At 55.5% G+C, this 189,934-nt stretch carries 167 protein-coding genes, 5 tRNA genes, 6 rRNA genes and 1 riboswitch; of the genes, 78 read left to right on the plus strand and 100 right to left on the minus strand.

What is annotated here, in order from left to right:
- Positions 1-3: 3 nt before the first annotated feature.
- The 13 genes from thrP to trxA all read right to left on the minus strand — a co-directional run bounded on the left by thrP (position 4) and on the right by trxA (position 14,612).
- A complete protein-coding gene (gene thrP / locus NI40_RS21410; protein WP_039264257.1) occupies positions 4-1,389 on the minus strand; it encodes a bifunctional threonine/serine APC transporter ThrP in 1,386 nt (461 codons plus the stop codon).
- Positions 1,390-1,586: 197 nt separating this feature from the next.
- Positions 1,587-2,327 (minus strand): lipopolysaccharide N-acetylmannosaminouronosyltransferase, encoded by a 741-nt coding sequence (gene wecG, locus NI40_RS21415; RefSeq protein WP_039264258.1) that lies wholly within the window; start codon positions 2,325-2,327, stop codon positions 1,587-1,589.
- A gap of 12 nt (positions 2,328-2,339) precedes the next feature.
- Positions 2,340-3,692, minus strand: a complete 1,353-nt coding sequence (gene wzyE, locus NI40_RS21420; RefSeq protein ID WP_033146908.1) for an ECA oligosaccharide polymerase — start codon at positions 3,690-3,692, stop codon at positions 2,340-2,342.
- The gene (locus NI40_RS21425) at positions 3,689-4,768 is read right to left on the minus strand and encodes a TDP-N-acetylfucosamine:lipid II N-acetylfucosaminyltransferase (protein WP_033146909.1); all 1,080 of its coding nucleotides are present in this window, start codon (positions 4,766-4,768) and stop codon (positions 3,689-3,691) included. Before NI40_RS21425 ends, wzyE begins: the two co-directional genes overlap by 4 nt.
- On the minus strand, positions 4,765-6,015 hold the full coding sequence (gene wzxE / locus NI40_RS21430; protein WP_033146910.1) for a lipid III flippase WzxE: 1,251 nt from the start codon (positions 6,013-6,015) through the stop codon (positions 4,765-4,767). Before wzxE ends, NI40_RS21425 begins: the two co-directional genes overlap by 4 nt.
- A gap of 1 nt (position 6,016) precedes the next feature.
- A complete protein-coding gene (rffA, locus tag NI40_RS21435; protein WP_023309640.1) occupies positions 6,017-7,147 on the minus strand; it encodes a dTDP-4-amino-4,6-dideoxygalactose transaminase in 1,131 nt (376 codons plus the stop codon).
- Positions 7,148-7,151: 4 nt separating this feature from the next.
- The gene (gene rffC / locus NI40_RS21440) at positions 7,152-7,829 is read right to left on the minus strand and encodes a dTDP-4-amino-4,6-dideoxy-D-galactose acyltransferase (protein ID WP_039264260.1); all 678 of its coding nucleotides are present in this window, start codon (positions 7,827-7,829) and stop codon (positions 7,152-7,154) included.
- Positions 7,826-9,088 carry a UDP-N-acetyl-D-mannosamine dehydrogenase gene (wecC, locus tag NI40_RS21445; RefSeq protein ID WP_033146912.1) on the minus strand — a complete coding sequence of 421 codons (1,263 nt, stop codon included), beginning with the start codon at positions 9,086-9,088 and terminating at the stop codon, positions 7,826-7,828. Before wecC ends, rffC begins: the two co-directional genes overlap by 4 nt.
- Positions 9,085-10,215, minus strand: a complete 1,131-nt coding sequence (wecB, locus tag NI40_RS21450; RefSeq protein ID WP_039264262.1) for a non-hydrolyzing UDP-N-acetylglucosamine 2-epimerase — start codon at positions 10,213-10,215, stop codon at positions 9,085-9,087. Before wecB ends, wecC begins: the two co-directional genes overlap by 4 nt.
- A 56-nt stretch (positions 10,216-10,271) precedes the next feature.
- A complete protein-coding gene (gene wzzE, locus NI40_RS21455) occupies positions 10,272-11,318 on the minus strand; it encodes an ECA polysaccharide chain length modulation protein (RefSeq protein WP_033146914.1) in 1,047 nt (348 codons plus the stop codon).
- A 13-nt stretch (positions 11,319-11,331) separates the two neighbouring features.
- Positions 11,332-12,435 carry a UDP-N-acetylglucosamine--undecaprenyl-phosphate N-acetylglucosaminephosphotransferase gene (gene wecA / locus NI40_RS21460; RefSeq protein WP_023309645.1) on the minus strand — a complete coding sequence of 368 codons (1,104 nt, stop codon included), beginning with the start codon at positions 12,433-12,435 and terminating at the stop codon, positions 11,332-11,334.
- Between the two features lie 242 nt (positions 12,436-12,677).
- On the minus strand, positions 12,678-13,937 hold the full coding sequence (gene rho, locus NI40_RS21465; RefSeq protein ID WP_008501566.1) for a transcription termination factor Rho: 1,260 nt from the start codon (positions 13,935-13,937) through the stop codon (positions 12,678-12,680).
- A gap of 345 nt (positions 13,938-14,282) precedes the next feature.
- Positions 14,283-14,612 carry a thioredoxin TrxA gene (gene trxA / locus NI40_RS21470; protein ID WP_006179218.1) on the minus strand — a complete coding sequence of 110 codons (330 nt, stop codon included), beginning with the start codon at positions 14,610-14,612 and terminating at the stop codon, positions 14,283-14,285.
- A 144-nt stretch (positions 14,613-14,756) separates the two neighbouring features.
- Between trxA and rhlB the strand changes: the two genes are divergently transcribed.
- Together rhlB and gppA are read left to right on the plus strand one after the other, a co-directional pair.
- Positions 14,757-16,025, plus strand: a complete 1,269-nt coding sequence (gene rhlB / locus NI40_RS21475) for an ATP-dependent RNA helicase RhlB (protein ID WP_023309646.1) — start codon at positions 14,757-14,759, stop codon at positions 16,023-16,025.
- Between the two features lie 6 nt (positions 16,026-16,031).
- Positions 16,032-17,516, plus strand: coding sequence for a guanosine-5'-triphosphate,3'-diphosphate diphosphatase (gene gppA / locus NI40_RS21480; RefSeq protein WP_039264265.1), 1,485 nt, complete (start codon positions 16,032-16,034; stop codon positions 17,514-17,516).
- A gap of 59 nt (positions 17,517-17,575) precedes the next feature.
- Here gppA and rep read toward each other — a convergent pair whose 3' ends face one another.
- Positions 17,576-19,600 carry a DNA helicase Rep gene (gene rep / locus NI40_RS21485; RefSeq protein WP_023309648.1) on the minus strand — a complete coding sequence of 675 codons (2,025 nt, stop codon included), beginning with the start codon at positions 19,598-19,600 and terminating at the stop codon, positions 17,576-17,578.
- 112 nt (positions 19,601-19,712) lie between these two features.
- On the opposite strand from rep, the gene ppiC (NI40_RS21490) reads away from it, so the two are divergent.
- Together ppiC (NI40_RS21490) and ppiC (NI40_RS21495) are read left to right on the plus strand one after the other, a co-directional pair.
- Positions 19,713-19,994: a peptidylprolyl isomerase PpiC gene (gene ppiC / locus NI40_RS21490; protein ID WP_023309649.1), complete on the plus strand. Its 282-nt coding sequence runs from the start codon at positions 19,713-19,715 to the stop codon at positions 19,992-19,994.
- A 50-nt stretch (positions 19,995-20,044) separates the two neighbouring features.
- A complete protein-coding gene (ppiC, locus tag NI40_RS21495; RefSeq protein WP_023309650.1) occupies positions 20,045-20,326 on the plus strand; it encodes a peptidylprolyl isomerase PpiC in 282 nt (93 codons plus the stop codon).
- A 93-nt stretch (positions 20,327-20,419) separates the two neighbouring features.
- On the opposite strand, the gene ilvC is transcribed toward ppiC (NI40_RS21495), so the two are convergent.
- Complete coding sequence (ilvC, locus tag NI40_RS21500; RefSeq protein WP_023333828.1) at positions 20,420-21,895, minus strand: ketol-acid reductoisomerase; 1,476 nt, start codon at positions 21,893-21,895, stop codon at positions 20,420-20,422.
- Positions 21,896-22,047: 152 nt separating this feature from the next.
- Here ilvC and ilvY point away from each other — a divergent pair, with 152 nt between their 5' ends.
- Entirely contained in the window at positions 22,048-22,938 is an 891-nt protein-coding gene (ilvY, locus tag NI40_RS21505) for an HTH-type transcriptional activator IlvY (protein ID WP_023333829.1), read from the plus strand.
- On the opposite strand, the gene ilvA is transcribed toward ilvY, so the two are convergent.
- From ilvA to ilvL, 7 genes are all read right to left on the minus strand, one after another.
- Positions 22,935-24,479: a threonine ammonia-lyase, biosynthetic gene (gene ilvA, locus NI40_RS21510; protein WP_024907958.1), complete on the minus strand. Its 1,545-nt coding sequence runs from the start codon at positions 24,477-24,479 to the stop codon at positions 22,935-22,937. The two genes, ilvY and ilvA, sit on opposite strands and share 4 nt — an antisense overlap.
- 2 nt (positions 24,480-24,481) lie before the next feature.
- The gene (gene ilvD / locus NI40_RS21515; protein WP_033146918.1) at positions 24,482-26,332 is read right to left on the minus strand and encodes a dihydroxy-acid dehydratase; all 1,851 of its coding nucleotides are present in this window, start codon (positions 26,330-26,332) and stop codon (positions 24,482-24,484) included.
- A 60-nt stretch (positions 26,333-26,392) separates the two neighbouring features.
- A complete protein-coding gene (ilvE, locus tag NI40_RS21520; RefSeq protein WP_039264266.1) occupies positions 26,393-27,322 on the minus strand; it encodes a branched-chain-amino-acid transaminase in 930 nt (309 codons plus the stop codon).
- An 18-nt stretch (positions 27,323-27,340) separates the two neighbouring features.
- On the minus strand, positions 27,341-27,604 hold the full coding sequence (gene ilvM / locus NI40_RS21525; RefSeq protein ID WP_024907956.1) for an acetolactate synthase 2 small subunit: 264 nt from the start codon (positions 27,602-27,604) through the stop codon (positions 27,341-27,343).
- Entirely contained in the window at positions 27,601-29,247 is a 1,647-nt protein-coding gene (gene ilvG / locus NI40_RS21530; protein ID WP_039264267.1) for an acetolactate synthase 2 catalytic subunit, read from the minus strand. Before ilvG ends, ilvM begins: the two co-directional genes overlap by 4 nt.
- Positions 29,248-29,249: 2 nt before the next feature.
- Positions 29,250-29,300 carry a peptide IlvX gene (gene ilvX, locus NI40_RS24240; RefSeq protein WP_166792073.1) on the minus strand — a complete coding sequence of 17 codons (51 nt, stop codon included), beginning with the start codon at positions 29,298-29,300 and terminating at the stop codon, positions 29,250-29,252.
- An 86-nt stretch (positions 29,301-29,386) separates the two neighbouring features.
- Complete coding sequence (ilvL, locus tag NI40_RS23495; protein WP_001311244.1) at positions 29,387-29,485, minus strand: ilv operon leader peptide; 99 nt, start codon at positions 29,483-29,485, stop codon at positions 29,387-29,389.
- A 341-nt stretch (positions 29,486-29,826) separates the two neighbouring features.
- Between ilvL and NI40_RS21535 the strand changes: the two genes are divergently transcribed.
- Positions 29,827-31,347: a YifB family Mg chelatase-like AAA ATPase gene (locus NI40_RS21535; protein WP_039264268.1), complete on the plus strand. Its 1,521-nt coding sequence runs from the start codon at positions 29,827-29,829 to the stop codon at positions 31,345-31,347.
- 30 nt (positions 31,348-31,377) lie between these two features.
- Here the strand turns inward: NI40_RS21535 and NI40_RS21540 are convergent, their stop codons facing one another.
- Positions 31,378-31,716 (minus strand): DUF413 domain-containing protein, encoded by a 339-nt coding sequence (locus tag NI40_RS21540; RefSeq protein WP_023309658.1) that lies wholly within the window; start codon positions 31,714-31,716, stop codon positions 31,378-31,380.
- Positions 31,717-31,834: 118 nt separating this feature from the next.
- On the opposite strand from NI40_RS21540, the gene hdfR reads away from it, so the two are divergent.
- Positions 31,835-32,656 (plus strand): HTH-type transcriptional regulator HdfR, encoded by an 822-nt coding sequence (gene hdfR, locus NI40_RS21545; RefSeq protein ID WP_023309659.1) that lies wholly within the window; start codon positions 31,835-31,837, stop codon positions 32,654-32,656.
- Positions 32,657-32,753: 97 nt separating this feature from the next.
- On the opposite strand, the gene NI40_RS21550 is transcribed toward hdfR, so the two are convergent.
- The 9 genes from NI40_RS21550 to btuB form a co-directional block, all read right to left on the minus strand.
- A tRNA-Trp gene (locus tag NI40_RS21550) sits at positions 32,754-32,829 on the minus strand.
- Positions 32,830-32,882: 53 nt separating this feature from the next.
- Positions 32,883-32,959, minus strand: a tRNA-Asp gene (locus tag NI40_RS21555).
- A 55-nt stretch (positions 32,960-33,014) separates the two neighbouring features.
- A 5S ribosomal RNA gene (gene rrf, locus NI40_RS21560) occupies positions 33,015-33,130 on the minus strand.
- A 69-nt stretch (positions 33,131-33,199) separates the two neighbouring features.
- Positions 33,200-36,104: ribosomal RNA gene (locus NI40_RS21565) — 23S ribosomal RNA — on the minus strand.
- Between the two features lie 170 nt (positions 36,105-36,274).
- Positions 36,275-36,350: transfer RNA gene (locus NI40_RS21570), tRNA-Ala, on the minus strand.
- 42 nt (positions 36,351-36,392) lie between these two features.
- Positions 36,393-36,469, minus strand: a tRNA-Ile gene (locus tag NI40_RS21575).
- Positions 36,470-36,539: 70 nt separating this feature from the next.
- Positions 36,540-38,079 (minus strand): 16S ribosomal RNA (locus tag NI40_RS21580).
- Together the 16S, 23S and 5S rRNA genes with 4 tRNA genes alongside form the textbook arrangement of a ribosomal RNA operon.
- A 381-nt stretch (positions 38,080-38,460) precedes the next feature.
- Entirely contained in the window at positions 38,461-39,312 is an 852-nt protein-coding gene (gene murI / locus NI40_RS21585) for a glutamate racemase (RefSeq protein ID WP_023309660.1), read from the minus strand.
- Positions 39,257-41,104 (minus strand): TonB-dependent vitamin B12 receptor BtuB, encoded by a 1,848-nt coding sequence (gene btuB, locus NI40_RS21590; RefSeq protein WP_039264233.1) that lies wholly within the window; start codon positions 41,102-41,104, stop codon positions 39,257-39,259. The genes murI and btuB overlap by 56 nt, the downstream gene beginning before the upstream one ends.
- A 66-nt stretch (positions 41,105-41,170) precedes the next feature.
- Positions 41,171-41,346, minus strand: a riboswitch (cobalamin riboswitch).
- Between the two features lie 104 nt (positions 41,347-41,450).
- On the opposite strand from btuB, the gene trmA reads away from it, so the two are divergent.
- Positions 41,451-42,551, plus strand: coding sequence for a tRNA (uridine(54)-C5)-methyltransferase TrmA (gene trmA / locus NI40_RS21595; RefSeq protein WP_039264231.1), 1,101 nt, complete (start codon positions 41,451-41,453; stop codon positions 42,549-42,551).
- Between the two features lie 79 nt (positions 42,552-42,630).
- Here trmA and NI40_RS21600 read toward each other — a convergent pair whose 3' ends face one another.
- Complete coding sequence (locus NI40_RS21600; protein WP_008501783.1) at positions 42,631-42,990, minus strand: YijD family membrane protein; 360 nt, start codon at positions 42,988-42,990, stop codon at positions 42,631-42,633.
- Between the two features lie 9 nt (positions 42,991-42,999).
- Positions 43,000-43,638 carry an HTH-type transcriptional repressor FabR gene (gene fabR, locus NI40_RS21605; RefSeq protein ID WP_008501784.1) on the minus strand — a complete coding sequence of 213 codons (639 nt, stop codon included), beginning with the start codon at positions 43,636-43,638 and terminating at the stop codon, positions 43,000-43,002.
- Positions 43,639-43,834: 196 nt separating this feature from the next.
- On the opposite strand from fabR, the gene sthA reads away from it, so the two are divergent.
- Positions 43,835-45,235, plus strand: a complete 1,401-nt coding sequence (gene sthA, locus NI40_RS21610) for a Si-specific NAD(P)(+) transhydrogenase (RefSeq protein WP_008501785.1) — start codon at positions 43,835-43,837, stop codon at positions 45,233-45,235.
- Here the strand turns inward: sthA and oxyR are convergent.
- From oxyR to argC, 4 genes are all read right to left on the minus strand, one after another.
- Positions 45,218-46,135, minus strand: coding sequence for a DNA-binding transcriptional regulator OxyR (oxyR, locus tag NI40_RS21615; protein WP_023309664.1), 918 nt, complete (start codon positions 46,133-46,135; stop codon positions 45,218-45,220). The genes sthA and oxyR overlap by 18 nt on opposite strands.
- Positions 46,136-46,460: 325 nt before the next feature.
- A complete protein-coding gene (gene argH, locus NI40_RS21620) occupies positions 46,461-47,834 on the minus strand; it encodes an argininosuccinate lyase (RefSeq protein WP_039264229.1) in 1,374 nt (457 codons plus the stop codon).
- A 78-nt stretch (positions 47,835-47,912) separates the two neighbouring features.
- On the minus strand, positions 47,913-48,689 hold the full coding sequence (argB, locus tag NI40_RS21625; RefSeq protein ID WP_090420882.1) for an acetylglutamate kinase: 777 nt from the start codon (positions 48,687-48,689) through the stop codon (positions 47,913-47,915).
- Between the two features lie 6 nt (positions 48,690-48,695).
- Positions 48,696-49,700 (minus strand): N-acetyl-gamma-glutamyl-phosphate reductase, encoded by a 1,005-nt coding sequence (gene argC, locus NI40_RS21630; protein WP_039264228.1) that lies wholly within the window; start codon positions 49,698-49,700, stop codon positions 48,696-48,698.
- Between the two features lie 88 nt (positions 49,701-49,788).
- On the opposite strand from argC, the gene argE reads away from it, so the two are divergent.
- The 5 genes from argE to gldA all read left to right on the plus strand — a co-directional run bounded on the left by argE (position 49,789) and on the right by gldA (position 56,629).
- Complete coding sequence (gene argE / locus NI40_RS21635; RefSeq protein WP_023309677.1) at positions 49,789-50,940, plus strand: acetylornithine deacetylase; 1,152 nt, start codon at positions 49,789-49,791, stop codon at positions 50,938-50,940.
- A 271-nt stretch (positions 50,941-51,211) separates the two neighbouring features.
- Positions 51,212-53,863, plus strand: a complete 2,652-nt coding sequence (gene ppc, locus NI40_RS21640; protein WP_023309665.1) for a phosphoenolpyruvate carboxylase — start codon at positions 51,212-51,214, stop codon at positions 53,861-53,863.
- A gap of 94 nt (positions 53,864-53,957) precedes the next feature.
- Positions 53,958-54,722, plus strand: coding sequence for a helix-turn-helix transcriptional regulator (locus NI40_RS21645; protein ID WP_039264226.1), 765 nt, complete (start codon positions 53,958-53,960; stop codon positions 54,720-54,722).
- A gap of 128 nt (positions 54,723-54,850) precedes the next feature.
- Positions 54,851-55,513, plus strand: a complete 663-nt coding sequence (fsa, locus tag NI40_RS21650; RefSeq protein WP_039264225.1) for a fructose-6-phosphate aldolase — start codon at positions 54,851-54,853, stop codon at positions 55,511-55,513.
- A 12-nt stretch (positions 55,514-55,525) separates the two neighbouring features.
- Positions 55,526-56,629, plus strand: a complete 1,104-nt coding sequence (gene gldA, locus NI40_RS21655; RefSeq protein WP_039264224.1) for a bifunctional L-1,2-propanediol dehydrogenase/glycerol dehydrogenase — start codon at positions 55,526-55,528, stop codon at positions 56,627-56,629.
- A gap of 82 nt (positions 56,630-56,711) precedes the next feature.
- On the opposite strand, the gene katG is transcribed toward gldA, so the two are convergent.
- The 4 genes from katG to metB form a co-directional block, all read right to left on the minus strand.
- Positions 56,712-58,892 (minus strand): catalase/peroxidase HPI, encoded by a 2,181-nt coding sequence (gene katG, locus NI40_RS21660; RefSeq protein ID WP_039264223.1) that lies wholly within the window; start codon positions 58,890-58,892, stop codon positions 56,712-56,714.
- A 147-nt stretch (positions 58,893-59,039) separates the two neighbouring features.
- Positions 59,040-59,927, minus strand: a complete 888-nt coding sequence (metF, locus tag NI40_RS21665; protein ID WP_033146931.1) for a methylenetetrahydrofolate reductase — start codon at positions 59,925-59,927, stop codon at positions 59,040-59,042.
- 226 nt (positions 59,928-60,153) lie between these two features.
- The gene (locus tag NI40_RS21670) at positions 60,154-62,586 is read right to left on the minus strand and encodes a bifunctional aspartate kinase/homoserine dehydrogenase II (protein ID WP_033146932.1); all 2,433 of its coding nucleotides are present in this window, start codon (positions 62,584-62,586) and stop codon (positions 60,154-60,156) included.
- 2 nt (positions 62,587-62,588) lie between these two features.
- Entirely contained in the window at positions 62,589-63,749 is a 1,161-nt protein-coding gene (metB, locus tag NI40_RS21675) for a cystathionine gamma-synthase (RefSeq protein ID WP_039264222.1), read from the minus strand.
- 276 nt (positions 63,750-64,025) lie between these two features.
- Here metB and metJ point away from each other — a divergent pair, with 276 nt between their 5' ends.
- A complete protein-coding gene (gene metJ / locus NI40_RS21680) occupies positions 64,026-64,343 on the plus strand; it encodes a met regulon transcriptional regulator MetJ (RefSeq protein WP_007369220.1) in 318 nt (105 codons plus the stop codon).
- 48 nt (positions 64,344-64,391) lie between these two features.
- Here the strand turns inward: metJ and rpmE are convergent, their stop codons facing one another.
- Positions 64,392-64,604: a 50S ribosomal protein L31 gene (gene rpmE / locus NI40_RS21685; RefSeq protein ID WP_003862040.1), complete on the minus strand. Its 213-nt coding sequence runs from the start codon at positions 64,602-64,604 to the stop codon at positions 64,392-64,394.
- A gap of 200 nt (positions 64,605-64,804) precedes the next feature.
- Between rpmE and priA the strand changes: the two genes are divergently transcribed.
- The 7 genes from priA (at position 64,805) to rraA (ending at position 72,770) form a co-directional block, all read left to right on the plus strand.
- Positions 64,805-67,000 carry a primosomal protein N' gene (gene priA / locus NI40_RS21690; protein ID WP_039264218.1) on the plus strand — a complete coding sequence of 732 codons (2,196 nt, stop codon included), beginning with the start codon at positions 64,805-64,807 and terminating at the stop codon, positions 66,998-67,000.
- Positions 67,001-67,119: 119 nt separating this feature from the next.
- Positions 67,120-68,145, plus strand: a complete 1,026-nt coding sequence (cytR, locus tag NI40_RS21695; RefSeq protein WP_023309683.1) for a DNA-binding transcriptional regulator CytR — start codon at positions 67,120-67,122, stop codon at positions 68,143-68,145.
- Positions 68,146-68,238: 93 nt separating this feature from the next.
- Positions 68,239-69,234, plus strand: a complete 996-nt coding sequence (gene ftsN, locus NI40_RS21700; protein WP_039264217.1) for a cell division protein FtsN — start codon at positions 68,239-68,241, stop codon at positions 69,232-69,234.
- A 94-nt stretch (positions 69,235-69,328) separates the two neighbouring features.
- A complete protein-coding gene (gene hslV, locus NI40_RS21705) occupies positions 69,329-69,859 on the plus strand; it encodes an ATP-dependent protease subunit HslV (RefSeq protein ID WP_008501802.1) in 531 nt (176 codons plus the stop codon).
- Between the two features lie 9 nt (positions 69,860-69,868).
- On the plus strand, positions 69,869-71,203 hold the full coding sequence (hslU, locus tag NI40_RS21710) for an HslU--HslV peptidase ATPase subunit (protein WP_023309685.1): 1,335 nt from the start codon (positions 69,869-69,871) through the stop codon (positions 71,201-71,203).
- A gap of 68 nt (positions 71,204-71,271) precedes the next feature.
- Positions 71,272-72,192 (plus strand): 1,4-dihydroxy-2-naphthoate polyprenyltransferase, encoded by a 921-nt coding sequence (gene menA, locus NI40_RS21715; protein WP_023309686.1) that lies wholly within the window; start codon positions 71,272-71,274, stop codon positions 72,190-72,192.
- Positions 72,193-72,284: 92 nt separating this feature from the next.
- Positions 72,285-72,770, plus strand: coding sequence for a ribonuclease E activity regulator RraA (gene rraA / locus NI40_RS21720; RefSeq protein ID WP_023309687.1), 486 nt, complete (start codon positions 72,285-72,287; stop codon positions 72,768-72,770).
- A 586-nt stretch (positions 72,771-73,356) separates the two neighbouring features.
- Here rraA and zapB read toward each other — a convergent pair.
- Entirely contained in the window at positions 73,357-73,596 is a 240-nt protein-coding gene (gene zapB, locus NI40_RS21730; RefSeq protein WP_010436935.1) for a septal ring assembly protein ZapB, read from the minus strand.
- Between the two features lie 410 nt (positions 73,597-74,006).
- Here zapB and NI40_RS21735 point away from each other — a divergent pair, with 410 nt between their 5' ends.
- From NI40_RS21735 to fpr, 4 genes are all read left to right on the plus strand, one after another.
- Positions 74,007-74,852, plus strand: coding sequence for an MIP/aquaporin family protein (locus NI40_RS21735; protein WP_014885705.1), 846 nt, complete (start codon positions 74,007-74,009; stop codon positions 74,850-74,852).
- 21 nt (positions 74,853-74,873) lie between these two features.
- Positions 74,874-76,382, plus strand: a complete 1,509-nt coding sequence (gene glpK, locus NI40_RS21740; protein ID WP_023309688.1) for a glycerol kinase GlpK — start codon at positions 74,874-74,876, stop codon at positions 76,380-76,382.
- Positions 76,383-76,536: 154 nt separating this feature from the next.
- Positions 76,537-77,547, plus strand: coding sequence for a class II fructose-bisphosphatase (glpX, locus tag NI40_RS21745; RefSeq protein ID WP_032662725.1), 1,011 nt, complete (start codon positions 76,537-76,539; stop codon positions 77,545-77,547).
- A gap of 96 nt (positions 77,548-77,643) precedes the next feature.
- On the plus strand, positions 77,644-78,390 hold the full coding sequence (gene fpr, locus NI40_RS21750; protein WP_029739198.1) for a ferredoxin--NADP(+) reductase: 747 nt from the start codon (positions 77,644-77,646) through the stop codon (positions 78,388-78,390).
- On the opposite strand, the gene NI40_RS21755 is transcribed toward fpr, so the two are convergent.
- Positions 78,391-78,810, minus strand: a complete 420-nt coding sequence (locus NI40_RS21755) for a DUF805 domain-containing protein (protein WP_023293600.1) — start codon at positions 78,808-78,810, stop codon at positions 78,391-78,393.
- Between the two features lie 112 nt (positions 78,811-78,922).
- Here NI40_RS21755 and NI40_RS21760 point away from each other — a divergent pair, with 112 nt between their 5' ends.
- Together NI40_RS21760 and tpiA are read left to right on the plus strand one after the other, a co-directional pair.
- Positions 78,923-79,519 (plus strand): DUF1454 family protein, encoded by a 597-nt coding sequence (locus NI40_RS21760; RefSeq protein ID WP_039264215.1) that lies wholly within the window; start codon positions 78,923-78,925, stop codon positions 79,517-79,519.
- A gap of 111 nt (positions 79,520-79,630) precedes the next feature.
- Positions 79,631-80,398 carry a triose-phosphate isomerase gene (gene tpiA, locus NI40_RS21765; RefSeq protein WP_014172206.1) on the plus strand — a complete coding sequence of 256 codons (768 nt, stop codon included), beginning with the start codon at positions 79,631-79,633 and terminating at the stop codon, positions 80,396-80,398.
- Positions 80,399-80,496: 98 nt separating this feature from the next.
- Here the strand turns inward: tpiA and NI40_RS21770 are convergent, their stop codons facing one another.
- The 6 genes from NI40_RS21770 to cpxP form a co-directional block, all read right to left on the minus strand.
- Positions 80,497-81,801, minus strand: a complete 1,305-nt coding sequence (locus tag NI40_RS21770) for an SLC13 family permease (RefSeq protein WP_039264211.1) — start codon at positions 81,799-81,801, stop codon at positions 80,497-80,499.
- 73 nt (positions 81,802-81,874) lie between these two features.
- Positions 81,875-82,618: a CDP-diacylglycerol diphosphatase gene (locus NI40_RS21775; protein ID WP_039264210.1), complete on the minus strand. Its 744-nt coding sequence runs from the start codon at positions 82,616-82,618 to the stop codon at positions 81,875-81,877.
- A 107-nt stretch (positions 82,619-82,725) separates the two neighbouring features.
- Positions 82,726-83,715, minus strand: coding sequence for a sulfate ABC transporter substrate-binding protein (locus NI40_RS21780; RefSeq protein ID WP_023309695.1), 990 nt, complete (start codon positions 83,713-83,715; stop codon positions 82,726-82,728).
- Positions 83,716-83,951: 236 nt separating this feature from the next.
- The gene (gene pfkA, locus NI40_RS21785; protein WP_039264208.1) at positions 83,952-84,914 is read right to left on the minus strand and encodes a 6-phosphofructokinase; all 963 of its coding nucleotides are present in this window, start codon (positions 84,912-84,914) and stop codon (positions 83,952-83,954) included.
- Positions 84,915-85,088: 174 nt separating this feature from the next.
- Positions 85,089-85,982, minus strand: coding sequence for a CDF family cation-efflux transporter FieF (fieF, locus tag NI40_RS21790; protein WP_023309697.1), 894 nt, complete (start codon positions 85,980-85,982; stop codon positions 85,089-85,091).
- Positions 85,983-86,134: 152 nt separating this feature from the next.
- Positions 86,135-86,641, minus strand: coding sequence for a cell-envelope stress modulator CpxP (gene cpxP, locus NI40_RS21795; protein WP_032662714.1), 507 nt, complete (start codon positions 86,639-86,641; stop codon positions 86,135-86,137).
- Positions 86,642-86,791: 150 nt separating this feature from the next.
- Between cpxP and cpxR the strand changes: the two genes are divergently transcribed.
- The gene (gene cpxR, locus NI40_RS21800) at positions 86,792-87,490 is read left to right on the plus strand and encodes an envelope stress response regulator transcription factor CpxR (protein ID WP_006179159.1); all 699 of its coding nucleotides are present in this window, start codon (positions 86,792-86,794) and stop codon (positions 87,488-87,490) included.
- Complete coding sequence (cpxA, locus tag NI40_RS21805) at positions 87,487-88,860, plus strand: envelope stress sensor histidine kinase CpxA (RefSeq protein WP_023309731.1); 1,374 nt, start codon at positions 87,487-87,489, stop codon at positions 88,858-88,860. The genes cpxR and cpxA overlap by 4 nt, the downstream gene beginning before the upstream one ends.
- 53 nt (positions 88,861-88,913) lie before the next feature.
- On the opposite strand, the gene yiiM is transcribed toward cpxA, so the two are convergent.
- On the minus strand, positions 88,914-89,588 hold the full coding sequence (yiiM, locus tag NI40_RS21810; protein ID WP_032662712.1) for a 6-hydroxyaminopurine reductase: 675 nt from the start codon (positions 89,586-89,588) through the stop codon (positions 88,914-88,916).
- A 71-nt stretch (positions 89,589-89,659) separates the two neighbouring features.
- Entirely contained in the window at positions 89,660-90,280 is a 621-nt protein-coding gene (sodA, locus tag NI40_RS21815; protein ID WP_004203668.1) for a superoxide dismutase [Mn], read from the minus strand.
- A gap of 288 nt (positions 90,281-90,568) precedes the next feature.
- Here sodA and rhaT point away from each other — a divergent pair, with 288 nt between their 5' ends.
- On the plus strand, positions 90,569-91,603 hold the full coding sequence (gene rhaT / locus NI40_RS21820) for an L-rhamnose/proton symporter RhaT (RefSeq protein WP_039264206.1): 1,035 nt from the start codon (positions 90,569-90,571) through the stop codon (positions 91,601-91,603).
- Here rhaT and rhaR read toward each other — a convergent pair whose 3' ends face one another.
- Positions 91,604-92,452, minus strand: coding sequence for an HTH-type transcriptional activator RhaR (gene rhaR, locus NI40_RS21825; RefSeq protein ID WP_039264205.1), 849 nt, complete (start codon positions 92,450-92,452; stop codon positions 91,604-91,606).
- 73 nt (positions 92,453-92,525) lie between these two features.
- A complete protein-coding gene (rhaS, locus tag NI40_RS21830) occupies positions 92,526-93,362 on the minus strand; it encodes an HTH-type transcriptional activator RhaS (RefSeq protein ID WP_039264204.1) in 837 nt (278 codons plus the stop codon).
- A 301-nt stretch (positions 93,363-93,663) separates the two neighbouring features.
- On the opposite strand from rhaS, the gene rhaB reads away from it, so the two are divergent.
- From rhaB to rhaM, 5 genes are all read left to right on the plus strand, one after another.
- The gene (gene rhaB / locus NI40_RS21835) at positions 93,664-95,133 is read left to right on the plus strand and encodes a rhamnulokinase (RefSeq protein WP_039264202.1); all 1,470 of its coding nucleotides are present in this window, start codon (positions 93,664-93,666) and stop codon (positions 95,131-95,133) included.
- Positions 95,130-96,389, plus strand: a complete 1,260-nt coding sequence (gene rhaA, locus NI40_RS21840; protein ID WP_039264201.1) for an L-rhamnose isomerase — start codon at positions 95,130-95,132, stop codon at positions 96,387-96,389. The genes rhaB and rhaA overlap by 4 nt, the downstream gene beginning before the upstream one ends.
- 116 nt (positions 96,390-96,505) lie before the next feature.
- Entirely contained in the window at positions 96,506-97,336 is an 831-nt protein-coding gene (gene rhaD, locus NI40_RS21845) for a rhamnulose-1-phosphate aldolase (protein WP_039264200.1), read from the plus strand.
- Positions 97,337-97,377: 41 nt separating this feature from the next.
- On the plus strand, positions 97,378-98,526 hold the full coding sequence (gene fucO / locus NI40_RS21850) for a lactaldehyde reductase (protein WP_039264199.1): 1,149 nt from the start codon (positions 97,378-97,380) through the stop codon (positions 98,524-98,526).
- Positions 98,523-98,837, plus strand: coding sequence for an L-rhamnose mutarotase (gene rhaM / locus NI40_RS21855; protein WP_039264198.1), 315 nt, complete (start codon positions 98,523-98,525; stop codon positions 98,835-98,837). The genes fucO and rhaM overlap by 4 nt, the downstream gene beginning before the upstream one ends.
- On the opposite strand, the gene NI40_RS21860 is transcribed toward rhaM, so the two are convergent.
- From NI40_RS21860 to NI40_RS21875, 4 genes are all read right to left on the minus strand, one after another.
- Positions 98,825-100,102, minus strand: coding sequence for an MFS transporter (locus NI40_RS21860; RefSeq protein WP_055703389.1), 1,278 nt, complete (start codon positions 100,100-100,102; stop codon positions 98,825-98,827). The two genes, rhaM and NI40_RS21860, sit on opposite strands and share 13 nt — an antisense overlap.
- A gap of 44 nt (positions 100,103-100,146) precedes the next feature.
- Positions 100,147-102,270 (minus strand): alpha-galactosidase, encoded by a 2,124-nt coding sequence (locus NI40_RS21865; RefSeq protein WP_045143069.1) that lies wholly within the window; start codon positions 102,268-102,270, stop codon positions 100,147-100,149.
- Positions 102,271-102,373: 103 nt separating this feature from the next.
- Complete coding sequence (locus NI40_RS21870; protein ID WP_039264197.1) at positions 102,374-103,369, minus strand: LacI family DNA-binding transcriptional regulator; 996 nt, start codon at positions 103,367-103,369, stop codon at positions 102,374-102,376.
- Positions 103,370-103,386: 17 nt separating this feature from the next.
- Positions 103,387-103,935: a helix-turn-helix domain-containing protein gene (locus tag NI40_RS21875; RefSeq protein WP_033146956.1), complete on the minus strand. Its 549-nt coding sequence runs from the start codon at positions 103,933-103,935 to the stop codon at positions 103,387-103,389.
- A 103-nt stretch (positions 103,936-104,038) separates the two neighbouring features.
- Between NI40_RS21875 and NI40_RS21880 the strand changes: the two genes are divergently transcribed.
- Both NI40_RS21880 and NI40_RS21885 read left to right on the plus strand, forming a co-directional pair.
- Positions 104,039-104,698: an AzlC family ABC transporter permease gene (locus NI40_RS21880; protein ID WP_023309745.1), complete on the plus strand. Its 660-nt coding sequence runs from the start codon at positions 104,039-104,041 to the stop codon at positions 104,696-104,698.
- Positions 104,698-105,021 carry an AzlD domain-containing protein gene (locus tag NI40_RS21885; protein WP_033146957.1) on the plus strand — a complete coding sequence of 108 codons (324 nt, stop codon included), beginning with the start codon at positions 104,698-104,700 and terminating at the stop codon, positions 105,019-105,021. The genes NI40_RS21880 and NI40_RS21885 overlap by 1 nt, the downstream gene beginning before the upstream one ends.
- A gap of 39 nt (positions 105,022-105,060) precedes the next feature.
- Here NI40_RS21885 and NI40_RS21890 read toward each other — a convergent pair whose 3' ends face one another.
- Together NI40_RS21890 and fdhD are read right to left on the minus strand one after the other, a co-directional pair.
- The gene (locus NI40_RS21890) at positions 105,061-105,273 is read right to left on the minus strand and encodes a DUF1471 domain-containing protein (RefSeq protein WP_039264236.1); all 213 of its coding nucleotides are present in this window, start codon (positions 105,271-105,273) and stop codon (positions 105,061-105,063) included.
- Positions 105,274-105,388: 115 nt separating this feature from the next.
- On the minus strand, positions 105,389-106,225 hold the full coding sequence (fdhD, locus tag NI40_RS21895; RefSeq protein ID WP_039264196.1) for a formate dehydrogenase accessory sulfurtransferase FdhD: 837 nt from the start codon (positions 106,223-106,225) through the stop codon (positions 105,389-105,391).
- Between the two features lie 373 nt (positions 106,226-106,598).
- Here fdhD and fdnG point away from each other — a divergent pair, with 373 nt between their 5' ends.
- Genes fdnG through fdhE form a run of 4 tightly spaced genes read left to right on the plus strand, consistent with a single transcriptional unit; the run spans position 106,599 to position 112,122 of the window.
- Positions 106,599-109,649: a formate dehydrogenase-N subunit alpha gene (gene fdnG, locus NI40_RS21905; RefSeq protein WP_087822910.1), complete on the plus strand. Its 3,051-nt coding sequence runs from the start codon at positions 106,599-106,601 to the stop codon at positions 109,647-109,649.
- A 12-nt stretch (positions 109,650-109,661) separates the two neighbouring features.
- Positions 109,662-110,564, plus strand: a complete 903-nt coding sequence (fdxH, locus tag NI40_RS21910) for a formate dehydrogenase subunit beta (RefSeq protein ID WP_008501831.1) — start codon at positions 109,662-109,664, stop codon at positions 110,562-110,564.
- Complete coding sequence (gene fdoI, locus NI40_RS21915) at positions 110,561-111,196, plus strand: formate dehydrogenase cytochrome b556 subunit (RefSeq protein WP_010436852.1); 636 nt, start codon at positions 110,561-110,563, stop codon at positions 111,194-111,196. Before fdxH ends, fdoI begins: the two co-directional genes overlap by 4 nt.
- Positions 111,193-112,122 (plus strand): formate dehydrogenase accessory protein FdhE, encoded by a 930-nt coding sequence (fdhE, locus tag NI40_RS21920; RefSeq protein ID WP_029741588.1) that lies wholly within the window; start codon positions 111,193-111,195, stop codon positions 112,120-112,122. Before fdoI ends, fdhE begins: the two co-directional genes overlap by 4 nt.
- 39 nt (positions 112,123-112,161) lie before the next feature.
- Here fdhE and NI40_RS21925 read toward each other — a convergent pair whose 3' ends face one another.
- Together NI40_RS21925 and NI40_RS21930 are read right to left on the minus strand one after the other, a co-directional pair.
- Positions 112,162-112,533: a type II toxin-antitoxin system VapC family toxin gene (locus NI40_RS21925; RefSeq protein WP_080298642.1), complete on the minus strand. Its 372-nt coding sequence runs from the start codon at positions 112,531-112,533 to the stop codon at positions 112,162-112,164.
- A 2-nt stretch (positions 112,534-112,535) separates the two neighbouring features.
- Entirely contained in the window at positions 112,536-112,778 is a 243-nt protein-coding gene (locus NI40_RS21930; RefSeq protein WP_023309753.1) for a ribbon-helix-helix protein, CopG family, read from the minus strand.
- Between the two features lie 199 nt (positions 112,779-112,977).
- Between NI40_RS21930 and NI40_RS21935 the strand changes: the two genes are divergently transcribed.
- The gene (locus NI40_RS21935; protein WP_039264193.1) at positions 112,978-113,898 is read left to right on the plus strand and encodes an alpha/beta hydrolase; all 921 of its coding nucleotides are present in this window, start codon (positions 112,978-112,980) and stop codon (positions 113,896-113,898) included.
- An 8-nt stretch (positions 113,899-113,906) separates the two neighbouring features.
- Here NI40_RS21935 and fabY read toward each other — a convergent pair whose 3' ends face one another.
- From fabY to NI40_RS21965, 6 genes are all read right to left on the minus strand, one after another.
- The gene (gene fabY, locus NI40_RS21940; protein WP_039264191.1) at positions 113,907-114,848 is read right to left on the minus strand and encodes a fatty acid biosynthesis protein FabY; all 942 of its coding nucleotides are present in this window, start codon (positions 114,846-114,848) and stop codon (positions 113,907-113,909) included.
- 44 nt (positions 114,849-114,892) lie between these two features.
- Positions 114,893-115,330 (minus strand): D-aminoacyl-tRNA deacylase, encoded by a 438-nt coding sequence (gene dtd / locus NI40_RS21945; RefSeq protein WP_039264190.1) that lies wholly within the window; start codon positions 115,328-115,330, stop codon positions 114,893-114,895.
- Complete coding sequence (locus NI40_RS21950) at positions 115,327-116,208, minus strand: virulence factor BrkB family protein (RefSeq protein ID WP_033146965.1); 882 nt, start codon at positions 116,206-116,208, stop codon at positions 115,327-115,329. Before NI40_RS21950 ends, dtd begins: the two co-directional genes overlap by 4 nt.
- Positions 116,202-116,801 (minus strand): glucose-1-phosphatase, encoded by a 600-nt coding sequence (gene yihX / locus NI40_RS21955; RefSeq protein ID WP_039264189.1) that lies wholly within the window; start codon positions 116,799-116,801, stop codon positions 116,202-116,204. Before yihX ends, NI40_RS21950 begins: the two co-directional genes overlap by 7 nt.
- 88 nt (positions 116,802-116,889) lie before the next feature.
- On the minus strand, positions 116,890-117,360 hold the full coding sequence (locus NI40_RS21960; protein WP_033146967.1) for a hypothetical protein: 471 nt from the start codon (positions 117,358-117,360) through the stop codon (positions 116,890-116,892).
- Positions 117,357-118,100 (minus strand): winged helix-turn-helix domain-containing protein, encoded by a 744-nt coding sequence (locus NI40_RS21965; RefSeq protein ID WP_039264188.1) that lies wholly within the window; start codon positions 118,098-118,100, stop codon positions 117,357-117,359. The genes NI40_RS21960 and NI40_RS21965 overlap by 4 nt, the downstream gene beginning before the upstream one ends.
- Positions 118,101-118,645: 545 nt before the next feature.
- Here NI40_RS21965 and NI40_RS21970 point away from each other — a divergent pair.
- Both NI40_RS21970 and NI40_RS21975 read left to right on the plus strand, forming a co-directional pair.
- Positions 118,646-119,263: a transcriptional regulator gene (locus NI40_RS21970; RefSeq protein ID WP_033146969.1), complete on the plus strand. Its 618-nt coding sequence runs from the start codon at positions 118,646-118,648 to the stop codon at positions 119,261-119,263.
- A 71-nt stretch (positions 119,264-119,334) separates the two neighbouring features.
- A complete protein-coding gene (locus NI40_RS21975) occupies positions 119,335-122,181 on the plus strand; it encodes an autotransporter outer membrane beta-barrel domain-containing protein (protein WP_039264186.1) in 2,847 nt (948 codons plus the stop codon).
- Positions 122,182-122,235: 54 nt separating this feature from the next.
- On the opposite strand, the gene typA is transcribed toward NI40_RS21975, so the two are convergent.
- Positions 122,236-124,059, minus strand: coding sequence for a ribosome-dependent GTPase TypA (typA, locus tag NI40_RS21980; RefSeq protein WP_023333895.1), 1,824 nt, complete (start codon positions 124,057-124,059; stop codon positions 122,236-122,238).
- A 378-nt stretch (positions 124,060-124,437) separates the two neighbouring features.
- On the opposite strand from typA, the gene glnA reads away from it, so the two are divergent.
- The 4 genes from glnA (at position 124,438) to NI40_RS24050 (ending at position 128,714) form a co-directional block, all read left to right on the plus strand.
- Positions 124,438-125,847: a glutamate--ammonia ligase gene (glnA, locus tag NI40_RS21985; RefSeq protein WP_039264185.1), complete on the plus strand. Its 1,410-nt coding sequence runs from the start codon at positions 124,438-124,440 to the stop codon at positions 125,845-125,847.
- Between the two features lie 171 nt (positions 125,848-126,018).
- Positions 126,019-127,068: a nitrogen regulation protein NR(II) gene (gene glnL, locus NI40_RS21990; protein WP_008501857.1), complete on the plus strand. Its 1,050-nt coding sequence runs from the start codon at positions 126,019-126,021 to the stop codon at positions 127,066-127,068.
- Positions 127,069-127,079: 11 nt separating this feature from the next.
- Complete coding sequence (gene glnG, locus NI40_RS21995) at positions 127,080-128,492, plus strand: nitrogen regulation protein NR(I) (RefSeq protein WP_039264184.1); 1,413 nt, start codon at positions 127,080-127,082, stop codon at positions 128,490-128,492.
- A 111-nt stretch (positions 128,493-128,603) separates the two neighbouring features.
- On the plus strand, positions 128,604-128,714 hold the full coding sequence (locus NI40_RS24050) for a YshB family small membrane protein (protein ID WP_023333898.1): 111 nt from the start codon (positions 128,604-128,606) through the stop codon (positions 128,712-128,714).
- 72 nt (positions 128,715-128,786) lie between these two features.
- On the opposite strand, the gene hemN is transcribed toward NI40_RS24050, so the two are convergent.
- A complete protein-coding gene (gene hemN / locus NI40_RS22000) occupies positions 128,787-130,160 on the minus strand; it encodes an oxygen-independent coproporphyrinogen III oxidase (protein ID WP_039264183.1) in 1,374 nt (457 codons plus the stop codon).
- A 188-nt stretch (positions 130,161-130,348) separates the two neighbouring features.
- The gene (gene yihI / locus NI40_RS22005) at positions 130,349-130,864 is read right to left on the minus strand and encodes a Der GTPase-activating protein YihI (RefSeq protein ID WP_039264182.1); all 516 of its coding nucleotides are present in this window, start codon (positions 130,862-130,864) and stop codon (positions 130,349-130,351) included.
- 577 nt (positions 130,865-131,441) lie between these two features.
- Here yihI and yihA point away from each other — a divergent pair.
- The gene (yihA, locus tag NI40_RS22010) at positions 131,442-132,071 is read left to right on the plus strand and encodes a ribosome biogenesis GTP-binding protein YihA/YsxC (protein ID WP_029741470.1); all 630 of its coding nucleotides are present in this window, start codon (positions 131,442-131,444) and stop codon (positions 132,069-132,071) included.
- Positions 132,072-132,168: 97 nt separating this feature from the next.
- Here the strand turns inward: yihA and NI40_RS24540 are convergent, their stop codons facing one another.
- The 3 genes from NI40_RS24540 to NI40_RS24380 form a co-directional block, all read right to left on the minus strand.
- Complete coding sequence (locus NI40_RS24540; RefSeq protein ID WP_071892919.1) at positions 132,169-132,216, minus strand: spot 42 RNA, inhibition of DNA synthesis; 48 nt, start codon at positions 132,214-132,216, stop codon at positions 132,169-132,171.
- A 166-nt stretch (positions 132,217-132,382) separates the two neighbouring features.
- Positions 132,383-135,175: a DNA polymerase I gene (gene polA / locus NI40_RS22015; protein WP_039264180.1), complete on the minus strand. Its 2,793-nt coding sequence runs from the start codon at positions 135,173-135,175 to the stop codon at positions 132,383-132,385.
- A gap of 337 nt (positions 135,176-135,512) precedes the next feature.
- On the minus strand, positions 135,513-135,776 hold the full coding sequence (locus tag NI40_RS24380) for a hypothetical protein (protein WP_230621151.1): 264 nt from the start codon (positions 135,774-135,776) through the stop codon (positions 135,513-135,515).
- Between NI40_RS24380 and NI40_RS22020 the strand changes: the two genes are divergently transcribed.
- Positions 135,673-136,524 (plus strand): acyltransferase, encoded by an 852-nt coding sequence (locus tag NI40_RS22020; protein ID WP_233422283.1) that lies wholly within the window; start codon positions 135,673-135,675, stop codon positions 136,522-136,524. The two genes, NI40_RS24380 and NI40_RS22020, sit on opposite strands and share 104 nt — an antisense overlap.
- A gap of 23 nt (positions 136,525-136,547) precedes the next feature.
- On the opposite strand, the gene dsbA is transcribed toward NI40_RS22020, so the two are convergent.
- The 3 genes from dsbA to NI40_RS22035 form a co-directional block, all read right to left on the minus strand.
- On the minus strand, positions 136,548-137,171 hold the full coding sequence (dsbA, locus tag NI40_RS22025; RefSeq protein ID WP_033146975.1) for a thiol:disulfide interchange protein DsbA: 624 nt from the start codon (positions 137,169-137,171) through the stop codon (positions 136,548-136,550).
- 27 nt (positions 137,172-137,198) lie between these two features.
- Positions 137,199-138,185, minus strand: a complete 987-nt coding sequence (locus tag NI40_RS22030) for a serine/threonine protein kinase (protein WP_039264179.1) — start codon at positions 138,183-138,185, stop codon at positions 137,199-137,201.
- A 75-nt stretch (positions 138,186-138,260) separates the two neighbouring features.
- Entirely contained in the window at positions 138,261-138,530 is a 270-nt protein-coding gene (locus NI40_RS22035) for a YihD family protein (RefSeq protein WP_008501866.1), read from the minus strand.
- Between the two features lie 68 nt (positions 138,531-138,598).
- On the opposite strand from NI40_RS22035, the gene mobA reads away from it, so the two are divergent.
- Both mobA and mobB read left to right on the plus strand, forming a co-directional pair.
- Positions 138,599-139,183 (plus strand): molybdenum cofactor guanylyltransferase MobA, encoded by a 585-nt coding sequence (gene mobA / locus NI40_RS22040; protein ID WP_039264178.1) that lies wholly within the window; start codon positions 138,599-138,601, stop codon positions 139,181-139,183.
- Positions 139,180-139,683 (plus strand): molybdopterin-guanine dinucleotide biosynthesis protein MobB, encoded by a 504-nt coding sequence (mobB, locus tag NI40_RS22045; RefSeq protein ID WP_033146978.1) that lies wholly within the window; start codon positions 139,180-139,182, stop codon positions 139,681-139,683. Before mobA ends, mobB begins: the two co-directional genes overlap by 4 nt.
- Before the next feature lie 98 nt (positions 139,684-139,781).
- Here mobB and rrf (NI40_RS22050) read toward each other — a convergent pair.
- The 4 genes from rrf (NI40_RS22050) to NI40_RS22065 form a co-directional block, all read right to left on the minus strand.
- Positions 139,782-139,897: ribosomal RNA gene (gene rrf, locus NI40_RS22050) — 5S ribosomal RNA — on the minus strand.
- 69 nt (positions 139,898-139,966) lie between these two features.
- A 23S ribosomal RNA gene (locus NI40_RS22055) occupies positions 139,967-142,871 on the minus strand.
- A gap of 182 nt (positions 142,872-143,053) precedes the next feature.
- Positions 143,054-143,129, minus strand: a tRNA-Glu gene (locus tag NI40_RS22060).
- An 84-nt stretch (positions 143,130-143,213) separates the two neighbouring features.
- Positions 143,214-144,755, minus strand: a 16S ribosomal RNA gene (locus tag NI40_RS22065).
- 454 nt (positions 144,756-145,209) lie between these two features.
- On the opposite strand from NI40_RS22065, the gene NI40_RS22075 reads away from it, so the two are divergent.
- Positions 145,210-145,917, plus strand: a complete 708-nt coding sequence (locus NI40_RS22075; RefSeq protein ID WP_023309775.1) for a FadR/GntR family transcriptional regulator — start codon at positions 145,210-145,212, stop codon at positions 145,915-145,917.
- The gene (gene mdtD / locus NI40_RS22080; RefSeq protein ID WP_039263279.1) at positions 145,914-147,347 is read left to right on the plus strand and encodes a multidrug transporter subunit MdtD; all 1,434 of its coding nucleotides are present in this window, start codon (positions 145,914-145,916) and stop codon (positions 147,345-147,347) included. The genes NI40_RS22075 and mdtD overlap by 4 nt, the downstream gene beginning before the upstream one ends.
- Here the strand turns inward: mdtD and rbsR are convergent.
- From rbsR to kup, 7 genes are all read right to left on the minus strand, one after another.
- Entirely contained in the window at positions 147,313-148,305 is a 993-nt protein-coding gene (rbsR, locus tag NI40_RS22085; protein ID WP_073001901.1) for a ribose operon transcriptional repressor RbsR, read from the minus strand. The two genes, mdtD and rbsR, sit on opposite strands and share 35 nt — an antisense overlap.
- Positions 148,306-148,308: 3 nt before the next feature.
- Entirely contained in the window at positions 148,309-149,238 is a 930-nt protein-coding gene (rbsK, locus tag NI40_RS22090; protein WP_039263291.1) for a ribokinase, read from the minus strand.
- Positions 149,239-149,344: 106 nt separating this feature from the next.
- Positions 149,345-150,235: a ribose ABC transporter substrate-binding protein RbsB gene (rbsB, locus tag NI40_RS22095; protein ID WP_010426610.1), complete on the minus strand. Its 891-nt coding sequence runs from the start codon at positions 150,233-150,235 to the stop codon at positions 149,345-149,347.
- 27 nt (positions 150,236-150,262) lie between these two features.
- Positions 150,263-151,228: a ribose ABC transporter permease gene (gene rbsC, locus NI40_RS22100; RefSeq protein ID WP_006808742.1), complete on the minus strand. Its 966-nt coding sequence runs from the start codon at positions 151,226-151,228 to the stop codon at positions 150,263-150,265.
- Between the two features lie 4 nt (positions 151,229-151,232).
- On the minus strand, positions 151,233-152,738 hold the full coding sequence (gene rbsA / locus NI40_RS22105; protein WP_023309779.1) for a ribose ABC transporter ATP-binding protein RbsA: 1,506 nt from the start codon (positions 152,736-152,738) through the stop codon (positions 151,233-151,235).
- A 7-nt stretch (positions 152,739-152,745) separates the two neighbouring features.
- A complete protein-coding gene (gene rbsD / locus NI40_RS22110) occupies positions 152,746-153,165 on the minus strand; it encodes a D-ribose pyranase (protein WP_003862392.1) in 420 nt (139 codons plus the stop codon).
- 197 nt (positions 153,166-153,362) lie between these two features.
- Positions 153,363-155,231 (minus strand): low affinity potassium transporter Kup, encoded by a 1,869-nt coding sequence (gene kup, locus NI40_RS22115; protein ID WP_023309781.1) that lies wholly within the window; start codon positions 155,229-155,231, stop codon positions 153,363-153,365.
- A gap of 222 nt (positions 155,232-155,453) precedes the next feature.
- Here kup and ravA point away from each other — a divergent pair, with 222 nt between their 5' ends.
- Entirely contained in the window at positions 155,454-156,950 is a 1,497-nt protein-coding gene (gene ravA, locus NI40_RS22120) for an ATPase RavA (RefSeq protein WP_023309782.1), read from the plus strand.
- Positions 156,944-158,395, plus strand: coding sequence for an ATPase RavA stimulator ViaA (viaA, locus tag NI40_RS22125; protein WP_039263287.1), 1,452 nt, complete (start codon positions 156,944-156,946; stop codon positions 158,393-158,395). The genes ravA and viaA overlap by 7 nt, the downstream gene beginning before the upstream one ends.
- On the opposite strand, the gene asnA is transcribed toward viaA, so the two are convergent.
- A complete protein-coding gene (gene asnA, locus NI40_RS22130) occupies positions 158,396-159,388 on the minus strand; it encodes an aspartate--ammonia ligase (RefSeq protein WP_039263289.1) in 993 nt (330 codons plus the stop codon). It abuts the gene before it with no gap.
- A 151-nt stretch (positions 159,389-159,539) separates the two neighbouring features.
- Here asnA and asnC point away from each other — a divergent pair, with 151 nt between their 5' ends.
- From asnC to phoU, 20 genes are all read left to right on the plus strand, one after another.
- A complete protein-coding gene (asnC, locus tag NI40_RS22135; RefSeq protein ID WP_023333916.1) occupies positions 159,540-159,998 on the plus strand; it encodes a transcriptional regulator AsnC in 459 nt (152 codons plus the stop codon).
- 90 nt (positions 159,999-160,088) lie between these two features.
- A complete protein-coding gene (gene mioC, locus NI40_RS22140) occupies positions 160,089-160,538 on the plus strand; it encodes an FMN-binding protein MioC (protein ID WP_023309786.1) in 450 nt (149 codons plus the stop codon).
- Between the two features lie 374 nt (positions 160,539-160,912).
- A complete protein-coding gene (gene mnmG, locus NI40_RS22145) occupies positions 160,913-162,802 on the plus strand; it encodes a tRNA uridine-5-carboxymethylaminomethyl(34) synthesis enzyme MnmG (protein WP_039263290.1) in 1,890 nt (629 codons plus the stop codon).
- Positions 162,803-162,909: 107 nt separating this feature from the next.
- On the plus strand, positions 162,910-163,533 hold the full coding sequence (rsmG, locus tag NI40_RS22150) for a 16S rRNA (guanine(527)-N(7))-methyltransferase RsmG (RefSeq protein ID WP_023309787.1): 624 nt from the start codon (positions 162,910-162,912) through the stop codon (positions 163,531-163,533).
- A gap of 616 nt (positions 163,534-164,149) precedes the next feature.
- Positions 164,150-164,530, plus strand: a complete 381-nt coding sequence (gene atpI, locus NI40_RS22155) for a F0F1 ATP synthase subunit I (protein ID WP_008500194.1) — start codon at positions 164,150-164,152, stop codon at positions 164,528-164,530.
- A gap of 8 nt (positions 164,531-164,538) precedes the next feature.
- Positions 164,539-165,354, plus strand: coding sequence for a F0F1 ATP synthase subunit A (atpB, locus tag NI40_RS22160; protein ID WP_023309789.1), 816 nt, complete (start codon positions 164,539-164,541; stop codon positions 165,352-165,354).
- Between the two features lie 49 nt (positions 165,355-165,403).
- Positions 165,404-165,643: a F0F1 ATP synthase subunit C gene (gene atpE / locus NI40_RS22165; protein WP_000429386.1), complete on the plus strand. Its 240-nt coding sequence runs from the start codon at positions 165,404-165,406 to the stop codon at positions 165,641-165,643.
- Positions 165,644-165,691: 48 nt separating this feature from the next.
- Positions 165,692-166,162 carry a F0F1 ATP synthase subunit B gene (gene atpF / locus NI40_RS22170; RefSeq protein WP_014072436.1) on the plus strand — a complete coding sequence of 157 codons (471 nt, stop codon included), beginning with the start codon at positions 165,692-165,694 and terminating at the stop codon, positions 166,160-166,162.
- Between the two features lie 14 nt (positions 166,163-166,176).
- The gene (gene atpH, locus NI40_RS22175; protein WP_023309790.1) at positions 166,177-166,710 is read left to right on the plus strand and encodes a F0F1 ATP synthase subunit delta; all 534 of its coding nucleotides are present in this window, start codon (positions 166,177-166,179) and stop codon (positions 166,708-166,710) included.
- A gap of 12 nt (positions 166,711-166,722) precedes the next feature.
- On the plus strand, positions 166,723-168,264 hold the full coding sequence (atpA, locus tag NI40_RS22180) for a F0F1 ATP synthase subunit alpha (protein WP_006808751.1): 1,542 nt from the start codon (positions 166,723-166,725) through the stop codon (positions 168,262-168,264).
- A gap of 51 nt (positions 168,265-168,315) precedes the next feature.
- Positions 168,316-169,179, plus strand: coding sequence for a F0F1 ATP synthase subunit gamma (gene atpG / locus NI40_RS22185; RefSeq protein ID WP_008500191.1), 864 nt, complete (start codon positions 168,316-168,318; stop codon positions 169,177-169,179).
- A gap of 31 nt (positions 169,180-169,210) precedes the next feature.
- On the plus strand, positions 169,211-170,593 hold the full coding sequence (gene atpD / locus NI40_RS22190; RefSeq protein ID WP_006177559.1) for a F0F1 ATP synthase subunit beta: 1,383 nt from the start codon (positions 169,211-169,213) through the stop codon (positions 170,591-170,593).
- A gap of 20 nt (positions 170,594-170,613) precedes the next feature.
- Positions 170,614-171,033: a F0F1 ATP synthase subunit epsilon gene (locus tag NI40_RS22195; protein WP_006177560.1), complete on the plus strand. Its 420-nt coding sequence runs from the start codon at positions 170,614-170,616 to the stop codon at positions 171,031-171,033.
- A 138-nt stretch (positions 171,034-171,171) separates the two neighbouring features.
- On the plus strand, positions 171,172-172,542 hold the full coding sequence (gene glmU / locus NI40_RS22200; protein WP_039260355.1) for a bifunctional UDP-N-acetylglucosamine diphosphorylase/glucosamine-1-phosphate N-acetyltransferase GlmU: 1,371 nt from the start codon (positions 171,172-171,174) through the stop codon (positions 172,540-172,542).
- A 362-nt stretch (positions 172,543-172,904) separates the two neighbouring features.
- Positions 172,905-174,734: a glutamine--fructose-6-phosphate transaminase (isomerizing) gene (gene glmS, locus NI40_RS22205; RefSeq protein ID WP_023309792.1), complete on the plus strand. Its 1,830-nt coding sequence runs from the start codon at positions 172,905-172,907 to the stop codon at positions 174,732-174,734.
- 321 nt (positions 174,735-175,055) lie between these two features.
- Complete coding sequence (pstS, locus tag NI40_RS22210; protein WP_008500186.1) at positions 175,056-176,096, plus strand: phosphate ABC transporter substrate-binding protein PstS; 1,041 nt, start codon at positions 175,056-175,058, stop codon at positions 176,094-176,096.
- 128 nt (positions 176,097-176,224) lie between these two features.
- A complete protein-coding gene (gene pstC, locus NI40_RS22215) occupies positions 176,225-177,184 on the plus strand; it encodes a phosphate ABC transporter permease PstC (protein WP_024907883.1) in 960 nt (319 codons plus the stop codon).
- On the plus strand, positions 177,184-178,074 hold the full coding sequence (gene pstA / locus NI40_RS22220; RefSeq protein ID WP_023309794.1) for a phosphate ABC transporter permease PstA: 891 nt from the start codon (positions 177,184-177,186) through the stop codon (positions 178,072-178,074). The genes pstC and pstA overlap by 1 nt, the downstream gene beginning before the upstream one ends.
- Positions 178,075-178,121: 47 nt before the next feature.
- The gene (pstB, locus tag NI40_RS22225; RefSeq protein WP_010426574.1) at positions 178,122-178,895 is read left to right on the plus strand and encodes a phosphate ABC transporter ATP-binding protein PstB; all 774 of its coding nucleotides are present in this window, start codon (positions 178,122-178,124) and stop codon (positions 178,893-178,895) included.
- 26 nt (positions 178,896-178,921) lie between these two features.
- On the plus strand, positions 178,922-179,647 hold the full coding sequence (phoU, locus tag NI40_RS22230; protein WP_008500182.1) for a phosphate signaling complex protein PhoU: 726 nt from the start codon (positions 178,922-178,924) through the stop codon (positions 179,645-179,647).
- A gap of 94 nt (positions 179,648-179,741) precedes the next feature.
- Here phoU and yieH read toward each other — a convergent pair whose 3' ends face one another.
- A complete protein-coding gene (gene yieH, locus NI40_RS22235; RefSeq protein ID WP_039260356.1) occupies positions 179,742-180,407 on the minus strand; it encodes a 6-phosphogluconate phosphatase in 666 nt (221 codons plus the stop codon).
- A 164-nt stretch (positions 180,408-180,571) separates the two neighbouring features.
- Here yieH and adeP point away from each other — a divergent pair, with 164 nt between their 5' ends.
- The gene (gene adeP, locus NI40_RS22240) at positions 180,572-181,909 is read left to right on the plus strand and encodes an adenine permease AdeP (RefSeq protein WP_023309797.1); all 1,338 of its coding nucleotides are present in this window, start codon (positions 180,572-180,574) and stop codon (positions 181,907-181,909) included.
- A gap of 92 nt (positions 181,910-182,001) precedes the next feature.
- On the opposite strand, the gene NI40_RS22245 is transcribed toward adeP, so the two are convergent.
- The 9 genes from NI40_RS22245 to rpmH form a co-directional block, all read right to left on the minus strand.
- A complete protein-coding gene (locus NI40_RS22245) occupies positions 182,002-182,568 on the minus strand; it encodes an NADPH-dependent FMN reductase (RefSeq protein WP_023309798.1) in 567 nt (188 codons plus the stop codon).
- A 36-nt stretch (positions 182,569-182,604) separates the two neighbouring features.
- Positions 182,605-183,351: a 4'-phosphopantetheinyl transferase family protein gene (locus tag NI40_RS22250; RefSeq protein ID WP_039260357.1), complete on the minus strand. Its 747-nt coding sequence runs from the start codon at positions 183,349-183,351 to the stop codon at positions 182,605-182,607.
- Between the two features lie 122 nt (positions 183,352-183,473).
- Positions 183,474-184,445 carry an HTH-type transcriptional regulator YidZ gene (gene yidZ, locus NI40_RS22255; RefSeq protein ID WP_039260358.1) on the minus strand — a complete coding sequence of 324 codons (972 nt, stop codon included), beginning with the start codon at positions 184,443-184,445 and terminating at the stop codon, positions 183,474-183,476.
- Positions 184,414-185,589: an MFS transporter gene (locus NI40_RS22260; RefSeq protein ID WP_039260359.1), complete on the minus strand. Its 1,176-nt coding sequence runs from the start codon at positions 185,587-185,589 to the stop codon at positions 184,414-184,416. Before NI40_RS22260 ends, yidZ begins: the two co-directional genes overlap by 32 nt.
- Positions 185,590-185,700: 111 nt before the next feature.
- Positions 185,701-187,065, minus strand: a complete 1,365-nt coding sequence (gene mnmE, locus NI40_RS22265) for a tRNA uridine-5-carboxymethylaminomethyl(34) synthesis GTPase MnmE (RefSeq protein WP_021242672.1) — start codon at positions 187,063-187,065, stop codon at positions 185,701-185,703.
- 72 nt (positions 187,066-187,137) lie between these two features.
- On the minus strand, positions 187,138-188,781 hold the full coding sequence (gene yidC, locus NI40_RS22270; RefSeq protein WP_033144356.1) for a membrane protein insertase YidC: 1,644 nt from the start codon (positions 188,779-188,781) through the stop codon (positions 187,138-187,140).
- Between the two features lie 2 nt (positions 188,782-188,783).
- Positions 188,784-189,041, minus strand: coding sequence for a membrane protein insertion efficiency factor YidD (yidD, locus tag NI40_RS23535; protein WP_001307474.1), 258 nt, complete (start codon positions 189,039-189,041; stop codon positions 188,784-188,786).
- Positions 189,005-189,364 (minus strand): ribonuclease P protein component, encoded by a 360-nt coding sequence (gene rnpA / locus NI40_RS22275; protein WP_032640303.1) that lies wholly within the window; start codon positions 189,362-189,364, stop codon positions 189,005-189,007. Before rnpA ends, yidD begins: the two co-directional genes overlap by 37 nt.
- A gap of 16 nt (positions 189,365-189,380) precedes the next feature.
- Complete coding sequence (rpmH, locus tag NI40_RS23540) at positions 189,381-189,521, minus strand: 50S ribosomal protein L34 (RefSeq protein ID WP_000831330.1); 141 nt, start codon at positions 189,519-189,521, stop codon at positions 189,381-189,383.
- Positions 189,522-189,934: the final 413 nt, after the last annotated feature.

Consider the following 189,934-nt stretch of genomic DNA (forward strand, 5'->3'; position numbering starts at 1 on the left):
CGCTTATTCCTCCACTTTCTGCGTGGTGGCGCGGCGACCCAGACCAAAAAGCTTATATGCAGCCGTTACAGCCGCCAGGAAGATCATCCCGACAAACAGCGACATGCGGGTATCTTCATTAAAGTACATGCCGATTAATACGCAAATCAGGAACGCCATCGTCAAATAGTTCGCATAGGGGAACAGAATTGAGCGGAACGGATGGCTTTCGATCGCTTTTTTATGCGCATGGCGGAAACGCAGCTGGCTGATGAGGATAACAAACCACGGCACCATGCCCGGCAGTACGCTGGCGCTGTAGACGTAAACGAACACGCGCTGCGGGTTAGGAATGATGTAATTCAGGCAAGAGCCAATCAGCAGGATTACAATGGAGACCGCCACACCCGCCACCGGTACGCCGGCACGTGAAACTTTACTCATCGCCGCAGGCAGCTGGTTATTCTTCGAAAGCGCATAGAGCATACGCCCGCAGCTGTACATCCCGCTGTTACAGCCTGACAGCGCTGCCGTCAGGACCACAAAGTTGATGATACCCGCCGCCGCCGTGATACCAATTTTGGCGAAGGTTAATACAAACGGGCTACCCGTCGTGCCAATTTCGTTCCACGGGAAGATGGTCACGATGACGAAGATCGCGCCCACATAGAAAATCAGGATGCGCCACAGCACTTTGCCCACCGCGCTACGCAGCGTGACCTGCGGGTTTTTCGCTTCACCGGCGGTAATACCGATCAGCTCCACGCCCTGATACGAGGCCACAACGATACACAGCGCCGTCAGGAAGCCCTTCCAGCCGCCGGCGAAGAAGCCGCCGTTTTCGGTCAGGTTGCCAAAGCCGATAGCGTGTCCACCGTTGCCAAAGCCGAAGAAAATCACGCCCAGGCCGACGACAATCATCACGATAATCGTGGTGACTTTGATCATTGCGAACCAGAACTCAATTTCACCGTAAAGACGCACGGCGGCCAGGTTTGCCAGCGCCACCAGCCCCACGGCAATGAGCGCGGGTATCCACTGGACCATGTCCGGGAACCAGAACTGGACGTAGACCCCTATCGCGGTGATCTCTGAGATGCCCACCGCCATCCACATAAACCAGTATGACCAGGCCGTCAGGTAGCCGAAGAACGGGCTCATATAGCGATGCGCGTAAACGGCGAAAGAGCCGGTTACCGGCTCCAGGAAGAGCATTTCGCCCATAGAACGCATAATGAAGAAAACAAACAGCCCGGCGATAATGTACGCCAGTAATACGGAAGGGCCTGCCCATTTGAGCGTGCTTGCGGAGCCCATAAACAGGCCCACGCCGATAGTGCCGCCCAGCGCTATCAGTTCAATATGACGAGCTTCCAGCCCACGCTGTAGCTCCGGTTGTTTCTCTGCCATAGATCCTCGATTGTGTTTGCTGTTTCCCGGCTTAATACCGGGTATTGTTTTTTAGGGGTACTAAAATACGGAGCGAATGGTTTCCTAAAATCTGCCAAATGGCAAACGATGCATTAAAAAAATGAATGCATTGCACAGATTATCAGCAGTTTTGCAGGCGAGTTGCAGCGCGAATAGCATATCGCGCTACATTTTGATTACATTTTCCCGGTGTAATGCCAGGCGAGGTAGCGAAGCAGACGGATCTGTCGTTTAATGCGCGTCGGTTGCGATAGCAGGCGGTACAGCCACTCCAGCCCCAGATTTTGCCAGACCTTTGGCGCACGCTTAACGTGGCCGGTAAAGACGTCGTACGTGCCGCCGACGCCCATGTAGAGGGCATCAGGACAGACCAGACGGCAGTCGCGCATCAGGATCTCCTGGCGCGGGGAGCCCATCGCCACGGTGACAATTTTCGCCCCGCTGTCACGAACGCGCTCAAACAGAGCCTGCCGATCTTCCGGTTTGAAGTAACCATCCTGGCTGCCGACAATATTAACACTCCATTGACGACGCAGTTTCTCCTCCGTCTGGGCCAGTATCTCCGGCTTTCCGCCAATCAGGAACACGGGCGTACCCTGCGCACCTGCGCGGGCCATAAGCTGCTCCCAGAGATCGGCCCCCGCCACGCGGGATACATTAGCGTCAGGATACTTTTTACGGATAGAGCGGACCACGCTGATCCCGTCCGCGTATTTAAATTCAGCCGCTTCAATCAGGCTTTTGACTTCCGCATTATCCTCAACCGCCAGCATTTTTTCCGCGTTGATGGCCACCAGCGTACCGGATTTCATCTGGCCGTCGGCGAACAGAAAGTCCAGCGCGTGCTGCATGTCGCGCCAGCCAATAAGCTGCAGGCCACGTAGCGCGTAGCGCGGTGCAGAAATTTTATCAGTCATTACTATCCTTACTCAGACTTGCGACAGCGTTGTGCTGCCCTGCCGTTCGCGCTTGTGCACAAGACCTGCGCTGTCAAACAGCCAGTACAACAGTTTGGCCAGCAACAGGCAGAGGCCGAAAACGACCATGAAGAACACCACGCGCGAAACGAACGAGTCCAGCCCTTCGCGCGCCAGAACGATCATATTGAAAATGGCACCAAAGCAGAAACTGTGCAAAATGGCGGCTTTATAGCGGTTGGTCTCTTCGTTGCCGCGCAGGTAAAGCCAGTCGAACCACTTGATAATCAGCCCCACGGCAACCGCCCCGGGCAGAATGAACCACGCCCCCCCCATCACCACCAGGGAACCAATCAGCGTTGGCGAGATTGCCAGACCGGAATGGTTGTTCAGCACTTCCCAGGTAAAGTAATTCGCCGTGTTAAGCACCACGCCGGGCCGGTCCGGCCATAGCCAGGAAGGGATAAAGACGTAGAAGTCTCGAACAATCGGCGCCAGCCCCTGGAAATCAATCTTGTCGTAGTTTTGCAGCAGCAATGCCAGGTTTTCCCACGGCGAGAACGTATCGCGCGTCAGGTAGAGGAACGTGTAAAACGCCTCATCGCCCGCCACGTTCATCCCGTAGCGCTTCAGCGCCAGCCAGAACATCCCGACAATGCCAAACACGCCTGCTGCAACCAGCATCCACAGCGAGATCCAGCCGCGGATGATGCCGATAAACAGGAAGATGGCGAAGGCGATGATGATGTTCGCGCGCGTGCCGCCAACAATCATGTAGGTCAGAATGCCAAACGCGACGGTGCTGACCAGAAAGAACAGCCACGCTTTGCTGTCCTGACGCAGGAAAAAGACCACCAGCATCGCCGGGATGAAGAAATAGAAGAAACGCTTAAGCGCCACGCCCGAGACTTCGGCCGAAAAAATCTGGCTGTAGGAGTGGAGCTTAAACAGCAGAAAGCCGTTATGCATGAAGAAGATACCGACGCTGACCAGGGCGATGGTCATCAGCATCACCCACGTCAGGTGGGTTTCCACCCGATTCATGGTAAAAAGCGGCCGACGCGGGACTGCAGCCTGCGCTGAACGCAGACGCGTTTTATAGGTGACGTAGTAGACGGCATAGAAGCAGGTCGCCGCCAGAAGCGCCTGGAGCAGGATTTCCGGCGGTGCGACGCTCACGTCAAAACGGAAGACCAGAATGCTGGTCAGCGGGAAGCCGAAAAAGAAGGTCAGCAGAAACAGTAACGAGAAGAATACGTTAAAGTTGAACCGCACCCGGCGGAATTCAAACCAGGTAAGCGTGGCGATAAACAGGGCGCTCAGAAGCCAGACAACCAGTAAGCCGCTGAATTGCAACTGACTCATGCTTTGTCTCCTGAAGCGATACGCAGCGCGCGATGCCACGGCGTGAGGTAATTCGGGCTGAAAAAATCGATGCTATTTTTATCCACCAGCGTGAGCTGGCGTTGGGCTTCCCGTACCACCTCGACATTCAGCGTGTCTGAGGTAAACAGCACCGGAATATGCTGCTCGGCCATGTCCTGCCAGAACGGGTTGTCGCGGTTGAGCACGCACGGTACACCCGCCTGAATCAGCAGACACAGCGTGCCGATTCCCTGCTGTCGGGCGAAGATGAAATAGCCAAGATCGCATTTTCTCAGCAGCGCAAGATACTCATCAAATTCCAGCCTATCGCTGAGGATGTGCAAATTTTCTGCGCTAAACAGCGCAAGTCCCTGCTGGCGAACCTCAGCAATATAGGCATCGTTGTTGGCGGGATAGCCCATCGGCACCACCACGTTCACCGTGTCGCCGAACTGCTGATGCACCGCCCTGAGCGCTGCGACGTGTTCGTTACTGCGATCGCCGGAATTCCCCACCAGGATCGTTAGCTTGCCTTCACGCACCGCGTCATTCGCCATGGCGTTCAGCGCCGGATCCATGCGGGTTGGGAAATAGAGCAGTTCTCCGCGCACGTTCGGGTGCTGTTTAGCAAAATAGTTGAGATCGCCACGGGTGGCAAACACACAGCCCACGCGCCCCTGCGCCATGCGGCGCAGCGGATAGAAAAGACGGAATTTCCAGCCGCGGGAGACTTCGTAGAGATCGGCTCCCCAGATATGCCAGCTGCACTGGGAGGGTTTAATCCCCCCGCTGAGCAGTGCCAGCCACAGGCCGGTATTGAACTGCCCGTGGAAAAAGAAACGTTGCTTACGATCCGCCTTGGCTCTGGCAACGACCGCCTTCGCCAGCGCGGCCTTATCCGGCCAGAAGCGAATCGTCAGCGCCGGAAACGCCTCGCTCAGGCCCTTATCCTGACCTGCAACCATAAACTCACGCGCATCAGGATTACCCGATGCGAGCTCGTCGTTGAAGAACCGCAAAACGGTCTGGTTATGGTGTGGGATATCCGATCCCAGGATGTGAATCAGTGCAGTCATGCGCGTTTACGCCACAATAAAAATACGCCGCAACAGGCGGCGAAATAAACGATATAGGTTGCCATGTAGGCCTGAGCCGCCCCCAGCGCACCGTGCGCGGGTATCAGCCAGTGTGAAAATGCTGTCAGTAACGCAAACTGGCTAATTTCCGCCAGGATATACATCCGCAGGGACGCTTTTGCAATCACCAGATAGCCAAAAACGTAAGCACCCACTTTCAGCACATCACCCACCAGCTGCCAGGCAAAGAGATCGCGCATGGCGGTGAACTTCGCCGAGAACAGCAGCCAGATGGCGACATCGCGCAGTAACCAGACGGTAAAGCTGGCCGCCGCGACGGCTGGCAGCACAAAGCGCAGCGATCGGAAAATCTCACGGGTAATATCCTGTCTGGACGTCAGACGCGATAAGGTTGGCAGCAGGTAAACGCTAAAGGAAGCCGTAATAAACTGGAGATAGGCGTCGGAAATACTGCTTACGCCCTGCCAGATCCCCACTTCATCCCAGCTATAATGCGCCGCCAGCAAATTTCGCATCATCACGTAGGCTACCGGCAGCGTAACGGAGGTGATGAGCGCCATCAGGGTAAATTTACCCAGCTGGCTGGCAAGCATCGTGTCCCATTGCGGTTTCAGGAAGCTCAGAGGGATGACGCCCCGACGCATCAGCATAAATGCCGCAGGCACAACAACCAGTGCCGGGACCAGGGCCAGCCCCAGCAGTGCGCCCTCATAGCCGCCCAGGCGATAGCAAAAGTAATAGGCAATCACGCCGATGACGCTGCCCAGGATTAAGGCAAGCGCGTTCCCGGCGGCATCACGAAAACCTTTCATCAGCGCCAGCAGCAGGTTAGCCCAGGCAATACCCATCTGAACCAACGCGACCAGACGCACCAGCCCCTGATAATGGGTATGACCGAACAATCCCTGGCTGATGGGCGCCGCCGCCAGCAGAAAGACAATCGCCATCAGGGTCGAAAAACCCGTGACCATCGCCGAAGAGGTACCCACCACTCTGCGCAGCTGAGCCGCATCATCGTGATACTGCGCAACGTATTTGGTGACGCCGTTGAAGATACCGGCACCGGCCAGCACGCCAAGGACGGTGACAAGCTGGCGGAAATTACCCGCCAGCCCCACACCAGAGGGGCCAAATGAGACGGCCAACAGCTTGACGACCAGCAGCCCGGCGCCAATTTTTACAAGCGTGGACGCGGCGGTCCACACCGATGCTTTTGCCAGAGACATATCAGCCGAAATAACTCAGAAGGGTATTAATTACCGTACGCTGGTTAACAGGCGCGAGGTTGTAGAACAGTGGCAGGCGAAGCAAACGCTCACTTTCTTTGGTGGTGTAACGATCTTCACCCGCGAACGTGCCAAACGCTTCGCCGGCCGGGCTGGAGTGCAGCGGGATGTAGTGGAACACCGCCATAATTTCGGCCTCTTTCAGCCAGGCGATGAGCTCGCTGCGGTCGTCGTTATCGCGCAGCTTGATGTAGAACATATGCGCGTTGTGGACGCAATCTGCCGGGATGGTCGGCAGCTCAATACGCCCGGCTTTGGCCAGAGGCTCAAGCGCATCGTAATACGTTTGCCACAGGGAAAGACGCTGAAGGTTGATACGTTCCGCCGCTTCCAGCTGCGCCCACAGATACGCCGCCTGCAGATCCGCCATCAGATAGCTGGAGCCGATATCGCGCCAGGTGTATTTATCTACCTGTCCCCGGAAGAACTGGCTGCGGTTGGTGCCTTTTTCGCGGATCACTTCCGCACGCTCCACGAGAGCCCGGTCGTTAATCAGCGTCGCGCCACCTTCTCCACCCGCCGTGTAGTTTTTGGTTTCGTGGAAGCTAAAGCAGCCAATGTGGCCGATCGTGCCCAGCGCGCGTCCCTTGTAGGTGGACATCACGCCCTGCGCGGCATCTTCCACCACGAAAAGATTATGTTTTTTGGCGATGGCCATGATGGTGTCCATTTCACAGGCCACGCCCGCGTAGTGAACCGGCACGATCGCGCGCGTTTTGTCAGTGATCGCCGCTTCAATCAGCGTCTCATCAATGTTCATGGTATCCGGACGGATATCCACAAAGACGATTTTTGCTCCGCGCAGCACAAAGGCGTTCGCGGTGGAAACGAAGGTATAGCTCGGCATAATCACTTCATCACCGGGCTGGATATCCAGCAACAGTGCCGCCATTTCCAGCGATGCCGTACAGGACGGGGTCAGCAGCACTTTGGCGCTGCGAAAACGCTGTTCCATCCACTGCTGACAGCGACGGGTAAAACCGCCGTCACCACAGAGTTTGCCGCTGCCCATGGCAGACTGCATATAGTCGAGTTCAGTTCCGACAACGGGTGGTGCGTTAAATGGAATCATCTTGTCACCTGTATAACCAGTAGGCGGTGGCGTCGATGTTGGCACCACTCGCAATATAACGTTTAAGCGCGGCGGTGTTGCCCAGTTGGGTCGCGACCCGCAGCGTCACAAGCTGTTGCTGCTGCGCCCAGTGCAGCGCCGCCTGCATGAGTTTCTCACCCATGCCGCGCCCGGCTAATAAGCCGATACGCGCCTCGCGCTCGTTGAGCTTACGCAGCGAGACGAACCCCTGGATTTGACCGTCCCCTGCACGGAAAACCAGGCAGACGTGGTCAAAGGTGCCTTTGACCGCATTTTCTATCCACTGGGCATAGAAACGTCCGCTATCGTCAGATGCATACCAGGGCGCACGAAAGCGGCTCTGTGCAAATGCCTTGGCGGCCATCTGACGCAGCACGGGGATGTCCTGTTCGGTTGCAATTTCCGCGCCGGACGCATCGTGCCGGGTAAGGGTAATGGAAAGGTCTACCTCACTTTCAACCAGCTGAAAGCCGTGTTGCTGGAGCGCGTCAAGCAGATCGGCACGCTCCGCCGGGATCTTAGCCTGCACCCGTTGCCAGGCGATAAAATCTGATTCAGCCAGTACCGGCGCGCCATCGCGCAGACGCACGATAGCCGACGGCAGGCCGAAAAAGGCACTCTCCCACTGCAGGGACTCGAGCACCCCATTCAGGCTGTTCAACGCCAGACACCTTTGGTATCCACAATATACTGCTGACGAACGGCATCGCCGGACGTCGCTTTAAACTCTTTATGATCTACCAGCAGCACCAGCACGTCCGCCGTCGCCAGCGCGTCGTCCAGCGCCGTCAGCGTGCAGTGCCCCGCCAGTTTTGCCGGTAATTCATGGATATTCGGCTCAACCACCAGCGTTTCACCCTTGTGCCATTCGGCAATCATCTCGGCAATTTCCATCGCCGGGCTTTCACGCAGATCGTCAATATTGGGTTTGAATGCCAGACCAAAGCAGGCAATTTTCAGCTCGCTGGCGCGCTTGCCGCTCTCTGCCAGACAATCCGCTACCGTCGCTTTAACCTGATTGAGCACCCAGTGAGGCTTGCTGTCGTTCACTTCACGCGCGGTGCGAATCAGACGCGCCTGCGCCGGATTTTGCGCCACGATAAACCACGGGTCGACGGCGATACAGTGTCCGCCCACGCCCGGACCTGGCTGGAGAATGTTCACGCGCGGATGGCGATTCGCCAGACTAATCAGCTCCCAGACGTTAATCCCCTGATCGGCACAGATCAGCGACAGTTCGTTCGCAAAGGCGATATTGACGTCGCGGAAGCTGTTTTCCGTCAGCTTGCACATCTCGGCAGTGCGGGAGTTGGTCACCACGCACTCACCTTCCAGGAAAATCTTGTACAGCGCGCTGGCACGTTCGGAACAGACGGGCGTCATACCGCCAATGACGCGGTCGTTTTTAATCAGTTCGACCATCACCTGGCCCGGCAGCACGCGCTCCGGACAGTAGGCGATGTTAATATCCGCCTGCTCCCCCGCCTGCTGCGGGAAGCTTAAATCAGGGCGCGCGTCGGCCAGCCACTGTGCCATCTGCTCGGTAGCGCCGACCGGAGAGGTTGATTCCAGGATCACCAGCGCCCCTTTCTTCAGCACAGGCGCTATGGATTTTGCCGCCGCCTCGACGAACGCCATGTCGGGCTCGTGATCGCCTTTAAACGGGGTAGGGACGGCAATCAGGTAGGCATCCGCTTCAACTGGCGTCGTGCTGGCACGCAGGAAGCCTCCCTCCACCGCCTCTTTCACCACACGGTCAAGATCGGGCTCCACAATATGAATCTCGCCACGGTTAATGGTTTCTACCGCCCGTGCGTTGATATCCACACCGACAACCTGTTTCTGACGAGAGGCGAACGCGGCCGCAGTAGGCAAGCCAATGTAGCCAAGACCGATGACAGAGATGGTAGTAAAACTCATAGCGATACCCGATTGTGTTTAAGTGCTTGCAAAATACGGCCACAAGCCTGCCCGTCTCCGTACGGATTATGGGCCCGGCTCATCGCCTGATACGCTTCATCGTCATGCAGCAGGCGCGTGACCTCTTCGACGATGAGCTGCGCGTTGGTGCCGACCAGCCTCACCGTACCGGCTTTGACGGCTTCCGGACGTTCGGTCGTTTCACGCATCACCAGCACCGGTTTGCCGAGGGATGGCGCTTCTTCCTGAATTCCGCCGGAATCGGTGAGGATCAGCCAGGCGTGGTTCATCAGCCAGACAAACGGCATGTAGTCCTGAGGTTCAATCAGAAGGACATTGTCGACATGGCCCAGGATCCGGTTAACCGGCTCGCTGACGTTAGGGTTAAGGTGTACTGGATAGACAATTTGCACATCGTCGTTCTGCGCGGCGATTTCAGCCAGCGCGTGACAGATTTGCTCGAAACCCCGGCCAAAGCTTTCGCGACGGTGGCCAGTAACCAGAATGGTTTTTTTACCGTTGTGAAGGAACGGATAGCGGGCAGCGAGCTCTTTCTGAAGATCGCTATTTGCCAGGACGCGGTCACGTACCCAAATTAACGCGTCAATGACCGTATTGCCGGTCACAAAGATTTTGTTATCGGCGATATTTTCACGCAGCAGGTTCTGACGCGAGTTTTCCGTTGGCGCAAAGTGGTACATCGCCAGATGACCCGTTAACGTGCGGTTGGCCTCCTCCGGCCACGGCGAATAAAGATTGCCGGTACGCAGACCCGCCTCAACATGCCCCACGGGAATTCGCTGGTAAAACGCGGCCAGGCTTGTCGCCACGGTTGTGGTGGTGTCACCGTGAACCAGCACCACGTCAGGCTTGAATGACTCCAGGATCGGCTTTAGCTCTTGCAGAATGCGACAGGTTATCTCCGTTAATCCTTGCCCCGGTTTCATAATATTAAGGTCGTAATCCGGGACGATGGAGAAGAGCGTTAACACCTGATCGAGCATCTCACGGTGTTGGGCAGTGACGCACACTTTCGCTTCAATATCAGGATCGCAGGCCAGCGCATGAACCAGAGGTGCCATCTTAATGGCCTCCGGCCTGGTGCCAAATACGGTTAGTACTTTCACATCGATTCTCTTCGATTAGGCGATGAAGGCCGCAGCCTTCATCGTAGACGGCGTTCTTAGTTTTTGCGACGACGCGTTAACGCCACGCCAGCGCCCGTCAGTGCGCCTACAATCCCCCACATAATCATCAGGAATGCACGACGCGGACTATCGCGTTTTACAGGTTCTTCAGGCGTTCGCAAATAACGATAGGTCTGAAAACGCGGGTCCAGAGATGGACCTACATTAAGCGTATTGAGCATCGCGCGATTTTGATCGTAATCGAGGTCAAAATCAGGACCGACGGCCTGGAGGTTTTCCAGACGCGCCTGCAACATAGGGCGACCAAGGAGGAACATCTCTGAATCAGGCAGCTCATCGGCCGGCACGTCAGTCTCAGTACGGGAAATATTGCGCTGTTCCGCAATTTTCAGCGCCTGCTCAATGTTATGCACGCGGCGACCGAAAATGGTATTCGCCACCTCTTCCTGACGTTTCACCTGGGCTTTCATCTGGATGGTACGAGCCGCCCAGGCACCTTTAAGCTCTTCGTTAAGATGGCTTGCGGCACGCTGGCTGGCAAACGCGACGTACTGACGCAACAGGTTGTTGGCATCCGGCGCGGTTTCTGCAATCAGCTTGACGCTGTCATTCACGTTACGCAGCGCGTCGCCCGGCATAAACTGAATATTGTTAATCAGATCGTCCAGCAGGGCGGCGTCGGCTTTTGTATTATCAACCCGGCGCTGCTTGTAGTAATCCGTCTGGGACCAGAAATCGCGTCGGGTATCCCACGAAGCCAGCTGCATTACAAACTCTTTATAGGCTTCATCCATAACGGAAGCCTGGTCTGGCGTTGCAAGACTGGCTTTGATATCCAGGTTTCGCAGAAATTGCTGCTGGGAATAATATCCCCCGAGCATGTTAACCGTTGGCTTGTCTGTGATTGCCGTGGCGCTCCACTCTTGTTTTGCAAAGAACGTATAGGCCAGCGCTAACAGTGCAAACCCCAGCGCGATCCCCGCAATCCAAAGTTTGCCTGCCCATAACACGCGAAACAAACCCCGAATATCCAGTTCATTCTCAGTTACCACTGATTTCGCTCCCGCCAACGGTTGAGTCATCATAGTCCCGGTTTTACTTAGTTAATGTTGTGTTTTTGCCACTGTTACGACGCATCCTGCGTTTAAGACGTTTAATAAATCGCGCCACTTTCCATGCGCGTTTAATGCAGTAGCCGTACAGGAAAAATGCCAGCAAGAATAATGCCAACATAACCCACTCAGGAATAATATGAGAATATTCTGCAGCTACACCAATCGCGGCCAAAATAGCGGCGGCCAGAGTAATCAGCACAAACGCCTGACGAGAAGTAAAACCCGCACGCATGATGAGATGATGAATATGTTGGCGGTCAGGAGAGAAAGGACTCATCCCTTTGCGCAGGCGGCGATACATAATCGCAACCATATCCATTAATGGAATGGCAATAATCCACAGCGCGGTTACGGGACTTATCGGATGGGTTTGACCCTGTGTGGTTTCAAGCAGGATCCAGATAACCGTAAAACCAATCAGCGTACTGCCCGCGTCACCCATAAAGACTTTATAACGACGGCCCAGCACACCGAGGTTTAGGAGGATATAAGGCAGAATGGCGGCAATCATGGCAAAACACCACATTGCCAGACTGTACTGACCATCAAACCATAAAATAATGCCGATTGCGGCGAACGAGACGGACGACAACCCACCGAGCAGGCCGTCAATGCCATCCACCATGTTGAAAGCATTGATTGCCGCCCAGACGGCAAAGAGTGTCAGGAAGAAGCCAAATGGACCCAGGACTAACTCCCAGGGGCCAAATACATAGCCTAGGCTTCGCAGATACAGTCCGCCCACTACCATCATCACCACGCCAATCGCCGCCTGAACGGTAGCGCGTATTTTCACCGCAATATCGAACCGGTCATCAAGGGCCCCGACTAACACCAGAACACCGGCGCAGGCGATGTAGAGGGCGGCATGCGGGATATAATAATCGGCAATACCAAACGTGAAGCAAATCCCTGCGTAAACAGAAATCCCGCCGACTAAAGGAATAAGTCCCTGATGGCGTTTACGAAAATTTGGCTTATCCACCAACCCTATTCGTTTTGCCACCTTGCGCGCAATGAACAAAAAACAGGTTGTGAATAAAAAAATACTGATCAGTTCAGTAACGGCGGTGAATAGATTCACAATGGATTGCTCTCAACAAATGTTAGTCCCGGAAGTATAACCATGAAGCCACAGCCTCAGAAGTAATAAAGATGGCTTCTGACTACTCCCTTTGTATATTTTTCAATCAATTATTTCTTTAGCTGCACAAACGACCCTATTGTCGCACCGACCGGTCAAAATTGGGAGTAGATGGTACTAGCGTATAGTCCATAAAAGAAAAACGCCACGTAAAAACGTGGCGTTCGCTGGCTTTATTTGCGTTACGAGCGTTTCATCATGTCGAAGAAATCGTCGTTGGTTTTGGTCATCGCCAGTTTGTTAATGAGGAACTCCATCGCGTCAATTTCACCCATTGGATGGATGATTTTGCGCAGGATCCACATTTTCTGCAGCTCTTCCTGCGTGGTGAGCAGCTCTTCTTTACGGGTACCGGAACGGTTGTAGTCGATAGCCGGGAAGACGCGTTTCTCAGCGATTTTACGAGAAAGGTGCAGTTCCATGTTACCTGTACCTTTAAATTCTTCGTAAATTACTTCGTCCATTTTAGAACCGGTATCGATCAGCGCCGTGGCGATGATGGTCAGGCTGCCGCCCTCTTCCACGTTACGTGCGGCACCGAAGAAGCGTTTCGGGCGATGCAGGGCGTTAGCATCCACACCACCGGTCAGTACTTTACCTGACGCCGGAACGACGGTGTTGTAGGCACGCGCCAGACGGGTGATGGAGTCAAGCAGGATGATCACGTCTTTCTTGTGCTCAACCAGGCGTTTCGCCTTCTCGATAACCATTTCCGCAACCTGAACGTGGCGAGATGCCGGTTCGTCGAAGGTAGAAGCAACCACTTCACCTTTAACCAGACGCTGCATCTCGGTCACTTCTTCCGGACGTTCGTCGATCAGCAGCACCATCAGCACGCAGTCTGGGTGGTTATAAGCGATGCTCTGCGCGATGTTCTGCAGCAGCATGGTTTTACCCGCCTTCGGCGGTGCCACAATCAGACCACGCTGGCCGCGACCAATTGGTGATGCCAGATCCAGAACACGCGCGGTTAAGTCTTCAGTTGAACCGTTACCACGCTCCATGCGCAGGCGAGAGTTCGCGTGCAGCGGCGTTAAGTTCTCAAAGAGGATCTTATTACGCGAGTTTTCCGGTTTGTCGAAGTTAACTTCATTGACTTTCAACAGCGCAAAGTAGCGTTCACCCTCTTTAGGAGGACGAATCTTACCTGAAATGGTGTCACCAGTGCGGAGGTTGAAACGGCGGATTTGGCTGGGGGATACGTAGATGTCGTCAGGGCCGGCGAGGTAGGAGCTGTCTGCAGAGCGGAGGAAACCAAATCCGTCTTGCAATATCTCCAGCACACCGTCGCCAAAGATATCTTCGCCACTCTTAGCGTGCTGCTTCAGGATGGCGAAAATGATGTCCTGCTTGCGCATACGGGCCTGGTTTTCCAGTCCCATATTTTCGCCGAGAGTGATCAGCTCAGAAACCGGCGTATTCTTTAATTCGGTAAGATTCATAATGGTGTGGGTTCTTAAACTCGGGGTGATTCTCGAACTTAATGTTGTGAATGGTATGGCAGGGTCATCCATGCCTGTTTAGCGGCCATCAACTCATGTCTGTTCGCTGTCTGGTCACAGGGAAAGAACGCAGAACTGAAACGACAAGACGGATTGAGTGACAAGCCCGGAATTTAGCCACTTCACGCACTGTTCATGTTAACAACGGGAAGTATCGGGTAAAACAAGATTCAAACAACAAGATATGTTTAAAACGAAGTCATAGCTAACTTAGCACGACTTCAGCCGGGCGTCCAGAGTTCCACATCATTTAGCCGGGAGCCCTGAACGCACAGCGGAGAAACCTTACGCCAGGTTAGCGTCCAGGAACTCTTTCAGTTGACCTTTGGACAGTGCGCCCACTTTGGTCGCTGCCACTTCGCCGTTTTTGAACAGCAGAAGGGTTGGGATGCCACGGATACCGTATTTTGGTGCGGTGCCCGGGTTCTGGTCGATGTTCAGCTTGGCAACGGTCAGTTTGCCCTGATATTCGTCAGCGATCTCATCCAGAATCGGGGCGATCATTTTGCAAGGACCACACCATTCAGCCCAGAAATCGACGAGGATCAGCCCGTCAGCCTTAAGTACGTCCGTGTCAAAACTGTCGTCAGTCAGGTGAATAATTTTATCGCTCATATATAACTCCACAGGAATAAGCCTGGTACGTTGGTTTTGTCTCCACCAACGACGTGTTGATGTCGCATTAACCAACTAAAGGTTGACTTTATTTCACCGGATACGCTTTCGTAAAGCAATAGTAAGCTGATATTCTACCACACTATGAGCAAAACACATTTAACAGAACAGAAGTTTTCCGACTTCGCGCTGCACCCGAAGGTGATTGAAGCCCTTGAAAATAAAGGGTTTCATAACTGCACGCCCATTCAGGCCCTCGCGCTGCCGCTGACGCTGGCCGGTCGCGATGTTGCCGGGCAGGCGCAAACCGGTACCGGCAAAACGATGGCGTTTTTAACGTCAACGTTTCATTATTTACTTTCTCACCCAGCGATTGCAGACCGCAAAGTTAACCAGCCGCGCGCGCTAATTATGGCACCGACGCGAGAACTGGCGGTACAGATCCACGCAGACGCTGAACCCCTGGCGCAGTCTACCGGACTGAAGCTTGGCCTGGCCTATGGCGGCGACGGCTACGATAAACAGCTGAAAGTGCTGGAAAGCGGTGTGGATATCCTGATCGGTACCACCGGCCGTCTTATCGATTACGCCAAACAGAACCACATTAACCTCGGCGCAATCCAGGTTGTGGTGCTCGATGAAGCTGACCGCATGTACGATCTGGGCTTCATTAAAGACATTCGCTGGCTGTTCCGCCGCATGCCGCCGGCCAATCAGCGTCTGAACATGCTGTTCTCCGCTACCCTTTCTTATCGCGTACGCGAGCTGGCGTTCGAACAGATGAACAACGCCGAATATGTCGAAGTGGAACCGGAGCAGAAAACGGGTCACCGCATTAAAGAAGAGCTCTTCTACCCTTCAAATGAAGAGAAAATGCGTCTGCTGCAAACGCTGATCGAAGAAGAGTGGCCAGATCGCGCCATTATCTTCGCGAACACCAAACACCGTTGTGAAGACATCTGGGGCCATCTGGCTGCAGACGGTCACCGTGTTGGCCTGTTGACCGGCGACGTGGCGCAGAAAAAACGCCTGCGTATTCTGGAAGAGTTTACCCGTGGCGATCTCGATATTCTGGTCGCAACCGACGTTGCCGCTCGTGGTCTGCACATTCCGGCCGTGACGCACGTCTTTAACTACGATCTGCCAGACGACTGCGAAGACTACGTACACCGTATCGGTCGTACCGGTCGTGCGGGCGCAAGCGGTCACTCGATTAGCCTGGCGTGTGAAGAGTATGCGCTGAATCTCCCGGCCATTGAGACGTATATCGGTCACTCTATCCCGCAGAGCAAATACAATCCGGAAGCGTTGTTAAGCGAACTGCCGCCGCCTAAGCGTCTAACCCGCCCACGCTCCGGCAATGGTCCGCGTCGTTCAGGTGGCGCGCCGCGTAATCGTCGTCGTTCAGGTTAAGAAAATATGCTCAGCTCCACCTCGCTTTATGCGGCAATTGATCTCGGTTCGAATAGTTTTCATATGCTGGTTGTGCGCGAGGTGGCGGGAAGCATACAAACGCTGACGCGCATCAAGCGCAAGGTCCGCCTCGCGGCGGGCCTGAGCAGCGATAATCACCTCTCCCCTGAAGCCATGGAACGTGGCTGGCAGTGTCTGCGGCTCTTTGCCGAACGTCTGCAGGATATCCCGCACGCCCAAATCACCGTGGTCGCCACTGCGACACTCCGCCTGGCGGTCAACGCCGTGGATTTCATTGCCAGAGCGCAGGAAATTCTGGGTTGTCCGGTACAGGTTATCAGCGGTGAAGAAGAGGCTCGCCTGATTTACCAGGGCGTTGCGCACACCACGGGAGGTGACGATCGCCGTCTGGTGGTGGATATCGGTGGTGCCAGTACCGAGCTTGTGACCGGCACCGGCGCGCAGGCAACGTCGCTGTTCAGCCTGTCGATGGGCTGCGTGACCTGGCTTGAGCGCTACTTTACCGATCGGAACCTGGCGAAAGAGAACTTCGACGAGGCAGAAAACGCCGCGCGCGAGGTGTTACGCCCTGTGATGGACGAGCTGCGCTATCACGGCTGGAAAGTCTGCGTGGGTGCCTCGGGTACCGTGCAGGCTCTGCAGGAAATCATGATGGCGCAGGGAATGGACGAGCGGATTACGCTTGCCAAACTTCAGCAGCTGAAACAGCGCGCCATTCAGTGCGGACGCCTGGAAGAACTGGAAATTGAAGGCCTGACGCTGGAACGCGCGCTGGTCTTCCCAAGCGGGCTGGCTATTCTTATCGCCATTTTCACCGAGCTGAACATCCAGTGTATGACCCTGGCCGGCGGCGCGCTGCGCGAAGGTCTGGTCTACGGGATGTTACATCTGTCGGTCGATCAGGATATCCGCAGCCGTACCCTGCGCAACGTTCAGCGTCGGTTTCTGGTTGATATCGATCAGGCAGGACGCGTATCGCAGCTGGCGTCACGCTTCGCCGATCGGGTTGCTAACGTCTGGGATCTTGACCATCTGAGCCGGGATTTACTGCTGAGCGCCTGCGCGCTACATGAAGTGGGGCTGAGCATTGATTTTAAGCAGGCACCGGCTCACGCAGCGTATCTGGTGCGAAACCTGGATTTACCGGGCTATACGCCTGCGCAGAAAAAATTGCTGGCCACGCTGCTGCTGAACCAGACCAACGCCGTCGATCTCTCCTCTTTGCATCAGCAAAACGCCGTACCGCCGCGCGTGGCCGAGCATCTGTGCCGCCTGCTGCGTCTGGCGATCCTGTTTGCCAGCCGCCGCCGCGATGATTTGCTGCCGGCCATTAATCTGGTGGCCGATGACGAGAAGCTTTCGCTGACGCTGCCGGAGAACTGGATTGATCGTCACCCATTAGGGGCAGAGATGATCGAGCAGGAGTGCCAGTGGCAGAGCTATGTGCACTGGGTGCTGGAAGTAAAGTAATACGCTGAACAGTGCCGGGTGGCGGCTTCGCCTTACCCGGCCAACAGGTCCCTCCGGACTCATCCTTTTTCTTTGGCTTTTGCCAGCATAGCGCGTATGTTCGCCACGTTAGCCTGTCCCTTGTGCATCCGCTCTTCTGCGGTAATCACTTTGCGCTCCTGTTCCCAGATCAGGTCATCCTGCGGCAGTTCCAGCAGGAAACGACTCGGCTCCGGGCGAACCAGTTCACCGTACTGGCGGCGCTCTTTACACAGCGTAAACGTCAGCTCTTTCTGCGCGCGGGTGATCCCCACGTAGGCCAGACGGCGCTCCTCGTCGACGTTGTCTTCATCAATGCTGCTCTGGTGCGGCAACAATCCCTCTTCCATGCCGACCAGATACACATACGGGAACTCCAGCCCCTTTGACGCATGCAGCGTCATCAGCTGAACCTGATCGGCCTCTTCTTCGCTCTCGCCGCGCTCCATCATGTCGCGCAGGGTAAAGCGGGTGACCACCTGCGTCAGGGTCATCGGCTCGTCGATTTCAGAGCCCTCCAGCATTTCGGTCATCCAGCTGAAGAGCTGGTTAACGTTTTTCATGCGCATCTCAGCCGCCTTCGGGCTGGCTGAGGTTTCATACAGCCAGGACTCATAGTCGATGCCGTGAATGAGATCGCGCACTGCCGCCACCGGCTCCCGCTCCGCGAGACGCTGCACTTCGCCGAGCCAGTGGGTGAAGCGAGTTAACGAGTCATACCCGCGTCCGGTTAACGTCTGGCTCAGCCCCATGTCGAAGCTGGCGGTAAACATACTTTTGTTGCGGGTCATCGCCCACTCGCCGAGCTTTTGCAGCGTCGCCGGGCCAATCTCGCGTTTAGGCGTATTCACGATGCGCAGAAACGCGCTGTCGTCATCCGGGTTAGTGAGCACGCGCAGATAGGCCAGCAGATCTTTGATTTCTGGTCGCGAGAAGAACGACGTGCCGCCCGAGATTTTGTACGGAATGCGGTTCTGCATCAGCATCTTTTCAAAGACGCGCGACTGGTGATTGCCGCGATAGAGGATCGCGTAATCCTTATATTCGGTTTTGTTGACGAAGTGGTGAGCGATGAGTTCGCCCGTCACGCGCTCCGCTTCATGGTCCTCATTGTTGGCGCTGAGTACTTTCAGCTCCGTGCCGTAGCCCAGTTCGGAGAAGAGACGCTTCTCAAATACGTGCGGGTTATTGGCAATCAGGATGTTTGCCGCCTTCAGGATACGCCCGGAGGAGCGGTAGTTCTGCTCCAGCTTAATCACCTGCAGGGCAGGGAAATCTTTGCTCAGCAGCACCAGGTTTTGTGGGCGTGCACCGCGCCAGGAGTAAATTGACTGGTCGTCATCGCCTACCACGGTGAAACGCGCGCGCTGCCCCACCAGCAGCTTCACCAGCTCGTACTGGCTGGTGTTGGTGTCCTGATATTCATCCACCAGCAGGTAGCGGATTTTATTCTGCCAGCGCTCGCGCACCTCTTCATTGCGCTGCAGCAGCAGCGTGGGCAGCAGGATCAGGTCGTCAAAGTCCAGTACGTTGCACGCTTTCATATGCGCATCGTACAGACCGTAGCAGTGGGCGAAAATCCGATCCCGTTCGCCTTTGGCGATCGCCGCAGCCTGGGCTGGCGTCATCAGATCGTTTTTCCAGTTCGAGATCGTCGAGATCAGCTGCTGCAACAGCACCTTGTCATCTTCGATCAGCCCCTCGGTGAGCTCTTTGAGCAGCGCCACCTGATCGGTATCGTCAAAAAGCGAGAAGTTGGACTTCATTCCCAGCGCCGCATACTCGCGTTTGATGATATCCAGCCCCAGGGTGTGGAAGGTGGAGATCATCAGGCCGCGCGCCTCTTTACGGCCCAGCGTCTGACCGACGCGCTCTTTCATCTCGCGCGCCGCTTTATTGGTAAAGGTGACCGCCGCAATGTGTCGCGCCTGATATCCGCAGTTGTGGATCAAATGGGCGATTTTGTTGGTGATCACGCGGGTTTTACCCGAACCGGCCCCTGCCAGCACCAGGCATGGTCCAGTAACGAATTCGACCGCTTGTTGTTGTCCAGGGTTTAAACGCATGGGAGTGTTGCTCAATCTTCGAACGGGGTGTGGATTGTAGCAGAAAGCCGGGCGCAGATTTACCGGCTAATGATAAAGTGGAGAAATCGCGTTTAACCCGTAGAGCAGAACCATGAAAAAGACCGCAGCAGCCCTGCATATTCTGGTAAAAGAGGAGAAACTGGCTCAGGAGATCCTGGCCAAGCTGGAGCGCGGCATCAGCTTTGATCATCTGGCAAAGCGCTACTCTAAATGCCCGTCCGGGCGCAATGGCGGGGATCTCGGCGAGTTTCAACAAGGTGCGATGGTCGGCCCGTTCGATCGGGCGGTCTTTAGCTGCCCGCTTCTGAAGCCCTACGGCCCGGTAAAAACCAAATTTGGCTACCATATCATTAAGGTGCTTTATCGCCGCTGACGCGTGGTATATTGCGCCCCGATTTATTTCAACCTATTCAAGGCACGATCATGGCAAAAACAGCAGCAGCAGTGCACATCCTTGTTAAAGAAGAGAAACTGGCTTTAGACCTTCTGGAGCAGATTAAAAACGGTGCCGACTTCGGCAAGCTGGCGAAGAAGCACTCCATCTGCCCGTCAGGCAAACGCGGCGGCGATCTGGGTGAGTTCCGCCAGGGCCAGATGGTTCCGGCGTTCGATAAAGTGGTGTTCTCCTGCCCGGTGCTGGAGCCAACCGGCCCGCTGCACACGCAGTTCGGCTACCACATTATTAAAGTACTGTATCGGAAATAAACAGCAAGGCCTTCTCTTAGAGAAGGCCTTGAATGTTTGCACCCTCTCCCCGTGGGAGAGGGGCGGGGTGAGGGCATCAGCCCGCACCAGGTGTTAACCCGCTACCGCGATACGCTTCATATCGGTCATGTAGCCACGCAGTTTGTGACCCACTTTCTCGATCTGGTGGCTGCGAATCGCTTCGTTCACATCACGCAGCTGCGCGTTATCCACGGCACCTTCCGCAATCGCTTTACCCAGATCGCCCGTCTGCAGAGTGGTCATAAACTCTTTCAGCAGCGGTACGCAGGCGTAAGAGAACAGGTAGTTACCGTATTCTGCGGTATCAGAAATAACCACGTTCATTTCGTACAGACGCTTACGGGCGATGGTATTCGCGATCAGCGGCAGCTCGTGCAGAGATTCGTAGTACGCGGACTCTTCGATGATGCCGGAATCCACCATGGTTTCGAACGCCAGCTCAACGCCTGCTTTCACCATGGCGATCATCAGTACGCCTTTATCGAAGTACTCCTGCTCGCCGATTTTACCTTCATACTGTGGCGCGGTTTCGAACGCGGTTTTACCGGTCTCTTCACGCCAGGTCAGCAGGTTTTTATCGTCGTTCGCCCAGTCCGCCATCATGCCGGAAGAGAATTCGCCGGAGATGATGTCGTCCATATGTTTCTGGAACAGCGGTGCCATGATGGTTTTCAGCTGTTCAGACAGCGCGTAAGCACGCAGTTTTGCCGGGTTGGACAGACGATCCATCATCAGCGTAATACCGCCCTGCTTCAGCGCTTCGGTGATGGTTTCCCAGCCGAACTGGATCAGTTTTTCCGCGTAGGCCGGGTCGGTGCCTTCTTCCACCAGCTTGTCAAAGCACAGCAGAGAACCGGCCTGCAGCATGCCGCACAGAATGGTCTGCTCGCCCATCAGGTCAGATTTCACTTCGGCAACGAAGGAAGATTCCAGCACGCCCGCACGGTGGCCGCCGGTCGCCGCTGCCCACGCTTTGGCAATCGCCATGCCTTCGCCTTTCGGATCGTTTTCCGGGTGAACTGCGATCAGGGTCGGCACGCCGAAGCCACGTTTGTATTCTTCGCGTACTTCTGTACCCGGACATTTCGGTGCCACCATCACCACGGTGATGTCTTTACGGATCTGCTCGCCCACTTCAACGATGTTGAAGCCGTGGGAGTAACCCAGCGCGGCGCCGTCTTTCATCAGCGGCTGTACGGAACGCACTACGTCAGAGTGCTGTTTGTCCGGGGTCAGGTTAACCACCAGATCCGCCTGCGGGATCAGCTCTTCGTAGGTGCCCACTTTGAAGCCGTTTTCGGTCGCTTTACGCCAGGAAGCACGCTTCTCGGCAATCGCTTCTTTACGCAGGGCATAGGAGATATCCAGACCGGAGTCACGCATGTTCAGGCCCTGGTTCAGACCCTGTGCGCCACAGCCGACGATGACCACTTTTTTACCCTGAAGGTAGCTCGCGCCATCGGCAAATTCGTCGCGCGCCATGAAGCGGCATTTGCCCAGCTGCGCCAGCTGCTGGCGCAAGTTCAGTGTATTAAAGTAGTTAGCCATGGGTGATACCTCGTGATGTTGTGTGTCTTATTGTTCGGTTCGCGTTTCAGCGAGAATGTACCCACATTACAACAGGAAATTTATTGCGGAAATTGATATATTCACAACGTCATGTTGCAATTTTTGCAATATAAAAAGAGGGAGTGGAATCGGTGGATTTACGCGATCTGAAAATGTTCCTGCACCTGGCGGAAAGCCGCCATTTTGGCCGCAGCGCCCGGGCGATGCACGTTAGCCCCTCCACGCTTTCACGCCAGATCCAGCGGCTTGAGGAAGACCTCGGCCAGCCGCTGTTCGTGCGCGACAACCGCACCGTCACCCTCACGGAAGCGGGTGAAGAACTGCGCATTTTTGCCCAGCAGACGCTGTTGCAGTACCAGCAGCTGCGGCACTCAATTGACCAGCAGGGGCCGTCGCTTTCCGGCGAGCTGCATATTTTCTGCTCCGTGACCGCCGCCTACAGCCATCTGCCGCCCATCCTTGACCGCTTCCGCGCGGCGCATCCGTCGGTTGAAATTAAGCTCACCACCGGCGACGCCTCCGACGCAATGGAAAAAGTGGTGACGGGCGAAGCGGATCTCGCCATAGCAGGGAAACCCGAAACCCTGCCGGGCGCGGTGGCATTCTCAATGCTGGAGAATCTGGCGGTGGTGCTGATTGCCCCGGCGCTGCCCTGCCCGGTGCGTAACCAGGTGTCGGTGGAAAAACCGGACTGGTCCACGGTGCCGTTTATCATGGCCGATCAGGGACCGGTGCGCCGCCGCATTGAGCTGTGGTTCCGTCGTCAGAAGATCAGCAACCCGTCGATTTACGCCACGGTTAGCGGCCATGAGGCGATGGTGTCGATGGTAGCGCTGGGCTGCGGCGTGGCGCTTCTGCCGGAAGTGGTGCTGGAGAACAGCCCGGAACCGGTGCGCAATCGCGTGATGATTCTGGAGCGCAGCGACGAGAAGACGCCGTTTGAGCTTGGCGTGTGCGCACAAAAAAAGCGGCTGCATGAGCCGCTTATTGATGCGTTCTGGACGATATTGCCGAACCACTAGCCTGCCAGGAAGAAGCGGAAGGCCGGGTTATGGGTTTCGTCGTGACACTCATAGCCCAGCTCGTTCAGCCGCGTTTCGAAATCCGGCTCGTGCTCGCCCAGTTCAAACGCCGCCAGCACGCGGCCATAGTCGGTGCCGTGGCTGCGGTAGTGGAACAGGGAAATGTTCCAGTGCGTGCCAAGCGTGTGAAGGAACTTTAGCAGCGCGCCCGGTGATTCCGGAAACTCGAAGCTGAACAGACGTTCCCTGAGCGGCTTCGATGGACGCCCGCCGACCATGTAGCGCACGTGCAGCTTCGCCATCTCATCGTCAGAAAGATCGACCACGCTATAGCCGCCCTCATGCAGCAGGTTGAGGATCTCTTTGCGCTCCTCCACGCCGCGGCTCAGACGCACGCCGACAAAAATGCAGGCGTCTTTGGCATCGGCAAAACGGTAGTTAAATTCCGTCACCGAACGGCCGCCCAGCAGCTGGCAGAACTTCAGGAAGCTGCCCTTCTCTTCAGGAATCGTCACCGCCAGCAGCGCTTCCCGCTGTTCACCCAGCTCGCAGCGCTCGGAAACGTAGCGCAGACCGTGGAAGTTCACGTTAGCGCCAGACAGCACGTGCGCCAGGCGCTCGCCGCGAATGTTGTGCTGCGCGATGTATTTTTTCATCCCCGCCAGCGCCAGCGCGCCTGACGGTTCCGCCACCGCGCGCACATCTTCGAACAGATCCTTCATCGCCGCGCAGATGGCGTCGCTATCAACCGTGACGATATCGTCGAGATACTCCTGGCACAGGCGGAAGGTTTCATCCCCAATGCGCTTCACCGCCACGCCCTCGGCAAACAGCCCGACGCGCGGCAGGTCCACAGGATGCCCGGCATCCAGCGCCGCTTTCAGGCAGGCAGAGTCTTCCGCTTCAACGGCAATGACTTTGATCTGCGGCATCAGCTGTTTGATCAGCACCGCCACGCCTGCGGCCAGGCCACCGCCGCCTACCGGGACGAAGACGCGGTCGAGATGGGCATCCTGCTGCAGCAGTTCCAGCGCCAGCGTGCCCTGCCCGGCAATCACCATCGGATGATCGAACGGCGGCACCCAGGTAAAGCCCTGCTGCTGCGCCAGTTCAATCGCTTTGGCTTTGGCTTCGTCAAAGTTGGCGCCGTGGAGCAGCACTTCGCCGCCGAAACCGCGCACCGCGTCGACTTTGATATCTGCGGTCGCAACCGGCATCACGATCAGCGCTTTCAGCCCCAGACGGGCAGACGAGAACGCCACGCCCTGGGCGTGGTTGCCCGCAGACGCGGTAATCACACCGCGTGCTTTCTGCTCGTCGGTCAGCCCGGCCATCATCGCGTAGGCGCCGCGCAGCTTAAAGCTGTGCACCGGCTGACGATCTTCGCGCTTCACCAGAATGACGTTGTCGAGGCGCGAAGAGAGTTTTTCCATTTTCTGCAGGGGCGTAACCTGCACGGCTTCATAGACCGGCGCGCGTAGCACCGCTCTCAGGTATTCCGCCCCCTCAGGGGCGGCGGATAAGGGTTGTGACTCGGCCATCATTAGCCCCCAAGTTTAGATTTATCGCGCACCGCGCCTTTATCTGCACTGGTGGCAAGGCTCGCGTAGGCGCGCAGGGCGAAGGAGACTTCACGCTGGCGGTCTTTCGGCGTCCAGGCTTTGTCGCCGCGGGCTTCCTGCGCTTCACGACGGGCCGCAATTTCCTGGTCGCTCAGCTTCAGCTGAATGCCGCGATTCGGAATGTCGATTTCGATCAGGTCGCCGTCTTCGATGATGGCGATGTTGCCGCCGCTTGCCGCTTCCGGCGAAACGTGGCCGATAGAGAGGCCGGAAGTACCGCCGGAGAAACGCCCGTCGGTGATCAGCGCACACGCTTTACCGAGTCCCATAGATTTCAGGAAGGTGGTTGGGTAGAGCATCTCCTGCATGCCGGGACCGCCTTTCGGTCCTTCGTAGCGAATAACAACCACGTCGCCTTCCACCACTTTGCCGCCGAGGATGGCGTCTACCGCTTCATCCTGGCTTTCGTATACCTTCGCCGGACCGGTGAATTTCAGGATGCTGTCGTCCACGCCTGCGGTTTTCACGATGCAGCCGTTTTCCGCGAAGTTACCGTACAGCACGGCCAGACCGCCGTCTTTGCTGTAGGCATGTTCCAGCGAGCGGATGCAGCCTTCGGCACGGTCATCGTCCAGAGTGTCCCAGCGGCAATCCTGCGAGAACGCCTGGGTGGTACGAATCCCGGCAGGACCGGCGCGGAACATCTTTTTCACCGCGTCGTCTTTGGTCAGCATGACGTCGTACTGGTCCAGCGACTCAGGCAGCGTCAGGCCAAGCACGTTTTTCACGTCACGGTTCAGCAGCCCGGCGCGATCCAGCTCGCCCAAAATGCCCAGCACGCCGCCCGCGCGGTGTACGTCTTCCATATGGTACTTCTGGGTACTCGGCGCGACTTTACACAACTGCGGGACTTTGCGGGAGAGCTTATCGATGTCGCTCATGGTGAAGTCGATTTCGGCTTCCTGCGCGGCGGCCAGCAGGTGCAGAACGGTGTTGGTGGAGCCGCCCATGGCGATATCCAGCGTCATCGCGTTTTCGAACGCGGCTTTGCTGGCGATGTTGCGCGGCAGCGCGCTGGCGTCGTCCTGCTCGTAGTATCGTTTGGTCAGCTCAACGATGCGCTTACCGGCGTTGAGGAACAGCTGCTTACGGTCGGCGTGGGTCGCCAGCAGCGAACCGTTGCCCGGCTGAGACAGGCCCAGCGCTTCGGTCAGGCAGTTCATAGAGTTGGCGGTGAACATACCGGAACAGGAGCCGCAGGTCGGACACGCGGAGCGTTCCACCTGATCGCTCTGCTCGTCAGAGACTTTCGGGTCCGCGCCCTGGATCATCGCATCGACCAGGTCGAGCTTGATGATTTTGTCGGAGAGCTTGGTTTTCCCCGCTTCCATCGGGCCGCCGGAGACGAAGATCACCGGAATGTTCAGGCGCAGGGAGGCCATCAGCATCCCCGGGGTGATTTTGTCGCAGTTGGAGATGCAGACCATCGCATCGGCGCAGTGGGCGTTAACCATATATTCTACGGAGTCGGCGATCAACTCGCGCGACGGCAGTGAATAGAGCATGCCCCCGTGCCCCATCGCGATACCGTCATCCACCGCAATGGTGTTGAACTCTTTTGCCACGCCGCCGGAGGCTTCGATTTGCTCGGCAACCAGCTTACCGAGATCGCGCAGGTGCACGTGGCCCGGTACAAACTGGGTGAAGGAGTTCACCACGGCGATAATCGGCTTGCCGAAATCGGCGTCGGTCATTCCGGTGGCGCGCCACAGCGCGCGGGCTCCCGCCATATTACGGCCGTGGGTGGTGGTGGCTGAACGATACTTAGGCATGCTTTATTGACTCCCGTCTGACTATTTAATGGGACGGTGCGTGCCGTCCCAAATTTATGCTTAGTGATTAACCTGATCCAACCAGCCGTATTTATCTTCTGTTTCGCCGGTGAAGAGGCCGAAGAACGCTTGCTGAATACGTTTGGTCACCGGGCCACAGCGGCCTTCGCCCACCTGGATACCGTCCACGCTGCGTACCGGCGTGATTTCAGCCGCCGTACCGGACATGAACACTTCATCCGCCAGATACAGGGATTCGCGGGACAGCACCTGCTCGCGCACTTCGATACCCAGATCTTTCGCCAGCTTGATGATGGCGTCACGGGTGATGCCCGGCAGCGCGGACGAGGTGAACGGCGGCGTGAACAAAATGCCGTCTTTTACTTCAAACAGGTTTTCACCCGCACCTTCTGAGATGTAGCCATTTACGTCGAGGGCGATGCCTTCCTGATAGCCGTGGCGGCGCGCTTCGCTACCGACCAGCAATGAGGAGAGATAGTTACCGCCTGCTTTCGCGGCGGTCGGGATGGTGTTTGGCGCCACGCGGTTCCAGGAAGAGACCATTGCGTCGATCCCCTGCTCCAGGGCTTCTGCACCCAGGTAAGCACCCCACGGGAACGCGGCAATGATCACATCTGTGGTATAGCCGGCTGGCGGGTTCACGCCCATGCCGACGTCGCCCACAAACACCAGCGGACGAATATAGGCGCTGGTCAGTTTGTTTTTACGGATAACGTCGCGGCAGGCTTCCATCAGCTCATCGACGCTTTGAGAAACCGGGAAACGATAAATTTTGGCTGAGTCATGCAGACGCTGCATGTGTTCGCGATGGCGGAACACCACTGGCCCTTTGTGAGAATCGTAGCAGCGGATGCCTTCAAATACGGAGGTACCGTAGTGCAGCGCGTGGGACATCACGTGGACCTTCGCGTCCTCCCAGCGAACCATCTCACCGTTGAACCAAATGTAATCAGCTTTTTTTGTCGTCATTTTTTCGTCCTGTCACGCTTAAGCGCGGATTTGTTGTGATGTGGTTGTGCTCTGGCAGATGGCAACATGGGCAACGTCTACCAGCTTTGATAACTGACTAAACAGTAAGTCGACCGACCGCGGGCTGGCAACGGTTAATTCGATACTGATATTCCGGGCGTCAGTGGCCGTCTCCATATTCATAGAGCAAATCTGAAAACCACGATGACGCACCACACGCAAAACGCGTTCTAAGGTTTCCGGGTTGAAGCGAGCCTGTACGGCGACCTGATGCTGCATCATGATAATTTCTCCATCATTTGTGAGTTACTGGCACCAGGCGGTACCAACGGCCAGACGTTCTCGAGTTCGTCGATTGAGACATGAAGCAGGTAAGGCCCATCGCTGTTCAGCATGGTGTCGAGCGCCGCTTCAACCTGATCTTTACGGGTGATGTGCTGACCAGGGATGCCGAAGGCGCTGGCCAGGGTGAGGAAATCGGGGTTATCGGTGAGAGTCGTTTCGCTGTAGCGCTCCTGGAAGAACAGCTGTTGCCACTGGCGAACCATCCCTAAACGCTGGTTGTCGAGCAACACGATCTTCAGCGGCAACTGCTTGCGCTTAACGGTGCCGAGCTCCTGAACGTTCATCATGAAGGAGCCGTCACCGGAGATACAGATAACGGTATCGTTCGGGCGGGCTACCTGCGCGCCAACGGCTGCCGGCAGACCGAAGCCCATGGTACCCAAGCCGCTGGAGGTGATGAAGTTTTCCGGACGGGTGTAGGTCATGTGCTGCGCGGACCACATCTGGTGCTGGCCTACGTCGGTGGTGACGACGCTGTCAGCCGGTTTACGGTCGGACAACTGCTTCAACAGCAGCGGCGCGTAGATGGCCTCGCCGGGGTGGTCGTAACGCCAGGCGTGCTCGGTGCGCATGTCTGCGATGTGCTGACGCCATGCGTTGATATCCAGCGGCTGCTGCAATGCCGGTAACAGCGCGTTGAGATCGCCCTGCAAGGCGACATGCGCCTGACGCAGCTTGTTCATTTCAGCCGGGTCGATATCCATATGGATGACTTTGGCGTTCGGCGCAAAGGTATTCAGCTTGCCGGTAACGCGGTCGTCAAAACGGGCACCTACGGCGATGAGCAGATCGCACTCCTGCACCGCCAGGTTTGCCGCTTTGGTGCCGTGCATCCCCAGCATGCCCAGATAGTAGGGGTAATCCGCGTCGACTGCACCGAGACCTTTCAGCGTGCAGGTCGCTGGCATCTGCGTTGTTGCGATAAATTCGCGCAGGGCAGGAACGGCCTGCGCCATGCCTACGCCACCGCCGACGTACAGCATCGGCTGTTTCGCCTGGGCCAGCATCTGACGGGCCTCTTCAACTTCCGCTTCCGGAAAGGCATCGTCGCTTTCAACGGTAGAGAAGTGCGGTTCCAGATCGCCGAGTGCCACCTGGATATCTTTCGGGATATCAACCAGAACCGGACCGGGACGACCGGAGTTTGCCACATCGAACGCTTCTGCCATTACGCGCGGCAGCTCTTCCAGAGACTGGACGAGGAAGCTGTGTTTGGTGCAGGCCAGCGATAAACCGAGGACGTCAACTTCCTGGAAAGCATCGGTACCGATGAACGGAGACGCCACCTGCCCGGTGATGGCGACAACGGGAACGGAATCCAGCAGCGCGTCAGCCAGGCCGGTGATCAGGTTCGTTGCGCCCGGGCCTGAAGTCGCCATACACACGCCGGTTTTACCGGTCGCGCGGGCATAACCGATGGCTGCCATCGCTGCGCCCTGCTCGTGTCGGCACAAGAGATGTTCCACGCCGCCGTCATACAGTGCATCGTAAATCGGCATAATTGCGCCACCCGGATAACCGAATACGGTTTCGACTCCCTGCGCGCGCAACGCATGTACTACCCACTGTGCCCCATTCATAGTTAGTTCCCCGTCATAAATCGGGAGAAACAGAATTTTGTGCTAGTCGTCATTCTCTGCTCCTCATTTACGTTTTTTAGTCATAAAAAAACCCCCGGACCTTTCGGTGCGGGGGTCTTAGTTCGTTAAGGCTTGATTTCTAAGCCTTTCCTCGTCCAAGTGCAGCCCCGCACGGTGGGATAATAATCACCACCACGCTAATCACGACCAGGCTAATCACTCGTAGAAGGGCTGTCATTTTCAGTTCTTTTTGCATCTTGTTCGAAGGAATACCTAAAGAGTTATCACAGTTTTTAAATCAAACACAAGATTTATTTATGACGGATTTGATTAGGCCGCGAATCATATTTCTTAAAACCGTTGTTTTATATACGGAAATTAGAAAATGAATATTTTTCATTTTTTTACTGTCGGTCTTAGCGTCAAAACGGGGCTTTTTACATTCTACGAGAAGGCTTCCACGGTTATGCAAGGGTTTCATTGTGTGTTTAAAATCTCTGAACGGGCGGCGTAAATTCGCAAAATGACGCTAAACAGACAAAACAGGCGCTGGCATAGTCACACCAGGAGGTAGTGCAAATGTCACTGTCAGTTGTTTATACGCGTGCGGCTCTCGGGGTAAAGGCACCGCTTATTTCCGTCGAGGTTCATTTGAGCAATGGGCTACCCGGACTCACGCTTGTCGGGTTACCTGAAACGACGGTTAAAGAGGCCAGGGATCGCGTTCGCAGCGCAATAATAAATAGCGGTTATACCTTCCCCGCGAAGAAGATCACTATCAACCTTGCCCCCGCCGATCTGCCTAAAGAGGGGGGACGATACGATTTACCTATCGCAATTGCCCTTCTCGCGGCTTCTGAGCAGCTTAATACGACACGGCTAGGCTCGTATGAGTTCGTTGGCGAACTCGCGCTCACAGGCGCGTTAAGAGGCGTTCCCGGTGCGATATCGGGAGCCCTTGAAGCCATACGAGCAGGGCGGCAAATCATTGTCGCCAATGAAAACGCATCAGAAGTGAGTCTTATCGCCGAGAAGGGGTGTCTCGTCGCGGGGCATTTACAGGAAGTTTGTGCCTGGCTGGAAGGACGACATGAACTGTCCGAGCCGGAGGAGTGTGATGATGTTATAGCGGATGCTCCAGAGGATCTCAGCGAGATTATGGGACAGGAGCAAGGGAAACGGGCGCTGGAGATTACGGCTGCAGGTGGACACAATCTTCTGTTAATTGGGCCGCCAGGTACGGGTAAAACCATGCTGGCAAGCAGGTTGAGTGGGTTACTTCCACCGCTCAATAATCATGAAGCGCTGGAAAGTGCCGCCATATATAGCCTTATCAGTTCGACGTCGTTGCAAAAACAGTGGCGCCGTCGTCCTTTTCGTTCCCCGCATCATAGCGCTTCACTGACGGCAATGGTCGGCGGTGGGGCGATTCCGGGGCCGGGAGAGATCTCGCTGGCACACAATGGCATTCTGTTTCTTGATGAACTGCCTGAATTTGAGCGCCGTGTGCTGGATGCACTGAGGGAGCCCATTGAATCCGGTGAGATACATATCTCACGCACGAGAGCCAAAATAAGCTATCCCGCACAGTTTCAGCTGGTCGCGGCGATGAATCCCAGCCCGACGGGTCACTACCAGGGCAACCATAACCGCTGTACACCAGAGCAAACGTTGCGCTATCTGGGTAAGTTATCCGGCCCGTTCCTCGACCGTTTCGATTTATCCCTCGAAATTCCCCTTCCCCCGCCGGGTCTGCTCAGGCAAACGGGCATAACGGGTGAAAGCTCAGCGGAGGTACGCGAACGGGTGATTGCTGCTCAGACGCGGCAGTACGCTCGTCAGAACAGGCTGAATGCGCGGCTGGATAATGCCGGGATCCGGCAGTTTTGTTCACTTAACGTTGAGGATGCGGGATGGCTGGAGGAGACGTTAACGCGGTTCGGGCTGTCCATACGTGCGTGGCAGCGTTTGCTGAAGGTGGCCAGAACTATTGCTGACGTAGAGGGGTGCAATGACATTGAGAGGAAACATTTGCAGGAGGCGCTGAGCTACCGCGCTATCGATCGTTTGCTGCTGCATTTGCAGAAATTGCTGGCATAAAAAAAGGGGCCGTAGCCCCTTCTCTTCATTTTAGTCATCAGACTCGGTGTAGTCTTCTGCACCTTCCATCTGCGGCTTGCCGCCAGACAGCGTATGGAAGCGCTTTGGACGCTTAATGCGCGCCATGTACTTAATCCATACGCGTTCCGCTTCAGACTCCGGCTCACGCTCACCACGGCAAACAGAAACAAACTGTTTCTCGTCTTCGGTAGCAGGTTCACGCTTCCCCAGATCCAGCTCGTTAAAGGCATAACCATGGCGCTCAAGCAGTTGAGCTTCTTTGATGGTGAAATCGCCGTGACGAGAGAACCCGCGCGGATAATGTTTATTGTCGAAAAAACGATTAGTCGTCGTAAAGCTTTCCGCCATCCTACACGCTCCTAATTCTTTGGCCGAGCTATTTATGGCGCGGAGTATTAGTTACGCTTGACAGAGTGTAAAACAAAACATTTAAATCATAACGACAAATAATTTTGCGGAGAAAGATGTGGATACGGAATTGCTTAAAACTTTCCTTGAAGTGAGCAGAACACGCCACTTTGGGCGAGCAGCTGAAGCCCTTTACCTGACGCAGTCAGCAGTCAGTTTTCGTATTCGACAGCTGGAAAATCAACTGGGTGTGAATCTTTTTACCCGCCATCGCAACAATATTCGCTTAACGCCTGCCGGTGAGAAACTGCTGCCGTATGCAGAAACGCTCATGAATACCTGGCAGGCAGCACGTAAAGAGGTGGCACATACTTCGAGGCATAATGAATTCTCGATAGGGGCAAGCGCTTCTCTGTGGGAATGCATGCTAAGTCAGTGGCTTACCCGGCTGTATCATTCACATGGCCACTTGCAATTTGAAGCCAGGATTGCGCAACGGCAGTCGCTGGTTAAGCAACTTCATGAGCGCCAGCTTGATCTTCTGATCACAACCGAAGCCCCCAAGATGGACGAATTTAGCAGCCAGATTGTGGGCCAGTTTGGCCTGGCACTTTATGCGTCCGAACCTTCGATGATGAAGGCAGACCTGACTTATTTACGCCTGGAATGGGGACCGGATTTTCAGCAGCACGAGACGGGACTGATTGCACCTGATGATGTTCCGCAGTTAACGACCAGCTCGGCAGAGATCGCCTGTCAGCAGCTGCCTCTGCTGAAAGGTTGTACCTGGTTACCTGTTCGCTGGGCAGACACTAAAGCAGGGCTGCACACCGTGATGGATTCCACCACGCTTACCAGGCCGCTGTATGCAATTTGGCTGCAAAACAGTGATAAGCAATCTCAGATAAAAGATCTTTTAAAAATCAATGTAATGGATTGATGCATCAGCCAGCAGGGATGCTGGCTGAAATTAAGAAGAGAATTATCTGCCGTGTTTCAGGCAAAAAAAATCCTTTGCCGAAGCAAAGGATTCTATATGGCAGGGGCGGAGAGACTCGAACTCGCGACACCCGGTTTTGGAGACCGGTGCTCTACCAACTGAGCTACGCCCCTAAAGTTTTTTGCCATTAAGCCTGCCAACAAGGCAGGCTTAATGTCTTAATAAGTGGCGGAACGGACGGGACTCGAACCCGCGACCCCCTGCGTGACAGGCAGGTATTCTAACCGACTGAACTACCGCTCCACCGAAGACTGCTGTAACCACCGGATTTATGCACCGGCTTACTACTTAATTTGATGCCTGGCAGTTCCCTACTCTCACATGGGGAGACCCCACACTACCATCGGCGCTACGGCGTTTCACTTCTGAGTTCGGCATGGGGTCAGGTGGGACCACCGCGCTAAAGCCGCCAGGCAAATTCTGTTAATCTGTATCAGGCTGAAAATCCTGTCTCTCTCTTCGCCGAAACAGCTTCGGCGTTGTAAGGTTAAGCCTCACGGTTCATTAGTATCGGTTAGCTCAACGCATCGCTGCGCTTACACACCCGACCTATCAACGTCGTAGTCTTCAACGATCCTTCAGGACCCTTAAAGGGTCAGGGAGAACTCATCTCGGGGCAAGTTTCGTGCTTAGATGCTTTCAGCACTTATCTTTTCCGCATTTAGCTACCGGGCAGTGCCATTGGCATGACAACCCGAACACCAGTGATGCGTCCACTCCGGTCCTCTCGTACTAGGAGCAGCCCCCCTCAATTCTCCAGCGCCCACGGCAGATAGGGACCGAACTGTCTCACGACGTTCTAAACCCAGCTCGCGTACCACTTTAAATGGCGAACAGCCATACCCTTGGGACCTACTTCAGCCCCAGGATGTGATGAGCCGACATCGAGGTGCCAAACACCGCCGTCGATATGAACTCTTGGGCGGTATCAGCCTGTTATCCCCGGAGTACCTTTTATCCGTTGAGCGATGGCCCTTCCATTCAGAACCACCGGATCACTATGACCTGCTTTCGCACCTGCTCGAGCCGTCACTCTCGCAGTCAAGCTAGCTTATGCCATTGCACTAACCTCCTGATGTCCGACCAGGATTAGCTAACCTTCGTGCTCCTCCGTTACTCTTTGGGAGGAGACCGCCCCAGTCAAACTACCCACCAGACACTGTCCGCAACCCGGATTACGGGTCTACGTTAGAACACCAGCCATTAAAGGGTGGTATTTCAAGGTTGGCTCCACGCAGACTGGCGTCCACGCTTCAAAGCCTCCCACCTATCCTACACATCAAGGACCAGTGTTCAGTGTCAAGCTATAGTAAAGGTTCACGGGGTCTTTCCGTCTTGCCGCGGGTACACTGCATCTTCACAGCGAGTTCAATTTCACTGAGTCTCGGGTGGAGACAGCCTGGCCATCATTACGCCATTCGTGCAGGTCGGAACTTACCCGACAAGGAATTTCGCTACCTTAGGACCGTTATAGTTACGGCCGCCGTTTACCGGGGCTTCGATCAAGAGCTTCGCGTTGCCGCTAACCCCATCAATTAACCTTCCGGCACCGGGCAGGCGTCACACCGTATACGTCCACTTTCGTGTTTGCACAGTGCTGTGTTTTTAATAAACAGTTGCAGCCAGCTGGTATCTTCGACTGATTTCAGCTCCACCCGCAGGGGCTTCACCTACATATCAGCGTGCCTTCTCCCGAAGTTACGGCACCATTTTGCCTAGTTCCTTCACCCGAGTTCTCTCAAGCGCCTTGGTATTCTCTACCTGACCACCTGTGTCGGTTTGGGGTACGATTTGATGTTACCTGATGCTTAGAGGCTTTTCCTGGAAGCAGGGCATTTGTTACTTCAGCACCGTAGTGCCTCGTCATCACACCTCAGCGTTAAAAGGTACCGGATTTACCTGGAACCTCCGCCTACATGCTTAAACCGGGACAACCGTCGCCCGGCTAACATAGCCTTCTCCGTCCCCCCTTCGCAGTAACACCAAGTACAGGAATATTAACCTGTTTCCCATCGACTACGCCTTTCGGCCTCGCCTTAGGGGTCGACTCACCCTGCCCCGATTAACGTTGGACAGGAACCCTTGGTCTTCCGGCGAGCGGGCTTTTCACCCGCTTTATCGTTACTTATGTCAGCATTCGCACTTCTGATACCTCCAGCATGCCTCACAGCACACCTTCAACGGCTTACAGAACGCTCCCCTACCCAACAACGCCTAAGCGTCGCTGCCGCAGCTTCGGTGCATGGTTTAGCCCCGTTACATCTTCCGCGCAGGCCGACTCGACCAGTGAGCTATTACGCTTTCTTTAAATGATGGCTGCTTCTAAGCCAACATCCTGGCTGTCTGTGCCTTCCCACATCGTTTCCCACTTAACCATGACTTTGGGACCTTAGCTGGCGGTCTGGGTTGTTTCCCTCTTCACGACGGACGTTAGCACCCGCCGTGTGTCTCCCGTGATAACATTCTTCGGTATTCGTAGTTTGCATCGGGTTGGTAAGCCGGGATGGCCCCCTAGCCGAAACAGTGCTCTACCCCCGAAGATGAGTTCACGAGGCGCTACCTAAATAGCTTTCGGGGAGAACCAGCTATCTCCCGGTTTGATTGGCCTTTCACCCCCAGCCACAAGTCATCCGCTAATTTTTCAACATTAGTCGGTTCGGTCCTCCAGTTAGTGTTACCCAACCTTCAACCTGCCCATGGCTAGATCACCGGGTTTCGGGTCTATACCCTGCAACTTAACGCCCAGTTAAGACTCGGTTTCCCTTCGGCTCCCCTATACGGTTAACCTTGCTACAGAATATAAGTCGCTGACCCATTATACAAAAGGTACGCAGTCACACCACAAGGGTGCTCCCACTGCTTGTACGTACACGGTTTCAGGTTCTTTTTCACTCCCCTCGCCGGGGTTCTTTTCGCCTTTCCCTCACGGTACTGGTTCACTATCGGTCAGTCAGGAGTATTTAGCCTTGGAGGATGGTCCCCCCATATTCAGACAGGATACCACGTGTCCCGCCCTACTCTTCGAGTTCACAGCCTGTGTGCTTTCGTGTACGGGACTGTCACCCTGTACCGTGCGACTTTCCAGACGCTTCCACTAACACACAAGCTGATTCAGACTCTGGGCTGCTCCCCGTTCGCTCGCCGCTACTGGGGGAATCTCGGTTGATTTCTTTTCCTCGGGGTACTTAGATGTTTCAGTTCCCCCGGTTCGCCTCGTTAACCTATGTATTCAGTTAACGATAGTGTGACGAATCACACTGGGTTTCCCCATTCGGACATCGCCGGGTCAAAGGTTCATATCACCTCGCCGGCGCTTTTCGCAGATTAGCACGTCCTTCATCGCCTCTGACTGCCAGGGCATCCACCGTGTACGCTTAGTCGCTTAACCTCACAACCCGAAGATGTTTCACTTCTGATTGCGAAAATTTGAGAGACTCGAACACACATAACATGTGTGTCGTTTCAATTTTCAGCTTGATCCAGATTTTTAAAGAGCAAAACTTCGCAGTGCACCTTTTCAGGTTCACTCTGAAGTTTTCTTGTGTTCGCAGTAAAAGATGGTGGAGCTATGCGGGATCGAACCGCAGACCTCCTGCGTGCAAAGCAGGCGCTCTCCCAGCTGAGCTATAGCCCCATCGTTTGCAATCTCTGTACCGCTCATCCTTTAAAAGGAGTTTGGTAGGCCTGAGTGGACTTGAACCACCGACCTCACCCTTATCAGGGGTGCGCTCTAACCACCTGAGCTACAAGCCTGCAGAGATTTTTTACTGCTGTTTTTCATCAGACAATCTGTGTGAGCACTACAAAGGCAGGTTCTTTAAGGTAAGGAGGTGATCCAACCGCAGGTTCCCCTACGGTTACCTTGTTACGACTTCACCCCAGTCATGAATCACAAAGTGGTAAGCGCCCTCCCGAAGGTTAAGCTACCTACTTCTTTTGCAACCCACTCCCATGGTGTGACGGGCGGTGTGTACAAGGCCCGGGAACGTATTCACCGTAGCATTCTGATCTACGATTACTAGCGATTCCGACTTCATGGAGTCGAGTTGCAGACTCCAATCCGGACTACGACGCACTTTATGAGGTCCGCTTGCTCTCGCGAGGTCGCTTCTCTTTGTATGCGCCATTGTAGCACGTGTGTAGCCCTACTCGTAAGGGCCATGATGACTTGACGTCATCCCCACCTTCCTCCAGTTTATCACTGGCAGTCTCCTTTGAGTTCCCGGCCTAACCGCTGGCAACAAAGGATAAGGGTTGCGCTCGTTGCGGGACTTAACCCAACATTTCACAACACGAGCTGACGACAGCCATGCAGCACCTGTCTCAGAGTTCCCGAAGGCACCAATCCATCTCTGGAAAGTTCTCTGGATGTCAAGAGTAGGTAAGGTTCTTCGCGTTGCATCGAATTAAACCACATGCTCCACCGCTTGTGCGGGCCCCCGTCAATTCATTTGAGTTTTAACCTTGCGGCCGTACTCCCCAGGCGGTCGACTTAACGCGTTAGCTCCGGAAGCCACGCCTCAAGGGCACAACCTCCAAGTCGACATCGTTTACGGCGTGGACTACCAGGGTATCTAATCCTGTTTGCTCCCCACGCTTTCGCACCTGAGCGTCAGTCTTTGTCCAGGGGGCCGCCTTCGCCACCGGTATTCCTCCAGATCTCTACGCATTTCACCGCTACACCTGGAATTCTACCCCCCTCTACAAGACTCTAGCCTGCCAGTTTCGAATGCAGTTCCCAGGTTGAGCCCGGGGATTTCACATCCGACTTGACAGACCGCCTGCGTGCGCTTTACGCCCAGTAATTCCGATTAACGCTTGCACCCTCCGTATTACCGCGGCTGCTGGCACGGAGTTAGCCGGTGCTTCTTCTGCGGGTAACGTCAATTGCTGAGGTTATTAACCTCAACACCTTCCTCCCCGCTGAAAGTACTTTACAACCCGAAGGCCTTCTTCATACACGCGGCATGGCTGCATCAGGCTTGCGCCCATTGTGCAATATTCCCCACTGCTGCCTCCCGTAGGAGTCTGGACCGTGTCTCAGTTCCAGTGTGGCTGGTCATCCTCTCAGACCAGCTAGGGATCGTCGCCTAGGTGAGCCGTTACCCCACCTACTAGCTAATCCCATCTGGGCACATCTGATGGCAAGAGGCCCGAAGGTCCCCCTCTTTGGTCTTGCGACGTTATGCGGTATTAGCTACCGTTTCCAGTAGTTATCCCCCTCCATCAGGCAGTTTCCCAGACATTACTCACCCGTCCGCCGCTCGTCACCCAGGAGCAAGCTCCCTGTGTTACCGCTCGACTTGCATGTGTTAGGCCTGCCGCCAGCGTTCAATCTGAGCCATGATCAAACTCTTCAATTTAAGTTTGATGCTCGTGAATTAAACTTCGTAATGAATTACGTATGTTCACTCAGAGACTTGGTATTCATTTTTCGTCCTAGGACGTTAAGAATCCATGTCACTTTGAGTGCCCACACAGATTGTCTGATAAATTGTTAAAGAGCAGTGCAACGCGGCTTTCGCTCACCGTTGCGAGGTCCCGTATATTACGTTTTCCTCATTCAGAGTCAAGCGATTATTTTTGCTTTTCTCTGCCGGCGTTCATCTCTGAACCCCGCTAACCCGGCGGCCTGTAAGCCGTTGTTCCGTGTCAGTGGAGGCGCATTATAGGGAGTTCTCAGACGTTGACAACCCCTCTTTTAAAAAAAACTTTCAACCGTCTCTTTTTTGCTCAAAACCGTGCTACAGCGCCAGTTTTTCGAGCGTTTCAAAGCCATAACGGCGTAAAACGGGTAAAAGTTGCTCAGTCTCTTTCGTGATGGCCATACAAAACGCGATATTCGCATCGGTAGATTTCGCATCTGGCGCTTCATGCTCCAGCAGCCAGGCCGTACGACGGGCGATAGCCGCACCGGAATCCACCAGGCGCGTCCCCTCCGGCAATACCTCTAATAGCTCTTCCTGTAATAGCGGGAAGTGAGTACAGCCCAGCACAACGGTATCCGGAGGCTCTGGCATCCGCAGCCACGGACGAAGAATACGACGCAGCTCGTCGAGTGATACAGCCTTTCCATGCAGCTTCGCTTCAGCCATCTCCACCAGCTCAGCCGAACCCAGCATCGCAATCTGGCATTCGTTGGCAAAACGGTCGATCAGCTCGCGGGTATAAGGACGCTTTACCGTGCCTCGCGTTGCCAGCAGACCCACAATGCCGTTCGCCGTCAGGCGCGCGGCTGGCTTTATTGCAGGAACGACGCCCACAACCGGGAACTGGAATTTTTCACGCAGGGCGGGAAGAGAAACGGTGCTCGCCGTATTACAGGCGATGACGGCCAGCGCAAGGGGATAGCGCTTTTGTACCGCGGTGACGATTTCAACCACACGCTCAACAATAAAATCTTCGCTCTTTTCCCCATACGGGAAAGCGACGTTATCGAAGGCGTAGATGTAATGGAGATCCGGCAGGAGATGCCGAATCTCATCATAGACCGAAAGCCCACCGACGCCGGAATCAAACACCAGCACGGTGGGACGCGGATTAGAAGGTGTAGCTGCCAGACAAGGTGTATTCCCGTCCTGCAGTTTGGTAGCCATAAACTGTCTCGTAATCTTTATCGAACAGGTTGGCTATTTTACCACGAACTGTGAGATGTGAGGTGACAGGATACGAAACTGCGACATCCCACAGGCTGACACCGCCCATTTTTACTTTCTCAGACGGATAAGCACCAAAGTCAGTGTCGTAACGCGTACCGAGATAGTGATAAGTCAGGCTCCAGTCGAAATCATAGATCTGCGTGTCGAGCTGATATTTCACCTGCTGTTTAGCACGACGGTCCAGAAGTTCGTTGGTTGCGGCATTGCGGGCATCCACATAATCGTAGCCAACAGTATGCGTCAACGGACCCGTATCAAACGATGCTGTCGCTTCCACACCTTTAATGCGCGCTTTACCGACGTTGTAATATTGCTGAAGGTTATTATCGAAGTCGATGAGATTATCGACGTCATTACGGTAGCCGGAAACGCGCCAGCTCACGCCGGCCGTCAGGCCTTCAAACGCACCTTCCCACTGCTTGCTCTCTTCGGGATCAAGATGGTCATTGCCATAGAAACCATAGAGTTGACCCAGATTCGGTGCTTTATAGGCCGTACCATAAGAAGCAACGAAGCGGTAACCCTCCACGAACTCCCAGGCCGCACTACTTTGCCAGGTGCCATGGCGACCGAACTGAGAGTTGTCATCGCTGCGAACCGCTCCTTCCAGAGTGAAGTCACCAAACTGCTGCAACCCGGTCAGGTAAACGCCGGTGTTACGCAGGTCGTAGCCGTTGGTCACGTAGTTTGTACCCGGCTCGGTGCTCTGCTTCTGCCAGTCAACGCCCGCGCCAATGTTTCCATGGCCAACATCAACGGAGTTCAGCCACTGGACGTTGTACTGCTTGATTTCATCCAGTGTGGCTGTCGAATCGTAGCGGCCCAAATTTGGGTCGTAGTTATAGTCCTTGCTGTGACTATAGCTGGTGAGCAGCTGTGAATGGAAGATGTCATCGTTGAAGCGCAATCCTGCATCCCAGGTCTGACTATAGAGCTGGCGGGTATCGACCAGTACGTCAGGGGTAAATGAACTGTAGTAACCGTCGTAGGCAGTACGGTTGCTGTAGCCAAAGCCGCGAACAAATCCGCTCCACTGCTCCGAGAATGCGTGATCCAGTGCACCATAGAGCGTTTTATTCATAAAGCCGTCGCGATCGGTCTGGGCAAGGCCACCATTGTTGCCGTCCGCAACCACATCAAACCCTTTGGTATAGGTGTAATCACCCGCAAGCGTGACGCGCGTGCTGTCGCCCAATGTTTGCTGAGTACTGCCGCCATAATTCTGGTAACCATGCGACCCTACACCTGCATTCAGCGTGGTACCGTCCTTCGCGCGAGTGGTAATAATGTTTACGACTCCGCCAATCGCGTCCGAGCCGTATACCGCCGAACGCGGTCCACGAACATATTCGATACGCTGCACCAGGGAGATCGGGAACTGGCTGAGATCGGACGACCCCGTAACGCCCGCCTGGTTAAGGCGGATCCCATCAACAAGGATCAGGACATGGCTGGAGTTGGTGCCACGTATAAAGAGAGAAGAGAGTTGCCCCATCCCGCCATTTTGCGCCGTATCCACGCCGGGCAGGCGACGCATAACATCAAGGACTGAGGTTGATTGCCAACGGTCAATATCGGCACGCGTAACAACGGAGGTTGCAGCCAGAATAGTTTTTTCAGGTTGTTCAAAACGATTTGCCGTCACCACCAACGAGTCGGCGCTATCCTGCGCCCAGCCCGAAAATGCCGTGACGGACAACGCCGTCAACAGCGATACTTTTTTAATCATTGTTAAAGCATCCACAATATAAGAAGGATGCCGCAGGCCTCATCGATAGCACGCGATGATGAAACCAAATGCGACGTGATCCCGGCAGGTCTTCGGGCTAGGTGGCTATATAAGGATGAAGACTTCCCATTTTCACAGTGTCTACAACACTCATCCCGCCAGACTTTACCGCTGCGCGTCAGCTCCAGATTTACACTGGATTCCCTTTTCACTCTCAGGAGACCGGAAACAGAATGCTACAATTAGACACGTATGGATGTCCAGACAGCTATTGCCCATTAAATCTGGACATCCCCTGAACAATGCCTACAATCCCCGCGTAATTCTTTATCACTCAGGACGCATCATGACCCCAGAACACCTCCCGACAGAACAGTACGACGCGCAGCTGGCAGAGAAAGTCGTCCGCCTGCAAAGTATGATGACGCCTTTCAACGCGCCCGTTCCCGAGGTGTTCCGCTCTCCCGTCAGCCACTACCGCATGCGCGCCGAATTCCGCATCTGGCACGACGGCGACGACCTGTACCACATCATTTTCGATCAGCAGACGAAGTCCCGTATTCGCGTGGACAGCTTTCCGGCAGCGAGCGAGCTCATTAACCAGTTGATGACGCTGATGATGGACGGCGTGCGCAACAATCCGGTACTGCGTAACAAGCTGTTCCAGATTGACTACCTGACCACGCAAAGCAATCAGGCGATTGTCTCCCTGCTGTACCACAAAGCGCTCAATGACGAGTGGCGCGAGCAGGCAGAAGCGCTGCGCGATGCGCTGCGCGCGCAGAACATCAACGTTCACCTGATTGGCCGCGCGACAAAAACCAAAATCATGCTGGATCAGGACTACATCGACGAGCGCCTGCCGGTGGCAGGTAAAGAGATGGTGTATCGTCAGGTCGAGAACAGCTTCACCCAGCCAAACGCTGCGATGAACGTGCAGATGCTGGAGTGGGCGCTGAAGGCGACGGAAGGGTCAACGGGCGATCTGCTTGAGCTCTACTGCGGTAACGGCAACTTCTCGCTGGCGCTGGCGCGTAATTTCGATCGCGTTCTGGCAACGGAAATCGCCAAGCCGTCGGTGGCTGCCGCGCAGTACAACATCGCTGCTAACCATATCGATAACGTGCAGATCATTCGTATGGCCGCGGAAGAGTTCACGCAGGCCATGAACGGCGTACGCCAGTTTAACCGCCTGGAAGGGATCGATTTGAAAAGCTACCAGTGTGAGACGATTTTTGTCGACCCGCCGCGCAGTGGCCTGGACAGCGAAACCGAGAAGATGGTTCAGGCGTACCCGCGTATTTTGTACATCTCCTGTAACCCGGAGACGCTGTGCAAGAACCTCGAAACATTAGGCCAGACGCACAAGGTTGAACGTCTGGCGCTGTTCGATCAGTTCCCATATACGCACCATATGGAGTGCGGCGTTTTACTTACCGCACGGTGATCTGTAGGCCGGATAAGCGTAGCGCCATCCGGCGTTTTTGGCAGGTGGCGCTTCGCTTACCTGCCCTACAAATAATTCATTACTCCGGTAACTGGCTCTTACGGCTACGCATGCGCGAGCCAATCCAGAACACCAGCGCCACAGACAGTACCGCAGGGAAGAAGTTAGAGCCGATATCCGGATACTCCGCGCGAACCACCGTGCTATACAGCAATACGCCCAGAATAAAGCAGGCAGCGGCCAGCCCCGGTAACCCCACCGGCATGGTGCGGTTCAGGTAACGTTGATGCAGGCAGTAAACCGTCAGCACCAGCGCAATAAGCGGGAAAATCGAAAATGGAACAATTGAGCTAAAAATAGCGGCAAACGTACCATTAATGGATAAGCCAGCGATCAATGCCAGCAACAGCGTCCCTTTATCCTGACCTGACTGTTTCATTACTCACCTTCACTCTTCGGTTTGATGTGCCAGTTTCTCTTGTTCACGGCGATACCAGTAGTACGCGCCTTTGGAGATCATCCTGAGCTGCAATACCAGCCGCTCTTCGAGCTGTTTGCGTTGTTCAATGCTGACATCCAGCGCTTCGGCACCCGCGCTGAAAACAATCGTCACCATCGCCTCGGCCTGTGCTTCAGTAAACGCACGCGGCATATGGTTTTCGAGTTCAAGATAGTCGGCAAGTTCCGCGATGAAGTGCTGAATTTCACGCGCGACGGCGGCACGAAACGCCGCCGATGTGCCCGAACGCTCGCGCAGAAGCAGACGAAACGCGTTGGGATTATTGCCGATAAATTCCATAAAGGTCGATACGGAGGTGCGGATCACGCTGCCCCCTTTGGCGATACGCTGACGCGCCTGGCGCATCAGCTGGCGCAGCATCAGACCGCTCTCGTCGACCATGGTCAGGCCCAGTTCATCCACATCACGGAAATGACGATAGAAGGACGTTGGCGCAATCCCGGCCTCGCGTGCGACTTCGCGCAGGCTCAAACTGGCAAAACTCCGCTCAGCACTCAGTTGACTGAATGCGGCTTCCACCAGCGAACGCCGGGTTTTCTCTTTTTGTTGTGCTCTTACGCCCATCACGATAGTTGAATCCTTCCAAAGGCCTGATGGCACTATACCAGAGAATAAAATTAATCTGTTTGCCTGGCTTTGTGAATGATTGTTTACGTGCGGTTTGTGCTCCACTGCCGGAAAAAAGCACAACGATAATTGGGTTACCCTGCCAATGATGTTATGATTCTGTTGCTTTTATGTATAAGAACAGGTAAGCCTTACCATGCCACATTCCTACGATTACGACGCAATAGTTATTGGTTCCGGCCCCGGCGGCGAAGGTGCTGCTATGGGTCTGGTGAAACAGGGAGCCAGAGTAGCGGTCATCGAGCGCTACCATAATGTCGGCGGCGGTTGCACCCACTGGGGCACCATCCCTTCGAAAGCCCTCCGCCACGCCGTTAGCCGCATTATCGAATTTAACCAGAACCCTCTTTACAGCGACCACTCCCGACTTCTTCGTTCATCCTTTGCTGACATCCTGAATCACGCGGATACCGTTATTAACCAGCAGACACGCATGCGTCAGGGATTTTATGAGCGTAACCACTGTGAAATTTTGCAGGGCAACGCGCATTTTGTGGATGAACACACCCTGGCACTCGAATGCCACGACGGTTCGGTTGAAACCATCACGGCTGAAAAATTTGTGATCGCCTGCGGCTCACGCCCTTACCATCCGGCCGACGTGGACTTCTCGCATCCGCGCGTCTACGACAGCGACTCGATTCTGAGCCTGCACCATGAGCCTCGCCACGTCATTATCTATGGTGCAGGGGTCATTGGTTGCGAATATGCGTCGATCTTCCGCGGAATGGACGTCAAAGTTGACCTGATCAACACCCGTGACCGCCTGCTGGCGTTCCTCGATCAGGAGATGTCGGACTCTCTCTCCTACCACTTCTGGAACAGCGGCGTGGTGATTCGCCACAACGAAGAGTACGAGAAGATCGAAGGCTGCGACGACGGGGTGATCATGCACCTGAAGTCCGGTAAGAAGCTGAAAGCAGACTGTCTGCTGTACGCCAACGGTCGTACCGGCAACACCGATTCACTGCAGCTGGAAAATATCGGGCTTGAAACCGACAGCCGCGGTCAGCTGAAGGTCAACAGCATGTATCAGACCGCCCTGCCGCACGTTTACGCGGTCGGCGACGTGATTGGCTACCCAAGCCTGGCCTCAGCTGCTTACGACCAGGGACGCATCGCCGCACAGGCGCTGGTAAAAGGCGAAGCGACGGCGCACCTGATCGAAGATATTCCGACGGGGATCTATACCATCCCGGAAATCAGTTCAGTCGGGAAAACCGAGCAGCAGCTGACGTCAATGAAGGTGCCTTACGAGGTGGGACGTGCCCAGTTTAAACATCTGGCGCGGGCGCAAATCGTGGGGATGAGCGTGGGAACGCTGAAGATCCTGTTCCATCGCGAGACCAAAGAGATCCTCGGCATTCACTGCTTTGGTGAACGCGCGGCGGAAATCATTCATATCGGCCAGGCGATAATGGAGCAGAAAGGCGGTGGTAACACCATTGAGTACTTCGTTAACACCACCTTTAACTACCCGACCATGGCGGAAGCCTATCGGGTAGCCGCGCTGAACGGCTTAAACCGCCTGTTTTAACGCGCTGTCAAAATGGCCATCCATCGAACCACGGATGGCCTCTGCCAGCTGCTCATAGCGGCTGCGCAGCGGTGAACCCGGACGATACACCAGGCCGATAGTGCGACGCGGCTCCGGCTTAATGCACGGCAGATAAACCACGCCATCACGTTTACGCTCGCGCGGTACGGCCAGCGCAGGCAGCAGCGTAATACCGCTTCCCGCCGCGACCATATTACGCAGCGTTTCCAGGCTGGTTGCGCGGAAATGGGTATCCTCATCCGCACCCGCTTCGAAGCAAAAGCCCATCGCCTGATCGCGCAGGCAGTGGCCATCTTCCAGCATCAGCAGCTTTTCACCGGCCAGATCGGCCATCGGTACGCGATCGCGGTTCGCCCACGGGTGATCTTCATAGATCGCCAGCATCATCGGCTCATCAAACAGCGGCACTTCAATAAAGGCTTCACTCTCTTTCACCAGCGCCAGAATGGCGCAGTCGAGCTTGCCGCTGTCTAACTGCGCGAGCAGCTGATGGGTTTGCGCTTCATGCAGGTACATTTCGAGTTTCGGGAACGTCTGGTGCAGCATCGGAATGATGTGCGGCAACAGGTACGGGCCAACGGTTGGGATCAGGCCGATATGCAGCGGGCCGGACATCGCCTCCCCCTGCTGGCTTGCCATTTCCTTGAGCACTTTGACCTCGCGCAGCACGGTGCGCGCCTGATCCACCAGCAGAAGACCTGCCTGTGTGAACAGAACCTTACGACTGGTGCGCTCCAGCAGCATCACGCCCAGCTCGTCTTCCAGCTTGCGGATCTGACCGCTCAGCGTGGGCTGGCTGACGTGGCAGGAATCTGCCGCGCGGCGAAAGTGACGATGCTCGGCTAACGCTACCAGGTATTCAAGATCACGAATATTCATTATTCATCCTCCGTCGCCACGATAGTTCATGGCGATAGATAGCATAGCAACGAACGATTATCCCTATCAAGCATTCTGTTGAATAATACACCACATAGACGAGGCGGCACGTGTTTGACCCTTGACGTCCCCGCACCGTCAGCGAGTTTCTCTCAAAACTCGAACAACTAAAGCCAACGTGAACTTTTGCGGACCCCGTGGTCCGCTTTTTTTTTGCGTAAAAAAGCCCGGGGATAAAAGCAAAATGGCAACCGAAGTTGCCATTTTTAGTGTTTGCTCCCTCTCCCCGTGGGAGAGGGCACCAGCCCGCACTGTTCAAACCAAATCAAACCAACCGGTTTTTCGCATCCGCTATCGCCTGCGCCACCTGCTTAGGCGACACGCCGCCTTTCGCGGCACGTTTATCCAGGCAAGACTGCAGCGCAAGGATCGGATACACATCATCCCCGATAACCGCGCTGAACTTCTGCAGGTCGGCCAGCGCCAGATCTTCCAGCGGTTTACCCTGACGAATGGCTTCCACCACCGCTTCACCCACAATGTGGTGCGCTTCACGGAAAGGTACGCCTTTCGCCACCAGATAATCCGCCAGTTCGGTAGAGTTCGCATAGCCCTGCTGCGCCGCTTCCTGGCAGCGCGGACGTTTCACCTGAATGCCGTCCAGCACCAGGGCGCCCATATGCAGACAGTCCAGCCAGGTGTCGAGCGCGTCGAACAGCCCTTCTTTGTCTTCCTGCATGTCTTTGTTATACGCCAGCGGCAGCCCTTTCAGGGTCATCATCATGCCGGTCAGCGCGCCCTGCACGCGGCCACATTTGCCGCGGATCAGCTCCAGCGCGTCCGGGTTTTTCTTCTGCGGCATCAGGGAGGAGCCTGAGGTCACGCGGTCGGAGAGCTCGACGAAGCCCGCTTCGCCAGAGTTAAAGAAGATCAGGTCTTCGGCAAAGCGCGACAGATGCACCATTCCGATAGACGCATTGGAGAGCAGCTCCAGCACGTGGTCGCGGTCGGACACGCTGTCCAGGCTGTTACGGGTGGCGGAAGCAAAGCCCAGCCAGCCTGCCAGCTGTTCACGGTCGATTTCATACGCCGTACCGGCCAGCGCGCCGCTGCCCAGCGGGCTGACGTCCAGACGCTTCAGGGTATCCTGCAGACGGCTTTCGTCACGCGCCAGCATCTCGACGTAGGCCAGACACCAGTGAGCGAAGGTCACCGGTTGGGCGCGCTGCAGGTGGGTATAACCCGGCATCACCGCGTCCTGGTTGTTCTGCGCGGTCTCCACCAGCGCACTCTGCAGCTGGCGGTTAGCCGCCAGCAGTTCGCCAACGGTATCTTTACACCACAGCTTCAGATCGGTGGCAACCTGGTCGTTACGGCTGCGGCCGGTATGCAGCTTTTTACCCAGCTGGCCGACTTTGTCGATAAGTTTACCTTCCACCCAGCTGTGAATATCTTCAGCATCGCTTTCGAGGATCTGCTGCGGGTTAAGACGCACCTCTTCCAGCAGATTGTTCAGCGCTTCTTCCAGCTGTAATTGTTCATCTGCGGTCAGTACGCCCACCGTCACCAGCGCCTTGGACCAGGCCACAGAGCCGACAATATCCTGTTCGGCCAGGCGGTAGTCGAAGCGCAAAGAGTCGTTGAACTGTTTGAACCGCTGATCCGCTGCCTGTGTAAAACGCCCACCCCAAAGTGCCATAACATGCTTCCTTAAATATCTTTGAATTTCATTGCCCGGTGGCGCTGCGCTTACCGGGCCTACAAAACATTAAATCGATTACGCCAGAATACGCGTGCCAATCGGCGTGCCGTTAAACAGCGCCGGCAGTTGTTCCGCGTGACGCCAGGAGGCGATATCCACCGGGCGGCCCAGCGTGCGTGCGGCATCCAGCGCGGCGTTCACTTTGACGATCATGCCGTCGGTAATAATGCCCTGGGCAATCAGCTGCTCGGCTTTCTCAGCCGTCATTTCCGCAATGCGCTGGCCTTTGCCGTCCAGAATGCCGCTCACGTCGGAGAGCAGGATCAGATCCGCACCCAGCGTTGCCGCCAGTGCCGTCGCCGCCTGGTCAGCGTTGACGTTCATCAGCTCGCCCTCTTCGGTCACGCCGATAGAGCTCACCACCGGCAGGAAACCTCCTTCCAGCAGCGTGTTAATCAGCTTAGGCGAACCCGGCTGCGCCAGTCCAACGTGGCCGAGCTCTTCGTCGAGCTGGGTCACTTTTACGCTGTCGCCATCGCCCAGATAGAGGCCGACGGACGCGATGTGGTGTTTCTTCGCCCACGCCAGCAGCGTTTTGTTCGCCGTACCCGCCAGCGCACCGGTAATGATGTCAATCTGGTCAGCAGGCGTGACGCGCAGGCCGTTCTTCTTTTTCACCGGCAGGTTGAGCCCTTTCATCAGCTCATCCACCACGCAGCCGCCGCCGTGCACAATCACCAGCGGACGCTGGTGTGATTCGCGATAGTTCACCAGCGCGGTAAACAGACGCTCCAGCGCTTCTTCGCTGTCCAGCAGTACACCACCGAGTTTGATAATTAATGGGTTCATCATCACACCTTAAATAAGAGCCTGCGTTTCCGGGAAACCGAAACGAATATTTGCACACTGCATTGCCTGTGCGGCAGCGCCTTTGAGTAAGTTATCTTCTGCGGCGACAACGATGAGATGCTCGCCCTGCACGGCAAAGCCGATGTCGCAGAACGGCAGGCCGACCACGTTTTTCAGCGCCGGCACGCCTTTATCGTACAGGCGCACCAGTGGTTTATCCGCATACGCCTGCGTGAAGGCCTCGTTCACCTGCTCTTTGGTCACGCCCGGTTTCAGGCGGCAGGTAATGGTTTCGAGGATACCGCGCGGGAAGCTGCCCAGATGCGGCGTGAAAATGACGTCCGCGCCCAGATGCGTTGTGATTTCAGGGTGATGACGGTGATTAAACACGCCATACGGCTGAAGGCTCACTTCGCAGAAGCTGTTGGAAATAGCGGCCTTGCGTCCTGCACCGCTCACGCCGCTGGTGGCGTTGATCACCGGCCACTGGCTCAGATCCAGCAGGCCTGCGTCGATCAGCGGCTTCAGGGAAAGCTGCGCCGCCGTCGGGTAGCAGCCCGGAACGGCAATCAGGTCCGCTTCTTGCAGTTTATCTGCGCTCCACTCCGCCAGTCCGTACACCGCTTTTTCCAGCAGATCCGGATGCTGATGGGTGAAACCGTAATATTTTTCATAAAATGCGCCGTCGTTCACGCGGAACGCGCCGGAAAGGTCAAAGACCACGCAGCCAGCCGCCAGGAACTGCGGCGCCAGGTCGTGGCTGACCTCGTGCGCGGTGGCTAAAAACACCACGTCGACGCCGTCGGTAAACTCGCTGATGTCAGACATGGGCTGCAGCGGCAGATCGACCAAGCCCTTAAGCTGCGGATGCAAATCGGAAATTAACTTTCCTGCATCATTGCTTTGCGCTGACACGGTCAAAGCGGTTATGGTCATATGTGGATGGCGATTCACGTAGCTTACAAGCTCTGCGCCCGCATAACCGCTAGCGCCTACAATCAGCGTATTCAACATCGGGTTCCTTTATGCTCAACGTTAATGTATTTTTATTCACATTTATTGCATGAATATTGATACTATCACGACCTAAGGTGTGTCAACAATGAAAATGAACTTACCGCCATTTATCGAGATCTACCGCGCCCTGATTGCCACTCCGTCCATCAGCGCAACGGAAGAAGCGCTGGATCAGAGCAATGAGTCTTTAATCAATCTGCTGGCGGGTTGGTTTAGCGATCTTGGGTTTAACGTTGAGGTTCAGCCCGTTCCCGGAACACGCCACAAATTTAACCTGCTCGCCAGCACCGGAACCGGTGCGGGCGGCCTGCTGCTGGCCGGCCATACCGACACCGTGCCGTTTGACGATGGCCGCTGGACGCGCGATCCGTTCACCCTGACCGAGCACGACAACAAGCTCTATGGTCTGGGCACCGCCGACATGAAAGGCTTCTTCGCCTTTATCCTCGACGCGCTGCGTGACGTGGACGTGACGAAGCTGAAAAAACCGCTCTACATCCTGGCGACCGCCGACGAAGAAACCAGCATGGCGGGCGCGCGCTACTTCTCTGAAAATACGTCGATTCGCCCGGATTGCGCGATCATCGGCGAGCCGACGTCTCTGCAGCCGATCCGCGCGCATAAAGGCCATATCTCTACGGCCGTGCGCGTGCTGGGTCAGTCCGGCCACTCCAGCGATCCGGCGCGCGGCGTGAACGCCATCGAGCTGATGCATGACGCCATCGGCCGCATCATGACCCTGCGCGACGATCTGAAAGAGCGCTATCACTACGACGCGTTCACCGTGCCGTATCCGACGCTTAACCTCGGCAGCCTGCACGGCGGTGATGCCTCCAACCGCATCTGCGCCTGCTGCGAACTGCATATGGACATCCGCCCGCTGCCGGGCATGACCCTCAGCGATCTCGACGGCCTGCTGAATGAAGCGCTGGCTCCGGTGAGCGAGCGCTGGCCGGGCCGCCTGACGGTCTCCGAACTGCATCCGCCGATCCCGGGTTACGAGTGCCCGCCGGATCATCAGCTGGTTGAAGTGGTGGAAAAGCTGCTCGGTGAGAAAACCGACGTGGTGAACTACTGCACCGAAGCGCCGTTTATTCAGACGCTTTGCCCTACGCTGGTCCTGGGCCCCGGCTCCATCAACCAGGCCCACCAGCCGGATGAATATCTGGAAACCCGCTTCATCAAGCCAACCCGCGAACTGATTACCCAGGTTGTGCATCACTTCTGCTGGCATTAAAACCGCACCGAAGAGTCCCCTCTCCCAGTGGGAGAGGGTCAGGGTGAGGCCAACAAATCGCATGATCTCCGTCACATTCCCATAAGCATCTCTTATCTGACGCAATGCGAATTAAATTTCGTAAATTGCCCGCATTTATTCGTTTGCTGAACCGTTTTCGCAGCAATTGACGACGGGGGTTTTACGTGGCTTTATAAAGGGAGATGACAAAATAATGTCCAGATGATTTTCGCCTGGGCATAAACAAAAATGATGGGGTGACTGGGTTTTTATGAACGAACAATATTCCGCGTTGCGTAGTAATGTCAGTATGCTCGGCAAAGTGCTTGGAGATACCATCAAAGACGCGTTGGGGGAGAACATCCTCGACCGCGTTGAAACCATCCGCAAGCTGTCTAAATCTTCCCGTGCCGGTAACGAGGCCAGTCGTCAGGAGCTGCTCACCACCTTGCAGAACCTCTCTAACGATGAGCTGCTGCCCGTTGCACGCGCATTCAGCCAGTTCCTGAACCTGGCTAACACCGCTGAGCAATACCACAGCATTTCGCCAAACGGCGAAGCGGCAAGCAACCCGGAAGTCATTGCCCGCACCCTGCGTAAACTGAAAGACCAGCCAGACCTCAACGAAGCCACCATCAAAAAAGCGGTGGAGTCGCTTTCGCTGGAGCTGGTGCTGACCGCACACCCCACTGAAATTACCCGTCGCACCCTGATCCACAAAATGGTGGAAGTGAACAACTGTCTGAAGCAGTTGGATAATAAAGATATTGCCGACTACGAACGTAACCAGCTGATGCGCCGTCTGCGCCAGCTGATTGCCCAGTCCTGGCACACCGATGAAATTCGTAAGCATCGCCCAAGCCCGGTCGACGAAGCCAAATGGGGCTTTGCGGTGGTGGAAAACAGCCTGTGGGAAGGGGTGCCTAACTACCTGCGCGAGCTGAACGAACAGCTGGAAGAGAACCTCGGCTACCGCCTGCCGGTCGACTTTGTTCCGGTGCGCTTCACCTCCTGGATGGGCGGCGACCGCGACGGTAACCCGAACGTGACCGCGGAAATCACCCGTCACGTCCTGCTGCTGAGCCGCTGGAAAGCGACCGACCTGTTCCTGAAAGACATTCAGGTGCTGATCTCCGAGCTGTCGATGGTTGAAGCGACGCCGGAACTGCGCGCGCTGGCCGGAGAAGAAGGCGCCAGCGAGCCGTACCGTTTCCTGATGAAGAAACTGCGTGGTCAGCTGATGGCCACTCAGGCCTGGCTGGAAGCGCGTCTGAAAGGTCAGCGCCTGCCAAAACCAGAGGGTCTGCTCAGCCAGAACGAACAGCTCTGGGAGCCGCTGTATGCCTGTTATAAATCACTGCAGGCCTGCGGGATGGGCATCATCGCTAACGGCGAACTGCTCGACACCCTGCGCCGCGTGAAGTGTTTCGGCGTGCCGCTGGTGCGTATCGACGTACGTCAGGAAAGTACCCGTCATACCGAAGCGCTGGGCGAACTGACCCGCTATCTCGGCATCGGCGACTATGAAAGCTGGTCCGAAGCCGACAAACAGGCCTTCCTGATCCGCGAGCTGAACTCGAAGCGCCCTCTGCTGCCGCGCAACTGGGAGCCAAGCAACGAAACCCGCGAAGTGCTCAACACCTGTAAAGCGATCGTGGACGCACCGAAAGGATCGGTGGCCGCCTATGTGATCTCCATGGCGAAGACCCCGTCCGACGTGCTGGGCGTTCACCTTCTGCTGAAAGAAGCAGGAATCGACTACGCTCTGCCGGTCGCCCCGCTGTTCGAGACCCTCGACGACCTGAACAACGCCAACGACGTCATGACCCAGCTGCTGAATATCGACTGGTACCGCGGCTTTATTCAGGGCAAACAGATGGTGATGATTGGCTATTCCGACTCTGCGAAAGATGCGGGCGTGATGGCGGCATCCTGGGCGCAGTATCAGGCGCAGGACGCACTGATCAAAACCTGCGAGAAAGCCGGTATTGAGCTGACCCTGTTCCACGGACGCGGTGGCTCGATTGGCCGTGGCGGCGCACCTGCACACGCAGCGCTGCTTTCACAGCCGCCGGGAAGCCTGAAAGGCGGTCTGCGCGTCACCGAGCAGGGCGAGATGATCCGCTTCAAGTACGGTCTGCCGGAAGTGACCATCAGCAGCCTGTCGCTCTACACCAGCGCTATCCTGGAAGCAAACCTGCTGCCACCGCCGGAGCCGAAAGCATCCTGGTGCCATATCATGGACGAGCTGTCTGATATCTCCTGCGATCTGTACCGCGGCTATGTGCGTGAAAACAAAGATTTCGTTCCTTACTTCCGCTCGGCCACGCCTGAGCAGGAGCTGGGTAAACTGCCGCTGGGCTCACGCCCTGCGAAGCGTCGCCCGACCGGTGGCGTAGAGTCTCTGCGCGCGATCCCGTGGATCTTCGCCTGGACGCAGAACCGTTTGATGCTGCCCGCCTGGCTGGGTGCCGGTGCCGCACTGCAAAAAGTGGTGGAAGACGGTAAACAGAACGAACTGGAAACCATGTGCCGCGACTGGCCGTTCTTCTCTACCCGTCTGGGCATGCTGGAGATGGTCTTCTCGAAAGCCGACCTGTGGCTGGCGGAATACTACGACCAGCGTCTGGTGAAACCAGAGCTGTGGGCGCTGGGTAAAGAGCTGCGCGAACTGCTGGAAGGCGACATCAAAGTGGTACTGGACATCGCCAACGACTCACATCTGATGGCGGACCTGCCGTGGATTGCCGAGTCTATTCAGCTGCGTAACATCTACACCGACCCGCTGAACGTCCTGCAGGCAGAGCTGCTGCACCGTTCGCGTCTGGCGGAAGAAGAAGGTAAAGAGCCGGATCCGCGCGTTGAACAGGCGCTGATGGTGACGATTGCGGGCGTTGCTGCGGGAATGCGTAACACCGGCTAATACTCTATGCCCGGCGGCGCCGCGCTTGCCCGGACCTGTGACTGGTAGGCCGGGTAAGCGTTAGCGCCACCCGGCACATTTCGGTAGTCTTCTCATGCATTCCGATATCACCCGAATCCTGGCAGACCTGGTAAACCGTACGCTACCGCTGGGCCAGATTCATTTCTCAGCGCTGTCTGAACAGCATTCCCGAACATCTCCCTGCCTCGTCATTACCCTTGATGCCCCCTGTGAGGCGATATTTTCATCCTTTGGACACTTAACGCATCCATCGTCTAACGCCCTGAGCATACATTTCGGTAAGCAGCTGCTGACTATCGAGTTACAGCATGACAATACGCTTGTGCAGCAGCTCCAGGTTGCCCGCCGCGGTCCGCGAACGGGTGCTTTTCTTCTGCAGACGCTAACCGAATTACAGATGCAGCCGGATGAGCAAGAGACCGCGATACTGGTGGTATTAAGCTTGCTCAGCCACTGCCGGGATCTGCTTGGCAGCGACATCCACATCGCCAGCCGCAGCCGCGCCCTGTTTGAGGCCATTCGCCGCTTCATCGAAGAACATCACGCTTCGGCGTTAACCCGTGAATCCGTCGCGCAGGCGTTCTACGTCTCGCCGAACTACCTTTCCCACCTCTTTCAGAAGATTGGCAACGTGGGGTTCAACGAATACCTGACCCAAACGCGACTCGAACACGCGCGCCAGCTGCTGAAAGGCTACGATCTTAAAATCAAAGATATCGCCGCACGCTGTGGGTTTACAGACAGCAATTACTTCTGCCGTCTCTTTCGCAAGCACACCGAACGCTCTCCTTCCGAATATCGTCGCCAGTATCACAGCGAGCTGACCGCCAAAAAATAGCATTGTGATCGCTCTCGCACTTCGCTAAGGACATTACATTTGTCCAGTATTTGGCAAAATTGGCCTGTATCCGCCCTGCCTGCCCGCGCCTTATCCTTTGTTCAACCTTTCTGACTTAAGGAAAAATAATGGAACTGTACCTGGATACCGCCAACGTGGCGGAAGTTGAACGCCTGGCGCGGATCTTCCCCATTGCGGGCGTCACTACCAATCCGAGCATCGTTGCCGCCAGCCGTGAATCCATCTGGGACGTGCTGCCGCGTCTGCAAAAAGCCATCGGGCCGGAAGGCACGCTGTTTGCTCAAACCATGAGCCGCGATGCCGAAGGGATGGTGGCGGAGGCCAAACGTCTGAGAAACGCCGTCCCGGGCATCGTGGTGAAAATCCCGGTGACGGCTCAGGGGCTCATCGCGATTAAGGCATTGAAAAAAGAGGGGGTTACCACGCTGGGGACCGCCGTTTACAGCGCGGCACAGGGCCTGCTCGCCGCGCTGGCAGGCGCGAAATATGTCGCGCCGTATGTAAACCGCGTTGACGCGCAGGGCGGTGACGGCATTCGCATGGTCCAGGAGCTGCAATCCCTGCTGGAACTGCACGCGCCGGAAGGCAAAGTGCTGGCCGCCAGCTTCAAAACGCCGCGTCAGGCGCTGGACTGCCTGCTGGCGGGATGCGAGGCAATCACGCTTCCCTTAGACGTAGCGCAACAAATGCTCGGCACGCCAGCGGTAGAGTCAGCCATAGAGAAGTTCGAGCAGGACTGGAAAAACGCGTTTGGTAACCTCAACCTCTAAGGGAGAACTGTTATGGACCGTATCATTCAATCGCCGGGAAAATATATCCAGGGCGCTGATGTGCTTACCCGTCTCGGCGACTATCTGAAACCCCTGGCCAATCGCTGGCTGGTTGTCGGCGATAAATTTGTGCTGGGTTTTGCCGAAGAGACCCTGCGTCAGAGTTTTAAAAAAGCCGAACTGCACGCCGAAATCGCGCCGTTTGGCGGCGAATGTTCACAAAATGAAATCGATCGGCTGAAAAAGCTGGCAGACAGCGCCGACTGCCTGGCAGTGCTGGGTATCGGCGGCGGTAAAACGCTGGATACCGCTAAAGCGCTGGCCCATTTTATGGACGTGCCGGTCGCCATTGCGCCAACAATCGCCTCCACCGATGCGCCGTGCAGCGCCCTTTCCGTCATTTACACCGACAGCGGTGAGTTCGATCGCTACCTGATGCTGCCGCACAACCCGAACATGGTAATCGTCGATACCAAAGTGGTCGCGGGCGCGCCGGCACGCCTGCTGGCCGCCGGGATTGGCGATGCGCTGGCAACCTGGTTTGAAGCACGCGCCTGCTCGCGCAGCGGCGCGAGCACCATGGCGGGCGGCAAATGTACGCAGGCTGCACTCGCGCTGGCCGAGCTGTGCTACAACACGCTGGTTGAAGAGGGTGAAAAAGCCATGCTGGCCGCGGAACAGCATGTGGTTACACCGGCGCTGGAACGCATTATCGAAGCCAACACCTATCTCAGCGGCGTAGGCTTTGAAAGCGGCGGGCTGGCGGCAGCACACGCTATTCATAACGGAATGACGGCGGTACCGGACGCGCACCACTTCTATCACGGTGAAAAAGTGGCGTTTGGCACGCTCACGCAGCTGGTGCTGGAAAACGCGCCGGTAGAAGAAATAGAGACCGTCGCCGCGCTTTGTCACAGCGTTGGGCTGCCGATCACGCTGGCACAGCTAAATATCAAAGAGGATATTCCGGCCAAAATGCGTTTGATCGCGGAAGCCTCCTGTGCCGAAGGGGAAACTATCCACAACATGCCCGGCGGCGTAACGCCGGATCAGGTATATGCGGCGCTGCTGGTGGCCGACCAGTATGGGCAGCGGTTCCTGCAGGAGTGGGAGTAAATAGCGTGAATAAAAATCCCCGCATCAGCGGGGATTTTTTTGCCCTAGGCCGGGTAAGCCTTAGCGCCACCCGGCACAAGGGTTACTGCAGGTCGAACCGATCCAGATCCATCACCTTCGCCCATGCGGCAACGAAGTCGCGGACGAACTTCTCGCTGGCATCGCTGCTGGCATAAACCTCTGCCAGCGCGCGCAGGACGGCGTTAGAACCGAAGACCAGATCGGCGCGGGTGGCGGTGTATTTCACTTCACCGCTGGCGCGATCGCTTCCGGCAAACAGTTCATTAGATTCGTCGGTTGCCTTCCACTGGGTGTTCATGTCCAGCAGATTCACGAAGAAATCGTTGCTCAGCACGCCCTCGCGGTCGGTAAACACGCCATTCTTGCTGCCATCAAAGTTTGCACCCAGCACGCGCAGGCCACCGATCAGCACCGTCAGTTCAGGCGCAGTCAGCGTCAGCTGCTGGGCTTTGTCGATCAGCAGTGACTCAGTGGTGGACACATCCACCTGCGCACGGTAGTTGCGGAAGCCGTCGGCAATGGGTTCGAGCAGGTTAAACATCTCGATATCCGTCTGATCCTGACGCGCATCCACGCGCCCTGGCGTAAACGGAACGTTGACGTAAACGCCTGCCGCTTTCGCCGCCTGCTCAACGCCCACGACGCCCGCCAGCACGATGATATCGGCCAGTGAAGCTTTGTTGGTGGTGCGCTGGATAGCTTCCAGAGCTGGCAACGCGCGAACCGCTGCGGCGTTCACATCCCAGTCGCGCTGAGGGGCCAGCGCCAGACGCGCGCCGTTGGCGCCGCCGCGCTTGTCGCCGCCGCGGAAGGTCGACGCTGACGCCCAGGCAACGGAAACCAGTTCGCTCACGGAGAGGCCAGAGGCAGCGATTTCCGCCTTCAGGCTTTCAATGTCTTCTTTCGACGGATTGAACACCGCCTGCGGCAGCGGGTCCTGCCAGATCAGATCTTCTTTCGGCACTTCCGGGCCAAGGTAACGCGATTTTGGCCCCATATCGCGGTGGGTCAGCTTGTACCACGCGCGCGCGAAGGCTTCGTTGAAGGCCTGCGGATCGTTCAGGAAGCGGCGGGAAATTTTCTCGAATTCCGGGTCAAAACGCAGCGTCAGGTCGGTGACCAGCATGGTAGGTTTGCGTTTTTTCGACGGGTCGAACGGATCGGGCATGATTTCCGGCGCATCCACGGCTTCAAACTGAATCGCCCCCGCCGGGCTGCGGGTCTGCACCCATTCGTATTTGAACAGGTTCTCGAAGAAGTAGTTGCTCCACTGGGTCGGGGTTTGCGACCAGATAACTTCCAGACCAGAGGTAATGGCATCTGCGCCAATTCCCGTGCCGTGCGTGCTGGCCCAGCCCAGGCCCTGCGCTTCAATCGGCGAGGCTTCCGGGTCGGTGCCGACGTGCGTGGCTTCACCCGCGCCGTGGGTTTTGCCGAGGGTGTGGCCGCCCGCGATCAGCGCAACGGTCTCTTCGTCGTTCATCCCCATGTTGCCGAAGGTGGCACGAATGGCCGCCGCAGCAGACAGAGGTTCACCGCTGGCGTTTGGCCCTTCCGGGTTCACGTAGATTAGGCCCATTTCGGTGGCGGCCAGAGGACGCTTGGCCAGCGCTTCCGGGTCACGGTGGGTCAGCCAGGCTTTTTCATCACCCCAGTTCACGTCCAGGTCTGGTTCCCAGACGTCTTCACGCCCGGCACCGAAACCAAAGGTACGGAAACCGGAGTTCTCCAGCGCCACGTTACCCGCGAGGATAAACAGGTCGGCCCAGGAAATTTTTTGTCCGTATTTTTGCTTGATGGGCCACAGCAGACGGCGCGCCTTATCCAGGCTCACGTTATCCGGCCAGGAGTTCAGCGGCGCAAAGCGCTGTTGACCGCGGCCTGCGCCACCGCGCCCGTCAACGGAGCGATAGGTACCCGCGCCGTGCCAGGCCATACGGATAAACAGGCCCGCATAGCTGCCCCAGTCGGCAGGCCACCACGGTTGAGAGTCGGTTAAAAGGGCTTTGAGGTCGCCTTTAAGGGCGGAGTAATCAAGTTTGCTGAATTCTTTGCGGTAGTCGAAGTCTTCACCCAGCGGGTTAGAACGATTGGAATGTTGGTTAAGAAGATCGATGCGGAGTTGTTTTGGCCACCAGTCGCGGCTGCCTGTACCTGCTCCCGCGCTGTGATCGACGCCGCCCTGGTGGAACGGGCATTTGCCGACCGATGCCGCTTTATTGGTCTCGTCTGACGTGCTCATCGCTATGCTCCCTTTTACAGTGTTACCGTTACGATATACACCACTAGCAATAAGTTATAGTTGAATTAATCCACAGATTCGATAGCTAATACCTTTTAACTATTCGCGTGACAAAAAAGCCCTCGTAAAACGAGGGCTTTGCGCTTATTACGCCGGACGAACGCCCAGCGTATGGCAAATGGCGTAGCTCATCTCCGCGCGGTTCAGCGTATAGAAGTGGAAATCTTTCACCCCTTCACGGCTTAAAATTTTCACCATGTCCATCGCGATATTGGCCCCCACTAGCTTGCGGGTTTCCGGGTCATCGTCCAGCCCTTCGTACATTTTGGACATCCACAGCGGAATGCGGACATTGGTCATATCGGCGAACTTCTTCGCCTGTTTGAAGTTAGAGACCGGCAGAATACCCGGGATAATTTCAACGTCGATGCCCGCGGAGACGCAGCGGTCACGGAAACGCAGGTAGCTTTCCACATCAAAGAAGAACTGGGTAATGGCGCGGTTCGCGCCGGCGTCCACTTTACGCCTGAGGTTCAGCAGATCGGCCTGGGCGCTTTTCGCTTCCGGATGCACCTCAGGATAAGCGGCAACGGAGATATCAAAATCAGCCACCTCTTTCAGCAGCGCGACCAGATCGGCGGCATACATGTCCGGCTTACCGCTGCCCGGCGGCAGGTCACCGCGCAGAGCGACGATATGACGAATGCCGTTATTCCAGTAATCCTGAGCGATGGCCCGCAGCTCGTCGCGGGTCGCGTCGATACAGGTGAGGTGCGGCGCCGCTTCCAGACCGGTACGATCTTTGATGCCTTTAATGATGCTGTGCGTACGGTCACGCTCGCCGGAGTTAGCACCGTAAGTCACGGAGACGAACTTCGGCTTCAGGCTGCTGAGACGATCGATAGAGCTCCACAGAGTTTGCTCCATTTCACTGGTGCGCGGCGGGAAAAATTCAAAAGAGACGTTAATCTGGCCGTTTACTTCGGCCAGGCTCTGATTCAGTGCTTCCCGCTGGTTGGCGTGAAAAAAGCTCATACCTTACCTCTATCAATCGCATGTCGTTATTTGTTGTGTTGTGAACTTCTATACGTTTAGACGTCCAGATGTAAAAATGACGGAAAAGCGGAGGGACGTCAACATAAATAATCAACAATAACGGTGAGGTTTGCTCAGGGAATATGAGGGAAATTCAGGATGAGGATGAGTGCGGTCTGATGCCCTCACCCTAACCCTCTCCCACAGGGAGAGGGAAATTCAGGCTTTACAGCAGCTTAGCCAGACGGTTGATGTCGGACTGAATGGCTCCAGCGGTGACATCGCGACCCGCGCCAGGGCCGCGGATCACCAGCGGGTTATCGCGGTACCAGCGGCTTTCGATGGCGAAGACGTTATCGCACGGCAGCAGCGCCGCCAGCGGATGTTCAGGACGCACCGCCTCGACGCCGACTCGCGCTTTTCCGTTGGCCTCGAAACGCGCCACATAGCGCAGTACCAGCCCCATCTCGTTCGCCGCTTCCAGACGCTGTACCATCTGCTCGTTAAGCTCTTCACCATTTTCAAAGAAATGATCCACAGAACCTTCTTCACAGCCGGCAGGCACCAGCGATTCGACGCGTACAGAATCCGGTTCGATGTCATAACCGGCTTCACGCGCCAGGATCACCAGCTTACGCATCACGTCTTTGCCGGAAAGGTCAACGCGCGGATCGGGCTCGGTTAAGCCCTGCTGCCACGCCTGATCCACCAGGTCGGTGAACGGTACGGTGCCGTCAAACTGCAGGAAAAGCCAGGAGAGCGTGCCGGAGAAGATACCGCTCAGCGCCAGAATGCTGTCGCCGCTTTCAATCAGGTCACGCACGGTGTGGTTAACCGGCAGGCCAGCCCCAACGGTGGCGTTATAGAGCCAGTGGCGCCCCGTTTTTTCAAACGCGTCGTGGATCTGGCGGTATTTATCGGTGCTGCTCGCCCCCGCCAGCTTGTTCGCACTGATAACGTGGAAACCGTGGCTGGCGAAATCCAGATACTGATCCGCAAGCTGTTCGCTGGCGGTAACGTCCAGCACCACCAGATCGTCATACGGGTGCGCACGCATCCACAGGAACAGCGACTCTTCATCCTGCTCTACCGCTTCATCATTAAAGAACGCAAGCGCGCGGCTGGCGTCCAGCCCTTCGTAGTTCAGCAGGCTGCGGCGGCTGTCCACCACGCCCGCGAGAATGAATTCAAATCCGGTACGCGCCGAGAGCGTGACCTGCTCGCGGGCGAACAGCTCCAGCCAGCGAGAGCCGATGTTGCCTTTACCAAACAGCACCAGACCGATGCGCTTTTCCGCGCGGAACAGGGAGGTATGCAGGCCCTGAATCAGGCTCTCGGTTGGCCCTTTACGCAGCACGGCGACCAGGCTGATGCCCTCTTCCGACTGCCAGGTGAACTCCACCGGCTGGCCTTTCAGCTGCTGCCAGAAGCGGTGGCAATGCAGCGGGTTACGGGTGACGCCCGCGCCCACCATCGCCACCAGCGCCAGCCCCTGACGCAGGCGAAGCTCGCCCGGCAGGCCCGCTTCATCCAGAATTTTTAGCGCGCTGTCCGCCACTTCCGCGGTATAGCAGAACTGTAACAGCTGGCGATCGTTATGCACGCCAACGGCCAGCGGACGCACCTGGGCGCGTTTGAGGATCGTGTCGATATCTTTATGCGCCAGCTTGAAGTCCTGGCCCGCAGGCACCTGGAACTCAATCAGGCAGATGTCGTCGTGGCTGGTGACAATACGCGCCCCGGTACCGGACGCCAGCACGCGTTCAATACGCGTAGAGCCTTGATCCGGGGTGTAACTGCAGCGCAGCTGGAGGTCGATATCGCTGCCGGAAACCGGCTGCAGCGTGCGCGCGTGCAGTACCGGCGCGGCCAGACGCGCCAGCTCGCTGGCTTCGTCGAGACGCAGCAGCGGCAGCAGGCAGGCATCTTTTACTTTACGCGGGTCCGCGCTGTACACACCGGCCACGTCGCTCCAGATGGTGACGCGGGACACGCCCGCCAGGGCACCAATCTGCGTTGCCGAGTAGTCCGAACCGTTACGGCCCAGCAGCACGGTTTCGCCCGCGTTGCTGCGGCTGATAAAGCCGGTGACGACAATACGTTTCCCCGGGTGCTGCACGAGCAGCTGTTGCAGCAGCGGGTAGGACAACCCTTCATCCACCTGCGGCTGCGCGGCGCGTTCGGCGCGCAGGAAATCACGCGCGTCGAGCCAGGCCGCTTCCACGCCCAGGTGTTGCAGCACGGCGGCCATCAGGCGCGCGGACCACACTTCACCGTGGCCCACCACTTCGGCATACACCGCGTCGGTAATTCCGCTGTCCAGCAGGGCAGCCAGACGCTCAAGGTCATGCGTAAAGGCGCTGATCAGCCCGTCCGCCACGTCCGCAGGCAGCAGGCCGGCAATCAGCTCGCTCTGGTAACGGCGTAAGGACTGTTGCACCTGATGCGCAGAAAGGCGATCGGTCTGGCTCAGTTTCAGCCAGCTAATCAACTGGTTGGTGGTGCTGCCCGCCGCCGAGACAACCATCATGTCACCCGGCTGTGAATATTCCGTCATGATCCCTGCAACGCGCAGGTAACATTTCACATCAGCAAGACTACTACCACCAAACTTGTGCAGTTGACGACCCTTCGCCCCTGCCTGCGCTATCACACTCATGATTACCCCTTGGCTGCGATCCGGAAGGCATTTTCCAGATCGGCAATTAAATCTTCAGAATCTTCAATGCCGGTTGAGATACGCAGCAGCGTCTCAGAAATTCCGGCGGCGGCACGTGCTTCCGGTGCCATACCTGCGTGCGTCATGGTCGCGGCGTGGGAGATCAAGCTTTCAACCCCACCTAAGGATTCCGCCAGCGTAAACAATGACAGCCCGCTCAGGAAGCGACGCAGCGTTTGCTCGTCACCGTCCAGTTCAAAACTTAACATCGCGCCAAACCCTTTCTGCTGGCGCGCGGCAATCTCGTGCCCCTGGTTTTCCGGCAGCGACGGGTGATAGAGCTTCTTCACCAGCGGCTGGGTTTTCAGGAAATCGACAATCGCCTGGGCATTGCGCTGCGCCACCTCCATGCGCGGCGACAGCGTGCGGATGCCGCGCAACAGCAGATAGCTGTCGAAGGCCCCCGCGGTGACGCCAATATTATTGGCCCACCATGCCAGTTCGGTGACAACGTCGGGATCTTTGGCAATCACCACGCCCGCCACCACATCAGAATGGCCGTTCAGATATTTAGTGCATGAATGCAATACCAGATCGGCACCCAGTGCGAGTGGGTTCTGAAGGGCCGGACTGAGGAACGTATTATCCACTACACTTATCGCTCCCGCATCCCTTGCGAGCTGACAAATTTTCGCAATATCGACAACGCGCAACAATGGATTGCTTGGACTTTCCACCAGAACCAGCTTCGGTTTCTCTGCCAGGGCCTGTTTCAGCGCCTGTTCGTCGTTTTGATCGGCAAACAGGACGCGATAGCAGCCGCGTTTCGCCAGGCTGTCAAACAGGCGATAGCTGCCGCCGTAGCAGTCGTGCGGCGCAACCAGCAGATCGCCCGGTTTCAGGAACACCGTGGTCACCAGGTGAATGGCGGACATCCCCGTATTGGTTAATACTGCACCTGCGCCACCTTCCAGCTCGGCCAGCGCGCGCTGGGTCACGTCACGCGTAGGGTTGCCACGACGCGAATAATCATGCGCGCGGGGTTCATTAAATCCGGTGAAATTGTAGGTACTGGAAAGATGAATCGGCGGGACAACGCAGCCGTACTGCTCGTCATCATTTAATCCGCTACGCACTGCAATAGTGGCCTGTTTACGCGTCATGGTGAGGGCTTCCTGGCGAATGAGGTGAAAAGTCAGGCACCAGAGTAAACACTGAAAGTATGGACGTCAATACATCTGGACATCTAAACTTCTTTGCGTATAGATTGAGCAATGCGCAAATAGCCGTTAAAATTATATGCTTTAGTGCACGCTGCAGCGGCAATATCCGTGCCACGGTATCGTCTCTACGGTAAACTAGACAAGATTGCGGTTCAAAACGGGTGGTTACAGGTTTTGCACCTTTAAATAAATGACTGAGAGGATTAAAGGTATCTCATGGCTGAATGGAGCGGCGAATATATCAGCCCATACGCTGAGCACGGTAAGAAGAGTGAGCAAGTAAAGAAAATTACGGTTTCCATTCCTCTGAAGGTGTTGAAGATCCTCACCGATGAACGTACGCGTCGTCAGGTGAATAACCTGCGCCACGCGACCAACAGCGAACTGCTGTGCGAAGCGTTTCTGCATGCGTTTACCGGTCAACCGTTGCCGAACGATGAAGATCTGCGCAAAGAGCGCAGTGATGAAATCCCGGAAGAGGCGAAGGTGATCATGCGTGAACTGGGTATTGACCCGGATACGTGGGAATACTGAGAAGCGGATACAAAAAAGGCACCTTGCGGTGCCTTTTTTTCGGGAAACTTATTTAGCGCCCGGGATGCTGAAACGCTTGTTGAAGCGGTCAACACGGCCACCGGTTGCAACGTCACGCTGCTTACCAGTGTAGAACGGGTGGCATTTGCCGCACACGTCCAGGTTCAGATCGTGACCCACGGTAGAGCGGATCTGGATAGAGTTACCGCAAGAACAGTTTGCAGTAATCATTTCGTATTTCGGGTGAATATCTTTTTTCATGGGAGAACCTCAGTTAAGGCCGCGTCGCTCTTCCAGCCCTAACGCCAGACACCACGCGATGTTGATTGTAAGTTCTTTGGCGTAAAGTACACCAAAGGCGGCGAATCATACAGAATTTGACCAACGTATGCAAACTGATCCGCACGCCGCTTTTACTAATGTGTATACTAACGCGCCACTTTTCAAGTCAGGAAGATTCGATGCCCGTCGCTCACGTTGCCCTGCCCGTTCCGCTTCCCCGCACCTTTGACTATCTGCTGCCCGACAGCATGAGCGCCAAAGCGGGCTGCCGCGTGACCGTGCCGTTTGGCAAACAGCAGCGCGTGGGGATCGTCGTCTCCGTCAGCGATAAAAGCGAACTGCCGCTGAACGAACTGAAGTCGGTCGTTGAGGTGCTGGACAGCGAGCCGGTTTACTCCACCAGCACCTGGCGACTGCTGCTGTGGGCGGCGGATTATTATCATCACCCGATTGGCGACGTCCTGTTCCATGCCCTGCCAATTATGCTGCGTCAGGGCAAGAGCGCCAGCCACGCGCCGATGTGGTACTGGTTTGCCACCGAGCAGGGCCAGGCGGTGGACATCAACAGCCTGAAGCGATCGCAGAAACAGCAGCAGGCGCTGGCGGCGCTGCGTCAGGGAAAAATCTGGCGACATCAGGTCGACGAGCTTGAGATCAGCGAAACGGCGCTACAGGCATTAAGAAAGAAAGGGCTGAGCGAACTGGCAAGCGAAGCGCCCGCCCTTCACGACTGGCGCGACGGCTTTTCCGTCTCCGGCGATCGCCTGCGTCTGAATACCGAGCAGGCCACCGCCGTGGGCGCGATTCATAGCGCCTCCGATCATTTCTCTGCCTGGCTGCTGGCAGGGGTGACGGGTTCCGGTAAAACGGAGGTCTACCTGAGCGTGCTGGAAAACGTGCTCGCTCAGGGCAAACAGGCGCTGGTGATGGTGCCGGAAATTGGCCTGACGCCGCAAACCATCGCCCGATTCCGCGAACGCTTTAACGCGCCGGTTGAGGTACTGCACTCCGGCCTGAACGACAGCGAACGCCTCAGCGCCTGGCTGAAAGCCAAAAACGGCGAAGCGGCGATTGTGATCGGTACCCGCTCGTCGCTGTTTACGCCGTTTAAAAATCTTGGCGTTATCGTGATCGACGAAGAGCACGACAGCTCCTATAAACAGCAGGAGGGCTGGCGCTACCATGCCCGCGATCTGGCGGTCTATCGCGCGCACAGCGAGCAAATTCCCATTATTCTCGGCTCCGCCACGCCGGCGCTCGAAACGCTGCACAACGTGCGCCAGCGCAAATACCACATGCTGCGCCTGACGCGTCGGGCGGGGAATGCCCGTCCGGCCATTCAGCACGTGCTGGATCTGAAAGGCCAGCAGGTTCAGGCCGGGCTTGCGCCTGCATTGATTACCCGCATGCGCCAGCACCTGCAGGCGGGGAACCAAGTCATTCTGTTTCTGAACCGCCGCGGATTCGCCCCCGCCCTGCTGTGCCACGACTGCGGCTGGATTGCCGAGTGCCCGCGCTGCGACCACTACTATACCTTCCACCAGGCCCAGCGGCATTTGCGCTGCCACCACTGCGACAGCCAGCGCCCGGTGCCGCGCCAGTGCCCGTCGTGTGGTTCCACGCATATTGTGCCGGTCGGTCTGGGGACGGAACAGCTGGAACAGGCGCTTGGCCCCTTCTTCCCGGACGTGCCAATTTCTCGTATCGACCGGGACACCACCAGCCGCAAGGGCGCGCTGGAACAACAGCTGGCGGAAGTGCATCGCGGCGGCGCGCGCATCCTGATTGGTACGCAGATGCTGGCGAAAGGCCACCACTTCCCGGACGTCACGCTGGTTGCCCTGCTGGACGTAGACGGCGCGCTGTTCTCGGCAGATTTCCGCTCAGCCGAGCGCTTCGCCCAGCTTTATACCCAGGTGGCAGGGCGTGCCGGTCGCGCCGGTAAACAGGGCGAAGTGGTGCTGCAAACGCACCACCCTGAGCATCCGCTGCTGCAAACCCTGCTGCATAAAGGCTATGACGCCTTTGCCGAGCAGGCGCTGGCCGAACGCCAGACCATGCAGCTGCCGCCGTGGACCAGCCACGTCATCATCCGCGCGGAAGATCACAACAACCAGCAGGCGCCGCTTTTCCTGCAGCAGCTAAGAAACCTCCTGCAGGCCAGCCCGCTGGTGGATAATCAGCTGTGGATCCTGGGCCCGGTGCCAGCGCTCGCACCAAAGCGCGGCGGACGTTTCCGCTGGCAAATCTTACTTCAGCACCCCTCACGTGTTCGCCTGCAGCATATCGTCAGCGGCACGCTGGCGCTCATCAACACGCTGCCGGAAGCGCGAAAAGTGAAGTGGGTACTGGATGTCGATCCCATCGAAGGCTGAAGACGGATCGAAAAATTTAACGCTCCTCACACTTTTTATGAAAATTCTGTAACCGATTCCATTAACTATCTGTAAAAATGGTGATGTCAGAAGTTCGGTGTTCAGGCGAGGAGAAGACGTTGAAGTCCAGGAAAGAGGTTGCACCGGCGACCATGAAAGACGTTGCCCAGAAAGCACAAGTCTCTACGGCAACGGTATCCCGCGCATTAATGAACCCGGATAAAGTCTCCCAGGCGACCCGTAACCGGGTAGAGCAGGCTGCGCTTGAAGTGGGCTATTTCCCACAGGCGATGGGACGTAACGTCAAACGCAATGAGTCGCGCACCATTCTGGTGATTGTGCCGGATATCTGCGACCCCTTCTTCAGCGAGATTATCCGCGGTATTGAAGTTACGGCAGCGGAACAGGGTTACCTGGTGCTGATTGGCGACTGCGCTCACCAGAACCAGCAGGAAAAAACCTTCATCGATCTCATTATCACCAAGCAGATCGACGGCATGCTGCTGCTTGGCTCTCGTCTGCCGTTTGATGCCAGCATTGAAGAGCAGCGTAATTTACCGCCGATGGTGATGGCCAACGAGTTTGCGCCAGAGCTGGAGCTGCCGACGGTCCACATTGATAACCTCACCGCCGCGTTCAACGCCGTAAACTATCTCCAGGAGCTGGGGCATAAGCGTATTGGCTGTATTGCTGGGCCTGAAGAGATGCCGCTGTGTCACTATCGCTTACAGGGCTACGTTCAGGCGCTGCGCCGTACCGGCGTCACCGTCGATCCGCACTACATTGCGCGCGGTGACTTTACCTTCGCCGCGGGTGGACAAGCGCTTGAGAAACTTCTGGACCTGCCTGAACCGCCAACCGCCGTATTTTGTCACAGCGACGTGATGGCGCTGGGCGCATTGTCGTACGCCAAACGCCGCGGCCTTCGCATACCGAAAGATTTATCGATCATCGGATTCGACAATATTTCGCTTTCAGAATTTTGCGATCCGCCGCTCTCAACGGTCGCTCAGCCGCGCTACCAAATCGGCCGCGAAGCGATGCTGCTTCTGCTGGATCAGCTTCACGGTCAAACAGTTAGCAGCGGCTCGCGGTTGCTGGACTGTGAACTGATTGTCCGCGGCACTACCCAGGCATTGACTTAAAGTAAACGTCTTTCGGATACCCTTATCTGGTCAAAGCCCCGCCGCTTAAGTAACATGGCGGACTGACGAACGAATAAATACAGCGAAACGATAGTGGCACAACGAGATTATGTACGTCGCGGCCAGCCGGCACCTTCGCGACGCAAAAAGAGTAGCTCAAGGAAAAAGCAACGTAACCTGCCTGCTGTCTCGCCAGCAATGGTCGCTATTGCTGCGGCTGTAGTCGTCGCCTTTATTGGTGGCCTGTACTTCATCACGCACCATAAAAAAGAAGAGTCTGAGGCGCTTCAGGCCAGTAAAGTTGCCGGAAATGGCCTTCCTCCGAAGCCTGAAGAGCGCTGGCGGTATATCAAAGAGCTGGAAAGCCGTCAGCCTGGGGTGCGTGCGCCAACCGAACCTTCTGCGGGTGGTGAAGTGCAGAATGCGAATCAGCTGACGGATGAACAGCGTCAGCTGCTGGCCCAAATGCAGGCCGATATGCGCCAGCAGCCTACGCAGCTGAACGAAGTGCCGTGGAATGAGCAGACGCCGGCACAGCGCCAGCAAACGCTGCAGCGACGTCAGGCGCAACAGCAGATCCAGCAGCAACAGCAGCAGCAGTGGGCGCAAACCCAGCCGGTGCAGCAGCCGAAAGCACAGCCGCGGGTAACGGAACAGCCATACCAGCAGCAGACGCGTACGGCGCAGTCTCAGCCAGTCCAGCAGCAGCCGAAAACGCAGCCGCAGAAACAGGCGGCTCAGCCGTATCAGGATCTGCTCCAGACGCCAGCGCATACCACCGCGCAGCAGCCGAAAACGCAGCAGGCCGCGCCAGTGACCAAAGAGACCGAAGCGCCGAAGCAGACGGCTGAGAAAAAAGACGAGCGCCGCTGGATGGTACAGTGCGGTTCGTTCAAAGGCGCGGAGCAGGCAGAAACGGTACGTGCGCAGCTGGCCTTTGAAGGATTTGATTCGCGTATTACCACCAATAACGGCTGGAATCGCGTGGTGATTGGTCCGGTCAAAGGCAAAGAAAATGCCGATGGCACCATTTCGCGGTTGAAAATCGCCGGCCACACAAACTGCATTCGACTCGCTTCCGGGGGTTGAAACCCCCGAAATCCCCCCCATCTATCATTTAATTCAGCCCTGAGCACAGGCTCAGGGCTTCTGTTTCCCGATTCTGTAACCAGGGGGTCTGCTCGTGACAACAATAGTAAGTGTACGCCGTAACGGCCATGTGGTAATCGCCGGTGATGGCCAGGCCACGCTGGGTAATACCGTCATGAAAGGCAACGTGAAGAAAGTGCGCCGCCTCTACAACGACAAAGTGATCGCCGGTTTTGCAGGCGGCACGGCGGACGCCTTCACGCTGTTTGAACTGTTTGAACGCAAACTGGAAATGCACCAGGGTCATCTGGTGAAAGCTGCCGTTGAGCTGGCGAAAGACTGGCGTACTGACCGCATGCTGCGCAAGCTCGAAGCGCTGCTGGCCGTGGCCGATGAAACCGCCTCGCTGATCATCACCGGTAACGGTGACGTGATTCAGCCGGAAAATGACCTGATTGCCATCGGCTCTGGCGGCCCTTATGCCCAGGCTGCAGCCCGCGCGCTGTTGGAAAATACCGACATGAATGCGCGTGATATCGCGGTGAAGGCGTTGGATATTGCAGGTGATATCTGCATTTATACCAACCACAACCACACCATCGAAGAATTGACCTCCAAAGCGTAAGGATCTCCCATGTCTGAAATGACCCCACGCGAAATTGTCAGCGAACTGAACAAACACATTATCGGCCAGGATAACGCCAAGCGTTCCGTGGCTATCGCCCTGCGTAACCGCTGGCGTCGTATGCAGCTTGATGAAGAGCTGCGCCACGAAGTGACGCCGAAAAACATTCTGATGATCGGCCCGACCGGCGTTGGTAAAACCGAAATCGCCCGTCGTCTGGCGAAGCTGGCTAACGCGCCGTTCATCAAAGTGGAAGCCACCAAGTTCACCGAAGTGGGCTATGTGGGTAAAGAAGTGGACTCCATCATCCGCGATCTGACCGACTCGGCGATCAAGATGGTGCGCGTCCAGGCGATCGAGAAAAACCGCTATCGCGCGGAAGAGATGGCCGAAGAGCGCATTCTCGACGTGCTGATTCCACCGGCAAAAAACAACTGGGGCCAGGCAGAGCAGCAGGCGGAACCATCCGCGGCGCGCCAGGCATTCCGCAAAAAACTGCGTGAAGGCCAGCTGGACGACAAAGAGATTGAGATCGATCTCGCTGCCGCGCCAATGGGTGTGGAAATCATGGCGCCTCCGGGCATGGAAGAGATGACCAGCCAGCTCCAGTCCATGTTCCAGAACCTGGGCGGCCAGAAGCAGAAAGCGCGTAAGCTGAAAATCAAAGACGCGATGAAGCTGCTGATTGAAGAAGAAGCGGCGAAGCTGGTAAACCCGGAAGAGCTGAAGCAGGACGCTATCGACGCGGTTGAGCAGCACGGTATCGTGTTTATCGACGAAATCGACAAAATTTGTAAGCGCGGCGGCAACAGCTCCGGTCCGGACGTATCCCGCGAAGGCGTTCAGCGCGACCTGCTGCCGCTGGTTGAAGGCTGCACCGTCTCCACCAAGCACGGCATGGTGAAAACGGACCACATCCTGTTTATCGCTTCAGGGGCGTTCCAGGTTGCCAGCCCGTCGGATTTGATCCCCGAACTGCAGGGGCGTCTGCCTATCCGCGTAGAGCTGCAGGCGCTGACCACCGAAGATTTCGAACGTATCCTGACCGAGCCGAACGCCTCTGCTACCGTACAGTACAAAGCGCTGATGGCGACCGAAGGCGTGAACCTCGAGTTCACTGAAGACGGTATCAAGCGTATTGCTCAGGCCGCATGGCAGGTCAACGAAACCACCGAGAACATCGGTGCGCGTCGCCTGCATACCGTGCTGGAACGCCTGGTGGAAGATATCTCTTACGACGCGAGCGACCTTAACGGTCAAACCGTTACCATTGACGCAGAATATGTGAGTAAACATCTGGATGCGTTAGTGGCAGATGAAGATCTGAGCCGTTTTATCCTATAATCGCGGTTACTGGATTCTCATCACGTTTAATGGGGGCTAATGCCCCCATTTTTATTGGCTAAATACTTATGACTGACATCAGCCGTACTCAGGCGTGGCTCGAAAGTCTGCGCCCTAAAACGCTTCCTCTGGCCTTTGCCGCGATTATCGTCGGCACCGCCCTTGCCTGGTGGCAGGGTTATTTTGATCCGCTGGTCGCCGCGCTGGCACTGATTACCGCTGGCCTGCTGCAAATTCTCTCCAATCTCGCCAACGACTACGGCGACGCGGTAAAGGGCAGCGACAAGCCGGACCGCATAGGGCCACTGCGCGGAATGCAGAAAGGGGTGATTACCCAGGCGCAGATGAAACGCGCGCTGATTATCACCGTAGCGCTGATCTGCGTATCCGGCCTTGCGCTGGTGACGGTGGCGTCTAAGACCACCAGCGATTTCATTGGCTTCCTGGTGCTGGGTTTACTGGCCATTATCGCGGCCATCACCTACACCGTCGGCACGCGTCCTTACGGTTATATTGGGCTCGGGGATATCTCCGTACTGGTGTTCTTCGGCTGGCTGAGCGTGATGGGAAGCTGGTACCTGCAGGCGCATACGGTGATCCCTGCCCTGTTCCTGCCCGCGACCGCCTGCGGTCTGCTGGCGACGGCGGTGCTCAACATCAACAACCTGCGCGACATCGACAGCGATCGCGAGAACGGCAAAAACACCCTGGCGGTTCGTCTGGGGCCGGTCAATGCGCGCCGCTATCATGCCTGCCTGCTCATTGGTGCGCTGGTTTGCCTGGCGCTGTTTAACCTGATTTCCTTGCAGAGCCTGTGGGGCTGGCTGTTTGTGCTTGCCGCGCCGCTGCTGATTAAGCAGGCCCGCTTTGTGATGCGTGAACTCAGCCCGTCCGCCATGCCGCCGATGCTGGAACGCACGGTAAAAGGCGCGTTGCTGACTAACCTGTTGTTCGTCATCGGGATTGTGTTAAGCCAGACGCTGCGTTAGCTGACAAATATCAATTAACAATTGATGATTTTGCCAACAACGCATTTCGCACGATATACTGAACACATTCGCAGCAACTGAGCGTTAAACCTATGAAATACGATACCTCCGAGCTCTGTGACATCTACCAGGAAGATGTCAACGTCGTTGAACCGCTGTTCTCCAACTTTGGTGGGAGGTCGTCGTTTGGCGGTCAAATCGTCACGGTGAAATGTTTCGAGGACAACGGGTTGCTGTACGATCTGCTCGAACAGAATGGCCGCGGCCGCGTTCTTGTGGTCGACGGCGGCGGTTCCGTGCGCCGTGCATTAATTGATGCTGAACTGGCCGGCATTGCCGTTCAGAATGAGTGGGAAGGCCTTGTGGTGTACGGTTCCGTACGTCAGGTGGACGATCTGGAAGACCTGGATATCGGGATTCAGGCCATCGCGGCCATACCGGTAGGGGCGGCGGGTGACGGCATCGGCGAAAGCGACGTGCGCGTCAATTTCGGCGGCGTGACCTTCTTCTCCGGGGACCATCTCTACGCCGATAATACCGGCATTATCCTGTCCGAAGATCCGCTGGATATCGAGTAGTAAAAAGTCAGCGAGAACCATAAAAAAACCGCCAACAGCAATGTGGCGGTTTTTTTGTCCCCTCAGGATTCGCGGTCCGTTGGGAAGTTTTGCAGACTAACACCAGGGAGTTTCATCATACTCTCGTCCAAACCTTGGGCAACCCCTCAGAACCTTTATAAAATCCTAATTGTCTATGAATACCTTAACTCCACGGTTGATGCTCATTATGATGAAGCGTCCCTTTCCGCCATCTCGCAAATGGGCATCGGTCCAGGGAAAGGTGTATTCACTACCGTAAAGCAGGCTAATACCAGGGCTTGTGTCCACCGACTTATCACCGGTGGTGAACGGTGGAGCGGTTAGCTGCAGGGACCGCATAATGAAACGCTATTTATGTATCGCGTTCATTGTCGCCAGCGTACTCGTTGTAAAGAGTGATGAACCCAATGTGTTCGTTGCTTTTGCTATGACAGCGCAGGACAAGTAGCGTTAAGGCCGCCTTTGGCGGCCTTTTTTATGGTGATCGCCGACTGACATCAAACCATAAAAAAAGCCGGGTGGCGGCTTCGCCTTACCCGGCCTGTTCAGTTCATCCCAATGGGAATTAAACCTCTTCCATACGTCCCAGCAGCGCCTGCAGGCGATCCTGCCAGCCGTTCTGCTGTTCGCGCAGCTGGTTGTTTTCGCGCTCCAGTTCTTCGCGGCCGTGCTGAGCGTTCTGAACTTCCTGCGCCAGGCTGTTGTTCTTTTCTTTCAGCTCTTCAATTTCCATCTGCAGCAGGGTGATGGTGTCAATCGCCTGCTGTACTTTCGATTCCAGTTTCTCAAACACTTCTAAAGACATGATGCTACCTCTCCTGAATTGCAAGGCGACGCTTTAACATAAACGCGCACGACATATACCGTCGATTGTATGGAGCGCGGCGCTCTGTGTCCAGCGACACACCGCGCAGATCGCGGTTTGCAACACTTTTAGGTCTGGTCCTGGTGTGTTCGCGTCATATACCCCTAAATTGTTAACTGATTCGTTAATGAAATGATTCAGCTCACATTCCTGCACTGATCCTGTACTGATGCAAAAATGTGCTTTATGGCGCGAAAACGCTCATTTTATTGACGCAGACCACACATTTTGATTTCGATATTTCTCGTTTTTGCTCGTTAACGATAAATTAACACTATGTCTACAGGGCATCGTGGCTGTCACGGGCGGCCATGCTAACAATAAACATCAATTTCTTCAGGATTCCGATTATGAGTCAGACATCAACCTTAAAAGGCCAGTGCATTGCCGAGTTCCTTGGTACCGGGTTGTTGATATTCTTCGGAGTGGGCTGTGTCGCTGCACTGAAAGTGGCGGGTGCCAGTTTTGGTCAGTGGGAAATCAGTATCATCTGGGGTCTGGGCGTGGCGATGGCCATCTACCTGACTGCAGGGGTTTCTGGTGCACATCTTAACCCGGCGGTGACAATCGCACTGTGGCTGTTCGCGTGCTTTGACGGACGCAAAGTTGTTCCTTTCATTCTTTCTCAGTTTGCCGGCGCGTTTTGCGCAGCGGCGTTAGTTTACGGGCTTTATTACAATCTTTTCATCGACTTCGAACAGACGCATCATATGGTACGCGGCAGTGTCGAAAGTCTGGATCTGGCAGGCATCTTCTCAACCTACCCTAACCCGCATATTAATTTTGTGCAGGCGTTCGCAGTTGAAATGGTGATTACCGCTATTCTGATGGGCGTTATCCTGGCGCTGACCGACGACGGAAACGGCATTCCGCGCGGCCCGCTGGCACCCCTGCTGATTGGTTTGCTGATTGCGGTAATTGGTGCATCCATGGGCCCGCTGACCGGCTTCGCGATGAACCCGGCACGTGATATCGGACCAAAAGCCTTCGCCTTTATCGCTGGCTGGGGCGACGTCGCCTTCACCGGTGGCAAAGACATTCCTTACTTCCTGGTACCGCTGTTTGCGCCGGTTGTCGGGGCTGCGCTGGGTGCGTTTAGCTACCGCAAATTAATTGGTCGCCACTTACCGTGCGACACCTGTGTGGAAGAGGAGAAGGAAACGACTTCTACCGCACAACAAAAAGCTTCGCTGTAATCTGACTACGGGACACATACCATGACCGAAAAAAAATATATCGTTGCGCTCGACCAGGGCACTACCAGCTCCCGCGCTGTCGTAATGGATCATGACGCGAACATCGTCAGCGTGTCACAGCGCGAATTTGAGCAAATTTATCCTCGTCCAGGCTGGGTAGAACATGACCCAATGGAGATTTGGGCGTCACAAAGCTCCACGCTGGTCGAAGTGCTGGCGAAAGCCGATATCAGTTCCGACGAGATTGCCGCGATTGGGATTACCAACCAGCGTGAAACGACGATTGTCTGGGAACGCGAAACCGGTAAGCCCATTTACAACGCTATCGTCTGGCAGTGCCGCCGTACATCCGAGATCTGCGAACAGCTGAAGCGCGACGGTATGGAAGAGTACGTGCGCAGCGCCACCGGTCTGGTGGTTGACCCGTATTTCTCCGGCACCAAAGTGAAATGGATCCTCGATCACGTGGAAGGTTCACGCGAGCGTGCTAAACGCGGCGAGCTGCTGTTCGGTACCGTCGATACCTGGCTTATCTGGAAGATGACCCAGGGACGCGTTCATGTCACCGATTACACCAACGCCTCGCGTACCATGCTGTTCAACATCAACACCCTGGAGTGGGATGACAAGATGCTGGACGCGCTGGACATTCCGCGCGCGATGCTGCCTGAAGTGCGTAAGTCTTCAGAAGTGTACGGTCAGACCAACATCGGCGGTAAAGGCGGCACCCGTATTCCTATCGCCGGTATTGCCGGTGACCAGCAGGCGGCGCTGTTCGGCCAGCTGTGCGTCAAGGAAGGGATGGCGAAGAATACCTACGGCACCGGCTGCTTTATGCTGATGAACACCGGCGAGAAAGCGGTGAAATCAGAAAACGGCCTGTTGACCACCATCGCCTGCGGCCCGCGCGGCGAAGTGAACTATGCGCTGGAAGGTGCGGTGTTCATGGCGGGTGCATCCATTCAGTGGCTGCGCGACGAGATGAAGCTGATCAGCGATGCGTTTGACTCCGAGTACTTCGCGACCAAAGTGAAAGACACCAACGGCGTGTACGTAGTGCCTGCGTTCACCGGTCTGGGCGCACCGTACTGGGATCCGTATGCACGCGGGGCGATTTTCGGCCTGACGCGCGGTGTGAACTCTAACCACATTATTCGCGCCACCCTGGAATCCATCGCCTATCAGACGCGCGACGTGCTGGAAGCGATGCAGGCTGACTCCGGCATTCGTCTGCACGCCCTGCGCGTGGACGGCGGTGCGGTAGCGAATAACTTCCTGATGCAGTTCCAGTCCGACATTCTGGGCACCCGCGTTGAGCGCCCTGAAGTGCGTGAAGTCACGGCGCTGGGCGCGGCGTACCTTGCCGGTCTGGCGGTAGGCTTCTGGCAGAACCTGGACGAGCTGCAGGAAAAAGCGGTTATCGAACGCGAGTTCCGCCCGGGCATCGAAACCACCGAGCGTAACTTCCGCTACAGCGGCTGGAAAAAAGCGGTGAAACGCGCCCTGGCGTGGGAAGAGCACGAAGAGTAATTCCCCTCACCCCGGCCCTCTCCCCAAAGGGGAGAGGGTGTTTTAAGTCCCCTCGCTCCTTTGGGGAGAGGGTTAGGGTGAGGGGAGTACAGACCGCACCTTACCCACTCTGTGATAAACTTCGTGCAATTCCTTTTGATTGCACGAGTACCTCATGAAACGTGAACTTGCTATCGAGTTTTCCCGCGTCACCGAAGCGGCCGCCCTCGCAGGCTATAAATGGCTGGGCCGTGGCGACAAAAATACCGCAGACGGCGCAGCCGTCCATGCCATGCGTATTGTACTTAACCAGGTCAACATTGACGGCACCATCGTGATCGGCGAAGGCGAGATCGACGAAGCGCCGATGCTCTACATCGGTGAAAAAGTCGGTACCGGCAAAGGCGATGCCGTGGATATCGCGGTTGACCCGATCGAAGGCACCCGCATGACGGCGATGGGTCAGGCCAATGCGTTAGCGGTGCTGGCCGTCGGCGATAAGGGCTGCTTCCTGAACGCGCCGGACATGTACATGGAAAAGCTGATTGTCGGTCCTGGCGCAAAAGGCGCAATCGACCTTAGCCTGCCGCTGGAAGAGAACCTGCACAACATCGCCAAAGCCCTGGGCAAACCCCTTAGCGAACTCACCGTCACCATTCTGGCGAAACCGCGCCACGACGCCACTATCGCGCAAATGCAAAAGCTCGGCGTGCGCGTGTTTGCTATTCCTGACGGTGACGTTGCCGCCTCGATCCTGACCTGCATGCCGGACAGCGAAGTCGACGTGCTGTACGGCATCGGCGGCGCGCCGGAAGGTGTGGTCTCCGCGGCAGTGATCCGCGCGCTGGATGGCGATATGCAGGCCCGTCTGCTGCCCCGCCATGAGGTGAAAGGCGACAGCGAAGAGAACCGCCGTATCGGGGAAAACGAGCTGGCGCGCTGCGAAGCGATGGGCATCGAGGCCAATAAAGTGCTGGCTCTGGACGAGATGGCGCGTAGCGATAACGTTGTCTTCTCGGCGACCGGCATCACCAAAGGCGATCTGCTGGACGGCATCACCCGCAAGGGCAATATGGCCACCACTGAAACCCTACTGATCCGCGGTAAATCACGCACCATTCGCCGCATCCAGTCTATCCACTATCTCGACCGCAAAGACCCGGACGTGCAGACGCACATTCTGTAAAACCGTTTGATCGATAGAGCTTTCCGGCCCTGACGGGCTGGAAATTGTCACCACAAGTACGGAAGATAGAACAGAGAAACAGCACAGGAGAAGATCATGGCGGACTGGGTAACAGGTAAAGTCACAAAGGTACAGTTCTGGACCGATGCGCTATTTAGTCTCACCGTACATGCTCCCGTTCACCCGTTTAAAGCCGGGCAATTTGCGAAGCTGGGGCTGGATGTCGACGGCGAGCGCGTGCAGCGCGCCTACTCTTACGTTAACGCGCCTGATAACCCGGATCTCGAGTTCTATCTGGTCACCGTTCCTGACGGTAAGCTCAGCCCGCGCCTTGCCGCGCTTAAGCCCGGCGACGAGGTACAAATTGTGAGTGAAGCGGCAGGCTTCTTTGTGCTCGAAGAGATCCCTGACTGCGACACGCTCTGGATGCTGGCAACCGGTACGGCCATCGGCCCTTATCTCTCTATTTTGCAGTACGGCAAAGATCTGGAGCGCTTTAAAAACATCGTGCTGGTTCACGCTGCGCGCTACGCCGCAGACCTGAGCTATTTGCCGCAAATGCAGGCGCTTGAACAGCAGTACGGCGGGAAGTTAAAGATTCAGACGGTGGTCAGCCGCGAAACCGTAGCAGGAGCGCTTACCGGCCGCGTGCCGGCGTTAATTGAGAGTGGAGCCCTGGAAGACGCGGTGGGTTTGCCGCTGAACGCTGAAACCAGCCACGTCATGCTGTGCGGCAACCCGCAGATGGTACGTGACACGCAGCAGCTTCTGAAGGATACCCGGCAGATGACGAAACATCTTCGCCGCCGGCCGGGCCATATGACCGCCGAACACTACTGGTGATCAGCGGTATTTCACCTCAACGGTGTCTTTACCGTATTTGTTTTCGCTCTGGGTGCCAATAAACGCGCCCAGATCGACAATCATCATCACGAAGATGACCGACGGCAGCAGCCTGCCCACAACCCACGGCAGGATGGACGGCAGCATCGCCCAGTTTCCCGCCACCAGCATCCACGCCAGAATAATCAGAAATGCCCACGCGCCGGAACGTCCGCGATCGTGCAGCCGTTTTACGACAACCGCCGCCGTTGGCCATAGCAGACAGACCAGCGCGAAGGCTGCCGTTTGCGTGCTCAGCCAGGCGTTGTAAGCCACGAAAAACAGAAGCAGCATGGCGACAACCCACGTCACCATCCAGATCCAGAAATCACGGCGTCCAATACGCCCTTTGAATGAAAACAGCCACTGCTGTATGGTCATGTAAGGTTCCTTATTATCGTATAGCGCGCATTTTACCCTGGAGTTGTGACCTTTTGACAAGCCGACCAGATATCGTTTTAATCATGAGCACTTACGGCCAGGGGCAATGTTGATGAAAAGTTCGGCACGTTCTCTTTTCCTGTGTTTAGCGCTGCTCAGCGCGGGTTATCCCCTGCACGCCGCCGAAACCACAGCCCCGACCACAGCACCCTATCTGCTGGCGGGCGCGCCGTCGTTCGATCAGTCTATCAGCCAGTTTCGTGAAACCTTCAATCAGACCAACCCCACGCTGCCGCTGGATGAGTTTCGCGCCATTGATGGCTCACGCGATACCCCCACACTGACCCGTGCGGCAAGCAAGATTAACGAGAATTTGTATGCTTCCACGGCGCTGGAGCGCGGTACGTTAAAAATCAAAAGCATGCAAATCACCTGGCTGCCGATACAGGGGCCAGAGCAGAAAGCCGCTAAGACGAAAGCGCTGGAGTACATGAGCGCGGTACTGCAGGCCTTTACCCCTGCGCTGACAAAAAAGCAAAGCCAGCAAAAGCTGCAAAAACTCCTTACCGCCGGGAAAAACAAGCGTTACTACGCTGATACCGAAGGCGCAATCCGCTATGTTGTGGCGGACAACGGCGAAAAAGGACTGACCTTCGCTGTTGAACCGATTAAGCTGGCACTATCTGACACCCTCGGCGGGGCGAATTAATGACAAAAAGCAAAGCCTTTCGAGGGAAAATCTCTATACTGATTCACAGACCATGCTGCCCGACAGGGTGGCCATATTCCTTAATTCGCTTATTTAGCGTGGAGAATTGAAATGCGACATCCTTTAGTGATGGGTAACTGGAAACTGAACGGCAGCCGCCACATGGTAAACGAACTGGTTGCGAACCTGCGTAAAGAGCTGGCTGGCGTGACGGGCTGCGCGGTTGCTATCGCTCCGCCGGATATGTACCTGGATCTGGCTAAACACGCCGCTGACGGCAGCCACATCATTCTGGGCGCGCAGAACGTTGACGTTAACCTGTCTGGCGCGTTCACCGGTGAAACCTCCGCTGAAATGCTGAAAGATATCGGCGCGAAATACATCATCATCGGCCACTCCGAGCGTCGCACCTATCACAAAGAATCCGACGAGTTCATCGCGAAGAAATTTGCCGTGCTGAAAGAGCAGGGTCTGATTCCGGTTCTGTGCATCGGTGAAACCGAAGCGGAAAACGAAGCGGGCAAAACCGAAGAAGTGTGCGCACGTCAGATCGACGCCGTGCTGAAAACCCAGGGCGCGGCAGCGTTCGAAGGCGCAGTAATCGCATACGAGCCAGTCTGGGCGATCGGTACCGGCAAATCTGCAACCCCTGCGCAGGCTCAGGCGGTTCACAAATTCATTCGTGACCACATTGCTAAAGCCGACGCGAAGGTCGCTGAGCAAGTGATTATCCAGTACGGCGGTTCCGTAAACGCCTCCAACGCTGCTGAGCTGTTCACCCAGCCAGACATCGATGGCGCGCTGGTTGGCGGTGCATCCCTGAAAGCTGACGCTTTCGCGGTGATCGTTAAGGCAGCAGAAGCGGCTAAACAGGCGTAATTGCCTTTGTGGCGGGTGGCGCTTGCGCTTACCCGCCGCTCTTCTCCCCCCTCTCCCTTAGGGAGAGGGGGGGGTGAGGGGAAACACCTCGCACCGAACTACACTTTCCCCAGCAAACTAAACCAGAGATAATCCAGCGGCAGCAGTACCAGATACGTTGCGATAGCCAGCGCCAGACAGAGCACCATCCCCGCCCTTGCAGGCACCTTCCCGAGCCCCATTGCCACCACAATCGGCGACGCCTGATACGGCAGCAGCGGCGTGGAATAGCCCAATACCTGAATCATGATCACCGACAGCAGCGGAAAACCGGTCGCGTCCGAAAAACTCTGCGCCAGGGTGGTGTACAGCGCCGGAACGCCGTTGGCGGTCATGATGAAGTTGAGCGCCGTGGTAATACCGGTCAGCGCCAGGAAACTGGTGAACGGCCTGTCTGCATCCAGCGGCATAATGCGAAGCAATGCCTCGCCCACGGCCGTTCCGATACCGGTTTGCGTCACGACAATCGCCAGCCCAAGAATGCCCGCGACGTAAATACAGGTGCGCATGTTCACCCCCGCAGAAAACTCTTCCCCGGTGATAAAGCCAATGCGCGGCAGCATAACGATGACCGACGCCGCCAGCCCCGTCCACGCCGGCCCCACGCCGTGCCAGCTCTCCGTGACCCACATCCCCAGCACCACCGCCAGCAGCCAGGCAAGACGCTTTTCATCCCGCCCCATAGGATCAGACGGCGCCTGTTCCTTCGGCGGTTTTGGGCTGCCGGGAAATAGCCAGCAGATGAGGCCAATCAGAATCAGGCCTTTGAGGATACCGAGCACCGGCGTGTGCAGCAGCAGATACGGGACATAGTTCAGATGGATGCCGTACGAGCCTTCCGCCGCACCGCTCATCACCAGATTGGGGACGTTTGCAGGCAGGATCGTCGCCGAAAGCTGGAAAGTCCCGAACCCCACCGCCAGCGCCAGCCCGAACCAGGCGCGGGAGCCGTCGGCGATACCGGCGCGTTTTGCCATCGCCGCGACAATCGGCATCAGCAGCGCAATACGTCCCATGTTCGACGGCATCACAAACGCCAGCGCGTAGCTCAGCAGCACCACGCTCGCCACCATCAACACCCAGGAGTCGGTGAGCTTTGCCGACAGCGCCCGGGCGGCCCTGTCCGCCAGTCCGGTTTTACGGATCGCCACGCCGAGCACAAAGCCGCTGAATACCAGCCAGAAAGCAGACGAGGCAAAACCGCCGAAGATGACCTCCGGCGGGGCGATTCTGGCGGTCATCGCCGCCGTGAAGAACAGCAGCGCGGTGATAAATTCCGGCAATAGCGACGTCGCCCACAGCACGATGGTGACGCCAACGATCAGTGAGGGCAGCAGCAGAGGATACGTTAACCAGAGCGACATACCTGTCTCCTGTAGAATTTTTCAGCAAGTCTACGGTGACAGGCAGCCCGAGTAAACGCGATTTATGGTGGGGTTACTTCAGGATAGTGCATTGATGATCCTGCAGTTCTTCCGCAGACGCGCGGTTAAGCGTGAGCAGGTTACGCTCTGTCGCCAGCAAAACAAAAGAGCCGTCCGACTGCTGCGCCATCGCCAGGGCAAAGCGCCCCATATGGTCGCGCGCTTCCGGCAACTCTTCAGCCAGCATCATAAACGGGCTGCGCTGGACCAGTTCATTCTCCGTCACGCGGCGAGCAAGATACTCATGTCCTTCCAGCCCCCCAGGAAGAGGCAGCCACTGGGTGCTGATTTCTCCCTGTGCCGCGTTGAGCTTCTCGCGCACGTCCGGGCGCAGGCAGGAGATATGAATATGAAAATGGTTCTGCGTGCGGCCAGTCGGCGAGTTAATCGTCAGCGAAATGGCGCTGTCAGGCACCTCGGATCCACGCTTCAGGGTCATAAAGCTGCGCGACTGCCACGCCAGCCAGAAAAAGTTCGGCGTATGAGCGTCGGTCAGCAGCGGGCTCTCGGTGCCGTTGATGCGATATGTCGGCATCAGCAGGTATTGCAGCGGCCCGTTGCGATCTTTAAATACCACATAGCCTGCATCCGTTTTCACCTGCGCACAGGGTGCCGGGTTACGGTTCTGGATCTGATTCGGCACACACTGGTCGAGAACGATATGTCGCAACGCATTCGGATTACCCGCCTTCATCCAGTACACGCCGCCAGCGGCAAGGGCGATGACAATGAGGAGCAATAAGATAATTTTTTTCACAACGCGTTCCCTGTTTTCAATAGAGGCAAAAGAGTAACGCAAAATGATGACCAAATAAAAAACCCGGCGGATTTCTCACGCCGGGTCACCGTGTCACAGGATAATGGTTAGCGCTGGCTGATCTGGTCGAAAGTGCCACCGTTAGAGAAGTGCTCTTTCTGCGCTTTGGTCCAGCCGCCGAACACATCGTCAATAGTGAATAGCTTCAGTTTTGGGAACTCCCCTTCGTATTTCTTGGCGACCGCCGCATCGCGTGGACGATAGAAGTTTTTCGCCGCAATTTCCTGGCCTTCTGGCGAGTACAGATACTTCAGGTAGGCTTCCGCCACCGCTTTGGTATCTTTCTTCTCAACCACTTTATCGACCACGGAAACGGTCGGCTCAGCCAGAATCGATTCGCTCGGGGTCACGATCTCAAATTTGTCTTTGCCCAGCTCGTGGGTGGCCAGCAGGGCTTCGTTTTCCCATGCGATCAGCACGTCGCCAATCCCGCGCTCGACGAAGGTGTTGGTGGCGCCACGCGCGCCGGAGTCCAGCACCTCAACGTTTTTATACAGCGCCTTCACGAATTCCTGCGCTTTGGCCTGGTCGCCATTGTTGTGATGCAGTGCATAACCCCACGCGCCCAGGTAGTTCCAGCGAGCGCCGCCGGAGCTTTTCGGGTTCGGGGTAATCACAGAAACGCCCGGTTTGATCAGGTCGTTCCAGTCTTTAATTTGTTTCGGGTTTCCTTTACGCACCAGGAAGACGATGGTCGAGGTGTAGGGCGCGGAGTTATCCGGCAGGCGTTTGATCCAGTTTTTGTCGATGCGGCCACGCTCGGCGATCGCGTCAACATCGTAGGCCAGCGCCAGGGTTACCACGTCGGCTTCAATACCGTTTATCACGGACGTCGCCTGCTTGCCGGAGCCGCCATGCGACTGACGAACCACCACGTTGTCGCCGGTTTCCTGTTTCCAGTGTGCCGCAAACGCTTTGTTGTATTGCTCGTACAGTTCACGCGTCGGGTCGTATGACACGTTCAGTAACTGGATATCCTTAGCCAGAACGCTGGTCGATGCCAGCAATAATGTTAAACCCACGCCCCATTTATTCATCGCCCAGCTCTCTTGTGTAGTGTTTTGATGAATGCAGCGTGCCAGAAAGCGAATCGAGGATTAAAGAATAAAAAAAGATTGGCTATAACGTAGTGGAATAAAAGAAGTGGATGAACGGCCTGATGCCCTCACCCCACCCCTCTCCCACGGGAGAGGGAGCAACCATAAAAAACGGTAACCCAAGGGTTACCGTTTTGCATTTACCTTGCCGCCAACCGGCACAAAACACACGCCGATCAGTACAGTTTTTTCGCGCAGTCCAGCCAGTCACCTTTGAACGGACGCTTCATGTTTTCAATCGCGTCGATGATGTCGTGGTGAACCAGTTTTTCGTTCTGAATACCGACGCAGCGGCCGCCGTGACCCTGCAGCAGCAGATCGATAGCGTACGCGCCCATACGGGACGCCAGAATACGGTCGTAAGGGCCTGGGGAACCGCCGCGCTGGATGTGACCCAGTACGGTCGCGCGGGTTTCGCGTTTGGTTTCGGCTTCGATGTACTTCGCCAGCTCGTCAACGTCGCAGATGTGCTCGGTGATAGCCACGATCGCGTGTTTTTTACCCTTCGCGATGCCCGCTTTGATTTCAGCCACCAGATCTTCACGGCTAAATTCGACTTCCGGCACGACGATAAATTCGCAACCGCCCGCAATGGCTGCCGCCAGCGTCAGGTCGCCACAGTAACGGCCCATCACTTCAACGATAGAGATACGCTGGTGAGAAGAAGAGGTGTCACGCAGACGGTCAATCGCTTCAACAACGGTACTCAGTGCAGTAAAGAAGCCGATAGTGTAGTCAGTACCTTTGATGTCGTTGTCGATGGTGCCCGGCAGACCGATGCACGGGAAGCCCATTTCGGTCAGACGTTTTGCACCCATGTAGGAGCCGTCACCACCGATAACCACCAGGGCGTCCAGGCCGCGTTTCTTCATGTTTTCGATAGCCACTTCACGAACGTGTTCATCACGGAATTCCGGGAAGCGCGCGGAACCGAGGAAAGTACCGCCACGGTTGATCATGTCAGACACGCTGTAACGGTCGAGCTGAACCATACGATCTTCATACAGGCCCAGATAACCGTCATAAACGCCAAAAACTTCCAGGCCTTCCGTCAGCGCTGCACGGACAACACCACGAATTGCCGCGTTCATGCCCGGCGCATCACCGCCGCTTGTCAACACACCGATTTTCTTAATCATGACTACCTCTGAACTTAGGAATGCAAAATTGAAATCTGTTGCCGGAAGAAACTTATCGACCAACGAATACTGCAAATAGTATATCAATCCCTTCCAGCTGAATTGATTCAGGTCAGACCAAACGGCGGTAATTTATACACAAAATGCTGGCCTGGCTCACTTTTTTACAACGAATTACGAAAGCCCAACATGACCGGGTACAACCGAGCAGGGATCCTGGTGAATGATGACGTCTGAACCAGGAAAACGCTGCAAAATCGCCTGCTCGACCTGCTCAGCAATAACGTGAGCCTGAACCAGTGGCAGGTTGTCTTCCATTTCAATATGAATCTGAATAAAGCGGGTCGGCCCTGACTGCCGCGTTCGAAGATCGTGTGCACCGCTGACGCCGGGCCAGGAGGTCACGATAGAAAAAATTTCATTACGTTCTGAGTCCGGGAGGGCGCGGTCAAGCAGTGATTGCACCGCTTCATACCCCATCCGCAGGGCGCTATATAAAATATAGATACCAATCCCTAACGCAAATAACGCATCGGCGCGATGCCAGCCATACCAGGCCAGACCGAGCGCAATAAGAATAGCCCCATTCATCATAACATCAGATTGATAATGAAGCATATCCGCCCGTACAGCCTGACTTTGCGTTTTGCGAACAACCCAGCGCTGGAACGTTACCAGAACAAGTGTGCATATAAGCGCAACGATCGTCACAACTACGCCCACGCCGGGATCGTTCATCGGTGTCGGCGAAACGAGATGCTGAATGCCGGTTAAAAACAGGAACAGCGCAGAGCCGGAAATGAACATGCTTTGCGCCAGCGCGGCCAGCGACTCCGCTTTGCCGTGCCCAAATGTGTGCTCTTCATCCGCTGGCTGCAGCGAGTAACGCACCACCAGCAGGTTGGTCAACGAGGCGGCAATGTCCATCAGGGAGTCCACCAGTGCCGCCAGAATACTGACCGAGCCGGTATACCACCAGGCAAAGATTTTAATCAGTAACAGGCTGGAGGCCATGACGGTCGCCGCAATGGCGGCCCGGCTTACCAGTCTTCCATAGGATTGATTCATAAACGCTCCTGTCATGTCATGCCGCTAGTATAACGGAAGCATGGGGAGTCTAAGGATGAATAAACGGTTAACAACACGGATGCGGGGCAAAAAAAACCCCCACATCATGTGGGGGAAGACAGGGATGGTGTCTATGGCAAGGAAAACAGGGTTTACTGGTTACTACGGGTACTGCTATTGCTACTGAAAAATGTCGTTTCTGAGCTTCGCTGCATCCGTGCAACCTCACGCAGCTGGTCCATTCGCTGCTGATGTCTGGCATTCAAAACCGCTTGCTGCTCGGGCGTTAGCAGATGGAACATCTGGTTGCGGACCTTCGCCATCTCTACCTGGCGGGCAACCTGTTCCTGTGCCATTTTTTCGGCCTGAGCGCGTACAGCGCTTTCGTCAAAATTTTCTGCGGTGACAAGGCGATGCATTGTCTCCATTTCGCTAACATTAACAGGGGGCTGGTCGTGTCGTGCCCTCTGCATCAGATCTCGCATCTGTTGACGCTGATGTTCGGTTAAACTTATGCCGTCAAACATATGGCTTTGGCTGCTGTTCTGCGTTGCGCCCTCTTGTAAGGGACTGTTATCGCTGATGATAGCTTCAGCAGCCTGGCTAAACGCACTGAACGCCAGCGTTGAGGCCATGACGGCAGCGGTAACTTTGCGCATCACTTGCTCCCAAAATCTTTCGTGTCGCGATTCAACGAGAGACAGTCTACGATTCAGGCTGCAAACATGCGTCAGGGGGTGTAAAACAACGTAAAGTCATGGATTAGACAGCCTTGATGTCGTAATTTCTGCCTCGGAGGTATTTAAACAATGAATAAAATCCTGTTAGTTGATGATGACCGAGAGCTCACATCCCTTTTAAAGGAGTTGCTCGACATGGAAGGTTTCAACGTCCTGGTTGCCCATGATGGCGAGCAGGCGCTGAGTCTCCTTGACGACAGCATCGATTTACTTTTGCTCGACGTGATGATGCCGAAGAAAAACGGTATTGATACGTTGAAAGAGCTTCGCCAGACACACCAGACTCCCGTTATTATGCTGACCGCACGCGGCAGCGAACTTGACCGCGTACTCGGCCTTGAGCTGGGCGCGGATGACTATTTACCCAAGCCGTTTAACGACCGTGAACTGGTTGCCCGTATTCGCGCTATCCTGCGTCGTTCCCACTGGAGCGAGCAGCAGCAAAATACCGACAACAGCTCGCCTACTCTTGAAGTCGACTCCCTGAGCCTGAACCCGGGCCGTCAGGAAGCAAGCTTTGATGGCCAGACGCTGGAACTGACCGGCACGGAGTTCACCCTGCTGTATCTGCTGGCGCAGCACCTCGGCCAGGTGGTTTCGCGTGAACATCTAAGCCAGGAAGTGCTGGGCAAACGCCTCACCCCGTTTGACCGCGCCATCGACATGCACATCTCTAACCTGCGCCGTAAGCTGCCGGAGCGTAAAGACGGTCACCCATGGTTTAAAACCCTGCGTGGTCGCGGTTATCTGATGGTTTCCGCTTCATGATAGGAAGCTTAACCGCCCGCATCTTCGCCATCTTCTGGCTGACGCTGGCACTGGTTTTAATGCTCGTTTTGATGTTGCCAAAACTCGACTCACGCCAGATGACGGAGCTTCTCGACAGCGAGCAACGTCAGGGCGTGATGATCGAGCAGCACGTGGAAGCCGAGCTGGCAAACGATCCGCCAAACGATTTAATGTGGTGGCGCAGGCTGTTTCGCGCTATCGACAAGTGGGCGCCGCCCGGACAACGCCTGCTGCTGGTGACCAGCGAAGGCCGCGTGATTGGGGCCGATCGCAATGAAATGCAGATTATCCGCAACTTCATTGGCCAGGCGGATAATGCCGATCATCCCCAGAAGAAGAAATATGGCCGCGTAGAGATGGTAGGGCCTTTCTCCGTCAGGGACGGAGAGGATAATTATCAGCTCTACCTGATCCGTCCGGCGAGCAACTCCCAGTCTGATTTTATCAACCTGCTGTTTGACCGCCCTCTCCTGCTGCTGATTGTCACCATGCTGGTCAGCTCACCGCTGCTGTTATGGCTGGCGTGGAGCCTGGCAAAACCGGCGCGTAAGCTAAAGAATGCCGCCGATGAAGTGGCGCAGGGTAACCTGCGACAACACCCTGAACTGGAAGCAGGTCCGCAGGAGTTCCTTGCCGCCGGAACCAGTTTTAACCAGATGGTGAGCGCCCTCGATCGTATGATGACCGCACAGCAACGTCTGCTGTCGGATATCTCGCACGAGCTGCGTACCCCGCTTACGCGCTTGCAGCTTGGCACCGCGCTGCTGCGCCGCCGCAGCGGTGAGAGCAAAGAGCTGGAGCGTATTGAAACGGAAGCGCACCGCCTGGACAGCATGATCAACGACCTGCTGGTCATGTCGCGCAATCAGCAGAAAAACGCGCTGGTGAGCGAAACGGTGAAAGCCAATCACCTCTGGCACGAGGTGCTGGACAACGCGGCGTTCGAAGCGGAACAGATGGGTAAATCCTTTACCGTCAACTTCCCGCCGGGCCCGTGGCCGCTGTACGGTAACCCCAACACGCTGGAAAGCGCGCTGGAGAACATCGTGCGTAACGCCCTGCGCTACTCGCATACGAAGATTGAGGTGGCATTCTCGGTGGATAAAGACGGGATCACCGTTATTGTCGATGACGACGGCCCTGGCGTGAGCCCGGAAGACCGCGAGCAGATTTTCCGTCCGTTCTATCGTACCGATGAGGCGCGCGATCGGGAATCGGGCGGTACGGGACTGGGTCTGGCGATTGTTGAAACCGCCATGCAGCAGCACCGCGGCTGGGTGAAAGCCGACGACAGCCCGCTGGGTGGGCTACGGTTAACGCTTTGGCTACCGTTGTATAAGCGTTCGTAGCTGTTAGTGCCGGGTGGCGGCTTCGCCTTACCCGGCCTACTTTCTGCCGAGGACTATTTCCCCCACAATCTCCGCGAATTATCCTCGATCTTGCTGCTTAAACGCCGCTTCTGCATCGTTCTTGTCCAGCTGATGGATAATCCCGCCGCCGACAGCAGGCGGTGATACTGTTCGTCGTCAAACGGCATATGCCAGGCAATGGCGCAGGCGTCATAAACAGACACATCGCTCAGGCGCGACGCCAGCTCAAGCGGCGCGTCCGCTGAAACCTGCCCCGCCTGCACCACGCGATACAGCCAGCCGGTTTTACCCGCTTTTTGCAGCTGGGCCGACATATCCTGAATACCGAAGTGGTAGTTGAGCTTGAAGCACGGCGAGCGTGGCTGCGTCACCTGAATCAGGGCATCGCCCCAGCGGTAGATATCACCGATAAACACGTTCTTTTCGGTGAGCCCTTCGGTGGAGAGATTCTCCCCAAACGCGGGGGCGACGAAGAGGTCCGCCTGCTCGGGAAACTCGGTTTTCCAGTGCTGATAGTGTTCACGCGGGTAGTGGCACAGCGCGCGATCGGGCCCGCCGTGAATTTTCTTTTCGGCCTGCTCGTCACCCGCAAGCCCGAGGTCGGTTAACGTCAGCTCACCGTCGACCTGAATTTTGGCGATGGCACTCGGGCGGCTGCCGTCGTACTCCCTTACCTTGCCTGTAAACACGTTCACCGGGTAATGCATTGCTGCCTCCATTACGCAGATACAAAAAAAGCGAGTCATAAGACTCGCTTCTCACAGGCGTCAATGCAACCTTATTTTTTAGCGGCGAAACGCGCTGCTGCTTCGTCCCAGTTCACCACGTCCCAGAAGGCTTTGATGTAGTCCGGGCGACGGTTCTGGAATTTCAGGTAGTAAGCGTGTTCCCACACGTCCAGACCCAGGATTGGGAAGCCGGATGCGCCAGAAATCGCTTCACCCATCAGCGGGGAGTCCTGGTTAGCAGTAGAAACCACCGCCAGCTTGTCGCCTTTCAGAACCAGCCACGCCCAGCCAGAGCCGAAACGGGTTGCAGCGGCTTTTTCGAATTCCGCTTTGAAGTTGTCAACGGAGCCGAAGTCGCGCTCGATAGCCGCTTTCAGGTCGCCCTGCAGGGTGGTACCGGTTTTCAGGCCTTTCCAGAACAGGCTGTGGTTAGCGTGGCCGCCAGCGTTGTTACGCAGAACGGTTTTCTTGTCCGCTGGCAGCTGGTCCAGCTTGGTGATCAGCTCTTCAGCAGACAGGTTAGCGAACTCTGGCAGGCTTTCCAGCGCGGCGTTCGCGTTGTTCACATAGGTCTGGTGGTGTTTAGTGTGATGGATTTCCATCGTCTGCTTGTCGAAATGCGGTTCCAGTGCGTCGTAGGCATACGGCAGGGATGGCAGTGTATAACTCATAATCCTCTCCATTATTGTCGGGCGGCACAGCTGTTAATGCCGCGTAAGCAGTTGGTTCATTATAGTTAATTAAATGATATTGAAAATGATTATCAATGCCGTAGTTTTTATAAGGTTATTCGTTTTTCGATTAATCGCGAAATTGTGAGTCTGCTCACGCGGTTAACGTGCTGATTGCCATCCAGAACACATCTGCGGCAACCTTCTGAAGGTCCCCAAACCGCCTAATTTTTACACTCCTCAAGTCGGTGGGAAGCCACTGACGATAAAAACGATGAGGGTGTAAAAATGAATCATGCGATTACGATGGGTATCTTCTGGCATTTGATAGGCGCTGCCAGTGCAGCCTGTTTCTATGCTCCGTTTAAAAAAGTGAGAGGCTGGTCATGGGAAACCATGTGGTCCGTTGGCGGTATCGTGTCCTGGCTGATTTTGCCCTGGACCATTAGCGCCATGCTGCTGCCCGATTTCTGGGGCTACTTCTCCTCCTTCAGCGCCGCCACCCTGCTGCCGGTGTTCCTGTTCGGCGCGATGTGGGGCGTCGGCAACATCAACTATGGCCTCACCATGCGTTATCTCGGCATGTCGATGGGGATTGGTATCGCGATTGGCATCACGCTGATCGTCGGTACCCTGATGACGCCAATTCTCAACGGCAACTTCGACGTGCTTATTAATACTCAGGGTGGGCGGATGACGCTCCTGGGCGTGCTGGTGGCGGTCATTGGCGTAGGAATTGTGACGCGTGCGGGGCAGTTGAAAGAGCGCAAGATGGGCATTAAAGCTGAAGATTTTAACCTGAAGAAAGGTCTGCTGCTGGCGGTGATGTGCGGCATTTTCTCGGCCGGCATGTCGTTCGCGATGAACGCCGCCAAACCGATGCACGAAGCGGCTGCCGCGCTGGGCGTCGACCCGCTGTACGTTGCGCTGCCAAGCTATGTCGTGATTATGGGTGGCGGCGCGATGGTTAACCTGGGCTTCTGCTTCATTCGTCTGGCAAAAGTAAAAAACCTGTCGGTAAAAACCGATTTCTCGCTGGCAACATCGCTCATCATCACCAACGTGTTGCTCTCCGCTCTGGGCGGCCTGATGTGGTATTTGCAGTTCTTCTTCTACGCCTGGGGCCACGCCAGCATTCCGGCGCAATACGACTATATAAGCTGGATGCTGCACATGAGTTTCTACGTACTTTGCGGCGGGCTGGTTGGGCTGGTGCTGAAAGAGTGGACGAACGCCGGACGTCGTCCGGTTGGCGTACTGAGCCTCGGCTGCGTGGTGATTATTATCGCTGCCAATATCGTCGGCCTCGGCATGGCAAACTGATTACGCCCCCTTTCGACTGCGATGACGCCACTGTACCGGCGTCATCCCCACCTCGCGGTTAAACACCACTGAAAAGTAGTTACTGTCCTCAAAGCCGCAGCGCATTGCCACATCACTGACCATCCACTCCGTATGCTGGAGGAGATATTGTGCATGGCAGATGCGCAGCTGGCGCAGGTAGTGGTTTACCGTCATCCCGGTCAGGGTGCGGAAATGCTGGCGCAACGCGCGCTCGCTGCACTGTTCCTGCTCGCAGAATTTATCCAGTACAAAGTTTTTATTCAGGCTGCCCGCAAGCCGGGTGATGAGCTTATCCAGCAGCGCTTCCTGCGTTGTGGCGGAGGGGTTATCAGTGGCGTAACGATGGCGCTTCAACGTCATCACCAGCTGGGCGAAAAGCAACTCCGCCAGCTGGTTAGCCACGGGGTCGTTCTTCTGGCTCTCCTGCTCCAGTTGAGAAATAACCTGCCGTACCTGAGCCATGCCGCTACTGCTTAAGCGCCAGTGCGGAGAACCTTTAGCATCAAGAAAGCCCGGAACGCTCGCGGCCCAGTCCACGTTAAGCTTGAGCCTGTCCGGACAGTAAATAACGTTTTGCAGCACCAGGTCGTTAACCGAGGCGTAGGAGTGTTTATCATCCGCGCGAATGTAGAACAGGTCTCCGCGCGTGATGCGGTAGGGACGGTCGTTGAGGATGTGCAGGCCGTTACCGCGCCAAACCAGCACCAGCTCGCAAAACTCGTGGGTATGTTCGGCAAAGACGTCCTGCGGGTAGCGATCGGCCACCGTGACGGCCTGACTCGCGGAGGCAAAAAAATCATCTTTGCGAAGAATTAACTGAGCAGCCACACCACGACCTCTACGCCGAATAACCTGACACTATTAGCTTTTTTGCGGAAATAAAACGGTGACTGCCCTCGCGTTACTGAAGCATCGCGTCTTTTCCCTGGCGAATATCGCGCGGAGACCAGTTAAATTCCCGGCGAAACAGCGTTGAAAAGTGATTGCTGTCGCCAAAACCGCAGCAATAGGCAATATCCGTGACGCTATCGTCGGTATGACGTAAAAGATGACGCGCTTTGATCAGGCGCAGTCGGTTAAGGTAGCGTTGCGGCGTCAGTCCGGTGTGCTGTTTAAGCTGGCGATGCAGGGTACGCAACGACAGGGAAAAATCATCCGCAAGGGTTTCCCAGCAGACATTCTCGGCAAAATGATCTTCCAGCCAGGCCATCAGATGGTTCAGGCGCGCGTTGTTATCTTCCAGCCCTTCCACCAGGCTGCTGCGGCGCAGCAGCACCAGAAGCTGCATAAACAGCAGTTCGCGCGTGGCAATGGCGTGCGTCTCCTGCCCGTCCTCGCTCTTCTCCATCTGGCTCACCAGCTGACGCACCTGCTGCAGGATGGACTGATTCACCCGCCAGTGCGACGGATAGTGTCCGTCTTGCTCCTGGGGCAACAGCTGGCTCAGCCCCGAAAGAAACTGGAACGCGTCCGGGGAACGGTAAAGCACATTCGTCAGATACAGGTTGTCGGTATGTTCATACAGGTGCCGGTCGTGGTCGCGCACGAAGCACACCGTACCGCCGCTGATGGTATAAGGCTGGCCATTGAAAACATGAATACCCGTCCCGCGCTCAACAATCACAATTTCGTGAAAATCATGATGATGCTCCGGGAACGCAGCCTGAGGAAGCCGTGGCTCAATCGCGACAGGCGAACCTCCTGAAGGAAAAAAATCCACGCAGTGCAGTACGGTCATAACGGCCCCCACCAATGAAAAATGTTCTCAAAATAGTAATTAAGGCCTCCCACACTCACCTTCAATTTTTGGCAGTAAACCTCGCAAAAGCTGTCCATTTTTCAAGAAACAGGGGGAAAGATCGGGAAATGCGCTCAGCGTCACACAGCCTGAGCATCCCGTCACTGCTGGAAACTGTGAACGCCCTCACATTCACCTTTGCTTTCTTGCCAGCGCGAGATTTGGCCTGTCAGTGGTGAGAAGGTGACTTTTTCTTCCCTTTTTTACACTCACCGCTAATGACTTAAGAAAGGACCCGACCATGACTTTTCGCCATTGTGTGGCTGTCGATTTAGGCGCATCCAGCGGCCGCGTAATGCTCGCGAGCTGGGACCGTGAGCAGCACGCGCTTTCGCTTCGCGAAATGCACCGTTTCGCCAACTGCCTGCAAAAGCAGGACGGTTTTGATACCTGGGATATCGATGCCCTGGAGGCGGAGATCCGTACCGGTCTGAACAACGTCTGCAACGACGGCATTCGCATCGACAGCATCGGCATTGATACCTGGGGCGTGGACTTCGTTCTGCTTGATAGCCATGGCGAGCGCGTCGGCTTGCCGGTTTCTTATCGCGACAGCCGCACCGACGGCCTGATGGCGAACGCGATCGCCCAGCTTGGCAAGGACAACATCTACGGGCGCAGCGGCATTCAGTTTCTGCCGTTTAACACGCTTTATCAGCTGCGTGCTTTGGTCGAGCAACAGCCGGAGCTGGTCGCGGACGTGGCCCATGCGCTGCTGATCCCGGACTACCTGAGCTATCGCCTGACCGGCAACATGAACTGGGAATATACCAACGCCACCACCACGCAGCTGGTCAACATCAACTCGGATAGCTGGGATGAACATCTGCTGGCCTGGACGGGGGCGTCGCCTTCCTGGTTCGGCACACCCACCCACCCGGGTAACGTGATCGGTCACTGGATTTGCCCCCAGGGGAACGCAATCCCTGTCGTTGCCGTCGCCAGCCACGATACCGCCAGCGCGGTAATAGCGTCCCCACTTGCAAGCAAAGACGCGGCTTACCTCTCGTCCGGCACCTGGTCGCTGATGGGCTTTGAGAGCAAAACCCCGTACGCCAGCGATGCCGCGATGGCGGCAAACATTACCAACGAAGGCGGTGCCGAAGGCCGCTACCGCGTACTGAAAAACATCATGGGGCTGTGGCTGCTCCAGCGGGTGCTGAAAGAGCAGAACATTACCGACCTGCCCGCGCTTATCGCCGAAACCGAGAAGCTGAAGGCCTGCACGTTCCTGATCAACCCGAACGATGACCGCTTTATCAACCCGCCGCACATGAGCGCCGAAATTCAGGCCGCCTGCGTTGAGGGCGGGCAGCCGGTGCCGTCGAGCCCTTCAGAACTGGCGCGCTGCATTTTTGACAGCCTCGCCCTGCTGTATGCCGACATCCTCAGCGAGCTGGCGAGCCTTCGCGGAAAACCGTTCAGCCAGCTGCATATCGTGGGCGGCGGCTGCCAGAACCAGCTGCTGAACCAGCTCTGCGCCGATGCCTGCGGCATCACCGTGGTGGCGGGTCCCGTGGAGGCCTCCACGCTCGGGAATATCGGCATTCAGCTGATGACCCTGGACGAACTTTCCAGCGTTGACGACTTCCGTTCGGTGGTGGCGGCTAACGCCAGCCTGACCACCTTCACCCCCAATCCCTGCCGTGAAATTGCTCGCTTTCGGGCGCAGTTTCAGCAAAACCGACTGACTAAGGAGCTTTGCGCATGACAACTCAATTAGAACAAGCCTGGGGCCTGGCTAAACAGCGTTTCGCCGCCGTCGGCGTGGATGTCGACGAGGCGCTGCGCCAGCTCGACCGTCTGCCCGTCTCCATGCACTGCTGGCAGGGCGATGACGTCGCCGGTTTCGAGAATCCAGGCGGTTCCCTGACGGGTGGTATTCAGGCCACCGGTAACTACCCGGGCAAAGCGCGTAACGCGACCGAACTGCGCGCCGACCTGGAGCTGGCGCTGAGCCTGATCCCGGGGCCAAAACGCCTGAACCTGCATGCGATTTATCTCGAATCCGACGAGCCGGTGGCGCGCAACGAAATCAAACCGGAACACTTTAAGAACTGGGTGGAGTGGGCCAAAGCCAACCGGCTGGGCCTGGACTTTAATCCGTCCTGTTTCTCACATCCGCTGAGCGCGGACGGTTTTACCCTCGCCCACGCGGACGACGACATCCGCCAGTTCTGGATCGACCACGTGAAGGCCAGCCGCCGCGTTTCGGCCTATTTCGGCGAGCAGCTCGGCACGCCGTCGGTGATGAACATCTGGATCCCGGACGGCATGAAGGATATCACCGTCGACCGTCTGGCCCCGCGCCAGCGCCTGCTGGCCGCGCTGGATGAGGCCATCAGCGAGAAGCTGGACCCGGCGCACCACATCGACGCCGTAGAGAGCAAGCTGTTCGGCATTGGCGCCGAGAGCTACACCGTGGGCTCGAACGAGTTCTACATGGGTTACGCCACCAGCCGCCAGACCGCGCTGTGTCTGGATGCCGGCCACTTCCACCCGACCGAGGTGATCTCAGACAAAATCTCCGCCGCCATGCTCTACGTGCCGCGCCTGCTGCTGCACGTCAGCCGTCCGGTGCGCTGGGACAGCGATCACGTGGTGCTGCTGGATGACGAAACCCAGGCGATTGCCAGCGAAATCATCCGTCACGACCTCTTTGACCGCGTACACATCGGCCTCGACTTCTTCGATGCTTCCATCAACCGCATCGCAGCGTGGGTTATCGGCACCCGCAACATGAAGAAAGCCCTGCTGCGCGCGCTGCTGGAGCCTGTCGCCGCGCTGAAACAACTGGAGGCTAACGGCGACTACACCGCCCGTCTGGCGCTGCTGGAAGAGCAGAAATCCCTGCCGTGGCAGGCGGTGTGGGAGATGTACTGTCAGCGTAACGACGCCCCGGCGGGCAGCCAGTGGCTGGACAACGTGCGGGCATACGAGAAAGACGTGTTGAGTCAGCGCGGGTAATTTTGCCCTCACCCTAACCCTCTCCCACAGGGAGAGGGAACTTTTACCCCCTCTCCCTGTGGGAGAGGGCCGGGGTGAGGGTTCAACCTCACCGCGATAACTGGAAAATGAAGACTATGCAGACCATCACCACTTCCTGGTTCGTCCAGGGCATGATCAAAGCCACCTCCGACGCCTGGCTGAAAGGCTGGGACGAGCGCAACGGCGGCAACCTGACGCTGCGCCTGGACGACGCGGATATTGAACCGTTCGTGGCCGATTTCCACCAGAAGCCGCGCTATATCGCGCTGAGCCAGCCGATGCCGCTGCTCGCCAACACGCCGTTTATCGTCACCGGTTCCGGCAAGTTCTTCCGTAACGTCCAGCTCGACCCGGAGGCCAACCTCGGCGTGGTGAAAGTGGACAGCGACGGCGCGGGCTACCACATACTGTGGGGCCTGACCGACGAGGCGGTGCCCACCTCCGAACTGCCGGCTCACTTCCTCTCCCACTGCGAGCGCATCAGGGCGACGAACGGCAAAGACCGCGTGATCATGCACTGCCACGCCACCAACCTGATCGCCCTGACCTACGTGCTGGAAAACAGCGCCGACTTCATCACCCGCAAGCTGTGGGAAGGCAGTACCGAGTGTCTGGTGGTGTTCCCGGACGGCGTGGGCATTCTGCCGTGGATGGTGCCGGGTACCGACGAAATCGGCCAGGCAACCGCCGTTGATATGCAAAAACATGCTCTGGTGCTGTGGCCGTTCCACGGCGTGTTCGGCAGCGGCCCAACGCTGGATGAAACCTTTGGCCTGATCGACACCGCCGAGAAATCAGCGGAAGTGCTGGTGAAGGTGTTCTCCATGGGCGGCATGAAGCAGACCATTTCCCGGGAAGAACTCATCGCCCTCGGCAAGCGCTTTGGCGTGAGTCCGCTGCAATCCGCGCTGGATTTATACGCATAACGCCTTCGCAGGAAAAACGTTGATCGTTAAGGAGAATTATCATGAGCTTTATGTTGGCGCTTCCAAAAATCAGCCTTCACGGCGCGGGCGCAATCGGCGATATGGTCAACCTGGTAGCGAACAAACAGTGGGGAAAAGCGCTGATTGTCACCGACGGCCAGCTGGTAAAGCTGGGTCTGCTCGACAGCCTGTTTACCGCGCTGGACGCCCATCAGATGTCGTATCACCTGTTCGATGAGGTGTTCCCGAACCCGACGGAAGCGCTTGTGCAAAAAGGAATTTCGGCTTACCGGGACGCGGAGTGTGATTACGTGATTGCCTTCGGCGGCGGCAGCCCGATTGATACCGCCAAGGCGATCAAAATCCTCACCGCCAACCCCGGCCCCTCAACCGATTATTCCGGCATCGGCAAGGTGAAAAATGCGGGCGTGCCGCTGGTGGCAATTAATACCACCGCAGGCACCGCGGCGGAGATGACCAGCAATGCGGTGATCATCAACTCCGCGCGGCAGGTGAAAGAGGTGATTATCGACCCGAACATCATCCCGGACATCGCCGTAGACGATGCCAGCGTGATGCTCGATATTCCCGCCTCCGTGACCGCCGCAACCGGTATGGATGCCCTGACCCACGCCATTGAAGCCTACGTGTCCGTTGGCGCGCACCCGCTCACCGACGCCAACGCGCTGGAAGCAATTCGCCTGATCAACCTGTGGCTGCCGGAAGCGGTCGAAGACGGTCATAACCTTGAGGCGCGCGAGCAGATGGCATTTGGTCAGTATCTGGCGGGCATGGCGTTTAACAGTGCGGGTCTCGGCCTTGTGCATGCCCTGGCGCACCAGCCGGGCGCGACGCACAACCTGCCGCACGGCGTATGCAACGCCATCCTGCTGCCGATCGTCGAAAGCTTTAACCGCCCGAACGCGGTCGCGCGTTTTGCCCGCGTGGCGCAGGCGATGGGCGTCGATACCCGCGGCATGAGCGATGAAGCCGCCAGCATGTCCGCCATTCAGGCTATTCGCGACCTGAGCGCTCGCGTCGGCATCCCTGCGGGCTTTAGCCAGCTCGGCGTGACCAAAGCCGACATTGAAGGCTGGCTGGATAAAGCGCTCGCCGATCCGTGTGCGCCATGCAATCCGCGCGCCGCCAGCCGCGATGAGGTCCGCGAGCTGTACCTGGAGGCACTATGATCCGCAAAGCCTTTGTGATGCAGGTCAACCCGGACGCGCACGAGGAGTACGCGCGCCGCCACAATCCAATTTGGCCGGAGCTGGAAAAGGTGTTGAAAGACCACGGCGCACACCACTACGCCATTTATCTCGATAGGGCCCGCAGCCTGCTGTTCGCGACCGTAGAGATTGAATCGGAGGAGCGCTGGAGCGCGGTAGCGAATACCGACGTCTGCCAGCGCTGGTGGAAACATATGGGCGACGTCATGCCGTCGAACCCGGATAACAGCCCGGTGAGTACCGCGCTGAAAGAGGTCTTTTACCTGGACTGATGTGTTAACGCTGCTGCCCCCGCGGCGGCGGCGATCTCCTGCCTGCTGCTCAGCGTAAACGCCGACACCACCGTAATCGCCAGCACGAAACAGCCCAGCATCAGATACGTCTCCTGGAAGCCGATCCGGTCATACATATTCCCGGCAAAAGCGGAGAGGAAAATGGCCGCCGACTGCTTGGCGAACTGGAAGCCGATCAGATAGATAGTCGCTGACAGTCGGGTATCAAACACCCCGGTGATGTACTTAAATGCGCCCACCAGCAGGAACGGGACTTCCAGCGCGTGCAGCATCTTGAGGGCAATCACCTCCACGGCGGTGGTGGCGAACGAGGAGCCGATAATGCGCGTCGCCATAATCACCCCGGCGATCAGCAGCGTGTTCTTCGCGCCGATGCGGTTAATGATCCACGGCGAGCAGAACATAATGATGGCGTTACAGATTTCCCCCGCAGTCGTTGCGAAACCAAAGGCGCGGGTTCCTTCCTGCGGCGTGGCGAAGAAGGTTTTAAAGAAGGTGGCAAACTGCTGGTCGAAAACGTCATACACGCAGGCCACGCCAATTACGTAGAGGATAAACATCCACATTCTGCGCTGGCGGAACAGGTTGAACACGGTTTTGGCGGTGATTTGCGGCTGGTTCGCGCCCAGGGCATCCATGACCTGCGCCGTCTGGTTGGGCTTTGGCTTCGCCACCACCAGCAGCAGCATCAGCAGAAATGCCGCTCCCGATCCCATCCAGAAAACGTACGACGGATCGATGCCGAACAGGATGCCGCCCGTTGAGGCGCACAAGCCCCAGCCGAGGCAGCCAAACATCCGCGCCTTGCCGTACTCAAAGAAGCTGTTGCGGCTCACGCGCTCAATGTAGGCCTCAATCGCCCCCGATCCGGCCGAAAATACAAAACCGATATACAGCCCGCCGCTCAGCGCGCCCAGCCAGATATTGGCTTTCAGCAGCGGCGCGAAGACGTACAGGAAGAACGGCGCAAACAGAAACAGCAGCACCGCGATGATCCACAGAAGGTGTTTTTTCAGCCCCAGCTTGTCCGAAATTACGCCCAGCACTGGCTGGAAGGCGATAGCCGACAGCGAGATGCAGGAGAAGACAATCCCGGTGTGGGTTTTATTCAGGCCGATGATGTCCGACAGCCAAATCGGCAGGAACGGAAAGCAGGTGGCCATAATGAAGAAGTAGAGAAAGAAGAACAGCCCAAAGATCCAGAAGTTAGGGTTGTCTTTGTGGGTACAGGTTGTTGTGTTCATTATTTTTATCCTCAACGGAGGGCCGGTTCCCCGGCCCGTCACCCTTACACGCGTTCGACGCCAATCAGAATGGCGGTTTCCGGATCCAGAATCGGCAGCGCAATGCCCGCCTGCATCAGCCACTCGCCGCTCACCGTTTGCGGCGTTTCCATCCACGCCGGCAGCTTGCGCATGGTGTGCCCTCCTTCACCCGTAATCTGAATATTCGGGTGATCGAGCAGCGTGACGCGATACCGCGCGCTGGCCTCCAGCCCCGCCATGCGCAGCGGCATCATCAGGCTGTAGTCCGGCATCGCGAGCTGGCTGACCATAAACAGCCCCTGCGCCTTATCTTCGCTAACAATACCCTGCGCCAGCGTGGTGGCGTCCGGCATATCAATTCGCCACTGGGTGCCGCGATGAATGACCTCCCGCCACTGCTTGTGCAGCGCGGCGTAATGGCGATAGCCTTCGCGCTCCCGTGCGTCCACGGTGAGCGGATCCAGCTCCAGCCCCATATGGCCAAACAGAGCCGTCAGCCCGCGAAACTGGATGCTATGCTGGCGGAAGGTGGCGTGGCATTGATGATGACCGATATGCGCGCCCATCACCTCCGGCGGGAAGAAGTAGCTCATGCCGCGCTGGATGGTGCTGCGCTCCAGCGCGTCGTTGTTGTCGGACGCCCAGAAGCGGTGGCTGCGGGTCAGTACCTCATAATCAATGCGCCCGCCGCCGGAGGAGCAGGATTCAAACTCAATATGCGGGAAGCGTTCGCCCAGCACGTCCAGCAGGCGGTAAAACTGACGGGTCTGAGCGTCGGCGGCGGCTTTACCGTTGTGTCCAGGCTGCACCAGCTCGCGGTTCATGTCCCACTTCACGTAGTCGACCGCATGCTCGCCCAGCAGCCAGCTCATGCGCTCCACCAGGTAATCAAAGGCCTCCGGGATGCTGAGATTGAGCACCAGCTGGTGTCGTCCGGTCGCACGGGGATAGCCCGGCAGCGCCAGTACCCAGTCAGGATGCGCGCGGTACAAATCTGAATCCGGGTTGATCATCTCCGGCTCAACCCAGATGCCAAACTCCATGCCGAGCCGTTTGACGTGGTCGATCACCGGCGTCAGGCCGTTCGGGTATTTTTTCTCGTCCAGATACCAGTCGCCCAGCGCGGCATGGTCGTCGTTACGGCCTTTGAACCAGCCGTCATCAATGATGAAGCGCTCCACGCCCAGCGCGGCAGCCTCGTCGGCCATGCGCTTGATGTAGTCCGGATCGTGGTTGAAGTAGATCCCTTCCCAGGTATTGAGGTGCACCGGGCGCGGTTTGTTTTCCGGGAAGCGGATGACGTTGTTGCGCAGGTAGCGATGGAACGGCTGGCTCATGCCGTTCAGGCCCTGCGTGGAGTAGCTGGCGTACAGGCGCGGCGTCCAGAGCGTATCGCCCTCCTCAACCGCCATTTCACCCGGCAGGTAGAGCGCTTCGGCCTGGAGATAGCGACGACCGTCGGTTTTCGCTTCAGCGCGCAGGCGGTGATTACCGCTCCAGCCCAGATGCACGCCCCAGACGTCGCCCTGCATTTCGCTGAACGACGGCGTACCGGCAATCAGCGCCGGGAAGTGCTCATGGGAAGTTTTACCCCGACGGTTTTCAATCACGAAGCTATCATGTTCAAGCTTAACGCGGTGCGGCTGAAACTCCCTGATCCAGCGTCCGTGGAAGGCCATTACCTCCTGCGCGCGCTCGGCCACCGGCAGCGTGACGGCGAAACGGTCAACCTGCCAGGGGATCGCTTTCAGGTTCGTTAAACCGTGACGAACCACCAGCACGCCGCTGGCATCCAGCACCAGCTCGCTGGTCAGGCGCAAGCCCGCATGCTCATCTTCGGCGGTAATCGTCAGGGTGTTTACGTCCTGCTGCACCTGCGTGGTTTTGAACACCGGGGAACCGTCCAGCCCCTGGCGATGACCCTCAATGCCAGGCGAACCAAACAGACCATGCCCCAGCTCGGTCATCAGCGTGACCGGGGAGTCGACGTCAAGCCTGCCGTTGGCAACAGGACGCGCGAGCGTAGCAACATCCTGCGGCGAAAAGTGCTGAAGGTGAGGCCCCCAGTAGAGAATTTCGGCGAACGGATGGGTTTTGATCACCACGTCTACCGTCGTGGTTTCGAGTCGTAAAACGGGATCTTGCATCAGACATCTCCTGTCATCGGGATGATCTGAGTGTTGATCCGAAACGTTTCGGATACAAACCAAAACGTTTCGGTTCTGTGATCGGGTTTGGAATTTTAGTGGTTTAGGCCGTCTGGCCCGGAGAGAATTCAGGCTGCCAGAGCACCTGAAGCTGTTCAATATCGTCTCCGCTAATCAGCTGGCGCACCATATCGGCAATCTGTTTCCCGACGCCCTGGCGGGTGGACTGGATCACCGACGCCACCTCAATATCAACGATGCTGTCCTGCGGCAGGCCATCATAGACCACCAGCGAGACGGCGTTGTCGCCGGATAAACGCCCCAGCTGCGCCAGCGCCATCGCCGCGCCGTCGCCGTGGGTGTTGCAGTCGGTGATGATGGCCGTGGGCGGCTGCGGCAGGGCAAGCAGTTCTTTCGTGGTGGCATACCCGACGCGGCGCGAAGGCGGCATGGCGCGCAGCCATTCGCTGGAAAGCCCGGCTTCCCGCAGGGCGTCGAGATAACCCTGACGGCGCTGGGTGATAAACGCCTGATTGTTGCTTTCGCCAAGTAGCGCGATACGCTGATGGCCTTTCTCGATCAGCCAGCGGGTAGCCTGATGCGTACCGGCGTAGTTGTCGAAGTCAAACCACGCGTACGGCTGCGGAAGGTGGCTGCGCCCGAGCGCCAGGAAAGGAAAACCGGCGGCCTGCAGCTGCTCAAGACGGGGATCGTGATCCAGCGTGTGCGCCACGATCAGCGCGTCGACGCGGCGGCTTTGCACCATGCGCATATAGCTGTGCTTATCCGCCAGATCGTCGTCGGCGATGAGCAACAGGTCGATCTCATGTCGCGCCAGTTCGTGGCTAATTTCGCCGACCATGTCCATAAATACGCTGTTATTGAGCGGAACAGGATGTACGGGAAACACCAGCCCGACGGCGTCAATTTTGCCCATCTTCAGGCGGCGGGCGAAGGTGTTCGGTCGGTAACCACGGCGCTGAGCCTCAGCTTCCACGCGTGCGCGCGTCTCGGCGGAGACGTCGTCATATCCGTTGAGGGCGCGGCTGACGGTGGTGACTGACAGCCCCAGTTCTTTAGCAATGGCTTTAAGCGACATGAGTGTCCGTATCTCTGTTAGTTTTGTTCCGCCACCAGCAGCGCGTGCGTATCCGGCTCCAGCGCCTTAAAGATATGCGGCAGATCGGCGGGATAACAGATGTAATCTCCCGGACCGAGTTCTTCCGCCGCGTCGATCAGGCCGACTAACGCGCGCCCCTGCGTCACAATAATATGTTCAACGGACCCCGGCGGATGCGGCTGGGAAATGCGGTCTGCGCCCGGCTGGGTAAGCAGGAGGTATACGTCGCGTCGCGCGCCAGGCGGACATGCCGCCAGCAGTATCGCCTCGTAGTTGGCCTGTCCGGCAACGACCTTCGTACCTTCACCACGACGGATCACCTGAGTGGTAGGCTGCTGTGGTTCAAGCAGGCGGGCAAAAGGAATATCCAGCGCCACGCAAAGCGACCACAGCGTTTCGAGGCTAGGGTTACCGTTGCCTGATTCAAGCTGAGAAAGCGTGGATTTTGCGATCCCGGCACGGCGAGCGATTTCCGCCAGTGAAAGCCCGGTTCGCAGGCGTTCTCGCACCAGGCTTTTGGCGATTACGCTGATTGGCTGCGTCATAAAACGGCCTCTTTGTTCTTTAAATCGAACGAATCGTTCATCTTGAAAAACACTTCTGTTGCGTTCATTATAATGGATACCCGTTCGATATGGCTAAAAATGTATGAAGCATCATCTCTCTTGCCTGAAAGGCGACACCATAAAAGCAATCATCCTGGTCTGCCTCGCGGTCGGCGTGGTCGGGATGTCGTACGGCTCCCTGGCGATGGCCTACGGTTTTCCGGTCTGGGTACCGTTTGTACTCTCCATCACCGTACTCGCGGGCGCGTCAGAGTTTATGTTTATTGGCATCGTGGCAAGCGGCGGTAACCCGCTGGCGGCCGCAGCCGCGGGGTTGCTGGTCAACGCGCGGCACGTGCCGTTTGGCGTGACGGTGCGTGAACTGGTCGGCAAACGCGGCCTGAGCCTGTTGGGCTGCCACATCATGAACGACGAAAGCGTGGTGTTTGGCCTGTCGCAAAAAACGCCCGAACAGCGCAAAGCGGCGTACTGGCTATGTGGTTTAGGCGTGGCGATTGTCTGGCCGCTGGGGGCCCTGCTGGGCGCTATGGTCGGCAAGCTGCTGCCGGATCCGGAAACCATCGGGCTGGATGCGGTATTCCCTGCCATATTGCTGGCGCTAGTGGTTCCCGCGTTTAAAAACCGTACCACGCTGATCCGCGCCTGCAGCGGCGCCGCGCTGTCACTGGCCGCCGTGCCGTTTGCCCCGGTGGGATTACCGGTGCTGCTCTCCTTACTGGGTCTCGCTGCGAGGAAAAAATAATGGGAAATATGACGTTTTTTATTCTCGGCATCGCCATTTTGTCTGCGGGAACGTATCTGATGCGTCTTGGCGGGGCGAAACTGGGCAGCAGGCTGGCATTGTCAGAGCGTTCACAGGCGCTGCTGTCAGATGCGGCAACGGTATTGCTGTTTTCCGTGGCGCTGGCGACCACGTTTTATGAAGGTGACCACTTTGCCGGAATGGCGCGCGTGCTGGGCGTGGCGTTTGCGGTATTTCTGGCCTGGCGGAAAATGCCGTTAATTGTGGTGATCGTGGCGGCGGCAGTGGTAACCGCGCTGCTGCGCGTGGCGGGCATAAACTAAAAAAGCGCCCCGGGGGCGCTCTTTCGACGGTGTGACAGCTTATTTAGTCAGTTCAGCAGTCATGTGTACGCGGTTACCTGAGAACGCCTGGGTAATTTTGTAAGATGATGCGCCAGCATCCTGAGCCTGAGCCGCGATTTTAGCTTCTGCGCCATCAATGGTAGAGGCGGTTGCGGTCACGGTCTGTGCAGCGAAAGAACCGAAAGAAGTAGCCAGAGCGATTACAGCGACAAAAGTTTTGATGCTATTCATGTGTTTTAACCCTTTCATTAAGTTGTTTAGGTAAGGCACCGTGCCTTGATGAGATAAATACTAGACCTCATCTCGAACAACTAAAAGCGGAAGGATTTGCTATTATCATTCAAAATTATTGATTAACAATTAATCGCTGCGGATGGGTATAAATCGTCGCCCTTCCCGGCTTGCAGAAGCCCACCAGCGTCAGGTTGCAGCGTTCCGCCACCTCCACCGCCAGCGTGGTCGCCGCCGACACCGCGAACAGAATTTCCACACCGCACATCGCCGATTTTTGCACCATCTCATAGCTGGCGCGGCTGGAAACGAGTGCCGCCCCCTGCATCCAGACATCACTTTCACGCGCACGGCGACCGAGCAGCTTGTCCAGCGCCACGTGGCGGCCCACGTCCTCGTGGCCCCCGGCAATATCGCCCGACGGCAACACCCATGCCGCCGCGTGCGTGCAGCCGCTCAGCTGGCCGATGGGCTGTACATCGTTCAGGTGCTCGAGCGCATGGTCGAGGTGAGCCAGATTAAAGGTCTGAGTAAACGGCAGTGGCGCAACGGGTTTGCCAATATCATTGAGCTGCTCAACGCCACACACGCCGCAGCCGGTACGCCCGGCCAGCGCGCGGCGGCGCTCTTTCAGCCCCATAAAGCGGCGGCTGGAGAGTTCGATTTGCACTTCAAGGCCGTTGCAAGCCTGCACCACGTCCATGCCGTAGATCTCCTGCGGATGGTCAATGATGCCTTCCGAGAGGGAAAAACCGATGGCGAACAGCTCGAGATCTTTCGGCGAAGCCATCATCACCACATGGGAGATACCGTTGTAAACGAGCGCAACGGGCACCTCTTCCGCCAGAAAATCCGGCGTGGCATGGGTAATGTGGGGCGGTCTGTGTACCGACAGTTCCACAATGCCCGCAGGCAGGGGGGACGAGTGGGGAGCACGGTTTTGTTTAGACACAGCGGTATTCCTGAACAACCACGGAGGTGAGCCTGCTATTGCATCACAAACAACAGGGCTTACGCATAGTATGGATCAACTTTTCAGCATCAAGTTTACCTACTCACTTGTGAGAGGTACAACAAAACGCATGCTACACCCCTTTAACATGCGGGGTTAATAATGTGATTAATATCACACTTTATAGTCAACAGGGTGATAATACGTTCACTTTGTATTAACGCCATTAGAACAGCTGTACCGACATTGTGGTATTCTGATGATATCCCTCGTGGAATTGAGGGATTAACGCAAATTTTTCTCCTTTGCGGTCAATTCTCAACCGCGAAGTTAAAACTACATATGTAAGCAATGTCGAAACAAGGAGTGACCCATGCAGGTCAGCAGAAGGCAGTTCTTTAAGATCTGCGCTGGCGGTATGGCAGGCACCACGGCAGCGGCACTGGGCTTTGCGCCCGGCGTAGCGCTGGCGGAAACGCGGCAGTATAAACTGCTGCGCACCCGTGAAACCCGTAATACCTGTACGTACTGCTCTGTCGGTTGCGGGCTGTTGATGTATAGCCTCGGCGACGGTGCTAAAAACGCCAAAGCGTCTATTTTCCATATCGAAGGCGACCCGGATCATCCGGTCAACCGCGGCGCATTGTGCCCGAAAGGGGCCGGTCTGGTGGACTTTATCCACTCCGAAAGCCGCCTCAAGTTCCCTGAATATCGCGCACCTGGCTCCGATAAATGGCAGCAAATCAGCTGGGAAGAGGCGTTTGACCGCATCGCAAAACACATTAAAGAAGACCGCGATGCCAACTTTGTTGAGAAGAACGCCGACGGCGTCACGGTCAACCGCTGGCTCTCCACCGGGATGCTGTGTGCCTCTGCTTCCAGCAACGAAACCGGTTATTTAACCCAGAAATTTACGCGCGCACTCGGTATGCTCGCGGTCGACAACCAGGCGCGTGTCTGACACGGACCAACGGTAGCAAGTCTTGCTCCAACATTTGGTCGCGGTGCGATGACCAACCACTGGGTCGACATCAAGAACGCCAACCTCATTGTGGTGATGGGCGGTAACGCCGCTGAAGCGCACCCTGTAGGGTTCCGCTGGGCGATGGAAGCCAAAATCCACAACGGTGCGAAACTGATTGTGATCGATCCCCGCTTTACGCGAACTGCGTCAGTGGCGGATTTCTACACCCCTATTCGTTCAGGTACTGACATCACTTTCCTGTCAGGCGTATTGCTGTACCTGATGACCAACGAAAAATATAACCGCGAATACACCGAAGCTTATACCAACGCCAGCCTGATCGTGCGTGAGGATTACCACTTCGAAGATGGCCTGTTCAGCGGTTACGACGCCGAAAAACGCAAATACGACAAAACCAGCTGGAACTACGAGCTGGATGAAAAAGGCTTTGCGAAGCGCGACACCACCCTGCAACATCCGCGCTGCGTGTGGAACCTGCTGAAAGAGCACGTTTCCCGCTATACGCCGGAGGTGGTTGAGAATATCTGCGGTACGCCGAAGGCAGACTTCCTGAAGGTGTGCGAGCTTATCGCCGAGACCAGCGCGAAAGATAAAACCGCGTCGTTCCTGTACGCCCTCGGCTGGACGCAGCACTCCATCGGCGCGCAGAACATCCGTACCATGGCGATGGTTCAGCTCCTGCTCGGCAACATGGGGATGGCAGGCGGCGGCGTGAACGCCCTGCGCGGTCACTCCAATATTCAGGGTCTGACCGACCTCGGCCTGCTGTCTCAAAGCCTGCCGGGTTACATGAACCTGCCAAGCGAGAAACAGACCGACCTGCAAACCTACCTGACGGCCAGCACGCCTAAACCGCTGCTCGAAGGCCAGGTAAACTACTGGGGCAACTATCCGAAGTTCTTCGTCTCGATGATGAAAGCCTTCTTCGGCGACAAAGCGACGGCTGAAAACAGCTGGGGCTTTGACTGGCTGCCGAAGTGGGACAAAGGTTACGACGTTCTGCAGTATTTCGAGATGATGCACCAGGGCAAAGTGAACGGCTATCTGTGCCAGGGCTTTAACCCGGTTGCCTCGTTCCCGAACAAGAACAAGGTTGTTGAGTCTCTGTCGAAGCTGAAGTTCCTGGTGACGATTGACCCGCTCAATACCGAGACCTCAACCTTCTGGCAGAACCACGGTGAATCGAACGACGTCGATCCGTCGAAGATCCAGACCGAAGTGTTCCGTCTGCCGTCGACCTGCTTCGCGGAAGAGAATGGTTCTATCGTCAACTCCGGACGCTGGCTGCAGTGGCACTGGAAAGGTGCGGACGCCCCGGGTATCGCCATGAACGACGGCGAGATCCTGGCCGGCATCTTCTTACGCCTGCGTAAGATGTATGCGGAAGAAGGCGGCGCGAACCCGGAACCGGTGCTTAATATGAGCTGGAACTACTCGACGCCGGAAAACCCAGCGCCGGAAGAAGTGGCGATGGAGAGCAACGGTAAGGCGCTGGCGGACGTTATCGACCCGGCCACCGGTACCGTGCTGGCGAAGAAAGGCGATCAGCTCAGCACCTTCGCGCACCTGCGCGATGACGGTACCACGTCAAGCGGCTGCTGGATCTTTGCCGGTAGCTGGACGCCGAAAGGCAACCAGATGGCCAACCGCGATAACGCCGACCCGTCGGGCCTTGGCAATACGCTGGGCTGGGCATGGGCGTGGCCGCTCAACCGCCGTATCCTCTATAACCGCGCATCCGCTGACCCGCAGGGCAACCCGTGGGATCCGAAGCGTCAGCTTCTGAAGTGGGACGGCGCGAAATGGGGCGGCGTGGATATTCCGGACTACAGCACTGCCGCACCGGGCAGCGACGTTGGGCCGTTTATCATGCAGCCTGAAGGGATGGGGCGTCTGTTTGCTATCGATAAGATGGCGGAAGGTCCGTTCCCGGAACACTACGAACCGTTTGAGACGCCGCTGGGTACCAACCCGCTGCACCCGAACGTGGTCTCTAACCCGGCAGCCCGTATCTTCAAGGGCGATTTCGAAGCGCTGGGTAAAAAGGACAAGTTCCCGTACGTGGGTACTACCTACCGTCTGACCGAGCACTTCCACTACTGGACCAAGCACGCGCTGCTTAACGCCATCGCGCAGCCGGAACAGTTTGTGGAGATCGGCGAGAAGCTGGCGGGCAAGCTCGGCATTGCCCATGGCGATACCGTGAAGGTCTCCTCTAACCGCGGCTATATCAAGGCCAAGGCGGTGGTGACCAAGCGTATTCGCACGCTGAACGTTCACGGTCAGCAGGTGGATACCATCGGTATTCCGATCCACTGGGGCTATGAGGGCGTGGCGAAGAAAGGGTTCATTGCGAATACCCTGACGCCGTTCGTCGGCGATGCGAACACGCAGACGCCGGAGTTTAAGGCCTTCCTCGTGAACGTGGAAAAGGTGTAACGGAGACGACTTATGGCTTATCAATCTCAAGACATTATCCGTCGTTCCGCGACTAACGGTTTCACGCCCGCGCCTCAGGCGCGGGACCACCAGCAGGAAGTGGCGAAGCTTATCGACGTGACCACCTGTATCGGCTGCAAAGCCTGTCAGGTGGCGTGTTCTGAGTGGAACGACCTGCGTGACGAAGTGGGTCACAACGTCGGGGTGTATGACAACCCGGCGGACCTGACCGCCAAGTCATGGACGGTGATGCGTTTCTCGGAAGTTGAGCAGAACGACAAACTGGAATGGCTTATCCGCAAAGACGGCTGTATGCACTGTGCGGATCCGGGCTGCCTGAAGGCATGTCCGTCAGAAGGGGCTATCATTCAGTATGCCAACGGCATCGTCGACTTCCAGTCCGAACAGTGCATCGGCTGCGGCTACTGCATCGCGGGCTGCCCGTTCGACGTACCGCGCCTGAACCCGGAAGACAACCGCGTCTACAAATGCACGCTGTGCGTTGACCGCGTCACCGTCGGCCAGGAGCCAGCGTGCGTGAAGACCTGCCCAACCGGCGCAATCCACTTTGGCTCCAAAGAGGATATGAAAACGCTGGCGGCAGAGCGCGTGGGCGAGCTGAAAACCCGCGGTTACGACAACGCGGGCCTGTACGATCCGGCCGGAGTTGGCGGTACGCACGTGATGTACGTGTTGCACCACGCCGACAAGCCGAACCTGTATCACGGCCTGCCGGAGAACCCGGAAATCAGCGCCACCGTGAAGTTCTGGAAAGGCATCTGGAAACCGCTGGCAGCGGTCGGTTTTGCTGCCACCTTCGCAGCGAGCATCTTCCACTACGTCGGCGTTGGTCCGAACCGCGCGGAAGAGGAAGACGACAACCTGCATGAAGAGAAAGACGAGGTGCGCAAATGAGAAAACGTGACACCATCGTGCGCTACACCGCGCCGGAACGCATCAACCACTGGGTCACCGCCTTCTGCTTCATGCTGGCGGCGATAAGCGGGCTGGGGTTCTTCTTCCCGTCCTTCAACTGGCTGATGCAGGTACTGGGTACGCCACAGCTGGCGCGCATCCTTCACCCGTTCGTGGGTGTGGTGATGTTTGCCTCGTTTATCATCATGTTTTTCCGCTACTGGCACCATAACCTAATCAATCGGGATGATATCTTTTGGGCGAAGAATATTCGTAAGATCGTCGTCAACGAGGAAGTGGGTGATACCGGGCGTTATAACTTCGGCCAGAAATGCGTATTCTGGGCGGCGATTATCTTCCTGGTCCTGTTGCTGGTGAGCGGCGTGATCATCTGGCGTCCGTACTTTGCGCCTGCTTTCTCAATCCCGGTGATCCGATTTGCGCTGATGCTGCATTCATTTGCCGCAGTGGCGTTAATTGTGGTTATCATGGTGCATATCTACGCCGCCCTTTGGGTGAAAGGCACCATTACCGCGATGGTGGAAGGATGGGTAACCAGTACGTGGGCGAAGAAACATCACCCGCGCTGGTACCGTGAAGTCCGCCAGAAACAGGAAAAGTCATCTGAATGAGTATTCGCATAATCCCGCAAGATGAGCTGGGGTCGAGCGAGAAACGCACGGCGGATTATATTCCGCCGTTGTTATTCCCCAGACTCAAAAACCTCTACAACCGCCGCGCAGAGCGTCTGCGCGAGCTGGCAGAGAACAACCCGCTGGGCGATTTTCTGCGCTTTGCCGCGCTGGTTGCCCACGCGCAGGAAGTGGTGCTGTACGACCACCCGCTGCAAATGGATCTGACCGCGCGCATCAAAGAAGCCAACGCGCAGGGCAAGCCGCCGCTGGACATTCACGTCCTGCCGCGCGACAAGCACTGGCAAAAGCTGCTGCATTCGCTGATTGCCGAGCTGAAGCCGGAGATGAGCGGCACCGCGCTGGCGGTCATTGAGAATCTGGAAAAAGCGTCCGAACTTGAGCTGGAAGAGATGGCGAGCGCGCTGTTTGCCTCCGACTTCGCTCTGGTGAGCAGCGATAAAGCGCCGTTTATCTGGGCTGCGCTGTCGCTCTACTGGGCGCAAATGGCAAGCCTGATCCCCGGTAAAGCCCGCGCCGAATACGGCGAGGCGCGCCAGTTCTGCCCGGTCTGCGGCTCCATGCCGGTATCGAGCATGGTGCAAATCGGCACCACTCAGGGGCTGCGCTACCTGCACTGCAACCTGTGTGAAACCGAGTGGCACGTGGTGCGCATCAAGTGCAGCAACTGCGAGCAGACCCGCGATCTGAACTACTGGTCGCTGGAAAATGAAGAAGCGGCGGTGAAAGCCGAAAGCTGCGGCGACTGCGGCACTTACCTGAAGATTCTTTATCAGGAAAAAGACCCGAAAGTCGAAGCCGTGGCCGACGATCTCGCCTCGCTGATTCTGGATGCGAAGATGGAGCAGGAGGGCTTTGCCCGCAGCTCGATCAACCCGTTCCTGTTCCCGGGTGAAGGGGAGTAATTCCCTCTGACAGTGCCGGGCGGCGTAAGCTTGCCCGGCCTATAGTTGGTAAGGTGAAACGACTCCAGTAATGCCCGAAAAGTCTTTCGTGTTTCGAGAAATCAACGGACAATTTCTGCTCTGAGCTGTGGCCAGAATGATAGCATCAGGCAGTTTCATTCCATGCTTCTCGCGCAGAATTACGCTTCTTTCAGCGATATCTCGGGTGATATCAATAATCTCAAATACGCCCATCACTGTCGCAGTTTTCGCTTCGTGACCATGTTTGCGGGCCCCCACCATGACTTCCATCCATGTGATCAGACTAATGGCTCGATGAGAAGCTGTGCGATCAATTGCATCCGCAGCCTCAACGCGATTATTAAAAAGATCGATGAGTATATTGGTATCGAACACCGCCATGTGCTCCATGATTACCACTCCTCACGCAGCTTGCGTTCATACTCAAGCCCATCTTCCTGCTGGTTTCCCCACAAGCCAAGCGCATCGCGGATAACCGATGAACTCTGCTGGTCGAGATATTGCTCAATGGCTTCCCGAAGCAATTCGGCACGAGGCCGGTTACGCAGCTGCTTCAGATTATCCAGTCGTTGAATTACGTCATCAGACAAATCGATCAGAATTCTGCCCATATCAAGATCCGCGGAAAGACTCATATATCACCTTAGTATATCACTATTGTCTATTTTCAAGGCAACATACGCTTTCATTCAGAAGGGTTAAAGCCCGTAGCTATAGTTTTCCTGCTATTTGCGAAGCGCTTTCCAGATTTTTAGTCCTCGACAATTTTCTTATTTTCTTTTGAATCAAACCAGGTTATAAAGCTGTATATCCATACAGTTAAAGGGAGTTTTCATGGCACTGGAACAGGGTATTGCGCAGCTGGTTCAGGGATTTATCGCTGCAGGCCGGCCTTCGTCACGTCGACAGACCATTGATGTACGACGAGCAGGGTACATTGCCAGCACGGGGCTTGCCGGGAAGACAGAAACGCGCGTTCAGGTAGAAGCGCTAGTGCTTGAGGGCCTTACCATTCGGGTATTTTCACCTCTTAATGCCCCTGAAATATTGCCTGCTGCCATCTACTATCACGGCGGATGCTTTATCAGCGGCGGCTTTGATACCCATGACAACCAACTCCGTCAGTTAGCCTGCTACGGCAATTGCCGGGTGATCGCGGTTCAGTACAGGTTGGCGCCGGAGCATACCTTCCCCGCCGCACATGACGATGCTGAAAGAGGTGCAGATCTGGTCTGGAAGTATGCGGACAAATTAGGCGTGGATAAGAACCGGCTCACCCTCTGTGGAGACAGCGCAGGAGGGCATCTGGCGCTGGTAACGGCGCTGAGGCTTAAGGTTAAAGGGCTGTGGCAACCTGTACAGCTTATTCTTATCTATCCCATGCTCGACGCCACCGCCAGTTTTGAAAGCTATGCTCTCAATGGCACGGATTATATTATCACCCGCGATACCCTGCTCAGCGGGTATGAAATGTATCTTGCAGAGACTGACCGCCAGCATCCGGAAGCCAGCCAGCTGTGGCGCGATTATTTTTACGGGCTTCCGCCAGTGCATATCATTACAGCAGAGTACGATCCGCTGTGCGATGAGGGAGAAATGTTGTATCAGCATCTGACTGAGCAGGGTGTGAAGTGTACCGCTCAGCGCTGGCTGGGCGTCATCCATGGCTTCTTTCAGCTTGGCGGCGTCAGCCAGTCAGCGCGAGACGTTATGCGGGATATCGCCGGGCGGATTAACCACGCCCGAGGAGAGTGAACAGAAGATTACTCCTCCTCGTTCCCACCCTCTTCATACGCGCCGAAGGGCTTCGCTGGAAGAACAATGTAGGTGCCTTCAAACACCGCACCCGGTGTTTTATCGCCAAACAGTTCAACCTGCATTTGTACGCGGGCTTTGCGGCCGCGCGCCAGGCGGTCCAGATCGCCGCCCAGTGACCCCAGATCGGCCACGGCGCTCGGCTTGCCGCTTATCGGTGCGCTATAGCGGATGTGAGCATCAGCAAGAATAATGGTGCCGCCCAGATGGCGCTCGCGAAGCATCAGCCAGATGAGCCCCCAGCCGGTGAGCGTCGCGAGGGAAAACAGACTTCCGGCAAACAGAGTGTGGTGCGGGTTTTGATTGCCGGTTTCCGGCATGGTGGTAATAAATTTTTGTCCGGTGTACTGCTGAATGCGCACGCCCATTTTTTCGCTGAGCGGAATGTGCTGATACCAGGCCTGCTGCAGCTGTCCACACCAGTCGGCGCGATGAAGAATATCATCCAGCGTGGCGATGGGTTTGATCATCAAAAAATGACGAATCGGCGTGGTTTGTGGGGTCGTGATTTCCCCCTGATTCACAAAGCCGAGCTTGGCGAAAAAATCTACGGCATCTTCGCGGGCGCTACAGGTAACGCGCTTAACGCCTTCCTGACGGGCGACGGACTCAAGGGTCATCGCCATTAGCGTTCCCAGACCTTTGTCCTGAACGGAGGGATGAACCGCCATAAAGCGAATCGACGCTTCGTTATCGGCGTTGATATACAAGCGCCCGACGGCGACGAGGTTACCCTCTTCGTCCATCACCATCTGATGGTGGGCCATCGCATCCCAGGCGTCGCGTTCCGATCCTTTTGGCTGATGCAGTGGCTTGCGCAGCATTTCCCAGCGGAACTGGTAATAAGCGTCTAACTCTTCTTCCGTTTGCGGTACTCGAAGGTGATACATAGCTGTACTCTCTCTTGTTACCCGCGGCCACGCCGCCAGTTGGCTCATACCTGGAGCCAGAATGTGACGGGGCCATCGTTCACCAGCGAAACCTGCATATCTGCAGCGAATCGTCCAGTTTGCGTATTCATTTCCTGCTGGCGACAACGCTCAACAAAGTACTCGTAAAGTGCTTCTGCACGATCCGGCGCGGCACCTTTGGAGAAGCTCGGGCGCATGCCGCGCTCGGTATCCGCAGCCAGCGTAAACTGGGAAACCACCAGCACGCTGCCTCCCGCCTGCTGGACGTTCAGGTTCATCTTGCCTTCCGCATCGCTGAAAATACGGTAGCCCAGCACGCGCTCACACAAGCGGTTGGCTTTTTGTTCGTCGTCATCCTTTTCGACACCTAACAACACCAAAAGTCCTTGGCCAATTTCACCCGTCACCTCTCCCTCCACGGTGACGCTGGCACGGGTTACGCGCTGTATCAATGCAATCATGGTTGGTCTGCTTCTAATTGTTTTTCAGCTTCTGCTGCTTTTTTAAGTTCGCGGTACACACCGAGAGTGACAGTTATTTCGGCACCAAGCAAGACGATACACCAGGTCCAGTAGACCCATACAAACAAAATGGGGATCACCGCCAGCACGCCGTAAATCAGCTGATAGGACGGAAACATGGTGATGTAGAGGGCAAACCCTTTTTTACCGAGCTCAAAAAGCAACGCCGCCACCAGCGCGCCCACAACCGCATCACGGTTAGGCACGCGCGTGGTCGGCACGACGCTGTAGAGCAGCCAGAACGAGAGCCACGACAGGATCAGCGGAAAGATGCGAAGCGCATTATCAATTACGCCGTTTAAATCACTCGCCCAGCGCAAGGAGAGAAGATACGAACTGATCGCCAGGCTCGCCCCGGCCAGCAGCGGCCCCAGCGTAAGAATCATCCAGTACACGGCAAAGGAATAGACCTTTGGCCGCGCTTTTTTACTCCGCCAGATTGTATTCAGCGCATTATCAATGGCGTACATCAACAGCAGCGCGGTAACGATAAGACCGCACGCCCCCACTGCCGTCATCTTGCTGGAATTGGCAACAAACTGCTCAATGTAGTTCTGGATGACATCCCCTGTTGCAGGAATGAAATTCGCGAAGACAAAATGGCGAAGCTGCAGGCTGACGTCCGCAAACATCGGAAAGGCGGAAAACAGGGCAAAGATGACCGCCACCAGCGGCACTAATGAGAGCAACGACACGTAGGCGAGGTTACCCGCCAGCGTGGTCATGTTGTCCTCGTCAATACGGTGCCAGAGCAGTTTCAGCCAGGCCCTCAGGGGGCGAGTATGATGCGTGGCTTTTTGATGAACGGTTTTTAGCATAGCTGCTTCGCAAAGTAGTTTGGTATCGTCTCTTTTCCGGTCACCAGAATTGACGTTATACCCAACTGGTTAGCTCCCTCTATATTATCGGCGTTGTCGTCAAAAAAGACCGCATCGGCCGCGGTGAATCCTTCCGACTGGAGAACAGCCTGATAAATTCGCGCTTCAGGCTTACGCATCCCCATCTCTTGCGAAAGATAGATCTTATCGGCCGCCGCCTTAACTTCAGGGTATTCCTCAGGCCAGAACGTGGTGTGCAGACGGTTGGTATTTGACAGCACAACGACCCGATGGCCCTGCTTGCGGAGCTTATGCATGATGTCGATCGCTTCAGGCCGGATGGCGACAAATACTGCCTGCCAGCCGTGAGAAAACTGCTCGTAGCTTAACGGTAGGTCCATCTCCTGGCAGAAACGTTCAGCGAATTCTTCATCACCGATCTCGCCGCGTTCATGCTGATGGAAGGTCTCGCCCATCGCGAAATTCTGCTTCAGTGTCGCCAGCGGAACGCGGCTAAAGTCGCTCCATGCACCCAGCACGCGATTAAAATCGATATCGACGATTACGTTTCCTAAATCAAAGATATAAAGCATGTTTATCTCCTGCTCGCCGTGGAGAGGTAACTGTAGCGGGAATAAAGAGATTTGACTATGCGTGCTGTCTAAGGTGTGCGATCGATTTCTACGGCGCGCTTTTACGACAGTAAAGTGAAGGGACGTTTGACGCGGCAAAAAGCCAGGCCCCCCGATACTCATCGATCATCAGGCTCAGCTCTCTTCCCGGCGTGCGATAAAAACCCGGCAGCGTGGCGTTGATATCAGCCTCATCCGCATTATCGGCGAAGGTTTTAACAATACGATCGTTATTTAATACGCGCGCGTTCTGATGATAGCTGTAGTGAAAATAGATGGTCCGGTTAACTTCAGAAACCGTCTGACCAAATAATTTACCGTTAATGACGGTGGATCCCTCCCGATGCTGCATCCGCCAGGAGACCGTACCCACAAATCGGTTTTTACCAATCGTCCATTCCACATCCCCCGTACAGCGTATCGGCGAACTCGAGAAATGCGAATACGCTAACCAGCCGCTGGTGATAGCGGCCCCCAGAAACGCCGCCAGAAAAATAATACGGTTCCGGAATGTCTTCATTGCTCATGCGCCCAAAAATAATGCGTGGTACATAATGCTGCCGCATCCCGTCGCGCATCGTTATTACAGACAAACGCCGCGATTCGCTCCGTTTTACTATAGCCGATCAGAAAAACGTATCTTTTTTCGGCGCACAGACCGGGATGATTTTTTAACAGGCGCAAGTAATGATCCTGAACAGGTTCATTAGGTGCATAAAAAAGCTGGCAGGCGTGGTTCGTACTGCCCGTTGAAAGTGGCATGTAGTGGCTAAACGGCATGTTCTGGTAATGCTTATATAAAATCCCCCCGTTGATAAGCGCGATCAGCAAAAGCACAGCGGTGGTTATTATCAACCAGACCGGCATCTGCATCGCGGTATCATCAGCTATTTCCGCCTCGTTATTAACCATCACGGGCTCAGCGGTTGGGGTAAATACTTCAACCTGTGTGGCTTCGGAAAGCCTAAGCCCGCGGCGAGAAATCGTTTTTACCGTATCGCGCGGCAACCCCACCTCAGCAAGCGCATTGCGTAATGTCAAAATGGCCTGGTAAAAGGTATTCGGTGTTGTGACGTCATTGCGCTCCCCCCATCCCACCACCATTAACTTATTTTGCGAAATTATTTTTCCAGGATGGGTGATGAGATAAAGAAAACAGAGATTGGCAGGAAGCTGCAATTGTATCGTTCGCCCGGTAATATGATTTACCAGGGTTTTGTTTTCTGGGTCATACTCGACCAACTTGTTAATGAGATACAATTTTCCTTTCCTCAGAAATAACAATACATAACTCTATACACCAAAAACATATACGTATATTTAACAACAGTATAGGTCAGATGGATTAGGACGCGATACCGCCCCATCTAAGATTAAAAACAACATATTATTTTTCAATTGGTTACAAGGCACTTTTCTTAGGTTTACCTCATCTAAAACGACATAATGAGATTTCATTACACTTCGCCAGCCCAAATAATTATATTGAGCCGCAACCAGAGAAAAGACTGACGTTGCGGCAGACTGAGGAAAGGAATCTTTAGCTATTAGTGCTATTTCGTGTACCTCCTTCCTGGATTTTTTTTGCCGAATAATCTTAAAGGAGTGACAAATATTCCTGGAGTACTTCTGCCAGGGGATGTTTTTTCGCTATGACGACGGACTGACTGAATAAATAAGCCCAGGAATTTATTTCCCTGATACTCTTTTTCATAAACAAGACAGGATAACTGGATATGTTTCAAGATTGACACATTTGAACGGCAATGAAATATTGACAATGAAAAAAGACAGGAGTGGACTGGATGATAACATCGTCGAAAACAGTTGCCCGCTGTATAAGCTGTGAATTGTCCTGTCAGTTATTTCCAGATAACGCAGTACGATCACAATATTGTGGTAATGCCTCGTTCGCAGTTTGGCCGGTTGGTAATCATTTCCTGCAGATTGCAGTTGTAAATAAAATATTACGCAGGAACAAGAATCACCTGTCACGAGGGTTTATTTTTGTAGACTTTTCGATGTACAACCTGCGCGTACTGGCCGATCCGCAATGGATTGAACGCCTGGCGATAACTAACATGAACATCGTTATAATCTCGGACCGTAAACTAGAGGCATTGGCTAATTACTTACTCACTCACCACAGTGAAATAAAGGGAGTTATTTATTCAGACGATAATGACGTTATATTGCAGGATAAAATCAACCACCTTTTCTCCGGAAGACGGGTAAATAGCAGACGTGGAAGTAAGTTGAATGCTGTCGAATTTACTTTGCTTAACAGGTTTTTATCAGGAGCATGCCTCCAGGAGATTATAAAAACAGACAGCATTGATGTTAAAAAAATTTATGTTCATAAAATACGACTTGAGAGGAAGTTAGGTACCAGCATTCATAAAATTCTCGTTTCTATTTTGTAATTTCAACCTCTTAGCATACCCACAATTAATCGCGTGGAGGATGTTCTACGCCTGAAAGAAAGGGGGCAGACATGCCATATTTAATGAAACACTCACCTGTCGCAGTTGCGATTTCACTGGCGTTATCGTCAGCGTTATTTACCGCCCATGCAGCGGTAATAGATTTTGCTAATTTACCCGCCTCCGGAGCAGTAACGGATTTGCCTGCAGAAATACAGGCGCTGATTCCTGCAACGGCAAACGCGAACTTTAGCAAAAATACCGGCGATCCTAACTATGTCTACCAGTACAGCCCGGGTAATATCCCGATCTACGGAGATGGGATCACCCTCGAAGGACCGGGGGCGGAAGCCTTTGAGCATTCAGTCACCGTTATTCAGAACTCCACGTCCGGCAGCCCGGGGGTAATATTTGGTGACGATCTGACTATTCGCACCCAGTCAAAAGTGGCTGCCAATAATGGTAAAGACGTCGACGGCATTCGTACCCATGGTATGAACACGCCGGACAACCCGGTGTTTATTATTACCGGAGACCGCACCCACATTTACGTTAATGGCCAAAGCGGTGACGGCATCAATGCCGGGTACAGCTCCTTCAGCCAGGGCTCTCTTGGCTCCGCCAATATTTATGTGGGTGACGATCTCTATATCGAAACCACCGGCAGTACCGGTCGCGGCATTAGCGCCTATGCATTGAATGATGCTTCAAAGGCCAAAAATAACGTTATCGTCGGCGATCGTGCGCATATTGTGACGCGTGGTACCTACGCAGAGGGGATTCGTACCAACCAGAGCGGCTCTTATGTCCGTCTGGGGGATGAGGCCACCATCGAAACGTACGGCACATCGGCCTACGGCCTGTATGCGGGCTCTGCATCCAAAATTGAGCTGGGAAAAAACGCGACGATTACCACCGACGCGGCCAGCGCCTCCGGGGTGTATTCTACCGGCTCGTCAACCATCACCCTTGATGAAGGCGCGACCATCACCACCAACGGTGCCAGCGCGCATGGCGTCTATGCGTACACAGGCGCGGTGAATCTTGGTGATAACGTCACCATTGCGGTCAACAGCAGCGAGAAAACCAGCAGCTCCGCGCAAGCGCCGCACGGGATGTATACCTGGTCACGCGGTGTGATAACGCTCGGGGGTGGCGCAACCATTACCACCGCAGGCCAGCGCGACAGCGGTAGCTATGCCCTGAACGCCAGCAACGGTGGCGTGATTGATGCCTCCGCGGGCGGAAAATTCACCCTCAACGGTGACATCCTCTCCGCTGGCGGCGTCGCGGCCACCAGCACTGCCGCAGCGCAAAACAGCGCGATCGCGCTCACCATGCAGGACAACTCTCTCTGGAACGGGGCGTCTTACATTGAGAGCAACGCCAACGGTACCGGGACTATCGCGCTTACGATGAATGATGCCGTGTGGAATATGCGCGACAGCTCCACGCTGACCAGCCTGACGCTGAATGCGGGCGGTACGATTAATTTCCAGCATGCTGAGGATGCGGCGTGGCAAACCCTGACCATCAGTGACGATTTTATCGGCAACGGCGGCAAGCTGGTTTTCAATACCGTGCTGTTTGACGACACATCGGAAACGGACAAACTGATCGTTGAAGGCAACACCTCCGGTCATACCGGGGTGGAAGTGAACAACATTGGCGGTACTGGCGCACAAACCGTAGAAGGGATTGAAATCGTCAGCGTTGGCGGCAACTCTGACGGGACGTTTGAGAAGGCCAGCCGTATCGTGGCGGGGGGTTATGACTATAACGTTGTGCAAAAAGGTAAAAACTGGTTTCTGACCAGCCTGGTTGAGCCCGTTGACCCGCCGGTCGACCCGGTAGACCCACCTGTTGACCCTGTGGACCCGCCCGTCGACCCGGTGATTCCGCCGCAGGAACCGGTCCCCCCTGCTGCACCACCGAAAAGCGAGCATCAGTATCGCCCTGAATTTGGTAGCTATCAGGCGAACAGCTATGCGGCAAATACGCTGTTTATGACCCGCCTGCACGACCGTCTGGGTGAAACGCAGTACACCGACCTGCTCACCGGCGAGCAAAAAGTGACGAGCCTGTGGATGCGTAACGTCGGTGGCCATACGCGTTTCAGAGACGGCAGCGGCCAGTTAAAAACGACCGCCAACCGCTACGTGCTGCAGCTGGGTGGTGATGTCGCCCAGTGGAGCACCGACGGCCTGGATCGGTGGCATCTCGGCCTGATGGCGGGCTACGGCAACAGCCAGAGCCGGAGTGCTTCCAGCCTGACCGGATACCACTCGCGTGGCGAAGTGAATGGCTATAGCGTCGGTCTGTACGGTACCTGGTACGCAAACGACGCGGATAAAAGTGGAACCTACGTTGATAGCTGGATGCTGTATAACTGGTTCGACAATAAGGTGATGGGGCAGGATCAGGCGACTGAGAATTATCGCTCCAGCGGCGTAACCGCCTCTGTAGAAGCTGGCTATAGCGTTAAGATGGGCGAAAGCGGCCGCAACAGCTACTGGATCCAGCCGAAAGCGCAGGCCGTTTGGATGGACGTGCAGGCTGATGACCATCGCGAACGCAACGGCACGCGGGTGAAAGACGAGACTCAGGGGAATCTGATGACACGTCTCGGCGTGAAGGCCTATATCAGCGGACATAACGCGATTGACGACGGTAAATCCCGTACCTTCCAGCCGTTTATCGAGGCGAACTGGATCCACAATACCCAGACCACGCGCATCCGCATGGATGACGTCAGCAATGAACTGCGCGGTGCTCGCAATATCGGCGAGTTAAAGACGGGCGTAGAGGGGCAGATTACGCCGCAGCTTAGCGTTTGGGGCAATGTGGCTCAGCAGATAGGCGACAAAGGCTACAGCGATACCCAGGGGATGCTGGGGGTGAAATACAGCTTCAAATAACAATAAAAAAGCCGCTGATTTCTCAGCGGCTTTTTTTACTACGGATTGACCGTATTACTCTTCTTTCGCACCGCGCATCGCACGTTTACGATCGTTCTCGGTCAGGTGACGTTTACGGATACGAATTGACTGTGGAGTCACTTCTACCAGTTCGTCATCATCGATGAATTCCAGAGCCTGCTCCAGAGTCATCTTGATCGGTGGAACCAGAACCGTTGCTTCGTCAGTACCGGACGCACGCATGTTGGTCAGTTTCTTACCGGTCAGGCAGTTTACGGTCAGGTCGTTAGAACGACTGTGAATACCGATGATCTGGCCTTCGTAAACTTCAGCACCGTGACCCAGGAACAGCTTACCGCGATCCTGCAGACCGAACAGCGCAAACGCAACCGCTTTACCCTGACCGTTGGAGATCAGCACGCCGTTATTACGCTGGCCCACTTCGCCCGGACGCACGTCGTCGTAGTGGCTGAAGGTGGAGTACAGCAGACCGGTACCGGAAGTCATGGTCATGAACTCTGAACGGAAGCCGATCAGACCACGGCTTGGGATCACGTAGTCGAGACGTACGCGGCCTTTGCCATCTGGATTCATGTTTTTCAGGTCGCCTTTACGCTCACCCAGAGCCTGCATCACAGAACCCTGGTGCTGCTCTTCAACGTCCAGCGTCACGTTTTCGAACGGCTCTTGTTTACGGCCGTCGATTTCGCGGAAGATTACTTTCGGACGGGAAACCGCCATTTCGAAACCTTCACGACGCATGTTTTCGATCAGAACAGACAGGTGCAGCTCACCACGACCAGAAACGCGGAATGCATCGGCATCCTGGGTTTCTTCAACGCGCAGCGCAACGTTGTGCACCAGCTCTTTGTTCAGGCGGTCAAGGATCTGACGAGAGGTAACGAATTTACCTTCTTTACCACAGAACGGAGAGGTGTTGACGTTGAAGAACATGGATACGGTTGGTTCATCAACGGACAGGGCTGGCAGCGCTTCGACGTTCTGCGGATCGCAGATGGTGTCGGAGATGTTCAGTTCACCCAGACCGGTGATAGCGATGATGTCGCCCGCTTCCGCAACGTCACTCTCGATACGCTCAAGACCCAGGTGAGTCAGTACTTTACCGACTTTACCGTTACGGGTTTTGCCTTCGCTATCGATGATAGTGACCTGCTGGTTCGGCTTCACTTTACCGCGTTTGATACGACCAATGCCGATAACGCCAACGTAGTTGTTGTAATCGAGCTGAGAGATCTGCATCTGCAGGGTACCGTCGAGATCGACGTTTGGCGCAGGAACACGGTCAACAATCGCCTGATACAGCGGGGTCATGTCTTCAGCCATGTCTTCGTGGTCCAGACCTGCGATACCGTTCAGCGCAGAGGCGTAAACGATAGGGAAGTCCAGCTGCTCGTCGGTCGCGTCGAGGTTAACGAACAGGTCGAATACCTGGTCAACAACCCAGTCAGGACGCGCGCCAGGGCGGTCAACTTTGTTGATAACAACGATTGGCTTCAGACCATGGGCAAAAGCTTTTTTGGTCACGAAGCGCGTCTGTGGCATTGGGCCATCCATTGCGTCAACGACCAGCAGAACGGAGTCTACCATGGACATTACACGTTCAACTTCACCACCGAAGTCGGCGTGCCCTGGGGTATCAACGATGTTGATACGGTAGTCATTCCATTTAATCGCGGTGTTTTTCGCGAGGATGGTAATCCCACGCTCTTTCTCCAAATCGTTGGAGTCCATCACGCGTTCTTGGGTTTCGGCACGCGCATCAAACGTACCGGATTGCTGCAGCAGCTTGTCGACCAGGGTAGTTTTACCATGGTCAACGTGCGCGATGATGGCGATGTTACGCAAATTTTCGATCACAACTTTGCCTCAGGCATTTAGAAATAGCGCGTTATTGTACACGGATTAATCGCACTACAAAACAGGATCACAAACATCCCCCGCAAACAAGTATTGCAGAGATGCTTTGTGATCGCTTTCACGGAGCGGTAAAAGGGCACTTTAACGTAAATTGCACCAATATGGTGCTCAATGTTCACATTGAAGCACTATACTGGTGCAACAAATCCATCGTGGTGCAGCCCTTTTGCACTATGGTGCGCATGATAACGCCTTTTTGGGGTGTTTTAAAAGTTGGCACAGATTTCGCTTTATAAAAAATACATGGCACCAGCCAGTACAAACAGAAATTGAAGACCTCGTTACCACGACGACAATGACCAATCTGGAGAGTTAAGTATGTCCGCTGAACACGTTTTGACGATGCTGAACGAACATGAAGTGAAGTTTGTTGATCTGCGCTTCACCGATACCAAAGGTAAAGAACAGCACGTCACAATCCCTGCTCATCAGGTGAACGCCGAATTCTTTGAAGAAGGCAAAATGTTTGACGGCTCCTCCATTGGTGGCTGGAAAGGCATTAACGAATCCGACATGGTTCTGATGCCAGATGCGACCACTGCGGTCATTGATCCGTTCTTCGAAGAACCTACCCTGATCATCCGTTGCGACATCCTCGAGCCAGGCACCCTGCAGGGCTACGACCGCGACCCACGTTCCATCGCGAAACGCGCTGAAGAGTACCTGCGTTCTACCGGCATCGCAGACACCGTTCTGTTCGGGCCAGAGCCAGAGTTCTTCCTGTTCGATGACATCCGTTTTGGTGCGTCTATTTCTGGCTCCCACGTGGCTATTGACGACATCGAAGGTGCATGGAACTCCTCCACCAAATACGAAGGCGGTAACAAAGGTCACCGTCCTGGCGTGAAGGGCGGTTACTTCCCAGTTCCTCCGGTCGACTCTGCACAGGACATTCGTTCCACTATGTGTCTGGTGATGGAAGAGATGGGCCTGGTTGTTGAAGCTCACCACCACGAAGTGGCGACTGCTGGTCAGAACGAAGTGGCTACCCGCTTCAACACCATGACCAAAAAAGCGGACGAAATTCAGATCTACAAATACGTTGTGCACAACGTTGCGCACCGTTTCGGTAAAACCGCGACCTTCATGCCAAAACCAATGTTTGGCGATAACGGTTCGGGTATGCACTGCCACATGTCTCTGTCCAAGAACGGTACCAACCTGTTCTCTGGCGACAAATATGCCGGTCTGTCCGAGCAGGCGCTGTATTACATCGGTGGTGTTATCAAACACGCTAAAGCAATCAACGCCCTGGCGAACCCAACCACGAACTCCTACAAGCGTCTGGTCCCGGGCTACGAAGCGCCAGTGATGCTGGCCTACTCTGCACGTAACCGTTCTGCTTCTATCCGTATTCCGGTGGTGGCTTCTCCTAAAGCACGTCGTATCGAAGTTCGCTTCCCGGACCCAGCGGCTAACCCATACCTGTGCTTCGCAGCACTGCTGATGGCCGGTCTGGACGGTATCAAGAACAAGATCCACCCGGGCGAAGCGATGGACAAAAACCTGTACGACCTGCCGCCAGAAGAAGCGAAAGAGATCCCACAGGTTGCTGGCTCTCTGGAAGAAGCCCTGCAGGCGCTGGACACAGACCGCGAGTTCCTGACTGCAGGTGGCGTATTCACTGACGACGCTATCGATGCTTACATCGCCCTGCGTATGGAAGAGAACGACCGCGTGCGTATGACGCCACACCCGGTAGAGTTCGAGCTGTACTACAGCGTTTAATTAAAGTTGTTTTACCCGGCGTGATAAGCGCCGGGGGTAGTTGCCGTGGAAACTTTTAGCCCATCTCCGGATGGGCTTTTTTCTCCACCAACAACCTGATCTCACGCGCTTTTTACGCCGAAAACGCTATACTGCACTAAATTAGTGCAAACGACTCCAGGAGACTGCTGAATGGCAACTGGCACGCTGCCCGATGCTGGGCAGATCCTCAATTCTTTGATTAACAGCATATTGCTGGTCGATGACGAGCTGGCCGTTCATTACGCCAACCCGGCCGCGCAGCAGCTGCTCGCCCAAAGCGCACGTAAACTGTTCGGCACCCCGCTTCCTGAACTCCTGAGCTATTTTTCACTGAATATTGGCCTGATGCAGGAAAGTTTGCAGGCCGGCCAGGGGTTTACCGATAACGAAGTGACGCTGGTGATCGACGGGCGCTCGCACATTCTATCGCTAACCGCGCAACGTCTTCCCGAAGGCCTGATCCTGCTGGAAATGGCGCCGATGGATAATCAGCGTCGACTGAGCCAGGAGCAGCTTCAGCATGCGCAGCAGATTGCCGCCCGTGACCTGGTGCGCGGCCTGGCGCATGAAATCAAAAACCCGCTGGGTGGATTACGCGGCGCAGCGCAGCTTCTGACTAAAGCGCTGCCCGATCCCGCGCTGGCGGAGTACACCAACGTCATCATTGAGCAGGCGGACCGTCTGCGGAATCTGGTAGACCGTCTTCTCGGTCCGCAGCAGCCGGGAATGCACGTTACTGAAAGCATCCATAAAGTGGCTGAGCGGGTGGTGAAGCTCGTCTCAATGGAGCTGCCGGAGAACGTCACGCTGGTACGTGATTACGATCCAAGCCTGCCGGAACTGGCCCATGACCCGGACCAGATTGAGCAGGTCCTGTTGAATATTGTGCGTAATGCCCTGCAGGCGCTTGGGCCTGAAGGCGGCGAGATTATTTTACGCACCCGCACCGCCTTCCAGCTCACGTTACACGGCGTGCGCTACCGGCTGGCGGCCCGTATCGACGTTGAGGATAACGGGCCCGGCATTCCATCGCATTTGCAGGATACCCTGTTCTACCCGATGGTAAGCGGTCGCGAAGGCGGAACCGGCCTGGGCTTATCCATTGCCCGCAGTTTGATCGATCAACACTCCGGGAAAATTGAATTTACCAGTTGGCCGGGACATACCGAGTTTTCGGTTTTCCTGCCGATTAAAAAATAAAGGTGACGTTTATGCAACGAGGGATAGTCTGGGTAGTCGATGACGATAGCTCCATCCGTTGGGTGCTTGAACGCGCGCTCACAGGGGCAGGATTAAGCTGCACGACGTTTGAGAGCGGCAGCGAAGTGCTCGACGCACTCACCACCAAAACGCCAGATGTTCTGCTTTCGGATATTCGTATGCCGGGCATGGACGGGCTGGCGCTGTTAAAGCAGATCAAACAACGCCACCCTATGCTTCCGGTCATCATAATGACCGCGCACTCCGATCTGGATGCCGCAGTGAGCGCCTATCAGCAAGGGGCGTTTGATTACCTGCCCAAACCCTTTGATATCGACGAAGCGGTGGCGCTGGTTGAGCGCGCGATTAGCCATTATCAGGAGCAGCAACAGCCGCGCCACGCGCCCGATTTTGGGCCAACGACAGATATCATCGGTGAAGCGCCGGCGATGCAGGACGTGTTTCGCATTATCGGTCGTTTGTCCCGCTCGTCCATCAGCGTATTGATTAACGGTGAGTCGGGAACCGGTAAAGAGCTTGTGGCGCATGCATTGCACCGCCACAGCCCGCGTGCAAAAGCGCCGTTCATCGCCCTGAATATGGCGGCGATCCCGAAGGATTTGATTGAGTCCGAACTGTTCGGCCATGAAAAAGGGGCATTTACCGGCGCCAATACCATTCGCCAGGGCCGGTTTGAACAGGCTGACGGCGGTACGCTGTTCCTGGATGAGATCGGCGATATGCCGCTGGATGTCCAGACCCGCCTGCTGCGCGTGCTGGCCGACGGGCAGTTTTATCGCGTGGGAGGCTATGCGCCGGTAAAGGTGGACGTGCGCATTATCGCCGCGACCCACCAGAACCTGGAGCAACGCGTGCAGGAAGGAAAATTCCGTGAGGATTTATTCCACCGTCTGAACGTTATTCGCGTTCATCTGCCGCCGCTGCGCGAACGCCGGGAAGATATTCCCCGTCTGGCGCGTCATTTCCTGCAGGTAGCCGCCCGCGAGCTGGGCGTGGAAGCCAAGCAGCTTCACCCGGAAACCGATGCCGCTCTGACGCGTCTGGCATGGCCGGGCAACGTACGCCAGCTGGAAAACACCTGCCGCTGGTTAACCGTGATGGCCGCCGGGCAGGAAGTGCTAATTCAGGATTTACCGGCCGAGCTGTTTGAAGCGACCGCGTCTGAAAGCAGTACCGGGCACGCGCTGCCGGACAGCTGGGCGACGCTGCTGGCGCAGTGGGCCGACCGCGCGCTGCGTTCCGGTCATCAAAACCTGCTGTCTGAAGCTCAGCCGGAGATGGAGCGTACGCTGTTAACTACCGCGCTTCGTCATACGCAGGGCCATAAGCAGGAAGCCGCTCGCCTGCTGGGATGGGGACGTAATACCCTGACGCGCAAGCTTAAAGAGCTGGGAATGGAGTGATCGCACGCCGCTGTGTAAAGGTTATTCATTGAGCGCAAATTGCCGTTATTTTGCGCTTTACTGTTCCGATGAGTTTTGTATGATCGTGCCCGGAAATTGGGGGTGAACATCATGCTGGAAACAATCGTGAATATGCTCTCTAGCGGAGCCGCTGAAAGCCACACGCCACAGACAGCCGTTGCGGCCATGTTGTGTGCGGCGTTGGTGGGGCTGTTTAGCTAGCGAGTTGAACGTAAAAGCCGGGTGGCGGCTTCGCCTTACCCGGCCTACGTTTTGTGCATTTTGCAATGCGCCTTAAATCACCCGCGAGAACTGCTGCAGTCGCGCTTTCTGACGTAGATACGCGTCAAAGCACATGCAGATATTACGGATCAACAGACGCCCTTTCGGCGTGACCTCAATCGCGCTCTCCGACACATCCACCAGCCCGTCTTTCGCCAGCGGTGCAATCAGCTTCAGGTCTTCCGCAAAATAATCGCTGAAGTGCAGATCCCACTGCGACTCAACGTCGCTGAAATCGAGACGGAAATTGCAGATTAGCGCCTTAATCACATCGCGTCGGATGCAGTCGTCGCGCGTTAACGCAATGCCGCGCCACAGCGCGTTGCCCGTTTCATCAACCTGCTGGTAGTAAAGCTTCAGCTCTTTCTGGTTCTGCGCGTAACAGTCGCCAATCATGCTGATAGCGGAGACGCCCATCCCCAGCAAATCGGTATCGCCCTGGGTTGTGTAGCCCTGGAAGTTACGGTGCAGAACACCTTCACGCTGCGCAATCGCCAGCTCGTCATCCGGACGGGCAAAGTGATCCATCCCGATAAACTGATAGCCGGTTTCGGTCAGCGAGGTAATGGTTTCCTGCAGGATATCCAGCTTCTGCTGGGCAGAAGGAAGATCGGCATCTTTGATTTTTCGCTGAGCGGCAAAGAGCGTCGGCAGATGCGCATAGTTAAAGACGCTCAGGCGGTCCGGGTTGAGTTCGGCCACGCGCTTCAGGGTGAAGGCGAAGCTTTCCGGCGTTTGCTTTGGCAGGCCGTAAATCAGGTCAATATTGGTCGAGGTGAAACCAATCTCGCGCGCGTGATTGAGTAAGGCAAAGATAAATTCTTCGTCCTGCTCGCGGTTCACCAGACGCTGAACCTCTTTATTGAAATCCTGCACGCCCATACTCAGACGATTGAAGCCTTCGGCGCGTAAGTGATCCAGTACATCCAGCTCAATTTCACGCGGATCGACTTCGATCGAGATTTCAGCGTCGGCGTTAAAACTGAAATTGCCGCGCAGCAGGGTCATCAGGCGGCTGATTTGCGCTTTATTCAGATAGGTTGGCGTCCCGCCGCCCCAGTGCAGCTGGCTGACGTGACGGCCAGCAAAAAGCGGCGCGCGATGGACAATTTCTTGTTCAAGCGCATCAAGATATTGGTCGGCTTTGTGCTGCTGACGGGTAACGATTTTATTGCAGCCGCAGAAGTAGCAGAGCTTGTGGCAGAACGGAATATGGACGTAGAGCGACAGCGGACGCTCAGGATAGCGCGCGACAGCCTGCTGGAAATCAGCCTCGCCGAAGGCATCGGAGAACTCCAGCGCGGTGGGGTATGACGTATAACGCGGCCCGGAATAGTTATATTTCTGGATTAGGGCCAAATCCCAGTCGATAGTTGGTGCTGACATGCTCACTCCTTCCGTTGGTGTCGCGTTCGTATACGGCGGCCCGTTCTGGCCCCATCGCGGGCCATCATTCGGGTGCGCAGCCACTTCTGTCGCCGCGACAACCGCCGTAGTTTAACGAATAACCACACCAGATAACATATAACCGGAAGGGTTATAAGCAGGACTATCGTGCCTGCCGGGTGCAAATGTTAGTTTCCACCCTTCAGAAGACGCATCATATCTTCCTGCTTCTCGTCTTCTTCTTCATTTTCGTCATCGTCGTATGACAGGCCCAGCTTCTGCATCAGTTCATCGATACGATCCAGTTTGGCATCCACCCATGACTGCTCTTCAGCGGTCAGGGTTTCACCCTCTTCAAGACGTTCCAGCAGCGCGTCCAGGCGCTCATCGTTCTCCAGCAAATCCAGCTCAGCCTGCGGTGAAAGCATAGGTTTCTCGCTCTTTGGTTTGTGCTGCTTAGTGACCGGGGTGTCTGTCACGCCCAGTGGAATGGGAGTTTTACTGCCGATACGAGGGTCTTTCTGCTGTTTGCCTTTTGCAGAAGCACCCGCTGCACCACCACCGTTGGCACGGCTACCCGCAGCGTGACCGCGATGTTTTTTGTCGCGTTTGCGATCGCGCGCTTCCTGGTTCAGTTCTTCGCGCGTTTTGCGGCGTGCTTTTGCAGGGCGTTTCGCGCCCGCAGCGGAGGTTGGTTTTTTCATGATGTTTTATCTTTAAGTCGTTTTCTTCAGTATAGAATTGCGGCGAAATCTAGCAGAAAGCAAGCAAAGAAAAAAGGCGACAGAGCAATCTGTCGCCTTTTTTCCTGACTCACAACCCTTAGCGGGTCAGACTTTCCGTGTTTGCCAACAACAAACCCTGTTTATCCCTTGGCTAATACCGTCCGTGATACGGTTCCATTTCCTTTTAAAACGCCTCCAGGCGTTGGTCATCCTGACAATCCTGCGTCTTCGCCTCCTGGCGCTCCTGACCCTAATCCTTAAGTCGATTTCCTGTTGGCTTCCTCGCCCTGACGCACACTTTACCTTGTTCCGTTAAACTAACAAGCAACGAAACGGTACAAAAAGGATTTTTCAGACAATTACCCGGAAATAAGCTTATGATTTAAAACAGTTTGGCTTTTTTGACGCCTGCGAATTCTCTGAAATCTCCCATAGCATTCCTGGCCGATCTCTCACACCGGTTGGGGCATTCGCCTACAGCTCATAGCAATCAGAAAAGCCTTTTGGCTGCATTCGGGTATAATCCCCTTCAGATTACGATTTTGGAGACGACCACGTGACTACCTGGAACTACCAACAGACGCATTTTGTCACCAGTGCGCCCGATATTCGCCACCTTCCTTCTGATACCGGTATTGAAGTGGCATTTGCTGGCCGCTCCAATGCGGGGAAATCCAGCGCCCTGAATACGCTGACCAATCAGAAGAGCCTGGCGCGTACCTCAAAAACACCTGGCCGTACCCAGCTGATCAACCTGTTTGAAGTCGCAGAGGGCAAACGCCTGGTCGACTTACCGGGCTACGGTTACGCGCAGGTACCGGAAGAGATGAAAATCAAGTGGCAGCGTGCGCTGGGTGAATACCTGGAAAAACGCCTGTGCCTGAAAGGTCTGGTGGTGCTGATGGATATTCGCCATCCCCTGAAAGATCTGGATCAGCAGATGATCGACTGGGCTGTAGCAAGCGATATCGCCGTGCTGGTGCTGCTGACGAAAGCCGATAAGCTGGCGAGCGGCGCGCGTAAAGCGCAGGTGAATATGGTTCGCGAAGCGGTGCTGGCGTTCAACGGTGATGTGCAGGTTGAGCCGTTCTCCTCGCTGAAAAAGCTGGGCGTGGACAAGCTGCGTCAGAAGCTCGATACCTGGTTTAGCGAGCTGGAACCCGCGACGGAAGCGGAAGAAGAGTAATACCGAGCGCGGCGATAGCCGCGTTTTTTTTGCCTGAATTTTTCTTTGCCGCAATAAAAAACGCCCCAGTCATTACTGACTGGGGCGGCTAAAATATTCAGCCAAATCCGATTACGTGAAGTAAAAGGTCTGAAAGATAGAACATCTTACCTCTGTACCCTACGCCGACAACTCTACCCCTTTTTGTGCTGCAGAAAAAGCACTTTTTGTAGTTTTTTTTCATTCTTTACATAGGGAATTCTAATGATTGTCACAAAACGCGCGTTGTTATGTTGCAAACTTACATAAAAAGCGCGTTATGCGAAGAACCGTTAGTGAGCCTGATCCCAGTTTTCGCCACTTCCCACTTCCACCAGCAGCGGCACGTCAAGCGTCATGCTGCTTTCCATCAGTTCGTGGATCTTCTTCGACACGGCGTCGAGGTCGTCTTTGTGCACTTCAAATACCAGTTCATCGTGTACCTGCATGATCATCTTCACGCGAGGCTTCTCTTTTTCAAGCCAGGCATCAACGGCGATCATTGCACGCTTAATAATGTCCGCCGCAGTACCCTGCATCGGGGCGTTGATCGCCGCACGCTCTGCGCCAGCGCGACGCGCCGCGTTGCTGGATTTGATGTCCGGTAGGTAGAGGCGGCGGCCATCCAGGGTTTCGACGTAACCTTTTTCCTTCGCCTGCGCGCGGGTGCGTTCCATATATTCCAGCACGCCCGGATAACGCTCGAAGTAGAGATCCATATACTTCTGCGACTCTTTGCGCGGAATGTTGAGCTGGCGCGAAAGACCAAATGCGCTCATGCCGTAAATCAGACCGAAGTTGATCGCCTTAGCACTGCGGCGCTGCTCGTTGGTCACGCTGTCCAGCGGCAAGCCGAAGACTTCCGCCGCGGTTGCCCGGTGGATATCCTTCCCTTCGGCAAACGCGGTCAGCAGGCCTTTGTCGCGGGACAGATGCGCCATAATGCGCAGCTCAATTTGCGAGTAGTCAGCAGAGACAATCAGATAATCCTCTGGTGCGATGAAAGCCTGGCGAATACGGCGGCCTTCTTCGTTACGTACCGGGATGTTCTGCAGGTTAGGATCGGTAGATGAGAGACGACCGGTCGCCGCGACAGCCTGATGATACGACGTGTGCACGCGGCCCGTTTTCGGGTTGATCATCAGCGGGAGCTTGTCGGTGTAGGTAGACTTCAGCTTCGCGAGGCCACGGTACTGCAGAATCACTTTTGGCAGCGGGTAGTCCAGCGCCAGCTCTTCCAGCACCTCTTCAGAGGTTGACGGCGCGCCGCCTGGGGTCTTCTTCAGCGGCTTGATGCCCTGCTTTTCAAACAGAATGGTTTGCAGCTGCTTCGGTGAAGAGAGGTTAAACGGCTCGCCTGCAAGCTCATGCGCTTTTTGCTCAAGCTCGGTCAAACGCTGCGCCAGCTCCCCGGAGTGGTTATGCAGCACCGTTGGGTCAATCTTCACGCCGTTGCGTTCAATGCGGGACAGCACTGGCACCAGCGGCATCTCGATATGCTGGAACACGTTCAGCGGACCTTCATGCTTCTGCAGTTTTGGCCACATCTTCAGGTGCAGCTGCAGCGTGACATCAGCGTCTTCCGCCGCGTAGCGCCCCGCTTCTTCCAGAGCAATCTGGTTAAAGGTGAGCTGATTTTTCCCTTTACCGGCAATCTCTTCAAAGGTGATCGTTTTGTGCTTGAGCCAGCGGTCAGATAAGGAATCCATATCATGGCGGCCCGCGACGCTGTCCAGAATGTAGGATTCAAGCATGGTGTCGAAGGCAATCCCGCGCAGTTCAATGCCGTAGTTTTGCAGAATGCCGCGGTCGTACTTGAGGTTTTGCCCAACCTTGAGCGCCTTTTCGTCTTCCAGAATCGGCTTCAGCAGCTCAAGCACGCGTTCACGGGAGATCTGCTCCGGCGCATCCAGGTAATCGTGCGCCACAGGGACGTAGGCGGCAATACCCGGCTCTGTCGCAAATGACAGACCAACCATATTGGCAGAGATGTTATCGAGGCTGTCGGTTTCGGTATCAAAGGCGAAGACCGGCGCCTTTTTCAGTTTCTCGATCCAGGCGATCAGCCGTGACTCTTCTAGAATGGTTTCGTAGTTGTCGAAGGAAAGCGCCACGGCTTCTTCTTCCGCCTGCTCTTCTGCGTCAACGACGATCGTCTCCTTCGGCTTTGCAGCAGGTTTAGCCCCTTTCGCCTGCAGCCATTTACCGGCTTCCACGTCAGCCGTCCAGCGCTTGAATTCGTATTTCTTAAACAGGCTCAGCAGATCGTCAGCGGAAGGCTGTTGCACTTCAAGCTGCTCACAGCCCAGCTCCAGTTCGACATCGGTTTTGATTGTGGCCAGCTTATAGGAGAGATAAGCCACCTCTTTGTTCTCTTCCAGTTTTCCGGCCATGGTTTTTGCGCCACGGAAGGAGAGCCCGGCGATTTTGTCTGACTCCGCGTAGAGCGTGTCCAGACCACCCAGCCCCTGGAGCAGCGCCTGCGCGGTTTTTTCACCGACGCCAGGGACACCCGGGATGTTATCCGAGGAGTCGCCCATCAACGCGAGGAAGTCGATAATCAGCTCAGGCGGCACGCCATACTTAGTGACCACCTCTTCAGGCCCCAGAATGGTGTTGGTCATGGTGTTAATCAGGGTGATGCCTGGCGTCACCAGCTGCGCCATATCTTTATCACCGGTGCTGATCAGTACAGGACGCCCCATCTTTTCTGCTTCACGCGCCAGCGTACCGATGACGTCATCGGCTTCAACGCCTGAGACGGCCAGCAGCGGCAGCCCCATCGCTTTTACCATGGTGTGCAGCGGCTCAATCTGCGCGCGCAGATCGTCAGGCATTGGCGGACGGTGAGATTTGTAATGCTCAAACAGCTCGTCGCGGAAAGTTTTACCTTTCGCATCAAAGACCACAGCCGCATGGGTTGGCTGATACTGAAGGATCAGGCTGCGCAGCATGTTCAGCACGCCGTACATTGCGCCGGTGGGTTCCCCTGCGCTATTGGTCAGAGGAGGAAACGCATGATATGCCCGATACAGGTAAGAAGAGCCATCGACGAGAATAAGAGGGTTTTCTGGGATCTGAACCATAATGTCCGTGCCTTTAATCAATTTATGGGTAAAGGATGCCACAGAAGGATGAAAACATCAGGTATTAGCGCCAGATACAGGAAAAGATTTTGCGATCGTGAGGATCGCTCGCAAAAATCAAACTGTGGATAAGTTTGTGTATATTTTCACTTCATATGAATAACAGACGTAGAAAATACATATGCGTTAATTTTTAGATCTTAATTATCATGCTGTTATCGCATTAGATCTTATCTATATGGTCACCTGATGGCAATTTAGTCTATGTGGATATAAGCCTTGTTAAGCACGCAATCACAGAGAAATCGTCTGCGACAGGGTAAAAACGGCCAAATCATCACGTCAAAGCGCCATTAATTTGTCTGTTTTCTGGTAAAATCAGCGCCCGGCGTTGCATAGCCGACCGCTCACTTACAGCTAACCATTTGAAAAAGCTCATCATGTCGAGATTGCTCGCTGCAATAACATTACTGTTAAGCATCATTTTAACTATCCTTGTGACTGTCGCCTGCTCTGTGCCGATCATTATCGCCGGGATCGTTAAACTACTGCTGCCTGTTCCCATGGTGTGGCGAGCCGTGTCCGCATTTTGTAACTTCATGATGTACTGCTGGTGCGAAGGACTGGCGATACTGCTGTGCCTGAACTCGCATCTGAAGTGGGATATCAAAGGGCTGGAGAGTCTTAACAAGAAGAACTGGTATCTGCTGATCTGCAATCACCACAGCTGGGCGGACATCGTGGTGTTATGCGTACTTTTTCGCAAACACATCCCGATGAACAAATATTTTCTGAAACAGCAGCTCGCCTGGGTGCCTTTTATCGGGCTGGCCTGCTGGGCACTTGATATGCCGTTTATGAAACGCTATTCGCGCAGCTATTTGATTCGTCATCCCGAGCGTCGCGGCAAAGATGTGGATACCACGCGCCGTTCCTGCGAAAAGTTTCGCGCGCATCCTACGACCATCGTGAACTTTGTTGAAGGCTCCCGGTTTACGGAAGAGAAGCATCAACAAACTCGCTCCCCTTACCAGCACTTGCTGCCGCCAAAGGCTGCGGGTATTGCGATGGCGCTTAACGTGCTGGGATCACAGTTCGATAAACTCCTGAACGTCACACTCTGCTATCCGGAAAACAATAAGACGCCGTTCTACGATATGCTCAGCGGCAAACTGACGCGCATTGTTGTGCGTGTCGATCTGGTCCCGATAGATGCCGGGCTGCACGGTGATTACGTTAACGATAAGAGTTTCAAACGTCGTTTCCAGCAGTGGCTTAATACGCTCTGGAAAGAGAAAGACGAACAGATAGACAATATTAAATCTTCATACAAAAACGCCGGTCAGTGACCGGCGTTTTTACATCAGCGAAATTACTTCTTCTCAACCAGGTATTTCACGGTATCAGCATACTGCTGTACGAAGATATCCATGCTGCTGGTGTCCATGCCCTGCATGTTCAGCTGGTATTTGCCGTTAACAAACATCGCCGGAACGCCCTGAAGCTGGAGGTCAGCAGCCGCTTTTTCCTGCTGAGCAACCAGAGATTTCACCACAAAGCTGTTCCATGCAGCGTCATACTCTTCACCTTTCACGCCGGCATCAACGAACACTTTACGGATATCCGCAGTGGTCTGAACGGTCTGGGTTTTCTGTACGGCTTCAAACATTGGCGCAGTGATCTTATCTTCCACGCCCAGTGCCATCGCGACCGCCCATGCCTGGGTCAGGTCTTTACCCAATGGGCCCAGGAACTCGACGTGGTACTTGGTCATTTTGGTGCCTTCTGGCAGCTTTTTCTTCACGTTGTCAGAAACATGCAGAACCTGCTCGAACTGATAGCAGTGTGGGCAATAGAACGAGAAGAACTCCAGAACCTGTGGCTCGCCAGCGACCGGTTTGTCCAGCGTGATGAACTGTTTGCCGTCGGTAAACTGCGCAGCAGAAGCGCTAAATGCCAGAATCATACCTGCCAGCGCCAGCCAAATTTTTTTCATGATTAACTCTCTCCTGGGTGTGTCCAATTAATACATCGGCGTTAATTGCAGAGGGGGTTCCTGAAGAACCTTGACCTGCTCAGTAAATGTAGATATCTGGCTACGCCAGTAATCCTCTCCGGTAAGCCACGGGAAATTCCGGGGAAATGCGGGATCGTCCCAACGCCTGATTAACCATGCGAGATAATAAACAAAACGCATCGCACGTAAAGGCTCAATCAGGGCAATTTCGTCTGAATTAAACGGGCTAAATTCTTCATAAGCTTCAATAATGGTTTCAAGCTGCATGCGTTGCTCGGCTTTGTCGCCATTGAGCAGCATCCATAGGTCCTGAACCGCTGGCCCCATACGAGCATCATCGAGATCGACAAACAGCGGACCATCACGCCAGAGGATATTTCCGGCATGACAATCGCCATGCAGGCGCAGGACAGAAATATCGTCGCGCCAGCAGGTTTTAACAGCAGCAATGAGCTTATCGGTGGCGTTGAGGAAATCATCCTTTAACGCAGTGGGAATCATGGCAGACGTTTCGAATATTCCGCGCGGCTCAAGAAGGTATTCCTGAATCCCGATAGTCGGGCGGGCAATAAAGGCTTTTTTGCGTCCCGTCTGGTGTATGCGCCCAAGATAGCGGGCAACCCACTCCATCTGATCAATATTATCCGCTTCAAACTGGCGGCCACCCAGGCTCGGGAATACAGCGTAGTAAAACCCTTCGTGCGTGAGGAGCGTTTGGTTATTGAATTTTAGCGGTGCGGCAACGGGAACATCGTCATCCAGCAGATCGTGAGCAAACTGATGCTCTTCCTGAATTTGTTCTGCGGACCAGCGTTCAGGACGATAGAATTTTACGACGAAGCGCTGACGATCCTCATCCTGAAACTGATAGACGCGGTTTTCGTAGCTGTTTAACGGTGTTAGCCCGGAATCCACCCGAATACCCTGTTCAAACAGGGCATCCATAATGGTGTCCGGGTGTAATGTCTGGAAAGTAAAAGCCTGGTCGTTCATCCGATCATCCGGAAATTATACGAATGATTCAGGATATCATCTTGTGGCGATTTCGGTGCCGCCGCTTACAAGCTTTTACTCTTTAATTACGCCTCGGGCGCGCAGTAATGCGGTCTTAAAATCTTCCTCATAATCTTTCTGAATACCAGGAATAACAGCATCTTTGGCAGAGTCACGCATTTTAAGGTGATAGATCAGGATGTCGTCAGAAAGGTCTGCCAGATCGCCGTCAAAACCTGACTCTTTCGCCAGTTTCTGTAAAAATTGCATCAGATTTAGCTCTGGCTCTTTTTGCCAGGCGGGCTGGAGGAGTTCAATAACTTCATTCAGACGTTTACATTTCATGGTGGTGCTCCTTTCATTTAGAGTGACACGTTAGCAGGGTCAATCCCACAATAAAAGAGGCGATATTCGTGAATCTTAGCCAGGAAATCATTGGGGTCGTTCTGGCAGGTGGCAGAGCGACGCGAATGGGGGGAAAAGATAAGGGGCTTCAACGCCTGAACGGCAAACCCTTATGGCAATGTGTCGCTGATACGCTCGCAGGCCAGGTGTCGACAATGGTCATCAGTGCTAACCGGCATATCGACACTTACCAGCTCAGCGGGTATGCCGTTTACCAGGATATCCTTGAGGATTACCCGGGACCGCTGGCCGGGATGCTTTCGGTCATGCAACAGTCTCACGGAGAGTGGTTCATCTTCTGTCCCTGCGATACCCCGTTTATTCCGTCCTGTCTTGTCGAACGTTTGTTGCTGCTTCGGGGTACGGCTCCCGTGGTTTGGGTACATGACGGCGAGCGTGATCATCCTGCTATCGCATTGATGCACCCATCCCTGGCGCCAGCCCTGCAGTCCTATCTGGCTGCGGGAGAGCGCAGGGTGATGGCTTTTATGCGCGAGTCTGGTGGTCATCCCGTTGATTTTAGCGATTTAAAATCAGCTTTTGTGAATGTGAATACGCCTGACGATTTGCAGATGATGCAGGAGAAAAGATGATACCTGTTGTCGCCATTTCTGCCTGGAGTGGCACCGGAAAAACCACGCTGCTGAAAAAGCTCATTCCTGCGCTTTGTGCCAGAGGTATCCGTCCAGGATTGATTAAACATACCCACCATAATATGGATGTCGATAAACCGGGCAAAGATAGCTATGCGTTGCGTAAAGCGGGTGCAGCGCAAACGATGGTGGCAAGTACTCAACGCTGGGCGCTGATGACAGAAACGCCGGATGAGGCACCGCTGGATCTCGCTTATCTGGTCAGCCGGATGGATCACGCCACGCTGGATCTGGTGCTGGTCGAGGGATTTAAGCATGAGGCCGTGCCTAAGATCCTGCTGTTCAGAAGCGATGCCGGGCATGATTTCAGCGAGTTAACGCTGGATGAGCATGTGATTGCGGTGGCCAGTGATGTTGTATTGCCGCTTGAAGTTCCGATGCTGGATTTAAATGATGTGGATGGGATTGCGGAGTTTATTGTGGAGTGGAGTGCGATCTGACTTGCCGGGTGGCGGCTTTGCCTTATCCGGCCTACAAATTTCTGAATGCTTAAACGCAAAAAGGCCATCCTTGCGGATGGCCTCTTCACTTATTTGATGCCTGGCAGTTCCCTACTCTCACATGGGGAGACCCCACACTACCATCGGCGCTACGGCGTTTCACTTCTGAGTTCGGCATGGGGTCAGGTGGGACCACCGCGCTAAAGCCGCCAGGCAAATTCTGTTAATCTGTATCAGGCTGAAAATCCTGTCTCTCTCTTCGCCGAAACAGCTTCGGCGTTGTAAGGTTAAGCCTCACGGTTCATTAGTATCGGTTAGCTCAACGCATCGCTGCGCTTACACACCCGACCTATCAACGTCGTAGTCTTCAACGTTCCTTCAGGACTCTCAAGGAGTCAGGGAGAACTCATCTCGGGGCAAGTTTCGTGCTTAGATGCTTTCAGCACTTATCTTTTCCGCATTTAGCTACCGGGCAGTGCCATTGGCATGACAACCCGAACACCAGTGATGCGTCCACTCCGGTCCTCTCGTACTAGGAGCAGCCCCCCTCAATTCTCCAGCGCCCACGGCAGATAGGGACCGAACTGTCTCACGACGTTCTAAACCCAGCTCGCGTACCACTTTAAATGGCGAACAGCCATACCCTTGGGACCTACTTCAGCCCCAGGATGTGATGAGCCGACATCGAGGTGCCAAACACCGCCGTCGATATGAACTCTTGGGCGGTATCAGCCTGTTATCCCCGGAGTACCTTTTATCCGTTGAGCGATGGCCCTTCCATTCAGAACCACCGGATCACTATGACCTGCTTTCGCACCTGCTCGAGCCGTCACTCTCGCAGTCAAGCTAGCTTATGCCATTGCACTAACCTCCTGATGTCCGACCAGGATTAGCTAACCTTCGTGCTCCTCCGTTACTCTTTGGGAGGAGACCGCCCCAGTCAAACTACCCACCAGACACTGTCCGCAACCCGGATCACGGGTCTACGTTAGAACACCAGCCATTAAAGGGTGGTATTTCAAGGTTGGCTCCACGCAGACTGGCGTCCACGCTTCAAAGCCTCCCACCTATCCTACACATCAAGGACCAGTGTTCAGTGTCAAGCTATAGTAAAGGTTCACGGGGTCTTTCCGTCTTGCCGCGGGTACACTGCATCTTCACAGCGAGTTCAATTTCACTGAGTCTCGGGTGGAGACAGCCTGGCCATCATTACGCCATTCGTGCAGGTCGGAACTTACCCGACAAGGAATTTCGCTACCTTAGGACCGTTATAGTTACGGCCGCCGTTTACCGGGGCTTCGATCAAGAGCTTCGCGTTGCCGCTAACCCCATCAATTAACCTTCCGGCACCGGGCAGGCGTCACACCGTATACGTCCACTTTCGTGTTTGCACAGTGCTGTGTTTTTAATAAACAGTTGCAGCCAGCTGGTATCTTCGACTGATTTCAGCTCCACCCGCAGGGGCTTCACCTACATATCAGCGTGCCTTCTCCCGAAGTTACGGCACCATTTTGCCTAGTTCCTTCACCCGAGTTCTCTCAAGCGCCTTGGTATTCTCTACCTGACCACCTGTGTCGGTTTGGGGTACGATTTGATGTTACCTGATGCTTAGAGGCTTTTCCTGGAAGCAGGGCATTTGTTACTTCAGCACCGTAGTGCCTCGTCATCACACCTCAGCGTTAAAAGGTACCGGATTTACCTGGAACCTCCGCCTACATGCTTAAACCGGGACAACCGTCGCCCGGCTAACATAGCCTTCTCCGTCCCCCCTTCGCAGTAACACCAAGTACAGGAATATTAACCTGTTTCCCATCGACTACGCCTTTCGGCCTCGCCTTAGGGGTCGACTCACCCTGCCCCGATTAACGTTGGACAGGAACCCTTGGTCTTCCGGCGAGCGGGCTTTTCACCCGCTTTATCGTTACTTATGTCAGCATTCGCACTTCTGATACCTCCAGCATGCCTCACAGCACACCTTCAACGGCTTACAGAACGCTCCCCTACCCAACAACGCCTAAGCGTCGCTGCCGCAGCTTCGGTGCATGGTTTAGCCCCGTTACATCTTCCGCGCAGGCCGACTCGACCAGTGAGCTATTACGCTTTCTTTAAATGATGGCTGCTTCTAAGCCAACATCCTGGCTGTCTGTGCCTTCCCACATCGTTTCCCACTTAACCATGACTTTGGGACCTTAGCTGGCGGTCTGGGTTGTTTCCCTCTTCACGACGGACGTTAGCACCCGCCGTGTGTCTCCCGTGATAACATTCTTCGGTATTCGTAGTTTGCATCGGGTTGGTAAGCCGGGATGGCCCCCTAGCCGAAACAGTGCTCTACCCCCGAAGATGAGTTCACGAGGCGCTACCTAAATAGCTTTCGGGGAGAACCAGCTATCTCCCGGTTTGATTGGCCTTTCACCCCCAGCCACAAGTCATCCGCTAATTTTTCAACATTAGTCGGTTCGGTCCTCCAGTTAGTGTTACCCAACCTTCAACCTGCCCATGGCTAGATCACCGGGTTTCGGGTCTATACCCTGCAACTTAACGCCCAGTTAAGACTCGGTTTCCCTTCGGCTCCCCTATACGGTTAACCTTGCTACAGAATATAAGTCGCTGACCCATTATACAAAAGGTACGCAGTCACACCACTAGGGTGCTCCCACTGCTTGTACGTACACGGTTTCAGGTTCTTTTTCACTCCCCTCGCCGGGGTTCTTTTCGCCTTTCCCTCACGGTACTGGTTCACTATCGGTCAGTCAGGAGTATTTAGCCTTGGAGGATGGTCCCCCCATATTCAGACAGGATACCACGTGTCCCGCCCTACTCTTCGAGTTCACAACCTGTGTGCTTTCGTGTACGGGACTGTCACCCTGTACCGTGCGACTTTCCAGACGCTTCCACTAACACACAAGCTGATTCAGACTCTGGGCTGCTCCCCGTTCGCTCGCCGCTACTGGGGGAATCTCGGTTGATTTCTTTTCCTCGGGGTACTTAGATGTTTCAGTTCCCCCGGTTCGCCTCGTTAACCTATGTATTCAGTTAACGATAGTGTGACGAATCACACTGGGTTTCCCCATTCGGACATCGCCGGGTCAAAGGTTCATATCACCTCGCCGGCGCTTTTCGCAGATTAGCACGTCCTTCATCGCCTCTGACTGCCAGGGCATCCACCGTGTACGCTTAGTCGCTTAACCTCACAACCCGAAGATGTTTCACTTCTGATTGCGAAAATTTGAGAGACTCGAACACACATAACATGTGTGTCGTTTCAATTTTCAGCTTGATCCAGATTTTTAAAGAGCAAATATCTCAAACGTCACCCGAAGATGAGTTTTGAGATATGACGGCAGGTGACTTTCACTCACGAACCAGCAAGTGGCGTCCCCTAGGGGATTCGAACCCCTGTTACCGCCGTGAAAGGGCGGTGTCCTGGGCCTCTAGACGAAGGGGACGTGAAGTCTCAATCGCAAGACGCCTTGCTATTTACTTTTCATCAGACAATCTGTGTGAGCACTACAAAGGCAGGTTCTTTAAGGTAAGGAGGTGATCCAACCGCAGGTTCCCCTACGGTTACCTTGTTACGACTTCACCCCAGTCATGAATCACAAAGTGGTAAGCGCCCTCCCGAAGGTTAAGCTACCTACTTCTTTTGCAACCCACTCCCATGGTGTGACGGGCGGTGTGTACAAGGCCCGGGAACGTATTCACCGTAGCATTCTGATCTACGATTACTAGCGATTCCGACTTCATGGAGTCGAGTTGCAGACTCCAATCCGGACTACGACGCACTTTATGAGGTCCGCTTGCTCTCGCGAGGTCGCTTCTCTTTGTATGCGCCATTGTAGCACGTGTGTAGCCCTACTCGTAAGGGCCATGATGACTTGACGTCATCCCCACCTTCCTCCAGTTTATCACTGGCAGTCTCCTTTGAGTTCCCGGCCTAACCGCTGGCAACAAAGGATAAGGGTTGCGCTCGTTGCGGGACTTAACCCAACATTTCACAACACGAGCTGACGACAGCCATGCAGCACCTGTCTCAGAGTTCCCGAAGGCACCAATCCATCTCTGGAAAGTTCTCTGGATGTCAAGAGTAGGTAAGGTTCTTCGCGTTGCATCGAATTAAACCACATGCTCCACCGCTTGTGCGGGCCCCCGTCAATTCATTTGAGTTTTAACCTTGCGGCCGTACTCCCCAGGCGGTCGACTTAACGCGTTAGCTCCGGAAGCCACGCCTCAAGGGCACAACCTCCAAGTCGACATCGTTTACGGCGTGGACTACCAGGGTATCTAATCCTGTTTGCTCCCCACGCTTTCGCACCTGAGCGTCAGTCTTTGTCCAGGGGGCCGCCTTCGCCACCGGTATTCCTCCAGATCTCTACGCATTTCACCGCTACACCTGGAATTCTACCCCCCTCTACAAGACTCTAGCCTGCCAGTTTCGAATGCAGTTCCCAGGTTGAGCCCGGGGATTTCACATCCGACTTGACAGACCGCCTGCGTGCGCTTTACGCCCAGTAATTCCGATTAACGCTTGCACCCTCCGTATTACCGCGGCTGCTGGCACGGAGTTAGCCGGTGCTTCTTCTGCGGGTAACGTCAATTGCTGAGGTTATTAACCTCAACACCTTCCTCCCCGCTGAAAGTACTTTACAACCCGAAGGCCTTCTTCATACACGCGGCATGGCTGCATCAGGCTTGCGCCCATTGTGCAATATTCCCCACTGCTGCCTCCCGTAGGAGTCTGGACCGTGTCTCAGTTCCAGTGTGGCTGGTCATCCTCTCAGACCAGCTAGGGATCGTCGCCTAGGTGAGCCGTTACCCCACCTACTAGCTAATCCCATCTGGGCACATCTGATGGCAAGAGGCCCGAAGGTCCCCCTCTTTGGTCTTGCGACGTTATGCGGTATTAGCTACCGTTTCCAGTAGTTATCCCCCTCCATCAGGCAGTTTCCCAGACATTACTCACCCGTCCGCCGCTCGCCGGCAAAGTAGCAAGCTACTTTCCGCTGCCGCTCGACTTGCATGTGTTAGGCCTGCCGCCAGCGTTCAATCTGAGCCATGATCAAACTCTTCAATTTAAGTTTGATGCTCGTGAATTAAACTTCGTAATGAATTACGTATGTTCACTCAGAGACTTGGTATTCATTTTTCGTCCGAGGACGTTAAGAATCCATGTCACTTTGAGTGCCCACACAGATTGTCTGATAAATTGTTAAAGAGCAGTGCCGCTTCGCTTTTCGCAGCGGCGCGGGGTGTGCATATTACGCTTTCCCGCTTCAGAGTCAAGTGATTAATTTCGCTTTTCTCTGCTGACCCGGCGGCGTGTGTGCCGTTGTTCCGTGTCAGTGGAGGCGCATTATAGGGAGTTATTCCGACGTGACAAGAGGAAATTTAAAAAAAGTTTCCATCCGCGTTTTTTTTCACCAACAGAGATGAAATCAAGCTACAAATTGTTCTATTTGATGTATCTGCAACCACAATCACATTCGAGGTGGCATAATTATCAGCATGAATCTTTAAGGAATAAAAGCGATGCCATTAAGCGCACAACAGCTGGCCGCCCAAAAAAACCTCTCGTACGTGCTGGCAGAAAAGCTGGCTCAGCGGATTTTAGCGGGTAAATATGCCCCAGGTAGCATCCTGCCGGGTGAGATGGAGCTGGGTGAGCAGTTTGGGGTGAGCCGTACCGCCGTGCGCGAAGCGGTGAAAACCCTGACGGCAAAAGGTATGGTACTTCCACGCCCTCGCATTGGCACACGCGTGATGCCACAGAGTAACTGGAATTTTCTCGATCAGGAGCTGCTCTCCTGGTGGATGACGGAAGATAACTTTCATCAGGTCGTCGATCACTTTCTGGTGATGCGCAGCAGCCTTGAACCTCAGGCATGCCTGCTTGCCGCCACGCTGGGAACGGCAGAGCAGAAAGCGCAGCTTAACGCATTGATGGAAGAGATGGTGTTCCTGAAAAAACACTTCAACCGCGAACGCTGGGTTGAGGTCGATATGGCCTGGCATGAACACATCTATATGATGAGCGCCAATCCGTTCCTCACCTCTTTTGCCTCTTTATTTCATTCGGTGTATCACACCTACTTTACCTCTATTACACAAAACGAAGTGGTAAAACTGGATTTGCACCAGGCGATAGTTGATGCCATCCAGGAAAGCGACGGGCAGCGAGCCCTGAGTGCGTGCCAGGCATTGCTGGCCGCACCAACCCACCAGCAGGTAAATAAATGACAACGAAAAAAGCGCGCAGCATGGCCGGATTGCCGTGGATTGCAGCCATGGCGTTTTTTATGCAGGCACTGGACGCCACCATCCTCAACACAGCGCTTCCCGCTATAGCGCAAAGCCTTAACCGCTCCCCGCTGGCGATGCAGTCCGCCATCATCAGCTATACCCTGACGGTCGCAATGTTAATTCCGGTCAGCGGCTGGCTGGCCGACCGCTTTGGCACCCGCAGAGTTTTCATGCTGGCCGTCACGCTCTTTACGCTCGGATCGCTGGCCTGTGCGCTCTCCTCATCCTTAACGGAGCTGGTTATCTTCCGCGTATTGCAGGGTATTGGCGGCGCGATGATGATGCCGGTGGCGCGCCTTGCTTTGCTGCGGGCCTACCCCAGGAGCGAACTGCTTCCCGTGCTCAACTTCGTCACCATGCCGGGCCTGGTTGGCCCGATTCTTGGCCCGGTACTCGGTGGCGTGTTTGTCACCTGGGCAAGCTGGCACTGGATCTTCCTGATTAATATTCCAATTGGCGTTGCGGGGCTGCTGTATGCCCGCAAATATATGCCGAACTTCACCACGCCAAGGCGCAGCTTCGATATGGGCGGCTTTTTCCTGTTTGGCCTGAGCCTGGTGTTATTCTCCAGCGGGATGGAGCTGTTTGGCGAGAAGATCGTCGCGACGTGGTTAGCGCTCTCCGTTATCCTCTGCGGTATTCTGTTATTCCTTCTTTATATACGTCACGCGCGCCGTCACCCGACGCCGTTAATTTCCCTGGGGCTCTTTAACACCCGAACGTTTTCCGTTGGGATTGCAGGAAACATTGCGTCTCGTCTGGGGACGGGTTGCGTACCGTTCCTGATGCCATTGATGCTGCAGGTGGGTTTCGGCTACCCGGCCCTGATTGCTGGCTGCATGATGGCGCCCACGGCAATGGGCTCGATTCTGGCAAAATCAACCGTGACACAGGTGCTGCGCTGGTTTGGCTATCGTAAGACGCTGGTTGGCGTGACGGTCTTTATCGGTCTGATGATTGCGCAGTTCTCGCTGCAATCCGCCGCGTTACCCGTCTGGATGCTGATCCTGCCGCTGTTTGTGTTGGGCATGGCGATGTCGACGCAGTTCACGTCGATGAACACAATCACCCTCGCCGACCTGACTGACGAGAACGCCAGCAGCGGCAACAGCGTGCTGGCGGTAACGCAACAGCTGTCGATCAGTTTAGGGGTTGCCGTGAGTGCAGCGGTGCTGAGGTTTTATGAGGGTTTTGACAGCGCGAATACCGTTGAGCAGTTCCACTATACCTTTATCACCATGGGCGCACTTACCGTGGTATCGGCGCTGGTCTTTATGCTGTTAAAACCAAAAGACGGCCGAAACCTGATTAAAGAGCGTCACAAAGAGAAAGCTAAACCGAACCGCGTTCCATCAGAACAGGAGTAAGCTGCAGCCGTTGCTGTTGCAGCGTGGGCTGCGCCATACGGTGGATCAACACATCGATGGCCAGCTCGCCCAGTTCATCCTTCGGTTGATGAATAGTGGTCAGCGGCGGCGTCATGTAGCTGGCCAGTTCGATATCGTCATAGCCAATCACCGCCATATCGTCCGGCACGCGTAGCCCCGCCTGATACAACGCCTGATAGGCACCAAACGCCATCGCGTCGTTACCAATAAACACCGCCTGCGGACGCGGCTTTTGCGTCAGCAGTTTCTGCATTGCCTCGAAACCGCCGTTAAACTCAAAGTCGCCTGTGATCCGGTAGCCATCAGGAATGGCAAGCCCCGCTCGTTCCATGGCGGAGAGATACCCTTCCAGACGCAAACGCGCCGGAGTTTTATCCAGCGGCCCCGTAATACAGGCAATGCGAGTGTGTCCTTTATCAATCAGGTACTGAGTCGCCATATCACCGCCCAGCAGGGAGTTATCCTGAATGAGATCGCTGGTTCCGTCGAACGGCGCCCAGTCCATCATCACGGTGGGAATCGAAGGATAACGCTGGATGATCTCTTTCGAGGGCTGGTGCGTTTCGGTGCAGAGCAGCAGTAGCCCGTCGACGCGTTTTTGCATCAGTGTTTCCAGGTTACGATTCATGCGCTGCTCGTCACCCTCGGTATTGCACAGCACCAGGCTGTAGCCACGCTCGAAGCAGCTGCGCTCCACGCCGCGAACCAGTTCTGAATAAAAGGGGTTGGTACTCGCGGTGATCAGCATACCGATGGTGCGCGTCTGGTTGAGCTTAAGACTGCGCGCCAGCGCAGACGGCGCATAGTTGAGTTCTTTTACCGCAGCTTCGACTTTCTCACGAATCGCCTCGCTGACGAAGCGATCGTTGTTTATAACGTGGGAGACCGTCGAGGTAGAAACGCCCGCCATGCGGGCGACATCTTTCATTGTGGCCAAGCGTTACCCCTGCTGACTTAAGAATTCATCGATCTCTTTACGCCACGGAACGGAAGGCTGGGCGCCTTTGCGCGTCACCGCAATCGCGGCAGCAGCGTGTGCGAAGCGAATAGCCTCATCCATTCTCTTGCCTTCCAGCAGCGCGGTGACCAGTGCACCGTTGAAGGTATCTCCCGCTGCGATGGTATCAATCGCTTTGACCTTAAAGCCCGGCACGCGACGGCCTTCGCCATTGACGCTTGCCCACACCCCACGGCTACCAAGGGTGATAATCACGGTACCGATGCCCTTATCATGCAGTGCACGCGCGGCTCGCGCGGCATCGTCATCATTTTCTACGCGGATGCCCGTCAGCTTTTCGGCTTCGGTTTCGTTCGGCGTAATGATGTCCACCAGCGCCAGCAGCTCGTCTGATAATACACGGGCTGGGGCCGGGTTAAGTACGACAGTGGTATGATTTTCATGCGCAATTTTCGCGGCGGCCAGCACGCTTTCAACCGGTGACTCCAGTTGCATGAGCAGGGCTTCCGCTCCGGCAATAATTCCGTGTTGTTCTTCGACGCGTTCTGTCGTCAGCGCAGCGTTAGCACCCGCATGAATACCGATGACATTCTCACCTTCAGCGTTGACGAAAATCAGCGCCACGCCGGTCGATTCCCCTGCAACAACGCTGACCGGTGCGATATCAATGTTGTCGCTCGCCAGCTGTTTGCGTACGCGCTCACCGGTATCGTCATCACCCGTGCAGGCGATAAACGCAATATTCGCCCCGCTGCGACCGGCGGCGACGGCCTGGTTGGCACCTTTACCGCCAAATGCCACCTGATACTGGTTACCCGTGACGGTTTCGCCCGGTGCAGGGAACGATTCAAGGTTAAGAATGTGATCGGCATTGATACTGCCAAGGACGACGAGGTTGCCTGCGGTTTTCATGGTTGGGTTGTCCATCTGAGAGCGCCACCGGTGTTACCCGGTGGCGTATGCCACACTTTTCTTTATTGGTGTCCCTCAGGCAGCCAGCGACTGCCTGATTCGCCTTTTACTGCTTGATGACCAGCTTCAGGTCAACTGGGTATTTAGCCTGAACTTTTTCGCCCTTCAGCACTTTGTCGGCAGTTTCAACGCCAGTGGCGCCAATCTGCTCAGGCAGCTGAGCGATGGTCGCAGCCAGTTTGCCATCGTTTACTGCTTTTTCACCATCCGGCGTGCCGTCAAATCCGACAACCATCACATCAGATTTACCTGCGGTCTGCAGGGCACGCAGCGCGCCGAGCGCCATTTCGTCGTTCTGCGCGAATACCGCCTGCACGTCAGGGTGCGCGGTCAGCAGGTTCTGCATAACGTTCAGACCTTTAGTACGGTCGAAGTCTGCCGGCTGGCTGGCCAGCACGTTAAATTTGTGCGCAGCCACAGCCTGCTGGAAGCCTTCACCACGCTCGCGGGCTGCGGACGTACCGGCAATCCCCTGCAGTTCGATAACTTTCGCGCCTTCGCCAGCTTTCTTCGCGATGTAATCACCCGCGATTTTGCCGCCCAGCACGTTATCAGACGCAATGTGGCTAACAACTTCGCCTTTCGTTGCCTGGCGGTCCAGAGTAATCACCGGAATTTTCGCCTGGTTTGCCATCTTCACGGCGTTACCTACGGCGTCAGAATCGGTTGGGTTGATCAGCAGAATTTTGGTGCCGCGAACGGTTAAGTCCTGAACGTTAGCCAGCTCTTTCGCCGGGTTGTTCTGTGAATCCAGTACCACCAGGTTGTAGCCCAGTTTGTCCGCTTCTTTCTGCGCACCGTCCTTCAGGGAGACGAAGAACGGGTTGTTCAGGGTAGAGACAACCAGCGCGATGGTATCTTTCGCCATGGCGTTAGCACTTACGGTTGCGCTCAGCGCGACAGCAGAAACCAGGGTAGCCAGTTTTTTCATGTTCATATCTAAGATGTCCTGTAGTGTCGTCAGTTACTGTTTTTTGTTGTCTACCAGTACCGCCAGCAAAATCACCACTGCCTTAACGATCATCTGGTAATAGGAGGAAACACCTAACAAATTCAAACCATTATTCAGGAAACCGAGAATCAGTGCGCCGATCAATGTCCCAACAATGCGACCTTTACCGCCCGCAAGACTCGTACCGCCCAGAACCACTGCTGCGATAGCATCCAGCTCATACCCCGTACCCGCCGTCGGCTGCGCAGAAGAGAGGCGCGCCACTTCGATGATACCTGCCAGCGATGCCAGCAGACCGCACAGGGAGTAAACGATAATTTTGACTTTATTAACGCTGATCCCGGACAGGCGCGTTGCCGCTTCGTTACCGCCCAGCGCGTAAATATAACGGCCCAGACGGGTGTGGTGCAGCATGTACCACGCCGCCAGGAAGACGATAGCCATGATCCAGACCGGGGTCGGAACACCCAGCGGGCGACCGATACCGAACCAGCCAAACAGATCCGCGTTATCGGTAAAGCCGGTATTAACCGGGCTGCCGTTGGTGTACACCATGGTGACACCGCGCAGCAGCAGCATCATCACCAGCGTGGCGATGAACGCCTGAACGCGGCCCTTTGCCACAATCACGCCTGTTACGGCGCCAATCGCCGCGCCTGCCGCCAGGGCAGCGGCCACGGCAACCAGCGCGTTGACTTCAATGCCGACAATCGAAGCGGCGATCGCGCCGGTGAGCGCCAGCAGGGAACCGACGGACAGATCGATACCTGAGGTCAAAATCACCAGCGTCATGCCGACCGCCATAATGGCGTTCACCGATGTTTGCTGCAGAATGTTGAACAGGTTATTAACGGTGAAAAAGTTCGGGCTCATGGTCGACACAATCGCGATCAGCACCAGCAGGGCAATCAGCGATTTTTGTTCCATCAGCCATGCCTTTGTGAAATAGCGGCGACCAGAAACAGCCTGGGTAGTCATCTTCTTACTCCTGATTCACGCGATTAAGCTTGCCCACAGCGGCAGCCATCAGAACTTCCTGGGTGGCCTGCTCGCGAGTGAATTCACCGCCGAGATGCCCTTCATGCATGACGATAATGCGATCGCTCATGCCTAATACTTCTGGCATCTCGGAAGAGACCAGAATGATGCTCAGACCGTCGGCCTTGAACTGGTTAATCAGCTGATAGATCTCTTTCTTCGCGCCCACGTCCACGCCGCGGGTTGGCTCATCAAGGATCAGCACTTTCGGGCGCGTCATCAGCCCGCGCGCAATCGCCACTTTCTGCTGATTACCGCCGGACAACAGGCCAATCGCCTGCTCCATCGACGGGGTTTTGACGTTAAAGAGGCGGATGAAATCGCTCACCGCCTGCTGCTCATCTTTATGCTTCAGGCTACCGCCGCTATGGCTGAAATAGCGCAGCGCGGTCAGGGACATGTTCTCTTTAACCGACATCCCCAACACCAGGCCGTCGCGTTTGCGGTCTTCGGAGATATAAACGATGCCGTTCGCCAGACCATCCTGCGGAGAGCGGGTGACCACTTCATGACCGTCGAGGGTGACATAACCGCTGGTGCGCGGCAGTGCGCCGTACAACACTTTCATCAGCTCGGTACGTCCGGCACCCATCAGGCCCGCCACGCCCAGGATCTCGCCCTGGCGCAGGGTAAAGGTTACGTCGTTCACACCCGGACCGCAGAGATTGTCCACCTTCAGGCGGATCTCACCTGGCGCTTTCTCCAGATGCGGATACTGATCTTCGAGCTTGCGTCCCACCATCATTTCGATGAGCGTATCTTCTGTCAGCGTGGCGACTTCGCGCTCGGCAATAAACTGTCCGTCGCGGAAGACGGTGACGTCATCGCAGATTTCGAAGATCTCTTTCATGCGGTGAGAGATATAGACAATCCCGCGCCCCTGCGACTTCAGCTCGCGGATCACGCGGAACAGGGATTCGGTTTCGGTATCGGTCAGGGCGTCGGTCGGTTCATCCATAATGATGACCTTCGACTCAAAGCTCAGCACCTTCGCGATTTCCACCATCTGCTGATCGCCAATGGACAGATCGCCTACCAGTCGGTCGCTCTTAAAGCGCAGGTTCAGCTTCGCCAGCAGCTTGTCCGCTTCGGCGTACATGGTTTTCCAGTCGATTTTGCCGAACCGGTTAACAAACTCGCGGCCGAGGAAGATGTTTTCCGCAATGGTGAGCTGCGGAATGAGGTTCAGCTCCTGGTGAATAATGCCGATGCCCGCTTCCTGAGAGGATTTTGGGCCATTGAAGGTGGTCTCTTTACCCAGCCAGACGAGTGAACCGGCATCGCGTTGATAGATACCAGTCAGCACTTTCATCATGGTGGATTTGCCGGCACCGTTTTCGCCCACCAGCGCCATCACGCGCCCGGGGTAGACGTTCAGCGCCGCGCCGGAGAGGGCTTTTACGCCCGGGAACGACTTATCGATCCCTTTGAGTTGCAGTAATGCGTCCATGATGGCCTCAGAAGGTGACGCCAGCACAGAGAATGATATTCGCATACGGGGAACACTCCCCGCTGCGAATCACCGCCTGACTGTCTGCGGTTTGTTGTTTGAACTGTTCGTGCGTCGTGTAACGAATTTCTATGGTGTTTCCCTGGTGTTGTTGCAGTTGCTCAATATGGCTGAGCAACGTTTCGTGGAGTTGCGGATTATGTTGTTTGATTTCCGCCGCGAGAATGGCCGCCTCAACCTGCATCTCCGCCGTCACAACTTCCAGTACCTGCATAAACGAGGGGACACCCTGCGTTAACGCCATATCGATACGGGTTGTGCTGCGCGGAACCGGTAAGCCTGCATCGCAAACCACCAGCGTATCGGTATGCCCAAGACGGGAAATAACCGATGAGATTTCTGAGTTGAGTACCGTGCCTTTCTTCATTTTCTTGCTCCACTAGCGAAACGTTTCGCTGACATCAGTTTAATCTCAAGAATGTTCAGAAAACCATCATGACGTAACAGATTTGTGATCGACGTCGAAACGTTTCGCTAAGTGAAATGCAGAGACAATTATTGTGGGTTGGCGAGGGGTTTGGTAGGCCGGGTAAGCGAAGCGCCACCCGGCATTTTCAGAAGGGATTAGATCTCGACCTGCGTTCCCAGCTCAATCACGCGGTTAGGCGGGATCTCAAACTGGTCAGGCGCGCGCAGGGCGTTACGCTGCAGGATGAGGTACAGCTTTCCGCGCAGGCGCAGATACCACGGGCGCTTGCCGATGATCAGCGACTCGTGCGACATAAAGAACGACGTCTCCATCATCCGGCAGCTCAGTCCTTCCAGGCCGCAGCGGTGGAACACCTCTTCCACGTTTGGCGTTTCGCGCCAGCCGTAGCTTGCCACCACGCGCCAGAAGGTCGGAGACAGTTGCTCAATCTGCACGCGACGCACGTTGTGAACATACGGCGCATCTTCGGTGCGCAGCGTCAGCAGGATCACCCGCTCGTGCAGCACCTTGTTGTGCTTGAGGTTATGCATCAGCGCGAACGGAATGACGTTCAGCGCGCGTGACATATATACCGCAGTACCCGGCACGCGGACCGGCGGGGATTTCTCCAGAGAGGCGATCATCGCCTCAAGAGAGTTCCCGTGCTCGTGCATGCGGCGCAGCAGGCGGAAACGCTCGCTTTTCCATGTGGTCATGACGATGAACATCACCAGACCCAGCGTCAGCGGCAACCAGCCACCGGAGACAATTTTGTCGAGGTTCGCTGAGAACAGCGGTACGTCGATACACAGGAAGCCCACCAGAATCATCGCCACGAGGAATTTATTCCAGTGCCAGTTTCGGTACGCCACCGTGGTGGAGAGAAGCGATGTCAGCACCATCGTACCGGTTACCGCAATACCGTACGCCGCAGCCAGGTTACTGGAGTGCTCGAAGCTGACGATAACAATAACAACAGCGAAATAGAGGAGCCAGTTAACGAACGGGATGTAGATCTGGCCCGACTCCATCTCTGAAGTATGGATGATGCGCATCGGTGAGAGATACCCCAGACGCACGGCCTGGCGCGTCAGAGAAAACACGCCGGAAATCACCGCCTGGGAGGCAATGACTGTCGCCAGCGTCGCCAGGATCAGCATCGGCACCAGCGCCCAGTCAGGCGCCAGCAGGAAGAACGGGTTCTTGATCGCTTCCGGGTTTTTAAGCAACAGCGCGCCCTGACCAAAATAGTTCAGCACCAGCGACGGCAGCACCACAATAAACCATGCCACGCGGATAGGCAGTTTCCCGAAGTGGCCCATGTCAGCATACAGCGCTTCCACACCGGTGATGGAGAGCACGACGGCCCCCAGCGCCACGAAGGAAACCACTTTGTATTCGAGGAAGAAATGCACCGCCCAGTAAGGGTTCAGCGCATGCAGCACTTCAGGGTTCGCAATAATGCTGCGCAAGCCAAGCGCCGCCAGGATCAGGAACCAGGCCAGCATAATCGGCGCGAACAGTTTGCCCACCAGCCCTGTACCGTGCTTCTGGATCATGAACAGCAGCGTCAGGACAATAATGGCCAGCGGAACCACCCATGAATCGAGCTGCGGAGCGATAATCTCCAGCCCCTCAATCGCCGACAGCACCGAGATAGCCGGCGTTATCACCACTTCCCCGTAGAAGAAACTGCCGCCAATCAGGCCGATAATGACCAGCACAGAGGTCATCCTGGCCGAGGTATTACGCCCGGCAAGAGACATCAGGGTCAGGATCCCACCTTCACCTGCGTTATCAGCACGCATAACGAAGGAGAGATATTTAACGGAAACCACCAGGATCAGCAGCCAGAAAATGAGGGACAGGAAGCCAAACACGGCATCGCGTTCAACACCAAAACCAAACTGGCCGGACAGACATTCACGAAGCGTATAAAGCGGGCTGGTGCCGATATCACCGTAGACAACCCCGATCGCCGCAAGCGTTATTGCGGGTAATGATTGCTTATTATCAGTGCTCATAGACTAGTCTTTTCGTTTAAATAACAAATGTGTTCCCGGTCCCTTGGCCCACAAAAAGCGCACAGTATGCACGATTCATTGCAAAATCGTACCCCTAAATGCAACCGCATTAATGTAGCGCAAAGAAAATTGCGCCGCACTTCAGTCTATTACCAGCCCTGACTGAAACGTCTATACTCGCTTCAATTGGCCGCCACGACGGCGAAAGGATGCAAAACTATTATGGCTCACTCACATTTATTAGCAGAAAGAATTTCCCGCCTCAGCAGCGCGCTGGAGAAAGGCCTTTTCGAGCGTAGCCACGCCATCCGCCTCTGTTTACTGGCGGCGTTGAGCGGTGAAAGCGTGTTTTTGCTGGGACCGCCGGGCATTGCCAAAAGCCTGATTGCCCGCAGGCTGAAATTTGCTTTTCAGAACGCCCGCGCCTTCGAATATCTCATGACCCGGTTTTCCACCCCAGAAGAAGTTTTTGGTCCTCTCTCCATTCAGGCATTGAAAGATGAGGGGCGCTATCAGCGTCTGACAGAAGGGTATCTTCCGGAGGCTGAGATTGTTTTTCTCGATGAGATCTGGAAAGCGGGGCCGGCTATTCTGAACACCCTGCTCACGGCGATAAACGAACGTCGGTTCCGTAACGGCGCCAGTGAAGAGAAAATCCCGATGCGCCTGCTGGTGGCCGCCTCTAACGAACTGCCTGAAGCCGACAGCAGTCTGGAAGCGCTGTATGACCGTATGCTTATCCGCCTGTGGCTGGACAAAGTGCAGGATAAATCCAACTTCCGCTCCATGCTGGTCAGCCAGCAGGATGAAAGTGAAAACCCGGTATCCGCTTCGCTGCAGGTAACGGATGAGGAGTATCACCAGTGGCAGCAGGATATCGGCAAAATCAAACTGCCAGACGCCGTCTTCGAGCTGATCTATCTCCTGCGCCAGCAGCTTGATCTCATCCCTTCAGCGCCCTATGTCTCCGATCGCCGGTGGAAAAAAGCGATCCGCCTGCTGCAGGCCAGCGCCCTGTTCAGCGGGCGTGATGCCGTCGCGCCAATCGATCTGATCCTGCTAAAAGATTGCCTCTGGCACGATGCAGAAGGCATGAACCTGATGCAGCAGCAGCTTGACGTTTTGATGACCGGGCACGCCTGGGGGCAGCAGGCAATGCTCAACCAGCTGGGGGCGATTGCCCAGCGGCGCATCCAGCTCCAGCAGCAGCAAAGTGATAAAACCGCGCTGAAAGTGAATCGCCTTGGGGGCATGTTCGCCCGCAAACCGCACTACGAGCTTCCCGCGGATCTGACCGGCGCAACGCTAACGCTGCTGCTCCAGCAGCCGCTTAAACTGCATGATATGCAGGTGGTGCACATTACGATTGAGCGCGAGGCGCTGGCGCAGTGGCTGGATAAGGGCGGAGAGATCCGAGGAAAACTCAACGGCATTGGTTTCGCGCAGCCGCTGAATATGGAAGTGGACAGCAGCCAGCACCTGGTGATCCGCGACGTCAGCCTCCAGGGATCGCGTCTTGCGCTTCCGGGCACCGCCTCTGACAGCGTCCCCGAAGAGATTAAGCAGCAGCTGGAAGCGCTGGATACCGAATGGCATCAGCAGCACACCCGCTTTAGCGAGCAGCAAAAATGCCTCTTTATTCATAGCGACTGGCTAGGTCGCATCGAAGCCAGCCTGCAGGACGTCAGCGCGCAGATCAAACAGGCGCGTCAATGCTAACGCTGGATACGCTTAACGTCATGCTGGCCGTCAGCGAGGAGGGGTTGATCGAAGAAGTGGTCATTACCCTTCTGGCGTCGCCGCAGCTGGCGGCATTTTTTGAAAAATTTCCAAAGCTTAAAAAGGCGATGACGGACGATCTTCCGCGCTGGCGGGAAAATTTGCGTCAGCGGTTCAGGGAGACCGAAGTTCCGCCTGAGTTAACGGAAGAGGTGGCCTGCTATCAGCAGTGCCAGCGGCTCTCCACGTCGCAGTTTATCGTCCAGCTCCCGCAAACCCTGACGTTGCTCGATAACGTCCACTCTCCGTTTGCCAGCCAGGCCCGGGCGCTGGTTACGGATAACGCCACTTTTACCCCGGCGCTGCATACCCTGTTCCTACAGCGCTGGCGGCTGAGTCTGGTCGTTCAGGCCACAACGCTGAACCAGCAGCTGCTGGATGAAGAGCGTGAACAGCTGCTCAGTGAAGTTCAGGAACGGATGACGCTGAGCGGCCAGCTTGAAGAGGTGCTGGTAGAAAATGAAAACGCCGCAGGGCGTCTGTGGGATATGAGCGCCGGTCAGCTCCGGCGCGGGGATTATCAGCTGATCGTCAAATACGGCGATTTTCTGGCGCAGCAGCCCGAGCTGATGAAGCTTGCAGAACAGCTGGGTCGCTCAAGGGAGGCAAAGTCGGTCCCAAAGAAAGATGCCCCGATGGAAACCTTCCGCACCCTGGTGCGCGAACCGGCTACCGTGCCGGAGCAGGTCGACGGGCTCCAGCAGAGCGATGACATTTTACGCCTGCTGCCCACGGAACTGAGCACGCTGGGGATGACCGAGCTGGAGTATGAGTTCTATCGTCGACTGGTGGAAAAACAGCTTCTCACCTACCGACTGCACGGCGAAGCCTGGCGCGAGAAAGTCAGCCAACGGCCGGTCGTCCATCAGGATTTTGATGAACAGCCGCGCGGGCCATTCATTGTTTGCGTGGATACGTCCGGTTCGATGGGCGGGTTTAACGAGCAGTGCGCGAAGGCGTTCTGTCTGGCACTGATGCGCGTGGCGCTGGCCGATCGTCGTCGCTGCTTCATCATGCTCTTCTCCAGCGAGGTGGTGGGCTATGAGCTGACGAACCAGCAGGGTATCGAGCAGGCAATCCGCTTCCTGAGCCAGCGCTTTCGCGGCGGCACGGATCTGGCCAGCTGCTTTCGCAGCATTGTGGAGCGTATGCAGGGAGGCGACTGGTACGACGCTGACGCGGTGGTGATTTCCGATTTTATTGCCCAGCGGCTGCCGGATGACGTGGTGAATAAGGTGAAGGAGTTACAGCGGGTGCACCAGCACCGATTTCATGCGGTGGCGATGTCAGCCCATGGAAAACCCGGCATCATGCGCATCTTCGATCATATCTGGCGCTTTGATACCGGGCTGCGTAGCCGCCTGCTCAGACGCTGGCAGCGTTAATTACAGAAGAGAACCGACGCTTTCACGTACCTGCTGCGGCCAGACGCCACACTGAACCTGACCGATATGGGGTAATTGCAGCAGCAGCATGGTCAGACGGGACTGGCCGATACCACCGCCGATCGTCTGAGGCATTTCACCGCGCAGCAGCGCCTGGTGCCACTCGAGTTTGAGACGATCTTCATCGCCGGTGACCGCCAGCTGGCGCTTCAGCGCGTCAGCATCCACGCGGATCCCCATAGAAGAGAGCTCGAAGGCGTCTTCCAGTACCGGGTTCCACACCAGAATATCGCCGTTCAGCCCGGCAAATTCGCCCTCACCCGCCGTACTCCAGTCATCATAATCCGGCGCGCGAACGTCGTGGCGTTTGCCATCAGACAGTTTGCCGCCGATACCGATCAGGAACACAGCACCTAATTCTTTGGCGATCGCACGCTCGCGGCCTTTAGCATCGAGATCCGGGAAGCGGCTCAGCAGCACCTGGCTGTGAACAAAGTGGATCGTATCCGGCAGGAACGGCGCCAGACCAAACTCTTTGCTCACGGCCTCTTCGGTTGCTTTGATCCCGGCGTAGATCGCCTCAACGGTGGATTTCAGCGTACCGACGTGACGTTCACCATCACCCATTACGCGCTCCCAGTCCCACTGGTCAACGTAAACGGAATGAATCGGAGAAAGGCGGTCTTCGTCGGGACGAAGGGCTTTCATGTGCGTGTAGAGCCCTTCGCCCGCGCTGAAGTCGTGTTGTCCCATGGTTTGACGCTTCCACTTCGCCAGGGAATGAACCACTTCGAACTGAGCGTCTGGCAGTGTTTTCACTTTCACCTGTACCGCTTTTTCGCATCCAGAGAGGTTATCCTGCGTCCCGTCCCCCACGCGGCTCAGAATCGGCGCCTGGACTTCAATTAGCCCAAGCTTCTCTTCCAGCTGGCGGGAAAAATGGGATTTTACGAAACTGATCTGGCGTTGTTTTGCGATGTAAGCGGTTTTCATTATTTATACTCCTGCGTCCTGTTGATATTGATTAAGCAACAGAAATGGCATCATATTCAATAACTCATCAACAAAAAGCCACCTTCACTTTTGATTCGATAAAATTAAACGCTAGAATAGGGTGATTCATTAATCTTCATAAGAAAAAGCTATGGAAAATTATCAGATCGACAATCTCGACCGCGGCATTCTGGAGGCGTTAATGGCCAATGCCCGTACCGCCTATGCCGAGCTGGCAAAACAGTTTGGCGTCAGCCCGGGAACCATTCACGTTCGCGTAGAGAAGATGAAGCAGGCGGGGATCATTACCGGCGCACGCATTGACGTCAGTCCTAAACATCTGGGTTACGACGTCTGCTGCTTCATCGGCATCATTCTTAAAAGCGCCAAAGACTACCCTTCCGCCCTGGCGAAGCTGAACGCGCTGGATGAAGTCACCGAGGCGTATTACACCACCGGGCATTACAGCATCTTTATTAAAGTCATGTGCCGATCCATCGACGCCCTCCAGCAGGTACTTATCAACAAGATCCAAACAATCGATGAAATTCAGTCCACCGAGACGCTGATCTCACTGCAAAACCCGATCATGCGTACCATCCGCCCGTGATCGGGCAAATTCATTCCCACATTTTCCACAGGTAGATCCCAGCTCGTTCACAGCGTACAATGGCCGTCTCTTTATCTGGGCGAGCGATCAATGGCGGACATTACCCTTATCAGCGGCAGCACCCTTGGTGGTGCGGAATACGTAGCGGAACACCTGGCTGAAAAGCTGGAAGATGCGGGCTTTTCTACTGAAACCCTGCACGGTCCGTTGCTTGAAGATCTCCCGACTGACGGGGTCTGGCTGCTGATCACCTCCACGCACGGCGCGGGCGATCTGCCGGATAACCTGCAACCTTTATATGACGAACTGCTGGAACAGCAGCCCGATCTGTCAAACGTCCGTTTTGGCGCGGTGGGTATCGGCAGTCGTGAATATGACACCTTTTGCGGGGCAATAGAGAAAGTTGAAGCCGCTGTTACCTCCTGTGGAGCAAAACAGCTGGGTGAAACGCTCAAGATCAACATCCTCGATCATGACATTCCGGAGGATCCAGCCGAGATCTGGCTGGCGGAATGGAAAAATTTACTCAAAAACGATTAAAGATCGCGCGAACAGATGTGGATAACTCTGGTTAAAAGCTCGTATTAACCCGTAGTTATCCAAAGAACAACTGTTGTATCGTTTTTGACCTGTGCATAAAGTCGCGATCTGATCCCAGCTTATACTGCCCAGGATCACCGATCATTCACAGCAAACGATCCTTTCTAACTGCATGATCTTCTTTGTGAGATCGGACTTATCCACACAGGTTCGCGATCCTAATAAGAGATCACAATAGAACAGATCTCTAAATAAAAAGATCTTCTTTTTAATAGCCCAGGATCCCAATGCTTTCTCGAAAGACTAAAGTTGAGTAGAATCCACGGCCCGGGCTTCAATCCATTTTCATACCGCTTTACGCGAGGCAGACCACCATGTTTTATCAGGATCCTTTTGACGTCATCATCATTGGCGGGGGTCATGCAGGCACTGAGGCCGCAATGGCCGCAGCGCGTATGGGTCAGCAGACCCTGCTTTTGACACACAATATCGACACGCTGGGACAAATGTCCTGTAATCCGGCGATTGGCGGCATTGGGAAAGGACACCTGGTAAAAGAAGTGGATGCACTTGGCGGCCTGATGGCGAAAGCGATCGATCATGCTGGCATCCAGTTTAGGATACTAAACGCGAGTAAAGGTCCCGCTGTGCGTGCGACCCGTGCCCAGGCAGACCGCGTGCTTTACCGTCAGGCTGTGCGTACCGCCCTGGAGAACCAGCCGAACCTGATGATCTTCCAGCAGGCGGTTGAAGATCTTATCGTTGAGAACGATCGCGTCGTAGGTGCCGTGACCCAGATGGGTCTCAAATTCCGTGCGAAAGCCGTGGTGCTGACCGTGGGCACATTCCTGGACGGTAAAATTCATATCGGTCTGGATAACTACAGCGGTGGCCGTGCCGGCGATCCGCCGTCTATTCCACTGTCTCGCCGTCTGCGTGAACTGCCGCTGCGCGTCAGCCGCCTGAAAACCGGTACGCCGCCGCGTATTGATGCGCGCACCATTGATTTCAGCGTGCTGGCGCAACAGCACGGTGATAATCCGATGCCGGTGTTCTCGTTCATGGGCAATGCGGCTCAGCATCCGCAGCAGGTACCGTGCTACATCACGCATACCAACGAGAAAACCCATGACGTGATCCGCAATAACCTCGATCGCAGCCCCATGTATGCCGGCGTGATCGAAGGGATCGGCCCACGCTACTGTCCGTCGATCGAAGACAAAGTGATGCGCTTCGCCGATCGTAACCAGCACCAGATCTTCCTGGAGCCGGAAGGGCTGACCTCTAATGAAATTTACCCGAACGGCATCTCCACCAGCCTGCCGTTCGATGTACAGATGCAAATTGTTCGCTCAATGCAGGGGATGGAGAATGCGAAAATCGTTCGTCCCGGCTACGCTATTGAGTACGATTTCTTCGATCCGCGCGACCTGAAGCCAACCCTGGAAAGCAAATTCATCCACGGTCTGTTCTTCGCGGGGCAGATTAACGGCACCACCGGCTACGAAGAAGCGGCTGCACAGGGCCTGCTTGCCGGTCTGAACGCCGCGCGCTTCTCCGCTGAGAAAGAGGGCTGGGCACCAGGCCGTTCTCAGGCGTATCTGGGCGTGCTGGTTGACGATCTCTGCACGCTGGGTACCAAAGAACCGTACCGTATGTTTACCTCTCGCGCGGAATATCGCCTGATGCTGCGTGAAGATAACGCCGACCTGCGTCTGACCGAAATGGGCCGCGAGCTGGGTCTGGTCGATGACGAACGCTGGGCGCGCTTCAACGAAAAGCTGGAGCGCATTGAACAGGAACGTCAGCGCCTGAAAACCACCTGGGTGAATCCGCAGGCGGAAACCGCTGCCGAAGTAAACGCTCACTTAACCGCGCCGCTGTCGCGTGAAGCCAGCGGGGAAGATCTGCTGCGCCGTCCTGAAGTCACCTACGAGAACCTGGTCAAACTGACCGCGTTCGCGCCGGGGCTGGAAGACGCCCAAGCGGCAGAGCAGGTTGAGATCCAGGTGAAGTACGAAGGTTACATCGCGCGTCAGCAGGATGAGATCGAAAAACAGCAGCGTAACGAAAACACGCTGCTGCCGGAAATGCTGGACTACCGCCAGGTGACGGGCCTTTCCAACGAAGTGATCGCCAAGCTGAACGATCATAAACCGGTATCGATCGGCCAGGCATCCCGTATCTCCGGCGTCACGCCTGCAGCGATTTCGATCCTGCTGGTCTGGCTGAAAAAGCAGGGCATGCTGCGCCGCAGCGCGTAATGCCCGGAACATTGCCCGGTGGCGCTGCGCTTACCGGGCCTAATGAACCCGTAGGGCGGGTAAGCGAAGCGCCACCCGCCATCTAAGTTTTCCAACAGGTATTCACCGTGCTCAACAAACTCTCTCGTCTGCTGGATCAGGCAGGTATTTCGCTCACCGATCACCAGAAAAATCAGCTGGTGGCCTATGTCGATATGCTGAACAAATGGAACAAAGCGTACAACCTGACCTCAGTACGTGACCCCAACGAGATGCTGGTACGCCATATTCTCGATAGCATCGTTGTTGCCCCCTGGCTGAAAGGTGAGCGTTTTATCGACGTGGGGACGGGGCCAGGTTTACCGGGCGTTCCGCTGTCGATTGTTCGCCCTGAGAGCCACTTCACGCTGCTGGACAGCCTTGGCAAGCGCGTGCGCTTTTTACGTCAGGTACAGCATGAGCTGAAGCTTGAAAACATCACGCCCGTGCAGAGCAGGGTAGAGGAGTTCCCGGCAGAGCCGCCGTTTGACGGTGTTATCAGCCGCGCGTTTGCTTCGCTCAATGATATGGTGAGCTGGTGTAAGCACTTGCCGGCAGAGAATGGCCGCTTTTATGCGCTGAAAGGGCAGTTGCCAGGCGATGAGATTGAACAGCTCCCGGACGGTTTTGCTGTTGAATCCATCGAGAAATTACACATTCCTCAGCTCGATGGGGAGCGTCATCTGGTGATAATTAAGCCAAACAATTTTTAAAAAATTAATAAAAAATGTGGAATTTGTGCTGTTCTTCGCATGTTAAAAAACAGCACAAAGACAGAGGATTTACCGGCGGGCTTTTAACCTCTTTTTCACTAAGGTTTTTCTTATGGTTAACCTGGTGACTTTTATTCACCGAGAAGATAGTCATCTGTGAAAATATAAGTCTGCTAAAAGTGGAAGGCAGTAACCAGAACGCAATGTTAATTATTTATTAAGAATGTCAATAAAACGTTTTTATTGTGTACTGGGCTGTTTTGAAAATAGTTACGACATTTTGCGTTTAATTTCATAAAGATAAATTTGCGCGATTTGCGCCTTTGATAAATACAACCTTATCGCAAATGTGTGTTTTGTGATCTCGTGCACGCTTTATCGCCAACGTTTTCGCGCTGTTTGCAGTTTTGGTCGAAGGTTGACGCTTTCAGCGAAAGTTAAAAAATAGCGGTGGGGAAAAATATTTAAACATTTATTCACCTTTTCGCTACTTAATGTTTGAAATCACGGGTGCGCACCGTATAATTTGACCGCTTTTTGATGCTTGACTCTGAGCCTTAAAGGACGTTTTATACGACACGCGGCATACCTCGAAGGGAGCAGGAGTAAAAACGTGATGTCTGTGTCGCTCTTGAGTAGAAACGTTGCTCGTAAGCTTCTGTTCATTCAGTTTCTGGCTGTGATAGCAAGTGGACTGCTGTTTAGCCTCAAAGACCCCTTCTGGGGCATCTCCGCCGTGTGCGGGGGTTTGGCGGTTGTGCTGCCAAACGTGTTGTTTATGATTTTTGCCTGGCGTCATCAGGCGCATACACCTGCCAAAGGCCGCGTGGCCTGGTCCTTCGCCCTCGGCGAAGTGTGTAAGGTGTTGCTGACCTTTGCTCTACTGGTGATGGCGCTGGCGGTTTTGAAAGTGGTCTTCATGCCGCTGATAGCAACGTGGGTTTTGGTGCTGGTGGTACAAGTTCTGGCTCCAGCTGTAATCAATAACAAAGGGTAAAAGGCATCATGGCTTCAGAAAATATGACGCCGCAGGATTACATAGGTCACCATCTGAATAACCTTCAGCTGGACCTGCGTACATTCTCGCTGGTGGATCCACATAACCCCCCGGCCACCTTCTGGACGATCAACATCGACTCCATGTTCTTCTCGGTGGTTTTGGGTCTTCTGTTCCTGGCCATGTTCCGCGGTGTTGCTAAACGAGCGACCAGCGGTGTACCAGGGAAATTCCAGACATTCATCGAAATGATCATCGGCTTCGTCCATGGCAGCGTCAAAGACATGTACCATGGTAAGAGCAAGCTGATTGCTCCGCTGGCCCTGACCGTGTTCGTTTGGGTCTTCCTGATGAACCTGATGGACCTGCTGCCAATCGATCTGCTGCCGTTTATCGGCGAGCACATCTTCGGTCTGCCAGCGCTGCGTGTTGTACCGTCTGCGGACGTGAACATCACCCTGTCGATGGCGCTGGGCGTATTTATCCTGATTCTTTTCTACAGCATCAAAATGAAAGGCGTAAGCGGCTTTGTGAAAGAGCTTACCTTGCAGCCGTTCAACCACTGGGCGTTTATTCCGGTCAACCTGATCCTGGAAGGCGTTAGCCTGCTGTCCAAACCTGTTTCACTGGGTCTGCGACTGTTCGGCAACATGTATGCGGGTGAGCTGATTTTCATTCTGATCGCGGGTCTTCTGCCGTGGTGGTCACAGTGGATTCTGAATGTGCCATGGGCCATTTTCCACATCCTGATCATTACGCTGCAAGCCTTTATCTTCATGGTTCTGACGATCGTCTATCTGTCGATGGCGTCTGAAGAGCACTGATTTTTTACCAACACTACTACGTTTTAATTGAAACAAACTGGAGACTGTCATGGAAAACCTGAATATGGATCTGCTGTACATGGCTGCCGCTGTGATGATGGGTCTGGCGGCTATCGGTGCTGCGATCGGTATCGGCATCCTCGGGGGCAAATTCCTGGAAGGCGCAGCGCGTCAACCTGATCTGATTCCTCTGCTGCGTACTCAGTTCTTTATCGTTATGGGTCTGGTGGATGCTATCCCAATGATCGCTGTAGGTCTGGGTCTGTACGTGATGTTTGCTGTCGCGTAGTAGTAGTTTTAAAACCCTAAGCCACAGAAATTAAAGAGGTATTGTGCTGTGAACATGAACGCAACAATCCTCGGCCAGGCCATCGCGTTTATTCTCTTTGTCTGGTTCTGCATGAAGTATGTATGGCCGCCTTTAATGGCTGCCATCGAAAAACGTCAGAAAGAAATTGCTGACGGTCTGGCTTCCGCAGAACGCGCTAAGAAAGATTTGGACCTTGCACAGGCCAACGCGACAGACCAGCTGAAAAAAGCGAAAGCTGAAGCTCAGGTAATCATTGAACAGGCTAACAAACGCCGTTCTCAGATCCTGGACGAAGCCAAAGCTGAAGCAGAACAGGAACGTACTAAGATCGTGACACAGGCTCAGGCAGAAATTGATGCTGAGCGTAAACGTGCTCGTGAAGAACTGCGTAAGCAGGTTGCGATTCTGGCTGTTGCTGGCGCCGAGAAGATCATCGAACGTTCCGTGGATGAAGCTGCTAACAGCGACATCGTGGACAAACTTGTCGCTGAACTGTAAGGAGGGAGGGGCTGATGTCTGAATTTGTTACGGTAGCTCGCCCCTACGCCAAAGCAGCTTTTGACTTTGCTGTCGAACACCAAAATGTCGATCGCTGGCAGGATATGCTGGCGTTTGCCGCTGAGGTGACGAAAAACGAACAAATGGCTGAGTTGCTTTCCGGTGCGTTAGCACCTGAAACTCTCGCCGCGTCGTTTATCGCCGTGTGCGGAGAGCAACTGGATGCCAACGGCCAGAACCTGATTAAGGTGATGGCAGAAAATGGTCGTCTCCGTGTGCTCCCGGATGTTCTCGAGCAGTTTGAGCACTTACGTGCCCTTAGTGAAGCAACCGCTGAAGTCGAAGTGACTTCTGCGACTGAACTGAGTAATGAACAGCTTGCGAAAATCACCGCCGCGATGGAAAAACGTCTGTCACGCAAAGTTAAGCTGAATTGCAAAATCGATAAGTCTGTAATGGCAGGCGTAATCATCCGTTCGGGTGATATGGTCATTGATGGCAGCGTACGCGGCCGTCTTGAACGCCTTGCAGACGTCTTGCAGTCTTAAGGGGACTGGAGCATGCAACTGAATTCCACCGAAATCAGCGAACTGATCAAGCAGCGCATTGCTCAGTTCAGTGTTGTGAGTGAAGCTCACAACGAAGGTACTATTGTTTCTGTAAGTGACGGTGTTATCCGCATCCACGGCCTGGCCGATTGTATGCAGGGTGAGATGATTTCCCTGCCGGGTAACCGTTACGCTATCGCACTGAACCTGGAGCGCGACTCCGTAGGTGCAGTTGTGATGGGTCCATACGCTGACCTCGCCGAAGGCATGAAGGTTAAGTGTACTGGCCGTATTCTGGAAGTGCCGGTTGGCCGTGGCCTGCTGGGTCGCGTTGTTAACACCCTGGGTGCGCCAATCGACGGTAAAGGTCCGGTTGAGCACGATGGCTTCTCCCCAATCGAAGTTATCGCACCAGGCGTTATCGACCGTCAGTCCGTAGATCAGCCTGTTCAGACAGGTTATAAGTCCGTTGATGCCATGATCCCAATCGGTCGTGGTCAGCGTGAACTGATCATCGGTGACCGTCAGACCGGTAAAACCGCGATGGCTATCGACGCCATCATCAACCAGCGTGACTCCGGCATCAAATGTGTGTACGTGGCCATCGGCCAGAAAGCGTCCACCATTTCTAACGTGGTTCGTAAACTGGAAGAGCACGGCGCACTGTCTAACACCATCGTTGTGGTAGCAACTGCGTCTGAATCTGCTGCACTGCAATACCTGGCGCCATATGCCGGTTGCGCAATGGGCGAATACTTCCGTGACCGCGGTGAAGATGCACTGATCGTATACGATGACCTGTCTAAACAGGCTGTTGCTTATCGTCAGGTTTCCCTGCTGCTCCGTCGTCCACCTGGACGTGAAGCGTTCCCTGGCGACGTATTCTACCTCCACTCTCGTCTGCTGGAGCGTGCTTCCCGCGTTAACGCGGAATACGTCGAGAACTTCACCAAAGGTGAAGTGAAGGGTAAAACGGGCTCTCTGACCGCTCTGCCGATCATTGAAACCCAGGCGGGTGACGTTTCTGCGTTCGTTCCGACCAACGTAATCTCCATTACCGATGGTCAGATCTTCCTGGAAACCAACCTGTTTAACTCCGGTATTCGTCCGGCGGTTAACCCGGGTATCTCCGTATCCCGTGTTGGTGGTGCTGCTCAGACCAAGATCATCAAGAAACTGTCCGGTGGTATCCGTACCGCGCTGGCACAGTATCGTGAACTGGCTGCGTTCTCTCAGTTCGCATCCGATCTGGACGAAGCAACCCGTAAACAGCTGAGCCACGGTCAGAAAGTGACCGAGCTGCTGAAGCAGAAACAGTACGCACCAATGTCTGTTGCTCAGCAGGGCCTGGTACTGTTCGCGGCAGAACGCGGTTACCTCGAAGATGTGGAACTGGCGAAAATCGGTAGCTTCGAAGCCGCTCTGCTGGCTTACGTCGACCGTGATCACGCTCCGCTGATGCAAGAGATCAACCAGACCGGTGGCTATAACGACGAAATCGAAGGCAAGCTGAAAGCTATCCTCGATTCCTTCAAAGCAACCCAATCCTGGTAATCGTCCGGCGGCTTGTCTCAGGACAAGCCGCCTGGCATTGAGGAGAAGCTCATGGCCGGCGCAAAAGAGATACGTAGTAAGATCGCAAGCGTCCAGAACACGCAAAAGATCACTAAAGCGATGGAGATGGTCGCCGCTTCCAAAATGCGTAAATCGCAGGATCGCATGGCGGCCAGCCGTCCTTATGCAGAAACCATGCGCAAAGTGATTGGTCACCTTGCAAACGGTAATCTGGAATATAAGCACCCTTACCTGGAAGAACGCGACGTTAAGCGCGTGGGCTACCTGGTGGTGTCGACCGACCGTGGTCTGTGTGGCGGCTTGAACATTAACCTGTTCAAAAAACTGCTGGCGGATATGAAAGCATGGTCTGAAAAAGGCGTTCAGTGCGATATCGCAATGATCGGCTCTAAAGGCGTCTCTTTCTTTAACTCCGTTGGTGGCAACATTGTCGCTCAGGTGACCGGTATGGGTGATAACCCGTCCCTGTCCGAACTGATCGGCCCGGTTAAAGTGATGTTGCAGGCCTATGATGAAGGCCGTCTGGACAGACTGTACGTTGTCAGCAACAAATTCATTAACACCATGTCTCAGGTTCCAACGCTCACTCAGATGCTGCCGTTACCGGCATCAGAAGATGACGAGCTGAAGCAAAAAGCCTGGGATTACCTGTATGAACCCGATCCGAAACCGCTGCTGGATACCCTGCTGCGTCGTTACGTTGAATCTCAGGTTTATCAGGGCGTTGTAGAAAACCTGGCCAGCGAGCAGGCCGCACGAATGGTGGCGATGAAAGCCGCGACCGATAATGGCGGCAGCCTGATTAAAGAGCTGCAGTTGGTTTACAACAAAGCTCGTCAGGCCAGCATTACTCAGGAACTCACCGAGATCGTCTCGGGGGCCGCCGCGGTTTAACCAGGTTTACGAATTACGTAGAGGATTCAAGATGGCTACTGGAAAGATTGTCCAGGTAATCGGCGCCGTGGTGGACGTCGAGTTCCCTCAGGACGCCGTACCACGCGTGTACGACGCGCTTGAGGTACAGAATGGTAACGAGAGCCTGGTGCTGGAAGTTCAGCAGCAGCTCGGCGGCGGTATCGTGCGTACCATCGCGATGGGTTCTTCCGACGGTCTGCGTCGTGGTCTGGAAGTCAAAGACCTTGAGCACCCGATCGAAGTCCCGGTAGGTAAAGCAACACTGGGTCGTATCATGAACGTATTGGGTCAGCCAATCGACATGAAAGGCGACATCGGTGAAGAAGAGCGTTGGGCTATCCACCGTGCAGCACCTTCCTACGAAGAGCTGTCAAGCTCTCAGGAACTGCTGGAAACCGGTATCAAAGTTATCGACCTGATGTGTCCGTTCGCGAAGGGCGGTAAAGTCGGTCTGTTCGGTGGTGCGGGTGTTGGTAAAACCGTAAACATGATGGAGCTGATCCGTAACATCGCGATCGAGCACTCCGGTTACTCCGTGTTTGCGGGCGTAGGTGAACGTACTCGTGAGGGTAACGACTTCTACCACGAAATGACCGACTCCAACGTTCTGGACAAAGTATCCCTGGTTTACGGCCAGATGAACGAGCCACCTGGAAACCGTCTGCGCGTTGCGCTGACCGGTCTGACGATGGCTGAGAAGTTCCGTGATGAAGGCCGTGACGTTCTGCTGTTCGTTGATAACATCTACCGTTACACCCTGGCCGGTACGGAAGTATCTGCACTGCTGGGTCGTATGCCTTCAGCGGTAGGTTACCAGCCAACACTGGCGGAAGAGATGGGTGTTCTTCAGGAACGTATCACCTCTACCAAAACCGGTTCTATCACCTCCGTTCAGGCGGTATACGTACCTGCGGATGACCTGACTGACCCATCTCCAGCAACCACCTTTGCGCACTTAGATGCAACCGTGGTACTGAGCCGTCAGATCGCGTCTCTGGGTATCTACCCGGCCGTTGACCCGCTGGACTCCACCAGCCGTCAGCTGGATCCACTGGTTGTTGGTCAGGAACACTACGACACCGCGCGTGGCGTACAGTCCCTGCTGCAGCGTTACCAGGAACTGAAAGACATCATCGCCATCCTGGGTATGGATGAACTGTCTGAAGAAGACAAACTGGTGGTAGCACGTGCGCGTAAGATCCAGCGCTTCCTGTCCCAGCCGTTCTTCGTTGCGGAAGTATTCACCGGTTCTCCGGGTAAATACGTTTCCCTGAAAGACACCATCCGTGGCTTTAAAGGCATCATGGAAGGCGAATACGATCACCTGCCGGAGCAGGCGTTCTACATGGTTGGTTCCATCGACGAAGCCGTGGAAAAAGCCAAAAAACTTTAACGCCTTAATCGGAGGGTGATATGGCAATGACTTACCACCTGGACGTCGTCAGCGCAGAGCAACAAATGTTCTCTGGTCTGGTCGAGAAAATCCAGGTAACGGGTAGTGAAGGTGAACTGGGTATTTTCCCGGGTCACGCACCGCTGCTCACCGCCATTAAGCCTGGTATGATCCGCATCGTTAAACAGTTCGGTCACGAAGAGTTTATCTATCTGTCCGGCGGCATTCTTGAAGTGCAGCCTGGCAGTGTGACCGTTCTGGCCGATACCGCTATCCGTGGACAGGATCTCGACGAAGCGCGAGCCCTGGAATCGAAGCGTAAGGCTGAAGAGCACATTAGCAGCTCTCATGGTGACGTGGATTACGCTCAGGCGTCTGCGGAGCTGGCCAAAGCGATCGCGAAACTGCGCGTTATCGAGTTGACCAAAAAAGCGATGTAACACCGGCTTGAAAAGCACAAAAGCCAGTCTGGATACCAGGCTGGCTTTTTTTTTTGGCCTTAATTCATGATGAAAAAGATGTAGAATTTTAAGCATCAAACGTTTTTACTTCACACTCAAACTACCGTCAGGATGCGTATGTCAAACAGTGCGATGAGCGTGGTGATCCTTGCCGCTGGCAAAGGGACCCGCATGTATTCCGATCTGCCTAAGGTGCTCCACACGCTTGCAGGAAAGCCAATGGTGCAGCATGTCATTGATGCAGCGAATGAACTGGGTGCCAGTCAGGTCCACCTGGTCTACGGCCACGGCGGCGATCTGCTTAAAAAGACGCTGAGCGATGACAAGCTCAACTGGGTGCTTCAGGCCGAACAGCTGGGCACAGGCCATGCGATGCAGCAGGCTGCGCCTTTCTTTGCGGATGACGAAGACATTTTGATGCTCTACGGCGATGTCCCGCTGATCTCCGTTGAAACCCTGACTCGCCTGCGTGAAGCCAAACCGCAGGGCGGTATCGGTTTGTTGACCGTCGTGCTGGACGATCCAAGCGGTTATGGCCGCATCACCCGTGAAAACGGCAACGTCACGGGTATTGTTGAGCATAAAGATGCCAGCGACGAACAGCGCCAGATTCAGGAGATCAACACCGGTATTCTGATTGCCAATGGCGCGGACATGAAGCGCTGGCTGTCTCAGCTCGACAACAACAACGCGCAGGGTGAATTCTACATCACCGACATCATTGCGATGGCGTACCAGGAAGGACGTGAGATTGCGGCGGTTCATCCTGCGCGCATCAGCGAAACCGAAGGGGTGAATAACCGTCTTCAGCTTTCCCGCCTGGAGCGCGTTTATCAGTCCGAGCAGGCCGAAAAACTGCTGCTGGCGGGCGTGATGCTGCGCGATCCGGCGCGTTTCGATCTGCGTGGTTCGTTATCTCACGGTCGTGACGTTGAAATTGATACGAACGTTATCCTCGAAGGTCACGTCACGCTGGGCAATCGCGTCAAAATTGGCGCCGGCTGCGTGATTAAAAACAGCGTCATCGGCGACGACTGCGAAATCAGCCCGTACAGCGTGGTAGAAGATGCTCGTCTGGATGCGGCCTGTACCATCGGCCCGTTTGCGCGTCTGCGCCCGGGCGCTGAGCTGCTGGAAGGCGCTCACGTGGGTAACTTCGTGGAAATGAAAAAAGCGCGTCTGGGTAAAGGCTCGAAAGCCGGTCATCTGACCTATCTGGGCGACGCGGAAATTGGCAATAACGTGAATATTGGTGCAGGGACTATTACCTGTAACTATGACGGCGCGAATAAGTTTAAAACCATCATCGGTGACGACGTGTTCGTTGGCTCCGATACGCAGCTGGTGGCGCCTGTTACCGTGGGTAACGGGGTGACTATCGCCGCCGGAACAACCGTTACGCGCGATGTGGCCGAGAACGAGCTGGTGTTAAGCCGCGTGCCGCAGGTCAGCAAGCAGGGCTGGAAACGCCCGGTTAAGAAAAAGTAACGGATTTACCCCTCACCCTAACCCTCTCCCCACAGGGGAGAGGGGATCGTTCGGTGCGGTGTTTTTCTCCCTCGCCCCTTTGGGGAGAGGGCCGGGGTGAGGGGATAATATAATCCTCCCCCCACAAGCAGTACCCATAAAAATAACCCCACTCTCTACAAGGCTCGGGGTGCCCGGAAAGGGCGTTACCCAAAGGATTTCGCGTTGTGGCAAGGCGGCAAGCGTATGAGTCCATGGGAGCTTACTTAAGTAAGTGACCGTGGCGAGTACGAGAAGCCAACGCAGCCGCAGCGTGAAAGACGCAGGGAAAATACAGGTCAGCGACAACGCAGGCATAATGCCTAAATTCGGAATCTAAAATTATGTGTGGAATTGTTGGCGCAGTTGCGCAGCGTGATATTGCTGAAATCCTTCTCGAAGGTTTACGTCGTCTGGAATACCGTGGTTACGACTCTGCCGGTCTGGCTGTCGTTGATGCAGAAGGTCATATGACCCGTCTGCGTCGTCTCGGTAAAGTGCAGATGCTGGCCCAGGCCGCGGAAGAACATCCGCTGCACGGTGGTACCGGTATTGCGCACACCCGCTGGGCGACGCACGGCGAACCGTCTGAAGGTAACGCGCACCCGCATGTGTCTGAACACATCGTGGTCGTGCACAACGGCATTATCGAAAACCACGAACCGCTGCGCGAAGAACTGAAAGCGCGCGGCTACACCTTCGTCTCTGAAACTGACACCGAAGTGATTGCTCACCTGGTGCACTGGGAGCTGGAGCAGGGCGGCACGCTGCGTGATGCGGTGCTGCGTGCTATCCCTCAGCTGCGCGGTGCGTACGGTACGGTGATCATGGATTCCCGCGATCCGTCCACATTGCTGGCCGCGCGTTCCGGTAGCCCGATGGTTATCGGTCTGGGCATGGGCGAAAACTTCATCGCTTCTGACCAGCTGGCGCTCCTGCCGGTCACCCGTCGCTTTATCTTCCTCGAAGAGGGTGATATCGCGGAAGTGACCCGTCGCAGCGTGACCGTCTTTGATACCAAAGGCGAGCAGGTGAAACGTCAGGAGATTGAATCGAACCTGCAGTACGACGCGGGCGACAAAGGCGCTTACCGTCACTACATGCAGAAAGAGATTTACGAGCAGCCAAACGCCATCAAAAACACGCTGACCGGGCGCATCAGCCACGGTGAAGTGGATCTGAGCGAGCTGGGCGCAAACGCGAACGAACTGCTCGGCAAGGTCGAGCATATTCAGATCGTGGCCTGCGGCACCTCCTACAACTCCGGTATGGTTTCTCGCTACTGGTTTGAATCCCTGGCGGGCGTGCCGTGCGATGTGGAAATCGCGTCTGAATTCCGCTATCGCAAATCCGCGGTGCGTCGTAACAGCCTGATGATCACCCTTTCCCAGTCCGGCGAAACGGCGGATACGCTGGCAGCTCTGCGTCTCTCTAAAGAGCTGGGTTACCTGGGCTCGCTGGCTATCTGTAACGTTCCTGGCTCATCGCTGGTGCGTGAATCCGATCTGGCGCTGATGACCAAAGCGGGTACCGAAATCGGTGTGGCCTCCACCAAAGCGTTTACCACTCAGCTGACCGTTCTGCTGATGCTGGTGGCGAAGCTTGCGCGTCTGAAAGGTGAAGATGCGTCCGTTGAGCACGACATCGTTCACGGCCTGCAGGCGCTGCCGAGCCGTATTGAGCAGATGCTGTCTCAGGACAAACGCATTGAAGCGCTGGCGGAAGATTTCTCCGACAAACATCACGCCCTGTTCCTGGGTCGTGGCGATCAGTATCCGATTGCGCTGGAAGGCGCGCTGAAGCTGAAAGAGATCTCCTACATTCACGCTGAAGCCTATGCGGCTGGCGAGCTGAAGCACGGCCCGCTGGCGCTGATTGACGCGGATATGCCGGTCATCGTTGTGGCACCAAACAACGAACTGCTGGAAAAGCTGAAGTCTAATATCGAAGAAGTGCGCGCCCGCGGCGGTGTTCTGTACGTCTTCGCCGACAAAGATGCCGGTTTTGTCAGCAACGACAACATGCATATCATCGAGATGCCGCATGTGGAAGAGGTGATTGCACCAATCTTCTACACCGTTCCGCTGCAGCTGCTGGCTTACCATGTGGCGCTGATCAAAGGTACCGACGTTGACCAGCCGCGTAACCTGGCGAAATCGGTTACCGTAGAATAATCCCTTCAGGCTCCACCTTCGGGTGGAGCTTTTTTATCCTGCCCGGCTTGTTTTTAATCAATCCTTTCTCGTTTTTAATAATGACAATTTGTCATCTTCAGCTACTTTTTTCAGTGTCACATAAAGAAAATATTTCTGAAAACGTCTTGTCATAAAAGCGGCTAACACGATGAAAAATAAGCTTTCTTTTGCTGGTTTTTAAGTGAAATTAACGTTGTCATAAAACTGTCATAATTCGTACATTTATCTGTCACCTGTTTGTCCTATTTTGCTCATCGTAGCCACTAAACAACGATTTACGAAAATCTTGCAGGAGACATTATGAAAGTTATGCGTACCACTGTCGCAACTGTTGTCGCCGCGACCTTATCTCTGAGCGCGTTCTCTGTATTTGCAGAAGCAAGCCTGACTGGCGCTGGTGCAACCTTCCCTGCGCCGGTGTATGCCAAATGGGCAGATACCTACCAGAAAGAAACCGGTAATAAGGTTAACTATCAGGGTATCGGCTCCTCCGGTGGCGTTAAACAAATTACCGCGAACACTGTTGATTTCGGCGCATCAGACGCTCCGCTGTCTGATGACAAGCTGGCTCAGGAAGGCCTGTTCCAGTTCCCTACCGTGATCGGCGGTGTGGTTCTGGCCATCAACCTGCCGGGCGTGAAGTCGGGTGAGCTGGTGCTGGACGGCAAAACGCTGGGTGACATCTACCTGGGCAAAATCAAAAAATGGGATGACGAAGCGATCGCTAAACTCAACCCAGGCCTGAAGCTGCCTTCTCAGAACATCGCCGTGGTTCGCCGCGCGGATGGTTCCGGTACCTCTTTCGTGTTCACCAGCTACCTGGCAAAAGTGAACGAAGAGTGGAAATCTAAAGTCGGCTCCGGCTCTACCGTTAACTGGCCAACCGGTCTGGGCGGTAAAGGTAACGACGGTATCGCCGCATTCGTACAGCGTCTGCCTGGCTCAATTGGTTACGTAGAGTATGCGTACGCTAAGCAGAACAACCTGTCCTACACCAAACTGGTTTCAGCCGACGGCAAACCGGTTAGCCCGACCGAAGAGAACTTTGCTAACGCGGCGAAAGGCGCTGACTGGAGCAAATCCTTCGCGCAGGATCTGACTAACCAGAAAGGCGAAGGTGCATGGCCAATCACCTCTACCACTTTCATCCTGGTTCACAAAGAGCAGAAGAAACCTGAGCAGGGCGCCGAAGTGCTGAAGTTCTTCGACTGGGCGTACAAAAACGGCGGCAAACAGGCTAACGCCCTGGATTACGCCACCCTGCCGGACAACGTGGTTGAGCAGATTCGCGCTGCATGGAAAACCAACGTGAAAGACAGCAGCGGTAAAGCGCTGTACTAACAGGATATATTTAACGAAGATGGCGGGTGGCGCTGCGCTTACCCGCCCTACGGTTTAAGCTGTAGGCCCGGTAAGCGTCAGCGCCACCGGGCATATTCGTAAAAACGTCTCAAACAGAAGAGTAATTTATGGCTGCAACCAAGCCTGCATTTAACCCTCCGGGTAAAAAAGGTGACATGATTTTCAGCGCGCTGGTGAAACTGGCTGCGCTGATTGTGCTATTGCTGCTGGGCGGCATTATCGTGTCTCTGATTTTCTCCTCATGGCCGAGCATCCAGAAATTCGGTTTTTCCTTCCTGTGGACCAAAGAGTGGGACGCGCCGAACGACATCTACGGTGCCCTGGTGCCGATTTACGGCACGCTGATGACCTCGTTCATCGCCCTGCTGATTGCGGTTCCGGTGAGCTTTGGTATTGCCCTGTTCCTGACGGAGCTGGCGCCGGGCTGGCTGCGACGCCCGCTGGGTATTGCTATCGAACTGCTGGCGGCCATTCCAAGTATCGTTTACGGCATGTGGGGCCTGTTCATCTTTGCTCCGCTGTTCGCCACGTATTTCCAGGAACCGGTCGGTAACGTGCTTTCCGCCATTCCGTTTGTGGGTGCCTTGTTCTCTGGCCCGGCTTTCGGTATCGGCATTCTGGCGGCAGGTGTGATCCTCGCCATCATGATTATTCCGTACATTGCGGCGGTTATGCGCGATGTCTTCGAACAAACGCCGGTAATGATGAAAGAGTCGGCCTACGGCATCGGCTGCACCACCTGGGAAGTTATCTGGCGCATTGTCCTTCCGTTCACCAAAAATGGGGTGATCGGGGGCGTGATGCTGGGCCTGGGTCGTGCGCTGGGTGAAACCATGGCGGTCACCTTTATCATCGGTAACACCTACCAGCTCGACAGCGCGTCGCTCTACATGCCGGGTAACAGTATTACCTCGGCGCTGGCGAATGAATTTGCGGAAGCGGAATCGGGGCTGCACGTGGCGGCGCTGATGGAGCTGGGTCTGATTCTGTTCGTTATCACCTTCATTGTTCTGGCGATTTCCAAGCTGATGATTATGCGCCTCGCTAAAAATGAGGGGGCACGCTAATGGCAACTCTCGAAATGCAAGCTACCGCTGAACTGGCGGAATCCCGCCGCAAAATGCAGGCCAGACGCCGCATGAAAAACCGTATTGCCCTGTCGCTCTCTATGGCGACAATGGCGTTCGGCCTGTTCTGGCTGGTCTGGATCCTCTTCTCGACGGTCGTTCGCGGGATTGACGGGATGTCACTGTCGCTTTTCACCGAAATGACGCCGCCGCCGAACACTGCGGGTGGTGGCCTGGCGAATGCCCTGGCGGGCAGCGGCTTGCTGATCCTCTGGGCGACGGTCTTCGGCACGCCGCTGGGCATCATGGCGGGTATCTACCTGGCTGAATACGGTCGTAAATCCTGGCTGGCGGAAGTCATTCGCTTCATCAACGACATTCTGCTGTCTGCACCTTCTATCGTCGTGGGTCTGTTTGTTTACACCGTGGTGGTGGCGCAGATGGAACACTTCTCCGGTTGGGCGGGTGTTATTGCCCTGGCGCTGCTGCAGGTGCCGATTGTTATTCGTACCACCGAGAACATGCTGAAACTGGTGCCGGACAGCCTGCGCGAAGCGGCTTATGCGCTGGGTACGCCGAAATGGAAGATGATCTCTGCAATTACGCTAAAGGCGTCTGTTTCCGGGATCATGACCGGTATCCTGCTGGCGGTTGCGCGTATCGCGGGTGAAACGGCGCCGCTGCTGTTTACGTCTCTCTCCAACCAGTTCTGGAGCACGGACATGATGCAGCCGATCGCCAACCTGCCGGTGACGATCTTTAAATTTGCGATGAGCCCATTCGCGGAATGGCAGCAGCTGGCCTGGGCCGGAGTGCTGATCATTACCCTTTGCGTACTGTTGCTGAACATTCTGGCGCGCGTCATTTTCGCGAAGAAGAAACACGGTTAATTTTTTACGGCGCGGCAGCTCGCGGCGCCGAATGAGGAAATGAGTCAATGAGTATGGTTGATACTGCCCCGGGTAAGATTCAGGTTCGTGATTTGAACTTCTACTACGGCAAATTCCATGCCCTGAAGAACATCAACCTGGATATCGCGAAGAACCAGGTCACGGCATTTATCGGTCCGTCCGGCTGTGGGAAATCCACGCTGCTGCGCACCTTTAACAAAATGTATTCGCTCTATCCGGAGCAGCGCGCTGAGGGTGAAATCATCCTGGACGGTGAAAACATTCTGACCCAGGCTCAGGATATCGCCCTGCTGCGCGCCAAAGTGGGGATGGTGTTCCAGAAACCAACGCCTTTCCCGATGTCGATTTATGACAACATCGCGTTTGGCGTGCGTCTGTTTGAAAAACTCTCCCGTGCCGATATGGACGAGCGCGTGCAGTGGGCTTTGACCAAGGCCGCATTATGGAACGAAACCAAAGATAAGTTACACCAGAGCGGTTACTCTCTCTCCGGTGGTCAGCAGCAGCGTCTGTGCATTGCGCGCGGTATTGCTATTCGCCCGGAAGTGTTGCTGCTGGATGAGCCGTGTTCAGCGCTGGACCCGATCTCAACCGGCCGTATTGAAGAGCTGATCACCGAGCTGAAGCAGGATTACACCGTGGTTATCGTGACCCATAACATGCAGCAGGCTGCACGTTGTTCCGATCACACGGCGTTTATGTACCTGGGCGAGTTGATTGAGTTCAGCGATACGGACGCGCTGTTCACCAGGCCCGCGAAGAAACAAACCGAAGATTATATTACTGGCCGCTACGGTTGATTTGCCTTAGTGCATGTGGAGAAACCATGGACAACCTCAATCTTAATAAACACATTTCCGGCCAGTTCAACGCAGAGCTGGAAAGCATTCGCACCCAGGTAATGACCATGGGCGGCATGGTCGAGCAGCAGCTTTCTGATGCGATTACGGCAATGCACAACCAGGACAGCGAGCTGGCGAAGCGCGTCATTGAAGGCGATAAAAACGTCAACATGATGGAAGTCGCTATCGACGAGGCCTGCGTGCGCATTATCGCGAAACGTCAGCCGACGGCGAGCGACCTGCGTCTGGTGATGGCGATCATCAAAACCATCGCCGAGCTGGAGCGTATTGGTGACGTTGCGGATAAAATCTGCCGTACCGCGCTGGAGAAGTTTTCTCAGCAGCACCAGCCGCTGCTGGTGAGCCTGGAGTCGCTGGGCCGCCACACCGTGCAGATGCTGCACGATGTGCTGGATGCTTTTGCGCGTATGGACCTGGACGAAGCGGTGCGTATCTACCGTGAAGACAAGAAGGTCGACCAGGAGTATGAAGGCATCGTGCGTCAGCTGATGACCTACATGATGGAAGATTCACGTACGATCCCAAGCGTACTGACCGCCCTGTTCTGCGCGCGTTCCATCGAGCGTATCGGCGACCGCTGTCAGAACATTTGCGAATACATTTTCTACTTCGTGAAAGGTCAGGACTTCCGTCACGTGGGCGGCGACGAGCTGGACAAGCTGCTGGCGGGTAAAGATCCGAAAGAGTGATTTTTACCCTCACCCTAACCCTCTCCCACAGGGGGAGGGGACAATTCGGTTTTCTCCCTCTCCCCAGGGGAGAGGGTCGGGGTGAGGGGAAAACTCAGCGAGTAATATCCCACCCGCGCGCCTTCCACAGCGCTGGCAGCTGCGCCAGATCGGTAAAGGTCGTGACATTGGGATGATCGATCGGCTTGTTGTGCGGGTCGGCGCAGAAGTAAAACACCTCCATCCCCGCATCAATCCCCGACTGCGCGCCCGCAGACGAGTCATCCACCAGAATGCAGTTTTCTACGTTGACGTTCATCGCTTTTGCCGCATGGAACATCAGCGCCGGGTCTGGCTTCCAGCGCTGGATATCGTAGCCGCTGAACAGTTTTTCCGGGAAATGGTGCAACATCTCAAGCTTGCCCAGCGAGTGCTGCATTTTGCTGACCGGGCCGTTAGAGACGACGCAGACTGGCACCGTCATCGCATCCAGCAACGCGTTAGCTCCGGAGATAACCTCCAGCTCGGAGTCGAACAGGCGTGCGACCTCGGTGCGGTACACCGGTTCCAGATCGGCTTTCGCCAGATTCACACCGTGTTCTTCGTTAATGATGTCGATGATCTCGTAGAGCTTTACGCCCTTAAAGCGTTTAAACACCTCTTCGAGTTCCAGCGTAATGCCAAATTCCTGGAACATGGTGACATACGCGCGGGAACAAATGACCTCACTGTCGACCAGCGTACCGTCGCAGTCGAAAAATACCGCTTCAATTCCGGACATGCCTTTCCCTTTTAACAAGTTTAACGTTTACGTACGGCAGTTCGCCGGCACGCAATCGTTGCCGTATAAGCAAAATCAATGAAAAAAGTATCACGTAACCGCCACTATTGTCGCATTTTGGTATAGGATAGCGACGAATTTTCCCTCCTTGTTCGGAATTGATGATGAGTCAACAACACACTACCCAGACATCTGGTCAGGGTCTGCTTGAGCGCGTTTTTAAACTGCGCGAGCACGGCACAACGGCACGCACCGAAGTGATCGCTGGTTTCACCACCTTCCTGACGATGGTCTATATCGTTTTTGTGAACCCTCAAATTCTGGGCGTCGCTGGCATGGATACCAGCGCCGTCTTTGTAACAACCTGTCTGATCGCGGCTCTTGGCAGCATCCTGATGGGTGTGTTCGCTAACCTGCCTGTTGCGCTGGCACCGGCAATGGGCCTGAATGCGTTCTTCGCGTTCGTGGTGGTTCAGGCTATGGGTCTGCCGTGGCAGGTTGGCATGGGCGCCATCTTCTGGGGCGCGGTTGGCCTGCTGCTGCTGACCATTTTCCGCGTGCGTTACTGGATGATTGCGAACATTCCCGTGAGCCTGCGCGTGGGCATCACCAGCGGTATCGGTCTGTTCATCGGTATGATGGGGCTGAAAAACGCCGGCGTTATCGTGGCGAACCCGGACACGCTGGTGAGCATCGGTCACCTGACCTCTCATAACGTGCTGCTGGGCGTGCTGGGCTTCTTTATCATCGCGATCCTGGCTTCCCGTAATATTCACGCGGCGGTGCTGGTGTCCATCGTTGTCACCACCCTGCTGGGCTGGATGCTGGGCGATGTTCACTATAACGGTATCGTCTCCGCGCCACCGAGCGTCTCTACCGTGATTGGTCACGTCGATCTGGCGGGTTCCCTGAACCTGGGCCTGGCGGGCGTGATTTTCTCCTTCATGCTGGTCAACCTGTTTGACTCCTCCGGCACGCTGATTGGCGTGACCGATAAAGCGGGCCTGGCGGATGAAAAAGGGAAATTCCCGCGCATGAAGCAGGCGCTGTTTGTGGACAGCGTCTCCTCTGTGACCGGTGCTTTTATCGGAACCTCGTCCGTTACCGCGTACATTGAATCGTCTTCCGGCGTGTCCGTGGGCGGCCGTACCGGCCTGACGGCGGTGGTTGTGGGTATTCTGTTCCTGCTGGTGATCTTCCTCTCTCCGCTGGCGGGTATGGTTCCTCCGTATGCGGCAGCCGGCGCGCTGATCTATGTGGGGGTGCTGATGACCTCCAGCCTGTCACGCGTGAAGTGGGATGATTTAACCGAAGCGGTGCCGGCGTTTATTACCGCCGTGATGATGCCGTTCAGCTTCTCGATTACCGAAGGTATCGCGCTGGGCTTTATCTCTTACTGCGTAATGAAGATCGGTACCGGCCGCTTCCGCGACCTCAGCCCTTGCGTCATCGTTGTGGCGCTGCTGTTTGTGCTGAAGATTGTGTTTATTGACGCCAAATAAACAGCAAGCCCTTTTCTTCGAAAAGGGCTTTAATGTTTGTTCCCTCTCCCTGTGGGAGAGGGCCAGGGTAAGGGCATCAGGCTGCAATAAGCTTACGCCTTCACCCGCTTAATATAATCCCCAAACGCCGTCAGCTGGCCAGACAGATGATCGCGCGTGCTCTGATCCACCACTTCACCCGTTTGTGGGTCGACCTTGTTCTGAATCACACCACCCATAAATTCCGGCTTGTTCATGACCATCGCATCCAGGAACACCAGGATCTGGCGCAGATGATACTGGCAGCGCGCGCCGCCAATCGCGCCCATTGAGCTGGTCTGGATCAGCACCGGCTTGCCTGCCAGCGGCTGCTCAGGTAAGCGGGACAGCCAGTCGATGGCATTCTTCAGGCCACCCGGAACCGAATAGTTGTACTCCGGCGTGACGATGACCACGCCGTCGGCCTGGCGGATCTGCTCTGCCAGCGCCTCAACGCTCTGCGGAAAACCCTCTTCTTGCTGTACGTCAGCGTCATACAGCGGAATATCGCCAATAGACGGCAGGGCGCTAATTTCCATTCCTGCCGGTGCCAGCTGTGGCAGCGTGCGGGCAACCATCCCGTTAAATGAACCTTTGCGCAGGCTTCCCAGTAACGTAACTACTTTCAACGTATCAGACATGATTACTCCTGTTTCATCATGATGACCCTGATTGGATCAGCTAAGGGTGAATGCTTTTTCTGCCGGTAAACTGGTTAAACGCATCAGGCGTGCGGCGGGCTCGTTGGCGCGCTCGGGCACATCAGGAAGGCTACGCCATCCCTGTTGGCTGTCAAATTCCCAGATTTTCATGCGTTCGATGGCGGGGGTAACCGCAATGGACCAAATGAGCACATCCTCTGCGTCACTGAGCGCCTCTACCAGCGTGGCCTGGGCGGCACGCAGACGTCCGGAGCCTGGCAGCAGCTGCAGCAGGCTGGCGTCGTCTGAGGCGCATCCACAGAGCTTTCGGATGCTCTGGCGCAGGGTAATGAGCTGGGCTCGGGCTTCGACAGGATCGTTCTGGTTGCGTACCCACAGCCTCTCATTGCTGGAAAGCGGATAGTCTTCATGCGCATTACCGCCATGGAAGCTACGTGTCGCGCGCTGAAGTTCCATATCCAGCCCACAATCCCCTTCGGTGGTCAGCGCGACGCCAATGATATTGCCCGCGTAGGCAATCGAAAAACGAGGGAGATCCGGGTCGGCAAAGATCGGGCGACCTTCGGGTTGGGTAATGATGTCCGGCAGCTCGCTGGTGCCGTACAGCATAAACAGCAGTTCTGCGAGAAGCGCCCGGGAAGCTAAAAACCGCGTTCTGCGGTGTTCCGGGAGAGTGAGTGCTTCACTGTGACAGGCTGAAGAAATTCTTGCCGATACGAGACGTCCTTCCGTAAGTATCCCTCTTGCAAAGTGCGTAGCCATTTTTCGCTCCTTGATAATGGTCGTAATCGGTTAACCGGTTACATGATTATCGCTTAACTTGACTCCTGTTTTAATCAGTAAATGGGAGTAAGAGAAGCCTCAGGACCGAACTTTACATTTTCTTAGGCAAAAATTGGATCGCTGGCACCGTACAGCGCCTTGATGGTTTCCCGCAGCCAGAGGATTTTCGGATTATGGCTGTTCCGTTTATGCCAGATCAGCGTGAAGGGAACGGTAAGCTTTTCAGCCTGCGCTTCGTCAATGGGAATGGGCAGCGCGATCAGCTTCCGCTGGTGGAGTTGATTGTAGTGATGGCAGTAGTGCGGAGCCGTGGCGATATAGTTATGGCCGGGCTGCGCCGCCATAAACATCGACTGCTCAAAGCCCGGCACGCTCATGGCAATGTTTCTCTCCCGACCCATCTCCTTTAGCACTTCGTCCAGTGCCCAGGTGTCGCTGCGTTCCCAGAAGATGCTGATGTGCGGGTAGCGCAGGAAGGTATCGAGGTTCCATTCGTCCTGTAGCGCGGGGTGATCCTCACGCAGATACACGCACGGACGGTCGCTGAACAGGATCTCATAGTCGATGAACCACGGCATTAGCTTCAGCAATTCACGCGAGCGCGGGTGCGTTTCGCGTCCGGTGAATCCCAGATCCACCTCTCCACGCGTAATGGCGTCCAGCGAGTCGTAATCCCAGTGACGCATCTTCACCGTAGCCTGCGGATAGCGCTGGTTCACCTGCTCCAGCAGGGCGTTAAAGCGGATCAGCATCAACGGCGTTTCGGCGGCCAGCACGAACGTTAGCCCGCCCGGGGAATCATGGTGGAATTTATCGAGGATCTGGTTGCCGATTTGCATCCAGTCAGCCAGATCCTGCTCCAGGCTTACCGTCAGCGGGGTCGGCAGCAGCCCCAACGGCGTTTTGACAAACAGCGGGTCGTCAAACCAGTCACGCAGCTTGGCCAGCGATTTACTCACCGCAGACGGCGTCACGTTCATCCGTTTCGCCGCTTTGGTGACGCTGCGCTCCTGCAGCAAAAGCTGCAGGCACAGCAACAGGTTAAGATCGAGACTGCTGATGGGCTTCTTCATAATGCGCCGCGGGCTGGATGACCATAAGTAAGGTAATGCACAGTATGCTACAGCCAATCAGAACCCCGATCAGCATATTCAGCGCGTTAAGCCCGATGACCGCCGCCAGCCAAATCCACAGCGACGAGCCGCAGACCTGCGCAATTCCCAGCACCGAGCTTGCTACGCCTGCCCGCAGCGAGAAGGGACCAAGCGCCTGACTCATCGCCACGCCAAAGCCAACCGAGAACCCGGCGCAAATGAGGGTAATGCCGGCCAGCATTACCGTATGCGAGCTGGCGGTTGCCAGGATCGCGCCTGCCGTGAGGAATAAAACCTGTGAGGTCAGCATCAACGTACGCTGGCTAAAAACATTTAGCGCAAACGGGGTAGAAAACGACACTGCCATACTGACCATGGCGGTTAATGCCATCACCGTTGAATACTCACCGCGATCGAAGCCCATGGTTTCCATCAGTAAAACCGGGGAAACGTTTACATAGGTCAGGATCACCGCCACGCTTAACGTGGTCACGGCCAGACGACTGAGAAAAAAGCGGTTAAGCAGCTTCTCGGCTGGGTGAATGGCTGCGGTATGACCGGTATTCTGCGAGCCCGGGTGGGTCTCTTTCAGCACGGCGATGGACAGGATAAACACCAGCGCGCCCATCGCCGCCATGGTCCAGAACAGGCTCTGCCACGGAAATTTCAGCATGATCAGATATCCCACGACCGGGGCCAGCACCGGGATGATGCAGGTAATACCGTTCAGCATCGAAAGCACTTTGGCGCGACGCTGGGCGCTTAAGGTGTCGCGCAAAATGGCAAACGCGACGACGTAGCAGCCACCGGCGCCAATGCCCTGGATAAACCGTCCGGCCAGGAACAGCGTGCTGTTTTGCGCCTGTGAGCAGAGAAGAGAGGCCAGGGCAAAAATGATGGCGCCGGTTATGGCGACGGGCTGACGGCCTGCCTTATCCGCGATCTTCCCGGCAAAGACCATCGACGACGCCATCCCCGCAAGATAGGCCGAAAACGCGATGTGCAGCTGCGCCTCGCTGGCGCCCAGATCGCTGGCGATGTGCGGCAATCCCACCAGATACATATCAATGCCGGACGGATAAAGCAGAACTAATGCGAAACTACAAAACAGAAAACGCGCCATAAACCCCCCATAGATGCAGGCATGCAGGATAGGGGGTGAAAAGAGATTAGGCGAGTTGCCATTTGGACAATGGTGATTTCCCGGGAGGAAATCACCATCAGTGAGCGGGCCTTACTTACCGATACAGAAGCTCGAGAAAATTCGTCCCAGCAGATCGTCCGACGTAAACTCCCCGGTGATCTCGCTCAGATTCTGCTGCGCCAGGCGCAGCTCTTCCGCCAGCAGTTCACCCGCCCACGCGCCGATCAGCTGCGCTTTACCCTGAACAAGGTGGTTTGCCGCCTCTTCCAGCGCCTGCAGGTGGCGACGACGCGCGAGGAAGCCGCCTTCCATGCTGGTGTCAAAGCCCATGCTCTGCTTGAGATGGTTGCGCAGGTCGTCAACGCCTTCACCGGTACGCGCCGACAGGCGAATCAGTGAGTGACCATTCACATCGCTGATGCCCAACGTTTCGCCGGTGACGTCCGCTTTGTTACGCACCACGGTGATGGGCAGTTTCGCCGGCAGACGGGCGATAAAGTCTGGCCAGATTTCTGCCGGGTCAACGGCGTCGGTCGTGGTGCCGTCCACCATAAACAGCACGCGGTCTGCCTGCTCGATCTCCTGCCAGGCGCGTTCGATACCGATGCGTTCAACCTCGTCGCTGGCATCGCGCAGGCCGGCGGTATCAATGATATGCAGCGGCATCCCGTCGATGTGGATATGCTCGCGGAGCACGTCGCGGGTGGTGCCGGCAATGTCGGTGACGATTGCCGCTTCACGGCCCGCCAGGGCGTTCAGCAGGCTCGATTTTCCGGCGTTAGGGCGTCCGGCAATCACCACCTTCATCCCTTCGCGCAGCAGGCTACCCTGACGCGCTTCGGCGCGAACGGCGTCGAGATCGGCCATCACCTGGTTGAGCTGCGCTTCGATTTTACCGTCAGAGAGGAAGTCGATCTCCTCATCCGGGAAGTCGATAGCCGCTTCCACGTAGATCCGCAGGTGAGTAAGTGCTTCCACAAGGTGATTTACGCGGGCGGAGAATGCCCCCTGCAGCGAGTTCAGGGCGGAGCGGGCCGCCTGTTCAGAACTGGCGTCGATCAGGTCTGCAATCGCTTCTGCCTGCGCCAGGTCGAGCTTGTCGTTGAGGAAGGCACGCTCGGAGAACTCGCCCGGCTTCGCAATGCGCAGGCCCGGCAGGGTCAGGATACGTTTTAACAGCAGGTCGAGGATAACCGGGCCGCCGTGGCCCTGCAGCTCCAGCACGTCTTCGCCGGTGAAGGAGTTCGGACCGGGGAACCACAGCGCAATGCCCTGGTCCAGCGGCGTGCCGTCGGTATCTTTAAACGGCAGGTAATCAGCGTAGCGCGGCTTTGGCAGTTTACCCAGCACCGCTTCGGCCACCTCGCGCGCCTTCAGGCCGGAGATACGCAGAATGCCTACACCACCGCGTCCCGGTGGGGTTGCCTGGGCGACGATAGTGTCGTTATGGCTCATGGTTGGTCTCGTTCAATACAAATAAAAAAGGCGGTCAATCGACCGCCCTTATTTTAGCGTTAACTTACCGAATCAGGACTTTTTCTTTTCGCGGCTATGCAGGCCACGTTTTTCCAGACCACGATAAATCAGCTGCTGCTGGATGATGGTCACCAGGTTGCTGACGATATAGTACAGCACCAGACCTGACGGGAACCACAGGAAGAACACGGTGAAGATGACCGGCATAAAGGTCATGATCTTCTGCTGCATCGGGTCGGTCACGGTGGTCGGCGACATCTTCTGGATGAAGAACATCGTCACGCCCATCAGGATCGGCAGGATGTAGTACGGGTCCTGTGCGGACAGGTCATGGATCCACAGTGCGAACGGCGCGTGGCGCAGCTCAACGGAACCCATCAGCATGTAGTACAGCGCAAGGAAGATTGGCATCTGAATCAGCAGCGGGAAGCAACCACCCAGTGGGTTTACTTTCTCTGCTTTATACAGGGCCATCATTTCCTGGCTCTGACGCTGTTTGTCATCGCCCAGACGCTCACGCATCGCCGCAATCTTCGGCTGCAGCATACGCATCTTCGCCATGGAGGTGTACTGCGCTTTAGTCAGCGGGTACATGATGCCACGAACGATGAAGGTGATAACGATGATGGAGAAGCCCCAGTTACCCAGGAAGCTGTGGATGAACTTCAGCAGCTTAAACAGCGGCTGAGAGATGAACCACAACCAACCGTAATCAACGGTCAGATCCAGGTGCGGCGCAACAGCGGCCATTTTGTCCTGAATTTCCGGGCCGACCCACAGGGTGCTTGCCATCTTACCGGTTTGACCCGGCTGAACCAGAACCGGCTGGGATTTGTAGCCGATGGCTGCAAGACCGTTACCCAGATTCGCGGTATAGAAGTTATTCGTACCGTCGTTGTTTGGGATCCAGGCCGTTGCGAAATACTGTTGCAGCATCGCAACCCAACCGCCTTTGGAACTAACGTTCAGGTTTTCGTTATCGGCAATGGTGTCGAATTTGTATTTCTCATACTTCGCGTCTGGCGTGGAGTACGCCGCGCCACGGAAGGTATGCAGCGCAAAGTTGCTGCTTCCGGTGTCACGGTGAGACGGCAGATTGATGGACTGCTTCAGCTGGCCAAAGGTCGACAGCTCCAGTGGTTTCGCACTGGCGTTCTGTACGCTGTAGCCCACGTTCACCGCATATTCACCGCGTTTCAGGGTGAAGGTTTTAGTGAAGGTGTTGCCTGCGGCGTCGGTGTACGTCATCGGGATCGCGAGTTCGTTCTGACCATCAGCCAGTACAAAGGTGTCGCTCTCGACGTTATACAGTGGACGCGCACCGTTAGCCGGGTTATCCGGGCCATCACGACCGGTCAGGCCGCTCTGCGCCTGGTAGATAAACTCAGGCGTGGTTTCCAGTAACTGGAACGGTTCGTTAGACTTCAGCTCTTTCGGGTAGGTCAACAGCAGCGCCTGCTCAACATCACCACCACGGGTGTTGATTGTCAGCTCAAGCACATCGGTCTTAACCGTAATCTGTTTCCCCTGGCCACTGGCCGGTACGCCCTGGTCGGCGGCGCTACCCGCTGCGGTGGTCGTAGTCTGCGTGGTCTGCTGCTGGGGTTGAGGATTTTTATCCTGCTCCCATGCCTGCCAGATCATGAAAGACACGAACAACAAAGCGATGATAAGAAGATTGCGTTGCGAATCCATCGTTAGTGTTCTCTGGTATCAAAGGGTCCTGGGGGGACGGGGTCGTCTCCACCGGGGTGTAAAGGGTGGCATTTTAATACGCGTTTCACCGTCAACCAACTGCCTTTTATCACTCCAAACCTGCGCAATGCCTCAATTCCGTAGCTTGAGCATGTTGGTGTGAAACGGCAGTGCGGCCCGAGTAGCGGACTAATCAGGCGTTGATAGACCCGAATGAGGGCTATCAGGACCCGTGAGCCAGGCGACAGTGGCGGCGCCATAATTTTTCCAACGCTTCCGAGAGAGCACGGTTATCGAGGTCGGCAACCCCTTTCTTCGCCACCACCACGAAATCCATTGAAGGCAGTTCGTGCTGACGTAAACGGAAGCTTTCACGCGTCAGACGTTTAATCCGATTGCGTTCATGCGCACGCTTAACATTTTTCTTGGCGACTGTGAGACCGATGCGGGGATGCCCCAGCGAATTTTGGCGGCCGAGGATGGTGATTTGCGGCGTGCCAGCCCGTAGTGGCTGCTGGAAGACGAAAGTGAAATGAGCGGGAGTTAACAAACGTAACTCCCTGGGAAATGCTAGCTTAACCACTCAGGGGTTAGCTTTATTACTTGGAAACGGTCAGACGAGCGCGGCCTTTAGCACGACGACGTGCCAGAACCTGACGACCATTTTTAGTAGCCATACGAGCACGGAAGCCGTGAGAACGGTTGCGCTTCAGTACAGACGGTTGAAAAGTGCGTTTCATGGCGATTTCTACCTAAACTTGAATAAATTCACTGACTTTTGCGTATACCCGAACGAGTTTCGAACGACTAACGCCTCAGCGTGGGTGATTAAAGAGGCCGGATTGTAATAATTGTACACTCCGGAGTCAATTCTCTTTCCTTATTTCCCGCGTATTTCCGCACGTTTTCGCGTGGAAAATGAGCAACGGACGACGCAGGAAGATGAGCATCACGCGCCGGGTCGAGGATTATACGGCCTCGCCAACAAAGCGCAAGGATCGTCCCGGATCTTCGTTAGATCATTTAAGCAATAAATTGTCTGTGCTCATTAATTTTTCCAATATGCGGACTAAATCGTGGGGCACTGGCGCCAGGATCGTTTACACTTATCCGGTTCCGGATCTTCCTGTGGATAAATCGGGAAGAATCTGTG

Source organism: Enterobacter sp. E20 (assembly GCF_000801755.2).
In the GTDB taxonomy this organism is placed as follows: domain Bacteria; phylum Pseudomonadota; class Gammaproteobacteria; order Enterobacterales; family Enterobacteriaceae; genus Enterobacter; species Enterobacter asburiae_B.

Excerpts from the sequence above, each read along its gene's own strand:
- thrP (WP_039264257.1), bottom strand. The coding sequence starts at position 1,389 with ATGGCAGAGAAACAACCGGAGCTACAGCGTGGGCTGGAAGCTCGTCAT.
- wecG (WP_039264258.1), bottom strand. The coding sequence starts at position 2,327 with ATGACTGATAAAATTTCTGCACCGCGCTACGCGCTACGTGGCCTGCAG.
- wzyE (WP_033146908.1), bottom strand. The coding sequence starts at position 3,692 with ATGAGTCAGTTGCAATTCAGCGGCTTACTGGTTGTCTGGCTTCTGAGC.
- NI40_RS21425 (WP_033146909.1), bottom strand. The coding sequence starts at position 4,768 with ATGACTGCACTGATTCACATCCTGGGATCGGATATCCCACACCATAAC.
- wzxE (WP_033146910.1), bottom strand. The coding sequence starts at position 6,015 with ATGTCTCTGGCAAAAGCATCGGTGTGGACCGCCGCGTCCACGCTTGTA.
- rffA (WP_023309640.1), bottom strand. The coding sequence starts at position 7,147 with ATGATTCCATTTAACGCACCACCCGTTGTCGGAACTGAACTCGACTAT.
- wecC (WP_033146912.1), bottom strand. The coding sequence starts at position 9,088 with ATGAGTTTTACTACCATCTCTGTCATCGGTCTTGGCTACATTGGCTTG.
- wzzE (WP_033146914.1), bottom strand. The coding sequence starts at position 11,318 with ATGACTCAACCGTTGGCGGGAGCGAAATCAGTGGTAACTGAGAATGAA.
- rho (WP_008501566.1), bottom strand. The coding sequence starts at position 13,937 with ATGAATCTTACCGAATTAAAGAATACGCCGGTTTCTGAGCTGATCACT.
- trxA (WP_006179218.1), bottom strand. The coding sequence starts at position 14,612 with ATGAGCGATAAAATTATTCACCTGACTGACGACAGTTTTGACACGGAC.
- rhlB (WP_023309646.1), top strand. The coding sequence starts at position 14,757 with ATGAGCAAAACACATTTAACAGAACAGAAGTTTTCCGACTTCGCGCTG.
- gppA (WP_039264265.1), top strand. The coding sequence starts at position 16,032 with ATGCTCAGCTCCACCTCGCTTTATGCGGCAATTGATCTCGGTTCGAAT.
- rep (WP_023309648.1), bottom strand. The coding sequence starts at position 19,600 with ATGCGTTTAAACCCTGGACAACAACAAGCGGTCGAATTCGTTACTGGA.
- ppiC (WP_023309649.1), top strand. The coding sequence starts at position 19,713 with ATGAAAAAGACCGCAGCAGCCCTGCATATTCTGGTAAAAGAGGAGAAA.
- ppiC (WP_023309650.1), top strand. The coding sequence starts at position 20,045 with ATGGCAAAAACAGCAGCAGCAGTGCACATCCTTGTTAAAGAAGAGAAA.
- ilvC (WP_023333828.1), bottom strand. The coding sequence starts at position 21,895 with ATGGCTAACTACTTTAATACACTGAACTTGCGCCAGCAGCTGGCGCAG.
- ilvA (WP_024907958.1), bottom strand. The coding sequence starts at position 24,479 with ATGGCCGAGTCACAACCCTTATCCGCCGCCCCTGAGGGGGCGGAATAC.
- ilvD (WP_033146918.1), bottom strand. The coding sequence starts at position 26,332 with ATGCCTAAGTATCGTTCAGCCACCACCACCCACGGCCGTAATATGGCG.
- ilvE (WP_039264266.1), bottom strand. The coding sequence starts at position 27,322 with ATGACGACAAAAAAAGCTGATTACATTTGGTTCAACGGTGAGATGGTT.
- ilvM (WP_024907956.1), bottom strand. The coding sequence starts at position 27,604 with ATGATGCAGCATCAGGTCGCCGTACAGGCTCGCTTCAACCCGGAAACC.
- ilvG (WP_039264267.1), bottom strand. The coding sequence starts at position 29,247 with ATGAATGGGGCACAGTGGGTAGTACATGCGTTGCGCGCGCAGGGAGTC.
- ilvL (WP_001311244.1), bottom strand. The coding sequence starts at position 29,485 with ATGACAGCCCTTCTACGAGTGATTAGCCTGGTCGTGATTAGCGTGGTG.
- NI40_RS21535 (WP_039264268.1), top strand. The coding sequence starts at position 29,827 with ATGTCACTGTCAGTTGTTTATACGCGTGCGGCTCTCGGGGTAAAGGCA.
- NI40_RS21540 (WP_023309658.1), bottom strand. The coding sequence starts at position 31,716 with ATGGCGGAAAGCTTTACGACGACTAATCGTTTTTTCGACAATAAACAT.
- murI (WP_023309660.1), bottom strand. The coding sequence starts at position 39,312 with ATGGCTACCAAACTGCAGGACGGGAATACACCTTGTCTGGCAGCTACA.
- btuB (WP_039264233.1), bottom strand. The coding sequence starts at position 41,104 with ATGATTAAAAAAGTATCGCTGTTGACGGCGTTGTCCGTCACGGCATTT.
- trmA (WP_039264231.1), top strand. The coding sequence starts at position 41,451 with ATGACCCCAGAACACCTCCCGACAGAACAGTACGACGCGCAGCTGGCA.
- NI40_RS21600 (WP_008501783.1), bottom strand. The coding sequence starts at position 42,990 with ATGAAACAGTCAGGTCAGGATAAAGGGACGCTGTTGCTGGCATTGATC.
- sthA (WP_008501785.1), top strand. The coding sequence starts at position 43,835 with ATGCCACATTCCTACGATTACGACGCAATAGTTATTGGTTCCGGCCCC.
- oxyR (WP_023309664.1), bottom strand. The coding sequence starts at position 46,135 with ATGAATATTCGTGATCTTGAATACCTGGTAGCGTTAGCCGAGCATCGT.
- argH (WP_039264229.1), bottom strand. The coding sequence starts at position 47,834 with ATGGCACTTTGGGGTGGGCGTTTTACACAGGCAGCGGATCAGCGGTTC.
- argB (WP_090420882.1), bottom strand. The coding sequence starts at position 48,689 with ATGATGAACCCATTAATTATCAAACTCGGTGGTGTACTGCTGGACAGC.
- argC (WP_039264228.1), bottom strand. The coding sequence starts at position 49,700 with ATGTTGAATACGCTGATTGTAGGCGCTAGCGGTTATGCGGGCGCAGAG.
- argE (WP_023309677.1), top strand. The coding sequence starts at position 49,789 with ATGAAAATGAACTTACCGCCATTTATCGAGATCTACCGCGCCCTGATT.
- ppc (WP_023309665.1), top strand. The coding sequence starts at position 51,212 with ATGAACGAACAATATTCCGCGTTGCGTAGTAATGTCAGTATGCTCGGC.
- NI40_RS21645 (WP_039264226.1), top strand. The coding sequence starts at position 53,958 with ATGCATTCCGATATCACCCGAATCCTGGCAGACCTGGTAAACCGTACG.
- fsa (WP_039264225.1), top strand. The coding sequence starts at position 54,851 with ATGGAACTGTACCTGGATACCGCCAACGTGGCGGAAGTTGAACGCCTG.
- gldA (WP_039264224.1), top strand. The coding sequence starts at position 55,526 with ATGGACCGTATCATTCAATCGCCGGGAAAATATATCCAGGGCGCTGAT.
- katG (WP_039264223.1), bottom strand. The coding sequence starts at position 58,892 with ATGAGCACGTCAGACGAGACCAATAAAGCGGCATCGGTCGGCAAATGC.
- metF (WP_033146931.1), bottom strand. The coding sequence starts at position 59,927 with ATGAGCTTTTTTCACGCCAACCAGCGGGAAGCACTGAATCAGAGCCTG.
- NI40_RS21670 (WP_033146932.1), bottom strand. The coding sequence starts at position 62,586 with ATGAGTGTGATAGCGCAGGCAGGGGCGAAGGGTCGTCAACTGCACAAG.
- metB (WP_039264222.1), bottom strand. The coding sequence starts at position 63,749 with ATGACGCGTAAACAGGCCACTATTGCAGTGCGTAGCGGATTAAATGAT.
- metJ (WP_007369220.1), top strand. The coding sequence starts at position 64,026 with ATGGCTGAATGGAGCGGCGAATATATCAGCCCATACGCTGAGCACGGT.
- rpmE (WP_003862040.1), bottom strand. The coding sequence starts at position 64,604 with ATGAAAAAAGATATTCACCCGAAATACGAAATGATTACTGCAAACTGT.
- priA (WP_039264218.1), top strand. The coding sequence starts at position 64,805 with ATGCCCGTCGCTCACGTTGCCCTGCCCGTTCCGCTTCCCCGCACCTTT.
- hslU (WP_023309685.1), top strand. The coding sequence starts at position 69,869 with ATGTCTGAAATGACCCCACGCGAAATTGTCAGCGAACTGAACAAACAC.
- menA (WP_023309686.1), top strand. The coding sequence starts at position 71,272 with ATGACTGACATCAGCCGTACTCAGGCGTGGCTCGAAAGTCTGCGCCCT.
- rraA (WP_023309687.1), top strand. The coding sequence starts at position 72,285 with ATGAAATACGATACCTCCGAGCTCTGTGACATCTACCAGGAAGATGTC.
- zapB (WP_010436935.1), bottom strand. The coding sequence starts at position 73,596 with ATGTCTTTAGAAGTGTTTGAGAAACTGGAATCGAAAGTACAGCAGGCG.
- NI40_RS21735 (WP_014885705.1), top strand. The coding sequence starts at position 74,007 with ATGAGTCAGACATCAACCTTAAAAGGCCAGTGCATTGCCGAGTTCCTT.
- glpK (WP_023309688.1), top strand. The coding sequence starts at position 74,874 with ATGACCGAAAAAAAATATATCGTTGCGCTCGACCAGGGCACTACCAGC.
- glpX (WP_032662725.1), top strand. The coding sequence starts at position 76,537 with ATGAAACGTGAACTTGCTATCGAGTTTTCCCGCGTCACCGAAGCGGCC.
- fpr (WP_029739198.1), top strand. The coding sequence starts at position 77,644 with ATGGCGGACTGGGTAACAGGTAAAGTCACAAAGGTACAGTTCTGGACC.
- NI40_RS21755 (WP_023293600.1), bottom strand. The coding sequence starts at position 78,810 with ATGACCATACAGCAGTGGCTGTTTTCATTCAAAGGGCGTATTGGACGC.
- NI40_RS21760 (WP_039264215.1), top strand. The coding sequence starts at position 78,923 with ATGAAAAGTTCGGCACGTTCTCTTTTCCTGTGTTTAGCGCTGCTCAGC.
- tpiA (WP_014172206.1), top strand. The coding sequence starts at position 79,631 with ATGCGACATCCTTTAGTGATGGGTAACTGGAAACTGAACGGCAGCCGC.
- NI40_RS21770 (WP_039264211.1), bottom strand. The coding sequence starts at position 81,801 with ATGTCGCTCTGGTTAACGTATCCTCTGCTGCTGCCCTCACTGATCGTT.
- NI40_RS21780 (WP_023309695.1), bottom strand. The coding sequence starts at position 83,715 with ATGAATAAATGGGGCGTGGGTTTAACATTATTGCTGGCATCGACCAGC.
- pfkA (WP_039264208.1), bottom strand. The coding sequence starts at position 84,914 with ATGATTAAGAAAATCGGTGTGTTGACAAGCGGCGGTGATGCGCCGGGC.
- fieF (WP_023309697.1), bottom strand. The coding sequence starts at position 85,982 with ATGAATCAATCCTATGGAAGACTGGTAAGCCGGGCCGCCATTGCGGCG.
- cpxP (WP_032662714.1), bottom strand. The coding sequence starts at position 86,641 with ATGCGCAAAGTTACCGCTGCCGTCATGGCCTCAACGCTGGCGTTCAGT.
- cpxR (WP_006179159.1), top strand. The coding sequence starts at position 86,792 with ATGAATAAAATCCTGTTAGTTGATGATGACCGAGAGCTCACATCCCTT.
- cpxA (WP_023309731.1), top strand. The coding sequence starts at position 87,487 with ATGATAGGAAGCTTAACCGCCCGCATCTTCGCCATCTTCTGGCTGACG.
- yiiM (WP_032662712.1), bottom strand. The coding sequence starts at position 89,588 with ATGCATTACCCGGTGAACGTGTTTACAGGCAAGGTAAGGGAGTACGAC.
- sodA (WP_004203668.1), bottom strand. The coding sequence starts at position 90,280 with ATGAGTTATACACTGCCATCCCTGCCGTATGCCTACGACGCACTGGAA.
- rhaT (WP_039264206.1), top strand. The coding sequence starts at position 90,569 with ATGAATCATGCGATTACGATGGGTATCTTCTGGCATTTGATAGGCGCT.
- rhaS (WP_039264204.1), bottom strand. The coding sequence starts at position 93,362 with ATGACCGTACTGCACTGCGTGGATTTTTTTCCTTCAGGAGGTTCGCCT.
- rhaB (WP_039264202.1), top strand. The coding sequence starts at position 93,664 with ATGACTTTTCGCCATTGTGTGGCTGTCGATTTAGGCGCATCCAGCGGC.
- rhaA (WP_039264201.1), top strand. The coding sequence starts at position 95,130 with ATGACAACTCAATTAGAACAAGCCTGGGGCCTGGCTAAACAGCGTTTC.
- rhaD (WP_039264200.1), top strand. The coding sequence starts at position 96,506 with ATGCAGACCATCACCACTTCCTGGTTCGTCCAGGGCATGATCAAAGCC.
- fucO (WP_039264199.1), top strand. The coding sequence starts at position 97,378 with ATGAGCTTTATGTTGGCGCTTCCAAAAATCAGCCTTCACGGCGCGGGC.
- rhaM (WP_039264198.1), top strand. The coding sequence starts at position 98,523 with ATGATCCGCAAAGCCTTTGTGATGCAGGTCAACCCGGACGCGCACGAG.
- NI40_RS21860 (WP_055703389.1), bottom strand. The coding sequence starts at position 100,102 with ATGAACACAACAACCTGTACCCACAAAGACAACCCTAACTTCTGGATC.
- NI40_RS21865 (WP_045143069.1), bottom strand. The coding sequence starts at position 102,270 with ATGCAAGATCCCGTTTTACGACTCGAAACCACGACGGTAGACGTGGTG.
- NI40_RS21870 (WP_039264197.1), bottom strand. The coding sequence starts at position 103,369 with ATGTCGCTTAAAGCCATTGCTAAAGAACTGGGGCTGTCAGTCACCACC.
- NI40_RS21875 (WP_033146956.1), bottom strand. The coding sequence starts at position 103,935 with ATGACGCAGCCAATCAGCGTAATCGCCAAAAGCCTGGTGCGAGAACGC.
- NI40_RS21880 (WP_023309745.1), top strand. The coding sequence starts at position 104,039 with ATGAAGCATCATCTCTCTTGCCTGAAAGGCGACACCATAAAAGCAATC.
- NI40_RS21885 (WP_033146957.1), top strand. The coding sequence starts at position 104,698 with ATGGGAAATATGACGTTTTTTATTCTCGGCATCGCCATTTTGTCTGCG.
- NI40_RS21890 (WP_039264236.1), bottom strand. The coding sequence starts at position 105,273 with ATGAATAGCATCAAAACTTTTGTCGCTGTAATCGCTCTGGCTACTTCT.
- fdxH (WP_008501831.1), top strand. The coding sequence starts at position 109,662 with ATGGCTTATCAATCTCAAGACATTATCCGTCGTTCCGCGACTAACGGT.
- fdoI (WP_010436852.1), top strand. The coding sequence starts at position 110,561 with ATGAGAAAACGTGACACCATCGTGCGCTACACCGCGCCGGAACGCATC.
- fdhE (WP_029741588.1), top strand. The coding sequence starts at position 111,193 with ATGAGTATTCGCATAATCCCGCAAGATGAGCTGGGGTCGAGCGAGAAA.
- NI40_RS21925 (WP_080298642.1), bottom strand. The coding sequence starts at position 112,533 with ATGGAGCACATGGCGGTGTTCGATACCAATATACTCATCGATCTTTTT.
- NI40_RS21930 (WP_023309753.1), bottom strand. The coding sequence starts at position 112,778 with ATGAGTCTTTCCGCGGATCTTGATATGGGCAGAATTCTGATCGATTTG.
- NI40_RS21935 (WP_039264193.1), top strand. The coding sequence starts at position 112,978 with ATGGCACTGGAACAGGGTATTGCGCAGCTGGTTCAGGGATTTATCGCT.
- fabY (WP_039264191.1), bottom strand. The coding sequence starts at position 114,848 with ATGTATCACCTTCGAGTACCGCAAACGGAAGAAGAGTTAGACGCTTAT.
- dtd (WP_039264190.1), bottom strand. The coding sequence starts at position 115,330 with ATGATTGCATTGATACAGCGCGTAACCCGTGCCAGCGTCACCGTGGAG.
- NI40_RS21950 (WP_033146965.1), bottom strand. The coding sequence starts at position 116,208 with ATGCTAAAAACCGTTCATCAAAAAGCCACGCATCATACTCGCCCCCTG.
- yihX (WP_039264189.1), bottom strand. The coding sequence starts at position 116,801 with ATGCTTTATATCTTTGATTTAGGAAACGTAATCGTCGATATCGATTTT.
- NI40_RS21960 (WP_033146967.1), bottom strand. The coding sequence starts at position 117,360 with ATGAAGACATTCCGGAACCGTATTATTTTTCTGGCGGCGTTTCTGGGG.
- NI40_RS21970 (WP_033146969.1), top strand. The coding sequence starts at position 118,646 with ATGATAACATCGTCGAAAACAGTTGCCCGCTGTATAAGCTGTGAATTG.
- NI40_RS21975 (WP_039264186.1), top strand. The coding sequence starts at position 119,335 with ATGCCATATTTAATGAAACACTCACCTGTCGCAGTTGCGATTTCACTG.
- glnA (WP_039264185.1), top strand. The coding sequence starts at position 124,438 with ATGTCCGCTGAACACGTTTTGACGATGCTGAACGAACATGAAGTGAAG.
- glnL (WP_008501857.1), top strand. The coding sequence starts at position 126,019 with ATGGCAACTGGCACGCTGCCCGATGCTGGGCAGATCCTCAATTCTTTG.
- glnG (WP_039264184.1), top strand. The coding sequence starts at position 127,080 with ATGCAACGAGGGATAGTCTGGGTAGTCGATGACGATAGCTCCATCCGT.
- NI40_RS24050 (WP_023333898.1), top strand. The coding sequence starts at position 128,604 with ATGCTGGAAACAATCGTGAATATGCTCTCTAGCGGAGCCGCTGAAAGC.
- hemN (WP_039264183.1), bottom strand. The coding sequence starts at position 130,160 with ATGTCAGCACCAACTATCGACTGGGATTTGGCCCTAATCCAGAAATAT.
- yihI (WP_039264182.1), bottom strand. The coding sequence starts at position 130,864 with ATGAAAAAACCAACCTCCGCTGCGGGCGCGAAACGCCCTGCAAAAGCA.
- polA (WP_039264180.1), bottom strand. The coding sequence starts at position 135,175 with ATGGTTCAGATCCCAGAAAACCCTCTTATTCTCGTCGATGGCTCTTCT.
- NI40_RS24380 (WP_230621151.1), bottom strand. The coding sequence starts at position 135,776 with ATGAAGTTACAAAATGCGGACACGGCTCGCCACACCATGGGAACAGGC.
- dsbA (WP_033146975.1), bottom strand. The coding sequence starts at position 137,171 with ATGAAAAAAATTTGGCTGGCGCTGGCAGGTATGATTCTGGCATTTAGC.
- NI40_RS22030 (WP_039264179.1), bottom strand. The coding sequence starts at position 138,185 with ATGAACGACCAGGCTTTTACTTTCCAGACATTACACCCGGACACCATT.
- NI40_RS22035 (WP_008501866.1), bottom strand. The coding sequence starts at position 138,530 with ATGAAATGTAAACGTCTGAATGAAGTTATTGAACTCCTCCAGCCCGCC.
- mobB (WP_033146978.1), top strand. The coding sequence starts at position 139,180 with ATGATACCTGTTGTCGCCATTTCTGCCTGGAGTGGCACCGGAAAAACC.
- NI40_RS22075 (WP_023309775.1), top strand. The coding sequence starts at position 145,210 with ATGCCATTAAGCGCACAACAGCTGGCCGCCCAAAAAAACCTCTCGTAC.
- mdtD (WP_039263279.1), top strand. The coding sequence starts at position 145,914 with ATGACAACGAAAAAAGCGCGCAGCATGGCCGGATTGCCGTGGATTGCA.
- rbsK (WP_039263291.1), bottom strand. The coding sequence starts at position 149,238 with ATGAAAACCGCAGGCAACCTCGTCGTCCTTGGCAGTATCAATGCCGAT.
- rbsB (WP_010426610.1), bottom strand. The coding sequence starts at position 150,235 with ATGAACATGAAAAAACTGGCTACCCTGGTTTCTGCTGTCGCGCTGAGC.
- rbsC (WP_006808742.1), bottom strand. The coding sequence starts at position 151,228 with ATGACTACCCAGGCTGTTTCTGGTCGCCGCTATTTCACAAAGGCATGG.
- rbsA (WP_023309779.1), bottom strand. The coding sequence starts at position 152,738 with ATGGACGCATTACTGCAACTCAAAGGGATCGATAAGTCGTTCCCGGGC.
- rbsD (WP_003862392.1), bottom strand. The coding sequence starts at position 153,165 with ATGAAGAAAGGCACGGTACTCAACTCAGAAATCTCATCGGTTATTTCC.
- kup (WP_023309781.1), bottom strand. The coding sequence starts at position 155,231 with ATGAGCACTGATAATAAGCAATCATTACCCGCAATAACGCTTGCGGCG.
- ravA (WP_023309782.1), top strand. The coding sequence starts at position 155,454 with ATGGCTCACTCACATTTATTAGCAGAAAGAATTTCCCGCCTCAGCAGC.
- viaA (WP_039263287.1), top strand. The coding sequence starts at position 156,944 with ATGCTAACGCTGGATACGCTTAACGTCATGCTGGCCGTCAGCGAGGAG.
- asnA (WP_039263289.1), bottom strand. The coding sequence starts at position 159,388 with ATGAAAACCGCTTACATCGCAAAACAACGCCAGATCAGTTTCGTAAAA.
- asnC (WP_023333916.1), top strand. The coding sequence starts at position 159,540 with ATGGAAAATTATCAGATCGACAATCTCGACCGCGGCATTCTGGAGGCG.
- mioC (WP_023309786.1), top strand. The coding sequence starts at position 160,089 with ATGGCGGACATTACCCTTATCAGCGGCAGCACCCTTGGTGGTGCGGAA.
- mnmG (WP_039263290.1), top strand. The coding sequence starts at position 160,913 with ATGTTTTATCAGGATCCTTTTGACGTCATCATCATTGGCGGGGGTCAT.
- atpI (WP_008500194.1), top strand. The coding sequence starts at position 164,150 with ATGTCTGTGTCGCTCTTGAGTAGAAACGTTGCTCGTAAGCTTCTGTTC.
- atpB (WP_023309789.1), top strand. The coding sequence starts at position 164,539 with ATGGCTTCAGAAAATATGACGCCGCAGGATTACATAGGTCACCATCTG.
- atpE (WP_000429386.1), top strand. The coding sequence starts at position 165,404 with ATGGAAAACCTGAATATGGATCTGCTGTACATGGCTGCCGCTGTGATG.
- atpH (WP_023309790.1), top strand. The coding sequence starts at position 166,177 with ATGTCTGAATTTGTTACGGTAGCTCGCCCCTACGCCAAAGCAGCTTTT.
- atpA (WP_006808751.1), top strand. The coding sequence starts at position 166,723 with ATGCAACTGAATTCCACCGAAATCAGCGAACTGATCAAGCAGCGCATT.
- atpG (WP_008500191.1), top strand. The coding sequence starts at position 168,316 with ATGGCCGGCGCAAAAGAGATACGTAGTAAGATCGCAAGCGTCCAGAAC.
- atpD (WP_006177559.1), top strand. The coding sequence starts at position 169,211 with ATGGCTACTGGAAAGATTGTCCAGGTAATCGGCGCCGTGGTGGACGTC.
- NI40_RS22195 (WP_006177560.1), top strand. The coding sequence starts at position 170,614 with ATGGCAATGACTTACCACCTGGACGTCGTCAGCGCAGAGCAACAAATG.
- glmU (WP_039260355.1), top strand. The coding sequence starts at position 171,172 with ATGTCAAACAGTGCGATGAGCGTGGTGATCCTTGCCGCTGGCAAAGGG.
- glmS (WP_023309792.1), top strand. The coding sequence starts at position 172,905 with ATGTGTGGAATTGTTGGCGCAGTTGCGCAGCGTGATATTGCTGAAATC.
- pstS (WP_008500186.1), top strand. The coding sequence starts at position 175,056 with ATGAAAGTTATGCGTACCACTGTCGCAACTGTTGTCGCCGCGACCTTA.
- pstC (WP_024907883.1), top strand. The coding sequence starts at position 176,225 with ATGGCTGCAACCAAGCCTGCATTTAACCCTCCGGGTAAAAAAGGTGAC.
- pstA (WP_023309794.1), top strand. The coding sequence starts at position 177,184 with ATGGCAACTCTCGAAATGCAAGCTACCGCTGAACTGGCGGAATCCCGC.
- pstB (WP_010426574.1), top strand. The coding sequence starts at position 178,122 with ATGAGTATGGTTGATACTGCCCCGGGTAAGATTCAGGTTCGTGATTTG.
- phoU (WP_008500182.1), top strand. The coding sequence starts at position 178,922 with ATGGACAACCTCAATCTTAATAAACACATTTCCGGCCAGTTCAACGCA.
- yieH (WP_039260356.1), bottom strand. The coding sequence starts at position 180,407 with ATGTCCGGAATTGAAGCGGTATTTTTCGACTGCGACGGTACGCTGGTC.
- adeP (WP_023309797.1), top strand. The coding sequence starts at position 180,572 with ATGAGTCAACAACACACTACCCAGACATCTGGTCAGGGTCTGCTTGAG.
- NI40_RS22245 (WP_023309798.1), bottom strand. The coding sequence starts at position 182,568 with ATGTCTGATACGTTGAAAGTAGTTACGTTACTGGGAAGCCTGCGCAAA.
- NI40_RS22250 (WP_039260357.1), bottom strand. The coding sequence starts at position 183,351 with ATGGCTACGCACTTTGCAAGAGGGATACTTACGGAAGGACGTCTCGTA.
- yidZ (WP_039260358.1), bottom strand. The coding sequence starts at position 184,445 with ATGAAGAAGCCCATCAGCAGTCTCGATCTTAACCTGTTGCTGTGCCTG.
- NI40_RS22260 (WP_039260359.1), bottom strand. The coding sequence starts at position 185,589 with ATGGCGCGTTTTCTGTTTTGTAGTTTCGCATTAGTTCTGCTTTATCCG.
- mnmE (WP_021242672.1), bottom strand. The coding sequence starts at position 187,065 with ATGAGCCATAACGACACTATCGTCGCCCAGGCAACCCCACCGGGACGC.
- yidC (WP_033144356.1), bottom strand. The coding sequence starts at position 188,781 with ATGGATTCGCAACGCAATCTTCTTATCATCGCTTTGTTGTTCGTGTCT.
- yidD (WP_001307474.1), bottom strand. The coding sequence starts at position 189,041 with ATGGCGCCGCCACTGTCGCCTGGCTCACGGGTCCTGATAGCCCTCATT.
- rpmH (WP_000831330.1), bottom strand. The coding sequence starts at position 189,521 with ATGAAACGCACTTTTCAACCGTCTGTACTGAAGCGCAACCGTTCTCAC.